General features: G+C 67.4%; 236 protein-coding genes, 5 tRNA genes, 2 pseudogenes and 1 riboswitch (1 of these 244 only partly in view). Of the genes and pseudogenes, 118 read left to right on the top strand and 125 right to left on the bottom strand.

The annotated features are described in order from the left end of the window. From ASD37_RS31890 to ASD37_RS28810, 5 genes and pseudogenes are all read left to right on the top strand, one after another. Positions 1–399, top strand: a pseudogene (locus ASD37_RS31890) (hypothetical protein); the annotation flags it as partial. A 162-nt stretch (positions 400–561) separates the two neighbouring features. Further along, entirely contained in the window at positions 562–1014 is a 453-nt protein-coding gene (locus ASD37_RS28795) for a VOC family protein (protein ID WP_056560046.1), read from the top strand. Between the two features lie 70 nt (positions 1015–1084). Further along, positions 1085–1744, top strand: a complete 660-nt coding sequence (gene pnuC / locus ASD37_RS28800; protein ID WP_056560047.1) for a nicotinamide riboside transporter PnuC — start codon at positions 1085–1087, stop codon at positions 1742–1744. After that, positions 1741–2838 (top strand): AAA family ATPase, encoded by a 1098-nt coding sequence (locus ASD37_RS28805; protein WP_056560048.1) that lies wholly within the window; start codon positions 1741–1743, stop codon positions 2836–2838. Before pnuC ends, ASD37_RS28805 begins: the two co-directional genes overlap by 4 nt. Continuing rightward, positions 2835–3605 carry an NUDIX domain-containing protein gene (locus tag ASD37_RS28810; protein WP_056560049.1) on the top strand — a complete coding sequence of 257 codons (771 nt, stop codon included), beginning with the start codon at positions 2835–2837 and terminating at the stop codon, positions 3603–3605. The genes ASD37_RS28805 and ASD37_RS28810 overlap by 4 nt, the downstream gene beginning before the upstream one ends. Here ASD37_RS28810 and ASD37_RS28815 read toward each other — a convergent pair. The 3 genes from ASD37_RS28815 to ASD37_RS28825 form a co-directional block, all read right to left on the bottom strand. Beyond that, entirely contained in the window at positions 3575–6175 is a 2601-nt protein-coding gene (locus ASD37_RS28815; protein ID WP_056560056.1) for a family 1 glycosylhydrolase, read from the bottom strand. The two genes, ASD37_RS28810 and ASD37_RS28815, sit on opposite strands and share 31 nt — an antisense overlap. Positions 6176–6236: 61 nt before the next feature. After that, entirely contained in the window at positions 6237–7898 is a 1662-nt protein-coding gene (locus tag ASD37_RS28820) for an FAD-dependent oxidoreductase (RefSeq protein ID WP_056560057.1), read from the bottom strand. A 6-nt stretch (positions 7899–7904) separates the two neighbouring features. Then, entirely contained in the window at positions 7905–8933 is a 1029-nt protein-coding gene (locus ASD37_RS28825; protein WP_056560058.1) for a diiron oxygenase, read from the bottom strand. Between the two features lie 196 nt (positions 8934–9129). Here ASD37_RS28825 and serC point away from each other — a divergent pair, with 196 nt between their 5' ends. Both serC and sepH read left to right on the top strand, forming a co-directional pair. Beyond that, a complete protein-coding gene (serC, locus tag ASD37_RS28830) occupies positions 9130–10236 on the top strand; it encodes a phosphoserine transaminase (protein ID WP_056560066.1) in 1107 nt (368 codons plus the stop codon). Positions 10237–10312: 76 nt separating this feature from the next. Further along, positions 10313–11107: a septation protein SepH gene (gene sepH / locus ASD37_RS28835; protein WP_056560067.1), complete on the top strand. Its 795-nt coding sequence runs from the start codon at positions 10313–10315 to the stop codon at positions 11105–11107. Between the two features lies 1 nt (position 11108). Here sepH and ASD37_RS28840 read toward each other — a convergent pair whose 3' ends face one another. From ASD37_RS28840 to ASD37_RS28850, 3 genes are read right to left on the bottom strand one after another with little or no spacing between them, the layout of a single operon-like run. Further along, entirely contained in the window at positions 11109–11393 is a 285-nt protein-coding gene (locus ASD37_RS28840) for a DUF2537 domain-containing protein (RefSeq protein WP_056560068.1), read from the bottom strand. Further along, positions 11390–12214 (bottom strand): RNA methyltransferase, encoded by an 825-nt coding sequence (locus ASD37_RS28845; RefSeq protein WP_056560069.1) that lies wholly within the window; start codon positions 12212–12214, stop codon positions 11390–11392. The genes ASD37_RS28840 and ASD37_RS28845 overlap by 4 nt, the downstream gene beginning before the upstream one ends. Then, entirely contained in the window at positions 12211–12645 is a 435-nt protein-coding gene (locus tag ASD37_RS28850; RefSeq protein WP_056560070.1) for a MarR family winged helix-turn-helix transcriptional regulator, read from the bottom strand. The genes ASD37_RS28845 and ASD37_RS28850 overlap by 4 nt, the downstream gene beginning before the upstream one ends. A 50-nt stretch (positions 12646–12695) precedes the next feature. Between ASD37_RS28850 and ASD37_RS28855 the strand changes: the two genes are divergently transcribed. Together ASD37_RS28855 and ASD37_RS28860 are read left to right on the top strand one after the other, a co-directional pair. Beyond that, complete coding sequence (locus ASD37_RS28855) at positions 12696–12956, top strand: DUF2530 domain-containing protein (RefSeq protein WP_056560071.1); 261 nt, start codon at positions 12696–12698, stop codon at positions 12954–12956. A gap of 19 nt (positions 12957–12975) precedes the next feature. Continuing rightward, positions 12976–13428: an SRPBCC family protein gene (locus tag ASD37_RS28860; protein ID WP_056560076.1), complete on the top strand. Its 453-nt coding sequence runs from the start codon at positions 12976–12978 to the stop codon at positions 13426–13428. Here ASD37_RS28860 and ASD37_RS28865 read toward each other — a convergent pair. Next, a complete protein-coding gene (locus ASD37_RS28865) occupies positions 13425–14240 on the bottom strand; it encodes a DUF3027 domain-containing protein (RefSeq protein WP_370073101.1) in 816 nt (271 codons plus the stop codon). The two genes, ASD37_RS28860 and ASD37_RS28865, sit on opposite strands and share 4 nt — an antisense overlap. Positions 14241–14410: 170 nt before the next feature. Here ASD37_RS28865 and ASD37_RS28870 point away from each other — a divergent pair, with 170 nt between their 5' ends. Both ASD37_RS28870 and ASD37_RS28875 read left to right on the top strand, forming a co-directional pair. Then, positions 14411–15958 carry an MFS transporter gene (locus ASD37_RS28870; RefSeq protein ID WP_056560080.1) on the top strand — a complete coding sequence of 516 codons (1548 nt, stop codon included), beginning with the start codon at positions 14411–14413 and terminating at the stop codon, positions 15956–15958. Further along, the gene (locus ASD37_RS28875; protein ID WP_056560089.1) at positions 15955–16443 is read left to right on the top strand and encodes a DUF2771 domain-containing protein; all 489 of its coding nucleotides are present in this window, start codon (positions 15955–15957) and stop codon (positions 16441–16443) included. Before ASD37_RS28870 ends, ASD37_RS28875 begins: the two co-directional genes overlap by 4 nt. Here the strand turns inward: ASD37_RS28875 and ASD37_RS28880 are convergent. Further along, positions 16440–17435: a glutathione S-transferase family protein gene (locus ASD37_RS28880; protein WP_056560767.1), complete on the bottom strand. Its 996-nt coding sequence runs from the start codon at positions 17433–17435 to the stop codon at positions 16440–16442. The two genes, ASD37_RS28875 and ASD37_RS28880, sit on opposite strands and share 4 nt — an antisense overlap. 123 nt (positions 17436–17558) lie before the next feature. Here ASD37_RS28880 and ASD37_RS28885 point away from each other — a divergent pair, with 123 nt between their 5' ends. After that, on the top strand, positions 17559–18443 hold the full coding sequence (locus tag ASD37_RS28885; RefSeq protein WP_056560770.1) for an endonuclease domain-containing protein: 885 nt from the start codon (positions 17559–17561) through the stop codon (positions 18441–18443). A 35-nt stretch (positions 18444–18478) separates the two neighbouring features. Here ASD37_RS28885 and ASD37_RS28890 read toward each other — a convergent pair whose 3' ends face one another. Continuing rightward, positions 18479–18889, bottom strand: coding sequence for a cold-shock protein (locus tag ASD37_RS28890; RefSeq protein WP_056560091.1), 411 nt, complete (start codon positions 18887–18889; stop codon positions 18479–18481). 138 nt (positions 18890–19027) lie between these two features. On the opposite strand from ASD37_RS28890, the gene ASD37_RS28895 reads away from it, so the two are divergent. The 4 genes from ASD37_RS28895 (at position 19028) to ASD37_RS28910 (ending at position 22498) form a co-directional block, all read left to right on the top strand. Then, on the top strand, positions 19028–19417 hold the full coding sequence (locus tag ASD37_RS28895; protein WP_056560093.1) for a YccF domain-containing protein: 390 nt from the start codon (positions 19028–19030) through the stop codon (positions 19415–19417). Continuing rightward, a complete protein-coding gene (gene moaA, locus ASD37_RS28900) occupies positions 19414–20469 on the top strand; it encodes a GTP 3',8-cyclase MoaA (RefSeq protein ID WP_056560095.1) in 1056 nt (351 codons plus the stop codon). Before ASD37_RS28895 ends, moaA begins: the two co-directional genes overlap by 4 nt. A gap of 2 nt (positions 20470–20471) precedes the next feature. Then, a complete protein-coding gene (locus tag ASD37_RS28905; protein ID WP_056560096.1) occupies positions 20472–20720 on the top strand; it encodes a MoaD/ThiS family protein in 249 nt (82 codons plus the stop codon). A 215-nt stretch (positions 20721–20935) separates the two neighbouring features. Next, positions 20936–21151: riboswitch (cyclic di-AMP (ydaO/yuaA leader) on the top strand. Positions 21152–21160: 9 nt separating this feature from the next. Continuing rightward, the gene (locus ASD37_RS28910; protein ID WP_056560097.1) at positions 21161–22498 is read left to right on the top strand and encodes a transglycosylase family protein; all 1338 of its coding nucleotides are present in this window, start codon (positions 21161–21163) and stop codon (positions 22496–22498) included. 9 nt (positions 22499–22507) lie between these two features. Here ASD37_RS28910 and ASD37_RS28915 read toward each other — a convergent pair whose 3' ends face one another. The 4 genes from ASD37_RS28915 to ASD37_RS28930 are packed head-to-tail and all read right to left on the bottom strand — an operon-like array spanning position 22508 to position 24091. Next, the gene (locus ASD37_RS28915; RefSeq protein WP_056560098.1) at positions 22508–22936 is read right to left on the bottom strand and encodes a molybdenum cofactor biosynthesis protein MoaE; all 429 of its coding nucleotides are present in this window, start codon (positions 22934–22936) and stop codon (positions 22508–22510) included. Then, positions 22933–23412, bottom strand: a complete 480-nt coding sequence (locus ASD37_RS28920) for a molybdenum cofactor biosynthesis protein B (RefSeq protein ID WP_056560103.1) — start codon at positions 23410–23412, stop codon at positions 22933–22935. Before ASD37_RS28920 ends, ASD37_RS28915 begins: the two co-directional genes overlap by 4 nt. Continuing rightward, a complete protein-coding gene (gene moaC / locus ASD37_RS28925) occupies positions 23409–23897 on the bottom strand; it encodes a cyclic pyranopterin monophosphate synthase MoaC (protein WP_255354953.1) in 489 nt (162 codons plus the stop codon). Before moaC ends, ASD37_RS28920 begins: the two co-directional genes overlap by 4 nt. 2 nt (positions 23898–23899) lie before the next feature. After that, positions 23900–24091 carry a hypothetical protein gene (locus ASD37_RS28930; RefSeq protein ID WP_200960029.1) on the bottom strand — a complete coding sequence of 64 codons (192 nt, stop codon included), beginning with the start codon at positions 24089–24091 and terminating at the stop codon, positions 23900–23902. Positions 24092–24165: 74 nt separating this feature from the next. Here ASD37_RS28930 and ASD37_RS28935 point away from each other — a divergent pair, with 74 nt between their 5' ends. From ASD37_RS28935 to ASD37_RS28945, 3 genes are read left to right on the top strand one after another with little or no spacing between them, the layout of a single operon-like run. Next, on the top strand, positions 24166–26421 hold the full coding sequence (locus ASD37_RS28935) for a helicase-associated domain-containing protein (protein ID WP_056560109.1): 2256 nt from the start codon (positions 24166–24168) through the stop codon (positions 26419–26421). Between the two features lie 43 nt (positions 26422–26464). Continuing rightward, positions 26465–28114, top strand: a complete 1650-nt coding sequence (locus tag ASD37_RS28940) for a DNA repair helicase XPB (protein WP_056560115.1) — start codon at positions 26465–26467, stop codon at positions 28112–28114. Next, positions 28111–28455 carry a VOC family protein gene (locus ASD37_RS28945; RefSeq protein WP_056560117.1) on the top strand — a complete coding sequence of 115 codons (345 nt, stop codon included), beginning with the start codon at positions 28111–28113 and terminating at the stop codon, positions 28453–28455. The genes ASD37_RS28940 and ASD37_RS28945 overlap by 4 nt, the downstream gene beginning before the upstream one ends. Here ASD37_RS28945 and ASD37_RS28950 read toward each other — a convergent pair. After that, the gene (locus ASD37_RS28950) at positions 28452–29441 is read right to left on the bottom strand and encodes an LLM class F420-dependent oxidoreductase (protein WP_056560119.1); all 990 of its coding nucleotides are present in this window, start codon (positions 29439–29441) and stop codon (positions 28452–28454) included. The two genes, ASD37_RS28945 and ASD37_RS28950, sit on opposite strands and share 4 nt — an antisense overlap. A gap of 78 nt (positions 29442–29519) precedes the next feature. Here ASD37_RS28950 and ASD37_RS28955 point away from each other — a divergent pair, with 78 nt between their 5' ends. From ASD37_RS28955 to ASD37_RS28965, 3 genes are all read left to right on the top strand, one after another. After that, a complete protein-coding gene (locus tag ASD37_RS28955) occupies positions 29520–30302 on the top strand; it encodes a GAF and ANTAR domain-containing protein (protein WP_056560120.1) in 783 nt (260 codons plus the stop codon). 66 nt (positions 30303–30368) lie between these two features. Then, entirely contained in the window at positions 30369–31094 is a 726-nt protein-coding gene (locus ASD37_RS28960) for a GAF and ANTAR domain-containing protein (RefSeq protein WP_056560121.1), read from the top strand. 47 nt (positions 31095–31141) lie between these two features. After that, the gene (locus ASD37_RS28965; RefSeq protein WP_056560123.1) at positions 31142–31567 is read left to right on the top strand and encodes a pyridoxamine 5'-phosphate oxidase family protein; all 426 of its coding nucleotides are present in this window, start codon (positions 31142–31144) and stop codon (positions 31565–31567) included. Here the strand turns inward: ASD37_RS28965 and ASD37_RS28970 are convergent. Continuing rightward, a complete protein-coding gene (locus ASD37_RS28970) occupies positions 31564–32106 on the bottom strand; it encodes a TetR/AcrR family transcriptional regulator (RefSeq protein ID WP_056560125.1) in 543 nt (180 codons plus the stop codon). The two genes, ASD37_RS28965 and ASD37_RS28970, sit on opposite strands and share 4 nt — an antisense overlap. 75 nt (positions 32107–32181) lie before the next feature. Between ASD37_RS28970 and ASD37_RS28975 the strand changes: the two genes are divergently transcribed. After that, the gene (locus tag ASD37_RS28975) at positions 32182–33378 is read left to right on the top strand and encodes an FAD-dependent monooxygenase (RefSeq protein ID WP_056560128.1); all 1197 of its coding nucleotides are present in this window, start codon (positions 32182–32184) and stop codon (positions 33376–33378) included. Between the two features lie 24 nt (positions 33379–33402). Here the strand turns inward: ASD37_RS28975 and ASD37_RS28980 are convergent, their stop codons facing one another. The 5 genes from ASD37_RS28980 to ASD37_RS29000 all read right to left on the bottom strand — a co-directional run bounded on the left by ASD37_RS28980 (position 33403) and on the right by ASD37_RS29000 (position 39663). After that, on the bottom strand, positions 33403–35550 hold the full coding sequence (locus ASD37_RS28980; protein ID WP_056560131.1) for a 3-hydroxyacyl-CoA dehydrogenase NAD-binding domain-containing protein: 2148 nt from the start codon (positions 35548–35550) through the stop codon (positions 33403–33405). A 4-nt stretch (positions 35551–35554) separates the two neighbouring features. Then, positions 35555–36766, bottom strand: coding sequence for an acetyl-CoA C-acetyltransferase (locus ASD37_RS28985; protein ID WP_056560133.1), 1212 nt, complete (start codon positions 36764–36766; stop codon positions 35555–35557). Positions 36767–36950: 184 nt separating this feature from the next. Next, positions 36951–38054, bottom strand: coding sequence for an alkene reductase (locus ASD37_RS28990; RefSeq protein WP_056560135.1), 1104 nt, complete (start codon positions 38052–38054; stop codon positions 36951–36953). Next, a complete protein-coding gene (locus ASD37_RS28995) occupies positions 38051–38881 on the bottom strand; it encodes a helix-turn-helix transcriptional regulator (protein WP_162253326.1) in 831 nt (276 codons plus the stop codon). Before ASD37_RS28995 ends, ASD37_RS28990 begins: the two co-directional genes overlap by 4 nt. Positions 38882–38919: 38 nt before the next feature. Beyond that, entirely contained in the window at positions 38920–39663 is a 744-nt protein-coding gene (locus tag ASD37_RS29000; RefSeq protein WP_056560139.1) for an SDR family NAD(P)-dependent oxidoreductase, read from the bottom strand. Positions 39664–39740: 77 nt separating this feature from the next. On the opposite strand from ASD37_RS29000, the gene ASD37_RS29005 reads away from it, so the two are divergent. Beyond that, a complete protein-coding gene (locus ASD37_RS29005; protein ID WP_056560141.1) occupies positions 39741–40940 on the top strand; it encodes a pyridoxal phosphate-dependent aminotransferase in 1200 nt (399 codons plus the stop codon). Here ASD37_RS29005 and ASD37_RS29010 read toward each other — a convergent pair whose 3' ends face one another. From ASD37_RS29010 to ASD37_RS29030, 5 genes are read right to left on the bottom strand one after another with little or no spacing between them, the layout of a single operon-like run. Further along, positions 40941–42947: a YhgE/Pip domain-containing protein gene (locus ASD37_RS29010; RefSeq protein ID WP_056560773.1), complete on the bottom strand. Its 2007-nt coding sequence runs from the start codon at positions 42945–42947 to the stop codon at positions 40941–40943. It lies immediately after the preceding gene. A 2-nt stretch (positions 42948–42949) separates the two neighbouring features. Continuing rightward, on the bottom strand, positions 42950–43636 hold the full coding sequence (locus ASD37_RS29015; protein ID WP_056560147.1) for an ATP-binding cassette domain-containing protein: 687 nt from the start codon (positions 43634–43636) through the stop codon (positions 42950–42952). A 23-nt stretch (positions 43637–43659) separates the two neighbouring features. Continuing rightward, positions 43660–44574 (bottom strand): LLM class F420-dependent oxidoreductase, encoded by a 915-nt coding sequence (locus tag ASD37_RS29020; protein ID WP_056560775.1) that lies wholly within the window; start codon positions 44572–44574, stop codon positions 43660–43662. 47 nt (positions 44575–44621) lie between these two features. Then, positions 44622–45701: a CaiB/BaiF CoA-transferase family protein gene (locus ASD37_RS29025; RefSeq protein WP_056560149.1), complete on the bottom strand. Its 1080-nt coding sequence runs from the start codon at positions 45699–45701 to the stop codon at positions 44622–44624. Continuing rightward, positions 45698–46138, bottom strand: a complete 441-nt coding sequence (locus ASD37_RS29030; protein WP_056560151.1) for an SRPBCC family protein — start codon at positions 46136–46138, stop codon at positions 45698–45700. Before ASD37_RS29030 ends, ASD37_RS29025 begins: the two co-directional genes overlap by 4 nt. An 85-nt stretch (positions 46139–46223) precedes the next feature. Between ASD37_RS29030 and zwf the strand changes: the two genes are divergently transcribed. Genes zwf through ASD37_RS32075 form a run of 4 tightly spaced genes read left to right on the top strand, consistent with a single transcriptional unit; the run spans position 46224 to position 49162 of the window. Continuing rightward, positions 46224–47705 carry a glucose-6-phosphate dehydrogenase gene (gene zwf, locus ASD37_RS29035; protein WP_156721179.1) on the top strand — a complete coding sequence of 494 codons (1482 nt, stop codon included), beginning with the start codon at positions 46224–46226 and terminating at the stop codon, positions 47703–47705. 9 nt (positions 47706–47714) lie between these two features. Continuing rightward, the gene (locus tag ASD37_RS29040) at positions 47715–48068 is read left to right on the top strand and encodes a UBP-type zinc finger domain-containing protein (protein ID WP_056560161.1); all 354 of its coding nucleotides are present in this window, start codon (positions 47715–47717) and stop codon (positions 48066–48068) included. 6 nt (positions 48069–48074) lie between these two features. Continuing rightward, positions 48075–49019 carry a cation diffusion facilitator family transporter gene (locus ASD37_RS29045; RefSeq protein WP_056560162.1) on the top strand — a complete coding sequence of 315 codons (945 nt, stop codon included), beginning with the start codon at positions 48075–48077 and terminating at the stop codon, positions 49017–49019. Then, positions 49016–49162: a hypothetical protein gene (locus ASD37_RS32075; RefSeq protein WP_185934876.1), complete on the top strand. Its 147-nt coding sequence runs from the start codon at positions 49016–49018 to the stop codon at positions 49160–49162. Before ASD37_RS29045 ends, ASD37_RS32075 begins: the two co-directional genes overlap by 4 nt. Here the strand turns inward: ASD37_RS32075 and ASD37_RS29050 are convergent. Together ASD37_RS29050 and ASD37_RS29055 are read right to left on the bottom strand one after the other, a co-directional pair. Continuing rightward, positions 49159–50721: an NAD(P)/FAD-dependent oxidoreductase gene (locus tag ASD37_RS29050; RefSeq protein WP_056560163.1), complete on the bottom strand. Its 1563-nt coding sequence runs from the start codon at positions 50719–50721 to the stop codon at positions 49159–49161. The two genes, ASD37_RS32075 and ASD37_RS29050, sit on opposite strands and share 4 nt — an antisense overlap. A gap of 57 nt (positions 50722–50778) precedes the next feature. Continuing rightward, positions 50779–51378 carry a TetR/AcrR family transcriptional regulator gene (locus tag ASD37_RS29055; protein ID WP_056560164.1) on the bottom strand — a complete coding sequence of 200 codons (600 nt, stop codon included), beginning with the start codon at positions 51376–51378 and terminating at the stop codon, positions 50779–50781. Between the two features lie 102 nt (positions 51379–51480). Between ASD37_RS29055 and ASD37_RS29060 the strand changes: the two genes are divergently transcribed. Next, on the top strand, positions 51481–52119 hold the full coding sequence (locus ASD37_RS29060; protein WP_156721172.1) for a GAF domain-containing protein: 639 nt from the start codon (positions 51481–51483) through the stop codon (positions 52117–52119). Between the two features lie 160 nt (positions 52120–52279). Then, positions 52280–53647, top strand: coding sequence for a sugar transferase (locus ASD37_RS29065; RefSeq protein ID WP_235568591.1), 1368 nt, complete (start codon positions 52280–52282; stop codon positions 53645–53647). A 23-nt stretch (positions 53648–53670) separates the two neighbouring features. Here ASD37_RS29065 and ASD37_RS29070 read toward each other — a convergent pair whose 3' ends face one another. The 6 genes from ASD37_RS29070 to ASD37_RS29095 form a co-directional block, all read right to left on the bottom strand. Further along, entirely contained in the window at positions 53671–54609 is a 939-nt protein-coding gene (locus ASD37_RS29070) for a glyoxalase (protein WP_200960025.1), read from the bottom strand. Beyond that, on the bottom strand, positions 54606–55460 hold the full coding sequence (locus tag ASD37_RS29075; protein WP_056560170.1) for an NmrA/HSCARG family protein: 855 nt from the start codon (positions 55458–55460) through the stop codon (positions 54606–54608). The genes ASD37_RS29070 and ASD37_RS29075 overlap by 4 nt, the downstream gene beginning before the upstream one ends. 11 nt (positions 55461–55471) lie before the next feature. Then, positions 55472–56545 carry a sensor domain-containing diguanylate cyclase gene (locus ASD37_RS29080; protein WP_056560172.1) on the bottom strand — a complete coding sequence of 358 codons (1074 nt, stop codon included), beginning with the start codon at positions 56543–56545 and terminating at the stop codon, positions 55472–55474. Between the two features lie 113 nt (positions 56546–56658). Then, positions 56659–56732: transfer RNA gene (locus ASD37_RS29085), tRNA-Phe, on the bottom strand. 44 nt (positions 56733–56776) lie between these two features. Beyond that, positions 56777–56853: transfer RNA gene (locus ASD37_RS29090), tRNA-Asp, on the bottom strand. A gap of 39 nt (positions 56854–56892) precedes the next feature. Beyond that, positions 56893–56965: transfer RNA gene (locus ASD37_RS29095), tRNA-Glu, on the bottom strand. 146 nt (positions 56966–57111) lie between these two features. Here ASD37_RS29095 and ASD37_RS29100 point away from each other — a divergent pair. After that, positions 57112–57187 (top strand) — tRNA-Lys (locus tag ASD37_RS29100). A gap of 572 nt (positions 57188–57759) precedes the next feature. Here ASD37_RS29100 and ASD37_RS29105 read toward each other — a convergent pair. Further along, positions 57760–58896 (bottom strand): MFS transporter, encoded by a 1137-nt coding sequence (locus tag ASD37_RS29105; RefSeq protein WP_162253327.1) that lies wholly within the window; start codon positions 58894–58896, stop codon positions 57760–57762. A 135-nt stretch (positions 58897–59031) separates the two neighbouring features. Here ASD37_RS29105 and ASD37_RS29110 point away from each other — a divergent pair, with 135 nt between their 5' ends. Both ASD37_RS29110 and ASD37_RS29115 read left to right on the top strand, forming a co-directional pair. After that, positions 59032–59436, top strand: a complete 405-nt coding sequence (locus ASD37_RS29110) for a helix-turn-helix domain-containing protein (RefSeq protein ID WP_056560181.1) — start codon at positions 59032–59034, stop codon at positions 59434–59436. Between the two features lie 69 nt (positions 59437–59505). After that, a complete protein-coding gene (locus tag ASD37_RS29115) occupies positions 59506–60012 on the top strand; it encodes a hypothetical protein (protein ID WP_056560184.1) in 507 nt (168 codons plus the stop codon). Between the two features lie 16 nt (positions 60013–60028). Here the strand turns inward: ASD37_RS29115 and ASD37_RS29120 are convergent, their stop codons facing one another. Further along, on the bottom strand, positions 60029–61027 hold the full coding sequence (locus tag ASD37_RS29120) for an oxygenase MpaB family protein (protein ID WP_056560186.1): 999 nt from the start codon (positions 61025–61027) through the stop codon (positions 60029–60031). Positions 61028–61094: 67 nt separating this feature from the next. On the opposite strand from ASD37_RS29120, the gene ASD37_RS29125 reads away from it, so the two are divergent. Further along, a complete protein-coding gene (locus ASD37_RS29125) occupies positions 61095–61679 on the top strand; it encodes a TetR/AcrR family transcriptional regulator (RefSeq protein ID WP_056560194.1) in 585 nt (194 codons plus the stop codon). On the opposite strand, the gene ASD37_RS29130 is transcribed toward ASD37_RS29125, so the two are convergent. Beyond that, entirely contained in the window at positions 61680–62141 is a 462-nt protein-coding gene (locus ASD37_RS29130) for a hypothetical protein (RefSeq protein ID WP_056560197.1), read from the bottom strand. It abuts the gene before it with no gap. Between the two features lie 124 nt (positions 62142–62265). Continuing rightward, positions 62266–62715 (bottom strand): hypothetical protein, encoded by a 450-nt coding sequence (locus ASD37_RS29135; RefSeq protein WP_056560200.1) that lies wholly within the window; start codon positions 62713–62715, stop codon positions 62266–62268. 213 nt (positions 62716–62928) lie between these two features. Here ASD37_RS29135 and ASD37_RS29140 point away from each other — a divergent pair, with 213 nt between their 5' ends. The 4 genes from ASD37_RS29140 (at position 62929) to phoU (ending at position 68102) form a co-directional block, all read left to right on the top strand. Beyond that, entirely contained in the window at positions 62929–63936 is a 1008-nt protein-coding gene (locus ASD37_RS29140; protein WP_056560204.1) for an acyl-ACP desaturase, read from the top strand. After that, entirely contained in the window at positions 63921–65099 is a 1179-nt protein-coding gene (gene dusB / locus ASD37_RS29145; RefSeq protein WP_255354958.1) for a tRNA dihydrouridine synthase DusB, read from the top strand. Before ASD37_RS29140 ends, dusB begins: the two co-directional genes overlap by 16 nt. A 218-nt stretch (positions 65100–65317) precedes the next feature. After that, positions 65318–67342 (top strand): LCP family protein, encoded by a 2025-nt coding sequence (locus ASD37_RS29150; protein WP_056560216.1) that lies wholly within the window; start codon positions 65318–65320, stop codon positions 67340–67342. Between the two features lie 91 nt (positions 67343–67433). Further along, positions 67434–68102 (top strand): phosphate signaling complex protein PhoU, encoded by a 669-nt coding sequence (gene phoU, locus ASD37_RS29155; RefSeq protein ID WP_056560221.1) that lies wholly within the window; start codon positions 67434–67436, stop codon positions 68100–68102. Here the strand turns inward: phoU and ASD37_RS29160 are convergent. Beyond that, positions 68096–68614, bottom strand: coding sequence for a MarR family winged helix-turn-helix transcriptional regulator (locus tag ASD37_RS29160; protein WP_056560224.1), 519 nt, complete (start codon positions 68612–68614; stop codon positions 68096–68098). The two genes, phoU and ASD37_RS29160, sit on opposite strands and share 7 nt — an antisense overlap. Positions 68615–68695: 81 nt before the next feature. Between ASD37_RS29160 and ASD37_RS29165 the strand changes: the two genes are divergently transcribed. Next, positions 68696–69670 carry a zinc-binding alcohol dehydrogenase family protein gene (locus ASD37_RS29165; protein WP_056560227.1) on the top strand — a complete coding sequence of 325 codons (975 nt, stop codon included), beginning with the start codon at positions 68696–68698 and terminating at the stop codon, positions 69668–69670. A 51-nt stretch (positions 69671–69721) separates the two neighbouring features. Here ASD37_RS29165 and pstB read toward each other — a convergent pair whose 3' ends face one another. The 6 genes from pstB to ASD37_RS29195 form a co-directional block, all read right to left on the bottom strand. After that, positions 69722–70498 (bottom strand): phosphate ABC transporter ATP-binding protein PstB, encoded by a 777-nt coding sequence (gene pstB, locus ASD37_RS29170; RefSeq protein ID WP_056560234.1) that lies wholly within the window; start codon positions 70496–70498, stop codon positions 69722–69724. A 10-nt stretch (positions 70499–70508) separates the two neighbouring features. Next, entirely contained in the window at positions 70509–71423 is a 915-nt protein-coding gene (gene pstA / locus ASD37_RS29175) for a phosphate ABC transporter permease PstA (protein ID WP_056560236.1), read from the bottom strand. Beyond that, the gene (gene pstC / locus ASD37_RS29180) at positions 71420–72469 is read right to left on the bottom strand and encodes a phosphate ABC transporter permease subunit PstC (RefSeq protein WP_056560238.1); all 1050 of its coding nucleotides are present in this window, start codon (positions 72467–72469) and stop codon (positions 71420–71422) included. The genes pstA and pstC overlap by 4 nt, the downstream gene beginning before the upstream one ends. A gap of 48 nt (positions 72470–72517) precedes the next feature. Next, positions 72518–73645 (bottom strand): phosphate ABC transporter substrate-binding protein PstS, encoded by a 1128-nt coding sequence (pstS, locus tag ASD37_RS29185; protein ID WP_056560240.1) that lies wholly within the window; start codon positions 73643–73645, stop codon positions 72518–72520. A 124-nt stretch (positions 73646–73769) separates the two neighbouring features. Then, positions 73770–74654 carry a mycothiol synthase gene (gene mshD, locus ASD37_RS29190; protein ID WP_056560242.1) on the bottom strand — a complete coding sequence of 295 codons (885 nt, stop codon included), beginning with the start codon at positions 74652–74654 and terminating at the stop codon, positions 73770–73772. Further along, positions 74651–75436 (bottom strand): response regulator transcription factor, encoded by a 786-nt coding sequence (locus tag ASD37_RS29195; RefSeq protein ID WP_056560245.1) that lies wholly within the window; start codon positions 75434–75436, stop codon positions 74651–74653. The genes mshD and ASD37_RS29195 overlap by 4 nt, the downstream gene beginning before the upstream one ends. A gap of 188 nt (positions 75437–75624) precedes the next feature. Between ASD37_RS29195 and lmeA the strand changes: the two genes are divergently transcribed. The 6 genes from lmeA (at position 75625) to ASD37_RS29225 (ending at position 79580) form a co-directional block, all read left to right on the top strand. Continuing rightward, positions 75625–76422 (top strand): mannan chain length control protein LmeA, encoded by a 798-nt coding sequence (gene lmeA / locus ASD37_RS29200; RefSeq protein WP_056560247.1) that lies wholly within the window; start codon positions 75625–75627, stop codon positions 76420–76422. Then, entirely contained in the window at positions 76419–76838 is a 420-nt protein-coding gene (locus tag ASD37_RS29205) for a thioredoxin family protein (protein ID WP_056560250.1), read from the top strand. The genes lmeA and ASD37_RS29205 overlap by 4 nt, the downstream gene beginning before the upstream one ends. 207 nt (positions 76839–77045) lie before the next feature. Beyond that, positions 77046–77510, top strand: coding sequence for a DUF4395 domain-containing protein (locus ASD37_RS29210; protein WP_056560252.1), 465 nt, complete (start codon positions 77046–77048; stop codon positions 77508–77510). A gap of 37 nt (positions 77511–77547) precedes the next feature. Then, a complete protein-coding gene (locus ASD37_RS29215; protein ID WP_056560254.1) occupies positions 77548–78381 on the top strand; it encodes a sulfurtransferase in 834 nt (277 codons plus the stop codon). A 1-nt stretch (position 78382) separates the two neighbouring features. Continuing rightward, positions 78383–78685 (top strand): DUF1416 domain-containing protein, encoded by a 303-nt coding sequence (locus ASD37_RS29220; RefSeq protein ID WP_056560256.1) that lies wholly within the window; start codon positions 78383–78385, stop codon positions 78683–78685. Between the two features lie 262 nt (positions 78686–78947). Beyond that, positions 78948–79580 (top strand): FABP family protein, encoded by a 633-nt coding sequence (locus ASD37_RS29225; RefSeq protein ID WP_056560787.1) that lies wholly within the window; start codon positions 78948–78950, stop codon positions 79578–79580. 502 nt (positions 79581–80082) lie between these two features. Here the strand turns inward: ASD37_RS29225 and ASD37_RS29230 are convergent. Next, positions 80083–80952, bottom strand: coding sequence for an aminodeoxychorismate lyase (locus ASD37_RS29230; protein ID WP_056560258.1), 870 nt, complete (start codon positions 80950–80952; stop codon positions 80083–80085). A 43-nt stretch (positions 80953–80995) separates the two neighbouring features. Between ASD37_RS29230 and ASD37_RS29235 the strand changes: the two genes are divergently transcribed. After that, complete coding sequence (locus tag ASD37_RS29235) at positions 80996–82075, top strand: folate-binding protein YgfZ (protein WP_056560261.1); 1080 nt, start codon at positions 80996–80998, stop codon at positions 82073–82075. 147 nt (positions 82076–82222) lie between these two features. Next, the gene (locus ASD37_RS29240) at positions 82223–82411 is read left to right on the top strand and encodes a DUF3073 domain-containing protein (protein ID WP_056560264.1); all 189 of its coding nucleotides are present in this window, start codon (positions 82223–82225) and stop codon (positions 82409–82411) included. A 37-nt stretch (positions 82412–82448) separates the two neighbouring features. On the opposite strand, the gene purM is transcribed toward ASD37_RS29240, so the two are convergent. Further along, positions 82449–83528 (bottom strand): phosphoribosylformylglycinamidine cyclo-ligase, encoded by a 1080-nt coding sequence (gene purM, locus ASD37_RS29245; RefSeq protein WP_056560266.1) that lies wholly within the window; start codon positions 83526–83528, stop codon positions 82449–82451. A gap of 68 nt (positions 83529–83596) precedes the next feature. Here purM and ASD37_RS29250 point away from each other — a divergent pair, with 68 nt between their 5' ends. Together ASD37_RS29250 and ASD37_RS29255 are read left to right on the top strand one after the other, a co-directional pair. Then, positions 83597–84037, top strand: coding sequence for a cupin domain-containing protein (locus tag ASD37_RS29250; RefSeq protein WP_056560269.1), 441 nt, complete (start codon positions 83597–83599; stop codon positions 84035–84037). 73 nt (positions 84038–84110) lie between these two features. Then, a complete protein-coding gene (locus ASD37_RS29255) occupies positions 84111–85088 on the top strand; it encodes an NAD(P)H-binding protein (RefSeq protein WP_056560271.1) in 978 nt (325 codons plus the stop codon). 34 nt (positions 85089–85122) lie between these two features. Here ASD37_RS29255 and purF read toward each other — a convergent pair whose 3' ends face one another. Beyond that, positions 85123–86667 carry an amidophosphoribosyltransferase gene (gene purF / locus ASD37_RS29260; RefSeq protein WP_056560274.1) on the bottom strand — a complete coding sequence of 515 codons (1545 nt, stop codon included), beginning with the start codon at positions 86665–86667 and terminating at the stop codon, positions 85123–85125. A 142-nt stretch (positions 86668–86809) separates the two neighbouring features. Between purF and ASD37_RS29265 the strand changes: the two genes are divergently transcribed. After that, the gene (locus tag ASD37_RS29265) at positions 86810–88108 is read left to right on the top strand and encodes a DoxX family protein (protein ID WP_235568592.1); all 1299 of its coding nucleotides are present in this window, start codon (positions 86810–86812) and stop codon (positions 88106–88108) included. On the opposite strand, the gene ASD37_RS29270 is transcribed toward ASD37_RS29265, so the two are convergent. Continuing rightward, positions 88105–88497: a sterol carrier family protein gene (locus tag ASD37_RS29270; RefSeq protein ID WP_056560280.1), complete on the bottom strand. Its 393-nt coding sequence runs from the start codon at positions 88495–88497 to the stop codon at positions 88105–88107. The two genes, ASD37_RS29265 and ASD37_RS29270, sit on opposite strands and share 4 nt — an antisense overlap. Before the next feature lie 16 nt (positions 88498–88513). Between ASD37_RS29270 and ASD37_RS29275 the strand changes: the two genes are divergently transcribed. Both ASD37_RS29275 and ASD37_RS29280 read left to right on the top strand, forming a co-directional pair. Further along, complete coding sequence (locus tag ASD37_RS29275) at positions 88514–89719, top strand: MCE family protein (RefSeq protein WP_056560283.1); 1206 nt, start codon at positions 88514–88516, stop codon at positions 89717–89719. Positions 89720–89759: 40 nt separating this feature from the next. Beyond that, positions 89760–90182, top strand: a complete 423-nt coding sequence (locus ASD37_RS29280; protein ID WP_056560286.1) for a PPOX class F420-dependent oxidoreductase — start codon at positions 89760–89762, stop codon at positions 90180–90182. Here ASD37_RS29280 and ASD37_RS29285 read toward each other — a convergent pair. Genes ASD37_RS29285 through ASD37_RS29310 form a run of 6 tightly spaced genes read right to left on the bottom strand, consistent with a single transcriptional unit; the run spans position 90149 to position 97705 of the window. After that, a complete protein-coding gene (locus tag ASD37_RS29285) occupies positions 90149–90787 on the bottom strand; it encodes a CPBP family intramembrane glutamic endopeptidase (RefSeq protein ID WP_235568593.1) in 639 nt (212 codons plus the stop codon). The two genes, ASD37_RS29280 and ASD37_RS29285, sit on opposite strands and share 34 nt — an antisense overlap. Beyond that, the gene (locus ASD37_RS29290) at positions 90784–92502 is read right to left on the bottom strand and encodes an alpha/beta-hydrolase family protein (protein WP_056560793.1); all 1719 of its coding nucleotides are present in this window, start codon (positions 92500–92502) and stop codon (positions 90784–90786) included. Before ASD37_RS29290 ends, ASD37_RS29285 begins: the two co-directional genes overlap by 4 nt. Positions 92503–92543: 41 nt before the next feature. After that, complete coding sequence (purL, locus tag ASD37_RS29295) at positions 92544–94817, bottom strand: phosphoribosylformylglycinamidine synthase subunit PurL (protein ID WP_200960032.1); 2274 nt, start codon at positions 94815–94817, stop codon at positions 92544–92546. Positions 94818–94850: 33 nt separating this feature from the next. Beyond that, positions 94851–96053, bottom strand: a complete 1203-nt coding sequence (locus tag ASD37_RS29300) for a cation:proton antiporter (protein ID WP_056560292.1) — start codon at positions 96051–96053, stop codon at positions 94851–94853. Positions 96054–96075: 22 nt separating this feature from the next. Beyond that, entirely contained in the window at positions 96076–96423 is a 348-nt protein-coding gene (locus ASD37_RS29305) for a VOC family protein (protein ID WP_056560295.1), read from the bottom strand. Between the two features lie 16 nt (positions 96424–96439). Then, on the bottom strand, positions 96440–97705 hold the full coding sequence (locus tag ASD37_RS29310; protein WP_056560298.1) for a M18 family aminopeptidase: 1266 nt from the start codon (positions 97703–97705) through the stop codon (positions 96440–96442). 9 nt (positions 97706–97714) lie between these two features. Between ASD37_RS29310 and ASD37_RS29315 the strand changes: the two genes are divergently transcribed. From ASD37_RS29315 to ASD37_RS29330, 4 genes are all read left to right on the top strand, one after another. Further along, on the top strand, positions 97715–98776 hold the full coding sequence (locus ASD37_RS29315) for a Dyp-type peroxidase (protein WP_200960026.1): 1062 nt from the start codon (positions 97715–97717) through the stop codon (positions 98774–98776). Further along, entirely contained in the window at positions 98773–99570 is a 798-nt protein-coding gene (locus ASD37_RS29320) for a family 1 encapsulin nanocompartment shell protein (protein ID WP_056560306.1), read from the top strand. Before ASD37_RS29315 ends, ASD37_RS29320 begins: the two co-directional genes overlap by 4 nt. Before the next feature lie 9 nt (positions 99571–99579). Then, positions 99580–100326 carry an N-acyl homoserine lactonase family protein gene (locus ASD37_RS29325; RefSeq protein ID WP_056560309.1) on the top strand — a complete coding sequence of 249 codons (747 nt, stop codon included), beginning with the start codon at positions 99580–99582 and terminating at the stop codon, positions 100324–100326. Positions 100327–100650: 324 nt separating this feature from the next. Next, a complete protein-coding gene (locus tag ASD37_RS29330; protein WP_162253329.1) occupies positions 100651–101244 on the top strand; it encodes a sigma-70 family RNA polymerase sigma factor in 594 nt (197 codons plus the stop codon). A 21-nt stretch (positions 101245–101265) separates the two neighbouring features. On the opposite strand, the gene purQ is transcribed toward ASD37_RS29330, so the two are convergent. Beyond that, a complete protein-coding gene (gene purQ, locus ASD37_RS29335; RefSeq protein WP_056560318.1) occupies positions 101266–101940 on the bottom strand; it encodes a phosphoribosylformylglycinamidine synthase subunit PurQ in 675 nt (224 codons plus the stop codon). After that, complete coding sequence (purS, locus tag ASD37_RS29340; RefSeq protein WP_056560322.1) at positions 101937–102176, bottom strand: phosphoribosylformylglycinamidine synthase subunit PurS; 240 nt, start codon at positions 102174–102176, stop codon at positions 101937–101939. Before purS ends, purQ begins: the two co-directional genes overlap by 4 nt. A 73-nt stretch (positions 102177–102249) precedes the next feature. On the opposite strand from purS, the gene ASD37_RS29345 reads away from it, so the two are divergent. Both ASD37_RS29345 and ASD37_RS29350 read left to right on the top strand, forming a co-directional pair. Next, positions 102250–102900, top strand: coding sequence for an MBL fold metallo-hydrolase (locus ASD37_RS29345; protein WP_056560325.1), 651 nt, complete (start codon positions 102250–102252; stop codon positions 102898–102900). Further along, the gene (locus tag ASD37_RS29350; RefSeq protein ID WP_235568594.1) at positions 102900–103532 is read left to right on the top strand and encodes a hypothetical protein; all 633 of its coding nucleotides are present in this window, start codon (positions 102900–102902) and stop codon (positions 103530–103532) included. Before ASD37_RS29345 ends, ASD37_RS29350 begins: the two co-directional genes overlap by 1 nt. On the opposite strand, the gene ASD37_RS29355 is transcribed toward ASD37_RS29350, so the two are convergent. The 5 genes from ASD37_RS29355 to ASD37_RS29375 all read right to left on the bottom strand — a co-directional run bounded on the left by ASD37_RS29355 (position 103529) and on the right by ASD37_RS29375 (position 109484). Then, positions 103529–105175, bottom strand: coding sequence for an FAD-binding dehydrogenase (locus ASD37_RS29355; RefSeq protein ID WP_056560328.1), 1647 nt, complete (start codon positions 105173–105175; stop codon positions 103529–103531). The genes ASD37_RS29350 and ASD37_RS29355 overlap by 4 nt on opposite strands. A gap of 23 nt (positions 105176–105198) precedes the next feature. Then, positions 105199–105912, bottom strand: a complete 714-nt coding sequence (locus tag ASD37_RS29360) for a DUF2334 domain-containing protein (protein ID WP_056560331.1) — start codon at positions 105910–105912, stop codon at positions 105199–105201. A 70-nt stretch (positions 105913–105982) separates the two neighbouring features. After that, a complete protein-coding gene (locus ASD37_RS29365) occupies positions 105983–106471 on the bottom strand; it encodes a glutathione peroxidase (protein WP_056560334.1) in 489 nt (162 codons plus the stop codon). Further along, entirely contained in the window at positions 106468–108597 is a 2130-nt protein-coding gene (locus tag ASD37_RS29370; RefSeq protein ID WP_056560337.1) for a S9 family peptidase, read from the bottom strand. Before ASD37_RS29370 ends, ASD37_RS29365 begins: the two co-directional genes overlap by 4 nt. After that, complete coding sequence (locus ASD37_RS29375) at positions 108594–109484, bottom strand: phosphoribosylaminoimidazolesuccinocarboxamide synthase (RefSeq protein ID WP_056560340.1); 891 nt, start codon at positions 109482–109484, stop codon at positions 108594–108596. Before ASD37_RS29375 ends, ASD37_RS29370 begins: the two co-directional genes overlap by 4 nt. A gap of 40 nt (positions 109485–109524) precedes the next feature. On the opposite strand from ASD37_RS29375, the gene ASD37_RS29380 reads away from it, so the two are divergent. Further along, the gene (locus ASD37_RS29380; RefSeq protein WP_056560343.1) at positions 109525–110139 is read left to right on the top strand and encodes a hypothetical protein; all 615 of its coding nucleotides are present in this window, start codon (positions 109525–109527) and stop codon (positions 110137–110139) included. Positions 110140–110220: 81 nt separating this feature from the next. Next, positions 110221–111078, top strand: coding sequence for a type IV toxin-antitoxin system AbiEi family antitoxin domain-containing protein (locus tag ASD37_RS29385; protein ID WP_056560346.1), 858 nt, complete (start codon positions 110221–110223; stop codon positions 111076–111078). Positions 111079–111097: 19 nt separating this feature from the next. Here the strand turns inward: ASD37_RS29385 and ASD37_RS29390 are convergent, their stop codons facing one another. Both ASD37_RS29390 and purB read right to left on the bottom strand, forming a co-directional pair. Next, positions 111098–112291, bottom strand: a complete 1194-nt coding sequence (locus ASD37_RS29390) for a cytochrome P450 (RefSeq protein WP_056560349.1) — start codon at positions 112289–112291, stop codon at positions 111098–111100. Beyond that, positions 112288–113706, bottom strand: coding sequence for an adenylosuccinate lyase (gene purB, locus ASD37_RS29395; RefSeq protein WP_056560354.1), 1419 nt, complete (start codon positions 113704–113706; stop codon positions 112288–112290). Before purB ends, ASD37_RS29390 begins: the two co-directional genes overlap by 4 nt. Before the next feature lie 40 nt (positions 113707–113746). Between purB and relZ the strand changes: the two genes are divergently transcribed. Further along, positions 113747–115462: a bifunctional ribonuclease/(p)ppGpp synthase gene (relZ, locus tag ASD37_RS29400; protein ID WP_056560360.1), complete on the top strand. Its 1716-nt coding sequence runs from the start codon at positions 113747–113749 to the stop codon at positions 115460–115462. 1 nt (position 115463) lies between these two features. Here the strand turns inward: relZ and ASD37_RS29405 are convergent, their stop codons facing one another. Continuing rightward, the gene (locus tag ASD37_RS29405; RefSeq protein WP_156721175.1) at positions 115464–116321 is read right to left on the bottom strand and encodes a methyltransferase; all 858 of its coding nucleotides are present in this window, start codon (positions 116319–116321) and stop codon (positions 115464–115466) included. Positions 116322–116423: 102 nt separating this feature from the next. On the opposite strand from ASD37_RS29405, the gene ASD37_RS29410 reads away from it, so the two are divergent. Then, positions 116424–117242, top strand: a complete 819-nt coding sequence (locus ASD37_RS29410; RefSeq protein ID WP_156721176.1) for a class I SAM-dependent methyltransferase — start codon at positions 116424–116426, stop codon at positions 117240–117242. Continuing rightward, entirely contained in the window at positions 117239–118216 is a 978-nt protein-coding gene (locus ASD37_RS29415) for a phytanoyl-CoA dioxygenase family protein (protein ID WP_056560368.1), read from the top strand. Before ASD37_RS29410 ends, ASD37_RS29415 begins: the two co-directional genes overlap by 4 nt. Here the strand turns inward: ASD37_RS29415 and ASD37_RS29420 are convergent, their stop codons facing one another. The 3 genes from ASD37_RS29420 to ASD37_RS29430 are packed head-to-tail and all read right to left on the bottom strand — an operon-like array spanning position 118217 to position 121335. Next, the gene (locus ASD37_RS29420) at positions 118217–119671 is read right to left on the bottom strand and encodes an APC family permease (RefSeq protein WP_056560371.1); all 1455 of its coding nucleotides are present in this window, start codon (positions 119669–119671) and stop codon (positions 118217–118219) included. A 54-nt stretch (positions 119672–119725) separates the two neighbouring features. Further along, positions 119726–120709: an SDR family NAD(P)-dependent oxidoreductase gene (locus tag ASD37_RS29425; protein WP_056560375.1), complete on the bottom strand. Its 984-nt coding sequence runs from the start codon at positions 120707–120709 to the stop codon at positions 119726–119728. A 14-nt stretch (positions 120710–120723) separates the two neighbouring features. After that, positions 120724–121335 (bottom strand): TetR/AcrR family transcriptional regulator, encoded by a 612-nt coding sequence (locus ASD37_RS29430; RefSeq protein WP_056560378.1) that lies wholly within the window; start codon positions 121333–121335, stop codon positions 120724–120726. A gap of 129 nt (positions 121336–121464) precedes the next feature. Between ASD37_RS29430 and ASD37_RS29435 the strand changes: the two genes are divergently transcribed. After that, complete coding sequence (locus tag ASD37_RS29435) at positions 121465–121839, top strand: hypothetical protein (protein ID WP_370073102.1); 375 nt, start codon at positions 121465–121467, stop codon at positions 121837–121839. Beyond that, positions 121836–122747, top strand: coding sequence for an alpha/beta hydrolase family protein (locus ASD37_RS29440; protein ID WP_162253330.1), 912 nt, complete (start codon positions 121836–121838; stop codon positions 122745–122747). Before ASD37_RS29435 ends, ASD37_RS29440 begins: the two co-directional genes overlap by 4 nt. Here ASD37_RS29440 and purD read toward each other — a convergent pair. Further along, a complete protein-coding gene (gene purD / locus ASD37_RS29445; RefSeq protein ID WP_056560802.1) occupies positions 122744–124012 on the bottom strand; it encodes a phosphoribosylamine--glycine ligase in 1269 nt (422 codons plus the stop codon). The two genes, ASD37_RS29440 and purD, sit on opposite strands and share 4 nt — an antisense overlap. Before the next feature lie 63 nt (positions 124013–124075). Between purD and ASD37_RS29450 the strand changes: the two genes are divergently transcribed. Both ASD37_RS29450 and ASD37_RS29455 read left to right on the top strand, forming a co-directional pair. Beyond that, on the top strand, positions 124076–125311 hold the full coding sequence (locus ASD37_RS29450; protein ID WP_056560805.1) for a cytochrome P450: 1236 nt from the start codon (positions 124076–124078) through the stop codon (positions 125309–125311). Between the two features lie 26 nt (positions 125312–125337). Further along, complete coding sequence (locus ASD37_RS29455) at positions 125338–125949, top strand: TetR/AcrR family transcriptional regulator (RefSeq protein WP_056560385.1); 612 nt, start codon at positions 125338–125340, stop codon at positions 125947–125949. Here the strand turns inward: ASD37_RS29455 and ASD37_RS29460 are convergent. Then, a complete protein-coding gene (locus tag ASD37_RS29460) occupies positions 125921–126379 on the bottom strand; it encodes a helix-turn-helix domain-containing protein (protein WP_056560809.1) in 459 nt (152 codons plus the stop codon). The genes ASD37_RS29455 and ASD37_RS29460 overlap by 29 nt on opposite strands. A 106-nt stretch (positions 126380–126485) precedes the next feature. Here ASD37_RS29460 and ASD37_RS29465 point away from each other — a divergent pair, with 106 nt between their 5' ends. Next, complete coding sequence (locus tag ASD37_RS29465) at positions 126486–127736, top strand: MFS transporter (protein ID WP_056560388.1); 1251 nt, start codon at positions 126486–126488, stop codon at positions 127734–127736. Here ASD37_RS29465 and ASD37_RS29470 read toward each other — a convergent pair. From ASD37_RS29470 to ASD37_RS29490, 5 genes and pseudogenes are all read right to left on the bottom strand, one after another. Next, complete coding sequence (locus ASD37_RS29470) at positions 127675–128901, bottom strand: hypothetical protein (RefSeq protein ID WP_056560391.1); 1227 nt, start codon at positions 128899–128901, stop codon at positions 127675–127677. The two genes, ASD37_RS29465 and ASD37_RS29470, sit on opposite strands and share 62 nt — an antisense overlap. Next, on the bottom strand, positions 128891–129334 hold the full coding sequence (locus ASD37_RS29475) for a carboxymuconolactone decarboxylase family protein (protein ID WP_056560393.1): 444 nt from the start codon (positions 129332–129334) through the stop codon (positions 128891–128893). Before ASD37_RS29475 ends, ASD37_RS29470 begins: the two co-directional genes overlap by 11 nt. Positions 129335–129337: 3 nt before the next feature. Then, positions 129338–130188: pseudogene (locus ASD37_RS29480) on the bottom strand (NAD(P)-dependent oxidoreductase). Further along, positions 130185–130946 (bottom strand): SDR family oxidoreductase, encoded by a 762-nt coding sequence (locus ASD37_RS29485; protein ID WP_056560395.1) that lies wholly within the window; start codon positions 130944–130946, stop codon positions 130185–130187. The pseudogene ASD37_RS29480 and the gene ASD37_RS29485 overlap by 4 nt, the downstream one beginning before the upstream one ends. Before the next feature lie 86 nt (positions 130947–131032). Next, the gene (locus tag ASD37_RS29490) at positions 131033–132502 is read right to left on the bottom strand and encodes an aldehyde dehydrogenase (RefSeq protein ID WP_056560398.1); all 1470 of its coding nucleotides are present in this window, start codon (positions 132500–132502) and stop codon (positions 131033–131035) included. A gap of 208 nt (positions 132503–132710) precedes the next feature. Here ASD37_RS29490 and ASD37_RS29495 point away from each other — a divergent pair, with 208 nt between their 5' ends. From ASD37_RS29495 to ASD37_RS29545, 11 genes are all read left to right on the top strand, one after another. After that, positions 132711–133295: a TetR family transcriptional regulator gene (locus tag ASD37_RS29495; protein WP_370073105.1), complete on the top strand. Its 585-nt coding sequence runs from the start codon at positions 132711–132713 to the stop codon at positions 133293–133295. Then, positions 133292–134494: a cytochrome P450 gene (locus ASD37_RS29500; RefSeq protein WP_056560405.1), complete on the top strand. Its 1203-nt coding sequence runs from the start codon at positions 133292–133294 to the stop codon at positions 134492–134494. Before ASD37_RS29495 ends, ASD37_RS29500 begins: the two co-directional genes overlap by 4 nt. Before the next feature lie 13 nt (positions 134495–134507). Then, positions 134508–135332, top strand: a complete 825-nt coding sequence (locus ASD37_RS29505) for an SDR family oxidoreductase (RefSeq protein ID WP_056560409.1) — start codon at positions 134508–134510, stop codon at positions 135330–135332. Next, on the top strand, positions 135329–136720 hold the full coding sequence (locus tag ASD37_RS29510; protein ID WP_056560412.1) for a cytochrome P450: 1392 nt from the start codon (positions 135329–135331) through the stop codon (positions 136718–136720). The genes ASD37_RS29505 and ASD37_RS29510 overlap by 4 nt, the downstream gene beginning before the upstream one ends. Positions 136721–136728: 8 nt before the next feature. Next, entirely contained in the window at positions 136729–136935 is a 207-nt protein-coding gene (locus ASD37_RS29515; RefSeq protein WP_056560415.1) for a ferredoxin, read from the top strand. 2 nt (positions 136936–136937) lie between these two features. Then, the gene (locus ASD37_RS29520; protein ID WP_056560418.1) at positions 136938–137477 is read left to right on the top strand and encodes a nuclear transport factor 2 family protein; all 540 of its coding nucleotides are present in this window, start codon (positions 136938–136940) and stop codon (positions 137475–137477) included. A 96-nt stretch (positions 137478–137573) separates the two neighbouring features. Beyond that, positions 137574–138701, top strand: a complete 1128-nt coding sequence (locus ASD37_RS29525; protein WP_056560421.1) for an NDMA-dependent alcohol dehydrogenase — start codon at positions 137574–137576, stop codon at positions 138699–138701. 8 nt (positions 138702–138709) lie between these two features. After that, entirely contained in the window at positions 138710–139141 is a 432-nt protein-coding gene (locus ASD37_RS29530) for a nuclear transport factor 2 family protein (protein ID WP_056560424.1), read from the top strand. Then, positions 139138–139992, top strand: coding sequence for an SDR family NAD(P)-dependent oxidoreductase (locus ASD37_RS29535; RefSeq protein WP_200960033.1), 855 nt, complete (start codon positions 139138–139140; stop codon positions 139990–139992). The genes ASD37_RS29530 and ASD37_RS29535 overlap by 4 nt, the downstream gene beginning before the upstream one ends. Positions 139993–140031: 39 nt before the next feature. Beyond that, the gene (locus ASD37_RS29540; RefSeq protein ID WP_162253331.1) at positions 140032–140379 is read left to right on the top strand and encodes a DUF732 domain-containing protein; all 348 of its coding nucleotides are present in this window, start codon (positions 140032–140034) and stop codon (positions 140377–140379) included. A gap of 74 nt (positions 140380–140453) precedes the next feature. After that, positions 140454–140858 carry an HIT family protein gene (locus tag ASD37_RS29545; RefSeq protein WP_056560430.1) on the top strand — a complete coding sequence of 135 codons (405 nt, stop codon included), beginning with the start codon at positions 140454–140456 and terminating at the stop codon, positions 140856–140858. Here ASD37_RS29545 and ASD37_RS29550 read toward each other — a convergent pair. Together ASD37_RS29550 and ASD37_RS29555 are read right to left on the bottom strand one after the other, a co-directional pair. Beyond that, positions 140855–142327 carry a cell wall metabolism sensor histidine kinase WalK gene (locus tag ASD37_RS29550; protein WP_082570490.1) on the bottom strand — a complete coding sequence of 491 codons (1473 nt, stop codon included), beginning with the start codon at positions 142325–142327 and terminating at the stop codon, positions 140855–140857. The genes ASD37_RS29545 and ASD37_RS29550 overlap by 4 nt on opposite strands. 56 nt (positions 142328–142383) lie before the next feature. Beyond that, positions 142384–143103 (bottom strand): response regulator transcription factor, encoded by a 720-nt coding sequence (locus ASD37_RS29555; RefSeq protein WP_056560436.1) that lies wholly within the window; start codon positions 143101–143103, stop codon positions 142384–142386. A 109-nt stretch (positions 143104–143212) separates the two neighbouring features. On the opposite strand from ASD37_RS29555, the gene ASD37_RS29560 reads away from it, so the two are divergent. The 6 genes from ASD37_RS29560 (at position 143213) to ASD37_RS29585 (ending at position 147804) form a co-directional block, all read left to right on the top strand. Beyond that, a complete protein-coding gene (locus ASD37_RS29560; RefSeq protein WP_056560439.1) occupies positions 143213–144028 on the top strand; it encodes a hypothetical protein in 816 nt (271 codons plus the stop codon). 21 nt (positions 144029–144049) lie between these two features. Further along, positions 144050–144124, top strand: a tRNA-Thr gene (locus ASD37_RS29565). A gap of 45 nt (positions 144125–144169) precedes the next feature. Beyond that, positions 144170–144574 carry an HNH endonuclease gene (locus tag ASD37_RS29570; RefSeq protein WP_056560441.1) on the top strand — a complete coding sequence of 135 codons (405 nt, stop codon included), beginning with the start codon at positions 144170–144172 and terminating at the stop codon, positions 144572–144574. A gap of 66 nt (positions 144575–144640) precedes the next feature. Then, positions 144641–145000 (top strand): hypothetical protein, encoded by a 360-nt coding sequence (locus ASD37_RS29575; RefSeq protein ID WP_056560444.1) that lies wholly within the window; start codon positions 144641–144643, stop codon positions 144998–145000. Between the two features lie 111 nt (positions 145001–145111). Continuing rightward, a complete protein-coding gene (locus ASD37_RS29580; protein ID WP_056560447.1) occupies positions 145112–147316 on the top strand; it encodes a DUF4185 domain-containing protein in 2205 nt (734 codons plus the stop codon). Positions 147317–147324: 8 nt separating this feature from the next. Continuing rightward, positions 147325–147804, top strand: coding sequence for a hypothetical protein (locus ASD37_RS29585; protein ID WP_056560449.1), 480 nt, complete (start codon positions 147325–147327; stop codon positions 147802–147804). Here the strand turns inward: ASD37_RS29585 and ASD37_RS29590 are convergent. Together ASD37_RS29590 and ASD37_RS29595 are read right to left on the bottom strand one after the other, a co-directional pair. Continuing rightward, entirely contained in the window at positions 147801–148118 is a 318-nt protein-coding gene (locus ASD37_RS29590) for a hypothetical protein (RefSeq protein WP_056560452.1), read from the bottom strand. The two genes, ASD37_RS29585 and ASD37_RS29590, sit on opposite strands and share 4 nt — an antisense overlap. A 79-nt stretch (positions 148119–148197) precedes the next feature. After that, positions 148198–149097 (bottom strand): DKNYY domain-containing protein, encoded by a 900-nt coding sequence (locus ASD37_RS29595; protein WP_056560455.1) that lies wholly within the window; start codon positions 149095–149097, stop codon positions 148198–148200. A 140-nt stretch (positions 149098–149237) separates the two neighbouring features. On the opposite strand from ASD37_RS29595, the gene ASD37_RS29600 reads away from it, so the two are divergent. Next, complete coding sequence (locus ASD37_RS29600) at positions 149238–149606, top strand: DUF732 domain-containing protein (protein WP_082570491.1); 369 nt, start codon at positions 149238–149240, stop codon at positions 149604–149606. Between the two features lie 8 nt (positions 149607–149614). Here the strand turns inward: ASD37_RS29600 and ASD37_RS29605 are convergent, their stop codons facing one another. Next, positions 149615–150454 (bottom strand): SDR family oxidoreductase, encoded by an 840-nt coding sequence (locus ASD37_RS29605; protein WP_056560461.1) that lies wholly within the window; start codon positions 150452–150454, stop codon positions 149615–149617. A gap of 133 nt (positions 150455–150587) precedes the next feature. Between ASD37_RS29605 and ASD37_RS29610 the strand changes: the two genes are divergently transcribed. The 5 genes from ASD37_RS29610 to ASD37_RS29625 all read left to right on the top strand — a co-directional run bounded on the left by ASD37_RS29610 (position 150588) and on the right by ASD37_RS29625 (position 153617). After that, entirely contained in the window at positions 150588–150944 is a 357-nt protein-coding gene (locus tag ASD37_RS29610; RefSeq protein WP_056560464.1) for a hypothetical protein, read from the top strand. A 77-nt stretch (positions 150945–151021) separates the two neighbouring features. Next, on the top strand, positions 151022–151396 hold the full coding sequence (locus ASD37_RS29615) for a hypothetical protein (RefSeq protein ID WP_056560467.1): 375 nt from the start codon (positions 151022–151024) through the stop codon (positions 151394–151396). 128 nt (positions 151397–151524) lie between these two features. Continuing rightward, the gene (locus ASD37_RS29620) at positions 151525–151884 is read left to right on the top strand and encodes a hypothetical protein (RefSeq protein ID WP_056560470.1); all 360 of its coding nucleotides are present in this window, start codon (positions 151525–151527) and stop codon (positions 151882–151884) included. A 47-nt stretch (positions 151885–151931) separates the two neighbouring features. Beyond that, complete coding sequence (locus ASD37_RS31895; protein ID WP_162253332.1) at positions 151932–152096, top strand: hypothetical protein; 165 nt, start codon at positions 151932–151934, stop codon at positions 152094–152096. Further along, positions 152097–153617, top strand: a complete 1521-nt coding sequence (locus ASD37_RS29625; RefSeq protein ID WP_056560472.1) for a trehalose-6-phosphate synthase — start codon at positions 152097–152099, stop codon at positions 153615–153617. Here ASD37_RS29625 and ASD37_RS29630 read toward each other — a convergent pair. From ASD37_RS29630 to ASD37_RS29685, 12 genes are all read right to left on the bottom strand, one after another. Then, positions 153604–154098, bottom strand: coding sequence for a hypothetical protein (locus tag ASD37_RS29630; RefSeq protein ID WP_056560475.1), 495 nt, complete (start codon positions 154096–154098; stop codon positions 153604–153606). The two genes, ASD37_RS29625 and ASD37_RS29630, sit on opposite strands and share 14 nt — an antisense overlap. Then, positions 154098–154808: a mammalian cell entry protein gene (locus ASD37_RS29635; protein ID WP_370073103.1), complete on the bottom strand. Its 711-nt coding sequence runs from the start codon at positions 154806–154808 to the stop codon at positions 154098–154100. The genes ASD37_RS29630 and ASD37_RS29635 overlap by 1 nt, the downstream gene beginning before the upstream one ends. A gap of 49 nt (positions 154809–154857) precedes the next feature. Beyond that, entirely contained in the window at positions 154858–156573 is a 1716-nt protein-coding gene (locus tag ASD37_RS29640; protein ID WP_056560477.1) for an MCE family protein, read from the bottom strand. After that, positions 156573–157721, bottom strand: a complete 1149-nt coding sequence (locus tag ASD37_RS29645) for an MCE family protein (RefSeq protein WP_200960034.1) — start codon at positions 157719–157721, stop codon at positions 156573–156575. The genes ASD37_RS29640 and ASD37_RS29645 overlap by 1 nt, the downstream gene beginning before the upstream one ends. Before the next feature lie 44 nt (positions 157722–157765). Next, positions 157766–159181, bottom strand: coding sequence for an MCE family protein (locus ASD37_RS29650; RefSeq protein ID WP_056560483.1), 1416 nt, complete (start codon positions 159179–159181; stop codon positions 157766–157768). Then, a complete protein-coding gene (locus ASD37_RS29655) occupies positions 159178–160236 on the bottom strand; it encodes a virulence factor Mce family protein (RefSeq protein WP_056560486.1) in 1059 nt (352 codons plus the stop codon). Before ASD37_RS29655 ends, ASD37_RS29650 begins: the two co-directional genes overlap by 4 nt. Then, entirely contained in the window at positions 160229–161263 is a 1035-nt protein-coding gene (locus ASD37_RS29660; RefSeq protein ID WP_082570492.1) for an MCE family protein, read from the bottom strand. The genes ASD37_RS29655 and ASD37_RS29660 overlap by 8 nt, the downstream gene beginning before the upstream one ends. Further along, positions 161263–162459, bottom strand: a complete 1197-nt coding sequence (locus ASD37_RS29665) for an MCE family protein (protein WP_056560489.1) — start codon at positions 162457–162459, stop codon at positions 161263–161265. The genes ASD37_RS29660 and ASD37_RS29665 overlap by 1 nt, the downstream gene beginning before the upstream one ends. A 12-nt stretch (positions 162460–162471) precedes the next feature. Beyond that, positions 162472–163314 carry an ABC transporter permease gene (locus tag ASD37_RS29670; protein WP_056560494.1) on the bottom strand — a complete coding sequence of 281 codons (843 nt, stop codon included), beginning with the start codon at positions 163312–163314 and terminating at the stop codon, positions 162472–162474. 31 nt (positions 163315–163345) lie between these two features. Beyond that, positions 163346–164095, bottom strand: a complete 750-nt coding sequence (locus ASD37_RS29675) for an MlaE family ABC transporter permease (protein ID WP_370073104.1) — start codon at positions 164093–164095, stop codon at positions 163346–163348. 274 nt (positions 164096–164369) lie between these two features. Continuing rightward, a complete protein-coding gene (locus tag ASD37_RS29680; RefSeq protein ID WP_056560500.1) occupies positions 164370–165290 on the bottom strand; it encodes a 3-oxoacyl-ACP reductase in 921 nt (306 codons plus the stop codon). Between the two features lie 13 nt (positions 165291–165303). Beyond that, the gene (locus ASD37_RS29685) at positions 165304–165495 is read right to left on the bottom strand and encodes a ferredoxin (protein WP_056560503.1); all 192 of its coding nucleotides are present in this window, start codon (positions 165493–165495) and stop codon (positions 165304–165306) included. A gap of 144 nt (positions 165496–165639) precedes the next feature. Between ASD37_RS29685 and ASD37_RS29690 the strand changes: the two genes are divergently transcribed. Genes ASD37_RS29690 through ASD37_RS29705 form a run of 4 tightly spaced genes read left to right on the top strand, consistent with a single transcriptional unit; the run spans position 165640 to position 170168 of the window. Beyond that, positions 165640–166821 (top strand): acyl-CoA dehydrogenase family protein, encoded by a 1182-nt coding sequence (locus tag ASD37_RS29690; RefSeq protein WP_056560506.1) that lies wholly within the window; start codon positions 165640–165642, stop codon positions 166819–166821. Positions 166822–166831: 10 nt separating this feature from the next. Then, positions 166832–167929 (top strand): acyl-CoA dehydrogenase family protein, encoded by a 1098-nt coding sequence (locus ASD37_RS29695; RefSeq protein WP_056560508.1) that lies wholly within the window; start codon positions 166832–166834, stop codon positions 167927–167929. A gap of 34 nt (positions 167930–167963) precedes the next feature. Beyond that, a complete protein-coding gene (gene fadD17 / locus ASD37_RS29700) occupies positions 167964–169481 on the top strand; it encodes a long-chain-fatty-acid--CoA ligase FadD17 (RefSeq protein ID WP_056560511.1) in 1518 nt (505 codons plus the stop codon). A 9-nt stretch (positions 169482–169490) separates the two neighbouring features. After that, positions 169491–170168, top strand: coding sequence for a helix-turn-helix domain-containing protein (locus tag ASD37_RS29705; protein ID WP_056560514.1), 678 nt, complete (start codon positions 169491–169493; stop codon positions 170166–170168). Between the two features lie 9 nt (positions 170169–170177). Here the strand turns inward: ASD37_RS29705 and ASD37_RS29710 are convergent, their stop codons facing one another. After that, positions 170178–170570: a VOC family protein gene (locus ASD37_RS29710; protein WP_056560517.1), complete on the bottom strand. Its 393-nt coding sequence runs from the start codon at positions 170568–170570 to the stop codon at positions 170178–170180. Between the two features lie 263 nt (positions 170571–170833). On the opposite strand from ASD37_RS29710, the gene ASD37_RS29715 reads away from it, so the two are divergent. Beyond that, on the top strand, positions 170834–171544 hold the full coding sequence (locus tag ASD37_RS29715; RefSeq protein ID WP_056560520.1) for an LpqN/LpqT family lipoprotein: 711 nt from the start codon (positions 170834–170836) through the stop codon (positions 171542–171544). 70 nt (positions 171545–171614) lie between these two features. Here the strand turns inward: ASD37_RS29715 and ASD37_RS29720 are convergent, their stop codons facing one another. Both ASD37_RS29720 and ASD37_RS29725 read right to left on the bottom strand, forming a co-directional pair. Further along, positions 171615–172733, bottom strand: coding sequence for a nitronate monooxygenase family protein (locus ASD37_RS29720; protein ID WP_056560523.1), 1119 nt, complete (start codon positions 172731–172733; stop codon positions 171615–171617). After that, a complete protein-coding gene (locus tag ASD37_RS29725) occupies positions 172730–174382 on the bottom strand; it encodes an acyl-CoA synthetase (protein WP_056560527.1) in 1653 nt (550 codons plus the stop codon). Before ASD37_RS29725 ends, ASD37_RS29720 begins: the two co-directional genes overlap by 4 nt. Positions 174383–174451: 69 nt before the next feature. Here ASD37_RS29725 and ASD37_RS29730 point away from each other — a divergent pair, with 69 nt between their 5' ends. Further along, positions 174452–175252: a crotonase/enoyl-CoA hydratase family protein gene (locus ASD37_RS29730; protein WP_056560530.1), complete on the top strand. Its 801-nt coding sequence runs from the start codon at positions 174452–174454 to the stop codon at positions 175250–175252. 114 nt (positions 175253–175366) lie between these two features. Continuing rightward, positions 175367–176221: a hypothetical protein gene (locus ASD37_RS29735; protein ID WP_056560532.1), complete on the top strand. Its 855-nt coding sequence runs from the start codon at positions 175367–175369 to the stop codon at positions 176219–176221. On the opposite strand, the gene ASD37_RS29740 is transcribed toward ASD37_RS29735, so the two are convergent. From ASD37_RS29740 to ASD37_RS29750, 3 genes are read right to left on the bottom strand one after another with little or no spacing between them, the layout of a single operon-like run. After that, positions 176193–177389, bottom strand: coding sequence for a cytochrome P450 (locus ASD37_RS29740; protein WP_370073106.1), 1197 nt, complete (start codon positions 177387–177389; stop codon positions 176193–176195). The genes ASD37_RS29735 and ASD37_RS29740 overlap by 29 nt on opposite strands. Before the next feature lie 8 nt (positions 177390–177397). Continuing rightward, positions 177398–178114 (bottom strand): acetoacetate decarboxylase family protein, encoded by a 717-nt coding sequence (locus tag ASD37_RS29745; protein WP_056560538.1) that lies wholly within the window; start codon positions 178112–178114, stop codon positions 177398–177400. Between the two features lie 43 nt (positions 178115–178157). Then, positions 178158–179189 (bottom strand): LLM class F420-dependent oxidoreductase, encoded by a 1032-nt coding sequence (locus tag ASD37_RS29750; protein ID WP_056560542.1) that lies wholly within the window; start codon positions 179187–179189, stop codon positions 178158–178160. Between the two features lie 70 nt (positions 179190–179259). Here ASD37_RS29750 and ASD37_RS29755 point away from each other — a divergent pair, with 70 nt between their 5' ends. From ASD37_RS29755 to ASD37_RS29785, 7 genes are all read left to right on the top strand, one after another. Beyond that, a complete protein-coding gene (locus ASD37_RS29755; protein ID WP_082570493.1) occupies positions 179260–180261 on the top strand; it encodes a Zn-ribbon domain-containing OB-fold protein in 1002 nt (333 codons plus the stop codon). A 15-nt stretch (positions 180262–180276) separates the two neighbouring features. Beyond that, a complete protein-coding gene (locus ASD37_RS29760) occupies positions 180277–181332 on the top strand; it encodes a thiolase domain-containing protein (protein ID WP_056560548.1) in 1056 nt (351 codons plus the stop codon). A gap of 1 nt (position 181333) precedes the next feature. After that, the gene (locus tag ASD37_RS29765; protein ID WP_056560551.1) at positions 181334–182503 is read left to right on the top strand and encodes a thiolase domain-containing protein; all 1170 of its coding nucleotides are present in this window, start codon (positions 181334–181336) and stop codon (positions 182501–182503) included. A 67-nt stretch (positions 182504–182570) separates the two neighbouring features. Then, a complete protein-coding gene (locus tag ASD37_RS29770) occupies positions 182571–183221 on the top strand; it encodes a hypothetical protein (RefSeq protein WP_056560554.1) in 651 nt (216 codons plus the stop codon). 82 nt (positions 183222–183303) lie between these two features. Beyond that, entirely contained in the window at positions 183304–184458 is a 1155-nt protein-coding gene (locus ASD37_RS29775; protein ID WP_056560556.1) for a Rieske 2Fe-2S domain-containing protein, read from the top strand. An 89-nt stretch (positions 184459–184547) separates the two neighbouring features. Continuing rightward, positions 184548–184958: a hypothetical protein gene (locus ASD37_RS29780; protein WP_200960035.1), complete on the top strand. Its 411-nt coding sequence runs from the start codon at positions 184548–184550 to the stop codon at positions 184956–184958. Between the two features lie 4 nt (positions 184959–184962). After that, positions 184963–185616 (top strand): sensor domain-containing protein, encoded by a 654-nt coding sequence (locus tag ASD37_RS29785; RefSeq protein WP_056560559.1) that lies wholly within the window; start codon positions 184963–184965, stop codon positions 185614–185616. Positions 185617–185620: 4 nt separating this feature from the next. Here ASD37_RS29785 and ASD37_RS29790 read toward each other — a convergent pair whose 3' ends face one another. From ASD37_RS29790 to ASD37_RS29800, 3 genes are read right to left on the bottom strand one after another with little or no spacing between them, the layout of a single operon-like run. Next, complete coding sequence (locus ASD37_RS29790) at positions 185621–186760, bottom strand: sulfotransferase (protein ID WP_056560562.1); 1140 nt, start codon at positions 186758–186760, stop codon at positions 185621–185623. After that, positions 186757–187539, bottom strand: coding sequence for an SDR family oxidoreductase (locus tag ASD37_RS29795; RefSeq protein WP_056560565.1), 783 nt, complete (start codon positions 187537–187539; stop codon positions 186757–186759). The genes ASD37_RS29790 and ASD37_RS29795 overlap by 4 nt, the downstream gene beginning before the upstream one ends. Before the next feature lie 3 nt (positions 187540–187542). After that, positions 187543–188670 carry a hypothetical protein gene (locus ASD37_RS29800; RefSeq protein ID WP_056560568.1) on the bottom strand — a complete coding sequence of 376 codons (1128 nt, stop codon included), beginning with the start codon at positions 188668–188670 and terminating at the stop codon, positions 187543–187545. Positions 188671–188801: 131 nt separating this feature from the next. On the opposite strand from ASD37_RS29800, the gene ASD37_RS29805 reads away from it, so the two are divergent. Beyond that, positions 188802–189710 (top strand): IclR family transcriptional regulator, encoded by a 909-nt coding sequence (locus tag ASD37_RS29805; RefSeq protein WP_056560571.1) that lies wholly within the window; start codon positions 188802–188804, stop codon positions 189708–189710. 126 nt (positions 189711–189836) lie between these two features. Further along, positions 189837–191504 carry an HNH endonuclease signature motif containing protein gene (locus ASD37_RS29810; RefSeq protein WP_056560573.1) on the top strand — a complete coding sequence of 556 codons (1668 nt, stop codon included), beginning with the start codon at positions 189837–189839 and terminating at the stop codon, positions 191502–191504. Here ASD37_RS29810 and ASD37_RS29815 read toward each other — a convergent pair. Genes ASD37_RS29815 through ASD37_RS29845 form a run of 7 tightly spaced genes read right to left on the bottom strand, consistent with a single transcriptional unit; the run spans position 191501 to position 199283 of the window. Next, positions 191501–193588, bottom strand: a complete 2088-nt coding sequence (locus ASD37_RS29815) for an ATP-dependent DNA helicase RecQ (protein ID WP_056560821.1) — start codon at positions 193586–193588, stop codon at positions 191501–191503. The genes ASD37_RS29810 and ASD37_RS29815 overlap by 4 nt on opposite strands. A 31-nt stretch (positions 193589–193619) precedes the next feature. Next, complete coding sequence (locus tag ASD37_RS29820) at positions 193620–194804, bottom strand: serine hydrolase domain-containing protein (RefSeq protein ID WP_056560577.1); 1185 nt, start codon at positions 194802–194804, stop codon at positions 193620–193622. Further along, positions 194794–195501 (bottom strand): TIGR03943 family protein, encoded by a 708-nt coding sequence (locus ASD37_RS29825; protein WP_056560580.1) that lies wholly within the window; start codon positions 195499–195501, stop codon positions 194794–194796. The genes ASD37_RS29820 and ASD37_RS29825 overlap by 11 nt, the downstream gene beginning before the upstream one ends. Next, complete coding sequence (locus ASD37_RS29830; protein ID WP_056560582.1) at positions 195498–196490, bottom strand: permease; 993 nt, start codon at positions 196488–196490, stop codon at positions 195498–195500. Before ASD37_RS29830 ends, ASD37_RS29825 begins: the two co-directional genes overlap by 4 nt. Before the next feature lie 25 nt (positions 196491–196515). Then, a complete protein-coding gene (gene dmpG / locus ASD37_RS29835; protein WP_056560586.1) occupies positions 196516–197571 on the bottom strand; it encodes a 4-hydroxy-2-oxovalerate aldolase in 1056 nt (351 codons plus the stop codon). Then, complete coding sequence (locus ASD37_RS29840; protein ID WP_056560589.1) at positions 197568–198485, bottom strand: acetaldehyde dehydrogenase (acetylating); 918 nt, start codon at positions 198483–198485, stop codon at positions 197568–197570. The genes dmpG and ASD37_RS29840 overlap by 4 nt, the downstream gene beginning before the upstream one ends. A 12-nt stretch (positions 198486–198497) precedes the next feature. Beyond that, positions 198498–199283, bottom strand: coding sequence for a 2-keto-4-pentenoate hydratase (locus ASD37_RS29845; RefSeq protein WP_056560592.1), 786 nt, complete (start codon positions 199281–199283; stop codon positions 198498–198500). Between the two features lie 71 nt (positions 199284–199354). On the opposite strand from ASD37_RS29845, the gene kstD reads away from it, so the two are divergent. The 3 genes from kstD to ASD37_RS29860 all read left to right on the top strand — a co-directional run bounded on the left by kstD (position 199355) and on the right by ASD37_RS29860 (position 202928). After that, the gene (gene kstD, locus ASD37_RS29850) at positions 199355–201049 is read left to right on the top strand and encodes a 3-oxosteroid 1-dehydrogenase (RefSeq protein ID WP_056560824.1); all 1695 of its coding nucleotides are present in this window, start codon (positions 199355–199357) and stop codon (positions 201047–201049) included. Between the two features lies 1 nt (position 201050). Then, complete coding sequence (locus tag ASD37_RS29855) at positions 201051–201911, top strand: MaoC/PaaZ C-terminal domain-containing protein (protein WP_056560595.1); 861 nt, start codon at positions 201051–201053, stop codon at positions 201909–201911. Positions 201912–202022: 111 nt separating this feature from the next. Then, entirely contained in the window at positions 202023–202928 is a 906-nt protein-coding gene (locus ASD37_RS29860; RefSeq protein WP_082570494.1) for an MPT63 family protein, read from the top strand. Between the two features lie 7 nt (positions 202929–202935). On the opposite strand, the gene ASD37_RS31260 is transcribed toward ASD37_RS29860, so the two are convergent. The 9 genes from ASD37_RS31260 to ASD37_RS29905 all read right to left on the bottom strand — a co-directional run bounded on the left by ASD37_RS31260 (position 202936) and on the right by ASD37_RS29905 (position 212447). Further along, on the bottom strand, positions 202936–204519 hold the full coding sequence (locus tag ASD37_RS31260; RefSeq protein ID WP_082570495.1) for a serine/threonine-protein kinase: 1584 nt from the start codon (positions 204517–204519) through the stop codon (positions 202936–202938). Between the two features lie 72 nt (positions 204520–204591). After that, entirely contained in the window at positions 204592–205281 is a 690-nt protein-coding gene (locus ASD37_RS29870; protein WP_056560601.1) for a hypothetical protein, read from the bottom strand. After that, entirely contained in the window at positions 205271–206353 is a 1083-nt protein-coding gene (locus tag ASD37_RS29875; RefSeq protein ID WP_056560605.1) for a hypothetical protein, read from the bottom strand. Before ASD37_RS29875 ends, ASD37_RS29870 begins: the two co-directional genes overlap by 11 nt. Positions 206354–206427: 74 nt before the next feature. Beyond that, the gene (locus ASD37_RS29880) at positions 206428–207591 is read right to left on the bottom strand and encodes a lipid-transfer protein (RefSeq protein WP_056560608.1); all 1164 of its coding nucleotides are present in this window, start codon (positions 207589–207591) and stop codon (positions 206428–206430) included. Continuing rightward, positions 207588–208001, bottom strand: coding sequence for a MaoC family dehydratase (locus ASD37_RS29885; protein ID WP_056560611.1), 414 nt, complete (start codon positions 207999–208001; stop codon positions 207588–207590). Before ASD37_RS29885 ends, ASD37_RS29880 begins: the two co-directional genes overlap by 4 nt. Beyond that, positions 207983–208948 carry a bifunctional MaoC family dehydratase N-terminal/OB-fold nucleic acid binding domain-containing protein gene (locus ASD37_RS29890; protein ID WP_056560614.1) on the bottom strand — a complete coding sequence of 322 codons (966 nt, stop codon included), beginning with the start codon at positions 208946–208948 and terminating at the stop codon, positions 207983–207985. Before ASD37_RS29890 ends, ASD37_RS29885 begins: the two co-directional genes overlap by 19 nt. 31 nt (positions 208949–208979) lie before the next feature. Continuing rightward, entirely contained in the window at positions 208980–210143 is a 1164-nt protein-coding gene (gene fadE29, locus ASD37_RS29895) for an acyl-CoA dehydrogenase FadE29 (RefSeq protein WP_056560618.1), read from the bottom strand. Further along, positions 210128–211150, bottom strand: coding sequence for an acyl-CoA dehydrogenase family protein (locus ASD37_RS29900; RefSeq protein WP_056560620.1), 1023 nt, complete (start codon positions 211148–211150; stop codon positions 210128–210130). Before ASD37_RS29900 ends, fadE29 begins: the two co-directional genes overlap by 16 nt. A gap of 55 nt (positions 211151–211205) precedes the next feature. Then, the gene (locus tag ASD37_RS29905; RefSeq protein ID WP_056560623.1) at positions 211206–212447 is read right to left on the bottom strand and encodes a cytochrome P450; all 1242 of its coding nucleotides are present in this window, start codon (positions 212445–212447) and stop codon (positions 211206–211208) included. A gap of 120 nt (positions 212448–212567) precedes the next feature. Here ASD37_RS29905 and ASD37_RS29910 point away from each other — a divergent pair, with 120 nt between their 5' ends. Genes ASD37_RS29910 through ASD37_RS29925 form a run of 4 tightly spaced genes read left to right on the top strand, consistent with a single transcriptional unit; the run spans position 212568 to position 215102 of the window. Further along, the gene (locus tag ASD37_RS29910; RefSeq protein WP_056560627.1) at positions 212568–213731 is read left to right on the top strand and encodes a steroid 3-ketoacyl-CoA thiolase; all 1164 of its coding nucleotides are present in this window, start codon (positions 212568–212570) and stop codon (positions 213729–213731) included. Between the two features lie 20 nt (positions 213732–213751). Continuing rightward, positions 213752–214099: a hypothetical protein gene (locus ASD37_RS29915; RefSeq protein ID WP_056560828.1), complete on the top strand. Its 348-nt coding sequence runs from the start codon at positions 213752–213754 to the stop codon at positions 214097–214099. A 10-nt stretch (positions 214100–214109) separates the two neighbouring features. Further along, entirely contained in the window at positions 214110–214598 is a 489-nt protein-coding gene (locus ASD37_RS29920) for a nitroreductase family deazaflavin-dependent oxidoreductase (protein ID WP_056560831.1), read from the top strand. A gap of 39 nt (positions 214599–214637) precedes the next feature. Next, the gene (locus tag ASD37_RS29925) at positions 214638–215102 is read left to right on the top strand and encodes a nitroreductase family deazaflavin-dependent oxidoreductase (protein ID WP_056560630.1); all 465 of its coding nucleotides are present in this window, start codon (positions 214638–214640) and stop codon (positions 215100–215102) included. Here ASD37_RS29925 and ASD37_RS29930 read toward each other — a convergent pair. Both ASD37_RS29930 and ASD37_RS29935 read right to left on the bottom strand, forming a co-directional pair. After that, positions 215090–216007, bottom strand: coding sequence for an SDR family oxidoreductase (locus tag ASD37_RS29930; RefSeq protein WP_056560633.1), 918 nt, complete (start codon positions 216005–216007; stop codon positions 215090–215092). The genes ASD37_RS29925 and ASD37_RS29930 overlap by 13 nt on opposite strands. 17 nt (positions 216008–216024) lie before the next feature. Next, entirely contained in the window at positions 216025–216795 is a 771-nt protein-coding gene (locus ASD37_RS29935; RefSeq protein ID WP_056560636.1) for an SDR family oxidoreductase, read from the bottom strand. Between the two features lie 53 nt (positions 216796–216848). Between ASD37_RS29935 and echA20 the strand changes: the two genes are divergently transcribed. Genes echA20 through ipdC form a run of 4 tightly spaced genes read left to right on the top strand, consistent with a single transcriptional unit; the run spans position 216849 to position 220313 of the window. Then, positions 216849–217610 (top strand): (7aS)-7a-methyl-1,5-dioxo-2,3,5,6,7,7a-hexahydro-1H-indene-carboxyl-CoA hydrolase, encoded by a 762-nt coding sequence (echA20, locus tag ASD37_RS29940; RefSeq protein WP_056560639.1) that lies wholly within the window; start codon positions 216849–216851, stop codon positions 217608–217610. Further along, complete coding sequence (gene ipdA / locus ASD37_RS29945) at positions 217607–218494, top strand: cholesterol ring-cleaving hydrolase subunit IpdA (protein ID WP_056560641.1); 888 nt, start codon at positions 217607–217609, stop codon at positions 218492–218494. The genes echA20 and ipdA overlap by 4 nt, the downstream gene beginning before the upstream one ends. Next, the gene (gene ipdB, locus ASD37_RS29950) at positions 218491–219252 is read left to right on the top strand and encodes a cholesterol ring-cleaving hydrolase subunit IpdB (RefSeq protein WP_056560644.1); all 762 of its coding nucleotides are present in this window, start codon (positions 218491–218493) and stop codon (positions 219250–219252) included. Before ipdA ends, ipdB begins: the two co-directional genes overlap by 4 nt. Next, on the top strand, positions 219249–220313 hold the full coding sequence (gene ipdC, locus ASD37_RS29955; protein ID WP_056560646.1) for a (3aS,4S,5R,7aS)-5-hydroxy-7a-methyl-1-oxo-octahydro-1H-indene-4-carboxyl-CoA dehydrogenase: 1065 nt from the start codon (positions 219249–219251) through the stop codon (positions 220311–220313). The genes ipdB and ipdC overlap by 4 nt, the downstream gene beginning before the upstream one ends. 22 nt (positions 220314–220335) lie before the next feature. Here the strand turns inward: ipdC and ASD37_RS29960 are convergent, their stop codons facing one another. The 7 genes from ASD37_RS29960 to ipdF all read right to left on the bottom strand — a co-directional run. Beyond that, the gene (locus ASD37_RS29960) at positions 220336–221250 is read right to left on the bottom strand and encodes a hypothetical protein (protein ID WP_056560648.1); all 915 of its coding nucleotides are present in this window, start codon (positions 221248–221250) and stop codon (positions 220336–220338) included. A 58-nt stretch (positions 221251–221308) separates the two neighbouring features. Continuing rightward, positions 221309–222457, bottom strand: coding sequence for a steroid 3-ketoacyl-CoA thiolase FadA6 (gene fadA6, locus ASD37_RS29965; RefSeq protein ID WP_056560651.1), 1149 nt, complete (start codon positions 222455–222457; stop codon positions 221309–221311). Between the two features lie 4 nt (positions 222458–222461). Further along, positions 222462–223055, bottom strand: a complete 594-nt coding sequence (gene kstR2, locus ASD37_RS29970; RefSeq protein ID WP_056560654.1) for a TetR family transcriptional regulator KstR2 — start codon at positions 223053–223055, stop codon at positions 222462–222464. Between the two features lie 32 nt (positions 223056–223087). Then, positions 223088–224602 (bottom strand): DUF4153 domain-containing protein, encoded by a 1515-nt coding sequence (locus ASD37_RS29975; RefSeq protein WP_056560657.1) that lies wholly within the window; start codon positions 224600–224602, stop codon positions 223088–223090. A gap of 2 nt (positions 224603–224604) precedes the next feature. Next, entirely contained in the window at positions 224605–225618 is a 1014-nt protein-coding gene (locus ASD37_RS29980) for a HAMP domain-containing sensor histidine kinase (protein ID WP_056560660.1), read from the bottom strand. Further along, on the bottom strand, positions 225615–226280 hold the full coding sequence (locus ASD37_RS29985) for a response regulator transcription factor (RefSeq protein WP_056560662.1): 666 nt from the start codon (positions 226278–226280) through the stop codon (positions 225615–225617). Before ASD37_RS29985 ends, ASD37_RS29980 begins: the two co-directional genes overlap by 4 nt. Before the next feature lie 72 nt (positions 226281–226352). Continuing rightward, positions 226353–226848, bottom strand: the 3' portion of a protein-coding gene (gene ipdF / locus ASD37_RS29990) for a (5R,7aS)-5-hydroxy-7a-methyl-1-oxo-2,3,5,6,7,7a-hexahydro-1H-indene-carboxyl-CoA reductase (protein WP_056560664.1). The gene runs 293 nt beyond the window's last position; 496 of the gene's 789 nt are visible here — the last part of the coding sequence; its start codon lies off the right edge, out of view; it ends in the stop codon at positions 226353–226355.

A 226848-nucleotide genomic window follows, 5' to 3' on the forward strand; every position in this document is an offset into this window, starting at 1 on the left:
GGGCCGACCCAGGCGTCGAACCTGAAGTGCCTGTGCCGTTTTCATCATCTGGTCAAGACGTTCTGGAGGTGGTCCGACGAACAACTCGTCGACGGCACCCTCATCTGGACCTCACCCGCCGGGGACCGATACGTCACCCACCCCGGCAGCGCCATCGTCTCCCCGCAGCTGTGCGCACCGACCGCCCCGATGGTCCTCGACACCCGAGATCGGGTGCGCAACGGCTCCGGCCGCTCGGGTTCCGACCGGACCGCGAAGATGCCGCGCCGCCGGCGCACCCGCGCCCACCAACGCGCCCACGACATCGCCGCCGAACGAGCCACCAACCACCGCCTACGCACCACCACACCCGCGGCCCCGGCCCTCGTCGACGACGACCCCAGCCCACCACCCTTCTAAACGGTTCACACGCCGCGCGACCATGGCAAGCGATCCTGCGGGAGCGCCATTGGGAACTGGCCGACACTGCCACAATTTGGGGGCGTCGGCGTTCGCGACGACTTTTGCCCGCCGGGACAGTCGATTCCATTGAAGTAGCCGCCCAACCGAGAGGAACCCCCCATGGCAATCGAAGTAGAACCGGCCGTGTCCCCCTACCTGATCGTCGACGACGCCGCGGCGGCCATCGACTTCTACGTCGCCGCGTTCGGCGCCGAGGAGCTCGGCCGGGTGCCAGGTCCGGATGGCAGGCTCGTCAACGCGGCCCTGCGGATCAACGGCTCCGTGGTGATGCTCAACGACGACTTTCCCGAGATGACCGACGGCAAGTCCATGACTCCCAAGGCACTTGGCGGCACACCGGTGACGATCCACCTCACGGTGACCGACGTCGAGGAGAAGTTTCAAAGGGCAGTCGACGCCGGCGCCACCGTCGTCGCCCCGCTCGAGGATCAGTTCTGGGGAGATCGCTACGGCGTACTCACCGATCCGTTCGGGCACATGTGGTCGCTCGGCCAGCCGATTCGCGAGGTCAGCCCCGAAGAGATCACCGCGGCGATGGCCGCCATGGAGTAGCCCACGAAACAAGATGCCCGCGCCTGCCCCCTAGGTTATAGTCAGATCGACTTTAACCTCAGGAGGTCCGATGCTCGACTGGCTCGCGGAGTTGATCCGCCCCCTGTCCCCGGTGGCGTTCACCATGGCGAACGAGCCGGTGAGCTGGGTCGAACTACTCGGATTCCTCACCGGCGGACTCTGCGTCGCGCTGACCGTCCGCAGGAACGTATGGAACTTCCCCGTCGGCATCGCCAACTGCGCCTTCTTCCTGCTGCTCTTCACCTCGGCACGCCTCTGGGCCGACGCCGGTCTGCAAGTCCTGTTCATCGCGCTCGGCGTCGCCGGGTGGTGGCAGTGGGTGCGGCATCGCGGCGGCCGCGCACCCCTCGTCGTGACCCGCGCCCCGCGACGCGAAATGGCCTGGTGCGTCGGGTTCGTGGTGGTTGGCACCGCGGCGCTGTTCGCCGTCCTGCGCGCCGCGCACGATTCCGCGCCCCTGCTGGACGCCTTCACCACGTGCCTGTCCGTTACCGCGCAATGGTTGTTGAACGGCAAGCGAATTCAGACGTGGTACTTCTGGATTGCCGCTGATTGCGTCTACGTCCCCCTGTACGTGTCCAAGGACCTCAACCTCACCGCGATCGTGTACGTCCTGTTCCTCGGGCTGTGCGTCGCGGGCCTGCGGTCGTGGCGCGGCGCCGCGAAGGACGACCCGTCGTTGCGGCGCGAGAGAGTCACCGTCTCGTGACCGCGTACCGGCACGGCCTGTTCATCGGCAAGTTCTACCCGCCGCACGCCGGGCATCACGCCGCCATTCGCCTCGCCGCCGCGCAATGCGACGAGGTCACCGTGGTGGTGATGTCCTCGGCGTGGGAGACCGTCGCGCTCGCCGATCGGATGTCGTGGCTGCGGGACGAGCACCGCGCGGAGGCCAACGTGCGAATCGCCGGAATAGCTTGCGACGCACCGCTCGACGTCACCGACGACGCGGTGTGGACGGCCCAGGTCGCAGCGATGCGAGCGGCGCTGCGCGCGTCCGGCGCCGACCGTCCCGTGGACGCCGTGTACTGCGGGGACGCCTACGGCGACGAACTCGCGCGACGGTTCGGCGCCTCGGCGGTTCCACTTCGTCGCACCGCGTCGAACAGCACGGCGGTACGACGCGACCTCGCCGGTTGCTGGCACGAGCTGGCACCGGCGACGCGCGCCGGCCTCGCCGTCCGCATCGTGGTGCTGGGCGCCGAGTCGACCGGGACCACCACGATCGCCGAACTCCTGCGGTCGCACTACGCCGCCCGCGGCGGCACGTGGTCCGACACCCGGTGCGTGCCGGAGTACGGGCGGGACTACACCGCCGCGAAGTGGGCGGCCGGTCCCGCCCAGCCGCTGCACGAAATGATCTGGGGTACAAACGACTTCGATCGGGTGGCTGCCGAGCAGACCGCGTCCGAGGAACGGGCAGCCCGGACGGGCTCCCCGCTGCTGATCTGCGACACCGACGCGTTCGCCACCGCCGTGTGGGAGCACCGCTACCTCGGTCCTGCGGCCCGCACCGGACAGCCGTGGACCGCGGTACCGAAGCGCGCCGTGTACCTGCTGACCGACCATCGCGGCGTCCCATGGCTCGACGACGGCATGCGGGAGGGCGACCTGGAGATACGAGCCGCGATGACCGACTGGTTCGCCGACGCTCTGACCGCGGCGGGACGGTCCTGGGTGCTGCTGACCGGATCGGCGTCGGAACGGTTCGACCTCGCCGTCGCGACGGTCGACCCCCTGCTGCGGCTCGGCACGAGCTTCGGCGAACCGCTTCGCGGACCAGGCTTCGAGGCCACCCCGTGAGCCGGCCACCCGACGACGAAGCGGCGTTCCTCCGCGGTTACGACCCCACCGCGTTTCCGCCGTTCGCGCTGACCGTCGACCTTGCGGTGTTCACCGTGCGCGACGACCACCTGTGCATCCTGCTGGTCCGTCGCGGCGAGCACCCACACCGCGGACGGTGGGCGTTACCCGGCGGGCACGTGAGGCACGGGCACGAGTCCGCCGAGGACGCGGCTCATCGCGAGCTGCTCGAGGAGACGGGCGTCGACGCCCGCCGCGCACGGCCGCACCTCGAACAGCTGGCCACCTACAGCGACCCGGCCCGCGATCCCCGGATGGCAGCCGGCCTGCACGTGGTGTCGGTCGCGTTCGTCGCATTGGCGCCCGACCTGCCCGAGGCCGTCGCGGGTAGTGACGCGTCACAGGCGAGGTGGACTCCCGTGGCCGACGTGCCCCGGCTGGCCTTCGACCACCGCGTAATCGTCGCCGATGCCCTTGAGCGGGTCCGCGCGAAGCTCGAATACACCACGCTGGCAATGCACTTCGTCGAGGAGCCGTTCACTCTCGCCGAGCTGCGCCGCGTGTACGAGGCGGTTTGGGGCGTGCCGGTGGACGCCGCGAACTTTCGCCGCAAGATGCTCGGCACACCGGATCTGGTGCAGCCCGCCGACGGTGCACCCGCACCATCCGGCCGTCGAGGAGGGCGACCGGCCGAACGCTACCGGCGCGGCACCGCGAGCCTGATCGTGCCGGCGTTCTACCGCCCGCCGCCCCCACCGAACAGGTAGGACGCCAAGAGCGTGGTGGGCAGGGCGTTGGCCTTGGTGATCTGGCTGATGGCCGAGATGCTGGCCGGCTTCGGCGTGCGCTCCAGTTCGGGGGTGCTTGGGTCAGAGCCGTACAGCCCGAACTGGAGGTCGTAACCCTCGGCCCACTCGAGGTTGTCGACGAACGACCAGTACGTGTAGCCAAGGATGTTCGTATCATGGGCGACCATGTCCTGCACCACTGCGACGTGGTTGACGATGTACGGCGGGCGCTTGGAGTCGCCGGCGTCGGCGATCCCGTTCTCGGTGACCCACAACGGCTTTCCGTACGCCGCGGCAAGCTCGAGTACCTCGCGAAAGCCGCCGGGATCGGTGGGCTGCTTGAAGTCGCTACACGTCGCGGACGGCGTGCACCGCACCGGCAGCCCGCGCAGGAACGGGAAGCCGGGGATGGGCGCGACGCCGAAGCCCTGCATGGGTTGCGAACCGTAGTACTGCACGCCGAGCCAGTCGGCCTTGCCCGTGAATTCGGGGTGCACCTCGTCGGCGGTCTTGACGCCGTCGAAGTTCGCGTCCACCCAGCCGTCGATCACCGCGTTCGGGAACCAGCCGTTGTAGAAGGCGTTCCACGCGTCGGCGGCCTGCACGTCGAGCGGGTTCACCGGATTTGCGGGGCGAGCCGGGATCATGTTGTTGGTGAAGCCGACGAACGCGGCGGGCTTACCGGCGGTTGCAGAGGTCTTGTCCCACAGGTGAATCGCGTCGTATGCCGCGACGTGTCCCCTGGCTTCGTTGACCAGGAACGTCGACGCGAGATCGGGCCGGACTACGCCGGGCGGCCAGGCGGGGACGAGCCCCGGGATGGCGAGGAACTGGGTGAGGACGGGCGAGAACGGTTCGTTGAGGGTCGCCCAGTCGTCCACCTGGTCGCCGTACTTCCAGGCGACGTACGCCGCGAACTTCTCGAACTCGGCGGGGGTGGACGGCGTCAGCCAACCTGCCGCCGGTGCGGGCAGCCCGAGCTGGATCAGCGGCCGGACGGTGATCGGGTCGTTGACCCACGCCGGCAGCGTGAAGTGGTTGACCGTGACGAGCGGTTCGAGCCCGTGCGCGCGCAGCGATGCGAAGACGGCGCGGTAGTGCGCCACCTCGTCCTGGTTGGCCAACCGGTCGAGGGCCTGTAGGTCAGCGAGGCTCACGGTGCCGTTCTCGTCGGAGACGTTCACCGCCGCAGTGGAATTGGGAAAGATCCGACTCCACTCGATGCCCATCCGGAAGGTGTTCATGCCGAGTTGGTCACGGGCCAGGGCGGCGTCGGTGTCGTAGGAGACGTAGGTGCCGGGGCCGTTCTCAGGCACCCCGTGGGTGAGGCCGAGGAATTGGTTGACCGGGTCGTGCACCCACTTGTACCAATCGGAGTTGGGGTCGACCGGCGAACCGGGCCCCCCTTCGGCCTGGAAACCGGCGTGCGCGACGCCCCATCGGAAGCCGACGGGCAGGGACAGGTCGACGCCACTGACCGGGGTGACCGTGACGGTGATCGTCTTGGCGACGCGATGCCCGGCGCTCGGATCGATGAAGCTTCCGAGGATCGGGACGAACTGCAGAAGTCCCAGCGGTCCGTGGAGGTGGAATCCGGCGGCCTCGTCGCTGACGACGACGGTGAATCGATCGGTTCCGCCGACGGCCGCCATCGCGTTCATCGGCCGGTAGGTGAAGTCGCCGTTCGCCTCGACGGTGACGGTCCCGCCGTTGCGGGGCCGACCGACGACGGTGTACGTCATCGCGTCACCGTCGGCGTCCGCTGCGCCCACGTTGCCTTTGACCACGACGTCGCCGTCAAGGTTCAGGCTCTGTGTCTGCGGCCGGGCGGTGACCCTCGGCGACTCGTTGAACAGCTCTCGGCGCACCCAGGCCAGCATCGCCCACGGCGTCGGATCCGACGGCAGTGCGGGGGCGCCGGCGGCGAACGGGCTCCACACCGCGTTGACGACGCTCGACACCAGACCGGTCACGTAGGTGACCACCGTGACCGGATCGAACGCGGTAGGCCACGGACGCAGGGATGGCACGGTGGGTTCGGGCGACCGTTGCACCGCCGCCGGTGCGGACCGCTGGACCGGAGTCGCCGAATCCGATTGCACGTCAGCGGCTTCCGCGCTCACCCGGACCTCGTTGGCGGCGACCTTACTGACGGGCGCCGTGGCCGACTTGGCAGTCGCGGCGGTCGCCTTCTTGGCCTTGGGCTTGGCCACGGTTTCGTCGGTGGGTTCGTCGACGGGTTCCACCTCTGCCGCGTCCTCGGGGTCCTCGGCATCCTCGTCCGCGGTGACGGTCACCGTGGATGCGCTCACCGTGGACGTCGGACCCGGGTTGGTCGACGATCCCGTCGTCGGGCCCTTGGTGCCCGTGTCGGGCGTGTCCGCACCAGCAGCTGCGGGTGCGGACACGGACGCGGGTCCGGGTGCGGCGTCCGACGACTCCGAGCCGTCGTCGGCCCATGCCGTCCCCGTCCCGGTGACCAACGCGGCTCCGACGCCGAGCGCCACCGCCAACTGACCGACGCGACCGACGAACGCCGAAGCTCTCATCCATTTTGCATACGCGCGCACCGAGACGCGCGCGCCCTTTTCGGAAAATGGTCGGGTAGGGCTACAGGCGCAATCCCGAAAGCAGCCGCTGGCCCAGCGACGGAGCCGGCGCCGTTGCCGCCGCCGCGATCATGTCGGGAATGGCGGTGAACTTGTCGCGCGGTCGGTCCGGCCCACCGCGGGCGATCTCCGCGGCGTCGATGGCCTTCCAGCCCGCTGCGTCGACGACGGCCGGCTGCCTGGCGCGGACCAACCTGTCCAGCGACGACGGGCGTTCCCTGGGATCGGGCAGAAGACCCGCGTTGTAGTCGGCGACGAGGTTGTGGACGGTCTCCGCCGCACAGGACTTGTTGGTGCCGATGAACCCCGTCGGACCGCGCTTGATCCATCCGGCGACGTAGACACCCGGCGTCCCGGCGACACGTCCACCGTCGTTGGGCACGATCGCGGCGGCCTCGTCGAACGGCAGGTCGCGAATTGGCTTGCCGCGGTAGCCGATCGAGGTCAGCACCATGCCTGCGGCCAGCGTTCGCACCTCGTCGGTTCCGGTGACGGTGAACTCGACGCCCTCGACGTGGTCGTCACCGAGCACCCGCAGCGGCGTCATCCGATAGGCCAACCGTATGCGGGGCCGACCGATCGGCGCCGACGCGTCGCCAAGCTTGGCCAGCACCTCGAGCTTGTTGCGGGTCAAGGGATCCGACTCGGTGCTCAGATCCTGCTGCACCAGGGCGTGGTCGTCGGCGGACAGCACCACCTCGTGGGTGTTGGTCAGCCCGATGAGCTCCGGCAGCGTGAACGCCGACGCCGAGGGTCCGCGACGCGCGGCGACGACGACCTCCTGTACCCGCGACGTGCGCAGCGCGGCGAGGGCGTGATCGGAGACGTCGGTGCGAGCCAGCGCGTCGGGATCGGTGGTGAGAATGCGTGCCACGTCGAGTGCCACGTTGCCGTTGCCGACCACCACGACGCGCTCAGTACTGAGATCGACTGGCAGATCGGTGAATTCGGGATGGCCGTTGAACCAGGCCACCATTTCGGTGGCGGTGCCGGTCCCCGTCAGGCCCATGCCGTCCACGTCGAGTCGACGGTCGGTCGGCGCGCCAACGGCGTACAGCACTGCGTGGTGATGCTCGGCGAGTTCGGCAAGCGTCACGTGCCGTCCGACCTCGACGTTGAGGTAGAACGTGAAGCCTCGTAGCCCGGCGATGCGGTCGAACAACGCGGTGACCCGCTTGGTGGTCTGGTGGTCGGGCGCCACGCCCGCGCGCACCAAACCGTATGGCGTCGGCAACTTCTCGAACACGTTGACGTGCACGCCCTGCTGGGTCAGCAGTTCGTCCGCGGCGTACATGGCGGCCGGCCCGGAACCGACGACGGCGACGGTGAGCGGTCCACCTGCCCGCCGGTGCACGGCGGGGGCGTCTGCCACCGGCGCCAACTTCGACGTCGGCGGCAGCTTGCCCTCACGCTTCGGATAGAACGCGGCGTTCAGTTCGACGAACACCTGCTGGCTCTCGTCGAGCTTGCTGTCGGGCAAGATCGCGCCGACGGGGCACGCCGATACGCACGCACCGCAGTCCACGCACGCCACCGGGTCGATGTAGAGCATCTCCGCCGTCGCGAACCCCGGCTCGTCGGGCGACGGGTGGATGCAGTTGACCGGGCAGGCGTACACACAGGACCCGTCGCTGCAGCACGACTGGGTGATCACATGAGGCATGTCGGTCTACGCGGCCGGCACCAGGTGCTGGCGCTGCGGCTCGCTGCGGTAGCGGCTGGCACCGCCGTTGATCCGGCAGATCCGCCACATCAGCTTGGCAAACGGGTTCATCAAGCCGGTCTCCTCGCACAGCATCCGCACGTCGCCGAACATGTCGCGCAACATCTTTCGCGACTCGGGAGACTTGAAGAAGATGTCCTTGCGGACCGAGCGCGGGATGTCGAACTCGTCCCAGAACGCGCGCGGCGGCACGATGATCGCCGAGCACAGGACCCGCATGGTCACCGGCACGTAGAGCGAGAGGAAGAAGCGCTTGGTCCGCGACAGGTGGGGCACCCGCTTGCGCAGGTACTCGTGCGCGAACGAGATGTGCCGCGCCTCCTCGGCCACGTGGATGGCCATCACGCGCTCCATGATCGGGTGCAGGGCCTTGCCCTCGCGCAGCACGTTCTTCTGAGTGTGGTCGATCGGCTCCTCGCCGGCGAGGATGCCGAACCAGAACGGGATGGGCAGCGGTCCGGCCACCAGCGGGATGAGGGGCTGCACCCACTTGAGCATCTTCGGCATGCCGGGAACGTCGGCGCCGATGCGGTTCACCATCTCCTGGAACATCAGGGTGTGGTTGCACTCCTCGACGGCCTCGTGCAGGCAGTACCGGTATTCGGGGGAGTTGTTGGGCGTCCAGAACGAGTACTCCATCAGTCCGCGGATGAGGATCGACTCGAAGTGCAGGCCCACCTTGGCCACGTTGCCTTGGCGCCACATGCCGATTTCGATCTGGCGCTCCGTCGGCTGCGCCCGGTACCAGGCGTGCTTGCCGATGGGGTCGGTCGCCGGCAGGATCCACCGCTCGTCACCCGGGGTGACGGCGAACTCCGGCGAATCCCAGTCGATGTCGGTGTATGGGTTGAAGTTGCGACGGACGGACCCCTCGGACAGCGTGGTCAGCGTGTCGACGTACGCGGTGTCGTCGAGGACGTCCATGTTCTTGCGCCAGCGGCGGATGATGCGTGTGCGAGCGGTCTTGGTAGCCATGTGGAGCCTCCCGTGAAGGTTTACATTCGTCACCTTGTTGTCCACGACGGTACCGGAGGTCCCATGAATTGAACAGGACGTTTACCTGTGTGTGCGCTGATCGGGTAATCCACGTCACATGTGACACAGATCTCAGGTCGGGCTGCGCGCATCCTGACGGACTGCGAGCGCCACGGCCTCACTAAGCTGGTGCGCCATGGCCGAACTCGTGATTCCCGCCGACCTCAAGCCTAAGGACGGACGCTTCGGCTCCGGCCCGTCCAAGGTGCGTCCCGAGCAGGTGCAGGCGCTCGTCGACGCCAGCCACCTCTTCGGCACCTCGCACCGGCAAGCACCGGTGAAGAACCTGGTCGGCCGGGTACGCGACGGCGTCCGTCAGCTGTTCTCGGTACCGGACGGATACGAGGTCATCCTCGGCAACGGCGGGTCGACGGCGTTCTGGGACGCCGCCGCCTTCGGACTGGTCGACAAGCGCTCACTGCACCTGACGTTCGGCGAGTTCAGTGCCAAGTTCGCCTCGGCCGTCAAGGCCAACCCCTTCGTCGGCGAGCCCATCATCGTCAAGGCCGATCCCGGCAGCGCACCCGAACCGCAGTCGGATCCGTCCGTCGACGTGGTGGCGTGGGCTCACAACGAGACGTCGACCGGCGTCGCGGTGCCGATTCGGCGACCCGAGGGTGACGCACTGGTCGTCATCGACGCGACGTCGGCTGCAGGCGGCCTTCCCGTCGACGTCAGCGACACCGACGCCTACTACTTCGCCCCCCAGAAGAACTTCGCCTCCGACGGCGGCCTGTGGCTGGCGATCATGAGCCCCGCCGCCCTGGCCCGCGTCGAACAGATCGCGGCGTCGGGCCGCTGGGTGCCCGACTTCCTTTCGCTGCCGATCGCCGTGGACAACAGCCTCAAGAACCAGACGTACAACACCCCCGCGATCGGCACGCTGGTTCTGATGGCCGACCAGCTCGACTGGCTGAACGGAAACGGCGGCCTCGACTGGGCCGTCGCCCGCACCGCCGACTCCTCGGGCCGGCTGTACTCCTGGGCCGAGTCGACCTCCTACACGACGCCGTTCGTCACGGACCCGGCCCTGCGGTCGCAGGTCGTCGGCACCGTCGACTTCACCGACGAGGTCGACGCCGCCGCCGTCGCCAAGGCGCTTCGCGCCAACGGCATCGTCGACACCGAGCCCTACCGCAAACTGGGCCGCAACCAGCTCAGGGTCGCGATGTTCCCGGCCGTCGACCCCGACGACGTGAGCGCGCTGACGGCGTGCGTCGACTGGGTCGTCGAGCGCCTCTGACCGGTCGAGCGTGTCAGCACGGTTACGGGGCGATAACGAAGTAGGGTGACCGCTGAGCTGCCCTAGGAGGTCGCACATGCGAGAACTGAAGGTCGTCGGACTCGACTTCACCAACGGTCGGTCTGGCACACGCATCATCTGCGAGACGGCCGAGGGCACCGAGAAGTTCGTCCTTCGTCCGGACGACCGCCTCCGCGCCGCGCTGAGCGGTGACGCCATGCCAACTCAAGCCGATGCCGAGGTGCCGAACGTGTTGACCCCCAAGGAGATTCAGTCCAGGATCCGCGCGGGCGCATCGGTTGAGCAGGTGGCGGGCGCGGCAGGCGAAGACGCCGCCAGGGTCGAACGATTCGCCCACCCCGTCCTGCTGGAACGTTCCCGCGCCGCCGAACTCGCGACCGCGAGCCACCCCGTGCTGGCCGACGGCCCCGCGGTGCTCACGCTGCTCGAGACCGTCACCACGGCGCTGGTGGCCCGCGGACTCGACCCCGACGCCACGTCGTGGGACGCCTGGCGCAACGAGGACGGCCGCTGGACCGTTCAGCTGACGTGGAAGGCGGGCCGTTCGGAGAACACCGCCCACTTCCGCTTCACTCCCGGCGCGCACGGCGGCACCGCAACGGCGTTCGACGACGCCGCGGCCGAGCTCATCGATCCCCACTTCGACCGCCCGGCACTGCGCTCGGTGGCACCCGTTCCCACGCTCGACCTGTCGCTTCCCGAGCCGACGCCGGCAACGCCCGAGCCGGTCACCGCCCCCACGCCGGAGCCCGCGAAGGCACCGGCCAAGGCCCGCACGCGCAAGCGTCGCGCAGAGGTTCCCGGCTGGGAAGACGTGCTGCTGGGCGTGCGGTCGGCGAACCAGCCCTGAACTAGGCCACCGCCGCCTGGATCGCCATGCCGAGAAGGGCCAGCCATCCGACGGCGACCCCAACTGCACTGCCGAGCACGAACCATCGCCACACCGGCCGGGCTCGCCAACCCCACACCGTCGGGGCAAGGCCGCCGACGGCCACCAGGTTGAGTCCCACCGCGAGCAGCGGATTCACCCGGGTCAGCCCGAGGCTGAGGACGACGATCGCGCCCGCCGTCACGGCTGCGACGAACGCCGCCACGGTAAGGCCCGTCCCCCACGGGGTCGCCGTGTCCTCACTCATGGGGCGAGCCTAGCCCGCTCGTAGAAGGCCATCGCCGCAGCGGTCGCCACGTTCAAGGAGTCGGTCCCCCGCGCCATCGGGATCCGCACCCTGACGTCGCTGGCCCGCATCGTCCGCTCGTTCAGACCCGGCCCCTCGGCGCCGACGAGGATCGCCACCTTCTCGCCGTCCAGCGTCTCCATGGCCGCGGCCAACGTCGGAGCCGCCGGATTGGGCGTCATCGCCATCACTCGGAAACCGTTGTCCCGCAACACGTGGAGCTCCTTGGGCCACTCGGCGGTCCACGCGTAGGGCACCAGCAGCGCATGCCCCATCGACACCCGCACCGCCCGGCGGTACAGCGGGTCGGCACACCCAAGACCGAACACGATCGCGTCGACGCCAAGCCCGGCCGCGTTGCGGAACATCGAGCCGAGGTTCTCGTGGTCGTTGACGCCCTCGAGCACCGCGATCGTCCTGGCCCCTTCCAAGATCTGCGGTATCGACAGCTCAACGGGCCGGGGCGCGGCCGCCAACACCCCGCGGTTGAGGTGGAACCCGACGACCGCCGCCATCACCTCGGCATTCGCCAGGTAGAACGGTGCGTCGGTGGTCCGGAGATCCTCGGCCAGCTCGCCAAGCCTGCGCTCGGTGCCCAGAAACGCCCTCGGCACGAAGCGCGACGCCAACATCCGCTGCACCACCAGCACGCCCTCGGCGATGACCAGACCCTTGCCGCTGGGCAGGTCGGGCCTGCGGTCGATGCTGTTGAGATCGCGGAAGTCGTCGAGCCGGGGATCGGCGGGGTCGTCGACGACGACGACGTTGTCGTGGTGGTTCAAGCGCCGCCGTCGTCCACGATCGCGGACATCAGGTCGGCCGCCGCCAGCAGGGTCTTCCGTTCGTCGGGGTGAAGCTGCGCCAACCGCTGCTGCAGCCATTCCTGGCTGGCGCGGCGCTCGACGTCGAGCAGGTCGCGTCCCGCCGCCGACACCGACACCAGCACCTGACGGCCGTCGTCGGGATGCGCGCAGCGGTCGACGAAGCCCAGCTCCGCCAGCGACGCGATGACCCGCGTCATGGACGGCGGACGCACCCGCTCGCGGATGGCCAGCGCACCGGGCGTGATCGGGCCCTCCTTGTCCAGCGTGGCCAGCGCCGACAGCTGCGACAACGACACCGGGGAATCCGGGCGGCGGAAGCGCAGCTGGCGCGCCAACCGCACCACGGCCAACGAAAGGTCGCTGGCCAGCCGCGCGTCGGGGTCGTTCACGACGCAAACAGTACCGACACCGCAGACGGGAATCGATTAGGTTGTCCGCAATGGACGCAACGCCGCCCGAGCCGCAGCCGGTTCCCCCGGCACTGCCCGAGATCCTCCTGCGGCCGTGGCCGGTGATCTACGTGATCGCCGCCGGCTGGCTCGTCGCCGCGCTGCTCGCCTTCACCGTGCCCGGTCTGCACGACTGGCGTCCGGTGACCGTGGCCGGTCTCGGGGTGGGGGTGGTCGGTACGTCGATCTTCCTGTGGCAACGTAGCGCCGTCCGCCGCGGCTCCCGTGGCGCACAGCAAGGCCTCGACTGAAACTCACTGGAGGAACCCCATGGCGCAACCCCTACTGCAGGCACGGATCGACATCGACGCATCGCCCGAGGCGGTCTGGGCGCTGGTGTCGGACCTGAGCCTGATGCCCAAGTGGAGCCCTCAGTGCAAGCTGATGAAGGTCTTCGGGCCGCTGCGCCCCGGCGCCAGGACCGTCAACGTCAACCGCCGCAACTACCTGTTCTGGCCGACGACCAGCCGCATCACCGAGGTCGTGCCGGAGCGCAAGCTGGCGTTCCGCGTCAACGAGAACAACACCGTCTGGAGCTACGAACTGGAGCCGACCGCCACCGGCACCCGGCTGACCGAGAGCAGGCACGCCGAGAACGGCGTGAAGCCGGTATCGAACCTGTTGGTCAACACCGTGATGGGTGGAGTACCGAACTTCGAAGTGGAGTTGGTCGACGGGATGAACGCATCCCTCAGCCGCATCAAGGCGGCCGCCGAGAATTAGCCCTCGACGGGCTCAGGCTCGGGCTCGGCGGGCTGGGTGAGATCGATGACGCCGTCGTCGAAGGGCTCGAACATGGGCGAGCCGATCGTGGCCGGCTGCGGCGTGTCGGAATGCGCGCCGCACCCGTACTCACTGGCGACGACGTGGCCGTCGGCCGACATCTCGTTGGCGCAGACACCGAACAGCGTGCCGAGCGAACCCGTCAGCGACAGGTAGTAGGCACAGTCGCGGCACACCTTGCGGGTGGCGCGGGCCATCGCCGACCCGGGTCCGTAGTCACCGTCGTTCCAGCGTTCTGCCGCTTCGATGCGACCCCACTGGCTGAGCACCTGGCGCTTGCCGAGGCCCACCTCAGCCGCCAGCTCGTCGAGTTCTTCGTCGCCAGACGACATGTAGCCCGGCACCAGGCGGGGGTCGTCGGTCGGGGTGGCCAGCAGATCGCCAGGGCTCAGATCGCCCGGCTGGATGCGTTCCTGCCACGGCACCCACTGCGGCGCCAGCAGCGCCGTCGGGCCCGGGACCAGGACGACTTCGCTGATCGTGGCGTGATCGGCACCCGGATACGCGGCGACGACCACCGCCCACTGCCAGCCCTGGTATCCGGGCATCGCGGCGAGGAATCGGTGCGTCGCGGCGTACGGATCCTCGAAGGCGGCACCGAGGTACTCGCCGACCAAACCCTCTGCCGCGTCGCCGCCCTCGAATTCGACGATCGCCGAGCGCGCATCGTCGACCGCACCCATGAGCACGACGGCGACTTCTGCCGACGGCTCCGGATGTTCGGTCTCGAGGTTCTGGGTGGGTTCGATCATGCTGTCCATCACCCCTAATACTGCCTGACGACCCTGGAGCAAAGCCACACCGGCTGCCCTGCGGGCAGTGGTACCTCCCATGGGGAACAATCAGGGACGTGGATGACTCGCGAGACCCCCGCTACCATCCGCCGCGTCCACCCGGCGGTCATCGCGGTGAGCATCCCGGCATGGCGAACTACCCGAGCAGCCCGTCGAGCCCCCGCCAACCGAGCGCCAACCGGTGGCTGCCACCCATCGAGGACCGTCAACGCCCTCGGGACGACGACGCATCCGAACCTGGGATCGGAGCGGACGCAGGCCGACCGCGGGGTGCCGCAGGGCGCGGCCGCGAAATGGGCTCGAAGATGTACGGGCTGTTCCAGAAGGCGGCCACCGCCGACGGCGCGGACAAGTCCGGTCTGACGGCGCTGACCTATCCGGTGATGGCCAACTTCGCCGCCGACTCCGCCATGGCCGTCGCCTTGGCCAACACGTTGTTCTTCGCGGCCGCATCCGGGGAGAGCAAGAGCAAGGTGGCGCTGTACCTCGTCATCACCATCGCCCCGTTCGCGGTCATCGCCCCGTTGATCGGCCCCGCGATCGACCGGCTGCAGCACGGCCGCCGCGTCGCGCTCGCCACCTCGTTCGCCATCCGCACCGCGCTGGCCGTGGTGCTCATCGCCAACTACGACCCCGCCACCGGCAGCTTCCCGCCGTGGGTGCTCTACCCCTGCGCGCTGGGGATGATGGTCCTCTCCAAGTCCTTCAGCGTGCTGCGCAGCGCCGTCACGCCCCGCGTCCTGCCGCCCAGCATCGACCTCGTCCGGGTGAACTCCCGCCTGACCATGTTCGGCTTGCTCGGCGGCACCATCCTCGGCGGCGCGGCGGCGGTGGGCGTCGAGTATCTGTTCGGGCTGTTCCGGCTGCCGGGCGCGCTGTACGTCATCGTCGCCATCACGGTGGTGGGCGCGGCACTGTCGATGCGCATCCCGAAGTGGGTCGAGGTCACCACCGGCGAGGTCCCGACTACGCTGAGCTACCACGGGCCCACCGAACAGTTCGGCCGGCTGCCCGAGTCCGCCGTCACATCCAAGACCCGACAACCGTTGGGCCGCAACATCATCACCTCACTGTGGGGCAACTGCACCATCAAGGTGATGGTCGGCTTCCTGTTCCTCTACCCGGCCTTCGTCGCCAAGTCGCACGACGCCAGCGGCTGGGAACAGCTGCGCATCCTCGGCCTCATCGGCGCCGCCGCGGGCATCGGCAACTTCGTCGGCAACTTCACCGCGGCCCGTCTCCAACTCGGCAATCCGTCGCGGCTGGTGGTCCGGGCGGCCACCGCGGTCACCCTCATGGCGCTGGCGACCGCCGTGTTCGGGAACCTGTACGTCGCCGCCCTGGCCACCCTGATCACCTCGGGGGCCAGCGCCGTCGCGAAGGCGTCCCTGGACGCCTCACTGCAGGACGACCTGCCAGAACAGTCGCGCGCGTCAGCCTTCGGGCGTTCGGAATCACTGCTACAACTCGCGTGGGTCGCGGGAGGAGCCATGGGCGTGCTGATCTACACCGACCTCTGGGTCGGGTTCACCGCGATCACCGCGCTGCTCATCCTCGGGCTCGCGCAGACCCTGGTGAGCAACAGCGGCGACTCGCTGATCCCCGGGCTCGGCGGCAACCGGCCCGTGTTCGCCGAGCAGGAGAGCCGCGGCACGGCCTCGGCGGTGCGCGAATGAAGCGCGTCGCAATCGTCCTCGCGTGCGTAACGCTGGTGGCGTCGCTGCTCACCGGCGCCCTGGTGTGGCAGCTCAGCCGCGCCCCTCACCCGAAGCATCCCGAGATCAGCGCCTACACCCGCGAACAACTGGTGCGGGTGGGCCCCTACCGGTACTGCGACGTCTTCGTCATCACCAACTGCGACATCCCGAAGACGGTCGGCACGCTGGTGGTGAACTGGCGAGACCCCGTCCAACTGTCGGTCCCGCCCGCCATCGCCAGGGCACCGTGGGTACTGATCCGCGCCTACGAGGGCGACGCCGAGCCTGCCGTCTCGGAATTCCGGCCCAACGCCACTCTGGCGGTCACCATCCCGACGGTCGACCCTCGGCGCGGCCGGTTGACCGGTATCGCGGTTCAGCTGCCAACGCTGGTGCGCGACGCGCAGAACAACGAGTTCCCGTGGCCGCACGCCGAGTGGTCGATCGCCACGGTCTGGCCCTAGAAGACCTGGTCGACCTGCTCGCCGTCGCGAGGCGGCCCTGGCGGCGTACCGTCACCGAACGGCTTGCCACCCAACGCTTCCCGGCCGTGCGGAGTCAGCCAGTTGGCCAGGTCCGGACCCTTCGGCACCACCCTGGTCGGGTTGATGTCGGCGTGCACGACGTAGTAGTGCGTCTTGATCTGCGCGAAGTCGACGGTGTCGCCGAACCCAGGGGTCTGAAAGAGGTCGCGGGCGTAGGCCCACAACACGGGCAGCTCGGCGAGCTTTTGGCGGTTGCACTTGAAGTGCCCGTGGTAGACGGGATCGAACCTGGCGAGGGTGGTGAACAGCCGGACGTCGGCCTCTGTGATGGTGTCGCCCACCAGGAAGCGTTGCCCGGCAAGCCTTTCCGACAGCCAGTCCAACGCGGTGAACAGTCGGTCGTAGGCGCTGTCGTAGGCGTCCTGCGATCCGGCGAACCCACACCGGTACACGCCGTTGTTCACCTCGGTGTAGATGCGCTGTGCCACCTCGTCGATCTCCGCCCGCAGCGGCTCCGGGTACAGCTGAGGTGCGCCGGGGCGGTGGTACTCGGTCCACTCCGTGGACAGGTCGAGGGTCAGCTGCGGGAAGTCGTTGGTGACGACGGCACCCGTCGGCACGTCCACGATGGCCGGCACCGTGATGCCCTTCGAATAGTCCGGGAATCTGGCGAAGTAGGCGTCTTGCAGCCGCGGGATCTGCAGGACCGGATCCACACCGCCGGGGTCCAGATCGAAGGTCCAGCTGCGCTCGTCGTGCGTCGGCCCGCAAAACCCAATGGACAGAACGTCTTCCAGGCCCAGCAGGCGCCGAACGATGATCGCTCGGTTGGCCCACGGGCAGGCCCTGGCCACCACCAGTCGGTAGCGGCCGGGTTCCACCGGGTACCCGTCGCGGCCGTCGGCCGTGATGCGGGTCTCGATGTACTTGGTGTCGCGGTTGAAGTCGCCCTCGGGGTTGACGTAGCTCACGGGCACCAGTGTTCCCCACCGAGAGTGAAGACATGCGCGACATCCGGGCCAGAACTCGAGAACGAGTTCACTCTCGCCGCTGCCGATGGAACCGACGGGCACACCCAGTGCGTCGAAACGGTGATGCGACCATTTCTGGGGACCGAAGCGCTGGCGGCTGGCACGGTGAACCGATATCAGTTGGCGACGCGGTACACGTCCATGCATCGCAACGTGTACATGCCGGCCGGCGGGGAACCGACGGCGAGCGATCGCGCCGTCGCGGCCTGGCTGTGGTCGGGGCGCCAGGCGACGGCCGCGGGCCTGTCAGCCGCCGCCCTCCATGGCTCGAAGTGGATCGACTCCCGACTGCCCGCCGAACTCATCCACACCAGTCGTCATCACACGCAGGGGATCGTGCTTCACGGAGACCGCCTGGCTGACGACGAATCCTGCAGCGCCGGGGGCATCACGGTGACTACACCCGCGCGAACGGCCTTCGACCTGGCCAGGAAGCCCGGGCTGACCGAGGCGGTAGTACGGCTAGACGCACTGATGCAGGCGACGGGCCTCGAGATGCCCGACGTAGCGCAGCTTGCCGACCGGCATGCTGGCGCCCGCGGAATTCGGCAACTGCGACAGGCGATCACCCTTGCGGACGACGGCGCCGAGTCCCCACAAGAAACCCGCACCCGCCTCGTCCTCACTTCGGCCGGCCTCCGCCCGACACACACCCAGATCGAGGTCTACGACCCATCCGGTTACTTCGTCGGACGAATCGACATGGGTTGGCGCGAGCACCTGGTCGGCGTCGAATACGACGGCGTCCACCACTGGACCGACCCCGTACAGAGGAGACGCGACATCGATCGCATCGCCGAACTCGAGGCGTTGGGATGGCGCATCGTCCGCGTGAGTTCCGACATGCTGCACCGTCGCCCGCACGTCGTCGTCGACCGCACCCTCAACGCACTTCGGGCAGCGGGTTACCAGACGCCGAACGTGAAGTCGTTTGCGTACTTTCGATGAATCGTCGAGCGCGAGTTCACACTCGGCGAGGAACGTCAGGCGTCGAGCTCCTGCGCGACGGCCTTGACCACCTCGGAGATGCGACGCGCGGTCTTGCGGTCGGGGTACTTGCCCTTGCGCAGCTCCGGCTGAACGGATCCCTCGAGAAGGGTGATCATGTCCTCGACCATGCCGTGCAGCTCGTCGGGGGTGTGCTTGTGCTCGGGGGTCGACGCCTCCCGACGTGCGCGAGCAACGCTTGGGGGCGGTTCGATCACCTTGAGACTCAACGCCTGCGGGCCGCGGCGTCCGGCGGCGATGCCGAACTCGACCTTCTGGCCCGCCTTGAGCTCCTGGACTCCGGCCGGAAGCGCGGAGGACCCCACGTAGACGTCCTCACCCTCCTCCTGGGACACGAAGCCGAAGCCCTTCTCGGCGCTGTACCACTTCACCTTGCCGGTCGGCACTGGTCTCACCCGCTCGTTTCGCAATGAACGCGTCCCACTCGTGCGGGACGCGAATGCCATGATCCTACAAGGACGCCACCTGCAGCCGTTACTGCTCGACCACCTGTCGGTAGGCTGGGAGCCACCGCTGGAGGAGACATGCGCTTAATACTGAACGTCATCTGGTTGATCTTCGGCGGCCTCTGGCTGGCACTCGGATACTTCCTGGCCGGAATTCTCTGCTTCATCCTGATCGTCACCATCCCGTTTGGTTTCGCGGCGTTCCGCATCGGGGTCTACGCCCTGTGGCCGTTCGGCCAGACCGTCGTCGACAAGCCGGGAGCGGGCGCCGGCGCCATGATCGGCAACGTGATCTGGGTGGTGCTGTGCGGCATTTGGCTGGCGATCGGGCACGTCGTCACGGCGGTCGCCATGGCGATCACGATCATCGGCATCCCCCTCGCGATAGCCAATCTGAAGCTCATCCCGGTGTCGCTGTTTCCCCTCGGCAAGGAGATCGTGCCGACGACGAAGGGCGTCTTCGCGTGACGGGTACGGCCCTCGGCATGCCGTCGGTGCGGCAGGCGGTACCCGTCGGCGCACCGTCGGACGGACCGCTGCTCGACACGTTCGGCAGGGCCGCGACCGATCTGCGGGTCTCGCTGACCGACCGGTGCAATCTGCGCTGCACCTATTGCATGCCCGCCGAAGGCCTCGACTGGCTGCCCGGCGACGATCTCCTGAACGCCGACGAGCTCTCCCGGCTCCTGACCATCGCCGTCACCCGGCTCGGCATCACCAACGTCCGGTTCACCGGCGGGGAACCCCTGCTGTCACGAAACCTCGAGGGCGCCATCGCCGCGGCGACGTCACTGCTGCCCCGCCCGCAGACCGCTGTCACCACCAACGGCATCGGCTTGGTGCGTCGCGCGGCTGCACTCAAGGCCGCCGGCCTCGACCGGGTGAACGTCTCGCTGGACACCGTGAACCCCGAGCACTTCGCCCGCATCACCAGGCGCGACCGGCTCCGTGACGTCCTGGCCGGCCTGGCCGCGGCGGCCGAGGTCGGGCTGTCGCCGGTGAAGGTCAACGCCGTGCTCGATCCGGTGACCGGACTCGACGACGCCGTCGCACTCCTGCGCTTCTGCCTGGACCACGGCTATCAACTGCGCATCATCGAGCAGATGCCGCTGGACGCGGGCCATCAGTGGCAGCGCGACAAGACGATCGACGCGGACCTGATCCTGAGCACGCTGCGCCGCGAGTTCGACCTGGTGCCCGACCCCGCCCCGCGCGGTTCTGCGCCTGCCCAGCTGTGGCGGGTCGACGGTGGCCTTGGCACGGTCGGCGTGATCGCGTCGGTCTCGGACGCGTTCTGCAGTGCGTGTGACCGGACTCGGCTCACCGCCGACGGTCAGGTGCGCAGCTGCCTCTTCTCCCGCGAGGAAACCGACCTGCGGCTGCTGATGCGCCGAGGTGCCGACGACGACGCCGTCGAGGCCGCCTGGCGGGCCGCGATGTGGGCCAAGCCGGCAGGCCATGGGATCAACGATCCCGGCTTCCAACAGCCGGACCGCCCGATGAGCGCCATCGGCGGTTGAGGATGGACGTGAAGGTGCGTTACTTCGCCGCCGCGCGCGCCGCCGCAGGGGTGGACGCCGAGACCTTGTCGTTGGGCCAGGGGGCGACGGTGTCCGACCTCCTCACCACCCTGCGGACGCGCGGTGCCACTCTGTCCGCCGTGCTCGACCGGTGTTCGTTCCTGTGCGACGAAATCGCAGTGCGCGACGTCCACAAGCCGCTCCGAACAAACCAGACGGTCGATGTATTACCGCCCTTCGCGGGCGGATAAGAGTGATATGCGTCACATAACGGAATGATCACAAATTGTCACACGCGCTGTTCACCGCGCGGATTCCCTGCGTAAACGTCACGCCGTGCTGCCGTTTTAACGTTCTCACAAGATTTGCTGAGCACCGAAACTCCGCCACCCACCAAAGGTGCTGAAAGTCGAAGTACCCATTACCGTCCTATTCCAAGCCATTCGACCCCAATCGTGGCCCGCCATGCCTAGTTACGCCGAGCTCCATCCGTTGGGCATGGTCAAGACCTACCTCAGGGATGGAGGCGGGGGACCCACCGGTCCACCGATATACAGGACTCGGAGTCACGTGCGAAGCGCGAGATTCCTTGGGGTGAAGCCGAAAGCCGCGAGGCCAAGGCCGGGCAACCTCTCAAGCCCGAACCCGACAGCTGACCTCGTAGGCGTGGACGAGAGGACTTTCTACACCCATGAGTGGACGGCATCGCAAAACCCCCAGTTCGGCAGTAAACGTCGCCAAGATCGCCTTCACCGGCGCCGTGCTCGGCACGGGCGGCCTAGCCCTCGCCGGACACGCAAGTGCCGCGACCGACGGCGAGTGGGACCGAGTCGCCGGTTGTGAATCCGGCGGAAACTGGGCCATCAACACCGGCAACGGCTACCAGGGCGGGCTGCAGTTCTCCCCCGGTACCTGGTCCGGCCACGGAGGCGGCGAATACGCCCCCGCTGCCCACTTGGCCAGCAAGGACGAGCAGATCGCCGTCGCGGAGCGCGTCCTGGCCACTCAGGGCCGCGGAGCGTGGCCCGTATGCGGGCGCGGGCTCTCCAGCTCCACCCCGCGCAACGTCGTCGCCGACGCCGCCCCTCTGGACAACCCCGATCTCGGCGGAGACGTTCCCCCGCCCCCGGCAGATGCCGCCCCGCTCGACGCGCCACTCCCCCCGCCGCCGCCAGTCGACGAACTGCCTCCGCCGCCCCCGGTCGACGCCGCAGCTCCCCTCGACGCACCGCTGCCTCCCCCGCCCCCCGCCGAGGAACTGCCGCCGCCACCCGCGCCGGACCAGGCCGTGACCGTCGGCTTCGACGCACCGGCACCGCCGGCGCCGGTCGACGAACTGCCTCCGCCGCCGCCGGTAGACGCCGTGGCCCCCCTCGACGCACCAATGCCCGCGCCGGCCGACGCACCGATGCCTCCGCCGCTGCCGCCAGGCCTCGGCCCGCTGAAGCTCGATCAGGCCATCCCCGCGGTCAGCGTCTCCGACTGGGACGCCGCCCCCGAGGGCGCCGCACCCGCCGGTGATCCGCAGGCCTGGGCACTGCACGGGGCACCGCTGCCGCAGGATCCGGTCTTCCCGGAGCCCGCACCGCTGCCCGCACCGGATGCCGCTGCCCCGCCCGCCGTCGACGCGCCTGCCCCGATCGTCGACCCGGCCGCCCCCGCACCGCTTGCCGCCGATCCGTCGGTGCTCCCGCCCAACGGCATTCCTCACCTCGCCAGCCCGGACGCACCGCCGCCAGGGGCGACGATGGATCCCAACGCCGCAGGCCCCGCCGACAGCCCCAACACGAGCTACCTCAAGGACCTGTGGCAAGCGGTCCAGAACCACGACATCAGTGGCAAGGAAGCTCTCATCGTCGGGCTGTCGCAGCGCGGCATGAACACGCCGATCCCGGCGCAGGCGCCCGGCCCCAACGTGCCGACCGGCCCCGTGCCAGCTCCAGTCGATCCGGCCCTGCCGGCACCTGCTCCCGCTCCCGGTGACCCGGCTCTCCTGGTCCCCGCTCCGGCCCCGGCTCCGGTCAACTAAGGCCCAGGGCTAGGCCGAACCGACCCACTCGTCGGATCCGTCGACGAACAGTTGGTGCTTCCACACGGGCAGGCGCGCCTTGACCGTGTCCACCAACAGCGCGCACGTCTCGAACGCCGCTCTGCGGTGATCGGCGGCGACGGCTGCCACCAGCGCCGCGTCACCGATGTCGAGCGTGCCGACGCGGTGGCTCACGGCGATCGCTCGCACGCCCTGGCAGTCCCTGGCGACCTCGGCGGCCACTTCGGCAAGTATCTGGTTGGCCGTCGGATGCGCGGAGTACTCGAGTCTGGTCACCGACCGGCCGCCGTCGTGGTCGCGGACCGCGCCGACGAAGCCGACGACGGCCCCTGCCGCCCGGTGCACGACGAGTGCTTCGTGCTCGGCGAGGTCGATCGCCTGGTCGCTCAGTTCGGCCCGCAGCACGATCGCGCTCATGGGGTGTGGTCTCCTCCGCCGAGTTGATCGAGGGCGTGCTCGAGCACGTCGGCCAGCACCCCGAGTCCGTCCTTCACGCCGCCGGGTGATCCCGGCAGGTTGACGATCAGTGTGCCGTCGCGCACACCGCAGACCCCGCGGGACAGTACCGAGGTGGGTACGTGCGGCAGGCCCGACCGCCGGATTGCGTCGGCCAGGCCGGGGATTTCGAAGTCGACGATCGCGGCCGTCGCGTCGGCTGTCCCGTCGGTCGGCGAGATGCCGGTGCCGCCGGAGGTCAGAATCAGGTCGACCTTCTCGCCGAGTGCGGTCCACAGTGCGCGGGTCACCGCCAGTCCGTCGGCGACCACGTGCGGTGGGGTGACGTCGTATCCGCGAGCTGTCAGCCACGCCACGATGACCGGGCCGGTGCGGTCGTCGTAGACGCCGTTGGCCGCGCGCGTGGACGCGATGATCACGCGTGCCGACCGCGTCACTGCTGGTCCCGCTCCCAGTGACCCGTCTTGCCGCCGTCCTTGCGCACCACCGCGATGGCGTCGATCGTCGCGGCAGGGTCGACGGCCTTGAGCATGTCGTAGAGCGTGAGGGCTGCGACGCTGACCGCGGTCAGCGCCTCCATCTCGACGCCGGTGCGGTCGGTGGTGCGAACGGTCGCCGTGATCGTGACTTCCGTTGCGCCGATGGCGAATTCGACGTCGACGCCGGTGAGCGCCAACTGGTGGCACAGGGGAATGAGGTCGCTGGTGCGCTTGGCGGCGAGGATCCCGGCGATCCGGGCCGTCGCCAGCGCATCGCCCTTGGGAAGCCCACCGGTCGCGATCAACTCGACGACGTCGGCGCGGGTTCGCAGGACGCCCGTCGCGACGGCCGTGCGCTTGGTGGCGTCCTTGGCGGTCACGTCGACCATGTGCGCCGCCCCCGATTCGTCCAGGTGCGACAGTCGACCGGGGCGGGCCGTCACGTCTACTTGTTGATGACGGTGACCGGGTGCGTGTACGGCAGGTCCTCGACCGGCAACGGGAACGTCAGTTCGCCGAAGGGCGACAGCGCGCCGGTACGGTCGGCGGCGAGCTCGCTGACCGCGTGGTCACCGTCGGCGCTCACGGGCCAGCCGTTGTCGACGTAGTGGTTCTTCTGCGATTTCTTGTCGGCCACGTTCACATTGTGGCAGGCGGTGAGCGCGCTGGCGAGACCGGCGTCTGAGGCCACCTGGCCTACGCTGGTAACCAATGTCCGAATCAGCTCGTGTCGTGCCGTTGGGCGCCTGGCTGGACGAGCTGACCGACGGTGAGCTCGTCCGCCTGTTCGAGCTGCGTCCGGATCTCGCCCAACCCCCGCCCGGCTCCATCTCCGCGCTGGCCGCCAGGGCGCAGGCCAGGCAATCGGTGAAGGCCGCGACCGACGGCCTCGACTTCTTGGCACTGGCGACGCTCGACGCACTGCTGGTCCTGAAGGCCGACAGTGGTGGCGTCCCCATGGCCGCGCTGACGGAGCTGATCGGCGACCGGGCGGATCCAGACGACGTGGCCACCGCCCTCGACAACCTGCGGGCGCGCGCGCTGGCGTGGGGCGACGCGGCGATCCGGGTGACACCGGAGTGCGCCGCTGGCCTTCCTTGGCATCCGGGCCAAGTCACCCTCGAGGCCGACGGACCCGACGCGGCGCGCATCGCCGAACTGGTGGACGAGGTCGACGGTCCGCAGCGCGAACTGCTGGAGCGGCTCGTCGACGGGTCACCGATCGGGCGCACCCGCGACGCGGCCCAGGGCACCCCCGCCGACCGGCCGGTTCAACGGCTGCTGGCGATGGGGCTGTTGCGCCACGTCGACGAGGACACCGTGATCCTGCCGCGCCTCGTCGGGCAGGTGATGCGCGGCGAAGCGCCGGGCCCCCTCGGGCTGACGCCACCGAATCCGGCCACGTCGTCGACGTCGGTGGCCGACGTGGACGCGGCCGCGGCCGGGTCCGCCATTGATCTGCTCCGCGAAGTGGACGTCGTACTCGACGCGCTGTCCACTGCGCCGATCCCCGAACTCCGCAGCGGCGGCCTCGGCGTCCGCGAACTGAAGCGCCTCAGCAAGACCACCGGGATAGCCGACGACCGGCTCGGCCTCATCCTCGAGGTGGCCTCGGCGGCGGGCTTGATCGCGGCGGGCATTCCCGAGCCGGATCCGCTCGACGGCACCGGGCCATATTGGGCGCCGACGCTGGCCGCCGACCGCTTCGTCGAATCCTCCAACGCCGTGCGATGGAACCTGATCGCCTCGGCCTGGCTGGACCTTCCGGCTCGGCCCGGTCTCGTCGGCGAACGCGGACCCGACGGCAAACCCTATGCGGTGCTGTCGGATTCGCTGTACTCGACGGCGGCGCCGCTGGATCGCCGACTGCTGTTGGCCACGCTCGCCGACCTGCCTCCTGGCACGGGCGTCGACGCGGCGGGGGCCTCGGCCGCCATGACGTGGCGGCGGCCGCGCTGGGCCGCCCGCCTTCAGCTCAAGCCGGTCGCCGACCTGGTCGCCGAAGCCCATGCCGTCGGCGCGATCGGCAGGGGTGCGATCGCCACCCCGAGCCGCCATCTGCTGACATCAGAGCCGGAGGACGTCGTCGTCGCGGCGATGACCAAGGTGCTGCCCGCGCCGATCGACCACTTCCTGTTGCAAGCCGACCTGACCGTCGTGGTCCCCGGTCCGCTGGATCGTGGCTTGGCCGAACAACTTTCGGTCGTGGCGAACGTCGAGTCGGCTGGCGCCGCGATGGTGTACCGGATTAGCGAGCAGACAGTCCGTCGCGCCCTCGACACCGGTCTCAGCGCCAGCGAGCTGCACGGGCTGTTCGCCCGTCACTCGAAAACACCTGTACCGCAAGGCTTGACGTACCTGATCGACGACGTGGCGCGCCGCCACGGCCAGCTCAGGGTCGGCATGGCGGCGTCGTTCGTCCGCTGCGAGGACCCCGCGCTGCTGACTCAAGCCATCTCCGCTCCGGCGCTCGAGAAGCTGGACATCCGGGCCTTGGCCCCGACCGTCGCCGTGTCGATGTCGCCGATCAACGACCTGCTCGCCGCCCTACGGACCGCGGGCTTCGCCCCCGCCGCGGAGGATTCGTCGGGCACCATCGTGGACGTCAAGTCGCGCGGGGCGCGGGTGCCGACTCCCGGCCGCAGGCGCGGCTACCGCCCACCGCAGGGGCCGACGGCCCAGACACTGGGTGCGATCGTCGCCGTGCTGCGCAAGATGACCGGCTCCCCGGCCGACGGGTCCCGCCTCGACCCGGCGGAGGCGATGGCGCAGCTGCACGGCGCCGCGCACCGGCAGGAGTCGGTGGTCATCGGCTACGTCGACCCCGCGGGGGTCGCCACCCAACGCGTCGTCGCCCCGATCAACGTCCGGGGCGGCCAGCTCACCGCCTACGATTCGGCCGCAGGCCGGGTGCGCGACTTCGCGATCCACCGCGTGACGTCGGTCATGTCGGCGGAGCCGGGATAATGGGTGGGATGACCGAGCAGCGACAAGCGAAGCGAGATCCTGCATGACCGAAGGCCCACTGATCGTCCAGTCCGACAAGACGGTGCTGCTCGAGGTCGACCACGAGCTTGCGGGCGCGGCGCGGGCGGCCATCGCACCGTTCGCCGAGCTGGAGCGCGCACCAGAACACATCCACACCTACCGCATCACGCCGCTGGCCCTGTGGAACGCGCGCGCGGCCGGTCACGACGCCGAGCAGGTCGTCGACGCATTGGTGTCCTTCTCGCGGTACTCGGTGCCGCAGCCGCTGCTGGTCGACATCGTCGACACGATGGCGCGCTACGGCCGCCTGCAGCTGGTGAAGAGCCCGGTGCACGGGCTGGTGCTGGTCAGCCTCGACCGCGCGGTTCTCGAAGAGGTGCTGCGCAACAAGAAGATCGCCCCCATGCTTGGTGCGCGCATCGATGACGACACCGTCATCGTGCACGCCAGCGACCGCGGAAACATCAAGCAGATTCTTCTCAAGATCGGCTGGCCCGCGGAGGATCTGGCCGGCTACGTCGACGGCGAGGCCCACCCCATCGAGCTGGCGCAGGACGGCTGGGTGCTGCGCGACTACCAGCAGATGGCCACCGACTCGTTCTGGGCGGGCGGCTCGGGTGTCGTCGTGCTGCCGTGCGGCGCGGGCAAGACGATCGTCGGCGCCGCGGCGATGGCCAAGGCAGGCGCGACGACGCTGATCCTGGTCACCAACACCGTCGCAGGCAGGCAGTGGAAGCGCGAGCTGATTGCCCGCACCTCGCTGACCGAAGAGGAGATCGGGGAGTACTCCGGCGAACGCAAGGAGGTGCGCCCCGTCACGATCGCGACGTATCAGGTGATCACGCGTCGCACCAAGGGTGAGTACAAGCACCTCGAGCTGTTCGACAGCCGCGACTGGGGCCTGATCATCTACGACGAGGTGCACCTGTTGCCCGCCCCGGTCTTCCGGATGACGGCCGATCTGCAGTCGCGCCGCCGACTCGGGCTGACGGCCACCCTGATCCGCGAGGACGGCCGCGAGGGAGACGTCTTCAGCCTCATCGGCCCCAAGCGTTACGACGCGCCGTGGAAGGACATCGAGGCCCAAGGCTGGATCGCCCCGGCCGAGTGCATCGAGGTCCGCGTCACGATGACCGAGAACGAGCGGATGATCTACGCGACGGCCGAGCCCGAGGAGCGCTACAAGCTCTGCTCGACGGCGCACACCAAGGTGGCGGTGGTGAAGTCGATCCTGGCCCGCCATCCCGGCGAGCCGACGCTGGTGATCGGTGCGTACCTCGACCAGTTGGAGGAGCTGGGCCGCGAGCTCAACGCGCCGGTGATCCAGGGGTCGACGAAGAACGCCGAACGCGAAGTGTTGTTCGACGCCTTCCGCACGGGTGAGATTCAGACGTTGGTGGTGTCGAAGGTCGCCAACTTCTCGATCGACCTGCCGGAAGCCAGTGTCGCCGTGCAGGTTTCGGGCACGTTCGGGTCACGTCAGGAGGAGGCGCAGCGCTTGGGCCGGCTGCTGCGACCCAAGGCCGACGGCGGCGGTGCGGTCTTCTACTCCGTGGTGTCACGCGACAGCCTCGACGCCGAGTACGCCGCGCACCGCCAGCGGTTCCTCGCCGAACAGGGCTACGGGTACGTCATCAAGGACGCGGACGATCTGCTCGGCCCGGCGATATGACGGTGCGGCGGGTGGTGCCGAATTTGACCGTCGCCGACCTGAACGTCGCCCGCGCCGCATACGTCGAGACATTGGGCCTGACCGAGGTGATGAACCACGGCTGGATCCTCACGCTGGCAGATGACGACGGTCGCCAGATCAGCCTCGTGACGAAAGATCTCACCGCGCCCGTCAACCCCGACGTGTCGGTGGAGGTCGGCGACGTAGACGCCGCCCACGCCGCGGCGGTGTCGGCGGGTTTGGCCATCGTGCACCCGTTGACCGACGAGGAGTGGGGCGTGCGGCGGTTCTTCTTCGAGGATCCGTCGGGCAACGTCGTCAACGTCCTGAGCCACCGTTAGCTCAGCGCCGGGATGACCTCTCGCTCGAAGAGCTCGATGCCCGAACGGTCGTAGGCCGCCTCGGGGAAGTAGAGGATCGCGTACTCGCAGCCGAGGTCACGCAGTCGAGTCAGCCGCTCGATCACCTGCTCCGGGGTGCCGGTGGCCGCGTCGGGCGAGGTGGCGTTGGCGAGCATGGCGTCGACCGCCTCCGGGTCCGCCTTGGTGACCTGGCGTGCCCTGATCCGTTCGACGCGATCGGCCACGTCGGCCTCCGACGTGCCGATGACGGCGTTGAAGTTCGCCGACCGGACGATCGAGCCGTAGTCGGTCCCGACGTTCGCGCAGTGCTCTTCGAGCACCTTCGACTTGTGCTTGAATCCGTCGGGCTCCGAGGTGAAGTTGGTGTACTGCGCATACTTGGCGGCGATCTTCAACGTCACCTTCTCACCGCCGCCGGCAATCCACAGTGGGATGCCGTCCTGCTGCAACGGCTTTGGTGCGACGATCGCGTCGTCGACCTGATAGTGCTTGCCGTCCAGGGTTACTCGGCCGTCACGCCAGGCGTCGCGCATGATCTGCACGCCCTCGTCGAGGCGAGCCAATCGCACACCGGCAGAGGGGAATCCGTAACCGTAGGCGCGCCACTCGTGTTCGTACCAGCCGCCGCCGATGCCCATCTGCACCCGACCGCCCGAGATCACGTCCACCGTGGCGGCCACCTTGGCGAGGTACACCGGATTGCGGTAGCTCATCGCGGTGCACATCTGCCCGAGCTTGACGCGCGTCGTGGTCGCCGCGTACGCCGACATCAACGACCACGCCTCGTGGGTCGCCTCGTCGGTCGGCACCGGGACGGTGTGGAAGTGGTCGTACACCCAGAGTGAATCCCACGCCCCGCCATCGGCGTGGACGGCGAGGTCACGCATGACCTCCCAGTGCCGTTCCGTGGGAATGTCCACCAGATCGAGTCGCCAACCCTGCGGGATGAAGAGTCCGAAGCGCATGAATCCGACTCTAGGCGGTGTCACCGGTCGACGGTGCGCCGTAGTGTCGACCGTGGTGTATGCGTCCGCCGTTCGGCGGTGTCGACGCCGGACGCGGCGAGGGTGGTGGACGACGACGTGGACTCCACCGATCCGTCGGACGCACGGTCCCGTTTCGTCGCCGCGTTGAACAGCCCGCAAGCCGGTCGGAGCGCCCCCTACCAGCTCGCGCACGCCTGCGTGGCGGCACTCCCCGTCGATCGTGCGGCAATAGCCATCCACGTGGACGGCGCGGGCCTCGAAGTGCTGTGCGCCACCGACCCCGTCGCCGAGCACGTCGAGTGGGTGCAGATCACGTTGGGTGAGGGGCCGGGGGTCGACGCGGTGGCCGCGGGCGGCCCCATGACGGTGACCGACATGGCCGATCCGGACGGCTTGTGGCCGACCTTCGCCGCCGAGGCCGTCGAGTTCGGGGTTCGAGCCCTGTATGCCCTGCCGTTGCAGCTGGGGGCCATCCGCGTCGGCGTGCTCGACCTGTACCGCGACGAGGCGGCCGAGTTGGGTTCGAAGGACTTCGCCGACGCGTTGGCCGTCTCCGAGGTCGTGACGGCGGTCCTGCTGGCCGCGGGGGGTGACGGTCGGCTCGGCGAGTCGCTCGGCCCGTGGTGGGACCAGCCGCTGAGCACCAAGGAGATCCATCAGGCCACCGGGATGCTCGTCTCCCAGCTCGACGTCTCCGCCCGCGATGCCTACGTGAGGATGCAGGCGTACGCGTACGCACACCACCGGCTGCTCGACGACGTCGCGCACGCCGTCGTCGACAGGCGACTGCGTTTCGGCCAGGACCCCGACGCCAACCCCGAGGTCGCGCTTCGAAACTGACAGCGCCGGAAGACATGGGCCGCACGGCATGCCGTGGGAAAATTGGTTGGAACGAAGGGAATTGCGATGGATCGCTACGAGCGGCTGGCGAATGCGTTCGTCGGCTTGGCGGACACCCTGGTCGCAGATTACGACGTCATCGAGCTGGCACAGCAGCTCATCGACAGCATCATGACGCTGCTGCCGATCAGCGCGGCGGGCATTCTGCTCGGTGACGCCGCAGGCGTGCTGCACGTGTTCGCGTCGAGCAGCGAGCAGAGCCGGTTGTTGGAGCTACTTCAGGTCGAGGCCGACGTCGGCCCGTGCCTTGACGCCTACCGGACCGGCGAGGCCGTCCACGTTCCGGACCTCGCGGCCAGCTCGTCGACGTGGCCCGTGTTCGCCGAACGCGCGGCGGAGTACCACTACAAGGCGGTCGTTGCGCTGCCCTTGCGGTTGCGCGACGACCGGGTCGGTGCGCTGAACCTGTTCCTCGGTGAGACGGGTCCGATGCAGCAGGCCGACGTCGCCGTTGGGCAGGCCTTGGCCGACGTCGCCACGGTCGGCATCCTCCATCAACGGGTCCTGAGCCGATCCGAACTCGTCAACCAGCAACTGCAGACGGCACTGAACACCCGCCTGATCATCGAGCAGGCGAAGGGCGTGCTCGCCGAACGCGGCTCCGTCGACATGGATCGGGCCTTCAATCTGCTTCGCGCACATGCCCGCCGGACCAACCGCCGGCTCGCCGACCTGTGCCGTGACGTCGTCGACGGCACGTCGACGCGTGACATCCTCGGCCCCTCCGCCTAGCCACGATCGGGAGGTTTGCGACGGGCGTCCTGCGGCTAGCCTCACTCATGGCGCTTACCAAGGACGAACGCGAACAGTTCTTCGCCGAGCCACACGTCGCTGCATTGTCCGTCTACGCGGGTGACGCGCGTGGGCCGCTGACGGTGCCGATCTGGTACCAGTACGCCCCGGGCGGCGAGCCGTGGATCTTGACCGGCCCCGGCTCGCACAAGGCCCGCCTCATCGAGGCGAACGGGTTCTTCTCGCTCATGGTGGAGCGCACGGAGCCGACGACGCGGTACGTCGCAGTCGACGGAGCCGTCAGTCGCATCGAACCGGCCACTGACGCGCAACTGGTGGAGATGACGCGGCGCTATCTCAGCCCCGAGGCGGCGGAGGCGTATCTCGAGTTCGCCCGCAAGGAGCTTGGTGAGAACGTGGCGATCTGGATGAAACCGGAGCACTGGCTGTCGGCCGACCTTGGCGCCTTCTAGACCACTCCCAGCGCCGCGAGGGCACCATCCAGGACGACGCTGCGAAGCTCGTCGACCGGCACGTCGGGGAAGTGCATCGAGCAGTCTTGCAGGCCACCGAAGGCGATGACGCCGCGGGTGGCTTGCGCCAGGGTCGGATTCGGCCCAAAGATCAGCCGTACCAGCCGTTCCCGCCAGGCGAGCATGGTGTCGACCAGTCCAAGGTCGGCGAGGATCGGGAGTTCGGTCAGCACGAGCATCAGGTCGGCGCGGTGCCGATGATGGAAGTCGAAGAATCCGCCCAACAGCTCGGTGGATGTGACGTCGGCGGCGCGGGCCTCCTGCTCGGCGACGAACCGTTCCCCGTCGTCGACCAATGGTTGGACGATGCTGCGGATCAGCTCTTCGCGTGAGCTGAAGTGGTAATAGAGCGCCGGCTTGGTGATACCGAGGCGGGCGGCGATGTCTTGCAGGCTGGTGCGTTGGACGCCCTTCTCGCCGAACAACTCGCGGGCGACGTCTTGGATGCGTTGCCGGGTGTCCGAGACGGGCTTGTTCACGTAGCCACCCTAGCTGACCGACCGGTAGGTAAGCTGCCTCCGTAACTTACCGACCGTTAAGTAAGGGGAATCGTCATGCGGGTACTCATCTCGGGAGCGAGCATCGCCGGACCGGTGCTGGCCTATTGGCTGACGCGCCGCGGATTCGACGTCACCGTGGTCGAACGGGCCCCGGCACTACGCAAGACCGGCGGACACGCGATCGACCTGTTCCGGCCCGCGATGGAGATCGCCGAGCAGATGGGCGTCCTGCCACGGATCGAGCAGAGGACCACCGGCACCACCCGAATCGCCCTCACCAGGGCGGGCTCGACGCGCACCGTCGACCTGGACTACCTCAAGTTGCAGCGGACCATCTCCGACCGGCACGTCGAGATCATGCGTGACGACCTCAGCCAGATCTTCTACGACGCCACCCGCGACGACGTCGAGTACGTCTTCGGTGACGAGATCACCGCCGTCGGCGACGACGGCGACGTGACGTTCGCCAACGGCGCACCCCGCTCCTTCGACGTCGTGGTCGGCGCCGACGGGCTGCATTCCGGTGTGCGCCAACTGGTGTTCGGCCCCGACGCCGGCCACACCCGTTTCCTCGGCGGGTACCTCGCGGTGCTCTCGGTGCCGAAAACCCTTGCGAGGGCGGGGGAGTTGACGGGCGTCGTCGACGTTGGCAAGCAGGCGATGCTCTACACCGCCGACCACCTCGACGACGCCCGCGCGGTGTTCATCTTTCGGCGACCGACACCGCTGGACTACCACCATCGCGACCACGCCACGCAGCGGCGACTCCTTCGCGAAGAGTTCACCGGGATGTCCCCGATCGTCGACCGCTGGCTCGCCGAACTCGACGGGTCAGGTTCGTTCTACTTCGACTCCATCACGCAGCTCGAGCTGACGACGTGGTCGCGGGGCCGCGTGACGCTGGTTGGCGACGCGGGGTACTGCCCGGGACCCGCGGTGGGCGGCAGCACCAGCCTGGCGGTGCTCGGCGCGTACGTCCTCGCCGGTGAACTCGAGAGGGCAGGCGGAGACCACGCTGCCGCCTTCGCCGCCTACGAACGCGCGATGGCCGATCCCGTGGCGCACAGCCGGGCGTTGGCTGCCACCGTGGCCAAGACGCTCATCCCGTCGTCGTCGCTCGGGGTGTGGGCACTGATCGCGGTCGGACGCATGATTTCGCTGCTCCCCCAACGTGTCACGAGCACCGTGGCCAACCTCAACGACAAGGGCATCCGGCTGTACGACTCGATGCGGGCGCCGAGCTATCCGTAGCGCGGCGCCCGCATCGAGAAACGACTAGCTGGTCAGCGACGCCGGCGGCTCGAACCGCTCGCCGTAACGCTCCGCCAGCTCCTTGGCGCGGGCCACGAAGGCGGCCTTGCCGACGCCGTGCGGGCCCTCGTAGCCGACGATGAACTGCGCCGAACCACCGGTCCACGGGGGGAAGCCGATGCCCATGATGGACCCGATGTTGGCGTCCGCGGTGGTCATCAGGACGTTCTCGTCGATGCACTTCTGCGTCTCGAGCGCCTCGGCGAAGAGCATCCGGTCGATCATGTCCTGCAGCGGAAGCTCGGTGGTGCCGGAATTGAAGGCGTCCTTCAAGCCCGACCACAGGCCGACGCGCTTGCCGTCGGCGTACTCGTAGAAGCCGGCACCCTTGAGCCGCGACGGACGACCGATCTCGATCATCTTCTCCACGACGGCCTCGGCCGGGTGCGCCTCGTACGTGCCGCCGGCTTCCTCGACGCCCTTGCGCGACGCAACGGCGATCTTGTGCATCAGCTCGAGGTTGAGTTCGTCGGACAGCTGCAGCGGCGGTGCCGGGTAGCCGGCCTGCGAACCGGCCTGCTCGATGCTGGCCGGAACCACGCCCTCGCCGAGCATCGCAAGCGCCTCGTTGACGAAGGTGCCGATGACGCGGCTGGTGAAGAAGCCACGGCTGTCGTTGACCACGATCGGGGTCTTGCCGATGGCCAGCGTGTAGTCGAACACCCGGGCCAGCGCCTCGTCAGAGGTCTTCTCGCCCTTGATGATCTCCACCAGCGGCATCTTGTCGACCGGGGAGAAGAAGTGGATACCGATGAAGTCCTCTTGGCGCTTCACCCCGGCCGCGAGACCGGTGATGGGCAGCGTCGAGGTGTTGGACCCCAGCAGCGCGTTGGGCTCGACGACGTCCTCGATCTCCTGGAAGACCTTGTGCTTCAACTCAACCGACTCGAAGACGGCTTCGATGACGAAGTCGACGCCCGCGAAGTCGGCGGCGTCGGCCGTCGGGGTGATCCTGGCCAGCAGCGCGTCGCTGCGCTCCTGAGTGGTCTTGCCGCGCTCGAGCGCCTTGGCCTCGATCTTCTCCGAGTAGCCCTTACCGCGCTGTGCCGCTTCGAGTTCCACGTCCTTGAGCACGACCTCGAAGCCGGCCTTGGCCGAGACGTAGGCGATGCCCGCACCCATCATGCCGGCGCCGAGAACGCCGATCTTGCGGATCTCCTGCTTGGCGATCCCGTCGGGGCGCGATCCGCCGCCGTTGATCGACTGCAGATCCAGGAAGAACGCCTGGATCATGTTCTTGGAGACCTGGCCGGTGACCAGGTGCGTGAAGTAACGGCTCTCGATGCGGGTGGCGCTGTCGAAGTCGACCTGCGCACCTTCCACGGCCGCGTCCAGGATGGCACGCGGGGCCGGCATCGGGGCACCCTTGAGCTGCTTCTTGAGCAGCGCCGGGAACGACGGAAGAACGGCCGCCAGCGCGGGATGCGACGGCGTGCCGCCGGGCATCTTGTAGCCCTTGACGTCCCACGGCTGGGTGTGCGCCTCTGGATTGGCCTTGATCCACGCCTTGGCGGCAGGCACCAATTCCTCGGTGCTGGAGACCAATTCGTCGACCAGTCCGATTTCCTTGGCCTTGCCGGGCTTGAATCGCGTGCCCTGGCTCAGGACCTCCATGAAGGCCTTCTGGATGCCGAACATGCGGACGGTGCGGGCAACGCCGCCGCCGCCGGGCAGCAAGCCGAGGGTGACCTCGGGCAGACCGATCACCACGCCCTTGACGTCGGCGGCGATGCGGTGGTGGGTGGCCAGCGCGATCTCGAGGCCACCGCCAAGCGCGGCACCGTTGATGGCCGCGACCACCGGCTTGCCGAGGGTTTCCAGCTTGCGCAGGTCGGCCTTGATGAACTCGACCTCTTCGAACGCCTGGGCGGCGTCGTCCGGACCGATGTTCATCATGCCCTTGAGGTCACCGCCGGCGAAGAAGGTCTTCTTCGCGCTGGCGATCACCACACCGGTGATCGAATCCTTCTCTGCGACAAGCCGGTCCACGGCGTTGTGCATGGATTCCTTGTAGTGCTCGTTCATCACGTTGGCCGAACCGGTGGGGTCGTCCAACGTCAGCGTGACGATGCCGTCGGCATCCTTGTCCCACTGAATCGTGTTCTCAGCCATTGCCTTACACCCTCTCGATGATGGTCGCGACACCCATGCCGCCGCCGATGCACAGCGTGATGAGCGCGCGCTTGAGGCCGCGGCGCTCGAGCTCGTCGACCATGGTTCCGGTGATCATGGCGCCGGTGGCGCCCAGCGGGTGGCCCATCGCGATGGCGCCACCGTTGACGTTGAGCTTCTCGTCGGGGATGTTGAGGTCCTTCTGGAACTTCAGCACCACCGAGGCGAACGCCTCGTTCAGCTCGAAGAGGTCGATGTCCTCGGTCGACAGGCCGGCGCGGTCGAGCACCTTGCGGGTGGCAGGCGTCGGACCGGTCAGCATGATGACGGGATCGGCGCCGCTGGTGGCGGTGGCCACGATGCGGGCGCGCGGGGTGAGGCCCTGCGACTGTCCGGCCTTCTCTGATCCGACCAGCACGAGGGCGGCGCCGTCGACGATGCCGGAGCTGTTGCCACCGGTGTGGACGTGGTTGATCTTCTCGACGTAGTGGTACTTCTGCAGCGCGACGTCGTCGAAGCCACCCATGGCGCCGAGGCCCTCGAAGGCGGACTTCAGCTTGCCGAGGCTCTCCAGCGTGGTGCTCGGTCGCATGTGCTCGTCGTGGTCGAGGATGACCAGACCATTCTGGTCCTTGACCGGGACGACGGACTTGGCGAAGTAGCCGCCCGACCATGCCGCGGCGGCCTTCTCCTGCGAACGCACCGCGTAGGCGTCGACGTCCTCGCGGGAGAAGCCCTCGATGGTGGCGATCAGGTCGGCGCCGATGCCCTGCGGCACGAAGCCGATGCGGTAGTTGGTCTCCGGGTCACTGGCCCAGGCTCCGCCGTCGGAGCCCATGGGGACGCGGCTCATGGACTCGACGCCGCCGGCGAGCACCAGGTCGTCCCAGCCGGAGCGCACCTTCTGTGCGGCGGTGTTGACGGCCTCGAGGCCTGAGGCGCAGAAACGGTTGAGCTGGAATCCGCCGGTGGTCTCGGGCAGCTTGGCCACCAGCGCCGCGGTGCGGGCGATGTCGCCGCCCTGGTCGCCGACGGGCGAGACGACACCCAGGATCAGGTCGCTGATCAGGCTTTCGTCGAGATCGGGGTGGCGGGTGCGCAGCTCGTCGATCAGACCGACGACGAGGTTGACCGGCTTGACTTCGTTGAGAGCGCCGTTGCGTTGTTTGCCACGCGGCGTGCGGATCGCCTCGTAGATGAAGGCTTCTTCGGACATGGTCAATTCCTCTTCTTTGGCTCGGGGAGGCCCAAGTGGTCCAAGAATGCCGAGGATAACAGTCTCTCCCAACCGGCTGGTTGGGAGGTTCCCGGCGGAGCGACCCTCCGCCCGACGCCGAACGTGACGCCACGGCGAGATATCCGAGGATTCTTCGCAGTGGCGTCACGTTGGACGCAGGAGGTCAGGCGTTCTTCAGTTCCGCCTCGGCCAGGGTCGGATAGTCCACGTACCCAGCCGGTCCCGGCGCATAGAACGTCGCGACGTCGGGTTCGTTCAGCTCGGCGCCAAGCACCAGCCGGTCGATCAGATCGGGGTTGGCGAGGAAGGCCCGCCCGACTGCGGCGGCACTGATGACACCCCATTCGGCGAGCTCCTCGAGCTGGCAGAACCGGGTGTCGACCTCGCGGCCGGTGTTGAGCACCAACGGACCGGCCCACAGCCCGCGCAGCGCTCCGAAGGCGGGCACGTCCGGATCGATGAGGACGTGGAGGTACGCGATGTCCAGTGGCGCGAGCCGCGTGATCAGCGCCTCGTACGCGGCCACCTCGTCGACCTCGCGCATGTCACCGGCACCGTTCCCCGGCGAGATGCGCAGCCCGACCCGGTCGGCGCCGATCTCGGCGGCGACGGCCTCGACGATCTCGGCAGCCAGCCGGGCGCGGTTCTCGGCCGAGCCGCCGTAACGGTCGGTGCGCCGGTTGGTCACGTCGGAGAGGAACTCGTGCAGGAGGTAGCCGTTGGCCCCGTGGATCTCGACGCCGTCCATCCCGGCGTCGACGGCCCGGCGGGCAGCCACCCTGAAGTCGTCGACGATGGGTGCGATCTCCTCGGTCCGCAGGGCGCGCGGCACCGGAAGGGGCTGCTTGCCCGTCGGGGTGTGAGTGGTCAGGTCGGCGGCGATGGCCGACGGCGCGACGGGGTGCACGCCGCTGATGTCCGGGTGCCCCATCCGCCCGACGTGCCACAGCTGGACGAACATCTGGCCGCCGGCTTCGTGGACCTCGTCCGCGATCTCCGCCCACTTCGACTCGTGCCGCTCGGTGTAGATGCCAGGCGTGTTCAGGTAGGCACCGTTGGCGGCGGCCGACACCGCGGTGGCCTCGGAGATGATGAGCCCTGCCGCCGCGCGCTGGGAGTAGTACTTCGCGGCCAGCTCCGACGGGGTTCCGTCGGCCTGCGCCCGGGACCGGGTGAGCGGCGCCATGAACAGCCGGTTGCGCAGGTCGGTGTAGCCGATCCGGACGGGTTGCAGCAATGCGGCGTCGGCCGGGAGCGCGTAGGTCATGTGGCGGTCAGCGTCGCGGCAGTGCCATTCATTCCCGACGAGTGACGGTCAGCCGAGACGACCGAGAACATCACGATGTTCTGATCTCGGTGCGGGTCAAGGAGCACGTCGCAAGCCAAAGTCAGAAAGCCGAGTTCGGGATGATTGAGCCGCTTGATCATGTGCGTCCCCGTGACAACCGTCGCGTCATCCCAGAGTGCGGCGAACTCGGGGCTCCCGGCCAACAGGTCGACGATCAGCTCTCGCGTCTGCCGATCGCGGGGGTAGCGCACCGCGGTGGCACGAAGCTGGCCCGCCACCGTCCGTGAGAACTCCTCGGCATCGCTCATTCCGTAGTGCGGGGTCACCTCGGAGCCACCGAGGAAGTGCCGTCGCGCCATGTTGCGCTCCCGCGGAGGCAATGCGCCGAAGTCCTCCATCAGGGTCACGGCCTCGGCGTTCCACGCCAGGATGTCGTAGCGGGCACTCAGCACGATGGCGGCCGTGCTGCCGAGCCCCTGCACCAGCTTCCCGACGCTGGGGGTGACCTCGACGCTGGGCTCGGTCCCCCAGGGAACCGAGCGGCCGACCAGCTGGAAGAGGTGTCGACGCTCGTCGGCGTCCAGTCGCAGCGCCTCGGCGATCGCGGTGACCACCTTCTCGGACGCGCCGCCCCCGCGGGCACGCTCCAGGTTGGTGTAGTGCTCGACCGAGATATGCGCCAGCTCGGCCACCTCGGAACGACGGAGCCCCGTGGTGCGGCGACCATGCACGCTGAGCCCGAACTCGGCAGGATCACGACTCTCTCGGACCGCCCGTAGGAACCTGCCTGCCGCCTGCCCGTCCATCCCTCGATGGTGACATGGCCCGCTCGAAGGCGCCGCCATCACCAGGGAACCACCTCGCCCGCGTCGCTGAAGAACTGTCCGGTGGGCGCGTCGACGGCAAGTGCGAGCGCGACGATACCGGCCGCGCCGTCGGCGGGGTCGCCAGCGCCCGGTGACGGTCGGCCTTGATTCAGGCCAGTCGCCCGGTAGCCCGGGCTCACCGAGAGGACGGAGATTCGCTCTGGCGCAAGCTCTTTCGCGTACAGCACGGTCAACATGTCAAGCGCACTCTTGGATGCTTGATAGGCGGCCACGGCAACTGACGAATGGACCCAGTCCGGGTCGCTGACCAGGCGCGTCGACCCTAGTTCGCTCGACACGTTCAATATTCGCGGCTGCGCGGAGGCCCGCAACAACGGCAGCACCGCATTGGTGAGCGCTGTGACACCGGCGACGTTGGTGTCGAACGTCGCGACCATCACCTGCCGACTCACCTCGGAGGCTGGCAGCGCGTCACCGACGATGGCGGCGTTGTTGATCAGCACGTCCAACCGCCCGTAGGTGTCGGCAAGATGGTCGGCCACCGCGGCGATCGTGGTGTCGTCGGTGACGTCGAGGGTGACCGGTTCCACCTCGAGCCCCTGCGCGGCGAGTTCAGCGGCGGCGGCCGACCCACGTGCAGGGTTACGGGAGCCGAGCAATACGTGGGCACCGGCGAGGGCGAGTTGCCGTGTCACGTGGAAACCGATACCGGCGTTGCCGCCGGTAACGAGAACGATGGGGGTGTTGTCGTCTGTGGTCATGCCTACATTGCAGTGCGGCCGGGCCTGCACAGGGAGACAGAAGCTGTACCACCCAGGAGGGAATAGGATCGACGCCCATGACCGTGCCACATGCCGCCGGCCGCCCGGCTCCGGTCGCCAGACTCCAGCCCTACGCCGTGACCATCTTCGCCGAGATGTCCGCGCTCGCATCCCGCCTCGGCGCGGTGAACCTGGGGCAGGGGTTTCCCGACGAGGACGGCCCGGCCGCGATGCTCAAGACGGCCGAGAACGCGATCGCCGAGGGCGTCAACCAATATCCGCCCGGGCCAGGGATCCCGGCGCTGCGGCAGGCGATCGCGGCTCAGCGGCACCGTCACTACGGCATCACCTACGACCCCGACACCGAGGTGCTCGTCACCACCGGCGCCACCGAGGCCATCGCGGCGTCGGTCATCGGCCTGGTGGAGCCCGGCTCCGAGGTGCTGCTGATCGAGCCCTTCTACGACTCGTACTCCCCCGTCATCGCCATGGCCGGCTGCCACCGGGTGGCCGTCCCGCTGGTCACCGACGGCCGGGGTTTCGCGATCGACGTGGACGCGCTGCGTGCCGCCGTCACGCCGCGCACGCGGGCGCTGATCGTGAACTCGCCGCACAACCCGACCGGCATGGTCGCGACCGACGCGGAACTCTCGGCGATCGCCAAGCTCGCGGTGGAGCACGATCTGTTGGTCATCACCGACGAGGTCTACGAGCAGCTGGTCTTCGACGGTCACCGGCATCTGCCGCTGGCCGGCTATCCGGGCATGGCCGAACGCACGATCACCATCTCGAGTGCGGCGAAGATGTTCAACGTCACCGGCTGGAAGATCGGCTGGGCATGTGGGCCCGCGGACCTCATCGCCGGAGTCCGCGCCGCCAAGCAGTACCTCACCTACGTCGGCGGCGCGCCCTTCCAGCCCGCCGTGGCCCAGGCCCTGGACCTCGAGGACGACTGGAGCAATTCGTTGCGAGAGTCCTTCCAGGCCAAGCGGACTCGGCTCTCGGGTGCGCTGTCCGACATCGGCTTCGACGTCCTGGACAGCTTCGGCACCTATTTCCTCTGCGCCGACCCGCGCCCACTCGGCTACACCGACAGCACCACGTTCTGCGCCGAACTGCCCGAACGGGCCGGTGTCGCGGCCATCCCGATGTCGGCGTTCTGCGACCCCCACTCCGACCACATCGGCCAGTGGAACCACTTGGTGCGTTTCGCCTTCTGCAAGCGCGACGACACCATGGAGGAAGCCATCCGGCGGCTTCAGGTCCTCAAGTCCTGATCACACCTCGATGGGCGGATGCAGCCGCTCCATGGTGTATTGCCGGTTGCGCCTGGCCGCCAGCGCGCTCGCGGTCAACGACGCGGCGAGGACGCCGACGAGCACGACGATGGAGATCCACAGCCGGGATTCGACGCCGCCGACCGTCAGCTCCCGTAACCCGTTGACCGCGTATGTCATCGGATCGAACGGGTGGATGATCTGGAACGGCTTGGCGGTGGTCTCCACCGGGTAGATGCCGCCCGATGACACCAGCTGGAACATCAGGAACGCCAGCGTGACGACCCTGCCGACCGCCACCCCGAACACCGCGTTGAACGCCTGGATCATCGCCAGGAAGGTCGCGGCGACGAGGAACAGGAACGCGACGGTGGCGGGCGCGTACTTGGCGTGCAGGCCCACCCCGACGTGAACGACGGCATACATGATCGCGACCTGGCACGCCACGACCGCGAGCGCCGGCCAGTAGGACGCCAGCACCACGCGCAGGGAGCCGAGCCCGGCGACGATCGGTCGAGCCTGCAACGGCGTCAACAACATCCAGACGATGAGCGCACCGATGAACAGCGCCAGGGGCAGGAAGAACGGCGCGAATCCGGTGCCGAAGGTGGGCGCCTCGTTGGCGACGTGCTGCTGCACTCCCACGGGGCTCGCCACCGTGCGGGCGACGGCATCGCGTTGCCGAGGACTCCACGTCGGCACCTGTGCGGCACCCTTGTCGAGCCCGTCGGCGAGCTGCCGGGAACCGTCGCTCAGCTTGCTGATACCCGCCGCCAATTGATTGGCACCGCTGGCCAATTGGCCTCCGCCGGCGGCCAATTTCACCAACCCGGCGTCGAGCTTCGCCGCGCCGCTGTCGAGTTGGGCCGCTCCGTCGCGCAGCCGGATCACGTCGGACTTCAGCTGGCCGTTCAGCGTCTGGGTGAGCAGCTGCCGGGCCTGGCTGTGCGGATCACCGAACTCGTCCTGCAGTCGTTGGGCTCCGTCGCGCAGCTTGAGCAGGCCGTCGTCCGTCGTCGGGTCGAGCCCCTGGGAGTTCAGCAGTTTCTGCGCTCCGCCCAGCACCTCGCCGAGGCCGCGCGCCGACGGGTCCGGGTTGGATTGCAATCCGCCGATCACTTGGTCGACGATCCCGGCCGCCAACTGGTGGTCCACGTTCATCGCGGCGATGCGATCACTGGCCGTGGCGACGCCCCCGCTGATCTGTGCGGCCAAGGCGGAGACGTCGTCGGGATTCAGCCCGAGCCGCTGCACCCTGTCCAGGGTGTCGATCAGAGGTGTGGTGGCCTGCCCGATGCCCGTCGAAAGCTGGTGTGCTCCCGCCGCGAGCGCGGCCGAACCGGTGCGCGCGGTCGTCAGCCCGTTGGCGAGTGTGTTTGCCCCCGTAGCCAATTGGTGCGCCCCGTCGTCGGCGCTGGTCAGCCCGGCGGACAGCTGGTCGGCGCCGTTGGCCGCCTTCTTGATGCCGTCCCCGGCGTCGGTCAGACCGATCAGCACCTTGCCGACCACCTGCTCACCGATCCGGGCGCTCACCTGGTTGAGGATCTCGCGCGACGCGTTCTGCCCGATCACCGAGGCGAGGTAGTTGTTCGCGTCGTTGAAGTCGAACTGCAACTCGGCCTGGCGCGGGTTGGGGGTCGCTGCCGACGCGATCGCCTCGCTGAAGTCCTCGGGCAGGGTGATCGAGAAGTAGGACGTGCCGTCCGCGACGGCCTTGGCTGCGCCCTCCGCCGACATCAGATGCAGATCGAGCTGACCGGACTTCAGCAACGCGTCGGTTACCTGGTCGCCTGCGTGCAGTTCCTGGCCCTGAACAACGGACCCGCGGTCGGTGTTCACCAACGCGACGGGAACCTTGTCGACCGCGTTGAACGGATTCCAGAACGCCCACAGGTACATCGCGCCGTACAGCAGCGGCAGCAGGATGATCGTCACCAACGCCACCCGCGGCATCACACCGCGGGAGTAACGCTTGAGGTCGGTGCCCAGAGACAGTCCGGCAAGCATCGTCACACTCCATCCTTCTGAGCCAGCGGTAGTTGGAGGCGAACGCCCAACCCGTCGGGCACGGGATTGGCGGAGGCCGTGACGACGGTCTGCCGTTCGCCGACGTCGACGAGGCGGCGCACCAACTCCATTCGACTCTCGTCCTCGGCCACCTGGTCGAGGGCACCCACCACCACCAGCGGCGGCGCGGTCGTGTTGGCCAACGCGACGCGCAGCAGCAGCGCCTGCAATTCCGTGAGTTCGTCGACGTAGGAACGCAACTCGGGCAGTGGCAGCGCACCGAACACGGGAGCGCACACGCGGGCCAGGTCCGCGTCGTCGGCCCGTCGCACCCGCCGGTACCACGGCGCGTCCCAACGCAACTTCTCGGTGAGGAGGTCGCGGACGGTGACCGACTCGTACACCGCGTCGAGCTCCTCGACCCCGGCCAGCACGCTGTCGCGGAAGATGTTGTGCACGTTGGCTTCCCCCAACACCTCCAGCGACCCGCCCATCGGCTTCATTCGACCGGCAAGGGTCATCAGCAGGGCGGTTCGCCCTGCCCCAGGGGGTGCCAGCAGCACGGTGACCCCACCCCGCGGGATCTCGAGCGTGACCGGGCCGTAGACCGGGCCCCACGGACCGGCCACCGAGATGGCCTTCGCCACGATCGCTGGCGGCTGTTCGTCGACGGTGTCGGGCTCAACCACCGTGTCATCCAAACACGCCCAGCTCAGATCGACGCAGCGAGTTCCCAGAGGCGTTCGGAATCAGCGGAGTCCGAACGCAGCGGGCTGAGCACCAGATCGGTGGCGCCCGCGTCGAGGTAGCGGTGCAGTTGTGTGCGCACCGCCGTCGGGGCCCCGACGGCCGCGACGTCTGCCGCACGGGACACTCCTTCCCGCTCGATCACCCTGGCATACGACGGGATCGACTCGTAGAACGCGAGTTCGGTAACCGCCAGCTCGTAGGCAGCGTCGGCGTCGTCGGTCACCACCACCGGAACGGCGGCGATGATCTTCGGCGCGGGACGGCCCGCCGCCGTCGCCGCCTCGGAGATGGTGGGCACGATGAACTCGGACAGGGTTCGCGGCCCCGCCAGGTAGGGCAGCGTGCCGTCGGCCAACTCGCCGGTGACCCGAAGTGCTTTGGGGCCCATGGCCGCAACGTACAGCGGCACCGGCGCACCGCCGGGAGTTGCGACCGGCCACTCGGGTGCGGCGGTCAACTCCTCGCCGTGAAAGTCCACGGTGCCGGTGGTGAAGATCGACTGCAACACCTGCAGGTGCTCGCGGAGCCGGCCCGCCGGGTTGGACCACGCCGTGCCGAACGCCTGCTGCTCGACTGCCTTGGCGCCGAGCCCGAGACCGAGGCTGAAGTTGCCGTGCGACGCCGCCTGCGCGGTCTGCGCCAGCATCGCGACGATCAGCGGGTGACGCGGGTTGACGGGGACCACGAAGGTGCCGACCCCGAGTCCGGGCACCGCGGCGCCGACGTGGCCGGCGAGGGAGATCGCGTCGTAGTCGAAGCGCTGCGACAGCCAGATCTGGCGGACGCCGATCTGGAAGGCGCGACGGGCTTGGCCGACGACGTCGTCGACGACATTGGTGGCGGTGGCGCTGGGATTGATGACTACTCCGGTGGGCATGTTCGGGACAACCCCCTGCCGGACCGCGCGCATTCCCTTCGCTCAGCTCACCAACCGAGGTCGTCGAGCGCCGTGGTGGTCTGCGGGGGCGTCCCCACCGGGCCGGAGGGTGTGCGGGAGAACCGCGGCGCGGGGGCGGCCTGCTCGACGCCGTCGGCCGTGACGATCGTCGACCGCGCCACCAGATGCCGGTCGACGGACGCTTCGGCCCAGGTCAGCACCGGTGTCACGCAGGCGTCGGTGCCGGCGAAGACGGCGATCCACTCGTCTCGGGTCCGGGAGGCGAACCGCTCGGTGAACATCGCGCGCATCCGGTCGTAGCCGGCGCGGTCGGATTGGGCAGGCACCTCGTCGGCCTCGAACCCCAGGCCCGCCAGCAGCTGCGCGAAGAACTGCGGCTCGATCGAGCCGACGGCCACGTGCTTGCCGTCGGAGGTCTCGTAGACCCGGTAGAACGGTGCCCCGCCGTCGAGAAGGAACGACTCCCGCTCGTCCTTCAGCGAGCCGGCCGCCTTCATCGTCCACATCATCTGAGCGAGCACGCTGACCCCGTCGACCATGGCGGCGTCGACCACCTGGCCCTTGCCGGACCGCTCCCGCTCGTAGAGTGTGCTGACGATGCCGACGAGTGCGAACATCGACCCGCCGCCGAAGTCTGCGACCAGGTTCAGCGGCGCCACCGGGGGTCGGTCGCGGTACCCGATGGCGCTGAGCGCTCCGGTCTGCGACAGGTAGTTGATGTCGTGTCCCGCGGTCGTCGCCAGCGGTCCGTCCTGACCCCAGCCGGTGATGCGTACGAAGATCAGTCGGGGGTTGACCGCCGCACAGTCGTCGGGACCGATGCCGAGTCGTTCGCAGGTGCCGGGCCGAAAGCAGTCCACCACGACGTCGGCCTTGGCGACCAGGTCGAGAAGACGGCTGCGCTCGTTCTTCACGTCGAGGTCGACGATGCGCTTGCCGCGGTGCAGCAGGTCGGCACCCTCCGTCGGCATCGCCAGTCCACCGCTCGGACGCCGCACCCTGACGACGTCGGCGCCCATGTCGGCCAACATCATTCCCGTGTGCGGGCCGGGACCGATGCCGCCGAGCTCGATCACCCGCACCCCGGCCAGCGGTCCGGCGGTCACCCCTTCTTGACCTTGAGGACCTGTTTGCGCAAGCCGTCCGTCGCGGTCTCCATCCCGCCCTTCAGAGTGCGCTTGAGCAGGAAGCCCGGCATCGGGATGGACAGGTCGATCGCCATGTCGAACGTCACCCGGGTCTTCTCACCCTCGGGCGTCAGCGTGTAGCCGGCGTCCTGCGCCTTGAGCTGGCTCGACGACACCAGGGTCCACGTCACGCTGCTGTCGGTCCAGGTGTACTCGATGACCTGCTTGTCGGTCAGGCCAGCGGCCTTCACCGTCATCTCGACCTGCTTGGGCCGCCCGTCCGGGTAGCTCTCGAGGATCACGGCCATCTGGTACTGCGGCGACCACGTGGGCGTCGACTCGACGTCGGCGATGACGTCCAAGATCTCCCCGGGGGTTGCTTCGATGACCACTTCGCGCGAATCACTGGTTGTCATGCCCGCGACCTTAACCAGCAGTGTCCTGCGCCGTTCACGTATGGGTGGAAACATCGTCGCCGTGGCCACCAAGACACCAGACACCATGCAGACCATCGCCTACCCGGCCGCGGGCGCGCGCCCGAACCGTCGCGACGAGGATGCGCTCCTGCCGCACGTCATCGTCTTGTTCGGCGCCACCGGAGACCTGGCCAAGCGCAAACTGCTGCCCGGCATGGCGTATCTGGTGCAGTCCTCGTTGGCCCCGAAGATCCGGGTGGTAGGGACGTCACTGGAGGATCTGACCGACGACCAGTTCCGCGCGCTGACCAAGGAAGCCGTCGACGCGTTCGGCACCCACCCGCTCACCCAGGAACAGTGGGAGCACTTCGCCAGCCGCATCACCTACGTTCCGCAGGGCGCCGGCCCCGAAGCGCTGGCCGCGGCCGTCGCCGCCGCCGAAGCGGAGCTTGGGCCGGAAACCCGCCGCCTGCACTATCTTTCGGTCCCGCCGAAGGCCGCGCGTGCCGTCATCACGATGCTCAAGGAAGCCGACCTGGTCGACCGGTCACGGGTGGTGATGGAGAAGCCGTTCGGTACCGACCTGGCCAGCGCCATCGAACTGAACGACTTCGTGCACGAGACGTTCCGCGAACGGCAGATCTTCCGCATCGACCACTTCCTCGGCAAGGAAGCAGCCCAGAACATTCTGGCGTTCCGCTTCGCCAACGGCCTGTTCGAGCCGATCTGGAACCGCAACTTCATCGACCACATTCAGATCGACATTCCCGAAACCCTTGGCCTCGATCAGCGGGCCAACTTCTACGAGAGCACGGGCGCCTACAAGGACATGGTGGTGACGCACCTGCTGCAGGTGATGGCCTTCGTGGTGATGGAGCCGCCGACCGCTCTGGAACCCCGCGCCATCAGCGAGGAGAAGAACAAGGTCTTCCGGTCGATGCTGCCGATCCAAACCAACGAGGTGGTTCGCGGGCAGTACACCGGCTACCGCGCCGAGTCGGGCGTGGCAAGGGATTCCGACACCGAGACGTTCATCGCGCTCAAGGTCGGCATCGACAACTGGCGGTGGGCAGGGGTTCCGATCTATCTGCGCACGGGAAAGAAGATGGCCGAGGGCATGCGGATCATCTCGATCGCCTTCAAGGAGGCGCCGCGGACCATGTTCCCTGCCGGGTCCGGTGTGGGCTCTCAGGGGCCCGACCACCTGACGTTCGACCTCGCCGACGCGTCGAAGGTGTCGCTGTCGTTCTACGGCAAGCGGCCGGGTCCCGGCATGAAGCTCGACAAGATGTCGATGCAGTTCTCCACCCAGGAGACCGAGCAACTCGGTGACGTCCTCGAGGCATACGAGCGCCTGATCTTGGACGCGATGCGCGGTGACCACACGTTGTTCACCACGGCCGAGGGCATCGAATCCCTATGGGAGCGTTCAGAACAACTGCTTCAGGATCCCCCGCCGGTCAAGTCGTATCCGCCGGGCACCTGGGGGCCGAACGCCATTCACCAGCTCATCGCACCCAACGCGTGGCGGCTACCTTTCGAACGTGCGTGGCGCGAAAAGAAGTAGGCTCTGGTCATGACGGATGCGGTGAATCCCACGATCCCTCCCAGCGGCACGGGGTGCGTCGAATGCACGGCGGACGACGGCTGGTGGGTACATCTGCGCCGTTGCACCGCATGCGGACACATCGGGTGCTGTGACGACTCGCTGGCCCGGCATGCGTCGGCGCACTGGCGCGAGGCAGGGCATCCGATCATCCGGTCCTTCGAGCCGGGCGAGGACTGGTTCTGGAACTACGACACCAACGAGTACTACGACGGGCCGGAACTCGCTCCGCCGGAATGCCATCCGCTCGACCAGACCGTGCCCGGCCCTGGGGAGCGCGTCCCCAAGGACTGGATGGCGCAGCTGCAACGCCGAGGTGACTGACCTCCGGTGGTGAAGGCCGGAGGCGACAGCACCCTCACCGTCCTCGTCGCATTCGGCGCGAACCTCGTGGTCGCCCTGGCGAAGTCCTTCGCCGCGGTGGTGTCCGGTTCGGCGTCGATGACGGCGGAAGCCGCACACTCGTGGGCCGACACCGGCAACGAGATATTCCTCCTCGTCGCCAACCGACGCAGTGTCCACGAACGCGACGACCGACGACCGCTCGGGTACGGGCGCGAGGCCTACGTGTGGTCCCTGCTCGCCGCAGTCGGCCTGTTCGTCGTCGGAGCAGCGGTGTCGATCTGGCGGGGAGTCACCGAGCTCCTGCACGGCGACGACGCCCCCGAGGACTATCGGCTGGCCTATCTGGTGCTGGCGGTCGCGTTCGTGTTGGAGGGCACGTCGTTGTTGCAGTCGCTGCGGCAACTGCGAAGGGACGCAAGGACATACGAGAGCGACGTGCTTGAGTACGCCTTCGAGACGTCGGATCCCACGGTGCGGGCCGTCTTCGCCGAGGACAGCGCCGCCCTGGTCGGCATCGTCATCGCATTCCTGGGCATCCTCCTGCACCAAGTCACCGGCGACGTCGTGTGGGACGCGATCGGCTCGATCCTGGTCGGCGGCGTGCTTGGCGTGGTGGCGGTGATCCTGATCAACCGCAATCGGGTGTTCCTGACCGGCGAGCCCGGGCCACCGCGACTGCAGCAGGCGCTGCGCGACAAGCTGGCCAGCTTCCCCGAGGTGGCCTCGGTACGGTTCCTGCGTCCCGAATTCATCGGCCCCAAGCAGATTTTCGTCATCGCGAGCGTCGACCTGGTTGGCGACGAGGTCGAGTCGTCGATCGCACGCACGTTGCGCGAGCTCGAGCATCGGTTCGAAGACGACGTGCCTTACGTGGTGGAAGCAGTGCTGACCGTTTCCGAGCCCGACGACGCGGGTATCCGGCCGGAGTGAACACAGAGCCCAAGACCAGCGATTCGGACAACGGCCCGAAAGGCGCCGAAGACGTCCAGAGCGATCCCGCGAAGGGTGCAGAGGATCGGTCGGACTGGTCCGACGAGGGTGGTGCCACCCCCACCGGTCCCGCTGACGACTAGCGCGCGTCGGCCAGAGCCTGTACGGCGGCGTTGTAACCGGGGATGAACGTGATGCCCGGCCCGCCGTGGCACCCGGCGCTTCCGAGGTACAGCCCCTCGATCGGGAGGGGATCGTCGGCGAAACCGCGTGGCCCGGGACGGTTCGGCCCCATCTGCTCGGGATGAATCAAGCCGTGGCAGTAGTCCCCTCCCGGCGCCCCGAACATGGTGCCCATGTGGCGTGGCGTGAACGTGGTGTGCCGGATGATCTTCGACTCGAAGTCGGGTGCGACGCGGTTGATCTTCTCGACGACTCGACGGCCCATCTCCGCCTTGAGGTCGCCGTAGGACGCGTGTTCATAGGTGAGCGGAAACCACATCGAGAACGCCGACATCGCGTGCTTGCCTTCGGGAGCCAGGCCGTCGTCGTGAACCGACGGGAATTGCATGGCAACGGCCGGGTCTTCGGGAACGATGCCGCGGCGGCTGTCTTCCCATTGCCGCTGCAGCTCCTCGGGAGTGCTGAAAAGTCCGATCGCCGACTGCATCTCGGGGTCGTTGAGAGCTTCGTACGGCGCGGCGAAGGTGGGCATGCCGTCGAGCGCGAAGTGCATCTGCAGATAGCTTCCGCGGTGGTCGACGCGGCTGAAGCGATCTCTGACGTCGGACGGCACCAGGCTCGCGTCGATCATCTTGGTGACCGTGCGGTCGGGTGCGACGCCGGACACGACGATGGACGCGTCGATCGTCGAGCCGTCCTCGAGGCGGACGCCGACCACGTGGGCGTCGACGACCAGGATTTCCTCGACCTTGCTGCGCAGCCGGAGCTCGCCGCCGTGGCGTTGCAGGGTCTCGACGAGATGTGCTGTCAGAGTGCCGATTCCGCCGCGAAACTTCTTCATGAGCGTGGCGTTCTCGTCGGGCATGGCCAACCCGAACGCCAGGGCCGCTGCACTGCCGGGAACGGCGGGCCCGCGGTAGGTGGTGTTGACGGCGAGGAAGGACAGCATTCCACGGAGGGCGCCGTGCTTCTCCGCGTCGGGAAGATAGCGATCCAGCACGTCGACGACCGAACCGAACAGCATGTCCGAGATTGCGGAGCGCTCGAATTCGTTTCTGCCACAGGCGAACATCTCGTCGATTGTCTTCGGCGGAACGCCTGCCTCGAACCGTCCGAGCGCACGCGTCGGGGCCTGGCTCCACGCCATCAGGCCCGCCATGCCGTTGACCGCCTCGGCGCCGTGCACGTCGTTGAGGTGGGTCAGCAGCTTCATCGGATCGGTGTAAGAGACGACGGGCTCGTCACCGATGCCCCGTAGCGACACCGACATGACGTCGAGGTCGACGGAAGGCAACTCGGCGAGGCCGAGTTCCTCGCTGACCTTCGCCGACGTGGGGAACTGCAGCGAGCCGGCGATCTCGAATCGGTAGCCGTCGAAAAGCTCTACGGTGGAAGCCATTCCGCCGGCGTACAGCTTTGAATCCAGACACAGCGTTCGCACGCCGGACTTCTGCAGGACGGCAGCCGCGGCCAGTCCGTTGTGACCCGCACCGATGACCACCGCGTCGAACTGCGCCATCGTCCGAGGTTGGCACGACCCCAAAGTTTTGTCAATTATGACAAAACTTCGTCATCGTTAGTCGCCGATGCCCGCTACCACCGTCTCGAGCGCCGTGCGGCACAGCCGCGCCAGCTCCGGCAACGACCGGTCGTCGCTCAGCATCCAGACCTCCATCGCCCCGAACACCGCTGCGGCGATGCACCGAGCCGTCACGGTCACGCGCAACCGGTCGTCGGTACCTGGCGCAGGCGGGTCGTCGCGCGCCAGGTACTCCTCGACCGCCTCGGCGAAGTCGGCCTCGACCTGACGGATGTGCCGCACGATGCGCACCGGGTCGAGCTCGCGGGTCCGCAACTCGGCGATCTTCGGTACCGCCGCGGTGTCGTACGGCGCCGCCATCACCGCGGAATGCACGGCGTCGACCAGTGATTCGCCCGCTCCGCGACTCGCCAATGCCGTCCGAAACCACGCGAGCCCGGCGTCGTAGTCGGCGAAGAGCAGGTCGTGTTTGGAGGCGAAGTGTCGATAGAAGGTGCGCAGCGAGACTCCGGCGTCCGCGGCGATCTGCTCGGCGGAGGTGTCCTCCACACCCTGCGCCAGGAACCTGACCAGCGCGGCTTGGCGGAGTGCGTCGCGGGTGCGTTCACTGCGGGCGGTCTGCGCAGGTCGAACCATTTGGGTAAGTTACCTCGGCCGCCAACCGACGACCGCCATTCGTCAGTGTCAATTTTTGCTGCGGCGACCACGAACGGCGCCGGACACGCCTATCCTCAGCTGGTGAGTGACCCGATACCGGAGGCGGATACCGGCGACGGTCGCAACGTCGACCGCGAGACCGCCCGGCGATTGATCGAGGGAACCGTCTCGGTCAATCCCACGGTCCGCGAACTGATGAGCCAAATCGCCAGAGACCATGGCGGGGTGGCTCGGCTACTCAAAATCATCCTCAGCGACGCCGATCGACTGACCGCGCTGCATGACACCGGATTGTTGGACGGTGTTCCACGGCTTGCCCTCGACCAGTTCGCGGAGCTCACCGCCGAGGCCTTGGGCATCCAGTACGCCGCGCTGTGGATCATCGCCGAAGACCGTCAGGTCTGCCTGGGAAGCAACCACGTCAACGCCACCGCCGGAAGAACCCATCCACTGGACGAGTCGATCGGCAAGTACGCGGTGGCCAGCAGTCGACCGCTGATCATCGACGACATCACCAAACACGCGATGTTGGCCGACCACCCCTATGCGCTCAGCGGAGTCATTCGTGCTTACGCGGCCTTCCCGTTGTACGACGTTGGCGGCAACGCGGTGGGGACGTTGAGTGTGTGGGACAGCCGCCCGCGGGTGTGGACGAGTGGGCAGGTTCAGATCCTCGAGGATCTTTCGGCAGCCGCACACGCGAAGATCCTCGGCGCATGAAGCCTTGTCGCCAGTCGCGGACGTGAAACCCCAGGGGGGACCAATCATCACACTGCACGGCCGCAATGCGTCGCGGACAACCGCGACGCGCCAAGGCCGAGGACGTCGACGGACGCTCGACGAATGGGCGCGGGTCAATCCGCTAAGCACGATCATCACGGTGTCCATCGACCTGCTTTCTGGCTCGGTGGGAGTGGTACTGGGTGCGTGGTGGGGGCTAGAGACCGAACCCACCAGCCCCCCGTTGTGGTGGTGCGCCCTCTACGCGCCGCTGGCGATCGGCACCCTGGCCTTCCGAAAAACCTACTCTCGGAAGCTGAATCGCCGATTTCTCGACGAAATCGGACCCGTGCTGGCCGCCACGGCACTCGCGGCGATCTCGTTGCTCACCCTGATGGAGTTCGCCAGCGCGCCCGGGCACATCGGCGGCATGGTCACCAAGATCTGGGTGTGCGCGTTGACGCTGATGCTGCTGTGCAGACTGATCCGGGCGACGCTCCAACGGAGCCTGCGGCGACGCAAGCTCCTTCTGTCTCCGGTCATCGTCGTCGGCAACGGCCGCGTCGCGTATCAGATCGTCGAACGACTGCGCTCCAGCCCGCAGCATGGGCTTTCGGTCATCGGGCTGCTGGACGCCGAACCCCCATGGGCCGGAATGACTCCCGGCGGCGACACGGCACCGATTCCGTACCTCGGCACACCCGACGACGCCGACCGGGTGATACGTGAGAGCGGCGCCGAGGGCATCGTCCTCGCCTTCTCCCTCACCCAAGACGAAATGCTCACCCCCGTGGTCCGCATCGCGCACCGGCACGGACTCCGAGTGTGGGTGGTGCCAAGGATGTTCGACTCGATTGGAGAGAACGTCAGGGTCGACCACGTCGGCGGCCTTCCGCTGCTCGCCGTGCCCCACACCAATCCCCAGGGCTGGCAATTCTCGCTGGTAAAACACGTCGGCGATCGAGTATTCACCAGCCTTGGGCTGCTGTTGATCTCACCGATGTTCCTGGCGTTGATGCTGCTGGTGCGGGTCAGTTCGCCTGGACCGATCTTCTTCCGGCAAGCTCGGGTGGGACGCGACGGTCAGGTGTTCGATTGCCTGAAGTTCCGGTCGATGCGTGCACCGCTGGCCTCGGACGCCGACTTCGAAGTCGCATCCGGCTGTGCGCCAGGCGGCGTCGAAGGCGTGGACCGCCGCACCACGATCGGCAAGATCATGCGCCGGACGTCGTTGGACGAACTACCCCAATTGCTCAACGTCATCAAGGGCGACATGAGCTTGGTGGGCCCGCGGCCCGAGCGGCCCGAGTTCGTCGCACTGTTCGACGCGCAGATTCGCCGCTACGGCGAGAGGCATCGGGTCAAGGCCGGGGTGACCGGCTGGGCACAGGTCCACGGGCTGCGCGGCCAGACCTCGATCGCCGACCGTGCCGAGTGGGACAACTACTACATCGAGAACTGGTCGTGGTCGCTCGACATGAAGATCCTGTTGCTCACCGTGCTGGCCGTGATGCACCGGGCAGAGTGAGCAGGACGGCGACGCACCACCGCTCAGCCGGCCTGGTGCACCTCGGCGACGTAGCCACCCGGAAACTGCAGCACGGCACTCGTCGCGCCCCCGATGTCGCGGGGCACCACCAACACCTCAGCACCCGCGGCGGTCGCCTTCGTGACGGTCGCTGCGACGTCGTCGACGGCGTAGCCGGCCACTTCCCGACCGTAGGGGTAGGGCAAATGCCCGTCCGTCACCGACACCAGGGTGTTGCCAAACCCGGAGCTGAGGCGAATCTGACGAAAGGTGCTGCCCGGCTTGCCAATCAAGGCCCCGTCGGCCGACGGGTCGTCGGCGATGAGAGTGCCGGCCGAAAAGGTCAGGTAGGACTTCAGGAACGCGTCGACCGCGTCGGGCGACAGGTAGACGCGGTTGTCCGGGACCGTCTGCAGTGCAGGATAATTGGGCACCGAGGTGTGCCAGTACAGCTGCGTGTTCACCCCACCCGGGAAGGTGACGACGGCGTCGCGCCCGATCGGGTCGTCGAAGGGAGCGACCTGAAGCACGGCACCACTGACGCGCGCCTGCTGAATGCCCGCGTCGAAGTCCCGAAGGAGCCACCCCGTGCGTTCGGACCCGAACGGGAACGGCGCAGGCGTGAGGAATCCGAAGACCGACAGCGTCCCAACGGGCGAGAGCACGAGCTGGGATCGGGTTTGGCTCTTCGTCGGGGTGACGTCGACGATTCCTGCCGGCTTGGCGGTCCCGCCGAACGTTGCCACCCAACTGCGGACGAAGTCGTCGAATCGGCTCGGGTCGACGTACACGTGCACCGAACCATATTGCGGTCCAACGGCTTCCGACGTCGGCTTGGCGTCAACCCCGGCCGGCTCGGAGGACGGCGTGCTGGTCGTCGAGCCGCCACATCCCGCAGCGAGCAGCGCCACGACGGACACCGACGAGGCGAGCGCTCGCCGCACCCGGTGCGACGTCGTCACAACCCGGGGAGCAGATCGGTGGCCACCCACTCCTGGAACGATTGCCACCCGACGTCCGGGTACCGGGCGTGCAACTCGGCGATGTCGACCGTGTAGCCACCGCGAGCCAGGAAGCCGAACATCGCCCGCATGTCCGCCGAACCGATCTCGTCGGGGTCGCGGGTCACCAGCTTCACCGGCGACCCGACCGCGGCGGTCAGCACCGCAGCCATGTCCCGCGGGGTCGGGTTGTCCGAGGCAATGTCGACGCGAGCACCGCGGAACGGCGCGGGGTCGGCCAGCACGGTGACGACGAAGCGCCCGAGATCGCGCCGGGACAACTGCTGCAACGCGGCGTCGGCCGGGAGTGGAAGCTCGAAGACCCCGGCCCTGATGTCGTCGATGCCGCCGAGCATGTTGTCGTAGAAGTAGGTCGGCCCCACGATGGTGTACGACAGCCCGGACTCGGCGAGTGACTGCTCGACCGCGAACTTGCTGTCGAAGTGCGGGATGCCCGTGTGTTGGTCGGCGTCGGCGACCGACGAGAACACCAGATGCGGGACCCCAGCGGCGAGCGCCGCAGCGATAATCGTCGCGCCCTGGGCCACCTCCGCTGCCGGGCCCTCCTCGAACGGCGTGGTCAACGCGTAGGCACCGTCCACCCCGGCGAAGGCTGCCGCCACCGACGCCTCGTCGGAGAGATCGGCGGCCACCACCTCGGCCCCGGCGTCGAGGAGGCGTCGGGCCGACGGCGAGTCCGTCCGCCGAGTGATGCCCCGCACGTGCGCACCACGTTCCAACAATGCGGTCACCACGGCGCCGCCCTGCGCGCCCGTGGCCCCGAGTACGGCGAACCGTCCCTGCATCGTCATCGCTCCTGTCCTCAGACCGCGTTCCGCGGGTGCGGCTTGGCCTTCTTGTCGGCGTACATCAAGTCGTCGGCCTCGGTGACCAACTGTTGGAGCGTCTTGGTGTCGTCCGCGGCGACGTGCACGAGTCCGGCGCTGACCGACAGGTCATACCCGCGATCCGATGCCTCGTTGAGCGCGAGGAAGGACTCCAACAACCGCGCCTTGAGCAGGTTCGAACCCTCGTGCGTCCCGGTGACGAGGACGCAGAACTCGTCACCACCGGTGCGTGCCAGCACGTCGTCGGGGCCGAGAACCGATCGAAGCGTTCGGGCAACGTCGGCGATCAGCGCATCGCCGGCGTCGTGCCCTTCGTCGTCGTTCACCCGCTTGAGCCCGTCCACGTCGAGGAACGCCAACACGCACTCCCGGCCGAGGTCGCGGGCGGCGCTCAGAGCGGCCTGCCCGAGAACGTTGAAACCCCGCAGGTTGTGCAACCCGGTCAACTCGTCGGTCAACGACAGCCGACGGATCTCGTCGTTGGCCTGACTGAGCTCAGCCGTGCGGTCACGTACCCGCTGCTCCAATTCGGAGATCGTCTGGACATGCGCCATAGCGACCGAGGTCGAATCCGCCAGGCCTTGGAGTAGCGACACCTCGTCGGCCGACGGCGTCCGCTCGTGCGCCCAGTAGGCGCCGATCGCTCCGACCGGTTCCATGCGACGGATCGGGACCATCACCAGACTCTTGACGAACGTCGTGCGGTAGGCGTCGTGGGGGATCCGGTCGTCTTGGTAGACGTCGGGGATCACCACCGCCTGCCGATGCAGCATGGCCCACCCACCGATACAGGATTCCATCGGGAACCTGCTGCCCTTCCACAGCCGAGCGACGGCGTCTTCGTCGGCGTAGAAACACGTGTCCTGGTCGCGCAACACGAAGGTGGCGCCGTCACACCCGAGGATTTCACGCGCCGCGGTGCGCACGATGCGTTGCACGTCGGCCAACTCCTGCGCGAGCGAGAGCTCTTGGACTGCCGTCAGCAGCCGTTCCATGCCCTGGACGTAGTCGACGCTCGAGGGGTCCGACGACGTGAGCGGGCCGGCCATGCCTACCTCCGTCTGGCCAGATCGCCGCGGTGGGACGAATCAAAATCAGCGGAAGCGTACTTGAAGAGTCTGCGCCCGAGGCGGACGGCACAGCGAAGTGGGTGGTAATGAAGTGGCCAGGGCCGGGATCGAACCGGCGACCTTCCGCTTTTCAGGCGGACGCTCGTACCAACTGAGCTACCTGGCCGGGCGGCACCGGCAGAACAGAACCGAAATCGTGCCTCGCCGAAATGGCGACCCTGACGGGACTCGAACCCGCGACCTCCGCCGTGACAGGGCGGCGCGCTAACCAACTGCGCCACAGGGCCTTGCTTTACTGCTGCTCCGACGTTGCCGCCGTTGCGTCGTACCCCCAACGGGATTCGAACCCGTGCTACCGCCGTGAAAGGGCGGCGTCCTAGGCCGCTAAACGATGGGGGCCAAAGCCGAATCTCTTCGGGGACTTCCAACACCGGAGCGTTGGGAGCTTCGATAGCTTAGGGCACCGACCGCCAATTCCTCAAACGCGGGTCCCCGTCACGCCCGTGGCGAGGAGTTCGAACCCGCCAAGTATCCTGTTTCTTCACGCCCCTATAGCTCAGTTGGTAGAGCTACGGACTTTTAATCCGCAGGTCCTAGGTTCGAGTCCTAGTGGGGGCACCAGCTTTCAATCGGTGCCGACGACGACGCGAAACGTGCGCCTCTCGCCGAACTTCTCGAACCCCCGCCATGACAAACCGCGAGATTGACGTCACGCAGAAGAAGTTCGAGTAGACACCTGCGTCACGTCAATCTCGACGCGAGCGGTTAGCGACCCCGCGGTTGAACCAGGTGACCTTCGCCCTGGGTGTCCTGGAACACCGCGGGAAACAAGTGGACCAGCCTGGCCCGCGACGCGGACTGCATCATCGTCACGTCGAGCTCCAGGGTGGCGCCCCGTGCCGCGGCAGTGCGTGGGCGTGACGCGACCGGTCCGCGATACGCCGCCTCCCCCCGGAGTGCCCGGACGACTGCTGCACCTCAACGCCGCGCGACCAGCCCAACGAGGGTGAAGCCGCCCGTCCCCCGGTGGGCACTCCTCCGCAGCGGGCAACTGCGTCGACCACACCTTCAAGCGCACCGGCGGTGGACGGCACCGTCGTGAACGTGGCCTCGGAACCGAGGAGATGGAGCTCGTCGCCGTCGACCGCCGCCGTGGCGGATCCCGGTGGCCGCCACGGCGACTCCTCTGCAAACTAGCCCGGCCGCGCCACCGAGCCTGGCAGCCGCAGCGCGACACCGGCAGCGGCCGCGCACAGGAACGCCCCCACCACGATGGGCGCCGACGCACCGAACCCGTCGATCGCCACCGCCCCGACGAGCGATCCTCCCGCGATCGCCACGTTGAACACCATCACGTAAAGCGCTGTCCCGGAGTCTCTTTGGTCGGGAACCGCCGCGAAGATCAGGGTCTGCAACATCACCGGCAGCGCGGAGTACGCGGCACCCCACAGGGCGACCGCCGCCACGATGATGGCCGGCAACCCCGGCGCCACGCAGAGCACCACCAGCGAAGCCGTCAGAATCATCAGACACGCCGACGACATGGTGCGCAGCGAACGGCTTCGGCCGACGAGGACGCCGATGGCGACGTTCCCCATGACGCCGGCGACGCCGTAAACCAGCAGGTAGACGCCAAGGGATTCACCGTGAATACCGGTGTGCTCGAACAGAAATGGTGCGATGAAGGTGTAGCCCGCATAGTTGCCGACGACGACGAGCGCCGTCACGACCAGTATCGTGCGGACGCGTCCTGCGGCCGCACGTGGCGACGGCCGTGAACCCCCGGCATCGTGCGCCGGGAGGCGAGGGACGAGGACGGCGACGGCAACCATGGACGCCGCGCTCATCGCCGCCAGGACGGCGAAGACGGCATGCCAGCCCCATCGTGCGCTCACCGCGGTGCCCGCGGGAACGCCCAGCACCAGGGCCAGCGAGATTCCGGAGAACACCGCGGCGGTTGCCCTGCCCGCGGACGCGGGCGGCACCAACCGGACCGCGACACCGGCGACGATCGACCACATCAGACCGTGGAACAGGCCCATCCCCAGCCGGACCGCGAGCAGCGCGGGGAAGTTCGAGACGACCGCGGTGGCGACGTTGCCCACCACGAACGCGCCAAGAATGCCCGACACCAGCGTGCGGCGGTCGACTCGTCGCGTCCATGCCGTCATCAGCGGTGCGGACAGCCCGGCCATGACGCCGTACACCGTCACGGTCAGGCCGACGGCGCCGACTGAGACGCCCAGATCGGCACCGACCTCGGAAAGCACTGCGACCGGCATCATCTCGGTCGCCGTGGCGACGAAGACGGCCAGGGCGAGGGCGGTCACGGCACTCCACGCCCGGAGCGTGGGCGTAGGCAGTGCGTGGATCGGTGGCGTCGTCGCGGTCACCGGCACAGCCTCGCCGAGTAGGGCACTATTGGGAAGTAGGTACCTTTGAGTGCCCTACTCGAGGAGTGCGCGATGACGACACACGACGACACGGCGGTCGCCGCGGCGCCCACGGCGGTGGAACACGACGCGTTCTTGGTGACCTGCAGCAGCAGGGTGTTGCTGTCGCGGCTGGCCGACAAGTGGGTCACCCTGGTGTTGTGCGCGCTTGTCGACGGCAAGACGCGCCACTCCGCGCTGGCCCGGCGCGTCACCGGGGTCAGCCAGAAGATGCTCACCCAGACGCTGCGCAACCTCGAGCGCGACGGGTTGGTGGGCCGCACCGTGACCCCGACGGTGCCGCTGAAGGTCGAATACGACCTGACCCCGCTGGGCCGCTCCCTCGTCGACGTCTTCCTTCAGCTCAAGGCCTGGGCCGACCTCAACATGGACGAGGTTGCCAGCGCCCGAGACAGCTACGACTCGCGGACGCACTAGCGACGGACGCCTCTGACGAACCCGTCCTTAGACCCACGCGAACGTGCCAATCCGGTTACCCTTTCCGCCATGAAGTCGGTGGCGACGTTCGTGGCGGCGGTGATCGTTCTGATCTCGTGCGCTGCGTGTGGCCCCGCCCACGGCGCCTCCGGGTCGTCGGTCGTCCGGCCCGTCGCGACGGACTCCAGCGGCCAGGCAACCGACGTCCCCGAGACGCTGGCCGCCGCGACCGCCGCAGCTCAGGCCAACTTCGACCGGTTCACGGCCGGGGATTTCGCCGGAGTCTGGGAGCACATGGAATCCGACGTCCGTGCCGGCATCACCCAGCGGGACTTCGTGACGTTCTACCGGACCTGCAAGAAGCCCGGCGGGCCGATCAGCGTCCGCGGCGCGCGCCTGGAGGCCGGCGAGGCCATCGTGGTCATGAAGATTCAAGGCATTGAGAAATCGCGGACCATGGTCTACGAGAACGGCAGCTGGAACATGCAGGCCACCGACGACTTCGCCTCCCGGCTCGGCGAGCCACTCCCCCAGCTCATCGCCGAGGAGACCGCCGCCGGGCTCTGCACGCGGTGAACGGCAGTCCCCGGGGTCAGACCACCGGGCAGTAGTGCATCGGGTTGTCCCGCTCGTCGAGCGGGGGCAGGTTGCGCGCCGGGGTCTCCGGCAACGGCGCGTCGGCGGCGCTGCGACCGGTGACGCGATCCCAACCCGCACGCGCACGGGGATGCATGCGAGTTCGCTTGGGCAGCAACGAGAAGACGACGTTGACGATCTTCCCGAGGCGGCGGTGTAGCCACTCGTCTCGGTCCGACCAGGTGTAGCCCATCAAGTCCCTGACCGGCGGGTCGTACAGACCGACGGTGAACCAGACGAAGAACGGCGCGACCAGCTTTCGCTGTTGCCGCCACATCCAGTCGGGCATCTTCTCGGCCCACGGCGGCTTGGGCAACTCGGTCAGGTCGAGCACGGCCCGCGCGGCGTAGTTGTTCTCCAACACGTTGTGACACATGTGATCCCAGTACGCCTGGAAGTCCTCCCACGTCTTGGGAACCGGTCGCATGCTCATCCCGTACATCCGGTACCACTCGACGTGCTCGTCGAACAGTTGGCGCTTCTCGGCCTCGGTGATGCCGCCGCACAGGCGCTCCGCGACGATCAGCGTCCCGACGAAGAAGGTCGAGTGCGCCCAGTAGAAGACCTCGGGATTCAACGCGTGGTACCGACGGCCTTGAGCGTCAACGCCTTTGATGTCGGTGTGATAGTCGCGGACCTCGGCCCCGGTGCGGGGTGCCCGGTCGGTGTCGAAGACGACGCCGCCGATCGGATACAGCGACCTGAGCAACCGGGGCCAGCGTTCACGGAAGAACGTCGAGTGCTCCTCGACGGCGGCGCCGAGCTGGGGATGCATGTTCTGCATCGACCCCGCCCAGGGACCCTGCAGCAGTCCTCGCCAGTCACCGAAGTACTTCCACGTCAACGAGTCGGGACCGAGCGGAACCGGCGGGGCGTCGTAGCCCCCTGGCGCTACCGGACAGCCCGTTGCCTGTCCGCTGGTCACTGGACACGTCTCGGACGTATCTTGAGTCACGGGTGACCTTTCCTGGCGCCGACGAATTTCTGACTACGCGCGTTGTCATTACGAGTTTAGGAGCGATGTGCCTTCCGGTCAACGACGGGGCCGCTGGTCCGGTGTCCCCTTGCAGGATCGGCAGACGCTCCGCCGCGACGAACTGATCGCGGCCGGCGTGGACGTCCTTGGCGGCGCGGGTGGTGGGGCCCTCACGGTGCGCGGCGTGTGTCGGGCCGCGGGACTGACCGAACGCTACTTCTACGAGAGCTTCGTCGACCGTGACGACTTCGTCCGAGCGGTCTACGACCACGTCTGCAGCACCGCGATGACGGCGCTGACGTCGTCGACCACGCCACGGGACGCCGTCGAGAGATTCGTCGCGCTGATGGTCGACGATCCGGTTCGGGGTCGGGTGCTGCTGATCGCACCCGAGCGTGAGCCGGTGTTGACCAAGTCCGGCGCGGAATGGATGCCGAGCTTCATCGAGCTGATTCAGCACAAGCTGACGCGGATCACCGACTCAGCGGTGCAGGCCATGGTCGCCACCGGATTGGTCGGCGCACTCACGGCCCTGTTTACGGCCTACCTGAACGGCAGGCTGGAGGCCACCCGCGAGCAGTTCATCGACTACTGCGTCGAAATGCTGCTGAGCCGGGCGGCCAGCCACTAGCTACTCGCCGGGAGTACCGGGGCTCTGGCCGTCGCCGATGAGCTCGGCGGTCGCGTCCTGCGCCGCCTGAGCCTGCGCCTGAGCCTTGGCTTCTTCTTCGTCGGCCGCCGACTTGGCCGCGCGGCCCTCTTCGCTTCCCTGCGACAGGCCAGGCGTGGTCGCCGTCGCGTAGCCGCCGTTGCAGTTCAGGTAGAACTGCACGGTGTCGGACACGTGGGCACCGTCGTTCGCGCTGGCGAACGGTGCGGTCTGCGACCGGTCGACGATGCAATCGCCTTCGGACAGCTTGTCGCCGGTACGGGCGGCCACGACCACCGTCTGACCGGAATCACTGGCGGCCGAGGATGCATCCGAGTACGTCTGGCCCGCATAGGAGTCTGCCGAGGCCACCCCACCGCCGAGCAGCGCCGATACAGCCAACGCACCAATGGCGCCTGAACCAACAACGAGGAGCTTCTTCACTTCTAGCCCTATCTGTCCGCGGAATCACAGCCTGCTCGCCGGGATATTACAGCCGCACGTGCTGCAGCGCAGCGTCTCCCGCCACCAAAGCTGGAAGTGCGAAATCTCGAGCTAGAAGGGGTGTTTACTCGCCGCCCACGACGGCCAGTTGCTCGTCCTCGGACTGCTGCGCTGCCGCCGCCGCCTGAGCCTCACGTTGCTTCTTTGCTGCCAAGTCGGCCTGGTAGATCTTCTGACCCTCCGGGCTCAGCAGCGAGAAGCCCGGCCATTGACCTGTCGAGTACTTGGCGTAGCAGTTCAGGTTGACGTTCATCTTGCGGTTGGCCTGGTTGCCGAACCCGTCGATTCCCGAGGCAGGGGTCGCGCTGGTGACGATGCAGTTGTCCCAATCCTTGCGATCCCCAACGGTCGACGCCACGACGGGCGACATCCCCTGCTGACTGAGCGCCGCCTTCGCGTCCGCGTACGTTTGCCCGACGACGCCGTCGTCGGCCGAGGCGATGCCTCCGCCGAGCGCCAAGGCCACGGCAACGGAGCCCAACGCACCGACACCGGCAACCAGAATCTTGTTCACGTGGGGGTGACCTTTCGTCGTCAAGCGGGAGCGTAGCCACCAATCGGCGTTTGCCAGGGAGGGGTCGTTCACCGACGGATATTACCCTTGCCATGCGATTGCGGGAGAGCCGTTGACAACGACTTGGTGACACCTCGGACGGAGAACTTGATGTCACCGCGGGACACAGATATATTGAGTGCAACCAACGGATACAGATAACTGGGAGGGTTCATGTCGACGGAGTTGACCGACCTGCAGCTGCTGCACGAACTCGAGCCAGTGGTGGAGCAGAACATCAACCGCCACATGCGGATGCGCAAGGACTGGAACCCCCACGACTACATTCCGTGGTCCGACGGCAAGAACTACTACGCCCTCGGCGGCCAGGACTGGGATCCCGATCAGTCGAAGCTTTCCGAGGTCGCCCAGGTCTCGATGCTGCAGAACCTGCTGACCGAGGACAACCTGCCCTCCTATCACCGCGAGATCGCGATGAACTTCAGCATGGACGGTCCGTGGGGCTTCTGGGTCAACCGCTGGACGGCGGAGGAGAACCGGCACGGCATCGCGCTGCGCGACTACCTCGTCGTCACCCGCGCCATCGACCCCATCGAGCTCGAAGAGCTGCGCGTCGAGCAGGTCACCCGTGGCTTCAGCCCCGGCCAGGGCCCCCAGGGCGAGATGTTCGCCGAAAGCCTCTTCGACTCCGTCATCTACGTGACGTTCCAGGAGCTGGCCACCCGGGTGTCGCACCGCAACACCGGCAAGGCCTGCAACGAGACCGTTGCCGACCAGCTGTTGCAGCGCGTCTCTGCCGACGAGAACCTGCACATGATCTTCTACCGCGACGTCAGCGCCGCCGGTCTGGACTTCGCGCCCAACCAGGCCATGAAGTCGCTGCACCGGGTGCTGCGCAACTTCAAGATGCCCGGGTACACGGTGCCCGAGTTCCGCCGCAAGGCCGTCGTCATCGCCGTCGGCGGTGTCTACGACCCGCGAATCCACCTCGACGACGTCGTCATGCCCGTCCTGAAGAAGTGGCGCATCTTCGAGCGCGAGGACTTCACCGGCGAAGCCGCCGAGATGCGTGACGACCTCGGCAAGCTCGTCGAGGAACTCGAGGAGACCTGCCAGAAGTTCGAGGTCGCCAAGGAGCGTCGTCTCGAGCGCGAACGCAAGATGGCGGAGAAGAAGGAAATGAAGAACTTGTTGGTGACGTCATCATCAGCGGCCTCCTAGCTCCAGCCCAGCCGTCGGCCCGACCTGCGTTGCAGATCGGGCCGATCGCGTTGCGCAGCCCCGTCGTCCTGGCTCCCATGGCGGGCGTCACCAACGTGGCGTTCCGCACGCTCTGCCGCGAGCTCGAGCTCGCCAGGGCCGGCACGGTCAGCGGCCTCTACGTCTGCGAGATGGTGACGGCGCGCGCGCTGGTCGAACGCAACGAGAGCACGCTGCACATGACGACGTTCGGTCCCGACGAGTCCCCCCGCTCGCTGCAGCTATACACCGTCGACCCCGCGACCACCTATGCCGCGGCCAAGATGATCGTCGACGACGACATGGCCGACCACATCGACATGAACTTCGGCTGCCCGGTGCCCAAGGTCACCCGGCGCGGCGGCGGCGCCGCCCTTCCCTACAAGCGCAAGCTGTTCGGCCAGATCGTCGCCGCCGCGGTACGAGCCACGGCGGGAACCGGGATTCCCGTCACAGTGAAGTTCCGGATCGGCATCGACGACGACCACCACACTCACCTCGACGCGGGACGCATCGCGGCCGAGGAAGGCGCGGCCGCCGTCGCGCTGCACGCCCGCACCGCGGCGCAGCGGTATTCGGGCACCGCGGACTGGAACCAGATCGCCGAGCTCAAGCAGCACGTCACGGGGATCCCGGTGCTGGGCAACGGCGACATCTTCGTCGCCGACGACGCTCTGAAGATGATGGCCGAGACGGGCTGCGACGGAGTCGTCATCGGCCGCGGCTGCCTCGGCAGGCCGTGGTTGTTCGCCGAACTGTCGGCGGCCTTCAACGGCGTCGACGCCCCCGTCCCGCCCACCCTCGGTGAGGTCGCCGCAATCGCGCGTCGCCACGGTGAACTTCTCGCCGCCCACTTCGGCGAGGACAAGGGCATGCGTGACATCCGCAAGCACGTCGCCTGGTACCTGCACGGGTTCCCCGCCGGCGCCGACCTTCGTCGCGGGCTGGCGATGGTCAAGACGCTTGCCGAGCTCGACGAACTGTTGTCCCAACTCGACCCCGACGTGCCGTTTCCGCCCGCAGCCGAGGGCCCGCGCGGGCGTCAGGGCTCCCCCGGCTCGGTCACGCTTCCAGAGGGCTGGCTCCGCGATCCGGACGACTGCACGGTGCCCTCGGGTGCCGACGTCATGCACTCCGGGGGCTGACGCCACCCTCGAAAGAGATGCCATCGAGACGCCACCGACGCCGTCTCGGAGTGGCTCCGCATCGGGTTGTCTCAGTACGATGGGGGACCACTGCGACAGGGACGGACCGGCTTCGGTTGGCCAAGCCCCTGACGTGCTGCTAAAAGACTAGAAGCAGACGAGCTCGATCGGTGCACCCACGACGCACCGCTTCCCCATTGGTCGGAGGCCGACAGGACATGAGTGACGGCGACAACGCCGCTCCCGGTCGTCGGCAACGGAGCGAACCCGACGACGCCACGTCAGGTGCCGAGAAGTCCGAAAAACCCGTCAACGACTGGATTACCCGATCGTCGCGGCCGGCGCCAGGCGCCGCGCCGTGGGAGCGCACGAAGACGACATCGCCCACCTCGGCGGGCAACCACACCGACGGAGTGACGGTCGCCGACCTGATCGCGAAGATCACCGGCACAGCACCCGAACCGAAGCCCGACGAGCCGCAGCCCGACCCCGAGATCGGCAACCGCGACAAGTCCGCCCGCGAGGCCGACACCACCGTCATCCCCGTCGTCCCGGCGCACGCATCCGAATTGCCCGACCTGACCGACCTCGGCAGGGAACCCGCGGCCCCGGAGCACGTCTTCTGCACCGACCTCGAGTTGTTCGGCAGCACCGTCGACGCGTCCACCACTCCCCCGTCGCACCGCGGCCGCCACACCGCGATGGTGATGGGCCGCGTCGCGGCGGCACTCGTCGCGGTCTTCGCACTGGCCATGACCGGCGCGGCGTGGCAATGGCAGTCGTCGAAGAACCACAACCTCAACAAGGTGGCGGCGCTCGATCCGAACTCTCGCGACATCGTCGACCCCGGCGCCCAGTACGGCGACGAGAACTTCCTCATCGTCGGCACCGACAGCCGGATCGGCACCAACAGCGACATGGGCGCGGGCACCACCGACGACGCGGCCGGCGCCCGGTCCGACACCATCATGCTGGTCAACATCCCGGCCAACCGGAAACGCGTTGTGGCGGTGTCGTTTCCGCGCGACCTCTCGATCACTCCCATGCAGTGCGAGCACTGGGACCCCACGACGAGCACGTACGGACCCGCCACCGATCCCGACTCCCCCGTCTACGGGATGGACAAGGTCTACACCGAGACCAAGCTGAACTCGGCCTACGCCGTCGGCGGACCCAAGTGCCTGGTGAAGGTGATCCAGAAACTGTCCGGACTGTCGGTGAACCGGTTCATGGCCGTCGACTTCGCCGGTTTCGCCAAGATGGTCGACGCGCTCGGCGGCGTCGAAGTCTGCTCCACCACTCCGCTGGAGGACTACGAACTGGGCACGGTGTTGGCCAACGCCGGCCGCCAGGTCGTCGACGGCCACACCGCGCTGCAGTACGTCCGCGCCAGGCAGGTCACCACCGAGACCAACGGCGACTACGGCCGGATCAAGCGTCAGCAGCTGTTCCTGTCGTCGCTACTGCGCTCGCTGATCTCCAAGGACACGTTCTTCTCGCTCAGCAAGCTCAACAACGTGGTCAACCTCTTCATCAACGACAGCTACGTCGACAACATCCAAACCAAGGACCTCGTCGACCTCGGGCAGTCCGTCCAGGGCGTCAACGTCGGACGCATCACGTTCGTGACGGTGCCGACGGTCGGCTACGCCGACGAGTACGGCAACGAGGTCCCCCGCACCGACGACATGCGCAGCTTGTTCGACGCGATCATCAACGACGACCCGCTGCCCGAGGAGAAGAACGTCGACGCCCCTCCTGCGCCAGGGACGCTGCCCCAGGCCGCCGTACCCGCGCCCGACGACACCAACGGCGAGCTCGTCGACGCCGTCACCACCAGCCCCGGCGACATCACCGTGCGCGTGTCCAACTCGACCGGCGAGGACGGTTTGGCGTCCACGGCGGCCAGCGATCTGCAGCAGCACGGGTTCAACGTCGACACCCCCGACGACTATCCGGGCCCGCTGGACTCCACGACGGTGTTCTTCTCCTCAGGCAACGAGCAGGCCGCCGCCACCGTCGCGTCGTCGTTCGCCGTCCCGGCGATCCCCGCTATCGAGCGGGTGTCCGGCATGGGCAACGTCGTCAGGGTGGTGCTCGGCTCGGACTTCAGCTCGGTCAACCCCCCGTCGCCAAGCGGGTCTTCGGTGCAGGTTCACGTGGTGCACGATCGCAGCAGCGAGACGTCACATCTGCCGGAGGACTTGACCGTCACCAACGCCGCCGATACCACCTGCGAGTGACCTGCCGAGCCCCATCCTGGCAGGTGGCATTCACCTTTCGTTCATCCACGAGGTCATGACGACCGCGAGGCCCAGCCCGTAGGCTTGATACATGCGTACCGCCTACCACGAGCAACTGGCCTCTTTGACGGACCAGCTCGGTGAGATGTGCGGCCTTGCCGGGGTAGCCATGGAGCGTGCGACCCAGGCCCTCCTCCAGGCCGACCTGGTTCTTGCCGAGCAAGTCATCACCGACCACGAACAGATCGCCGCGATGAGCGCGCGCGCCGAGGAGTCCGCATTCGTCCTCCTCGCGCTGCAGGCTCCCGTCGCGGGTGACCTCCGCGCGATCGTCAGCTCCATCCAGATCGTCGCCGACGTGGACCGGATGGGTGCGCTGGCGCTGCACGTCGCCAAGATCGCCCGCCGCCGTCACCCGCAGCACGTCCTCCCCGAGGAGGTCAACGGGTACTTCGCCGAAATGGGCAGGGTGGCCGTGGACCTCGGCAACAGCGCCCAGGAGGTGCTGGTCAGCCGGGACCCCGAGAAGGCGGCGCGCATCCGCGAAGAGGACGACGCGATGGACGACCTCCACCGCCACCTGTTCTCGGTGCTGATGGACCGTGAATGGCGCCACGGCGTGATCGCGGCAGTCGACGTCACGCTGTTGAGCCGGTTCTACGAGCGGTTCGCCGACCACGCGGTCGAGGTGGCGCGGCGCGTCATCTTCCAGGTCACGGGCCGCTTCCCCGACGAGGAAGCCGTCTCCGCAGCTCAGTGACGCGTGATCCGTACGCCGTCCTTCGAGGCGGCCAGGAGATCACGAAGCACCGTAGCCACGACCTGTAGTTCGGCGTTGCCGTAGGCCTTCAGGAAGTCGTGAACTCCCTGGTCCATCTCGTCGTGCAAGCGTCGGTGTGCCTCGACGACGAGTTCGCCGTCGCCGGTGGGCGCCAGCTGCACCTCCTTGCGGTTGCCGGGTACCGCCGTGCGCGTCACCAAGCCTGCCTCGACGAGCCGCTGCACGTACTTGGAGACGGTTCCCTTCAGCTGACCTGAGCGGGCGGCAAGCCCGACGACGCCGACGGGCCCTTCGGCGATCACGGCGAGAAGGTGCATCGCCGACGACGGCAGGTCGCGCACGGTTGTCTCGAGGCGGGCCGGGCAGTGGGCCACCACGAAGTCGCGTTCTGCGTCGCCATCCTCGGCGCCGGTCATCTCCACGTCGAACTTGTCCCCCACTGCGGTGAGCAGATGGCTGACGTCCGCGATGAGCACCGACTTGGTTTTCATGGAAACCATCTTGCCATCACCGCCACGCCGACGTACATTGTTTCCATAGAAACTATTTCTGTGGAAACGAAGGAGTCACCGATGAAGGCAGCCGTTGTCGAAGAATGGGGTCGGGCACCGATCTACACCGACCATCCCGAGCCCGTCGCGCGTGACGGCGGCGTCGTCGCCACCGTCGAGGCGTCGGCACTGACCAACCTCACCAAGGGGTTGGTGTCCGGAAAGCACTACGCCAGCAAGGAACTCACGCTTCCCGTCATTCCAGGCGCCGACGGGGTCGCCCGCCTCGCCGACGGCACCCGCGTCTACACCGGAGCCCTCAAGCCCTACGGCATGATGGCCGAACGCACCCTGGTCGACCCGCACGGCGCGGTGGTCATACCGGACGACGTCGACTCCGTCACCGCCGCCGCCATCCCCAACCCAGGCGTGTCGGCGTGGATGTCGCTGGAGCACGCGGCCGCCATCCGCCCCGGTGACAACGTGCTGGTGCTCGGCGCCACCGGCGTCACCGGCTCGACCGCCGTTCAGCTCGCCAAGTCCGCCTTCGGCGCTGGCCGGGTGGTCGTGGCGGGCCGCGACACCACCCGACTGAACTGGCTGCGCACGGTCGGGGCCGACGACGCGATCGCCATCGGCAACGAGGATCTGCGCGCCCGGGTGGCGAGCCTGCACGCCGAGCGTCCCTTCGACGCGGTACTCGACTACCTGTGGGGTGAGCCCGCCGAGCAGGTGCTCGACGCCCTCGGCACCAGTGAGCTGGCGGCCCGCTACCACCACACCCGTTATGTGCAGATCGGGTCGATGGCCGGACTGACGATGACCCTGCCGGCAGGCATCCTTCGCAGCGCGGCCATCACCATCAGCGGAGTCGGCCTCGGCAGCATCCCACCAGAGGTGATCGGGCGCATCAGGGCCGAGGCACTGCCCAAGATGTTCGCAATGGTTGCGGCAGGCGAACTTCAGCTGGGCGTCGAGGCCCGGTCGCTGGCCGACGTCGAACGAGCGTGGACCGCGAAGGAGCCGTCGGGCACCCGAATCGTGCTGACCCCATAGTGATTTCGGCGCGCTCGACCGCGGTGAGCGCGGATGAGCGCGCCGAAATCGCTAGCCGAAGCGTCCCGAGATGTAGTCCTCGGTCGCCTTCTGCGTCGGGTTGGAGAAGATCTTCTCGGTGTCGTCGAGCTCGATCAGCTTGCCGGGCTTGCCCGTTGCCTCGAGATTGAAGAACGCGGTCTGATCACTCACCCGGGCGGCCTGCTGCATGTTGTGCGTCACGATCACGATGGTGAAGTCCTGCTTCAGCTCCGAGATCAGATCCTCGATGGCCAGCGTCGAGATGGGGTCGAGGGCCGAGCACGGCTCGTCCATCAGCAGCACGTCGGGCTGCACGGCGATGGCGCGGGCGATGCAGAGCCGCTGCTGCTGGCCGCCCGACAGTCCGCCGCCGGGCTTCTCCAGCCGGTCCTTGACCTCGTTCCACAGGTTGGCACCCTTGAGGGACTGCTCGGCGACCTCGTCGAGCGCCTTCTTGCTGTGCCGGCCCTGCAACTTCAGGCCGGCGACCACGTTGTCGCGAATCGACATCGTGGGGAACGGGTTTGGCCGCTGGAACACCATGCCGATGGTCTTGCGGACGCCGACCGGGTCGACGCCGGCACCGTAGATGTCCTCACCGTCGAGCAGCACCGAACCCTCAACGCGGGCACCGGGAATCACTTCGTGCATGCGGTTGAGGGTGCGCAGCACCGTCGACTTGCCACAGCCCGACGGGCCGATGAACGCCGTCACGCTGCGCGGCTGCACCGACAGTGCCACGTCGGCCACGGCGTGGAACGCGCCGTAGTAGATGTTGACGTCCTTGAGATCGAGGCGTTTCGCCACGGTAGTGCTCCTAAACCTTCTTGGGAGAAAAGATCTTTGCGACCAGACGCGCCGCGACGTTGAGAATGGCGATCAGCAGCACCAACGTCAGGGCGGCGCCCCACAGTCGGTCGGTGGGGATCGGGCTGGCGCCGGCACCGGCGGAGATCTGGTCGTACATCATGCCGGGCAGCGAACCCATGAATCCGCCGAACATGTCGAAGTTGATCGACGCGGCGTAGCCAACGAGGATCAGCAGCGGCGCGGTCTCGCCCATCACGCGGGCCAGCGACAGCATGACCCCTGTGACGATGCCCGACAACGCCGTCGGGATGACTATGCGCACGATGGTCTTCCACTTCGGTACGCCCAGTGCGTAACTCGCCTCACGAAGATCCATCGGCACGATCCGCAGCATTTCCTCGGTGGCGCGCACGATGACCGGAATCATCAGGAGCACCAGGGCTAAGGAGACCGCGAAGCCGGAGCGTTCGAAGCCCAGCGTGGCCACCCACAGCGCGTAGATGAACAGCGCCGCCACGATCGACGGGACACCGGTGAGGATGTCGACCATGAAGGTGGTGATCTTGCCCAGTCGCGTTCCGCCGCCGTATTCGACGAGGTAGACCGCGACCATCACGCCGACGGGAATCGAGATCAGCGAGCAGACCAAACCTTGCAGCAGCGTGCCCATGACGGCGTGGTAGACGCCGCCGCCCGGCGAGAACGCGGTGGTGCCCGCCTGAGAGTTGGTGAACCACACGGGCGAGGTGACCGCCGCGAGTCCCTTGCTGACCACCGAGTACAGCACCCAGATCAGCGGGACCAGTGCGACCAGCACCGACGCCGAGACGAGCACGGTCGCAACGTTGTTGGTCAGCTTGCGCTTGGCGCTGACACCCTGAAACGTCGACGCCTTGACTGGTGTGTCGAGTGTGGCCGTCATGCCTTTGCACCTCTTCCGGCTACTGCCGCACGAGCCAGCGAGTTCACCACGAACGTGAGGATGAACAGCACCAGACCCGCCGCGATGTAGGCGCCTGCCTTGTATTGGTCGTTGAATTCGCTTGCCGCCGAGGCGATCTTGCTTGCAAAGGTGTAGCCACCGTCGAACAGCGACCAGCCGAAGGCCGTCTGGGTGCCGCGCAGGATGATCAGCAAGGCGATGGTCTCGCCCAGCGCGCGGCCGAGGCCGAGCATCGCACCGCTGATGTAGCCCGACAGTCCGAACGGCAGGACCGTCGTCTTGACGACCTCCCATCGGGTGGCGCCAAGAGCGAGGGCGGCCTCGATCTGTCCCCGTGGCGTCTGCAAGAACACCTCGCGGGAGACGGCCGTGATGATCGGCAGGATCATCACGGCCAGCACGATGCCCGCGGTGAAGATGGTGCCGCCACCGGCCACCGACGCGGTGCCCGTCTTGAACAGGAACAACCAGTCCAGGTTGGCGTTGAGCCACACGGCGAACGGCTTGAGCACGGGGGCCAGCACGTACAGGCCCCACACGCCGTAGACGATCGACGGCACCGCCGCCAGCAGGTCGACCACGTAGGCCAGCGGCCCAGCCAGTCGCCGCGGCGAATACTGCGTCAAGAAGATCGCGATGCCGAGCGCGACCGGCATCGCGAGCACCAGCGCGAACAGCGACACGAAGATCGTCACCTGAATCAGATCCAGGATGCCGAAGGTCATCTTCGACGTGTCGGTGGTGATCCAGTTGCCGCCGTAGGTGAAGAAGTTCGCCTCGTTACGGCTGAGTGCGGGGATCGCGCGCCACAGCAGGAACACCGCGATCGCCGCGATCAGGACGACGACGGCGATGCCCGCACCCTGCGCCAGACCGCCGAAGATGCGATCCCCCAGGCGCACCTTGGCGCCCTTCGAGGGATTGGTGGAGATGGGTTCCGGGGAGGGAACGGGCGAAGCGATCACTTCGCCCGATCCCGCACCGGTTGGGTTCGGTGTCGTCACTGTCATCCCGTTGTCGGTCATTGCTTCCAGAACCCATCCTCACCGCGTTGGTGGCGGTATGCCAACCGTCTAGGCAATTGCGTCGACGGACTTGAGCAACCGCTCCTTGAAACTGTCGGGCAGAGGAACGAAGCCGGCAGCCGACAGGTTCGCCTGACCCTGGTCGGCCGAGACCTTCAGGAACGACTTCACCGCGGCGGCGGTGTCGGCGTCGTAACCCTTGGAGCAGACGATCTCGTAGGTGGCCAGCATCAAGGGGTAGGAGCCGGCTTCCTTCGAGGCGTAAAGCGCGTTGAGGTCCAGGGTGAGGTCCATGCCGTCGGCCTTGAACTTGGCGTCGCCAACGGCCTTCGCCGTGGTCTCGTCGGTCAACTCGACCGCACCCGCACCGCTGTCGATCTGGGCGAACGGCAGGTTAGCCGCCTTCGCCGGGCTCTTCTCGACGTAGCCGATGGCACCCGGGGTGGCCTGGACGGCCTGCACGACGCCGGAGGACTTCTGGGCGCCTTCGCCTGCGCCGCCCTGGAACTCCTTGCCCGCACCCTTGGTCCACGTCTGCGGCGCCGCGGCGGTCAGGTACTTCTGGAAGTTGTCGGTGGTGCCCGACGAATCGGAGCGGTAGATCGGGGTGATCTTGGTGTCGGGCAGCGTGGTGCCGCCGTTGAGTGCGGCGATGGCCGGGTCGTTCCACGTGGTGATGGCACCGGTGAAGATCTTGGCCAGCACGTCGGGGGTGACCACCAGCTTGTCGACGCCCTCGACGTTGTAGGCCATCGCGACCGGGCCGAACACCAGCGGTAGGTTCCACGCCGGGTTTCCGCCACAGCGCTCGGTCGCCGCGGCGACCTGGTCCTCGGCGAGCGCGGAATCCGAGCCCGCGAAGTCGACCTGCTTGGCGAGGAACTGCGTGACGCCCGCACCGGAGCCGGTGGGGTTGTAGGACAGGGCCTTGCCGGAGCACGCCTCGCCCCACGCCTTGTTGAACTCGGCGATGGCGTTCTGCTGGGCGGTGGAACCCTCGGCGGTCAGGGCGGCCTTGCCGCCGCAATCTGCCGCGGCGCCCGCGGCGGCAGAGGATCCCGACCCCGAGGTCGACGACGTTCCCGAGTTGTTGTCACTGCCACAGGCAGTCATCGTGACGAGGGCCACGGCCGACAGGCCCGTGCCGAGCACCTTGCCAAAGCGATTGAGCTTCACTGATCCCACTTTCGATTTTTTGTCTGCCTCAGGACTCCACGGCAACGTATTCGTCGCCGGTGGACGGGTCGCTGACGAAAGGTGAACGAGCAGTGAACAGCCTCAGCGAATTCACAGCTGAGGACTAACGCAGGGTGTACGCCACGTCTGCGGTGAAGACCGTGAAGTCCAGCCGTTCGTACGTCTTCACGGCGGCCAAGTTATCAGCCTCCACGTAGAGGGTGACGTCGGCGGACTCTCCGAGTCGGTCCGCCAGATGGCGCAAGCCGACCAGCGTCAGCGTCGCGCCGAGACCGCGTCCCTGCGCGCTTGGGTCGACGCCCACGACGTAGACCTCGCCGAGCTCGGGCCCGTGAACCTTCGTCCAGTGGAAGCCGACGAGGGCATTGGTGGTCGAGTCGAAGGCCAGGAACAACCCCTCCGGGTCGAACCACGACTCGCCACGACGCTCGGCGACGTCGGCCTCGGTCCAACCACCCTGCTCGGGGTGCCAGGAGAAGGCGGCGTTGTTGACGCGCAGCAGCTCGGCGTCGTCGGCCGGCCCGGCATAGGTCCGAAGCATGACGCCGTCGGACGCCTTCACGGGCGGCAGGTCGCGCAGCGGGCGGCGCATCTGGAGCAGTTCCCGAGCGGCGACGAGGTCGAGCGCGGCGGCGGTGGCGCGGGCTGGTTCGAGGTTGCCGTGCGCCCACACCCTGGTGCTGGAGCCGCCTTCGGCGAAGGCCGTGCGAATTAGTTCCGCACCGATCCCCCGCCTGCGGGCACCGGGGTGGACGACGACCTCGGCCATGGGTGGCGCGTCGGTCGTGGCCGGAGCCAGGTTCAGGTAGCCGACGACGTCGCCGTCGAGTTCGGCGACGAGGTGCCCGGTGCGATCGTGCGGCAGCGCGCGCAACACTTGGTCACCGACGGGAGCCGTCCCGTCCGCAGCGCGGGCGGCGTCGACGACGGCCTTGACGTGTTGCTGATCGGCATCGGAAAGGGCTGTCCGCCAACCGATTACGCTCACTTGGCGCGCAGCGGGTCGTTCAAGCCGTCGACGAAGCCCGCTGGGTCCTGGTCGTAGGCGTCCGCGTCGTCGTAGTCGTCACCGGGGTCGGACTCGGGTACCGGTGAGCGGCCTCGCGCAGGCCGGACGGCCTTGTAGCCGACGTTGCGGACGGTGCCGATCAACGATTCGTACTCGGGGCCAAGCTTGGCGCGGAGCCGCCGCACGTGCACGTCGACGGTGCGGGTGCCGCCGAAGAAGTCGTAGCCCCACACCTCCTGGAGGAGCTGCGCCCTGGTGAACACGCGGCCTGCGTGCAGCGCCAGGTACTTGAGCAGCTCGAATTCCTTGTACGTGAGGTCGAGCGGGCGCCCGCGAAGCCGCGCGGTGTAGGTGCCCTCGTCGATGACGAGTTCGCCGAGATTGACCTTGCCAGCGCTTTCCTGGTCGGCAGCCCCGCCGCGGCGCCCCACGAGCAGTCGCAGCCTGGCGTCGATCTCGGCCGGGCCGGTGCTGGGAAGCAAGATGTCGTCGAGACCCCATTCGACGTTCACCGCGACCAGTCCGCCTTCGTTCACCACGGCGACGACGGGGACCGCCGTGCCGGTGGTGCCCAGCAGCCGGCACAGTCCGCGCGCGGCGGCGAGGTCGGTTCGGGCGTCGACGATGGCCACGTCAGCGGTGCCCGCTTCGAGCAGCGACGACACTTCGGTCGGAGCGGCCCGGACGCTGTGCGCCAGGAGCGCCAACGACGGCAGCACCGACTCGGGGTGCGGGTCGAGGGTCAGTAGCAACAGATCCAACGGGTCCTCCAGCGCATTTCGGGAGAGTCTGGCCCGACGTCATCTACATCGACAAGTCCGGGCAATCTCCCAGATTCATGGCTGACACGCCGCCGTTACCGGCCGACGATCGCATAACGATAGCGTGCAACCTGGGAATTAGCCGCGCCGAACGGTTGCGGCTCACTCGGGTAGGCCAGAATGTCCGGGTGCGCAAGGTGCTGATCGGACTCGTCGCCACGGTCACGACCCTGACCGTCGGAGCCGTCGGCGTCGATTTCGGGACCGCCATCTACGCGGAGTTCCACTGGGCGCGCAGCGTGCGATCGGCCAATCATCTGCCGTTCGACCCGTGGGTGGGCATCCTCGGGTTCCCGTTCGTCACCCAGGCCACGGGCCATCACTACCGCGAGGTGGAGATCCGGGCGGGTGGAGTCGACCACCCCGTCGTCGGCAAGGCGTCCATCGAGGCGACGATGCATTCGGTGGACCTGACCGAGACGTCGTGGCTGATCGGCCCGAAGTCCACGTTGCCCGTCGGCAAGCTGGAAAGCCGGCTCATCGTCGACTCGACGCACGTCGGCCGGTTCATGGGCATCAAGGATCTGCTGGTGGAGGCCCCCCCGAAGGAGACCAACGACGCCACCGGAGGGACGACGGAGTCGGGCATCTCCGGCAGCCGCGGACTGGTGTTCACCGGGACGCCGACCGCCGCGGGATTCGACGAGCGGGTCAGCGTGGCGGTCGACCTGTCGACGCCCGAGGACGACGTCACCACCCTCGTCTTCAACGCCACCGACGTGCTGACCGGCCCGGGTACGGCCGACGAGCAGGTGCCCGACGACAAGAAGGCGGCCGTCCTCGCCGCGTTCGGCACGAGAATGCCGGGCATGAAGCTGCCGTTCGGGATTGCCCCGACCACCGAGGGAGCGCGTGGCAGCGACATCATCATCGAGGGCATCTCGACGGGAGTAACGGTGGCGCTCGACGGGTTTAGACAGCCATGAGCGTCACACTTCTCCTCGTCGTCGCGGTGCTGGTGGTGGCACTGACGGTGGCTGTCGTGATCGGCCGCGTGCTCACCAGGCGCGACGGCGTCGTGCGCAGCACCTGGGACGCCTCCGCAGCCGTTCCCGACCTGGGTCTGCCATCGGGGAAGCCCGCGATCGTGCACTTCAGCGCACAGTGGTGCGGACCCTGCGCGGGTGTTCGGCGGGTCGTCGACGACGTCTGCGCCGAGCTCCCCGAGGTTGCTCACGTCGAGATCGACATGGACGCCAATCCGGGGGCCGCGCGCGAACTTTCGGTGCTGTCGTTGCCGACGACGTTCATCTTCGACGCCGACGGTCGGCAGCGGTACCGCAGCTCGGGCGTACCCAAGGCCGCTGACCTGCGGTCCGCTCTTGAACCGCTATTGGCCTGACGGCCCTGTCATTGGGTAAGCTCTCGCCCGTGTCCCCCCGCGTTGAGCACGAGCTCATCAAGCGCCGCGCAGTAGATCTGTGCCGCGTCGCGGGTTTCTGTTGTCGTTGTTGTAGCTGCTGAGTCGCTGCGCGCACCGCGCGTCGCCTCGGAGCAGCCGCTCAGGCATGCCCACGCCCAGCCTCGTCACAACAGCAGGAGTACACCGTTGCCGAACCAGAGCACCACACCAGACCAGGTCGACGTCCGGGGACCGCGCTTCACGGCGTGGGTGACCACGGCGGTGCTGGTGATCGCACTGCTGATCTCGGCGTATAGCTCGGTAGCGGCCGCGATTCTGCTCGGGGTCCAGGCGGCGGTGTTCGCCGTCGGCGCGCTCGGCGGCCCGCGCAAGCACCCCTTCGGCCTGGTGTTCGCCACGTTCGTCGCGCCCCGGCTTGGTCCGGTGACCGAGCGCGAGCCCGTGCCGCCACTCAAGTTCGCCCAGCTGGTCGGCTTCGTGTTCGCGGTCGCCGGAACCGTCGGTTTCGCCACCGGACTGGTGGCACTTGGCCTCGCCGCCACCGCGCTCGCACTGGTCGCGGCCTTCCTCAACGCCGCCTTCGGCATCTGTCTCGGCTGTCGGCTCTACCCGCTGGTCACCCATCTCCGTTCCACTGCGTCCCCCGCCTAACCTGTCGAATACTGAAGCAACCGAAGGGATTTCATCCATGGCACGCTCCGACGTCCTGGTCAGCACCGAGTGGGCCGAGAACAATCTCGACGCCCCCAACACCGTCTTCGTCGAGGTCGACGAGGACACCAGCGCCTACGAGGACGGCCACATCGCCGGCGCCGTCCGGCTGGACTGGAAGACCGAACTACAGGACCCGGTCAAGCGCGACTTCGTCGACCAGCAGCAGTTCTCCAAGCTGCTGTCGGACAAGGGCATCGCCAACGACGACACGGTCGTCCTCTACGGCGGCAACAACAACTGGTTCGCCGCCTACGCCTACTGGTACTTCAAGCTCTACGGCCACGAGAACGTGAAACTGATCGACGGTGGCCGCAAGCGCTGGGAACTCGACGGCCGCCCCCTAGTCACCGAGGTGCCCGACCGGGCCGCCACGTCGTACACCGCGTCGGCGCCGAACACCGCGATCCGCGCCTTCCGCGACGAAGTGATCGCCGCGATCGGCACCAAGAACCTCGTCGACGTCCGCTCCCCCGACGAGTTCTCCGGCAAGATTCTGGCCCCCGCGCACCTGCCCCAGGAGCAGAGCCAGCGCGCCGGCCACATCCCCACCGCCGTCAACGTGCCGTGGAGCAAGGCTGCCAACGAAGACGGCACCTTCAAGTCCGACGAGGACCTCGCCAAGCTCTACGAAGCCGCAGGCCTGGACGGCTCCAAGGAGACCATCGCGTACTGCCGCATCGGGGAACGCTCCTCGCACAGCTGGTTCGTCCTGCAGGAACTGCTGGGACATCGGAATGTCAAGAACTACGACGGTAGTTGGTGTGAATACGGTTCCCTCGTGGGCGCCCCGATCGAGTTGGGAAGTTGATATGTGCTCTGCACCCAAGCAAGGACTGACGCTGCCGGCCAGCGTTGACCTCGAAAAGGAAACGGTCATCACCGGTCGCGTCGTCGACGGTGCCGGTCAGACCGTCGGCGGGGCGTTCGTGCGCCTTCTCGACGCCTCCGACGAGTTCACCGCCGAGGTCGTCGCGTCGGCGACCGGTGACTTCCGCTTCTTCGCCGCCCCCGGCACCTGGACGCTGCGCGCCCTGTCGCCCGCGGGCAACGGCGATGCCAGCGTTGCGCCGTCGGGCGCCGGGATCCACGAAGTCGACGTCAAGGTCGCTTAACCCCCAGAGGAGCGGTGCCCACGTGAGTAGTGGGCACCGCTGCGGCGCTGGAACCCCCGGTCGCCGCACGGCTGGGTGGCGCAACTAGAATCGACGACGTGGTTCTCTTCTTCGAGATTCTGCTCATCGTGGCAGTCGTCGTCATCACCTGGTTCGCCGTGTATGCGGTGTACCGGCTGGTCACCGACGAGTTGTGACGGCAGACGACACCCCCGAAGTCCCTGGCGAGGCGAGTGAGCCCGAGGGTTCGGGGAGTTCGGTAATCCCCGGTTCGGGTGACCGTGCCCTGGCGACCGCCGCAGAGCGCGCCAAGATCACCGCCGCGCGGAACATTCCCGCGTTCGACGATCTACCCGTTCCCACCGACACGGCCAACCTCCGCGACGGCGTCAGCCTCAACGATGCGCTGTTGGCCCTGCTGCCACTCGTAGGCGTCTGGCGCGGCGAGGGCACCGGTCGTGGCGCGGATGGCGACTATCCGTTCGGCCAGCAGATTTCGGTGTCCCATGACGGCGGCGAATATCTGACGTGGGAAGCGCGGTCCTGGCTGCTGTCGGAGACCGGCGAGTACGTGGGTCCGTCGCTCCGGGAGTCCGGCTTTTGGCGCTTCGTGAACGACCCGGACGATCCCGCGGAAACCCAGGCAATCGAGCTTCTGCTGGCTCATTCGTCGGGCTACGTGGAATTGTTCTACGGCCACCCCTTGAACCAGTCCTCGTGGGAACTGGCGACCGATGCCTTGGCCCGAAGCAAGTCGGGCGTGCTCGTCGGCGGCGCCAAGCGGCTCTACGGCATCGTCGAGGGCGGTGACCTTGCGTACGTCGAGGAACGCGTCGACGCCGACGGCGGCCTCGTTCCACACCTTTCGGCGCGGCTGACGCGGCACGTCGGCTAGTGCGGTTGCGCAGCCTTGCCGGAGCGGTCGGCGCTACGTGCCTGCTGGCGTCGTGCGCCGCGGAATCGGCCGAGCCAAAGTCACCCGAACCCACTGCGCCGCCCGCTACGTCGAGCGCGCACGGATCGCTTGCCGACTGTCTAGCGAAGCACGGCGTTCCCGCGGCCGTCGGCCCGGCCGTGGCGGCCCCGCCCGGAGTCGACGAGAACACCTGGCGTGACGCGATGCGGGATTGCTCGCCGCTCGGTCCCGGGCCTGCGAACTAGCCCCGGACATGGAGCGGCCCCCGAGCCGTTGGTTCCTGGTTGGACGGACCGAGGGGCTCGGGGGCCGGGTGACTGCTGGGAATTCGCCAGCGCACGCTGGTAAACACCCGGTGCTGCTAGCGGGCAGCCACCTCACTTGTCCATGAGCTAATCAAATTCTCGGACCACCTCCTTTCACGTGTGAAATCGAAGGTACCCCCGTAACCCGGTGTCGGCAACCGATTTTCGGCACCAAATCAGTCCGCCCCACCGACTGCCTCGTCGACGATCACGGCCATGTCGAACGACCCGTCGGCGGCGGGCAGGACTGCACCGTCCAACGTGTGCACCCGCGCCGCCAAAGTGATGCTGGAAAGCAACCAAACCCCTTTGGCGGCAAGGAGATCCGACGTCCGGAGCGGACGTTCCTCGCACGTTTTGCCACGTCGGCTGGCGGACTCGAACACCGCCGCGACCGTAGTGCCGGCGAGAATTGGCAGCGTGCTCGGCGGTGTCGCCAACACGCCGTCTTCTGCGACGATGACGACGTTCGACCGTGGACCTTCGAGCACGAATCCGTCGCTGCTCGTCAACACCACGTCACCGACTCCGAGACGCTGGGCGTGGCGCAGCGCAGCGGCATTGGCGGCGTAGGACAGCGACTTCACTCCGACGATCGACCACGGAGCCGGGGCAGAATCACGTGGGCAGTCGGCCACGGAGAACCCACGGTCCAGCGTCATCGCCGAGACCCCGTCCCGCCGCGCGATCAGCGCCCGGTCGGGCAGCGGCGAGACGGTGACGAAGCCGATCGGTCCGCCACCCCGCCCACGGCCGAACACCAACCGCATGACCGCGTCGCCGGCGCCGGGCCACGCCTGGGCCGCCGACTCGACGGCGGTCCGCCACTGAGCCTCCTCCGGTGGCGGCAAGCCAACGGTCGAGGCGGAACGCGCCAGCCGGTCGAGGTGCGCGCCGATCAGGCATCCGCGCCCGTTTCGGAGCAGCAGGGTCTCGAAGACGCCGTCGCCGCGAGCGAACAGCGGATCGTCGACGCGGCCAACCGGATGGTCCGCGGGGACGACCTCGCCGGCGAGGGTGACGACGATCTCGCCGGTGGACGCCATGGGGCCCGAGGATAGTGCGGGTCGACCTCCGTACGCTGGAAGGATGTCTGCCGTCCCCGCTCCAGAGTCCGGTCCCGACGCGGGCGCCACGTGGCACTACGGCGATCCCTTCGGGGAGCAGCGTGCCGCGCAGAACGGCGTCGTCCTGGTGGATCGGTCACATCGCGCCACCATCGCGCTCACCGGTGACGAGCGGCGCAAGTGGCTGCACACGATCTCCAGTCAGCACGTCGTCGACCTTCCCGACGGCGCGGTCGTCGAGAATCTGAGCCTCGACGTGCAGGGACGTGTCGAAGATCACTGGTTGCAGACCCAGCTCGACGGGGTCACCGTCATCGACACCGAACCGTGGCGCGGCGAACCCCTGCTGGCCTACCTGCGCAAGATGATCTTTTGGGCCGCCGTCGTCGCCGAGCCCGCGGATCTCGCCGTCCTGTCGCTCGTCGGCCCGCGGGTGAACGATCCCGCCGTCTTGGCGGCCATCGGCGTCTCCGAGCTTCCCGCCCTGGCATCGGCATCGCCGCTGGCAGACGGTGGTTTCGTCCGCACGCTGCGCGCGGACGAGGTCGACCTGGTGGTGCCGCGCGACGCGGTGCCGGCGTGGCGGAACAGGCTTCTCGCGGCAGGCGTCACACCGGCGGGCATCTGGGCCTACGAAGCACACCGCGCGGCGGCCGTCCGACCACGGCTTGGCGTCGACACCGACGAGCGGACCATCCCGCACGAGGTTGGCTGGATCGGTGGCCCCGGCGAGGGTGCCGTTCACCTCGAAAAGGGTTGTTACCGAGGTCAGGAGACCGTCGCGCGCGTCCACAACCTCGGGAAGCCGCCCCGGATGCTGGTCCTGCTGCAGCTGGACGGGTCCGCGGACCGGCCGGTGACCGGTGATCCCGTGCTCGCCGGCGGGCGCTCCATCGGGCGTCTCGGCACCGTCGTCGACCACGTCGACCTCGGTCCGATCGCGGTGGCGCTGCTCAAGCGCGGCGTTCCCGCGGACACGCAGTTGACCACCGGCGGCGAGACCGAGGTGAGTGCTCTCATCGATCCGGACTCGATGCCGGAGGCTGCTGCGGTGGGCGCTGGACGGCTCGCCGTGGAACGTCTGCGGAGCGCCAAGCGTTGACCTGGAAGTCGCCGCGCTCGCCGTGGAGACCACCCTGCCAGCATGAGACCGCCGGGCACGGTAAAGTGTCGTCAGGACGATAAAACACATTCAGATCGGAGCCGCCTGCTAATCGGGCCGCTCCGTTATTGCGCGAGGGGGTCCCCTATGGGCCGCGGCCGGGCGAAGGCGAAGCAGACAAAGGTCGCTCGCGACCTTAAGTACAGCTCGCCACAAACCGATTTTCAACGGTTACAGCAGGAGCTGGGTGGTTCCGGTTCCCCCGAGCCGGACATCCTGAGCAGCGACGGGCCAGTGGACGATCGCTGGGTCGACGACGACGACTGGCGCCGCTAGAGCGGTCTCCCCGGAACTCGGGTCGACGTCGCGGAGCTCAGAACCTCGGGTGTTGCCCGACCAATTGAGCCCGTGACATTCCCTTGCCGCCCTTGGTGACAGTGCCAAGGGTCCAGCAATCCAGGTGTCGCGCAGTCAAAATCGCCAACGCACGGTCGGTGTCCTCCGGCGCGACGATGGCGACCATGCCGATCCCCATGTTGAACGTCTTGTCCATCTCTGCGCGTTCGATGCGCCCTCGTTGGGCAATCATCGCGAACACGGGAGCGGGCGTCCACGTTCCGCGATCCAACTCGGCGCTCAACCCGTTCGGGATGACCCGCTCGAGGTTGCCCGCGAGTCCGCCGCCGGTCACGTGGCAGAACGTCCGCACCTGGGTTTCGGCGGCCAACGCGAGGCAGTCCTTGGCGTAGATGCGCGTCGGTTCGAGCAGTTCCTCGCCGAGAGTGCGGCCGAATTCCTCGACGTGCCCGGCGAGGTTGCCACGGTCGATCTCCAGCAGCACCTTGCGGGCCAGGGAGTATCCGTTGGAATGCAGCCCGGTCGAGGCCATCGCGATGATGACGTCGCCCGGCTTGACGCGATCGGGCCCGAGAACGTCGTCGGCCTCGACGACGCCGACCCCGGTCGCGGAGATGTCGTAATGGTCCGGGGACATGAGTCCCGGGTGTTCGGCGGTCTCGCCGCCGAGCAGTGCGCAGCCGGCGATGACGCAACCGTTCGCGATGCCCGAGACGATCTCGGCCACGCGTTCGGGCACCGTGCGGCCGACGGCGATGTAGTCCTGCAGGAACAGGGGCTCGGCCCCGCATACGACGAGGTCGTCGACGACCATCGCCACCAGGTCCAGGCCGACCGTGTCGTGCTTGTCCATCGCCTGCGCGATGGCCAGCTTGGTGCCGACCCCGTCGGTGGACGACGCGAGAAGTGGCTCGCGGTATCCCCCACGCAAGGCGAACAGGCCGGCGAATCCGCCGAGCCCTCCCCGCACCTCTGGTCGAGTCGCCTTGGCCGCCCACGGTTTGAACAGTTCGACTGCGCGGTCACCCGCCTCGATGTCCACCCCCGCAGACGCGTAGGAGGCGATGCTGTCGTCGGGCCGCTGATCCTCGCTCATCGGGTATGAGGGTACCGGTCGCACCGATCGCGGTGCACATTCCATCGCTGGTGTGACACGCTGCGCACATGAACACCCTGCGCGGACTGGTCACTGTCGGCGTCTCCGTGACGGCCGTCGCGTCGTCTCTCGGTGTGGCGGCGACGGCGTCGGCCTCCCCCAGCGCCGGGGTGGAGGCCAGGGTGCTGTCGCAGGCCACCGTGGACGGCCATGACTACATCACCAAGGAAATCACCATCGCGCCGGGCGGCACGACGGGGTGGCATTGGCATCCGGGCCGCATATTCGGTGTCGTCCGGTCGGGAACGCTGACCCACAACTTCGCCGACTGTTCGATCGACGGCGTCTACACGGCGGGGTCGCCCATCACCGAGGGCAGCGGCCCCGACCACGTACACGTCGGCCGCAACCTCGGTTTCGAGCCCGTCGTGATGTGGGTTCTCTACATCGACGACGCGGGCGCTCCGCTGGCGGTCGACGCACCTAACCCGGGCTGCCCGTTTGAATAGGTCCCCGGGCGGACATCTGTATCCCTGTCTGCTCCGAATACCTCGGTAGTGGAAACCGACGGACGGAGGCTAGATGTCGGACGTTGAGTCACGCCGCTCACTGGTGACGGGTGCAACCGGATACATCGGCGGGCACCTCGCCGCCCTACTCGTGGAGCGCGGCGAGAACGTGCGTGCGATGGCGCGCACACCGGACAAACTGCGCGACGTGCCGTGGCGCGACGAGGTCGAGGTGGTGCGCGGCGACCTGAGCGATCCCGAGTCGCTGACGGCCGCGTTCGACGGGGTCGACGTCGTCTACTACCTCGTCCACTCGATGGGCACCTCGAAGGACTTCGTCCGCGAAGAGGAGAAGTCGGCGCACAACGTCGTCGCCGCCGCCGAAAAGGCCGGCGTGCGTCGCATCGTCTATCTCTCCGGCCTGCACCCCAAGGGCGAACTGTCACGCCACCTGGAGTCGCGCAACAAGGTCGGCGAAGTCCTGATGGCGTCGTCGGTGGAGGCGGTGGTCCTGCAGGCGGGCATCGTCATCGGGTCCGGGTCGGCGTCCTTCGAAATGGTTCGCCACCTCACCGACCGGCTGCCGGTCATGACGACGCCGAAGTGGGTGCGCAACAAGATCCAGCCGATTTCCGTCGACGACGTGCTGTACTACCTCGCCGAGGCCGCCGACGCGCCGATGTCGAAGTCGCGCACCTTCGACGTCGGGTGCCCGGACGTCTTGGAGTACGCCGACGCGATGCAGATTTACGCAGAGGAGGCAGGGCTACGCAGGCGGGTCATCGTCGCGCTGCCCCTGCTGACGCCGAGCATCGCGAGTTGGTGGGTGGGCTTGGTGACGCCCATTCCGTCCGGGCTGGCCCGGCCGCTGGTGGAGTCACTCGCCCACGACGCGGTCATGTCGGAGCACGACATCGACGACGTCATCCCGCCGCCACCCGGTGGCCTGACGAGTTACCGGGATTCGGTGCGCCGCGCGCTCGAACAGGACGGGACCAACGGCAAGGGTCGACGTCACCTGATCCGCTTCAGTTCGGTTGCGCCGCAGTAGCTTTGGGGCCGGCCGCCGTCAGGGACGGCGGTCGTCAGGGGCGACGAAGCGCCGAGACGTTGTCGTTGTCGGACTGGACGCCGGTACGGGCCGCGTTGGCCAACATGTGCTCGATGACGTTCTTGCCGAGCGCCGACTCGCTGGGCAGCTCGATCGGGTACTCCCCGTCGAAGCACGCCGAGCAGAGGCGGGATGCGGGCTGCTCGGTCGCCGCGATCATGCCCTGGTGCGAGATGTAGTTCAGGCTGTCGGCGCCGATTGCGCGCCGCACCGCGTCGAGCATCTCCGCTTCGTTGGCTCCCGCGTTGGACGCGTTGGCGATCAGCTCGGCGGGCGTGGCGAAGTCGATGCCGTAGAAGCACGGCCACTTGACCGGCGGCGAGGCGATGCGGACGTGTACCTCGAGTGCGCCGGCCTCGCGGAGCATCCGGATCAGCGCGCGCTGGGTGTTGCCGCGCACGATCGAGTCGTCGACGACGATCAGTCGCTTGCCGCGGATGACTTCCTTTAGCGGGTTGAGCTTGAGCCGGATGCCGAGCTGACGGATGGTCTGCGACGGCTGGATGAAGGTGCGGCCGACGTAGGCGTTCTTCATCAGGCCCTGGCCGTAGGGGATGCCGGACTCCTGCGCATAGCCGACGGCCGCCGGAATGCCGGATTCGGGCACGCCGATCACCAGGTCGCCTTCGACCGGGCTCTCGCGGGCGAGGCGCTTGCCGATGTCGACGCGGGTGGTGTGCACCGAACGGCCGGCAAGGACGCTGTCGGGCCGGGCCAAGTAGACGTATTCGAAGACACAACCCTTGGGAGTCGGGTTGGCGAAGCGGGTGGAGCGGACGCCGTCGGCGTCGATGGCCAGTAGCTCGCCGGGTTCGATGTCGCGCACGAAGGCGGCGCCGACGATGTCGAGGGCGGCCGTCTCGGAGGCCACCACCCAGCCGCGGTCGAGCCTGCCGAGGGACAGCGGGCGCACGCCGTGCGGGTCGCGGGCGGCGTACAGCGTGTTCTCGTCCATGAAGGTCAGACAGAAGGCACCGCGAACCGTCGGCAACAACTCCAGTGCGGCCTGCTCGAGGGTGGCGTCCGCTGCACCGTGGGCCAGCAGCGCGCCGAGGATGTCGGAGTCCGTCGTGGCCGAGGTGGCCCCGCGCATGTCGGTCAGTCCCGCTTCTCTGGCGCGGGCGGCGAGTTCGGTCGTGTTGACGAGGTTGCCGTTGTGCCCGAGTGCCACGCCGGTTCCGGCCGCGGTGTTCCTGAACACCGGCTGGGCGTTCTCCCAGGTCGTGGATCCGGTCGTGGAGTACCGGCAGTGGCCGATCGCGACGTGGCCTTCCATCGCCGCGAGAGTCTGCTCGTCGAATACCTGGCTGACCAGACCGAGGTCCTTGAACACCAGCACCTGGGAGCCGTCGGCGACGGCGATGCCTGCCGCCTCCTGCCCTCTGTGCTGCAGGGCATATAGGCCGTAGTACGTGAGCTTCGCCACATCTTCGCCAGGTGCCCAGACGCCGAAGACGCCACATTCTTCTTTGGGCTCGTCGTCCGTCTTGTCGATCAGGTCGATCTGCTCGGCGGTCACGATCAGTGTGCTCCCTAGGGGCTGTGGGTGACGGGCTTCAGTCTACGGTCAACATCGGTCGAAGGTGGAATCGATGCGCGTGTCCGTGACCACTTCAACAGCGAGCAGGCCGCGCGCATTTCTCGACGGAGGTGTGACGCGCGTGGAACCCGATGGAGTGCAGGCCGACGACGAATCACGGGCCTGGCGCCTGGGCACCCGGATCGTCTTCCGGTTCTGCGTCGTCTACTTCGGGTTGTTCTGTCTCACGTTCGCGCAGATCACGTTCGTCTACGCCGGGGTGTTGGCCGGCGTGCTGCCGAGCGGCGCCGTCATCTGGCAGCAGGTGGCACTCCAACCGCTCACCGGGTGGTTCGGTCGCACGGTCCTCGGCGTCGACGCGGTTCTGACACCCGGGTCCGGCAGCGGCGACCAGGCCGCGATCTGGGTGTACGTCGCGTTTCTTCTGACGGTGGCGGTGCTGGCGACCGTCGCGTGGTCGGTGCTGGACCGACGGCGTTGGCAGTACCCGAGGCTGGCGGCGTGGTTCACGGTGTTCCTGCGCCTGTGCCTCGGCGGTCAGATGCTGTTCTACGGTTTCGCGAAGCTCATTCCGACGCAGATGCCGTCACCGCCTCTCGCCGCGTTGATCGAACCGTTCGGAAACCTGAGTCCGATGGCGGTGCTGTGGCTGCAGGTCGGTACCTCCCACCCGTACGAAATGGCGCTGGGAGCCGTCGAGGTGCTCGCCGGGGCGCTGTTGTTCGTTCCGAGGACGGCGACGCTCGGGGCGTTGGTGAGCCTGGCCGGGACGGGACAGATCTTCCTGTTGAACATGACCTACGACGTGCCGGTCAAGATCCTGTCGTTCCACTTGGTGTTGATCAGCGCACTCCTGTTGGCGCCCAACGCAAGACGGCTCGTCGACGTCGTGGTGCTCGGCCGTGGCGTGGGCCCAGAGCGGCGATCCGCCCTGTTCGACTCGCCGCGACGCAACCGGCTGGCCGGGGTCGGCCAAACGCTCCTCGGCGTGTGGGTGTTGGTCGGGTGCGTGGTGCTCGGCCTGCAGACGTGGCGCGAATTCGGTGACGGGCGGGCCAAGCCGGACCTCTACGGCATCTGGCAGGTCGCCGAGTTCTCGGTCGACGGAACCCCGCGCCCACCCCTGCTGACCGACGACATCCGCTGGCAGAGAGTCGTATTCGACCAGCCCGGTGTCCTCACCTACCAACTGATGAACGGCGATCTGGTCGACGTCGCGGCCGACACCACGGGCGGCACACTGTCGGTGCCGGACGGCGGCGGCTCGTTCGCGATCGACAGGGCGGGCGACGACCTGCGCCTGACCGGTCGTTGGAAGGACGAGCCCACGACGGTCGTTCTGGAACGTCGACCACTGGAGGACTTCACGCTGCGCAACCGCGGGTTTCATTGGGTGCAGGAAGCGCCGTTCTTCGGCTAGGAGACGAGCGGGACGACGGGCAGCCAGTCGGCGATCTCCCCGGCGCGCGACCCAGACGACTGCAACGTCCCGTTGGCCAACGCGTCGGGCATCGCCAGAAGACCGGTGGCCAACAGCAGCCAGGTTCGGGGGTCGGTCTCGACTACGTTCGGCGGGTTTCCGCGGGTGTGCGCCAAACCCGAGATGCACTGCACGGCAACGAAGGGCGGCACCCGCACCTCGACACTGGCACCGGGCGCCTGAGCGGCAAGGGTCCTGGCCGTCAGGCGCACCGCGTCGGCGATGGCGCTGCGGTCGGGCATGGCGACGGTGTCGTCACGCAGCCAAGCCGCGACGGCCGAGACGGCTTCGCGGGTCTTCGTCGGATCCGCTATGCGGCGGGCGGCCATACCCTAGTCTCCCAGAATGGCTTTCGACCGCCACCGGCCGCCATACAGGCTGGCAGGAGCGGTGCTAATGGCGATCGTCGTGCTCTTCGGCGTGCTGATGGCCAAACAGTACCGCGGCGACTTCGTCGGGCAGACCGAACTCGTGGTGATGTCCGACCGGGCCGGCCTGGTCGTCGACCCCGGCTCGAAGGTCACCCTCAACGGCGTCGAGATCGGGCGGGTTGCCGGCATCGACACCGCCGAGGTCGACGGTCGCGAGCGAGCGCTGATCGTCCTCGACGTCAAGGACGAATACCTGGTGTCGATACCCTCCAACGTCCTGGCCGACGTCAGGGCCAGCACCGTGTTCGGCAACAAGTACGTGTCCTTCCGGTCACCGGAAACCCCGTCCGCAGAGCGGGTTTCACCCGGGTCGGTGATCCCCGTGCAGTCGGTCACCACGGAGTTCAACACACTCTTCGAAACGGTCACGTCGATCGCGGACAAGGTGGACCCGGTCAAGCTGAACCAGACGCTGACCGCCACGGCACAGGCCCTTGGCGGCCTGGGAACCAGATTCGGGGTGTCGCTCGAGGACGCCAACGCGATCCTCGCCGACCTGAACCCGCGGTTGCCCCGGTTCGGCGATGACGTCGCGCGCTCCGGCGAACTGCTCGACGTCTACGCCGACGCTGCGCCGAATCTGTTCGACGGGCTCGACTCCGCCGTGACCACCGCGCGCTCGCTCAACGCGCGCCGTGGCGACGTCGACTCCGCGCTGATGGCGGCCATCGGATTCGGCGACAGCGCAGCAGATCCGCTGCAGCGCGCCGGGCCGTATTTCATTCGTGTCGCGGCGGACCTGGTGCCGACGACAGCACTGCTCGACGACTACCGCGGCATGATTCTGTGCACCCTGCGCAACTATCACGACGTCGGGCCGAGGATCGCCTCGTCCCTCGGCGGCGACAACGGATACTCTCTGGCGGCGTTCGGAACGCTGACCGGCGCGGGCAATCCGTACATCTATCCCGACAATCTGCCGCGAATCAACGCCCGTGGCGGCCCGGAGGGTCGGCCCGGTTGCTGGCAGAAGGTGACCTACGACCTGTGGCCGCACCCCTATTTGGTGATGGACACCGGGTACAGCATTGCGCCCTACAACCACGTCGAGTTGGGCCAGCCCCTCGCCGTCGACCACGTCTGGGGCCGTCAGATCGGCGAGCTGACCATCAACCCCTGAGCCTTGACGTCAACAGTCGTTGAGGTTCTACGTTGGTTGCATGACGTTCAGACCACACGAAGTCGAGTTCATGGGCCACACCGACATTGGGCGCTTGGCCACCGTCCGGCCCGACGGCACGCTCCAGAACAGTCCGGTCGGATTCACCTACAACGAGAAGCTGGGAACCATCGACATCGCGGGCTACCACATGTCGAAGAGCCAGAAGTTCCGCAACGTCGCCACTCACTCAACGGTCGCCTTCGTCGTCGACGACATCGTGTCGCGCGATCCGTGGCGGGTGCGGTGCCTGGAAGTCCGCGGAATCGCGGTGCAAGCGGACGCGGGCCCCGCCACCGGACCCGCAGGTGACCATCTCGATGCCGCGATCATTCGGATCACGCCACGCAGGATCATCGCCTTCGGCATCGACGACACCGACACCGAACCTCATCTGCTCGAGGCGGACAGCCGCGACGTCTGAGCCGTCAACGCCGCGACCGCTCCCGCCTCGTTGACCGCCAGGTGCGCGAGCATCGGCGCGGCGAGGCTTCCCGAGCGGTCGTACAGCCATCCGAAGACCCAGCCCGCCGCGCCGGTGACGGCCACGGTCCCGACGACCGTCTCCCCCGCTCCGCGCGCGTCGGCGACGTGCGAGAGCCCGAACGCCGCCGCCTGGAGGGCGCGGCCCCACCGCGGTCCGAAGGACTGCGCCGCAACGGTTCCCAGCGCTGCCCGGAATGCGGCCTCCTCCGACCAGACCGTGCCGATCGGGATGCGAATCAACACCCATTCCGCGGCCGACCCCGGAATCGCCCGTCGCCTCGCACCAGACCTAACGGCGGGCACGGCCATGGCGGAGGCCACCGTCGCCGACACCGCGGCAGCCACCCGAAGACCAAGCCGCACACCGTCCGTCGATGCGGGCGGTCGCAGTCCGAGCGGTGCGTCGGCCCACCAGACCAGCGCCCCACCGAGGATGGCGTTGAGCAGTACGTGCCACCGCGACGGCAGCTTCGGCGAGACAAGACTCCAGCCGACCAGCGCGGCCGCCAGCACCAATGGTCTTGTCGCGCTTGGCTTGGTCAATATTCGCTGCCGGCGTCGTGCACGGCGGCGCGGACTCGTTCGGTGTCTGCGCTCGTCCACCCGTCCGGCGGGATGACGGCGACCCAGCCGTCGAGCACGGAGTCGCCGTAGTTGTGACCGTGCCCGGCGGGCACGCTGGAGGCGTTGGTCATGTCGGCGCTGACCTGCCAGAAGGTGACGATGGGGTACCAGCGCATCGACGTCGTGCGGTCCAGTCCCGCCGGCTCGACCAGCCAGTCCGGTCGCTCGAACACCAGCTCCGGCGACCACCAGACGATCGGGTCAGAGGCGTGCTGCAGGAACAGCACCCTGGTTCCGCCCCATTCCGGCCTGGCGATCTCCGCGATGTCGGCGCTGGTGTTGGCCTGCGAGAAGCGCACCGTGCTGCCGTTGTCGTAGCGCGGCTCGACCTCGGGAGTCCAGGGATCACGGCGCTGCACCAAAGCGCTCCACAACGAACTCTGGTTGGGTGGGCCGACCCACAGCACCGCGGAGAAGCCCATCCGCGCGATGTCGGGAAGCCAGTCGAAGGCACCCTGCCCTCCGAGCGACCCCAGGCTCTCTCCGTACAACACCAGCTTCGGCCTGCGCTCGGCAGGCAGTCGAGACCAGCGATCGTGCACGGCGGTGACGAGCACGCGAGCCGACTGCACGGACTTGTCCCGGTCCCCAAGGAACGAAATCCAGCTCGGCAGATACGAGTACTGCACGCCGACGAGCGCGGTGTCGCCGGCGTAGATGCTCTCGATCGACCTGGCGGCCACCGGGTTGATCCATCCGGTGCCGGTGGTCGGAACGATGACGAGCAGTTTGCGGTCGAATGCGCCGGTGCGCATCAACTCGCTGACGATGACGTTGGCTCTGGCCTGGTCGGTGTCGGCGGTCTCGAGGCCTGCGTACACGCGGATGGGTTCCTTGGCTGGCCGACCGGCGAGCCCAGTCAGTTCGGCCGCGTGCGGCCCCGTCGCCACGAAGTTCCGCCCCTGAAAGCCCAGCGTCTCCCACGCTGCGAATGACGTCGGGCTGCCCGATCTTTCGGGTTGGCTCGGCTGGGCGACGCCGTCGCGGGTGGTGAAGTTCTGTGGCTGGAACACCCGACTGGCCCCGGCGAGGAAGCCGCGGTACAGAACGCCGTTGACCAGGGTGACCACGACCACCACGACGATGGCCGTCCCGATGAGCAATGCGGTCTCCTGGTGAAGGTGCCACCGCCGGATGAACATCCTGGCAAGCGATTTGACCGCGTCGTAGAGCACCCGGGCCGCGCACACGCACGCACCGCCGACCACCACGGCTGCCCCCAGGGTGCGGAGGTACCCCAGGTCGGTAGGCCCGTCGATGCCCATTTCGGCGGCCACCTGACGCTGCCACGCCGCCGCCGGGATCAGCATCGACACGCACACGACGATCGAGGTGGCGACGACGCCGACCTTCAGTGCGTTCAGCGTCTTCCTGGACGGCGGCCACCATTGCCGATGGTGCAGTGCGAAACGGTGGAACACCTTGGCGAGCACGACGCCGATGGCGTAGCCGATCGACGCGTTGATACCGCCGATCAACCCCTGGAACAGCCAGTCCCGCGGAAGCAGCGACGGCGTCAGCGACAAGCAGAAGAAGACGGTGGCCACGGCGACCCCGCCGAAGTCGAGGCGCACCAGGCTCCACGCCCAGACGACGACGGGGTGACGTTCGACGCCTCGCCGGCGCCGTGGGATGTCGGCGATGAGTTCGCCGGTGACGGTTGAGGTTTCGCCACTCACCCGAACAGTCCGGGAAGCACGCCCTCCGACGTGCTGCGCAATTCGTCGAGACTCACGCTGAACTGACCCTGGACCTCGATGGACGTGCTGCCTTCGTCGACGACGCCGATGCGTTCGGCGGGCAGTCCGCGCGCCTCGCACATGGCACGGAATCGGCTCTCCTCGGTGCGCGGGACGGCGACGACCACCCGCCCCGCGGACTCGGAGAACAAGGTCACGAAGGGGTCTGCGCCCTCCGGAAGGATGAGCCGACAACCGGTTTCGCCGGCGAGCGCAGATTCCAGGACGGCTTGGATGAGGCCGCCCTCGGACAGGTCGTGCGCCGCGGAGATCAAACCGTCCCGCGACGCCGACACCAGCACCTCGGCGAGCAACTGCTCGCGAGCCAGGTCCACCTTGGGCGGTACGCCGCCGAGGTGGTCTGCGGTGACCTGAGCCCAGACGGACCCGTCGAACTCGTCGTAGGTGTCGCCCAACAGGATCAACGTCTCACCGGGCTCGGCGCCGAACGCCGTAGGGACGCGTCGCTTGACGTCCTCCAAGACGCCGAGGACGCCGACCACCGGAGTCGGAAGGATCGGCGTGGTGCCGGTCTGGTTGTAGAAGCTCACGTTGCCACCGGTGACCGGGATGCCAAGGGCCGCACAGCCATCCGCCAAGCCGCGGACGGCCTGCGAGAACTGCCACATCACGCCCGGGTCCTCGGGAGAGCCGAAGTTGAGGCAGTTGGTGACGGCGACCGGGGTGGCACCGGTGACCGCGACGTTGCGATAGGCCTCCGCCAGCGCCAGCTGGGCACCGGTGTACGGGTCGAGGAACGTGTAACGGCCGGACGCGTCGGTGGAGATCGCGACGCCGCGACCGGTGGCCTCGTCGATGCGGAGCACGCCACCGTCGGCGTGTTCGGCGAGCACGGTGTTGCCGCGGACGTAGCGGTCATACTGCTCGGTGATGAAGGCCCGGCTGCACAGGTGCGGGCTGCCAAGGAGTTTCAGCAGCGTCTCGCGCAACTCGTCACCGGTGGACGGGCGCGGGATCGACGCCGACGTGTCGGCGTTGAGGGCATCCTGCGTGTCGGGCCGCTGGACGGGCCGCTCGTAGACCGGACCCTCGTGCGCGACGGTCCTCGGGGGCACGTCGACGACGGTCTCGCCGTTCCAGGTGATCTGCAGCCGGTCGCCGTCGGTCACCTCGCCGATGACGGTGGCCAGCACCTCCCACTTGCGGCACACGGCCATGAACGCGTCGACGTTCTCGGGAGCCACGACCGCGCACATGCGTTCCTGCGACTCGCTGGACAGCACCTCCGCGGGGGTCATGAACTTGGCCCGCAGCGGCACCTTGTCGAGTTCGATCGACATGCCGCCGTCGCCGGCCGATGCGAGTTCAGAAGTGGCGCAAGACAATCCGGCGCCACCAAGGTCTTGGATGCCGATCACCAAGCCCGCCGCGTACAGCTCGAGGCAGCACTCGATGAGCACCTTCTCCATGAAGGGGTCGCCGACCTGGACCGACGGCAGCTTCTTGCGGCCGGGGCCCTCGCCCTCGTCGCCGCCGAAGGTCTCCGACGCGAGCACCGAGACACCACCGATGCCGTCGAGGCCGGTGCGGGCGCCGAACAGGATGATCTTGTTGCCGGTACCGGATGCGAAGGCGAGGTGCAGGTCCTCCTTGCGGAGCACGCCGATGCACAGCGCGTTCACCAGCGGGTTGCCCGCGTAGGACGGATCGAAGATCGTCTCGCCGCCGATGTTGGGCAGGCCGAGGGAGTTGCCGTAGCCGCCGACGCCGCGCACGACGCCGTCGAGGACCCGCCGGGTGTCGGGTGCGTCGGCGGGGCCGAAGCGCAGCTGATCCATCACCGCGACCGGGCGCGCGCCCATGGCCATGATGTCGCGGACGATGCCGCCCACGCCGGTGGCCGCGCCCTGATACGGCTCGACGTAGGACGGGTGGTTGTGCGATTCGACCTTGAACGTCACCGCCCAGCCGTCGCCGATGTCGACGACGCCGGCGTTCTCGCCGATGCCGGCCAGCATGCCGGCCTTCATCTCGTCGGTCGTCGTCTCGCCGAAGTAGCGCAGGTGCACCTTCGAAGACTTGTAGGAGCAGTGTTCGCTCCACATCACCGAGTACATGGCCAGCTCGGCGTCGGTGGGCCGACGTCCGAGAATGCCACGAATCCGCTGGTACTCGTCGTCCTTCAGGCCGAGCTCACGGAATGGCTGCGGCTGATCGGGGGTAGTAGAAGCTTGCTCGACACTGTCCACTTCGTGGGAGTACGCGGATGTCACCTCAGTAGTTTATTCGCTCTGCCGACCGGCGAGTGCCCGCGCCGCGATGGGGCCCCCAAAACCGTGCAAAACGACGCTGCCGAGCACCACGACGACCACGACCAACAAGATGGTGTTCTCGTCGGGCGGGTCGAGCACGTTGTAGGCCAACAGCCCGAAGACGATCACCGCGGCGCCGCGTGGACCAAGGCCGCCAAGCATCACCCGTTCCCGCCAACTGAACTTCGAACCGAACATGGCGAGTAGGACGGGCAGCATCCGCACCAGTGTCAGCGCCAAGAGGCAGAACACCACGATGCCGACGGTGAGGTCGGCACGCCAGTAGGCGATCAGAATCACACCGCCGAAGACGAACCACATCAGGGACGTCAGCAGGAAGCCGAGGTCCTCGAGCAGCTCCAGCTCACGCTCGGCGTCACTCGATTGCCGGTAGTAGTGGTACGCCACCCCACACAGGTACGCGGCGACGAAGCCGTTGCCGTGCCACCAGATGGCGAGTGTGTAGGCCGCGGCCGGCGCGGCCACCACCAACATCCGCCGGGACTGATCGGTCATCAGGTTCTTGCGCTCGGCAAGATTTGCGCCGAGAGCAAGCCCGGCGCCCACCAGGACCCCGACCAGGATCGCCTTCGCCGAGTGGGGCAACGCTTCGCCAAGCTCGTCCCACACCGAGCCTGCCTCGACGTGCTGATCGGCCACGGCGAGGGCGAAGAGGAAGATCGGCGACAGGATGCCGTCGTTGTGCCCGGCCTCGACGTTGAGCAGATCGCTCACCCGATGAGGCACCTCGCGGTGTCGCACGATCCACTGCGCGGGGGCGAAGTCGATCGGCACCACGATGCAAGCGATGACGACGACCGTCGCCAACGACAGGCCGGGCAGCAGCCACAGGCCGAGCAGGACGGCGATGCCCACGCTGAGCGGCAACGCCACGAACAGCACTCGGGCGGCCGAGCGTGGGTGCTCACCGAACAGCCCGGCGCGCATTGCATTGGCGTCGACGAACAACAGGACCGCCAGGACGATCTTGGCGGCCTGCTCGGCGGTCTCGGAGTTGAGCGTGTCGGCGAGCGAGCCGTGAGTCGTGTACTCGACGACGGCACCGGCCAGGAGGAGGAAGAGCGGGGGCGTGATGCGCCACTTCTCCATGCCCCGGGCCAAGAGGGCCCAGACGGCAAGCAGGAGCGAGATGGCGATCAGCGACAGCAACACGTGGGTGATCCTGCCCGGTGAGCTATCCGCCCGCTATGCAGAACGCATTGCCATCCGGGTCCGCGAGCACCACCCACCGGAAGTCGTCGCCGAAGCTGTTGCGTTCGACCTCCCTGGCGCCGAGTTCGACGGCCCTGGCCACCTCAGCCTCCATGTCGGCGGCATGCAGGTCGAGGTGTGCCCTGTTCTTGCCGGGCGTCGGGTCGGGCACCCGCTGAAAGCCAAGGGTCGTGCCGCCCTCGCGGGGCACCAGGACGAACTCGCCAGGCACGACCGCGTTGACCTCACTTCCCAACAGCCCCGCCCACCACGCGGCGAGCGCGTCGGGATCCGCGCAATCGAACGTCACGGTCGCAATCTCGAGACTCATGCCTGAAGAAGGTAATTCACACCGGAGACAAGAAGGCCTGCAATGCGACGGAATAGGCGTGCACGTCGCGCGCACCCATCAATTCGCGGGCCGAGTGCATGGCCAATTGGGCGGCACCCACGTCGACGGTCGGGATTCCGGTGCGGGCCGCCGTCATCGGCCCGATCGTCGACCCGCAGGGCAGATCGGCACGATGCTCGTATCGCTGCAGCGGCACTCCGGCCTGCGCGCAGGCCAGGGCGAAGGCGGCAGCCGTCCTGCCGTCGGTGGCGTAGCGAAGGTTTGGGTGGACCTTCAGCACCGGTCCGCCGTTCACCTCGATGAGGTGGCCGGGTTCGTGCCGCTCCGGGTAGTTGGGGTGGGTGGCGTGGGCCATGTCCCCCGAGGCCACCATCGAGCCGGAGAGGCGACGCAGAAAGCCCTCGCGCCCGTCGCCGCCGGTCAGGGCGATTCGCTCCAGCACCGTGGGCAACAGTTCAGACTGCGCGCCGTGATCCGACGTCGACCCGACCTCCTCGTGGTCGAACAGCGCCAGCACGGGCACGTAGCCCCGCGCGTCGGCAGCCAGGAACGCCTCCAAGCCGGCGTAACAGGTGCCCTGGTTGTCCAGGCGTGGCGCGCTGACGAGGTCGCGGTCGGCGCCAACCAGCGTCGACGGCGTCAGGTCGTGGGTCATCAGGTCGGCCGCCAGCACCCCGCCGGGGTCGACGCCCGCGCGCTCGGCGACCCAGTCGACGAACGGGCGCACCCGGTCGCCGACACCCCACACGGCGTTGACGTGGCGCTGCGGATTCAGCTCGACACCCTTGCGGTCATCCGACAGGTGGATGGCCAACTGCGGCACCCGAAGGACCGGATCGTCGACGCGCACCAGCACGTCCTCGACCGCATTTCCCTTCCGGACCGACAGTCTGCCGCTGATCCCGAGGTCGCGGTCCAGCCACGAGTTCAGCCATGCTCCGCCATACGGTTCAAGCGCGACCACCTGCCAGCCGGCCACGACCCGGTCCGGGTGCTGTTTGACGCGCAAATTGGGGCTGTCGGTGTGGCCGCCGACGATGCGGAACGGTGCGCCGTCGGCGGCGGCCTTCCAGGCGACGAGCGAACCGGCGCGGACGGTGAAGTAGCCCTCGTGGCCCTCACTGCCCGACGGCCAGGGCTCCCCCTCCGACAGTTCGAGGTACCCGGCCGCGCGTAGACGATCGGCCACGGTCGCGCACACGTGGAACGGCGACGGCGAGGCGTCGATGAAGTCGCACAATCCCTGGGGGCTAGCTGCCATCTTTTCATCTTGACCGGTGCCGTTGGTGATCTTGACGCTAGGGTCCCTGATGTGTCCGATCCGCAGCCGCAGAAGGTGCTGGCGCCCCTGACTCCCGCCGCCATCTTCCTCGTCGCCACCGTCGACGAGGGCGGCGAGGACGTCGTCCACGACGCGCTCGGCGACATCTCGGGTTTGGTGCGGGCGATCGGCTTTCGCGATCCGAGCAAGCAGCTGTCGACGGTGACGTCCATCGGTTCCGACGCGTTCGGTCGACTCTTCTCCGGTCCGCGCCCCGCGGAACTGCACCCCTTCGTCGCACTCGACGGCCCCCGCCACCACGCGCCGTCGACTCCGGGCGACCTGTTGTTCCACATCCGCGCGAACTCCCTCGACGTCTGCTTCGAGCTGGCCGGGCGGATCGTCGACGCGATGGCAGGAGCCATCACCGTCGTCGACGAAGTGCACGGCTTCAAGTTCTTCGACAACCGCGACCTGATGGGGTTCGTCGACGGGACCGAGAACCCCGACGGCCCAATCGCCGTGAACGCCACCCAGATCGGCGACGAAGACCCCGACTTTGCCGGCGGAAGCTACGTCCACGTGCAGAAGTACCTCCACGACATGAGCTCGTGGAACGCGCTGACCACCGAAGCTCAGGAGCGGGTGATCGGCCGCACCAAGCTCGACGACATCGAGCTCGCCGACGACGTGAAACCCCCGAACTCGCACCTGGCCCTCAACGTGATCACCGACGACGAGGGCAACGAGCTCAAGATCCTGCGGCACAACATGCCCTTCGGCGAAGTCGGCAAGGCCGAGTTCGGCACGTACTACATCGGCTACTCACGGACTCCCACGGTCACCGAACGGATGCTGCGCAACATGTTCATCGGCGACCCGCCGGGCAACACCGACCGCATCCTCGACTTCTCCACCGCCGTCACGGGCACCATGTTCTTCGTTCCGACGGCGGACTTCCTCGACGACCCGCCGCCGTTGCCCGAAATGGACTCGGCCGCAACCACTTCCGCAGCCCCCACTTCCACCGGCTCCCTGTCGATCGGCAGTTTGAAAGGACAACCCCAATGAACAACCACTACCGCGAACTGGCACCGATCACTGACGAAGCCTGGGGCGAGATCGAACAGGAGGCCACCCGAACCTTCAAGCGCCACATCGCCGGACGACGCGTCGTCGACGTCAGCGCACCCGGCGGTCCGACGAAGGCCTCGGTGAGCACCGGCCACCTCGTCGACGTCGCACCTCCCGGCGACGGCGTCGTGGCACACCTCCGCGAAAGTCGGCCGCTGGTACGGCTTCGCGCGCCGTTCACCATCGCCCGCACCGACATCGACGACGTGGAGCGCGGCTCGCAGGACTCCGACTGGGACCCGGTGAAGGCAGCCGCGAAGCAGTTGGCGTTCGCCGAGGACCGGGCGATCTTCGAGGGGTACAAGGACGCGTCCATCGACGGCATCCGCAAGTGCAGCTCCAACACCGCTCTTGCGCTGCCGTCGGACCCCAAGGAGATCCCCGACGTCATCTCCCAGGCGCTGTCCGAACTTCGGCTGGCCGGCGTCGACGGTCCGTACTGCGTGTTGCTGTCCGCCGACGTCTACACCCAGGTCAGCGAGACCACCGCCCACGGCTATCCGATCCGCGAGCACCTCAACCGGCTCGTCGACGGCGAAATCATCTGGGCACCAGCGATTGACGGTGCGTTCGTGCTGTCCACCCGCGGCGGCGACTTCGACCTCCAGCTGGGCACCGACGTGTCGATCGGCTACCTGTCGCACGACGCACAAAGCGTGCAGCTGTACCTCGAGGAGACGCTGACGTTCCTCTGCTACACGGCGGAGGCGTCGGTCGCGCTGACCCCGTAACTTGGACACGTGGTCGTCGACGCGCTCGTCCCCCTCACCTGTGGGTTGTTGACCCTGCCCACCGCGTTCTTCCTCGCCGGTGAGCCCGATGAGCTCACCGTGCCGGTACCGGCGTACCTGATCAACCATCCGGACGGACGCGTGCTGTTCGACGCCGGGCTGGGGGCACGCTTCCGCAGGCCCACCGGGACGCCCGTCGACGGCCGGGTGGACCTCGAGGACGACGCCTGCGTGGACGCCCGCCTTCGGGCGTTGGCGGTCGACCCCGGTGAAATCCGCTACCTGGTCAACTCGCATCTGCACTCCGACCACGCGGGCGGCAACGCCTTCGTGCCGGATGCGACGGTCGTCGTGCAGCGTGAGGAATGGGAATTCGCCCACGTGTCAGATGATTTCGCCTATCACCGTCCCGAATTCGACACGGGGCAGAACGTGATGTTGGTCGACGGTCATCTCGATCTGTTCGGCGACGGATCCGTACAGCTGATCCCCACCCCGGGGCACACCCCCGGCCATCAGTCCGCGCTGGTGCGCACCCCGACGGGAGACGTCGTGCTGACGGGTGACGCCTGCAATCTGAGGCGGTCGATGGACGAGATGCGGCTGCCCGACCACGCCAACGACGAAGAGCTCTACCGCCAGTCGCTGGGGGCCCTGCGAACCTTGCGCGACCAGGGCGCCAGCGTGTTCTACGGTCACGACCCGGACTTCTGGGCGACGCTTGAGCAAGGCGTTGCGTGGAGGTCGGCGGGCTGACGAGCCGCATCGACGGCGCCAGACGGTAGCGAGTCGGGCCACGGCCCCGTCGATCTCCATCCGATCTCCACGGAATCTTCACGCGAGAACCAGCAGCTGCGACGAACATTCAATTCGTCAAGGCAGGTGCCGATCGACTCCAACGCCGAAGTCGACTCAGCGCGCCCGCTTCATCCGAGCTGCGCGTCCGGTTAGTTGTCTGGTTGTCCCCCAACATCAGTGGGTCCACCACGTCGGCACCGAGACGCTTGCACTCGCCGCCACCCTTCACAGGGGGGCGGACACCTCGAAGGGGACCGGCCGATGCTGCGTTCAGATCCGTCCGTGAGCGCCGAAACAGACGCGTTGCCCGGCGACCAGGTGCTGGCCGCCAGATTCAACAATGAGGTCATCCCCCACTCGGGCCATCTGTTCGGTCACGCCATCGGATTGACCCACCACCGGTCAGATGCCGAGGACCTGGTGCAGGAGACCATGATCAAGGCCTACGTGTCGTTCGCGACGTTCCGAGAGGGATCGAACGTCAAGGCGTGGCTGTATCGCATCATGGCGAACACGTGGGTGGACCGGCACCGGTTGTCGCTGCGCCGCCCGGCCGAGCACCTCCACGGCGATCTGACCGACCCACAGACGGCCAGCCAGGCCGCCGTCATGGGCAGTCTGCCGTCCGCAGAGTCAGAGGTGGTGAAGCTGGTTCCTGGCGACGCGGAGGTTGCGCTGAGTAACCTTCCGCCCAACTTGCGCGAGATCGTCTACTACGCCGACGTACAGGGTTATCGCAACACCGAGGTTGCCGAGATGCTCCAGATTCCGGTCGGCACAGTGGGTTCGCGCCTCTTCCGAGGTCGACGCGAACTGCGCGCCAGACTGACTGAGCGCTGCTGCGCCGATGACCACGAGGCGCGGAGGACTGCCTGAGCCAAGCAGACGGATCGGCAACTACGCCGCGAGCACCGCATCCAGCGCGGAGTAGAACAGCCCCAACCCGTCGTCGGACGGACCGGTCAGTGCCTCGGTGGCGTGCTCGGGGTGCGGCATGAGGCCGACGACCCGGCCGTTGGGCGAGCTGATGCCGGCGATGTTGCGCAGCGACCCGTTGAGGTTCTCTCGGTAGCGGAAGACGACGCGGTCCTCGCCCTCCAACTCGTCGAGCACGTCTTCGGATGCCACGAAGCGGCCCTCGCCGGACTTCAGCGGCACCAGCAGGTCGGCGCCCTTCTCGTAGCGGGTGGTCCACGCCGACGACGTCGACGCCACCTCCAGCCACACGTCGCGACAGACGAAGTGCAGACCGGCGTTGCGGGTCAGCGCACCTGGCAGCAGGCCGGCTTCGCAGAGAACCTGGAAGCCGTTGCAGATGCCGAGGACCGGCATGCCGCGTCCCGCCGCCGCGACGACCTCACCCATCACGGGCGCAAACTTGGCGATCGCTCCGCAACGCAGGTAGTCACCGTAGGAGAACCCACCGGGAACCACGACCGCGTCGACGCCCTTGAGGTCGGCGTCGGCGTGCCAAAGATTGACCGACTCCGCCCCGGCCAGACGGACGGCACGGGCGGCGTCGACGTCGTCGAGCGTCCCGGGGAACGTGACGACGCCAACCTTGGCGGTCACCCTTCCTCCCGGGTCACGGTCCAGTCTTCGATCACGGTGTTGGCGAGCAGCGACTCGGCGATTTCGGACAGCGTCTCGTCACTCACGCTGTCGTCGACCTCCAACTCGAATCGCTTGCCCTGCCTGACATCTGAGACGCCTGACACGCCGAGGCGGCCCAAGGCTCCGACGATCGCCTGACCCTGGGGGTCGAGGATCACCGTTTTGGGCATCACGTGCACTACGACGCGGGCCACGCGCGGCTCCTGTTCTGAGAAGTTGATTGCTCGGGGCTCACTCTACCGGCACGTATCGGGTCACAATGGAGCCATGCAACTGACGCACTTCGGCCACTCCTGCCTGCTAGCGAGCTTTCGCGAGGGCGACTCAGAAACCACAGTGCTGTTCGACCCGGGCACCTTCTCCCACGGCTTCGAGGGAGTCACGGGGCTGTCGGCGATCCTGGTCACCCACCAACACCCCGACCACGTCGACGTAGAGCGCCTACCTGCACTGTTGGACGCCAATCCGCAGGCTGTGCTGTACGCCGACCCCATGACGGCCGCCCAACTCGGCGGCGCGTGGCAGGCCGTCAACGCCGGCGACGCGTTCACCGTCGGCCACCTCGCGGTCCGCGGCGTCGGCGGTACTCACGCGGTCATCCACCCCGAGATCCCGGTCATCGACAACGTGTCGTACCTCATCGGCGACCAAGGGCATCCGGCCCGGCTGATGCACCCCGGCGACGCGCTGTACGCGCCCGGTGAGCCCGTCGAGGTGTTGGCGACCCCGGCCGCGGCGCCCTGGATGAGGATCTCCGAGGCGGTGGACTACCTGCGGGCGGTCGCCCCGACGCGGGCCGTGCCGATCCACCAGGCGGTGGTGGCCAAGGAAGCCCGCGGCATCTACTACGGGCGCCTGTCGGAGATGACCGACACCGACTTCAGAGTCCTGGAGGAGGAGAACGGTACGGAGATTTAGTGGGGTGGCGGGGTAATGACACGGGGCGACGACTGACGTTCACCGGGTACATCGCCGGCATCGGGACGGGCGCGGGCGTCCGAATGGTGATCGGATCGTGGCTGGAGTCTCCGTTCGGTCGCTTCGCCGACGTGATGGTGGAGTCGGCCGACGGGCATCGCACCTTGCTGGCACCGTCCGAAGAGATCGCCGAATTCGTCTCGGCCACATACACCTTCGACTCCACCGAGATCGGCCCGGTCAGCGTGGACCACGTGGCCGGCGCCTTCTCGGTGGCGGCGCCGGGACTCGTCCTGGCGGGCAGATTGGGAGGGCCTGCACCGTTCGACCGACTGCTGAGGCTGGTGCCGGGCCGGCTCGCCACGGCGCCGGCGTGGCTGCGGGTCGTCGACCCCGTCGCGTCCCGCTTGATTCCGGGGGTGCGTACGTACGGCTCTGCGGGCAACGGCCGCCGAGAATATTACGGCGTACAGCGGAGCAGACGAATCATATTGGTGGACGGCACCTTTCGCGGCGTCGACCTTGACGGGCTCGCACCGCTGGACCCGCCCGTCCGGTTCGGCTTCTCCTCGGCGCCGAAGACACCTCAGATGGTGTCGGTGACGACGACGATCGACCTGCCCGCCCGCTAACCGTTGTCCCGCACCGCCGCCCGGCCAGCGGCCCGACCCGAGAACACGCAGCCGCCGAGGAAGGTGCCCTCCAGCGACCGGTAGCCGTGCACTCCGCCGCCTCCGAAGCCGGCGGCCTCGCCCGCGGCGTACAGGCCGTCGAACGCCGCGCCGTCGGCCTTGAGCACCCGCGAGTCGAGGTCGGTCTCCAACCCGCCCAACGACTTTCGCGTCAAGATGTGCAACTTGACGGCGATGAGCGGACCCGCCTTCGGATCGGTGATCCGGTGGGGCGCCACGACTCGGCTCACCCGGTCGGGTAGGTAGTTGCGGGCGCCGCGGATGGCGGTGACCTGGCTGTCCTTGGTGTACCGGTTGGCCACTTCGCGGTCGCGAGCGGTGACCTCTGCCGCCACGACGTCGTAGTCGAGGCGTTCGACGTCGGGGACGTCGTTCATCTTGGCGACGAGGTCGCGCAGCGTCGTCGCCGAGACGAAGTCGACGCCGCGGTCGACGAACCTCTGCACCGGCGCCGGGGCGCCGGGCCTGACGCGGGACAGCACCTGCCGAATACTGCGCCCGGTCAGGTCGGGGTTTTGCTCTTGCCCCGAAAGGCCGAACTCCTTTTCGATGATGCGCGCGTTGAGGACGAACCAGGTGTAGTCGTGGCCGGTCTTCGCGATGTACTCGAGCGTGCCGAGGGTGTCGAAGCCCGGATAGAGCGGCGGGGGCAGGCGCCGGCCGGTTGCGTCGAGCCACATCGAGGACGGTCCCGGCAGAATCCGGATGCCGTGGCTGGCCCAGATCGAGTCGTAGTTGGTGATGCCCTCGGTGTAGTGCCACATCCGGTCACGGTTGATCAGGTTGCCCCCGGCCGCTTCGGTGATGCCGAGCATCCTGCCGTCGACGTGCGCGGGGACGCCGCTGAGGAGTTGGCTGGGCACCCTGCCCATCCTGGCCGGCCAATTCTCGCGGACCAGGTCGTGGTTGCCGCCGATTCCGCCGCTGGCCACGATGACTGCGGGCGCCCGAAATTCGAACTCGCCGACAATGTTTCGTGACGAGGCGACACCACGGGCCGCGCTCGACGGTTCCAGCACCGCCCCTCTCACCCCGGTGACCGCGCCGGCGTCGACGATCAGTTCGTCGACGCGATGCCGGTGGGCGAATCGCACCCGGGCACCCGCGGCGAGCAGTCGGCGGGCAAAGACGTCGACGATCGCCGGACCTGTGCCCCACGCGATGTGAAAGCGGGGCACCGAATTTCCATGCCCACGGGCGTCGTAGCCACCACGCTCGGCCCAGCCGACCATGGGGAAGGTCTTCAGGCCGCGTTCCCGCAACCAGCTGTGCTTCTCCCCCGCCGCAAAGTCGACGTAGGCGTGCGCCCATTGCCGCGGCCAGTGGTCCTCGGGTCGGTCGAATCCTGCCGTGCCGAGCCAATCCTGCAGCGCGAGCTCGTGGCTGTCGCGGATGCCCAGCCGCCGCTGTTCGGGACTGTCGACGTAGAAGAGCCCGCCAAACGACCAGAAGGCTTGGCCGCCGAGGTTGTCGGCGTTCTCCTGGTCGACGATCAGGACCGAGCGCCCCTTGTCCAGCACCTCGCAGGCGGCGACCAGACCGGCGAGACCGGCTCCGACCACGATGACGTCAACATCGGCCATGAGGCCACGTTAGCCGCCTCGGCTCAGGCGGCGTCCGTCACGTCCGTCAGCACCGGCTTTGGTGCCCAGCGGTACACCGCGGGCACGCATCGGTGCAGGAGGGCGAGGTCCACCGCGTCAAGCATCGCCTGGCGCGGACCGGGTCGGCGCAGCTGCCCGGCCGACACGGCGACGCGGACGGTCCCGTCGCGGCGGGCGGTGCGCTCGGCGGACAGCACCAGCGTCCGACACCACCAGGTTTCGGTGAGAAAACCCTCCCCGATGCCGACGACCCTGGACCTCGACGTCGTCCCACGGACCAGATCGGTGATGCCGCCAAGCTCGGCGACAAGGCGAAAACCGTTGCGGGGCAGCGCGACGAGAGTTCCTTGCGAGCACGTCCAGCCAGGTGCGGCGAACAGCCTCGTCCGAAGTCCGAGGTGCTCGAGGACGCGGTCGGCGCCCATCAGCCGTAGGTTGGCTTCGTGCGCCTGCAGGCTGGCGAACTCACCTCGACGCTTTTTGGTGGCGGCCTCGTCGTAGCCGTGCAGGACGACGGCATCGCCCTCTGCGCGACGCCGCGTCAGCCACTCCACGGTGCCCGCGTCCCGGTCGAGCCGGTAGCCGCCCTTGCGACGGGGTGCCACGAGCAACGAGGCAGGCACGTTCCGCGCGGCGAGTTCGTCGCGAAACGCCTGTGCATCGGCCAGCGTGCGGTCGGTAATCCCGGAGATCGAGACGATCAGTTCTCCAGCCACGCATCGCAGTATCGCAACGTCAGGTGTGCAGAAGGTGTCGTCCGCGTGGGTGGGAGTTGACGTCTTGGGGTTACCGCGGCAGCACGGCCTCGATGGCGCTGATCACCTCGGGGGCGTCGGGCTCGGTTCGCGGCCGGAAGCGGCCGACGATCTCGCCACCTGGTGCCAGGAGGAACTTCTCGAAGTTCCACTGCACGTCACCCGCTTCACCTTCGGCGTCGGCCGCCTTGGTCAACTCGGCGTACAGCGGGTGCCGGTCGGCCCCGTTCACGTCGACCTTCGCCAGCAGCGGGAACGTCACGCCGTATGTGGTGGAGCAGAAGTTCTGGATCTCTTCTGCGGTGCCCGGTTCCTGCCCCATGAACTGGTTGCAGGGCACCCCGAGCACGGTCAGCCCGCGGTCGCCGTAGTCCTTGGCCAGCTGTTCCAACGCGGTGTACTGCGGCGTCAGACCGCACTTGGAGGCGACGTTCACGACGAGCACCGGGCCGTCGGAGAATTCGGCCAGTGACGTCGGGTTGCCGTCGAGGGTGGTCAGCGAGATGTCGGTGAGGCTCATGGGCGTGACGCTACCGGCTGGGCGCCGTGGTGGTCCCGGTCGGCCGTCGCCAGCACCCAGGCATACATGAACGCCGCTTCCTTCCAGCGTTCGTAGCGTCCGCTGATCCCGCCGTGGCCGGCGCTCATCTCGGTCTTCAACAGCACCGGGTGGGCATCGGTCTTGCTGTGCCTCAGCGCCGCAACCCATTTCGCGGGCTCGACGTAGTACACCCTGGTGTCGTTGAGCGACGTCATCGCCAGAATCGCCGGATAGTCCTTGGCCTCCACGTTCTCGTACGGCGAGTAGGACTTCATGTAGCGGTAGACCTCCTCACTCGCCAGCGGGTTGCCCCACTCGTCCCACTCGGTAACCGTCAGCGGCAGTGAGGGATCGAGGATCGTAGTGAGCGCGTCGACGAACGGCACCTGCGCGAGGATGCCCGCGAACAGCTCCGGGGCCATGTTCGCCACGGCACCCATCAGCAGGCCGCCGGCACTGCCACCCATTGCCACCATGTTCTCGGGCCGGGTGACGTCGGTGCCCACCAGATGTGCTCCAGCGGCTACGAAGTCGACGAAGGTGTTCTTCTTCTCGAGCATCTTGCCGTGCTCGTACCACGGCCGGCCCATCTCGCCGCCACCCCGGACGTGGGCGATGGCGAACACCACCCCCCGGTCGAGCAAGGACAGGCGTGCGATCGAGAACCGCGGGTCCTCGCAGGACTCGTAGGCCCCGTAGCCGTAGAGCAACGTCGGGGCCGGAAACGTCAGGCCCACACGGTGAATGACCGACAGCGGAATCCGCGTCCCGTCGGGGGCGAGTGCCCAGTCGCGCCGTTCGACGTACTCCTCGGGCCGATAGTCGCCGAGGACCGTCTGCTCGCGCAGCAGGGTCCGTTCACCGGTCGCCAGGTCGACGTCGTAGACACGCACCGGAACGATGAACGAGGTGGTCCCCACCCGAAGCACCGGCGCCGACCAGTTCGGATTGCCCGACAGGCCTGAGGACGTCAACTCCGTCTCGAAGGTGATCTCCTCTGGCGCAGAGTAGGTGCCGTCTTCGGCGATGCGCCACAACTGTATTCGCGGCAGCGCGTCACTTCGGTAGCTGACGACGAGGTGGCGATCGAACGCGTCGACGGCGTCGAGGCGGACGTCGGCGCGGTGTTCGATCAGCGTGTGGAACGCCGACGGATCGCTGACCGGCGCCTCCACCAGCATGAAGTTCTCGGCGCCGTCGTTGTGCAGGATCAGGAAGCGGTCCTCGCCACCGACGACGGCGTGCTCGACCGAGTACTCGACGCCGTCGCGCCGCGGCAGGATCGAGACGAACTCGGTCTCTCCGTCGGCGGCGTCGCCGTAGAACACCTCGGAGGTCACCGAACTTCCGGCGGCGATGAACACGTACTTGTCGCTGCGACTGCGGCCCACGGCCACCCAGAACCGCTCGTCGGGCTCGTGGAAGACCTTGGTGGCCGGCACACCCGCTCCGAGGCGGTGGCGCCATATGGTGTCCGGGCGCCACGCGTCGTCGAGCGTCGAGTAGTAGACGGTGTGGTTGTCCGCCGCCCACGTCGCCCCCGCGCCGATGCCCTCGATCACGTCGTCGTACAACTCGCCGGTGCGCAAATCCTTGAAGCGCAACGTGTATCGCTCATCGCCGACGACGTCGACCGAGAAGGCGAGCGTGTGACCGTCGATGCTGATCGACGCCGCCCCGAGCGAGAAGAAGTCGTGGCCCTCGGCTTCGACGTTCTCGTCGAGGAGCACCTGCTCCCCTGGCACGGGCTCGTTCTCGTCGAGCTGCGGTGGCGTCCAGTCCCGGAGATCGGCGACTGGGCAACGGCAGTGGATGCCGTACTGCTTGCCCTCGACGCTGCGCCCGTAGTACCACCATTCGCCGCGGCGGGTGGGCACCGACAGGTCGGTCTCCTTGGTGCGGGCCTTGATCTCGTCGAAGATCTTCTGCCGCAACGGCTCCAAGTGGTCGGTCTGCTCGTCGGCGTAGGTGTTCTCGGCCTCCAGGTAGGCGATCACCTCGGGGTCGGACTTGTCCCGCAGCCACTCGTAGTTGTCGACGAAGACGTCGCCGTGGTGCTCGCGGCGGTGCTCGACGCGCTTGGCAATTGGCGGGGTGCCGGTCATTTGGCTCCGATCCAGTCTGCGAACTTCAATCCGGAAATGCGTTCGTATGCATCGATGTAACGCGCCCTGGTGGCGTCGACGATGTCGGGCGGTAGTGCTGGCGGGGGTGTGTCACCGGCGCGATCCCAGCCGGAGTCGGGCCCGGTCAGCCAGTTGCGGACGAACTGCTTGTCGAAGCTGGCCTGCACGACGCCCTCCTCATACGAGTCAGCCCGCCAGTAGCGCGAGGAGTCTGGGGTGAACACCTCGTCCGCCAGCACCATCTGACCGTCCTCGTCGACTCCGAACTCGAACTTGGTGTCGGCGATGATGATGCCCTTGCTCAGGGCGTGCTCGGCGGCCTCGCGGTAGATGTCCAGCGTGAGGTCGCGCAACTGGGCGGCACGCTCGTGGCCGACCACCTCGACGATCGCCTCGAAGCTGACGTTCTCGTCGTGGCTGCCCAACTCGGCCTTGGTGGCGGGGGTGAACAGCGGCTCGGCGAACTTGCTGGCCTCGGTGAGCCCGGCGGGGAGCTCGATGCCGCAGACCGCACCGGTGGCGCGGTAGTCGACGATGCCGGATCCGGTGAGGTAACCGCGGGCCACGCACTCGACGGGCATCATCTCCAGCTGCTTCACCACGAGCGCGCGGCCAAGCACCTCGGCCGGAATCCGCTCGTCGTCGGGTGGACCCGCAAGGTGATTCGGAGTGTCCAGGAAGTCGAAGTAGAAGACGCTCATCGCGGTGAGGATGCGGCCCTTGTCGGGGATCTCGCTGTCGAGGATGAAGTCGTAGGCGGAGATGCGATCGCTGGCGACGAACAGCAGATGGTCGGCGTCGACGCGATACAACTCACGAACCTTGCCGCTGGCCAGGTGTTGGTAGTCGGTCAGAGCTGGGCGCATCGGCCAAGACTATCGGTCCATCTGTGCTGGGATCACACACATGAGCTCTCGCTACGTGCCGTACGCCACCACCCCCGGCCGGCTGCTCGCCCAGTTGACCAGCGACGCCGTCGTCGTCGTGTGGACCTTCGTGTGGGTGCTGGTCGGGCTGGCCGTCCACTCCGCGGTGAGTTCGATCGCCGCGGTGGGCCGCCAACTCAACGACGGCGCCACCGGCGTCTCGGACAACCTGAACTCCGCGGGCGACAGCACCGACGACGTCCCCCTGATCGGTGAGGCGCTGAGCAAGCCGTTGCGGGCCGCCAGTCGGGCGGCCTTGGACATCGCCGGCGCAGGCCACAGCCTCGACTCCACGGCGACCTGGCTGGCCGTGGTGCTGGGCTTGGCGGTCGCGGCGCCGCCAATCCTGTTCGTGGCGCTGCCGTGGCTGGTGTTGCGCATCCGGTTCTTCCGCCGCAAGTGGACGGCGCTCGCCCTGGCCGCCACCCCCGCCGGTGAGCAGTTGTTGGCGCTGCGCGCGTTGGCCAACCGCCCGCTGGCGAAGCTCGCGGCGGTCAGCATCGACCCCGTCGGTGCCTGGCGCCGCGACGACGCGATCGCCATCCGGGGCCTGGCGAACCTCGAGTTGCGGTCCTCGGGCATCCGCCGCAAGTAGTTCACACCCCCGCGATTTCGGCGTGTTCGGTAGCGCGGGACGCGACCGAACACTCGGGCCGGCTGTCGCGTCCGATCAGACGTGCTGAATGAATTACTGCGGACACACGACGGGGTCGTCACCTTGGCACAAGCCCAGGAGGTCGGGCTGAGCAAGCATGCCGTCAACCGCCGAGTGCGATCAGGTGCGTGGCTCCAGTGTGCGCCGGGCGTCTACTTCGTCGACGACAGGCCGTTTACCGACCACGCTCGCATTCGTGCGGCCGTGTGGAGCTACGGGGAGTCCGCGACCGCAAGCGGGCTTGCTGCAGCGTGGTGGCAGCGACTCGCGCGATTCGCCCCCGCGAGCGTCGAAGTGACCGTGCCACGCGACAGCAATGGACGGTGCCGTGAAGGCTCGCGGGTGCGACGCCGTGATCTGCTCGCGGCGGACGTCGTCGTCGATCGAGGTCTGCGGGTGACCGCCCTACCCCTGACCGTCGTCGAAGCCGCCGCCAGGCGAGTCGGAGGCGCCCGAATACTGGACTCGGCCCTGCAACACAACGTCGAGCTGAGCTCCTTGTGGCGGGCGCATCTGCGCAACCAGGGACGCCACGGCGCGCCCCGCGCACGCCGGATGCTCACCGCGGCAGACGAAGGCGCGCACTCGGCGGCCGAACGTTTGTTGGTACAGCTGCTCAAGAGCGCAGGCATTACCGGCTGGGTCGCAAACCTTCCGGTCGGCGGTTACTGCGTTGACGTAGGTTTCCGCGCCGAGAAGGTGGCACTCGAGGCCGACGGCTTCGCATTCCATAGTGATGCAGAGGCTTTTCAGAAGGACCGGGTGCGGCAGAACCACCTCATGCTGCTGGGCTGGCAAGTCCTACGATTCACCTGGTTGGACCTCACCGAGTATCCGGAACGGGTAATTGCCGAGATCCGGCGGGCGATCTCGGCGTGATCGGTCGCGGCGACCGCGACTAACCACGCCCAAATCGCGCGGGGAGAGCGCGGATACCGGTGTGCCGATTGCTCCGCGTCCACTCGACGGGCCCCGCCAACGACACCGACGCGAACCGCGCCAGCAGCTCCTCGAACAGCACCCGCAGCTCCAGACGCGCGAGATGGGCGCCGAGGCAGTAGTGCACACCCTGCCCAAAACCCAAGTGTGGGTTGGGCGATCGCGTCACGTCGAAGACGTCGGGGTCGACGAACACCGAGGAGTCGCGGTTCGCCGAGCCCTCCCAGATCTGCACCTTTTGCCCGGCCTTCACCTCGCATCCGCCGAGCTGCACGTCACGGGTGGCGGTCCGTCGCTTGGACGGCGATGGCGAGGTCCACCGCACCATCTCCTCGACCGCCGTGGGCAGCAGCGACGGCGACGAACGCAACAGCTGCATCTGTTCGGGATGGTCGATCAACGCCAGCAGCCCGCCCGCGACCGCATTGCGCGTGGTCTCCGCGCCAGCGGAGAACAGCAGGCTGAAGAACAGATACAGCTCGAGCTCGCTGAGCCCACAGGCCTCGTCGTTGGCCACGATCGAGAGCATGTCGTCGGTCGGGTTGGCCCGCTTGGAGGCGACCAGCTCGGCGCCGTAGGCGTACATCCGCGCCCCGTCGTCCGCACTCGCCGTGCGAGCAAGGTCGAACTGCGGTTCGATGGCGTGGAACAGCCAATGCCGTTCGGACTCCGGCACTCCCAGCAGGATGCAGATCATCTGCATCGGCAGTTCCGCGGCCACGTCGACCAGGAAGTCGAAGGGCCGACCCGGCTCGACGTCGTCGAGCAGCCGGCGGGCACGGGACCGGAGGTCGTCCTCGACGCGCCCGATCATCCGTGGCGTCAGGCCAGAGCTCACCAGGCGCCGGATCTGCGCGTGCCGCGGGTCGTCCATCATGTTGAGCACCTGACCGGCGATCGGCAGGTCCTGCAGCAGGGTGCCGCCGTAGGGCCGGGAGCCACCGGTCTCCGACGAGAAGGTCGACGGATCACGAAGCACAGCAAGGCTTTCCGCGTGCGTCGCCACCGACCAGAAGCCCTCGCCGTCGGGGGTGTGCTCGGTGGGTTGGTGCCAGTAGACGGGGGCGTCGCGACGGTGCACCGCGAACAGCTCGTGCGGGAATCCCGCCGCGAAGTTGTCCAGGTCGGTGAAGTCCACCGCCGCCAAGCTCACAGGATGGCGTCCGAGGTGTACGCCGCCGCCTCCGGGTACCTGCTCACCAGCTGCTCGACCGCCGCCACGACCGCGTCGGCCTGCGCGCCCGCCGCACCGGTGAACGCGGCCTTGTCTGCCAACGCCGCATCCAGCGCGGCCCGGTCCAGCGGCATCCGCGGGTCGGCGGCCAACCGGTCGAGAAGGTCTGGCTCCGTACCGTGTTCGCGCATTGCCAGCGCGACGGCGACCGCGTGTTCCTTGATGACCTCGTGGGCGGTTTCCCGCCCGACGCCTGCCCGCACGGCGGCGATCAGGATGCGGGTGGTCGCCAGGAACGGCAGGTAGCGGTCGAGTTCGCGCTGGATGACGGCCGGGTAGGCGCCGAATTCGTCGAGCACGGTCAGGAACGTCTCGATCTGGCCGTCGAGGGCGAAGAACGCGTCGGGCAGGGCGACGCGTCGCACCACCGAGCAGAACACGTCGCCCTCGTTCCATTGCGCGCCCGCGAGTTCGGCGGCCATCGACGCGTAACCCCGAAGCACCACCTGCAGACCGTTGACCCGCTCGCAGGACCGGCTGTTCATCTTGTGCGGCATCGCCGACGAGCCGACCTGCCCTGGCGCGAACCCCTCTGTGACGAGCTCGTTGCCCGCCATCAGCCGGATGGTGTGCGCCAGTGACGACGGTCCCGCTCCGACCTGGACCAGCGCCGAGAGCACGTCGTGATCCAGCGAGCGCGGATAGATCTGCCCGACGCTGGTGAAGACGTCGGTGAAGCCCAAGAAGTCGGCGACGAGGCGCTCCAATTCGGCCAGTCGCGCGGTGTCGCCGTCGAACAGGTCGAGCATGTCCTGCGCGGTGCCCATCGGCCCCTTGATGCCCCGCAAAGGGTAGCGGTCGATCAGCTCGGTGAGCCGGGTCAGCGCGATCAGCATCTCCTCGGCGGCCGAGGCAAACCGCTTGCCGAGCGTCGTCGCCTGCGCCGCCACGTTGTGCGAACGCCCCGCCATCACCAGATCGCGGTACAGCTCCGCGCGCTCGGCCAGCCGTGCGACGACCGCCACCCCATGAGCGTGGACGAGTTGCAGCGAGCGCCGAATCTGCAGCTGCTCGACGTTCTCGGTGAGGTCGCGGCTCGTCATGCCCTTGTGCACGTGCTCGTGGCCGGCGAGGGCGTTGAACTCCTCGATGCGCGCCTTCACGTCGTGGCGCGTCACGCGTTCGCGTTCGTTGATGGAGGCCAGGTCGACCTGTTCGAGTACCCGCTCGTAGTCGGCGATGACGCCGTCGGGCACCGACACGCCGAGCTCGGCCTGCGCGCGAAGGACGGCGATCCAGAGTCGCCGTTCCTCGACGATCTTGGCTTCTGGCGACCAGATCGCCACCATCTCCGCGCTGGCGTACCGCGTGGCCAGGACATTCGGAATCGTCACGGATACACAGCTTACGACCCGGCTGAGGCAAGCTAGACCGATGTACTTCGTCGGCCTGGACCTCGCGTGGGGTGAGCGCAAGCCAACGGGCGTCGCCGTCGTCGACGACGACGGCCGGTTGGTCTACGTCGGCGTTGCGCAGGACGACGCCAGCATCAGGGCCGCGATCGGGCCGTACGTCGAGGACGCCTGCCTGGTGGCCTTCGACGCGCCGCTCGTGGTGACCAATCCGACTGGTCAACGGCCCAGCGAGGCAGCGCTCAACCGCGACTTCGCGAAGTTCGAGGCCGGCGCGCATCCCACCAACACCGGCAAGCCCGAGTTCGCCGGGACCCCGCGGGCGGCCCGCATCGCCAGCGCGCTCGACCTGGACATCGACCCGAATTCGTCGTCGTCGCGGCGGGCCATCGAGGTGTATCCGCATCCGGCGACGGTGGCGCTGTTCCGGCTTGGCCGGACGTTGAAGTACAAGTCGAAGCCCGGTCGCAGCGTCGCGCAGTTGCGGTCCGAATTGCTGCGGCTGCTGGATCTGATCGAGACGCTCGCCCAGGCGACGCCGCCGTTGCGGGTCACCGACGACGAAGGCTGGATCGCACTTCGGCACTCGGTGGAGACCGCCGAGCGCAAGAGCGACCTGCGCAGGGCCGAAGATCCCGTCGACGCCGTCGTGTGCGCCTACGTCGCTCTGTTCGCCACCCGCAGACCCGCGGACGTGACGGTCTACGGTGACGCCGAGACGGGGGCGACCATCACCCCGACGCTGCCGCCCGACCTGGTCCCGGCGCCGCACGAGCCGACGCCGGGCGCGGTGCGCGACGCCATCACGGAGTACGCCGCCAGGCGACCGGCGCTCGTCGGTGCCACCGACCGCTACCTCCATTTGGTGACGACGCTGCTCGACGACGCAGGCATCAACTATCTGAACGTGACGGCGCGGACCAAGAGTGTGGCGTCCTTCGCGGAGAAGGCCGACCGCAGCGTCGACGGCCGACGCCTCTACACCGATCCGCTTTCCGAGCTCACCGACCAGATCGGGCTGCGGGTGATCACCTTCCTGCGCGACGACGTCACCACCGTCGCCAACCTGCTGGCCGAGGAGATGCAGCTCCTCGACGATCGCGACATGGGCCAGGAGACCGCGCGCGAGGGCCGCTGGGGTTACGCCAGCAGACACCTCGTGGTCGCCGTCGAGGGCGAGCAGCAGCCCGCCTCCATTCAGGTGCGAACGGTGTTGCAGCACGCGTGGGCCGAATTCGAGCACGACATCCGCTACAAGGGCTCCATTCCCGAGGAGGACGCCCCCGATCTGGACCGGCGCTTCACCCTCGCGGCGGGGTTGTTGGAGTTGGCCGACCGGGAGTTCTCCGCCATCCGCGAGCGTCTGAAGAGCTCACCTCCTGCGGCGCAGTCCGAGCAGTCCGACGATCCGCGCATCGGCACCCCGGTGCTGGCCACCTACCTGGGCAACCGCTTTCCCGACGCGGGCTGGTCGCGTACCGAGCACTACGCGTGGATCTCGGGACTGCTGCTGGAGCTCGGGATCGACTCGCTCGACGAGCTCGACGAGTTGCTCGCAGGCCTCGACACCGACGCGGTCAACGAGAAGATGGACTACCGCTACCCGGCTGGCGCGGTGCGCAGGCTCGACGACGCTCTGCTGGCTCGCTACGGCGACCGCTACGTGGGACTCACCGGCAACGCGCACCGGGTCGCGCAGCTTCAGGCTCGTCTCGAGAAGCTTACGGCTGCAGCCTGATTCAGGGCTTGCGGGCGATGATGACGTCCACTGGATGCGGCAGTAGGCCGGGATGACCGGGCAGCGAGATGTCGCGGAGGTACCCGAGTAGGCGCTCGCGCGCCTCGGGCTCCAGCGCGCGCGAGCGGGCCCCGATCAGGAAGTCGAGAACGGCCTCGCCCCGTCCGAGCGGGTCGAGCAGGGCGTCGCGGACGTCGAGGCGCCCCACGATCGTCTCGGTGCGGACGGACACGCCACGTCGATCGAACTCGGCATGGACGTCTTCGGCGAACCACGGCGTGCGTCCGGACCACGGACAGAGCAGCTCGGTGAGGACGCACAGCGGCTCCAGCGGAGCGATGGCGGCCATCAGCAACCCGCCCGACCTGAGCAGGCTGAATCCGTGATCCAGTGCCGCGGTGAGCTTTTCGACATAGTAGAGCGAATGCACGAAGTGCACCAGGTCGGCGGGATGCCCGGCATCGTGGTCGGCGAACTCACCGATGACGACGGTGGGGACGAGGGATTGCAGGCCAAGGGAATTCAGTCGTTCGGCGAACCCCGCCGCCGACGGAGCATGGGGTTCGACGCCGGCGTACCGCACTCGGCGTCCGCCTGCCGCCAGCGCGGCGGCCAACGGAGCGTCGACGCTTCCGTCGCCGACCCCGACGCCGACGACCCGAACCGGATCACAATCGGCAAGCAGCGGAGGCAGCTCCGTGGCGAGCCACTTCTGCAGGGCGGGGCGTTGATCGCTGGCCGCCTCGTACGCGGCATGGGTGTGGGCGTACCGCTCATTCGTCAGCGCCGGAAGAGCCGGCTGTTCCAGGACGCTGTCCCGCAGGCCTACCAGGGGCACGGGTAGCCCGATCAGTGTCATGTGGTCCGAGTGTCCCAGCAAAAGTGGCCCGAACGGCACGATCGTCCAAGACGACACCGTTGCGTAAGAATCGGTCGTCGAGATCCATGGTTGGCTTGGTGCGTGACCCGACCCGACACCGCCCAGCGCAGCCTCGACCATTGGAGTGAGGCCGGACGAGCGGAAATGCAGGCGTTCTACGCTCTCGCCACGGAGGATTACCGACAACTTGCGGGCGCTCGCGACTGGAACGCCGACCTCGCGTCGCACGCCGTCGACGGGCGCGTGAAACTTCTGGACGTGGCGTGCGGCAGCGGCAAGTTTCCCACCGCGCTACTCGCCTCGGGGCTCGCCGCGGAGCCGGTGCTCGAGGTGGATCTGCTGGACCCGTCGGCCTTCAGCATCGCCGAGGCACGCACTGCACTCGCCCCGCCGTTCGTCGCAGCCGCGGAGCACGAGGTGCTGCTCCAAGACTTCTCCGACACGGGGTACGACGTCGCGTGGGCCACCCATGCGCTTTACGCACTGCCGCCGGATGAGCTGGCGGCGGGGGTGGCGAAAATGGTTGGCGCCCTTCGCCCCGGCGGTTTCGGCGTGGTCGCGCAGGCATCGTCACGCTCGCACTACCTGACCTTTTACGACGCTTACCGGGCCTCGTTCGCACCCGAGGCCACGCCGTACACCGATGCCGAAGGTGTGGCCGCCGCCCTCCGCGACGCCGGAGCACAGGTCGAGGTTCAGGTGCTGAACTACCGCACCGGGACGCCGGACCGGGCCGTCGCAGAGGGTTTTCTGCAGCGCTGCGCGTTCGACGACACCGTGACACTGGATCAGATGGAAGGCAGTGACGCGCTCGGCGCCTATCTCGCCGGCTGCCGAGGGCCGGACGGCGCCTACGAGTTCACCCACGAGGCGCACCTGATCACTTGGCAGCAGTCATGATTCGCAACCCGCACCTGTCCGAGACCACTGCTGCGGGCACCGCGTCCGACGTCGCCGTCGAGTGGGACCGGGGCAACGACCAGTGGTGGGATTGGTACATGTCGCTGGCAGACGGCCCCGCCCCCGACGGTCCGCTCGTCGACCCGCCGGCGCACGACCCGGGACCGTTGCCGTCGGACGACGAGATCGTGGCCGAACTCGCCGTGGCCTATCCGCTCACCGCCGAGCAGATCGACACCTTCCGCACCGACGCGTTCGTCAAGCTGCCCGGGGTGCTCAGTCCGGGCGCGGTGCAGCGCCTTCGGATGAGGTTGCGCACCCTGCTAGACGAGGCCGTCGACCCGGAGGTCGGCTTCCAGAGTCGTGAAATGATGTGGCTGGACGACGATTTGGTACGCGCCGCGGTGTTGTCGCCGCGCATCGGCGGCATCAGCGCCGCACTGCTCGGGACCGAGCGGGTACGGCTCTATCACGACAACGCGCTGTCGAAGGAACCCGGCGCGGGGCGTACACCGTGGCATTTCGACGCCCATCACTTTCCCCTTGACTCCCCCGACGTGTTGACGGCGTGGATCCCGTTGCAGCCCACTCCGCGTGAGATGGGCCCCTTGGCATTCGCCTGCGGCGCCGGCGTCGGGAACCTGGTCGCGGATCTCGAGTTCGACAAGCACGGCACGTCCTATGACCGTGGGGTGTCGGAAGTCTTTCGGGCTCAAGCCGTTCAGGTCGAGGACGGACCGTTCGCGGCGGGCGAGGTCAGCTTCCACGGCGCCAACTGCTTCCACACCGCGGGGGCCAACCGCACCACTGAGGCCCGTGTCGTGCTGGCCAACACCTACTTCGCCGACGGCACCCGCGTCGTGCCGAGCCCGACCATGGTGAGTGGCGACTGGCGCAAGTTCATCCCGGGGGCCGAACCGGGTCAGGTGGTGGCGAGCGCCCACAATCCGTTGCTCGAGCGTCCCGACGGCTAGCTACTTGGGTCCGGAGTCCAGTTCTTCGACGTCGACCATTCGGGTCGACTTGATGCCGACGGCGCGGTTGATGGCCACCGTGAGCCCGAACAGCAGGACGCCCAGGATGACCAGTGCGATCGCCAGCACGTACTGCTGCAGTGGCCGTCCGGAGAGCGGCAACACGAGATAGGTCGAGGCGACGAAACCCACCCAGGGCAGCCATGTTGGTGTCTTGAAGTGGTTGCGACCGCCTCCCCCGTCGCTTCGCTCGCCCTGTCCTGACTGAACGTCCTTGCGCAGCACCAAGACCGCAATGTTCACGACCGCGAACACCGCCAGCAACAGCAGCGACGTGGTCCCGCCGAGGGTTGAGATGGCCTTGTCGTTGGCGAAGGCCGTGACGTAGAGGATCAGCCCGAACGCGATCGAGGTGGTGAACACGATGGCCACCCATGGGGTCCGGCGCGAGGGGTGCACGGTCCCCAGCACCGGCGGCAGCACGTGCTGCTTGGCCATGCCGTAGATCAACCGGCTCGCCATCAGCATGTTGATCAAGGCAGTGTTCGCGACGGCGAACATCGAGATGAAGGGGAGGATCTTCTCGATCGGCAGACCAGGCGCCCCTGCCTTGACCACCTCGACGAGCGGCGTCTCGCTGGCTTCGAGGGTGCCGACCGGGACCAGTGCCACCGCCACGACGGCGACCACGATGTAGACGACGCCCGCGATGCCGAGTCCGGTCAAGAGAATCTTCGGGAAGATCTTGACCGGATCCTTGGTCTCCTCGGCCATGTTGACCGAGTCCTCGAAGCCGACCATTGCGAAGAACGCGAGCGACGTGGCCGTGGTGACGGCGAGGAACGCGTTCTTGTCCTCGGCGGTGTCGAAGGCGATCACCCGGGAGAAGTCGACGGCGTCACCACCCTGGGTGAACGCCCAGAATCCGACGAAGATCACCAGCATGAGGCCGGTGATCTCGACGATGGTCAGGACCACGTTCAGCTTCACGCTCTCGCCGACGCCTCGCAGGTTGACGGCGGCGACCATCACCATGAACAGCAGGGCGACGGCGACGATTCCGGCTGTGCCCCAATCGAATCCGAAGCCCTTGAAGAAGTTGGACGCAAAGAATCGCGACGCCGTGGCCGCCGAGGTGATGCCCGAGCACATCACGATGAACGCGACGAGGAACGTGACGAAGTGGATGCCGAAGGCCTTGTGCGCATATAGCGCCGCACCCGCCGCCTGCGGATACTTCGTGACCAATTCCAGGTAACTGAAGGCGGTGACCATCGCGATCATGAACGCGACCAGGAAGGGCAGCCACGCAGCTCCACCCACCTCGGCCGCCACGTCGCCGGTCAGCGCGTAGACGCCGGTGCCGAGGATGTCACCGATGATGAAGAGAAGCAGCAGACCGGGACCCATCACGCGTTTGAGTTCGGGTTGCTCCTCGACAGTGGCTTGCGCCATGACGCCTCCCTGATAGTCCGCTGTGGGTCAGGGTCCAACCATTACAGGAAATCTTCAACCCTGCAGTGGTATCCAACTCCGAGGCGTGTCCGTCATCTCCGAGACCGCGTCGAGGAACCGGGTGACCGCGTCGACGTCCTGCGGCCGTTGCCACCCGAACGTCGTCGGCCGCTGGGCCCTGTCGTGCCAGAAGTGCGGTGACACCGACGAAGGGCGGGTCGCCACCAGCCAGACCGCCGTGTCCCCGCCGTCGGCCGCGTCCCGAAGGATCGGCCCGGTGAGCTTCTGGAACGTCGGAAGGGCTTCTGAGACACCGGGGGTCTTCGCCCATCCGGGATGCATGCTCTCGACCCGCACGCACTCATCGCCGGCCAGTCGCCGGGCCCAGGCGTCGGCGAGCACCACCTGCATCCGCTTGGTCTTGGCGTAGACCCGGACGCCGTCGTATTCGCCGCGGGTCGACTCCATGTCGCCGGTGGACAGCGGCGCGCTGTACATACCGCCCGATGAGACGAAGACGATCGACGCGCCACCGGCGTTGCGCAGCAGCGGAAGCAGTCGTTCGGTCATCACCTGCGGACCGAGCACGTGGCATGCAAGTTGCAGCTCGTGACCCTGCGGCGTCTCGTCGCGCCGCTTGGGCATGACGCCTGCGTTGTGCGCGAGGCCGTGCAGCGCGTCGACGCGCCCGGACAGGTCGTCGGTCCACGCCCGCACGGCGTCAAGGTCACCGACGTCGCACACCTCGTCGACCACGACCGAGCCTGGTACGGCGCCGCGGATCACGCCCGCCGAACGCTTGACCTTGTCAGGGTTGCGACCGAGAAGGTGCACCGTGGCGCCCAATTGGGCGAACGACGTCGCCATCGCCTCGCCGAGACCGGAGGTGGCCCCCGTGACGACGACGCGCTTGCCAGCCATCGACGACGGGGCCGGGTCCGCCGGCCACCACAGCCGGCGCACGCCCGACCCGATCTTCGAGTAGCCGAGCAGGACGGATCGGTCGAGAGCGGCGTCGAGCACACCGGTGACGGACATGTCACCGACCGTACTCAGCCGAAGGGCGCCAGCACGTCGATGACGTCGACGAGCGTTGCACGAGCGGCGGCCCTCGGCCCGTCCCCAACCCCGACGAGGGACGCGACGACCGCACCGTCGACCGCGCACACCAACGCCGTCATCAGTTCGGCCCGCACCGATCGCCCCGACCGCTCCACCACTTCGACGACGGCCTCCGTCCGCTGCTTCATGATGCGACGCTGGACGTCGCGCAGCCCTGGTTGGCGCGCACAGGCGATATATCGCTCGTAGCGGGAGATCAACTGTTCCGAGACCCGGGTGCCGGGTCCGTCGCCGACCAACAGGTCGACGAGGACGTCGGCCGTCGATTCGGCGCCGCGCTTGCGCCGCGACAGCGCTGCGACGCGCGTGTCCAGGATTTCGGCTTCCCGGGTTCCGACGTACTCGACGGCGCGCTCGACGAGGTCGTCGAGGGACGAGAAGTAGTACGTCGTCGAGGCCAACGGCAGCCCGGCCCGGCGGGCGACGGCCCGGTGCCGGACCGCGTCGAAGCCACCTTCGCACAACAGCTCGGCGGCCGCGCTGACCAGCGCGTACCGTCGCCTCTCACCCTTGGGGGTGACCGCTGCCGTCACGTGTTGCATGCTGCCAGCAACGGCCCGACGGCATCGGGCTTTCGGCAGACTGAAAGGCTGCGCACAGAAAGCGAGGCCATGCGCACACCCGTCTCAGACCCACCCGCCACATCTGTCCCGCGAGTGCTCGCTCGGATCGTGTTGGGAGCTGCCCTGGTGTTCGCCGGCGTCAGCCATCTGACCTTCGCCCGCGACTCCTTCTACGCCCAGGTACCACCATGGCTGCCGCTCGACGCCACCTTCGTCATCGTCGCCTCGGGGGTCGTCGAGATCGTCCTCGGCGCCGCCGTCCTCTTCGTGCGACGACGGCGCGCGCAGGTCGGCTGGGCCGTCGCCGCGTTGTTCGTCGTAGTCTTCCCCGGAAACGTGTCGCAGTTCGTCACCCACAGCGCCGCGTTCGGATTGGACTCCGACCTGTCCCGCGGCATCCGACTGCTCTTCCAGCCACTGTTGGTGGTCTGGGCCCTGTGGTGCACCGGCGCTTGGGCGGCGTTGCGGGCCGCGATGGCATGATGGCCCGCATGCCAGACCTGAGCCGTCGCGCCATTCTGCGACTCGGCGTCGGTGCCGCGGCGGGAGCCGCGGGCGCGTACGCACTCGACACGATGCTGAGCCAGGCGCCCGTCACCCGGCCGCCCGTCGCCATGACCGGCATCGGCGCACCGCTGGCGCCGCCTCAACCGCCGCTGCCCGTTGCGCCGCAGACGCCAGCCCCGACCTACGTCACCGGATCGTTCGTCTCGGCGGCCCGTGGCGGGGTGTCGACCAACTGGGCAATCGCCCGGCCACCCGGCCAGACCGGACCCCTGAGGCCGGTGATCGCACTGCACGGGAAGGGCCAAGATGCGGCGGGCGTGATGGCGGGCGGCGTCGAACAGGGCCTCGCACAAGCTGTCGCGGCTGGCATCCCGCCGTTCGCCGTCGTCGCCGTCGACGGAGGCGGGAGTTACTGGCATTCACGGACTTCCGGCGAGGATTCCGGTGCGATGGTGCTCAACGAACTGATTCCCATGCTCGGTGAGCAGGGCTTGGACATATCGCGGGTCGGTTTCCTCGGCTGGTCCATGGGCGGTTACGGCGCCCTGCTACTGGGGTCCCGGCTCGGTCCGGCCCGGACGGCGGCGATCTGCGCGGTCAGCCCGGCCCTGTGGACGTCATCGGGGTCAACTGCCCCCGGCGCATTCGACGGTGAGGCCGACTACGCCGCGAACAGCGTGTGGGGGCTGCCCAACCTGGCGTCGATTCCGATCAGAATCGACTGCGGCGACAGCGATCCGTTCTACGCCGCCACCAAGCAGTTCATCGGGCAGCTGCCCAACCCGCCCGCGGGTGGGTTCTCCCCCGGCGGCCATGACGGTGCGTTCTGGAGCTCCCAGCTTCCAGCCGAAATCGCTTGGATGGCACCGCTTCTCGTCGCTTAGACGACGACTCGACCCTCGGCGGCCGCCAGCCCGATGTCGGTGCGGAAGTGCCCGCCGGGCAGCTTAACGCCCGCCATGACGGCGTAAGCCGCCTCGCGCGCCGCGGCGAGGTCGGCACCCGTGCCGACGACCGAGAGGACGCGGCCGCCCGACGAGACCACCGCGCCGTCGTCACGCCTGGCGGTACCCGCGTGAAGTACGCCAGGCGCTTCCGAGCCCGTGATGACGTCGCCGACGCGAGGGCGCCCCGGATAGTTCTCGGCGGCCAGCACGACAGTCACGGCCGCACCGTCGCTCCACTGCAGCGGCGGCAGCGCGGCGAGTTCACCGACGGCGGCGGCGCGCAGCAACCGTCCGAACGGGCTCTCCAGGAGCGCGAGCACCGCCTGGGTCTCGGGATCGCCGAAGCGGCAGTTGAATTCGACGACGGCCGGGCCGCGGGAGGTGATCGCCAAGCCCGCGTACAGCAGGCCGGAGAACGGACAACCCCGCGCGACCATCTCGGCGGCAACGGGTTTCACGACGTCGTCGACGATGGTCGCGAGGACCTCGGCGGGCAGCCACGGCAGCGGCGTGTAAGCCCCCATGCCTCCGGTGTTGGGTCCAGCGTCGCCGTCGCCGACTCGTTTGAAGTCCTGCGCGGGCAACAGCGGCACGACGGTCTCGCCGTCGACGACGCAGAACAGCGAGACCTCGGGGCCGTCGAGGAACGACTCGAGCAGCACGGGGTGCCCCGAATCCAGGAGGCTCGCCGCGTGCGCGCGGGCGGCGAGGCGGTCGGTCGTCACCACCACGCCCTTTCCGGCCGCCAGTCCGTCGTCCTTGACCACCCAGGCGTGATCGCCGGCGGGTGGGCCGAAGCGGTCGAGGGCGGCGTCGAGACGGGCGGGGTTGTCCACGATCTCGCTCCGCGCGGTGCGCACGCCGGCGGCGTCCATCACGTCCTTCGCGAAGGACTTGGCGCCTTCGATTCGGGCGGCGTCCTTCGACGGCCCGAAGCAGGCGATGCCGGCTGCTCGGACGGCATCGGCGACGCCGAGGACCAACGGAACCTCTGGCCCGACGACGACGAGGTCGGCCTCGAAGCGCTTGGCGAGCTTCACGACGTCGTCCCCGGAGGTGACGTCGACCTCGTATTGGTCGGCGATGGCCGCGGTGCCGGCGTTCCCGGGGGCCACGGCGAGCGCGTCCACCTCGGGATCGCGACGCAGCGCCAACAGCAGCGCATGTTCACGGGCACCGGATCCGATCACGAGGACTCGCACGGTCGTCACCCTAAACCTTCGAATTTGGCCATACACTTATCGAGCCGGTGTATGGTCTGCGACATGGCGACCGCACAGAGCGCCTGCCCCTTTGGGGCGGGGTACGACTTCACCGATCCCGACGTCCTGCTCCGGGGCATCCCGGTCACGGAATTCGCGGAACTCCGCAAGACCGCCCCCGTGTGGTGGAACGAGCAGCAGGAGTCGATATTCGACGACGGCGGCTACTGGGTGATCAGCCGCCACGAGGACATCAAGTCCATCTCCCGCAACGGCGATCTGTGGTCGACCAATCGCAAGGGCGCGGTGATGCGACTGCCCGACGGCGTGACCGCAGAGCAGCTGGACCTGACCAAGGCGCTGCTGATCAACCACGACGCCCCCGAACACACCCGACTGCGCAAGATCGTGTCGCGCCTGTTCACACCCAGGTCGGTGGCCGCGCTGGAGGAGAAGCTCGCCGTCGCCGCCCGCGAGATCGTGGCCGAGGCGGCCGCGAAGGACGGCGGCAACTTCGTCGACGACATCGCCACCAAGTTGCCGCTACTGGCCATCGCCGACCTGATCGGCGTGCCGGAGGCCGACCGCGAGAAGCTGTTCCACTGGACCAACTGCATCATGAACACCGACGATCCGGACTTCGACTCCGATCCGACGATGGCCAACGCGGAACTGATGGGTTACGCCTACAACATGGCCGAGGAGCGCAGGCGCTGCCCGGCAGACGACATCGTCACCCGGCTCGTGCAAGCCGACATCGACGGTAACGCCATGGACGACATCGAATTCGCCTTCTTCGTCATCCTGCTGGCCGTGGCGGGCAACGAAACCACCCGCAACGCCATGACGCACGGCATGAACGCATTCTTCGACAACCCGGACCAGTGGGAGCTCTTCAAGAAGAACCGGCCCGCGACGGCAGTCGACGAGATCGTCCGATGGGCCACCCCGGTGCACTGCTTCCAGCGCACGGCCCTGACCGACGTGGAGTTCGGCGACGTGACGATCAAGGAAGGCCAACGCGCCGGCCTCTTCTACAGCTCGGCAAACTTCGACGAGTCGGTCTTCGAGCGGCCCTTCGAGTTCGACGTGACGCGTAACCCCAATCCGCACTTGGCCTTCGGCGGCAACGGCGCGCACTTCTGCATCGGCGCCAACCTGGCTCGGATGGAAATCAAGTTGATCTTCAACGAGCTTGCCGACCAAATTCCGGACATCTCCAAAGTGGCTGAGCCACAACGGCTTCGGTCGGGCTGGATCAACGGCGTCAAGGAACTGTCGGTCTCCTACCAGGGCTGAGCCGAGGTCCGGATACGATTTCCGCCGTGCGTACCCACGGCTGGTCGGGATCGGCCCCCGCGACGGATGACGAGGCCGTGGCGAGAATCCTGGACGCCGCGAGCAAGGCGGTCGACGAACGCGGCGCCGACGTCAGCATTGCCGACGTCGCACGCACCCTCGGCGTCACGCGCCAGACCGTGTACCGGTACTTCGCCAGCACCGAAGCGCTTCTGGTGGCGGCCGCCGTCCACGCCGCCGACGACTTCCTCGACCGGCTGGCCGAACATCTCCGCGGTCTCACCGACCCGGTCGACGCCGTCACCGAGGCCATCGCCACCGCCTTGGAGTGGTTGCCCAAGGACAAGCACATCGGTCTGCTGATCGCGCCGGGTCGCGCCGACGAACACACCGCATCCGTCACCTCCGACGTCGCACTGCAATTCGCGAACGCGATGCTGCGCCGGTTCGACGTCGACTGGGGCGCGCTGGGGTTCACCGACGACGGACTCGACGAACTCGCCGAGCATCTGCTGCGCATCATCCAGTCGTTCATCCTGGACCCCGGCCGGCCGCCGCGGACGGGTGAGGCGCTTCGCGAGTACCTGCGGCGCTGGGTGGGATCGGCGGTTACGGCGAGGTCCAGCCGTCCGGTCTGACCGGACGGGTGTGCTCGGGTCGGATTTCGCCGCCGTCGGACGTCTCGTATCGCAGCCTCGGCAGCTGTCCGCCGGTCCGCGCGTCGACGTAGGTGCTGCGCGGCGTCTCGTCGTCGGCGAAGCCGTTGTCCGCGCCCCATTCCCGTAGCGCGACCACCAGATGGAACAGCGACTCGCCCTTCGGGGTGAGCACGTACTCGTTGTAGGCCGACCCGCCCGCGTCGGGACGCACCGACAACACGCCCGCCTCGACCAACTGGTGCAGCCGTCCCGACAGGATGTTCTTGGCGACGCCGAGACTGCGCTGAAATTGGGTGAATCGGGTCAACCCCTCGAACGCATCTCGCAGGATCATGAGCGTCCACTTGTCGCCGACGACGTCGACGGTGCGCGCAACGGGACACGTGGATCGGCCAAGCGGAGTGCTCACGACGACGACACCTCCCTTTCTGGTTGCATTTTGCAACCACCACATCTAGGGTCTGGTTTCAATTTAGTACCACCTCCACGCATCGCCACCGAAACGAGCCGATCAGATGACACGCACGGCCGAGACCGCCAGCCGGGCGCCAGAAACCATCGGATCGCGAATGGCGCTACTCCTGGCGTTCGTCAGCGGCGCCGCGGTGGCCAACGTCTACTACGCCCAGCCGCTGCTCGACGATCTCGGCTCGCAACTGGACATGTCGCCCGCCGCCCTTGGCTGGGTGACCACCGCTACGCAGGGCGGCTACCTCGTCGGCCTCGTCATGGTGGTGCCGCTGGGCGACCGCTTCGACCGGCGTCGCATCATCCTCCTACAGCTGGTCGTCACCGCCGTAGGACTGTTCGGTGCCGCCCTCGCGCCGTCGGCATGGACGTTCCTGGCCTTCTCCGCCGTCTTCGGGGCGGCGTCGACGGTGGTTCAGGTCATCACCGCGTTCGCCGCGGCGGCCAGCCCGCCCGGCAGGCGCGGACGCACCGTCGGCGTGGTGACCACCGGCGTCGTCCTCGGGATCCTGCTGGCGCGCACCATCTCCGGATTCATCGCCGATCTCTGGAGCTGGCGTGCCGTGTTCGCCGTCGCCGCGGTGGTCATGCTCGGCGTCGCAGCATGGTTGGCCATCGCCCTACCCCGCGACACTCTCCCCAAGGAGGTCGTGCCATACCGTGAGGCCATCACGTCGGTCGTCACCCTGACCATGCGCGACAGGACGTTTCGCGTGCGGAGCCTCATCGGTGGACTGATGTTCGCGAGCTTCGGCGCGGCTTGGGGTTCGATGGCGCTTCCGCTGGCCGCCGCACCGTGGCACTTGTCGGCGGCGCAGATCGGACTGTTCGGCATCGTCGGAGCAGCAGGGGCCCTCGGCGCCTCGGGTGCCGGAAGGTGGGCCGACCGGGGCCGTGCCGAGGTCGCCACCGGCGTGATGCTGGTCGCCTTCCTCGCGTCGTGGGTGGCGATCGCCCAAACCCCAAGTTCCCTGCTACTTCTCGCGGTCGGCCTCGTCGTCCTCGACTTCGCCGGCGAGGCAATCCACGTCGTCAGCCAGCACCTCATCGTGGAGTCCGACCCCGGGGCGACCACCCGCCTCATCGGCGGCTACATGGTCTACTACGCGATCGGCACGGGCGCAGGGGCACTCGCGGCCACCGTCGCCTACGCACACGGCGGCTGGACCGAGGCGAGCATCGTCGGGGCGGCGTTCGCAGTCGCCGCCCTCGTCGTCTGGGCCGTCGATCGGTTGACTATACGACGGTCAGCGGCAACGACTTTCGCTCCTGGAACACCCAGTTCGCGCCCCCACTGAACCTGGTCACGGCCACCTCACCGAGTTCCTTGGCCGGCGTGTCGGTTTCGATCACGCGCACGGTCCAGTCCGTCTCGGTACCGGAGACCTCCGCCCGCAGGTGCGGGTCGACGGCCTGCACGATGGCCTGCAGCGGCAAGTCGGCAACAGGTGACACCAGCGAAATCCAGGAGCCGTCCTCGTATGCGGGAGAGCGGCGGACGTGGACGAACTCCGGGTCGACGTCGGACGACACGTAGGCCGCCGGATTCAGCAGCGGATGCAGTTCGAGAACGCGCAGCGCACCCTTGACGTCACGCGACAGGCCCAGCGCGCGGTGAATGCGTTCGGCGGCCACTCCGGCAATCCCGATCAGCTGCTTGGTGCGAACCGAGCGGGCCAGTGCCGCATCATCCTTGGCGCGCTTCTCCACGGCGATGGTGAAGGACTTCACCAGCAGGTGCATCTGGATGCACACCTCGTCGGCGATCCGAACCAGCGCCGAGTGGGAGAACGCACCGAAGTCGACGTCGGCAAGCAGCTCCCCCGAATAGTCGCCCATCCCTTCGTCGTTCGGATCGATTGGGTCGAGTTCGATCGAGTGGGCATGGGTGGCACCCACGATGTCCATCGCCGGGATGAACGGCACTTCCGGGTAGGACTCGTCGATGATGACGGTCCAGCGGCAGTGCGGATGTTGATCCGATGAGGCCCTGGGCGGACGGTGGACCGGCCGAACCTGCGCCTTGCGGTTGGTGGCCAACGCGGTGGCATCGAAGGTGGGGTCCTCGATGTCGTGGCACATGCCCTTGACGTAGTCCTCGCCCATCGGCTCCACGTCGAGCAGCGCGCCACAGTGGTCGAGGTGGAACTCTCCGTGCCAGCGGTCGTGCACGGTGTAGCGGAAGTCCATGAACTGCGGCGGCGCACCGATGTCCAGCTGCAGACCCTTGAACAACGTGAAGATGTCGGTGCCCTCGTACTTGAGCGCCTTCTGCATGCGCCTCGTGTAGAGCGGACTGGATGCCGCCCACTCCTCGATGGCGATCTGCAACATCTCGTCGCGTCCCCACGCGCTGATGCAATGCGCCATTCCCGAACGGTCGATGAGCTGACCGATCAGCAACAGCTCGGGCACCAGGGTGGCGAGCTCCTCGCGCGACAGCGCGGCGTATCTACTCATCATCGAGCGTCTTTCCCGTGCTCATCTTGACCGCCGCGTTCACGTTCTCGCGTTTGTCTTCGGCAGAACCCTTCTCGGCCGCCCTCTTCCGCTTGCCGGCCACCTTGCCGACCACCCCGTTCAGACCGGCGCCCCTCGGGAACCCGACGTACTGGGTGAGGAAGATGGCCATCTCCTTGAGCTCCTCTTCGGTCAGCTCGCCGTTGGCCAGCGCGGCGTTGACCTGGATCTCCGCCAGACCCTGCTCGCCGAGCGCGGTCACGACGGCGAGCGTCATCAGCCGCTTGTCCCGCATCGACAAACCGGGTCGGGTCCAGATGCTGCCGAACAGATGGTCGACGGTGAGGTCGAAGAAGGCGTCGCCCTCGATGTTCGGCATCTCCCACGAATACACCTCGTTCATCTTCTCGAGGCCCTTGCGGCGCAATTCGTCCATCGTCTAGCTCCTCTCGTGCGGCACGCCGAGACCGTCGGCCAGGTCTCGCAACGCGATCTCGGCAAGCGGCAGGTCTACCCCGGAAGCCTCACCAAGTCCGAGGGCCAACCGCAAATCCTTCTCGGCCAGCCCGCGGGTGTGCATGAACATGTCGTACAGGAAGTGGTCGGCGGGCAATGGCAAGGTGTCGTCGCGAACCATGATGGCGCCCGGACCGCCACTCTGGGCGTCGCTGTGGCGCACCACCCGACCGAGCTTCTGCAGTTTTCGATGCCCGACGCCGCGGCCAACTTCTGCGCCTCGCAGGCGGCGGCGAAGCCGATGAACGTCAACATGTTGCGCGCCAACTTCATCCGCGTTCCCGCGCCGGGCTCCCCCGCGCGGACGACCATCGACGCCCACTGCTTGAACACGGGCTTGACGCGTTCATAGGCCTCGTCGTCGGCGCCGACCATGACGGCCAGCTCGCCCTTTCCGGCCGCACCCGCGCCACCGCTGACGGGGGCGTCCACGACGTGAATTCCCTTGGGTCGCAGCGCCTCGGCGAGTTCGGCCGCGGTGTCCGGCTCGATGGTTGAGTGGATCGCGATGACGGTGCCGGGCTTCGCGTGCTCGGCCAGTTCGGCGACGACGTCACGAACCTGCGCGTCGGTGAGCACGGTGACGCTGATGACGTCGGCCGCGGCAACGTCCGCGACACTGTCCGCCAGTGATGCGCCGAGTTCGGCGAGCGGGGTCATCGACTCGGTGCGGACGTCGAACACCGTCAGACCGCCCGGCCATCCGACGAGGCGCTTGGCCATCGGGGCACCCTGATTGCCGAGGCCGATGTAGCCGAGCTTCAACTCCCTCATCGGATGATCTGGCCGCCGTCGACGTTGAAGATCTGCCCGGTGACCCACTTGGCCTGATCCGACAGCAGGAACAGACACATACCGGTCAGGTCGTCCACCTCACCCATGCGCGACAGCGGAATGCCCCTAACGATGTCGGCCACCATCTCCTGCGGCGTCGTGGTCCGGTTGGCCTCGGTGTCGATGGGCCCCGGCGCGATGGCGTTGACTCGGATGTTCTGGCCACCCAGCTCGGTGGCCAGCTGCTGGGTCAGGCTGTTCACACCGGCCTTGGCCAGCCCGTAGAAGTTCGAGTACAGCCAGGCCGCAGTCGACGACTGGTTCACGATCGCGCCGCCACCGCGCTTGGCCATCTTGCGGTACACCGCGCGGGTGCACACCAGCGCACCGTCGAGGTTGACGCTCATGAACTTCTTGTAGTAGTCCCAGTCGACGGTGATCAGGAAGTCGAGCTTCATGCCACCGAAGATCGCTGCGTTGTTGACCAGGTAGTCGATCCCACCGAACTCCGAAAGCGTCTGCGCCGCCATCTCTTTGGCCGAGTCGATGTCGGATACGTCGACCCGCACCGCAAGCGCGTTGCCGCCCTCGCCCTTGATGCCATCGGCGACCTTCTGGGCACCCTCGAGATTGAGGTCCGCGACGACGACGGCCGCGCCCTCGCGGGCCAGTGCCTCCGCATACGCCTGCCCGATCCCGCCGCCGGCACCGGTGACGATGGCAACCTTCTCGCTGAACTGATCTCCGTACAGACCCATTTCAATCCTTCCTAGACGCCGACTGTGGTGTTGTTGCACGCTGTTCGGCGATTGGCGTGACTTAAGTGCACACTCGGCACGGTGATCTATTTGGCTGCGGTGGCAATGGCCTTGGTCTCGAGGTACTCCTCGAAGCCGGCGATTCCCATTTCCCGGCCGATGCCGGATTGCTTGTAGCCGCCGAAGGGCACGTCGGCCGAATACCAGACGCCGCCGTTGACGTTGACTGTGCCGACCCTCATGCGGGCGGCCACCGCCGCGGCGCGCTCGTCGTCGGCGGAGAACACCGTGCCCGACAGGCCGAACGGTGAGTCGTTGGCAATCCGCACCGCGTCGTCGTCGCCGTCGTGCGCGATGACGGTCAGCACGGGCCCGAAGATCTCCTCGCGTGCCACCCGCGCGTCGTTGTCGAGACCCGCAATCACGGTCGGGTCGATGAAGAAGCCCTTGTCGCGGTCGGCGGGGCTGCCACCACCACAGGCGAACGTCCCACCCTCGGCGATCGCCGAGTCCAGGTATTCCTGGATGCGGTCGCGCTGACGAGCGGATATCACTGGGCCACAGACGGTTCCGGAGTTGGTCGGATCGCCCGCCTTCAGTCCGGCCATGGTGCCCGCGGCCGCTTGGACGGCTTCGTCGTAGCGTTCCCGCGGCACGACGAGGCGGGTGGTGATCGCACATCCCTGGCCGGCGTGCATCGACGCGGTGAAGGCGGCCATCGAGCACGCGCCCGCGAGATCGGCGTCGTCGAGCACCAGGAAGGCGGACTTGCCGCCCAGTTCGAGGAACACCTTCTTCAGCGTCGCGGCGCCGTCGGCCATCACCGCCCGGCCCGTGTTCGTCGAGCCGGTGAAGGACACCATGTCGACCCGCGGATCCGTCGACAGCAGCGCGCCGACACCGTGGTCACTGGAGGTGACGATGTTGACGACGCCGGGCGGAAAGTCGGTGTGTTCGACGATCAGTTCACCCAATACCGCTGCGCACCATGGCGTGTCGGGCGCGGGCTTGAGGACGACGGTGTTGCCGGCCGCCAGGGCTGGCCCGAGCTTGGCGAGGTTGATCTGATGCGGGAAGTTCCACGGCGTGATCGCACCCACGACGCCGACGGCCTCCCGGACGACCGTGCGGTGCGTCTTGATGCCCATCGGCTTTGCGACGCCGAGATCGGTTGTCCACTGGTAGGACTCGGCGGTGTCGGCACAGAAGCTGAGATCCTCGATCGGACCCTCGAGTTGAGCCATCGACGTCAGCATCACCGGCGCGCCCACCTCGGCGATCGTCAGCTCGCGCAGTTCCTCGACGTGGTCGCGCATCGCCTGCTGCAGCTGCCGGATGCACCGCACGCGAAGCTCGACGTTGGTCGACCAGTCGGTCTCGTCGAACGCGCGCCGAGCCGCTCCGATCGCCGAGCTCATGTCGTCGGTCGTCGCGTCCGCGGCGAGGCCAAGCACTTCCTCGGTCGCCGGGTTGACCGTCGGGAAGGTCCCTCCGCTACCGGAGACCAGCTTGCCGTCGATCAGCAGCCGGCTCTCGCGATCACCGAGCAGCGTCATTCCATCTCCCGTTCCTGTCCTGGACACCTGTCCGGCCATGTTGAGTCGAACCATAACTGCACGTGCGCGACCGTGGCAAGGCCGACCCGGCTCGCAGGCGCCAAAGTCGGCTTCCAACTGCGACTTCCCCTCGACTTACCGACAGCGCTTGCCGATTGCCGACCTCGTCGGATAACTTGGACATGTGTCCAGTGATGCCGCGGCTGCAATCGCCGAGCCGACCGGGTCGTCCTCCGACGAGACGCCACGCAACAAACGGCAGGAAGAGACCTTCCGCAAGGTCCTCACCGCGGGCATGGAGATGCTGCGGGAGTCCTCGTACGCCGACCTGACGGTGCGCGCCGTCGCGGCGCGCGCCAAGGTGGCACCGGCCACGGCCTATACGTACTTCTCGTCGAAGAATCATCTGATCGCCGAGATCTACCTCGACCTGATGAGCAAGGTGCCGTACTACACCGACGTCAACGAGCCGATGCCGATCCGCGTCGAGAAGGCGCTGCGCAACCTCGCACTGGTGGTCGCCGACGAACCCGAGGTCGCGGCCGCGTGCACGACGGCCCTGCTGACGGGCAACGATCCAACGGTGCGACGGGTCCGCGACCGCATTGGCCTCGAAATCCACCGCAGGATCAAGTCCGCGGCCGGCCCCGACACCGATCCACGGGTGGTGTCGGCCCTGGAGATGACGTACTTCGGCGCGCTCGTCAACGCGGGCAGCGGCGCATTCACCTACCACCAGATCGCCGACCGGCTCAGCTACGTCGTCGGCCTCATCTTGGGAGAACACACATGACCGCAAGCACGTCGGACGTCCTGTTGGACCCCTACGACTACGACTTCCACGAGGACCCGTACCCCTACTACCGACGCCTGCGCGACGAGGCGCCGTTGTACCGCAACTCCGACCAGAAGTTCTGGGCCCTGTCTCGGCACGTCGACGTCGTCCAGGGCTTTCGCAACAGCACCTCCCTGTCGAACAAGCACGGCGTCTCACTGGACCCGATCTCGCGCAACGAACACGCCCACCGGGTGATGTCGTTCCTGGCGCTCGACGACCCCGGCCATCTGCGGTTGCGCACGTTGGTGTCGAAGGGGTTCACCCCCAGGCGAATTCGCGAGCTGGAGGCCCGGGTCACCGAGATCGCAGTCCAGCATCTGGACGCCGCGGTGCAGTCCGACGACTTCGACTTCGTCGACGACTTCGCAGGCAAGCTGCCGATGGACGTGATCTCCGAACTCATGGGCGTCCCCGAGTCGGACCGCGTCCGCATCCGCGCCCTCGCCGACGGCGTGATGCACCGCGACGACGGCGTGAAGGACGTCCCGGCCGAAGCGATCCAGGCCTCGGCCGACCTGATGGTCTACTACGCCGACATGGTGTCTTCGCGGCGCGCGAAGCTCTCCGACGACCTGACCTCGGCACTCGTCGAGGCCGAGATCGACGGCGACAAGCTCACCGACGAGGAGATCATCGCGTTCCTGTTCCTGATGGTCGTCGCAGGCAACGAGACCACCACGAAACTCCTTGCCAACGCCGCATATTGGGGCTTCAAGAACCCCGACCAGCTGGCCCCGGTGTTCGACGACCACTCCCTGGTCAAGCCATGGGTCGAGGAGACGTTGCGGTACGACACGTCCAGCCAGATCCTGGCCCGCGCCGTCTCCGCCGACATCACCCTCTACGACACCACGATCCCCGAGGGCGACGTGCTCCTGCTGCTGCCGGGGTCGGCGAACCGCGACGACCGGGTGTTCGACGATCCCGACGACTACCGAATCGACCGCGAAATCGGTTCCAAGCTGGTCAGTTTCGGAAGCGGCGCGCACTTCTGCCTTGGCGCGCACCTGGCCAGGATGGAAGCCCAGGTCGCCCTCACCGAGTTCTTCAAGCGCGTCCGCGGCTACGAGGTGGACGAAGCCAATTCCGTTCGAGTGCACTCGAGCAGCGTCCGCGGCTTCGCCCATCTGCCCATCACCATCCAAGCCCGCTGAAGGGACCTTCGCAATGCCCCGCTTTTCACCCCTTCCCGACCGCAGGCCCGCCATCGTCGCGGGTGCGTCTGCAGGCATCGGGGAGGCCACCGCCATCGCGCTTGCGGCACGTGGCTTTCCCGTCGCGCTCGGCGCCCGTCGGGTGGAGAAGCTCGACGACCTGGTCGGCAAGATTCGCGCCGACGGTGGTGAGGCCGTCGCATTTCACCTCGACGTCACCGACCCGAACTCGGTGAAGTCGTTCGTGGCCAATGCCGTCGACTCTCTTGGGGACATCGAGATCCTGGTCGCCGGCGCCGGCGACACCTACTTCGGCAAGCTCGCCGACATCAGCACCGACGACTTCAACTCGCAGCTGCAGATCCATCTGGTGGGGGCCAACCGCCTCGCCACCGCGGTGTTGCCGGGGATGCTCGAACGGCAGCGGGGCGACCTGATCTTCGTGGGCTCCGAGGTCGCACTGCGGCAACGGCCGCACATGGGCGCCTACGGTGCAGCGAAGGCCGCACTGGTGGCCATGGTCAACAACTTTCAAATGGAGTTCGAGGGCACCGGGGTCCGTGCGTCGATCGTGCACCCCGGCCCCACCAAGACGTCGATGGGCTGGAGCCTTCCGGCCGAGCAGATCGGCCCCGCCCTCGACGACTGGGCCAAGTGGGGCCAGGCTCGCCACGACTACTTCCTGCGCGCATCGGATTTGGCGCGCGCGATCACCTTCGTCGCGGAGACCCCGCGTGGCGGGTACATCGCGAACATGGAGCTTCAGCCCGAAGCTCCCCTGACCAGCGATCCCGCCGAGCGCCAGAAGCTCATCCTCAACGAGGAGAACCTGAAATGACCATCACCAAGGACGTCCCCCGGGTATCCGGCGGCGAGGAGGAGTACGGCCATCTCGAGGAGTTCCGCACCGACCCAATCGGTTTGATGAATCGGATTCGCGAGGAATGCGGGGACGTCGGCTGGTTCCAGCTCGTCGACAAGCAGGTCGTCATGCTGTCAGGGTCGGAGGCCAACGAATTCTTCTTCCGGTCCAGCGACGCCGAGCTCAACCAGGCCGAGGCCTACCCCTTCATGACACCGATCTTCGGTGAGGGCGTGGTGTTCGACGCCGACCCCGAGCGTCGCGCGGAGATGTTGCACAACACCGCTTTACGCGGTGAGCAGATGAAGGGTCACGCCGCGACCATCGAGAACGAGGTCAAGAAGATCATCGCCGACTGGGGCGACGAGGGCGAGATCGAACTGCTCGACTTCTTCTCGGAGTTGACCATCTACACCTCGACCGCCTGCCTCATCGGCCTCAAGTTCCGTGAGCAGCTGGACAGCCGCTTCGCGCACTACTACCACCAGCTGGAGCGCGGCACCGACCCGCTCTGCTACGTGGACCCCTACATGGACATCGAGAGCTTCCGCATCCGCGACGAGTCACGCGTCAAACTCGTCGAGCTGGTGCAGGAGATCATGGATGGTCGAATTGCCAACCCGCCCAAGGGCAAACAGGACCGCGACCTGCTCGACGTGCTGGTGTCGATCAAGGACGACGACGGCAACCACCGCTTTACGGCCAACGAAGTCACCGGCATGTTCATCTCGTTGATGTTCGCGGGTCACCACACCAGCTCGGGCACCTCGTCGTGGACTCTGATCGAATTGCTGCGCCATCCCGACGTCTACGCCGACGTCCAGCAGGAGCTCGACGAGCTCTACGCCGACGGCCAGGAGGTGAGTTTCCATGCGCTGCGCCAGATCCCGAGGCTCGACAACTCCTTGAAGGAGACGCTGCGCATGCACCCGCCCCTGATCATCCTGATGCGCGTCGCGCAGGACGAATTCGAGGTCGCGGGATACCCGATTCACAAGGGCCAGATGGTGGCCGCCTCGCCGGCGATCTCGAACCGGATCGCCGAGGACTTCCCCAACCCCGACGACTTCAACCCCGACCGCTACGACAAGCCGCGTCAGGAAGATCTCGCCAACCGGTGGACGTGGATCCCCTTCGGCGCGGGCAAGCATCGCTGCGTCGGAGCGGCGTTCGCCCAGATGCAGATCAAGGCGATCTTCTCGGTCCTGTTGCGCGAGTATGAGTTCGAAATGTCCCAGCCTGCCGATAGCTACCAGAACGACCACTCCAAGATGGTCGTCCAGCTGGCCCAGCCAGCCAAGGTTCGCTACCGCAAGCGGTCTTCCGGCGGGCAGGAGCGCAGCAACCAGGGAAGTGTGGAGTAGGTATCCCCATGGGCTGCTACCGCGTGGAACTCGACGAGGACCTGTGCCAGGGCCACGCCATGTGCGAACTGGAGGCCCCCGACGTCTTCGCGGTGCCCAAGCGCGGAGTCGTCGAGATCCTCGACGCCGAGCCACCCGACGACCTCCGCGAGGACGTCGAGCGGGCGATTGACATGTGTCCCACCCAAGCAATTTCACTCAAGGAAAAGGATTGATCATGGCGAGTCGCGAACAGCTTGACGAGTGGGTCGAACGGTGGTTGCAGGCCAACAAGGACGCCGAAGCGGCAGGCGACTGGAAGCCCATGGCGGACTTCTACACCGAGGACGCCACCTACGGGTGGAACATCGGCCCGAAGGAAGACGTCATGTGCGTCGGACGCGACGAAATCCGCGACGTCGCACTCGGTTTGGAGATGGAAGGCCTGGAGAACTGGGTCTACGAGTACCAGAAGGTGTTGGTCGACGAAAAGCTGGGCGAGATCGTCGGCTTCTGGAAGCAGGTCGCCACCAAGGGCGACGGCACCAAGGACGAGATTTACGGCATCGGCGGCAGCTGGTTCCGGCTCAACGACGATTTGATGATCGAGTGGCAGCGCGACTTCTTCGACTTCGGCCACGTGCAGAAGGCCTTCATCAAGCTCATCGAATCCGGTGACCTGACGCCGACCATGCAGAAGCGCATCGAACGCAGCATGGCCGGTGAGCAGTTGCCCGGCTACTACCCGCTGGGCCAAAGCCCGGTCGGCCTCTTTTAACTCCACCAAGCAGTTGCTTGGGGTGGGTGTGATCCAGTTAACTAGAGGCTCTAGTCTGTGGCCACTGACCCACATCTCAAGTCGAGAAAGGTACTCGTGAAGACAAAAGGCGCGCTCATCTGGGAGTTCAACCAGCCCTGGTCGGTCGAGGAAATCGAGATCGGCGACCCCGTCAAGGACGAGGTCAAAATCCAGATGGAAGCGTCTGGCATGTGCCACTCCGACCATCACCTGGTGACGGGCGGCATCCCGATGATGGGTTTCCCCGTGCTCGGTGGGCACGAGGGCGCAGGCATCGTCACCGAAGTCGGCCCCGGCGTCGAGGACCTCGCACCCGGTGACCACGTCGTGCTGTCCTTCATCCCGTCGTGCGGTCGGTGCCCGTCCTGTCAGGCCGGTCTCCGCAACCTCTGCGACCTCGGCGCAGGCCTGCTGGGTGGCGTCGCCGTTTCCGACGGCACGCACCGCATCACGGCGAAGGGCCAGCCCGTCTTCCCGATGACGCTGCTCGGCACGTTCAGCCCGTACATGGTGGTGCACAAGAGCTCGGTGGTGAAGATCGACCCGTCGATCCCCTTCGAAGTGGCCTGCCTGGTGGGTTGCGGCGTGACGACCGGTTACGGCTCCGCAGTCAAGGCCGGCGACATCCGCCCCGGCGACGACGTCGCGATCATCGGCGTCGGCGGCGTCGGCATGTCGGCGCTCCAAGGCGCGGTCAACGCGGGCGCACGCAACCTCTTCGTCATCGAGCCCGTCGAGTGGAAGCGCGATGCAGCGCTGAAATTCGGTGCGACGCACGCCTATCCGGACATCGAGACGGCCTTCGGCGGTGTCGCCGAGGTAACCCACGGGCTGATGGCCAAGCAGGTCATCGTGACCGTCGGCGAGCTCGAGGGCAAGGACGTGGACAACTACGTCAACCTGACCTCCAAGGGCGGCACCACGGTGCTCACCGCCATCGGCTCGATGATGGACACCAACGTGACGCTGAACCTGGCGATGCTGACCCTGATGCAGAAGAGGCTGCAGGGCACCATCTTCGGTGGCGGCAACCCACACTTCGACATTCCACAGCTGCTGTCGATGTACAAGGCGGGCCGGTTGAATCTCGACGACATGGTCACCCGGCAGTACCAGCTGGAGCAGATCAACGAGGGCTACACGGACATGTTGGAGGGCCGCAACATCCGCGGCGTCATCCGCTTCACCGACGCCGACAGGTAGGCGCCTCGATGTCCGAGATCACCACCGAGCAGTCCCCGGTCGTCACCGCCTCGGAAGCATCGTGGCGGTGCGTCCAGGCGGGAGATCGCGACGGCTGGTTGGCGCTGATGGCCGACGACGTCGTCGTGGAGGACCCGATCGGGGAGGCCGTCACCAACCCCGACGGCACCGGGGTCCGCGGCAAGGAGGCGCTGGCCGCCTTCTACGACGCGAACATCGGCCCCAACCGGCTGACCGTCACCCGCGAGGAGACGTTCACGTCGAGCTCGCCAACGGAGATCGCGTACATCTTGGTGCTGCACACCGAGTTTCCGAACGGTTTCACGGCGACGGTGCGGGGTGTCTTCACCTACCGGGTGAACGACTCCGGGCTGATTACCAACCTGCGGGGCTACTGGAACATGGACGCCATGCAGTTCGGCCAGAAGGACCCAAGCTGACCGGAGCGGTGGTCGTCGGCGGCTCACGAGGGATCGGGCTCGCCGTCGCCGAACTGCTCAGCGCCCAGGGGTTTGGAGTGGTCGTCAACGGACGTCACGCCGGTGCCGTCGCCGACGCAGTCGACGGCATCGGCGGTGACACCGTCGGCCACGCCGGTTCCCCGGCCGATCCGGCGGTGGCGGACGCCCTCGTCGACAGGTGCGTCCACGAATTCGGCAGCATCGATGCACTGGTCAACTGCGCAGGAACCCCGGAACCGCGCGGGTCGTCGATCCTCAACGTGACGTCGGGGCAGTTTCGCGAGCTCCTCGACGCGCACCTGCTCACCGCCTTTGAGACGTGCCGGGCGGCCGCACCGAAGATGGTCGCGCAGGGCAGCGGCTCGATCGTCAACACCAGCTCGTTCGCGTTCCTGGGCGACTACGGCGGCACCGGCTACCCGGCGGGCAAGGGCGGCGTCAACGGCCTGACCCTGGCAATTGCTGCCGAGCTGAAGGGCACGGGCGTGCGGGCAAACGTCGTCTGTCCCGGTGCCAGGACGCGACTGTCGACGGGGCCCGACTACCAGGCCCAGATCGCCGACCTGCACCGGCGTGGCCTGCTCGACGAGATCAGCATGCAGGGCGCGCTGGACGCGGCACCGCCCGAGTATGCGGCAGCCGTATACGCGTATTTGGCGGGTGACCTGGCCGAAGACGTCAGCGGACAGATTCTGGTCGCAGCGGGCGGCTTCGTCGGCCGCTTCGACCGGCGAACGCCGAGCCTGCTCGCCTACCGGGACCACCACGGGTCGCCGCCGTGGTCCGTCGCCGAGCTGGAGGGCATCGTCCGCGGCAACCGACAGACCTGACAATTGGACAAGTCAGCAAATGTGCGTCATGGTCTTCTGGTGACCAACCGCTCCGCCCGAACCCTGAAGCCTCGTTTGCTGGCAGCAGCTGCCGGGCTCGCCGTCGCGGTGGCGCCCATCGCCGCCGCGCCCGCCAACGCCAATCCGGCCGACGACGCCTTCATGGCCGCCCTTGGCGCCGCAGGCATCGGTTTCGAAAACCAGATAGTGGCCAAGACCGTCGCCCACAACGTCTGCCCCTCGTTGAAGAAGGGCGCCAAGTCGTTCGCGTGGACCGTCTCCGGTGTGGTTGCCAGCGGCATCCCTCGCAAGGTCGCCACCACCTTCACCGGGCTGGCCGTGAAGACGTACTGCCCCGAGATGATCAAGTCCACGATCGGCTTCTAGGTCGGCAATACGCCCGTTCGCCTCGAGGTGGGCGTCGGGCACGGTGATGTCGGGCGCTCTGGCATGCTCGATCCATGGCCTCCGTGTTCACCATGATCATCAACCGTGAGATCCCCGGTCGGTTCGTCTACGAGGACGACGACGTCGTCGCGTTCCTCACCATCGAGCCGATGACGCAAGGGCATACGCTCGTCGTCCCGCGCGCCGAGATCGACAACTGGCAGGACGTCGACGCGAGCGTCTTCGCCAACGTGATGGCCGTGGCTCAGCGCATCGGCAAGGCCCAGTCCAAGGCGTTCGACGTGGAACGGACTGGCCTGATCATCGCCGGCCTCGAAGTGCCGCACCTGCACGTACACGTCTTCCCGGCGCGCGACCTGTCCGACTTCGGCTTCGCAGGAGTCGACCGCAATCCCTCGCCCGAGTCACTGGACGAGGCACAGGCCAAGATCACGGCCGCCCTGGCCGAACTGGCCTAGACCGTCGCGGGCTCGTCGGCTCCGGGGTCGTTGACCACCGGCACCTCGGCGATCCGCGGCAACTGCACCGTGAACCGGCAGCCCTGGCCCGGCGCCGTCGTCACGCTGACCGTGCCGCCGTGCGCGTACACCAGCGAGTCGACGATGGAGAGGCCGAGACCCGTTCCTCCGCTGGCCCGCGCCCGCGACGAATCGGTGCGATAGAACCGCTCGAAGACCCGGTGCGCGTCATCGCGACTCATGCCGGGTCCTTCGTCGGCCACTTCCAGAATGGCGCTGTCCTGTTTGGTGCCGACCCGAATCGCGATGCTCGCCGACTCCGGAGTGTGCTGCAGTGCGTTGGCCACCAGGTTGCCCATCACCTGCCGCAGTCGCGCCTCGTCACCGAGCACCTCGGGCGTCCCCGGGCCGTCGAACACCTCCATGGTGATCGTGCGCTTCGGGGCGACCGACCGCGCATCGTGGACGGAGTCGCTGGCCAGCGACAGCAGGTCGACCCGACGCTGTTCCATGGGGCGCTGGGCATCCAACCGCGCCAACAGCAGAAGATCCTCGACGAGCAGGCCCATCCGCTGGGACTCGCTCTCGATGCGGTTCATCAGCAGCTCGACGTCACGCGCGGCGCCCTGGCGGTACAACTCGGCGAACCCGCGAATGGTCGTCAGCGGAGTTCGAAGCTCGTGGCTGGCGTCGGTGATGAACCGTCGCATCCGGTCCTCGGAGGTGCGGGCCTTCTCGGCCGAGGCCTCCGACGAGGCCACCGCCCGTTGAATCTGGGCCAGCATTCCGTTGAGCGCCAACGAAAGTCGGCCCACCTCGGTGCGCGTGTCCCGTTCCGGGATGCGGCGGTCGAGCTCGCCAGCGGCGATGGCCGCGGCGGTCTGCTCGACTTCCACCAGCGGTCTGAGGCTGCGGTGCACGACGGCGAAGCCCGCGATGCCGAGCACGAGGAGCACCGCGACACCGATGCCCACCTGGGACCACGTCAGCGCACGCACGGTCGACGAGACGTCCGACAGGTCGATGGCGACGGTGGTGAGCTCACCGTGCAATCCCCGCACCGTCATCGCCCGCCACTGCACGTCGGAGTGGTCGATCGACCCCACGGTGACGGGAACGGGCCCGACGTCGTTGCTGTCGGGCAAGGCGGGTTCGGCATCGCGATCGTTGACCGCCATCCAGATGCGCCCGTCGGAGTCGATGCCGCGAACGTAGAAGTCCGACGGCGGCCTGGCCGGGTTTGGATCCTCCATGGGGGTGGCCGGCATCCGGCGGGGCGCCTGCGCCCAGCCGCGGGAGGCGTCGAGCAGGGTTTCGTCGACCCGGTTGATCAGGCTGTGCCGCATGATCGAGGTGACGGCGACGCCGGAGGCGAGCAAGCCACACGTCACCAGCACCAGGGTCGCGGCCACCAGCCCCACCCGCAGTGGGATACCGCGCCCCCGAAGACCAGACATTCCCCCCGTCATTCCCACATTGTGCAAAACGCGTGACCGTCGGCTGGCGAACTCGCGCATATAACGCGTTAGCGCGGCTCGCGAAGCACGTATCCGACGCCGCGCAGCGTGTGCAGCAGACGCTTCTCGCCGGTGTCGATCTTGCGGCGAAGGTACGACACGTACGACTCGACGACGTTGACGTCACCGCCGAAGTCGTAACGCCAGACGTGGTCGAGGATCTTCGGCTTCGACAGCACCGTGCCGGCGTTGATGATGAAGTAGCGCAGCAGGGTGAACTCGGTCGGCGACAGCGAGACGGGCTCGCCGGCCTTCCACACCTCGTGGGTGTCCTCGTCGAGTTCGATGTCGGCGAACGTCAGCCGGGCGCTGCGCGGCTCTTCGACGCCGCGCCCGGAGCGACGGAGAATGACGCGCAACCGCGCCACGACCTCTTCGAGGCTGAAGGGCTTGGTGACGTAGTCGTCGCCGCCGAGGGTCAGGCCGGCGATCTTGTCCTGGAGCGAGTCGCGGGCGGTCAGGAACAGTGCGGGCGCGTCGATGCCGTCGGCGCGGAGCCTGCGCAGCACGCCAAAGCCGTCCATCCCGGGCATCATCACGTCGAGGATGACCGCGTCGGGGCGGATCTCCCGCGCCTTGTCCAAGGCCGCGGGCCCGCTGGACGCGGTGTGCACCTCGAAGCCCTGGAACTTCAGACTCACCGAGAGCAACTCGACGATGTTGGTTTCGTCGTCGACGACGAGGATTCTCGCTTCGGGGATGAACTCCGGAATTGCAGCCATGGCCATGTGAACAATGTCCTCCCATTCACATGGTCTGACGCTGCAGGAGCGCTGTGAGATTCCTGTGAGTTGCTTCCCAGGGTTCTGCGTGTGACCGTCGCCATAGACTGAGTCCATGAATCTCGGCAAAGCCCTCGTCGACGTGGCGACCGCACCGGCCCGCATCGGCCTCGCCGTCGCCGACATCGGTCTCGGCATCGCCACCGAGACGCTGGCCGTCGTCCAACGGGGACTCGACGACGGCAGGGTGCCCGCAGGCCGATCGTCGCTCGCAGGGATGCTGGGTCTCGAAGACGCCGTCGAACGCGCCAACCGCCTGGCGCACCTGATGGACGACGACGCCCCACTCGGGCGGGCGTTGGCCCCCGACGGACCACTCAACAGGCTGCTTCGACCGGGTGGGCTCGTCGACCAGCTGACCGCCGAGGGCGGCCTGCTCGACCGGATGACCGCCGAGAACGGTCCCGTCGCCCGCGCGGTGGCGCCCGGCGGGCTGATCGACCAGGTGACGTCCGAGGGCGGTCTCGTCGACCGTCTAACCACGGACGACGGGGCGGTGTCCCGGGTGATCGCACCGGGCGGACTCGCCGACCAGCTGCTCGCCAACGACGGTCTGATCGAGCGCATCCTGCGCGAGGACGGCGTCGCCGACAAGTTGCTCGCCGAGGGCGGTCTACTCGACACCCTCACCGCGGAGCAAGGCGCGCTGATGAAACTCGCCGACGTGGCCGACACCCTCAACCGGCTCGCCCCCGGGCTCGAGGCCCTGACCCCGACGATCGACGCGCTGCACGAAGCCGTCATCACGCTCAGCCAGGTCGTCAATCCGCTAAGCAACATCGCGGGCCGAATCCCGCTGCCACGCTCGCGTGGGCGGCGACCGAATCCCCGGCCGGTGACTGCCCCACAGGTCATCGACGCGGAAGAGTGAGCCGTTAAGCTAGGCGCGCACGCCTCCTTAGCTCAGTGGTAGAGCAACATACTTGTAATATGTAGGCCATCGGTTCGATCCCGATAGGGGGCTCCACATGGCAGCGAATGCTTGTCGGTAGGCCGTCGTAATCTCTGCCCCATGAGGCAGTGTCGACATTGCGGTTCGTTCCTCTCGCGGCGCAGCCAGAAGGTGTTCTGCGGCAACGCATGTCAGGCCATGGCCCGGCGCGACGCTGGCACCAAGCTCTGGCTCGAGACCGGTGAGGCGTCGGTCGACAGCCGCCGCACTCACTACATCCGGCAATACCTCTCCGACGCGCAGGGTGGTTGCTGCGTCATTTGCGGTGGAGCGAACACGTGGCTGGGCGCGCACCTCGCCTTGGTGTTGGACCACGTCGACGGGAACCCGACGAACAACCGGCGGGAAAACCTCCGGCTGGTCTGCCCAAACTGCGACTCGCAGCTGGCGACGTACAAGAGTCGAAACCGTGGCAACGGCCGGCACTCCCGACGCCAGCGATACGCCGACGGGCAGTCGTACTAGCCCCGATCCGGGCCCAACGGCCGGTAGTGTCCGCAACGAACGTAGCAATCTGCCGAGGAGGAGCCAGTGTCCGAAGCCGGTGTGTGGGTGGCCTGGGGAATTCCGGCCCGCGGACGCGAGAGCCAGGCGCTGGCGCTTCTCAAGTCGTCGCTGACCACGTACCTCGAGCAGCTTTCCGCGGACGGCCGGATCGAGCGTTTCGACGCCGCGATCCTCAAGCCGCAGACCACCGAACTCGGCGGCTTCATCCTCATCCAGGGCACCCATGACCAGATCGAGGCGCTCCGCACGGACCAGGGTTTCCAAACGTGGGCCACCCAGATTCAGTTGGTGGCCGACAAGGTCGGGATCGTCGACGCCTGGGTCGGCGACGGGCTGCCCGAGGCCTTCGAGCTGTACGAAGACGCCTTGAAGAAGCTCGACTAACCGCTCTACCGGTAACGCAAGCGGCTCCTGGGACGAAGGCAACAGGAGTGAACGTTGTGAAAGTCAGCCTTCACCGGGGAAGAGCAGTTCAGCGCATCGGGAGGGCCAGGCATGGGAGCGTCTAGATACATCGGTCGAGTGGGCGGTCTAGCCGTCGCATTGGGAGTCGGCACCGCGGTCGCGACGGGATACGGCGTCGCCAACGCCGACGAGACGTCCACCAGCTCGTCGTCGAGTAGCCAGTCGTCGAGCGCGAGCGCCTCCGTTAGCGGCACCTCGACGACCACCGGCACCTCGACGAACACCGGCGACAGCGCCGCCCCGGCCGCAGCGCAGGCCTCGACCGCGCCAACGGCCGCACCCACCGGGTCCGACGACAAGCCAACGGGCTCGACGAGGACCTCCGGATCGGCCACCAGCGGGGTCGTCAGCGCCCAGACCAACACCGGCAGCTCCGGCACTTCCGGCAGCACGGCCTCCCCCACTCCGAAGCCGACGCCCGAACCAGAAGCCGACCTCGAGCCCGAAGCCGAGCTCGAGCCCGAAGCGACAGCACCTGAAGAGCCGGAGACCACGCCAGCGCCGACCGCGACGCCGACTCCCAGCCCCACGCCCACCAAGAAGCCCAAGCCGAACACCCCCGCAGCCGCGTCCACCCCGGCACCCACTTCGACGGACACCCTGAAAACGGACACCGGCAAGACGTCTGAGCCGAAGACCGCCACGCCAACCGCAGCCAAGCAGAACGTCGAGGACCCGGCGTCAAAGACCGCCAGCCTCGCCGTCGTCTCGGCCGCTGCAAAGTCGGCGTCCCCCGCGCAGGTCACCGTCGTCACGGTCACGCCCGACGCCCCCGCGCGCCAGGCACCGCCGAATCCGCTGGCCGTGGTGAGCGGCGTCGTGTCGAGCGTCGTCAACTGGATGCTGACCCCGTTCATGGGCGCGGGCTCACCGACCCCCGCCGAGCCACCGCTGGCGTGGTCGTTGCTTGCGTTCGCGCGCCGCGAATTCGACCACTTCGTCAACGCCGTCACCGGCCGCGCCACCCAGACCCCGGCCACGGCCGTCGACGCCACCAGCGTCTCGTTGGCCGCAGCCACCGCGGCCCTCGCGCAGGCGGCCGCGGTCAACGTGCCCGGATTCCCGCTTCCCGGTGCGCAATTGAGCCCGTCCACCCAGTTCGTCCAGTGGGTCACGGGCAACTATCAGACCGGTAACCCGTTGATAGCCGACACCCTGAAGCGTTTCGGCATCAACGGCACCGACGTCGGCGTCATGTGGGACAACGGCATGGTCGACGACCCCACCACGCCGTACAACGAGCATCAGGTGCTGATGGCGTTCGGCGACACGTTCAGTGGCGCCAACATGACCGGCAACTGGCGTTTCAACGTGCTGCTCCGCAGCGCCGACACCGACCTCTCCGACGGCATGACCATCCCCAACGGAGAGTGGTTCAACGGCAACATGTTCGGCGGCACGCCGCTGAGCAGTCCGACCACCGCGCGGCAGATCATCCATCCCTCCGGACTGCCCGCCGGTGTCACCCTCATCCCCACGGCGGGCATCTCCATCCCGACGCCAGGCACCCAGTTCGGCGTCACCCAGTACGTGAACTTCATGTCGGTGAGCAACTGGGGCGCTGCGGGCACGTGGTCAACCAACTATTCCGCGATCGCCTACTCCACCGACAACGGCGAGAACTGGACCGTCGCACCGACTTCGGTCCGCTACAACTCGCCCGTCGGCGGCAACGACAAGTTCCAGCAGGGCGCCTTCGTCCGGCCGGGCGACGGTTACGTCTACAACTACGGGACGCCCAACGGCCGCCAGGGCGCCGCGTACGTGTCGCGCGTCGCGGAGAAGGACATCCTCGACACCAGCAAGTACGAGTACTACAGCAAGGGCAAGGCTGGCGGCTGGTTCGGCATCGGCGCCACCCCGGCGGGTTGGTACAAGAACCAGCCTTCCAAGGCCACGGCCGCGTTCGGCCAGGACACCGGCGCCTGTGGCGTCGGGAAGCCGGGCAATCAGGTCAGCGAAATGTCGGTGCAGTACAACAAGCAACTCAAGAAGTACGTCGTCCTCCACGGCGATCAGTTCAACAACATCGTGATGCGTACCTCGGACACCCCTCAGGGCACCTGGTCGAGCGCGAAGATTCTGATGGCACAGCAGCAGGGCGGCATCTACGCACCGATGATGCATCCGTGGTCGTCGTCGACGATGGGCACCGGCACCGACCTGTACTGGAACCTGTCGCTGTGGTCGGAGTACAACGTGATGTTGATGAAGACCGATCTCACCAAGGTCTAGGACGAATCGTGTTGCGCTGCATCGCGATCGGGGTGGCGGCGGGGATTTTCGGTTCGTCGCCGCTGGCGGTCGCCAACGCCGACCCCGTCGCGCCCCAGCCGAATGCGTCGTGCACCGCGGAGGTCAAGGATGCGTTGACGCTGCCGGCTGGTGACACCGCACCGATCGCTTGCGACGGAACCAGCTGGCAAGCCGTCGCCGATCCGTACCCGATGAGCGACGAGTGGCTGAGCACCGGACCCGTGATGACGCTGCACGGCCAGGGACGTCGCAACCCGATGCTCGAATCGGGGCGCTGGGCGGCCACCCCGTTGACACCTGAGAGCACCTGCGGGGCAACCCAATTCGCGGTGGTCTCCGGCACCCCGACCCTGACTCCGCCAAAGTCCGATCACGGCGAACCCGGTCAGCCACTGTCGCTGGAGGTGGTTCCCCGGCTGTTCACCATCGAGCTGACCGGCGACTGCCTGTGGCAGCGACTGCCCTAGTGGCCGCCGCCCACGTCGACCCCGCCACCACCGAGGTCGACTCCACCGGTGGCCACGTCGACTCCGCCACCACCGACGTCGACGCTGTCACCACCCATCGGCGCCTCGGCAGCCGGGGCGAAGAAGTCACTGGCCGGCGGCGCGAAGTCGTCCTGCGGCGCCGGAGCGGGGACGTTGCAGTTGCCGTCGAGGACAACCTGGCCTGGCTCGCAGACGATGGTGTCGTCGGCAGCGGCAATCGGTGCGTAGACCGCTGCCGCCACGGCGAGGGCGGCGCCAGCCGTCACGAGGACTCGGGATCGCGGGATGTACATGGCACGCCTCTCGTCTGTTGCTGAGCTCGCCAAACTAGCACCTCGAACTGGCTTTTGACAGAGGTAACAATTTTGCCCGCTACGGCGCGAAGAAGACGGACCCCTCCGAGCAGCCCGTCACCTCGTGGCCCGACGGAAACGAGCGGGGATCGGCGTCGACGATGACGTCGTCGCGGTAGAACGCGTGCCTTGCGTCCGCGGCACATTCGAAGTCCGCGTTCAACACGTGGAACGTGGCGCCGTCGGCATCGGGAATTGGCATGCCCATCCAATAGCCGTGGCGGTCGTCGCGGGCGAAGGGGCCTTCGAGCGCGTCGAACGACGGGACGTCGGCGTCGACGATGCGATTGGGGCCGTAGAAGATGCCGGCGTCGTCACGCGAGTAGCCGCCTTCGAGCACCCGGAAGGTGGCCGGATCGGCACCGACGACGGGGTTTCCGTTCACGTGCACGGTCCGGTCGTCCTTCGTGAACAGGTAGTAGTCCGAGTCCGAGACGATCGAGAAGTGTCTGGGATCGTCGGACAGCACCCTGCCGTCGGACCAGTACACCGCGCGGCCGTCCTTGGCCAGGTTGCCGTCGAGCAACTCGAAGTTCGTCGGGTCGTCGCTGAGCACCGTGTCGCGTTGGTAGACGTGGACGTCGTCCTTGGCGAAATCGGGCCGGTCGAGCAGGACGAAGCTGTCGGGATTGGCCTCGGGAAGCGGCCTTCCGTCGACGTACACCGTCGAGCGATCCTTCGCGAACGTCCGGTCCAGCGGGGCGAATGACGGTGCGTCGGCGCCGTCGACCTGAGACGCCTTACCGGGAAAACCCTGAAGGTAGAACACCGCGTCTCCGCGGACGTGATAGCCGGCCGACTCGAAGAGGGAGTTGGGCGCCGCGTCCCGGCCACAGGCCGTCATCGTGGCCACGACGGCGACGCACGCGACGGTGACGAGCCGGCGCCGTCGCCGTGGTGGACGCGGCGATCCTGTCATGGGACAACGGTACTCGGCCGCACCTACAACCGACACGTGCTTGCAGGCTGCTGAACTCCAGCATCCACCACGACGGCTCGTAACACCGGTCGGCAACCAACCGATATCCGTATGAGAATTTGCCGACGTAGGCTCGGACCATGGTTCTCGAGACAGGGGATGGCATGAGCGCGAAGAACATCGGTGCGGCACTTCTCGCCGCTGCCGCGTCCGTTGTCGTGGCGACGGCGGTCCCGGCCCACGCGGACCCCACCGACGACGCGAGATCACAACAGATCGACCAGGCGTTCCTCAAGGCCGTCAAGGACCAGGGCCTGAAGTTGAAGTCGGACGGGTTCGCCATCGACCTGGCCCACTCGACGTGCGACGTGTTGACCCGCACCGGGTCGGTCGAGAACGCGTTGCGCCACATCCAGAACGCCACCGACTGGGCGGACAGCAAGAAGATTGGCTCCTTCGGCAGCCTTGCGGTCCAGGGCTACTGCCCGTCGTCGATGCCGAAGCAGTAGCCCGGTCTCTAGCCCACCACTCCGCGCAGGCCGTCGGCGCCGAAGACGGGTTCGAGCATCGCCGAGTAGTCGGGGCCGCGCCGGACCAGCTGGCCACCGTCGACGTTGATCACCTGCCCGGTGATCCAGCTCGCGGCGTCGCTGAGCAGGAAGACCGACGCGTTGGCGATGTCGTCGACCTCACCGACGCGCGGCAGCGGCGTGCTGATCCGGTAGTCCTCGCTGAGTTCCGGCGAATCAAGTACCAGCGCAACGAGTTCGGTGCGGATCAGTCCTGGCCGTATCGAGTTGACCCGCACCCACGACGCGCCGAGCTCGTCGGCCCCAAGCTGCATCATGTGGTCGATCGCCGACTTGCTGACGCCATACGCCCCAAACCACCGGTGGGTGTTGCTGGCCGCGATCGACGAGATGCCGACGAACGAGCCTCCGCCTCCGCGAACCATCTCCCGTGCGGTGTGCTTGAGCACGTACATGGTGCCGTTGACGTTGAGGTCGACGGTGCGTCGCCATGCGTCGGAGTCGACCTGGGTGATCGGGCCGATCGTCTCGGACCCACCGGCACAGTGCACGACGCCGTTGAGGCGACCGCGCCAGGCGGTGGCCGCGGCCACCATTGCGGCGACTTCGTCTTCGTTGGTGACGTCGGCGGGCTCGTACCTGACCTCGCCCGAGCCGTCACCCGCGGCGGCGGAGATCTCCTCCTTCGCGGCGGCGAGACGGTCGGCGTTGCGCCCGACGAGAACCACGTCGCCACCCGAGGCCACGACGGCAGCGGCAACGCCCTTGCCGATGCCGCTTCCGCCACCCGTGACGATGATCGTCCGATCCGCCAATGAAAGCTGCACATCGCCCCCGTCGAGAGAAACTAGAACACGTTCTCGTCATGTAACCACACCTGATTTCAAGGTCGTCGGCGTATCGTCGACGCCGCAGTTGGTTCCCGCACACGACGGGGCCCACCGGAGAGAAAGCGTGGCGATGACGACTCCACAGACCTCAGCACGACGACTGCTCCTCGCCGGCGGCTTCGCCGTCGCGATCGCCGCCGCCCCCGCGGTGGCCGCATTCGCCGGCCCGGCGGTCGCACCGTCGTTCGGAGCGGCCTGCCCCGCCGGTGAGACCGAGGACGCCTTCACCGACGCGTGCACCCCGGACCTCGTCCCGAACTCACCCGAGATCACGCAGGCACCGGGCGGCCTGCCCTCGGTCGACGGCATTCCCTGCACCGGCGGAAACTCGGGACAGTGCATCGGTCTGTCCGAGGACGCTCCTCAGTACGTGCCGCCGTCGTCGTCGGTCGGGTCCAGCCCGACCGTCACGGGCTCCACCAACTAGCCGAACGAAATGACACGCATCGGCAGATAACTCGCAGTATGTGAGCAGATTGCTGGCAGCTTCCATACAATCCACGCATGCCGCACTTCGAGTTCTCTGCACGACGCCTCATCCTTGCCGGCGGATTCGCGCTCGCCGTCGCCGCCGCACCGGCCGTGACCGCGATTGCAGTCCCCTCGGCCCCCGGCGCACAGCTGGCCGACGACTGCGCCGCGGGAGAGGACACCGATCAGTTCACCGGCTCGTGCGTCCCCTTCATGGTGCCCAATTCACCGGCGGCGCCGGTGTTCACCACGCCCGCTGGCAACCCGGACATCCCCGAGATCGACGGCGTTCCGTGCACCGGACGTGACTCGGGTGCGTGCATCGGCCTCGCCGAGGACGCCCCTCAGTACGTGCCGCCCACCTCGTCGGTGGGATCGGATCCGACTATCACCGGCTCGACCAACTAACGGCGGCCGCTCCTAGGGAAGACGCGGAACTCGTGCAGATTCCCGACGGCTTCCCTACAATTCCTGCGACGAACCGTCAATATTCTCGGGCACCACGAAAAGTCCTTGAAACCACAGAAAGCGTGACAATGCCGCACCTTGAATTCTCTGCTCGACGAGTCATCCTTGCCGGCGGATTCGCGCTTGCCTTCGCCGCCGCTCCCGCGGTGGCCGCCTTCGCCGTTCCCGTCGCCGCGAATGCCGCACCTGCGGCGTCGTGCCCGGCAGGCGAGGAAGAGGACATGTACACGGGCTCCTGCCTGCCCCACACGGTGCCGAACTCGCCGACGAACAACGGCCTGCCGCCGTCGCCAATCGGGCAGTCCCCCAGCGGCCTGCCGTCCGTGGACGGCATCCCCTGCACCGGAGAGAACACCGGTCAGTGCATCGGTCTGCAGGACAATGCGGACAAGTTCGTGCAGCCTCCGACGAGCATCAACGGCCAGTAACACCGATCAGGCTCTAGGCGGCTCGTCGAGTCGCCTAGAGTTGGTCCATGGCTGCAAAACCTGATCCTGCCGAAATCGGTGACGTCGAGCCCTTGGCCGACAGCACTGCCCGTATGGCGAGGCGCGTCGTCGCCGCGTACGCCACCGACGCCGACGAATGTCGGGTGTTCTTGTCCATGCTGGGCATCGGACCGGCTAAGCAAGAGGCGTAGATGAGCTCAGGAGTAGGCGAAACAGCCGACTCCGGGCACTCTGAGGTCTTCGAGCTCGACCCGGTTGCCGAGGGCGAGTCCGACTTCGTTGTCGTCGCCAACCGGTTGCCGATCGACATGGAGCGGCGCCCCGACGGTTCGACCACGTACAAGCGGAGCCCCGGCGGCCTCGTCACGGCGCTGGAACCGCTGCTGCGGAAACGACGGGGTGCGTGGGTCGGGTGGCCCGGTGTCACCGACGGCCAGGCCGGACGGGATGAGGAGCCCATCTTCGAGGACGACCTCGAGATGCGACCGGTCGTGCTGTCGGCGGAGGATTTCGCCGAGTATTACGAAGGTTTCTCCAACGCCACCCTGTGGCCGCTGTACCACGACGTGATCGTCAAGCCGATCTACCACCGAAAGTGGTGGGACCGGTACGTCGAGGTGAACCGTCGTTTCGCCGAAGCGACGGCCAAGGCCGCGGCGAACGGTGCGACGGTGTGGGTTCAGGACTACCAGCTACAGCTGGTGCCGAAGATGCTGCGCATGCTGCGGCCCGACCTGACCATCGGCTTCTTCCTGCACATCCCGTTTCCGCCCGTCGAGCTCTTCATGCAGATGCCGTGGCGCACAGAGATCATCGAGGGCTTGCTCGGCGCCGACCTGGTCGGTTTCCACCTGCCCGGCGGTGCGCAGAACTTCATGATTCTGGCGCGACGCCTCCTCGGAGCCAACACCTCACGGGCCAACGTCGGCGTTCGGTCCCGGTTCGGCGAGATTCAGGTCGGCTTCCGCACCGTGAAGGTGGGTGCGTTCCCGATTTCGATCGACTCCGAGGAACTCGACACCAAGGCACGCAACCGCGACGCCCGCCAGCGCGCGAAGGAGCTGCGCGCCGATCTGGGCAATCCGCGCAAGATCCTTCTGGGCGTCGACCGACTCGACTACACCAAGGGCATCGACGTTCGACTTCGGGCGTTCTCGGAGTTGCTCGACGAAGGCAGGATCGACCCCGACCACACGGTGTTGATCCAATTGGCGACGCCGAGCCGCGAGCGCGTGCAGAGCTACAAGATGATGCGCGAGGACATCGAGCGCCAGGTCGGGCACATCAACGGTGAGTACGGCAAGGTCGGGCACCCGATCGTGCATTATTTGCATCAGGCCCTGCCGCGCGACGAACTGATCGCGTTCTTCGTCGCGGCCGACGTCATGTTGGTGACGCCGCTGCGCGACGGGATGAATCTGGTCGCCAAGGAATACGTCGCCTGTCGCAGCGATCTTGGCGGGGCGTTGGTGCTCAGCGAATTCACCGGCGCTGCAGCCGAACTCAGGCAGGCCTACCTCACCAATCCGCACCACCTCGACGGCGTCAAGGACGCTATCGAGGCGGCGTTGGCGCAGACCCCCGAGGAGGGACGCCGCCGGATGCGAGCGCTGCGTAGGCAGGTGCTGGCCCACGACGTCGACCGCTGGGCGCGCTCGTTCCTCGAGGCCTTGGCCGCCACCCAGGACGTGGACGCTCCTAGATCGGAGTGATGTTCCTGATCCGCCAGTCTTGGCCCACCTTCTGGTAGTCGACCTTCAACCGGCTGCCGTCGTAGAGCGGCTGCTTGGTCTTGTCGGTGAGCACGCGGTTCATGTAGACCATCACCGAGCCCGAATCACGGTGCGCGTCAAGCATTCCCACGCCGACGACGTTGACCTGGCTGATGAGCTGACGCTCACGCGCGGCGGGGATCACGTTCTTGGTGGTGTCGTCCTCGTATTCGCGACGGAAGTCGGAGGTCAACAGCCGGTAGGCGTCGGTCCGACTGCGTTCGATCGTCTGGTAGTCGAAGCCGAGGATGATCGGGATTTGCTGTGCTGCCAACTGCGGCAACTCGGTCCTGGCTTCCTGCTCGCCGACCCGCTCGACACGATTCCAGTACAGCGTGCCGCCGAAACCGGCCAGCGCGACGAAGCCGGCCGCGAACAAGACGGCGACGAGCACCGATAGCCGGGAACTCAAGCGCCCCATCAGTTTCCCCCGTCGGGATATTTCAGGTCGTAACCCGTCATGCGTCCGTTGTCGTCCTCGTGCACGATGACCCGCAGCCGGTACGGCTTCGAGGGTGCGTTGACGCCGTCGAGATTGGTCACCGTCACCCGCACCGACACCAGAACCGAGGCGTTGTCCGCCGTGTCGTCGACCTTCTCCAGCGCCGAACCGTTGATCACGGCCTCGGAACTGGCGTTCGTGTCGCGGAAGATCGCCTTGAGGTTCTCGACGTTGTTGCCCTGGCTCATCATGTCCCGCAGTGGACCGCTGATGCCGTTGACGAACCGGTTCACGCTGTCGTCGATGTCGTTCTGGGTGTAACTGAACATGTTCACCACAGTCTGCGACGCGGTGTCGACGAACTTCTGATCCCGCGCTTCCTCGGCCTGAGCGTGACGCTGCTGGTTGAACAGCAGCGCGACTACGCCGGCCATCGCGGCAACCAGGACGGCTGTGACGCCAAGGGCGAGTCCTGCGACCAGCATGCGGTGGGGTTGCCGCCGGGGCGGAGGCCCGACGGGCTTGACGGGCCGCGCCTTGACTGCCGTCGGGGTGTCGACCACGTGCGCGGTTGGTTCCGGAACCGCTCCAGCCGGACCGGCCGCCCTCGACGCGCGGCGGCGCGCAGCGGCCTTCTTCACCGACTCCGGGGTCTCGGTCGACGATTCGCCGGATGTCGTGTCAGTCAATCCATTTCCCTTGGGTCGCGTCGCTCTCGTCGTTCGGAGCGGTTGTCACTTACGCCTGTCTTGGATCCAACATCAGATCCACCCACGTCTCCGCGGAGTTCACCTTGTCCATGCCGTCGGCGTAGACGCCCGTACCCCCTGCGGGGTCGACGAAGACGCCGTTCTTCGAATCGTACGTCGCCGTGGCCGGACCACTCGCCTGCGGTGGCACCGCCTCCGACGGGAGGAGCGGCCCCTGTCCCGGCGGAAGCTCGGCAGGCGGGGGCGGCGCAACCGCCGGCGGCGGAACCGCACCTGGCGGTGTCCTGCCGTACGGCGGGACGATCTGGTCCGGCGGTGCGTAGAACGGCAACGGCGGTGGTGGCGGCCCAAGGTCACTTGGCGGTACCGGCAGCGGGAACGGAGCATTCGGCGCGGGACCGGGTCCCGGCGGCACACCCGGCGGCAATTGCACGACCGGTGGTCCCGGGTCGTAGTCCGCCCCCGGCGGGATGTTCGGGAACTTGTTGGGGGGCGTGATGTTCCGGCCGTTTTCCACCGGCGTGCCGTAGGGCACCGGCGGACCGCGCCACGGGTTGTTGCCGATTGGCACGTAGCCGCGCGGATCACGGCACAGCTGGACCGTCGGCGCGCGCTTGCCGGGGAACTCCTGGCACGGGTAGTTGCGGGCGCCGCGCACCACCGACGGGTCGTTCTGAGCGGTCTTGCAGTACAGGTCGGTGGGCAGCTCGCGCAGCGTCGTGTCCGCGGGCGACCGGATCAACGCCGGCGGGATGAAGCCCGTCGAGCAGGGCGGCGCGTCATTCAGGTCGACCTTGAAGTCGAGCTTGCCGCCCTCGTCGGCGGGCAGTCCGCCACCGACGGTGAGCAAGGCGGCGAACAGCGCCGGGACGATCACCAGCGCCTGCTCGATCGACTTGCGGTAGATGACGCCGATGCGGCCGGCGTTGGCGAGGTTGGCGGCGAGCATCGGGAAGTTCGGGCGGATGCCGTCGAAGGTGGTGTTCGCGGCCTGCGCGGCGCCGGGTGCGGTCTGCAGCACCGACCGGACCTGCGGGTCGGCCTTCGCGAGCTGAGTGGTGAAACGGGCCAGGCCGTCGGCGAGCGACTTCACGTCGTCGCCGCTGCGGATCTGCGCGTCGAGGAACGGCCCGGCCTGGTCGATCAGCTGCGACGTCTGGCCGTAGTTGTTGTTGGCCTCGTCGACGAGGAGCCGTGACGACTGAATCATCCGGGCCAGTTCGGGGCCGGATCCGTTGAACGCCTTGAACGTTTCGCGCAACAGGTCTTGGATACGCGCGTCGCCGATGCTGCTGACCAACGTGTCGGCCTGCTCGAGGAGGACGGCGATGTCCTGCCCGACGGCGGTGCGGTCGAGGCCGATCTTGGCGCCGTCGCGAAGCAGTTTCGTCGAGGCGTCCTTCGGCGGCACCAGGTCGACGTACTGCTCGCCGATGGCGGACACGCTCTTGACGGTCGCGGTCACGTTGTCGGGTACGTCGGTATCGGTGTTGAGCCTCATCGAGGCGACCACACCGGTGTCGTCGAGGCTGACGTTTTCGACGCGACCAATCGTCACTCCGCGGTAGGTGACGTTGGCGTTCTGATACAGCCCGCCACCGGCTTTGAACTCCGCGGTGATGTGGTACGCGCCGATGCCGACCGCGGCGGGCAGGTGGAGATAGAACGCCGAGATGGCGCCGACGCAGACGACGGTGACGATCGCGAAGATCGTCAACTGCAGACGTGTCAGACGGTCCAGCATTAGGGAGTCCCCCCGTCGTGCTGGGTCGCCGTTCCCGGCGGAATCTTGAACGGGTCGGCGGCTTGCCCGGAGAGGTTTGCCATCGCCCCGACGAGGAAGTCCGGCGGGTTGATGATCTCGGACATGTGCTTCATGTTCGGGTCGAGACCCTTCGAGGTGGTGAACACCGATTCACCCGTCCGCCGCAGCGTCAGGTCGAACGTCACGAACACGTTCAGGTAGTCACCACGGACCGCGTTGCGCAGGTACTTGTAGTGGAACGGGAACGTCGGCAGGATTTCGAGGCTCTTGATGAGATCGTCGGCGTTGTCGTTGAACGCCTTGATGACCGGATACAAGTCCTTGAAGTCGGCGACGAGGTCGACCTTGGTCTCCGACAACACGTGCGACGCCACCCCGGCGAACGTCTGCAGAGCGGCGAACGCGTCGACGATGTTGCTTCGGTTCTCGTTGAGCACCTTGAGTGCCGCGGGCAGCGAGTCGAGCGCTCGTCCGAGGCTGTCCCTGCCGTTGGCGAGGATGCCCGCGAAGCGGTTCAGCCCGTCCATGGCGGCGACGATGTCGTTGGTCTGCTGGTCGAGGGACGAGGTGAGCTCCGCCAGCCGCGGGAGCAGGTCGGCGAACTGACCGGTCCGGCCGGCAACGGCGTTGTAGAACTCGTCGGTGATGTCTTGCAGCGCACCGAGATTGCCCTTGTTGACCACCACGCCCAACGATGAAAACACTTCCTCGGTGGTGGGATAGCGGCCGGCGCGGGACAGCGGGATGTTGGAGCCCTCGCGGAGTTTGCCCTGTCCCGCCTGGTCGACCGGCGTGGCGAGGTCGATGTGCTGGGAGCCGAGTAGCGAGGTTTGAGCCACCTTGGCGGTCGCGTTCTCCGGGAGGTCGACGCCACCATCCAGCGACACCTTGACCGCTGCGTAGTAAGTGCCGTCGGGCCGCTGCACCGCCTCGATGCCCGACACGCTGCCGACCGTCACGTCGTCGATCATGACCGGCGAGTTCTGCGGCAGCGTCGCCACGTCGGGGAGCTCCACCGTGATGGTGTACGAACCACTGCCGTGGCCCGCGGTACCGGGCATGTCGAGGGAGTTCAGCCCGCCGAAGGCGCAGCCCGCCGACAGAACTGCGGCCGAGCCGATCGCCACGGTGCTGCGCCCGACGCGGAGCGCTCTACGAGTTGTCTTCACTGCTAACCACCCCCCGCTTCGGCTGGTAACGGCGGACCGGGTGCCGGTCCAGGCAGCGGACCGCTGCCGTCGGGCGGGGTTCCGTAACCCTCGGCCGGGGCACCGACCTGCGACACCTGTCCGGGAATCGGTGGCGGCGGGAGGAGCAGGTCGGTGAGCCTGCCGTCGGGTCCGAGCGTCGGCGGCGTCACGCCGGGGGCGGGTTGCCACTGCAGGTAGGGCACCGGCGTCTGGGCCTTGGCCTCGGTTTCCGGTGTGTCGTAGATGATCTGGCCCTTGTAGGCCGTGATGCTGTTGATCGGGTGGAACAGGATCGGCGGGTAGTTCACCGCGAGACGCTTCAAGACCGGGGCCATCCGCTGCCTGCAGATCTCGGCGCGCTTGAAGTTGTCTGGCGATGCACCGACGTCGAACGTGCCACCGCAGATGAACTGCACCGGGTTGGCGAAGTTGGGCAGCGACAGCAGACCGCCGACGGTGCCCTGGGCCGGGTTGTAGATGTTGTAGAAGTTCGCAAGGCCGTTCGGCGTGATGTGCAGAACCTGTTCGATGTCGTCGCTGTGCTCGGTCAGCAGGTTGGTGAAGTCGGTCAGCTTGCCGATCTGGCCGATCAGCGCCTCGTTGTTCTCGTTGAGGAATCCCTTGACGTCGCCCAGCGCTTGGTTCAGCGCGCCGAGGGTCTGGTCGAGGTCCTTGGAACTGTCGGCCAGCACCTGAGACACCGAGGCCACGTGATTGGAGAACTGGACGATCTGTTCGTTGCTGTTCGCCAACGCGTTCACCAGCACCTGCAGGTTGCGCACGGTGCCGAACAGGTCGCTGCGGGAGTCACCGAGGCGCCCGGCCGTCTGCGACAGTTCCCGCAGCGCGTTGCGGAATGAGTCGCCGTTGCCGTCGAAGGTGTCGGCCGCCTGATTCACGAATGAGGCCAGCGGTCCCTGCATGTCGCCCTGTTTGGGTCCGAGCGACGCGCTGAGTTGGGTGAGCTGGGTCTTGACGTCGTCCCACTCGACGGGAACGCCGGTGCGGTCGAGGCCGATCTGGGCGCCGTCGGCCATCACCGCCCCACCGGTGTAGGCGGGGGCGAACTGAATGAACCTGGCCGACACCAGGTTCGGCGCAATGATGAGGGCCCGCGCGTCGGCGGGCAGCTTGACGTCGCCGTCGACGACCATCGTGACCTTGACGTCGTCGGCGCGGGGCTGGATCGACTTGATCTTGCCGACCGGGACACCGACCACCCGGATGTCGTCACCCGGGTAGAGACCCACCGTCGACGGGAAGTACGCGACGACTTCGTGGCCCTTGGCCGACGGCCACACCACGTACACGCCGCCGATCAAGGCGGCAACCAACATCGCGACGACGGCGAACCGCAGCCACTTGTTGCGCGAACCAGTCGAATTCTCTTGGGTCATGGCGACTTCGGCCTAATCACCATGCGCTCGGAAATGAATCCGCGCAGGTAGTCGGCCAGGCTGTCCGGCAACTTGCCCGGCTGGAAGTAGGTGTCCAGCAAGACCTCGGAGAGCGTGGCGGGAGGCAAGCCGTAGAGGTTGATGTTGAAGCCCGGGCCGTTGCCGACGACCTCGCCGAGCGCGGTGGCGTACGGGGGCAGCCTGCGAAGGGCCTCGCCGATGTGCTCCTTGCGCTCGAGCAGGTTGTCCAGCACGGCGTTCAACTTCTGCAGGGCAGGCCCGAACTCCCGCTTGTTGTCGGCGACGAAGCCCGAGAGTTGTTCGGAGACGGCCTGAATCCCGCCGATCAGATTGCTCAACGCCTGACGCTTCTCGTCGAGTGCGGCGAACAGCAGGTTGCCGTCGGTGATCAACTGGTTGACCTGACCGGAGCGCTGCGCGAGGGTGTCGGACACCTTCTTGGCATGGGCGAGCAGTTGTTCGAGCGCCTCGTCGCGCTTGTTGATGCTGCGGGACAGATCGGTGACGCCGTCCAGCGCCCCGCGCAACTGCGGGGTCGCGTCGCGCAGCGTGTCGGTCAGCACCTGAAGGGCCTGCTCGAACTTGGGCTTGTCGAGCTCGCCGGCGTTCTGGCCGAGGTCCTGCAGCGCGGTGTTGAGCGTGTAGGGAGTGGTGGTGCGGCCCAACGGAATCATCGTCGTGCTACCCGAGCCCTTCGGGGTTACCGAGAGGGATTTCTGGCCAAGCACCGTGTCGGTCTTGATCGCCACCAGGGACTGGTCGCCGACGCGCACCTTTCGGTCCGCGGTGAACTTCACCAGGGCCGAGTCGCCTGCGAGCTCGACCGAGTTGACCTTGCCGACCTTGATTCCCGACACGTTGACGTCGTTGCCGGGGGTGATGCCGCCTGCGTCGGTGAAGTACGCCTCGTAGTTCTTGCCCTGGGGCCAGAACGGAAGGCCGGTGTAGCCAAAGGAGACCAGTACCAGGCACACCACCAGGGTGATGCCGAAGACACCGGTGCGTACGGGGTTGCCCTCGCCGGGTCTAGCCATTCTCCGAGCACCTCCCCTTGGTCGGATCGGACGGACCGCCGAACGGAATCAGGATGTCGCTGCCCGCGGGTCCGTTGATCTTCATCCGGATCGAGCAGTAGTAGATGTTGAAGAACGATCCGTACGCGCCAAGTGCGTTGAGCCGCAGGTAATTCTCCGCCAGCGGTTCGATGACCTTGTTGACGTCACCCTTGCGCTCGTCGAGCCGCTGCGCCAAGGGCCGGAGGTTCTCGATGACACCCTGGATGGGGCGCCGCCCCGTTTGCAGGAGGTCGGTCAGATCGTTGGTGGCCGACGCCAACGGAGGAATGGCGCCCGCCACCGGATCGCGGTTTTCCGCAAGCCCGGTGATGAGCTGTTGCAACTGGTCGACGGCCGCGTTGAACTGCGCGCCCTTGTCGTCGATCGTGCCGAGCACGGCGTTGAGGTTGTTGATGGTGTCGCCGATCAACTGGTCGCGAGCGGCGAGGTTCTGGGTGAACGACGACGTGCTGGCGAGCAGGGTCGACAACGAACCGCCCTGTCCCTGAAGCAGTTCGATGACGGCGTTGCTGACCTCGTTGACCTTGCTGCCGTCGAGGCCCTTGAGCACGGGTTTGAGTCCGCCAAGTAGGGCGTCGAGGTCCAGCGCGGGTTCGGTGTTCGCCGTGCCGAGGGTCGCGCCCGCCGGGAGCTTGCGCAGATCGCCGGGGCCCGAGGTGATTTCGAGATAGCGGTCACCGACGAGGTTCTGGTAGCGGACGAGTGCCCTCGTCGAGGTGTAGAGCTGATAGCGGCCGTCGACGTCGAATGCGACGTCGACGGTGTTGTCGGGATTGAGCTCGACGGACTTCACCGAACCCACCGGGACACCGGCGATCCGGACGTCCTGGCCCGCCTTGAGACGCGAGGCCTCGGTGAACGTGGCGTGGAAACTGTTGCCCGACCCGAAGCGGAACTGCCCGAAGACGACCACCAAGCCCGCCGCCACCAACAACATGGCGACGGTGAAGATGCTGACGTAGACCACCGTCTTGTCCGTCTTCACTAGAAATCGTCCCTTTCCGCGTACGCACCGTGGAACAGGAACTGCAACGTCGACGGTGCGTCGAACTGCAATTCGGTGTTGGGCTGGTAGGGAATGTAGGCGTTGTCGGTGACGAGGAAGGGCGGCCGATACCACGAACCGCCGTATTGCTTGCTCGGAATGTTCGGCAGCCCACGGCAATTGGGACCACCCGAGGCGTTCACCATTGGCAAGCTCTCGGGGTAGGTGTAAGCGGGCGCACCCGGAAGGAAGTTCGACGCGACGAACAGACCGGGGCGAATGCCACCGATCACCGGCGCAAACGTGTCGACCGCCTGGGCGACGCCCTTGAGCAGACAACCCAGTTCCGGCGAGTAGTCACCGAGGACCTTCAGCGGCGCGCGCAGCCGCTGCACCGCGGCGATCAAGTCCTCGGCCCCCGGTTGCAGGGTGGCCGTGCCGTTGTTCGCCAACCCGGTGGCAGCCAGCAGGGTCGCGTTGAGATTGTCCTGCTGGTCGACGACGGTCTTGCTGATGGTCGGCGTGTTCTCGAACACCGTGACCAGGTCGGGGGCGGCGTCGGCGTAGACGTTGCCGACGACGCCGGTCTTTTGGAAGACCTCTTGCAGCTGGGGCAGCTTCGGATTCAATTGCTGCAGATAGGAGTTCAGCCCCGCGAGCGTGGCGCCCAGATTGTCGCCGTTGCCTCGCACACCTTCTCCGAGCGCGCTCAGCGTGGCGTTGAGGTTGATCGGGTCGACCTTCTGCAGGGTGTTGGTCAGTGACTGGAAGAGCGTGTTGACCTCGAGCTGCACGTCGGGTGCGTTCACCTGGGCGCCGGGACGAAGCGAGCCGCCCTTCGGATCCTCGGGTGTCAGGAATTCCACTGCCTTGGCCCCGAAGACGGTGGTGCCCGCGATGCGCACCTTCGCGTTCGACGGGATGAACTTCAGCTGGCTGCTGTCCATGGCCAGGGTGAGCTTGGCTTGCTCGCCCGCGTACTCGATGGACTCGACCTTGCCGATCTGGATGCCGCGGTACTTCACCTTGGCGTCGGTCTCCATCACCAGGCCGGCGCGGGGGGCGGTCACGGTCACCGTGTCGGTGCGGGTGAACGCCGCCGTGTACGAGAGGTACGTGAAGACGACGGCCGCCAACATGACAGCCGCGAGGATCGCAGCGGCGATCCTCACATGACTGCGCTTGGCGTCACCCATCTCGCGACCCGCCTATCCGGACAAGTTGAAGTTGCCCGACGCGCCGTACGCGGCCAGGGAGATGAACAAGGTAATGGTGACCACGACGATGAGCGAGGTCCGGACGGCCTGACCGACGGCGATCCCGACGCCGACGGGTCCGCCGGATGCGTTGTAGCCGTAGTACGTGTGCACCAGCATCACCGCTATCGACATGACGATGGCCTGAAGGAAGGACCACAGCAGGTCGGTCGGCACCAGGAAGGTGTTGAAGTAGTGGTCGTACAGGCCCGCCGACTGCCCGTTGATGAAGACCGTCGTGAAGCGCGCGGCGAAGAACGCCGCCAACACCGACAGTGAGTACAGCGGGACGATCGCGATGAGTCCGGCGATGATCCGCGTCGACACCAGGTAGGACACCGAGTGCACCGCCATCGCCTCGACGGCGTCGATCTCCTCGGCGACTCGCATGGCGCCCAACTGGGCGGTGGTACCTGCGCCGATCGTTGCAGCGAGGGCGATGCCCGCGATCACCGGAGCCACGATGCGCACGTTGAGGAACGCCGAGAGGAAGCCGGTCAGCGCTTCGATGCCGATGTTGCCGAGCGACGAATAGCCCTGCACCGCAATGACACCACCGGAGGCCAGCGTCAGGAATGCTGCGACGCCGACGGTGCCGCCGATCATCACGAGGGCGCCCGCGCCCATCGTCATCTCGGCGATGAGACGAATGGTCTCCTTGCGATAGCGGGTCAGCGCGTTGGGGATGTAGCGCACGGACTCGCCGTAGAAGAGCGCCTGCTCCCCGATGGTGTCGATGGCCCTTGGCACGCCTCGGAAGAATCGGCGGATGCGGAGGGTCGCGTCGTAACTCATCAGCGGTGTCCTCGACTCTTCGCGCGAGCGCTCATCGTGCCAGCACCCGAACGCCCACTGCCGTCAGGATCACGTTGATCACGAACAGACAAATGAAGGCATAGACGACGGTCTCGTTGACGGCGACGCCGACACCCTTGGGTCCGCCCTTGACCGTCAACCCGCGGTAGCACCCGACCAGGCCGGCCATCAAACCGAACAGGAGTGCCTTGAACATGGCGAGCACCAACTCGCCGAGCCCGGTGAGGATGGTCAGCCCATTGATGAAGGCGCCGGGGTTGACGCCCTGAAGGAAGACGGAGAACACGTAGCCGCCCGCGATGCCGATGGCGCAGACGAGACCGTTGAGTAGAAGCGCCACCAGAGTCGACGCCAGCACGCGCGGGACGACGAGGCGCTGGATCGGGTCGATGCCGAGCACGCGCATCGCGTCGATCTCTTCGCGGATGGTGCGGGCGCCGAGGTCCGCGCAGATCGCCGTGGCGCCTGCGCCGGCCACGACGAGCACCGTCACCACCGGGCCGAGCTGCGTGATGGTGCCGAATGCGGTCCCCGCGCCGGAGAGATCCGCCGCCCCGAGCTCCCGAAGCAGGATGTTGAGCGTGAACGCCACCAGGACCGTGAACGGGATGGCCACCAGCAGCGTCGGGACCAGCGAGACGCGCGCGATCATCCACGTTTGATCGAGGAACTCTCGGAACTGAAAGGGCCTGCGGAAGATCTTGACGAAGGTGTCCAGCGACATTTCGAAGAATCCGCCAACGGCCCGCGCCGGAGCCATCAGCTGTTCCTTCAACCTGGACTCCGTTCTCGGGTCGGGTGGTCGAAAAGCGACGACGGCGAATAGTCAGTGACTACGAGCCGCGACAACCTTCCAACTACTCGGTTTAACGCCGCTCTTAGTGAGCCGGCTCATATTAACTAGAACACGTTCGCAGTGTCAAAGAACCGCGATATCCGTCGATATTGACATATCATCGCAGGTCAGAGCCACTGTGACATAGGTCATTCTGTAACGTGTTCTAGTGGCCCCACCAGGGTGACAACCGAGACTGTCAGTCTCGCGAGGACATCAGGGCATTGGCCGAGAATCCCAGCTCGGGATCGCGACCAGCAAAGTACTCGTTCATCGTCGAACCAAGGTCGTCGGCGGCCCACGCGTCCGACCCCGCGGTGAAGTGCTTCTCGGCAGTTGGCGCCGCCACCAGCGTCACGGTTGGACCATAGACGATGAAGAGCTGTCCGTTCACGGCTTCCGAGGCCGGCGAGGACAGGTACTGGACGAGGGTCACGACGTGCTCCGGTGAGAGACCGTCGACCTTCCCGTCGTCGAGCGTCGGGGCGTCGCCGAACACGTCGGCCGTCATCGCCGTTCTGGCACGCGGCGCGATCGCGTTGGCGCGTACGCCGTAGCGCCCGAGCCCGCGCGCAGCCGTCAACGTCAACGCGGTGATGCCCGCCTTGGCCGCGCCGTAGTTTGCCTGACCCACCGGGCCCGCAAGGCCCGCTTCGGACGACGTGTTGACCAGCCGACCGTAGACCGTTCCGCCGTTCTCCTTGGCCTTCGCCCGCCAGTAGGTCGCGGCATTGCGCGTCAGCAGGAAGTGACCGCGCAGGTGGACGGCGATCACGGCATCCCAGTCTTCGTCGGTCATGTTGAACAACATCCGGTCGCGGGTGATACCCGCGTTGTTGACCACGATCGACAGACCGCCGAGGCCGTCGGCGGTCGAGACCAACTCGTCGGCCGTACTGCGGGCACTGATGTCACCGGCGACGGCGACGCCCTTGGATCCGGCGGCGGCAATCTCGTCGAGCACGTCGGACTTGTCGAGCGCGCCTGCGATGTCGTTGACGACCACCGTCGCACCGACACGAGCCAAGCCGATCGCCTCGGCGCGGCCAAGGCCCGCGGCGGCGCCGGTCACCACCGCGACCAGTCCGGACAGATCCGTGGAGTTACGTTCCGTGCTCAATTTATGAATACCTCTAGTCCTTGCGAATGAGGGCTGCTCTTGGGCATTCGGCTACCGATTGCTCGGCCACGTCCTCTTGGCCGTCCGGCACGGGGTCGGCCTTGATCACCGCATAGTCCTCGTCGTCCAGATCGAACAGGTCCGGGGCAATACCCACGCATACCGCGTTGCCTTCACAGCGATCACGATCGACTTCGACTCGCATCAACAACCTCCTCGAAACCCGTGCGCATCTCCGCCCGGCGTCGGATCAGACTAACCGTGCCTGGATTCCAAGACTAGAACGTGTTACAACCGGGGAGGACCATGGGTCCCCAAGACCCCAGCGGAAACAGTGAGGACAGCAGCGATGCGGATCGGCTACAGCCCCGAGCAAGAGGAGTTGCGCCGCGAGTTGCGCTCGTACTTCACCAAGTTGATGACGCCCGAGCGCGCTGAGGCGCTCAGCGCGGGCGACGGCGGCGAGATGGGGCGCGGCAGCGTGTACCGCGACACCGTCGCGCAGATGGGCAAGGACGGCTGGCTGACACTGTCGTGGCCCAAGGAATTCGGCGGCCAGGCACGGCCGCCGATGGACGGGCTGATCTTCAACGACGAGGCGTCGATCGCCAACGTGCCCGTGCCGTTCCTGACGATCAACAGTGTCGCGCCGACGATCATGCACTTCGGCTCCGACGAGCAGAAGAGCTTCTTCCTGCCGAAGATCGCCGCCGGTGAACTGCACTTCTCCATCGGCTACTCCGAGCCCGGCGCGGGGACCGACCTTGCGGCACTGCGCACCACCGCGGTGCGCGACGGCGACGACTACGTCATCAACGGTCAGAAGATGTGGACCAGCCTGATCGCCTACGCGGACTACGTGTGGCTTGCCGTCAGGACGAACCCCGAGGCCAAGAAGCACCGCGGCATCTCGATGCTGATCATGCCCACGACCGCCGAGGGCTTTTCGTGGACTCCGGTGCACACCATGTCCGGCGTGGACACCAGCGCCACCTACTACCAGGACGTCCGCGTCCCGACATCCGCCTTGGTCGGCGAGGAGAACGCCGGCTGGAAGCTGGTCACCAATCAGCTCAATCACGAACGCGTGGCCCTGGTTTCGGCGCAGCCGATCTACTCGGCGCTCGACGGTGTCCGCGAATGGGCGCAGAACACCAAGAACGTGCACGGCAACCGGTTGATCGACTCGGAGTGGGTGCAGCTGAACCTGGCCCGCGTGCACGCCAAGGCCGAGGTGCTCAAGCTGATCAACTGGGAGCTCGCGTCGAGCGACGCCGCTCCGTCTCCTGCGGACGCGTCGGCAGCCAAGGTCTACGGCACCGAACTGGCCACCGAGGCCTACCGACTGCTCATGGAAGTGCTTGGCACCGCCGCGACGCTGCGCACCGACAGCCCCGGCGCGCTGCTGCGCGGCCGGATCGAGCGCATGCACCGCTCCTGCCTGATCCTGACCTTCGGCGGCGGCACCAACGAGATTCAGCGCGACATCATCGGCATGGTCGCCCTCGGCCTGCCCCGAGTGAATCGTTAAGGGACCCACCATGGATTTTTCAACACCTGAGGCCGCCACCGATCTCGGCGGACTGGCCCGGTCGATCGTCGACTCGATCTGCACCCCCGATCGTCAGCGCGAACTGGACAAGCAGGACGAGCGCTTCGACCGTGAGCTCTGGTCGAAGCTGGTCGACGCCGACATCCTGTCGACCACTGCCCCTGAGTCGTTGGGCGGCGGCGGTTTTGGAGTTCTCGAGGAAACAGCGGTGCTGGCCGCCCTCGGACGCCAGATCGCGGCTGTCCCCTACTTGGAGTCGGTCGTGCTCGCGGCGGGCGCCCTGGCGAAGTTCGGCTCGGAGACTTTGCAACGCGACTGGGCCACGCCTGCGGTGGCCGGCGAGAAGATCCTGACTGTCGCGCTGGACGGCGACATGGGCGAGGGCCCGGTCCAGGCCCAGTCCGTCGACTCGGGTTACCGCCTCACCGGCTCCCGGGCGCTGGTCAGCTACGGGCCCGTCGCCGACGCGTTCCTGGTGCCCGCCGAAACCGACGCGGGCACCCGCGTCTTCCTCGTCTCGGCGTCCGACGACGGGGCGTCGACGACGTCGCTCGACACCACCGGCCACGGCAGCGTCGGCCACCTGGACCTGCAGGGAGTTGATCTCGACGGCGGTCGGCTGGTCGGTGGCGACGAAGTACTGTCATGGCTGACCACCCGAGCCGCCTTGGCACGCAGCGCCTTTCAGCTCGGAGTGCTGGAGCGCGCCCTGGAACTCACTGCGCAGTACGCCCGCGAGCGCGAGCAATTCGACCGGCCCATCGGCAGCTTCCAGGCGGTCGGCCAACGGCTCGCCGACGGCTACATCGACATCAAGGGCCTGCGGTTGACGGTGACTCAGGCGGCGTGGCGGCTGTCCGAGGATCTGCCTGCCGATCTCGAAGTCGGCACCGCGGCGTTCTGGGCGGCGGAGGCCGGCCATCGCGTCGCGCACACCGCGGTCCACGTCCACGGTGGCGTCGGCATCGACGTCGACCACCCCGTACATCGCTACTTCCTCGCCGCCAAGCAGACCGAGTTCGCGGTCGGCGGGGCGACCGGTCAGCTGCTGCGCATCGGCCGCGAGTTGGCCGAGACGCCCGCCTGAAGTCCGGGCGAGCGAAGCGACGGGGAAGCAACAGGTGTCCGACGACCGACCAACCGTCACCGAACTCCTAGCGCCGCTGGTCGACGTCACCGATCGCGGTGTGTACGAATGTGATTCGTTCATCAGCTGGAGTGATCACCTTCTGGCCGGGGCTCGGGTCGCCGCGGCCCTGACCGCGCGCCTCGACCCGGGCAAGCCCCCGCACGTCGGCGTGATGCTGGGCAACACCACGTTCTTCTCGTCGGTCCTGGTGGCGGCCGGCCTCTCCGGGCTGGTGACGGTGGGGCTCAACCCGACCCGGCGCGGCGATGCCTTCGCCCGCGACGTCGCCCGCGCGGACTGCCAACTGGTGCTGACCGACGACCTCGCCGCCCTTGGCGACGGAGTACCCGACGGCGTGGTGGTGGTCGACGTCGAATCAGCCGACTGGGCCGCCGAATTGGCGTCGTACAACGGAACGCCGGTGACGTTCGCCGACACTCGTCCCGACGACCTGTACATGCTGATCTTCACCTCCGGCACCAGCGGCGAGCCGAAGGCCGTCCGGGTCACGCACGACAAGGTGGCGTTTCCCGGCACGATGCTGGCCGAGCGGTTCGGGCTGGGCCGTGACGACACCTTCTACCTTGCAATGCCGCTCTTCCACTCCAATGCCATCATGGCGGGCTGGGCGGTGGCGGTCGCCGCCGGAGGGTCGATTGCGTTGCGGCGCAGGTTCTCCGCATCTCAGTTCATCCCCGACGTGCGCCGCTTCAACGCGACGTACGCCAACTACGTCGGCAAGCCCCTCAGCTACGTCCTCGCGACCCCGCCTCGCGACGACGACGCCGACAATCCGTTGCGGTTCATGTACGGCAACGAAGGTGCGCCACGCGACCTGCCGCGCTTCGCGCAGCGCTTCGGCGCCTACGTCGTCGACGGCTTCGGGTCCACCGAGGGCGGTATTGCCATCGCCCGAACGCCAGACACCCCCGACGGATCACTGGGGCCGTTGACCGAGGAGATCGCCGTCGTCGACGTCGAGACCGGCGAGCCGTGTTCACCCGGAAGGGTCGGAGAGCTGGTGAACCCGCGGGGCCGAGGCTGGTTTCGCGGTTACTACGGTGACGAGGCCGCCGAAGCCGAACGGATGCGCGGCGGCGTCTACCACAGCGGTGACCTGGCCTACTGCGACGACGCGGGCTACGTCTACTTCGCGGGACGACTCGGGGACTGGATGCGGGTCGACGGCGAAAATCTGGGGACCGCGCCGATTGAACGAATTCTGTTGCGGCACTGCGACGTCGTCGAGGCGGCCGTCTACCCGATCCCCGATCCGGCCGTCGGCGACCGGGTGATGGCCGCGCTGGTTCTCACCGACGGTGCGGACTTCGACGCCGAGGCGTTCGCCGCCTTCCTGGCCGGTCAACCGGATTTGGGTCCCAAGCAATGGCCGTCGTTCGTGCGGATCGGCACCGCGCTGCCGCGTACCGAGACGTTCAAGGTGCTCAAGCGCGTGCTGTCGGCGGAAGCACTGGACTGCACCGATCCGGTGCACGCCATCGGTCGGTAGCGTGGAGCCATGGGTTACCGCGAGACGGTGCCATCGACTGGCTTGGAGGATCTCGTCGAGGCGGCATGGACGGCCGACGGCGGAGCGGATGCTGTCCGCATATTGCCCGACGGGTGCATGGACCTCATCGCCGTCGACGGTCGCGTGGTGATCGCCGGCCCCGACACCTCGGCCCTGATCGCCTCCCGCGGGCCGCAGACGCTGACGGGCTTGCGGTTTCGGCCGGGCGTCCTACCTCGGCTGCTGGGCGTTCCGGCGGCCCGGCTGGTCGGTCAACGGGTGCCGCTCGACGACGTTCGTCCGGTGCGCAACCAGACCAGCCTGGTGGCGGTCGCGGCAGAACTGGCGAGCCGTCGGGAGCAAACCGAGACCGCACCGTGGTCTTTGGAGGTGCTGAGGTACGTCACGACCACGCTGGCGACGGGTGCGCCGGTCGAGCAGGTCGCCAGCGACACCGGCTGGTCCAGCCGCACGCTGCAGCGCCAGTGTCAGGCCGTGTACGGGTACGGCCCCGCGACGTTGCGCCGCATCTTGCGTTTTCGCCGTGCCACGGTGATGTTGCAGGCTGGCCGGTCCCCCGCCGACGTGGCCGCCGCCGCCGGTTACGCCGACCAGCCTCACCTGCACCGGGAAGTTCGGTCATTCGCAGGCACCACCGTGACGACGCTGGCCACCGGCGAGCGCTAGGCGTAATGGCTAGGCCAAGGGCGCGAACAGGTCCACCGACGTTCCGTCGGGATCCCGAATCGTCGCATAGCGCTGGCCCCAAGGTGCGTCGTAGGGCTTCAGAGTGCCGGGATGCCCTGCCGCGATGAATCTTTCGAACACGGCGTCCACGGCTGCGGGCACGTCCAACTCGAAGGCGATCGCCACCCGACCGGGACCGGTCGGCGGTGTCCACCCCGGATGCATGCTCGCGATTACCTCCTCGGTGTCGAATGCCAACCGGTTGCCGCCCAGCAGGGCGACCTCGACGTGGGGGCCGTCGGGATCGGGTATCTCCAGACCCAGCAGACGGTAGAACTCGACCGTCCGGGCCACGTCACGAGCGACGATCTCGACGACGACGGATTGCACTGAAACGTTCATCCACCAAACGCTAGGCGGCGGCGACGGGCACGTCGTGAACGAATCGGACACCTTTGATCCAAGATCAACCAGCGCGAGCAAATGATCGTCAGGCCATGTCACGTCGGCCTCGAACCTCGCCGGCGGCCCAACGAAAAATATTGAGTAGTTATACCCACCCTGCACAGGGCATGTTTTGAGCTACGCTTCGGACCGGAATGGACAGCCTCATCGCTTGCCAGCAGTCTCCACGAACCAAGTTTCCGAATACGAGGAGTTAACGAATGAGAACTTCGGCGCTTACTGGTGTGGCTGCGGCCGTCACCGCCCTTGCCGTCGTCCTGTCCGGCTGTGGTTCGGACACCAAGACCGCGACGTCCAGCAGTTCCGAGACGAGCAAGTCGTCATCCAGCAAGGATTCGACCACCTCGAAGAAGCCGACGGTGACCGAAACCCCCGAAGCCGCGGCGGGCCCGAATCCGACGATCGCGGATTACATCGCCGAGAACAAGATTCAGGAGACCGGGGTCAAGATGGGCGATCCCAACGCGCCCGCAGTCAACCTGCCGGTGCCGGACGGTTGGCAGGTCCTCCCGCCGGAGCAGGCACCCGAGTACGCGTACGGCGCGATCGTCTACACCGGACCGGAATTCGAGGCAGACCCGCCGAACATCGTCGCCTTGATGTCCAAGCTGGACGGTGACGTCGACCCGCAGAAGATCATCGACCTCGCACCGGGCGAGCTCAACAACCTGCCGGACTACAAGCCGGGCAACGAGGGCGAGACCAGCACCTTGGGTGACTACCCGGCCTACGTCCTCGGCGGCACCTACACCAGGGACGGCGCGACGCGCTTCATCGCGCAGAAGACCGTCGTGATCCCGGCCGCCGACGGCCTGTACGTGTTGCAGCTCAACGTCGACGGACCCGACGCCGCAGGCGACGTCTTGGCGTCGGCGACCGAGAAGATCGACAGCGACACCACGATCGGCTGACACCACCCGCGAAAACCGAACGCCGCCACAGTGATCGAGCACTGTGGCGGCGTTCGGCGTTTCGGCCCCGTCAGCCGCGGATGTCGTCCAGGCGCCGCGAGGCCGCCTCGAAACCGGTGACCAGTTCACTCATGATCTCGGCAACGGGACGAATTTCGTTCATCCGCCCCACGATCTGACCGACCGGCATGGCAACCGCCGTCGGGTCCGTCGCCTCGTTCATGCGCTGGTGCGCTTCGCTGACGAGGATGTTCTGCAGCGGCATCGGCAAGGGTTCCGGTGCGCCGTCGGCGTCCCAGGCCTCCGTCCACCGCGACTTCAGCAGTCGCGCGGGCTTTCCGGTGTAGATCTTGCGACGCACGGTGTCGCTCGAGGTCGCGGCGAGCATGGCCTCCTGAATCACCGACACACCCGAGGACCCCCGCACCCCGAGGTCGTACTCCGCGGCGGTGAGGAACGCCGAACCCATCCAAACCCCCTGGGCGCCAAGCGCCAGCGCCGCCGCCACCTGTCGGCCGGTGCCGATGCCGCCCGCGGCCAACACCGCCGCCTTGCCGTCCAGGGCGTCGACCACCTCGGGCACCAAGACCATCGAGGCGATCTCGCCGGTGTGGCCACCCGCCTCGTGCCCCTGGGCGATGACGATGTCGACCCCGATGTCGAGGTGCCGCAGCGCGTGCTTGGCACTTCCGGCCAAGGCCGCCACCGGAACCCCCGCGGCGTGCACCTGGTCGATGACGTCCTTCGGCGGCGTGCCGAGCGCGTTGGCGATCAGCTTGATCGGATGCTTGAGGGCCACCTCAACGTGTGAGCGGGCGACCGAATGCAGCCAGCCGAGAACGCCTTCGGACTTCGCCTCGTCGTCCGCCAGGGGCGGCACACCGAGGTCGGCAAGCGTCTTTTCCACGAATTCGCGGTGGGTCTGCGGGATCAGCTTGTTGATGTCCACGCTGGTGCCTTCGGTGGGCACCTTGGCGGGCATGACGATGTCCACGCCGTACGGCAAGCCGAGAGTGTTCTCGTCCATCCACTGCAGGACCCGCTCGAGTTCGTCGGCCTGGTTGAACCGGACGCAGCCCAGCATGCCGAGCCCGCCGGCGCGGGTGACCGCCGCGGCGACCTTCTCCGACGGGGTGAAGACGAAGATCGGGTACTCGATGCCGAAGCGTTCGCAGAGTTCGGTTTTCATGCTTGCACTCCTACGTGTTTGGCGTGAACGTCGTCGGCCGGACGCTCCTCGGTGGTGTCCTTGGCCCAGCGGTAGTCGGGCTTGCCCGCCGGGGAACGCTTGACCTCGTCGACGATCCACAGGCTGCGCGGCACCTTGTATCCGGCGATCTCGGTGCGCACGAATTCGTCGAGCTCCGCGAGCGTCGGCCGGGTGCCCTCACGGGGATGGACGACGGCCGCGACGTGCTGCCCGAAACGCGGGTCGGGCACCCCGACCACCAACGCGTCGAAGACGTCGGGGTGCCCCTTGAGCGCGGCCTCGACTTCTTCGGGGTAGATCTTCTCGCCGCCGCTGTTGATCGACACGGAGCCCCGGCCCAGCATCGTCACGCTGCCGTCGGCGTCGACCTCGGCGTAGTCGCCCGGAATCGCGTACCGCACACCGTTGTACGTGCGGAAGGTCTCGGCCGTCTTCTTCTCGTCCTTGAAGTAGCCGACCGGGATGTGGCCGCACTTGGCGATGATGCCGCGCACGCCCGAACCGGGCGCGACCTCGTTTCCGTCCTCGTCGAGCACCTTGGTGTTCTTGTCGATGGTGACCCGGGGACCGCCGGTGTGCGACTGGCCTTTGGCCACGATGCTGGTGCCGCCGAACCCGGTCTCCGACGAGCCGATCGAATCGGTGATGATCCGGTTGGGCAGCAGCTCGAGGAACTTCTCCTTCAAGCTGGTCGAGAACAGTGCCGCGGTGCTGGCCAACAGGAACAGCGAGGACAGGTCGTAGGTGTTGCCCTCGTCCTGGTGCGCGATCAACGCGTCCAACAGCGGGCGTGCCATGGCGTCACCCGTGAAGAACAGCAGATTCACCTTGTGCTGGTGGATCATTCGCCAGACCTCGTCGGCGTTGAACTCCGGTGCGAGCACCACGGTTTGCCCGGAGAACAGCGACATCCACGTGGCCGACTGGGTCGCGCCATGGATCATCGGCGGGATGGGCAGCCGGATCATCGGCGGATTCGCCGCCGCGGCCTTGGACAGGTCGTACTCGTCGGCGATGGGCTCACCGGTGGCAAAGTCGGTGCCGCCGAACAGGACCCGATAGATGTCTTCGTGGCGCCACATCACGCCCTTGGGGAAGCCGGTGGTGCCGCCGGTGTAAAGCAAGTAGATGTCGTCCTCGCTGCGCAGCCCGAAGTCACGCTCGGGTGACCCCTGCTCCAGCGCGGAGTAGAACTCGACGCCGCCGTAGCGCTGGAAGTCGTCATCGCTGCCGTCCTCGACCACGAGGATTGACTTCACCTTCGGCACCTCTGGCAGCACGTTGGCGACGCGGTCGGCGTAGCGCCGCTCGTGCACCAGCGCGACCATGTCCGAGTTGTCGAAGAGGTACTTCAACTCCCCCTCGACGTAGCGGAAGTTGACGTTCACCAGGATGGCGCCAGCCTTGACGATCCCCAGCATCGCGATGACGATCTCGATGCGGTTGCGGCAGTAGAGGCCGACCTTGTCGTCCTTCTGCACGCCCTGGTCGAGGAGGTAGTGAGCGAGGCGGTTGGCCTTCTCCTCCAACTCGGCATAGGTCAGTTGTTGGTCGCCGGAGATCAGGGCGACGCGGTCTGGCACGGCATCGATGGCGTGCTCGGCTAGATCGGCGATATTCAGGGCCACGAGACCTAAACTAGAACCTGTTACATTTTGTGACAAGTCTCCTGCATTGACGCTGAAAGGCGGACCCTCGTGACCGAGCCCAAGAATGAGCCCGACGCCCTCATTGAGCAGCGCGGACACACGCTGATCCTGACTCTGAACCGGCCGGAGGCGCGCAACGCACTTTCGACTGAGATGCTCTCGATAATGGTCGAGGCGTGGGACCGCGTCGACTCCGATCCCGAGATCCGGTCGTGCGTCCTGACGGGTGCCGGCGGCTACTTCTGCGCGGGCATGGACCTCAAGGCCGCGACGAAGGCCCCGCCAGGCGATTCGTTCAAGAGCGGCGGCTACGACCCCACCCGCATCGACGGGCTGTTGAAGGGGCGCCGGCTCACCAAGCCGTTGATCGCCGCCGTCGAAGGCCCCGCGATCGCGGGTGGCACCGAAATCCTGCAGGGCACCGACATTCGCGTGGCCGGCGAGAGCGCCAAGTTCGGCATCTCCGAGGCCAAGTGGAGCCTGTACCCCATGGGCGGTTCCGCGGTGCGGCTGGTGCGCCAGATCCCGTACACGATCGCGTGCGATCTGCTGCTGACCGGCCGCCACATCACCGCCGCCGAGGCGCTGTCCTACGGGCTGATCGGCTACGTGGTCCCCGACGGGTCGGCGCTGGACAAGGCGCTCGAGATCGCCGAGGTGATCAACAAGAACGGGCCGCTGGCCGTGCAGGCGATCCTCAAGTCGATCCACGACACCGAGGGCATGCACGAGCTCGACGCGTTCAAGGTCGACACGAAGATCGGCATCGGCGTGTTCATGTCCGACGACGCCAAGGAAGGCCCGTTGGCGTTCAAGGAGAAGCGGGCGCCGAACTTTCAGATGAAGTAGCAACCACCTCCTCGCGGCCATCCGCGTTTGTGAAGCCTGGGTAATTTTCGCCCCCACATTCCGCCCAGATTTCACGAACGCGGGCTTGTCGGTCGCCGTCGGCAGACTCCGTTCGTGGAGACCCCGTTCATTGGCCGCGAGGCACTGGACGCCGGCGACCTCACCCGTCACCACCTGCGCAGTCGGTTCGCCGCCGTCTACCCCGGCGTATACGTCGCCCGAGAGACGCAGCTGACCGCCCGACTCCGCGCCGAGGCAGCCTGGCTGTGGTCGACACGTAGGGCGGTGCTCGCCGGACGGTCAGCGGCAGCGCTTCACGGCGCCAAGTGGGTCGACGCCAAGGCGCCCGCCGAACTGCTGCATGACAACAGGCACGCACCGCCCGGCATTCGCACGTGGGCTGACGTGATCGCCGACGAAGAGATCGCGGTCATCAAGGGCATGCGGGTGACGACGGCAGCGCGGACCGCACTCGACCTCGCCAGCCGCAACCCCACCGACCAGGCCGTCACCGCCGTCGACGCGCTGTTGCGGGCGACCAGGTGCACGCGCGCCGAAGTCGAGTGGATCGTCGCACGTAACAACGGCCGCAAGGGAATTCGACGGGCGCGGGCGGTTCTCGAGCTCGTCGACGCCGGCGCGCAGTCGCCACGCGAGACCTGGTTGCGCCTCTTGGTGGTTCGTGCCGGCTTCCCACGGCCGCAGACTCAGGTGCCCGTGCGCAACGAGTACGGCATCGTCATCGCGCACCTCGACATGGGGTGGGAGGACGAGAAGATCGGGCTCGAATACGAAGGCGCCCATCATCGACTCAGCAGTGAGCAGTTCGCCTACGACATTCGCAAGCACGAACAGGTGCGTGAAGCCGGGTGGAGAGTCCTGCGCGTCACGTCGATGGACACCCCCGCGACGATCCTGAACCGTCTGGCCGAGCTTCGCGCTAGTCGAGCACGCGCGCCGTCGGGGTGAACACCACCGGCATCGCCTCGGGTCCGCTGACGAAGTTGGCGGGCCGCAACGGCACGGCGGCGTCGTCGGCCAGCCGCAGATCGGGCAGCCGCTCCAGCACCCGCTTGGTCATCATCGACAGCTCGAGTCGGGCCAGCTGGTTGCCGAGGCAGAAGTGCGAGCCGAAGCCAAAGGCCAAGTGACTGTTGGGGCTTCGGTCTATGCGGAAGTTCTCCGGGTCGCCGAACACCGCCTCGTCGAAGTTGGCGGCTTCGAACATCAGCATGATCTTCTCGTCCTTGCGCAACTCCGTGCCGTGGAACGTGGTGTCCGCGGTGAGCGTGCGGCACATGTTCTTCACCGGCGAGGTCCAGCGCAGCATCTCCTCGATCGCGCCGGGCAGCAGGTCGGTGTTCGTGACCAGGGCGTCCCACTGATCACGGTGTCGCAGAAGCTGTTCGGTGCCGCCGGACAGCGTGTGACGAGTGGTCTCGTCGCCGCCGATCAGGATCAGCAGGGTCTCCATGACGATCTCGTCGTCTGCCATCCGCTGGCCCTCGACCTCGGCGTTGACCAGGATTGAGAACAGGTCCTCGGTTGGTTCCGCGCGCCGCTTTCCGATGCTCTCCATCGTGAACGCGGTGTACCCGGCGAACGCCTCCATCATGGCTTGGGCCGAGGTCTCGTCGATGTGCGAACTCAGACCGGTGACCAGGTCGTCGGACCACTTCAGCAGCATGCCCCGCTCCTCGGGCAGCACACCGAGCATGTCGCCGATGACCGCCATCGGCAGCGGCGCGGCGATGTCGCGGACGAAGTCGCACTCCCCGCGCTCGCACACCGAGTCGATGAGGGTGTCACAGAGGATGGCGATCGACGGCACCTTGTCCATCACGCGCTTGCGGGTGAAGCCGGAGTTGACGAGCTTGCGGCGCAACACGTGTGCGGGGTCGTCCATGTCGATCATGTACGGCATGCCCGGCGTCTCGGGTCGGATGCCGCCGGTGTTGGAGAACAGTTCCGGGTTGCGTTCGGCGTCGAGCACCGACTGGTAGCTGGCCGCGGCGGCCAACCCGTTGCGGTCGCGAAACACCGGCTGGTTGGCCCGCATCCACCGGTAGGCCTCGCGGGCGCCGCCGTCGGCGTAGAAGGTGCCGTCGGTGAAGTCGACGTCGGGCCGGGTGCTCAAAAGGGAAGTCATCGAATCTCCTTGGCGTCGGCGAACGTCATCTCGACGTTCTCGGCGGAACTCGAGATCATCGCGCGTTTGGGAAACCCTAGCGACGCGAGTTCCTCGGCGTAGGGGTGTTTGCCAAGTCGGACTCGCACCCCGCCTGGTCGGTAGCGGACGCCGGAGAGCTTCATCTCGCCGGAGGTTTCGCGGGTGACGCCGTCCATGTGGGAGTACGTCGGGTGCACCTGAGGCTTGGACGTTAGGGCCGACGGCACGGGCAGCCCGGGGCTGAAGTCCATGCCGACGGCGAACTGCCCGTCGACGGTCACGTCGAACCCGAACCGGTGGCCGTCTCTAATCGTGAAGTCCGCCAACACCTTCGGATAACCCCAGATCGTCCGTCCCGCCTCGCACGTGAAGGCGCCGTCGACCGGCAGATGATGGATGAAGGCGCCCGCGGACTGCAGCGCCTTCAACCCGGTGGCGTGCGATCCCGGTGGGTTCACCATCACGTTGGTGCCGTACTCGAGGTACTCCCCCAGGTCGCCGTCGACGTAGTGCATGAGCATGAGGACGACGACGGCCCGCTGGGGCCGGAAGCGGCAGACCTGCATTCCGCTGTAGTCGATCATCCGCTGCGCGGCGTCGGCGTTTACCGAGAACATCGCCATGTGCTGAGTCGCGGAGCGGATCTGCACGGGCATGGTCACGACTGATCCTGCGATGGTGTGCTCGGTCACACCACGAATCTAGAACGTGTTCTAGACAACTTGCAAGAAGTGTCTACACCAGCGCGGCGAGATCCCTGATCTGCTCGGGCGAGCGGGCGCCGACGACCATCATCGTGACGCCCGACGCCTCCCACGCCGTGATCTGCTCACGCACGTAGTCCAGGTTGCCGACGATGGCCGAGTCGTCGACCAGCTCGTCGGGGATGACCTTCGCGGCCTCGTCCTTGCGGTCGGCGCGGAACAGCTTGGTGACGTCGTCGACCACCTCGGAGTAGCCCATCCGGCGGTAGACGTCGGCGTGAAAGTTGGTGTCCTCGGCGCCCATTCCGCCCATGTAGAGCGCCAGATGCGGCTTCATCAGCTCCATCACCTCGGCGCGGTCGTCGGTCACCACGACCTGCGCCGTCGCACAGATTTCGAAGGTCTCGCGCGTTCGCCGGGCCCCCGGCCTGGCGAAGCCCTCGTCGAGCCACTCGTTGTACATGCCCGCGATTCGAGGCGAGTAGAAGATCGGCAGCCAGCCGTCGCAGATCTCGGCGGCCAGCGCCACGTTCTTCGGACCTTCGGCGCCCAGCATGACCGGGATGTCCGCCCGCAGCGGGTGGGTGATGGGCTTGAGGTTCTTGCCGAGACCCGTCGTGCCCTCACCGGTCAGCGGCAACGGATAGTGCGGGCCGTCGCTGTGCACGGGCGCCTCGCGGGCCCAGACCTGGCGCAGGATGTCCACGTATTCGCGGGTGCGGGCCAACGGCTTCGGGAACTTGGCGCCGTACCAACCCTCCACCACCTGCGGGCCGGAGACACCGAGGCCGACGATGTGCCGTCCCCCGGAGAGGTGGTCGAGGGTCAGTGCGGCCATCGCGAGTGCGGTGGGCGTCCGCGCCGACAACTGGAGCACCGACGTGCCGAGCCGCATGCGGGTGGTCTCGCGGCCCCACCAAGCCAGCGGCGTGTAGGCGTCCGAACCCCACGCCTCGGCGGTGAAGACGGTGTCGAAGTTCGCCTCCTCGGCGGCCGCGACGAGTTCCGCGTGGTTGGTCGGCGGCTGCGCCCCCCAGTAACCAAGCTGCAGTCCCAGTTTCATTGACGCCAACCTTCCCGGGCCTCGCTGCCCGTTCTTGCCTCGATTGTTAGAACCTGTTCTACTCGACTCCGTGACCACCAGCCAAAGCAGCCCGGTGCAGCCCTCACCTCATACGGAAGACCGCGAGCCGCCGCTCTCAGCTCCGCTGAAGCTGTCATTCGACTACACCCGTTCAGTCGGATCGGTGCTCGGCCGGTTCTTCACCGAACTCCGCGACCGACACGTCGTCGGCATCCGCGGATCGGACGGTCGGGTGCTCGTTCCGCCCGCCGAGTTCGACCCCGTCACCTATGCGCCGTTGACGGAGATCGTACCGGTGGCCAGCGTCGGAACCGTGACGTCGTGGACGTGGCAACCCGAGCCTCTGGAGGGCCAACCCCTCGACCGCCCGTTCGCGTGGGCGTTGATCAGACTCGACGGCGCGGACACCGCGCTCATCCACGCGGTCGACGCCGGATCTCCGGACGCGATCGCCACCGGTGCGCGGGTACACGTGCACTGGGCCGACGAGCCCGTCGGCGCGATCACCGACATCGCGTACTTCGAGTTGGGAGACACCCCCGAGAATGCGCCAGAGGCGACCCTCGACCGCGACCCCGTGACGATGATCGTCACGCCGACGTCGATGGAGATCCAGCACACCGCATCGCATCCCGAGAGCACGTTCCTACGCGCCCTCGAGGAGGGCAGGCTGGTCGGCGCCAGCACCGTCGGCGGCAAGGTGTACTTCCCTGCGAGAGAAGCGGATCCGTCCACCGGACAGCAGCTCACCGAGTTCGTCGAGCTACCCGACAAGGGAACGGTGACGACGTTCGCGATCATCAACATCCCGTTCGCCGGGCAGAAGATCAAGCCGCCCTACGTCGCGGCCTACATCCTGCTCGACGGCGCGGACATCCCGTTCCTGCACCTGGTCACCGAGATCGAGGCGGCCGACGTCCGGATGGGCATGCGGGTGGAGGCGGTGTGGAAGCCCCGCGAGGAGTGGGGACTCGGCATCGACAACATCGACCACTTCCGGCCGTCGGGTGAGCCCGACGCCGAATACGACACCTACAAGCACCACCAGTAAGGCGGGCGCACACGCATGACTGAAGTAGCAGTGGTCGGATTCGCACATGCCCCGCATGTGCGCCGCACCGAGGGCACCACCAACGGCGTCGAAATGCTCATGCCCTGCTTCGCCGAGCTGTACGCCGACCTGGGCATCAAGCAGACCGACATCGGTTTCTGGTGCTCGGGATCATCGGATTACCTTGCCGGGCGGGCATTTTCGTTCATCTCCGCGATCGACTCGATCGGCGCCGTTCCGCCCATCAACGAGTCACACGTCGAGATGGACGCCGCGTGGGCGCTGTACGAGGCGTACATCAAGATTCTGACCGGATCGGTCGACACCGCCCTCGTCTACGGGTTCGGCAAGTCGTCGGCGGGCATCCTGCGCCGAACCATGGCGATGCAGTCCGATCCGTACACCGTCGCACCGCTGTGGCCGGACGCCGTCTCGACCGCCGGCTTGCAGGCCCGGCTCGGACTGGAATCCGGCAAGTGGACCGCCGAGCAGATGGCCCAGGTCGCCCTGGACGCCATGAACGCCGCGCCCCGCACCGATTCCGTCGAGCCGGCCCAGAGTGTCGAGGAGCTGCTGGAGCGGCCGTACTTCGCGGACCCGTTGCGCCGCCATGACATCGCCCCGATCACCGACGGTGCGTCGGCGATCGTGTTGGCCTCGGGCGACAAGGCCAGGGAGCTGCGCGAAAACCCTGCGTGGATAACCGGTTTCGAGCACCGCATCGAGACGCCCATTCTGGGTGCCCGCGATCTCACCTCCTCGCCGTCGACTGCGTCATCTGCGGCCGCGGCGACCGGCGGTGACGTGGGCTCGATCGACGTCGCCGAGCTTTACGCCCCCTTCAGCCACCAGCAGTTGATCCTCGCCGAGGCAATCGGGCTGAACGGCTCGACCAAGGTCAACCCGTCGGGTGGAGCGCTCGCCGCCAACCCGATGTTCTCGACCGGCTTGGAGCGCATCGGCTTCGCCGCAAGGCACGTCTTCGACGGCTCGGCCCAGCGGGTGCTCGCCCATGCGACGAGTGGGGCTGCGCTGCAACAGAATCTGGTCGCGGTCATGGAGGGAAAGTAAAATGGCAGGCAATCTCGCCGCCGTTCTCGGCACCGGGCAGACGAAGTACGTCGCCAAGCGCAAGGACGTCTCGATGAACGGCCTGGTTCGCGAGGCCATCGACAAGGCACTTGAGGACTCCGGTTCCACGTTCGACGACATCGACGCCGTGGTGGTCGGCAAGGCGCCCGACTTCTTCGAGGGCGTCATGATGCCCGAGTTGTTCATGGCCGACGCCGTCGGAGCGACGGGCAAGCCGCTGATCCGGGTGCACACCGCCGGTTCGGTCGGCGGGTCGACCGCGGTCGTCGCGGCCAGCCTGGTGCAATCGGGCAAGTACAAGCGCGTGCTGACGATGGCGTGGGAGAAGCAGTCGGAATCGAATGCCATGTGGGCGTTGAGCATTCCGGTGCCGTTCACCAAGCCGGTTGGCGCGGGCGCCGGCGGTTACTTCGCGCCGCACATCCGGTCATACATCCGCCGGTCAGGGGCACCGACGCACATCGGCGCGATGGTGGCGGTGAAGGACCGGCTCAACGGGGCGAAGAACCCGCTGGCCCACCTGCATCAGCCCGACATCACGCTGGAGAAGGTGATGGCGTCCCAAATGCTCTGGGATCCCATCCGTTTCGACGAGACCTGCCCGTCGTCGGACGGCGCGTGCGCGCTGGTCATCGGCAACGAGGAGATCGCCGATCAACGCGTGCAGGACGGCCATCCCGTTGCGTGGATCCACGCCACCGCGTTGCGCACCGAGCCGCTGGCCTACTCCGGCCGGGACCAGGTCAACCCCCAGGCCGGCAGGGACGCGTCCGCGGCGTTGTGGCGCGATGCGGGCATCACCTCACCCATCGACGAGATCGACGTCGCCGAGGTCTACGTCCCGTTCTCCTGGTTCGAGCCGATGTGGCTGGAGAACCTCGGGTTCGCGGCGGAGGGCGAGGGCTGGAAGCTCACCGAAGCTGGCGAGACGGCGATCGGTGGCCGCATCCCCTTCAACCCGTCCGGAGGCGTGCTGTCCAGCAACCCCATTGGGGCCTCAGGCATGATCCGTTTCGCCGAGTCGGCGATCCAGGTGATGGGCAAGGCGGGTGACCACCAGGTCGAGGGCGCCCGCAAGGCGCTGGGGCACGCCTACGGCGGCGGTTCGCAGTACTACTCGATGTGGGTGGTGTCGGCGGACAAGCGGTAAGCCGTCGCCCGGCAACCGGTCGCGTACGTTGGAGGGGAATTTCAACCCCAACCCTTCTCAACAATTGATGACACTTAAATTTCTCGCGCCCAAAGCCCTCGTTGCCGCCCTGTCGACCCTGCTCGTCGTCGGAATCAGTGGCTGCACGCCGCCCGACGGCGGTGGCGGCACCACGGCCCAAAGCAGCAGCAGCGTGCCGACGTTGCCGACCGTGCCCTACGCGCCGTCCACCACGAAGACCTCGGAGGCGGCGGCTCCGGCCGACTACCGCGACCTGTTGCTCTCCGCCTCGGACCTCACCGACGCCGACGACACATTCGTCGAGCGCTCCAGGGAAGCCAACCCCAACGGAGGCACTGGGGCCAGCGCGTTCTTCGTCAACGGCGAGGACAGCCGGGCGATCATCGACACGTTCCTGATCTATCCGGACGCCGCCACGGCGACGGCCACGCTGAAGCAGGCGGCCGGCACCCTTCCGACGCTGGTCGCGGGCGGAACACCGCAGCCCTTGGCCGTCGGAACGGACGGGGTGGTGGTGTCGGGAACGGCCCCCGACGAGGACAAGGCGGTCACGCTGGTCTTCTTCTCCGAGGGCAAGGCGTTGGTCCGCCTGGAGTTTCAAAGCGCGGTCGGCGACCCCACGACGGGCGATTTCGTAGCCGACGTGGCGAAGATGCAGCAGATTGCGCTGCGGGTCGGGCTCGAGGCCGATCAGTAGGTCTCCGTAGCTCGCATTGCGCACGGGGTGGGAAAAACTGTAACGTGTTCTAGTTAGTGAGCAACGGAACGGGAGGCCCACCGTGAGTAGCGAGACAACCGCGGTATCCGCGAACATTCGTGAGATCGACACCGGAGCACTGCCGGACCGCTACGCGCGGGGCTGGCACTGCATCGGCCCGGTGGTGAACTTCGACGACGGCAAGCCGCATTCCGTGGAGATCTTCGGCACCAAGCTGGTGGTCTTCGCCGACTCCAATGGTGACCTCAAGATCCTCGACGGCTACTGCAGGCACATGGGTGGCGACCTGTCGCAGGGCACCGTCAAGGGTGACGAGGTCGCCTGCCCGTTCCACGACTGGCGCTGGGGCGGCGACGGCAAGTGCAAGCTGGTGCCCTACGCCAAGCGCACGCCTCGGCTGGCCCGCACCCGCGCCTGGGAAACCGACGTCCGCAACGGCCTGCTGTACGTGTGGCACGACCACGAGGGCAACCCGCCGTCGCCCGAGCTCCGCATTCCGGAGCTGCCCGAGTACGGCACCGACGACTGGACCGAGTGGCGCTGGAACTCGATGCTCATCGAGGGTTCCAACTGCCGCGAGATCATCGACAACGTCACCGACATGGCGCACTTCTTCTACATCCACTTCGGCTTGCCGACGTACTTCAAGAACGTCTTCGAGGGCCACGTCGCGTCGCAGTACCTGCACAACGTGGGCAGGCCCGACGTCAACGACCTCGGCACCGCGTATGGCGAGGCCCACCTCGACTCCGAGGCGTCCTACTTCGGCCCGTCGTTCATGATCAACTGGCTGCACAACAACTACGGCGGGTTCAAGGCCGAGTCGATCCTGATCAACTGCCACTACCCGGTGAACCAGGATTCGTTCGTACTGCAGTGGGGCGTCATCGTCGAAAAGCCCAAGGGCATGGACGAGAAGATGACCGAGAAGCTGTCCAAGGCGTTCACCGAAGGCGTCAGCAAGGGCTTCCTCCAGGACGTCGAGATCTGGAAGCACAAGACGCGGATCGACAACCCGCTGCTGGTCGAAGAGGACGGCGCGGTGTACCAGATGCGCCGTTGGTACCAGCAGTTCTACGTCGACGTCGCCGACGTGACCCCGGACATGACCGACCGGTTCGAGATCGAGGTCGACACCACGGCGGCCAACGAGAAGTGGCATGTCGAGGTGGAGGAGAACCTCCGCAAGCGTGCCGAGGAACAGCCCGCGACATGAGTGACGCGCCAGACGTTGGTTCGATTGTCGGCTCCGCCGACGGTGACCCGAATGTCGGCCCCGCCGACGTCGACCGGCTGGCGCGCTCCATGCTGGCCCTTCTCGGTCACGACGACGACGAACACCCCACCGCGACCCGCGAAGCCACCGGAACATGGTCCAAGGCGCCTGACTTCGCCTCCGACCCCGACCGGGCGGCGGCGGTCAAGGAAGCGTCCGCGCGGGACCGCGAGCGCTATTTGACCGCGGGGCTGACCCCGGTCGACTGTCGGTTCTGCCACGTCACCGTCGCCGTCAAGAAGCTCGGCGCGGGACACACTGCGGTGCAATGGAGTTCGGAAGCCACCCAGCGCTGCGCGACGTTCGCCGAAGTACGGGCCAACGGCGGTGACAGCAGCAGGAGCAAGTCGTGCCCTCGGCTCTCCGACAGCATCAGGCACGCCGTGGCCGAGGGCTGCCTCGAGGAGCAGTCGAGCGCACCGTCACCCGGCGACGGCTAGCGCGTTGCGCAGCCTGGGAGCAATCCTGTTCGCCGGGTTGCTGCTCTGCGGGTGTACGCGGACCATCGACGACGCCCGCCCGCAGATGGCGCGTCCGGTCGGTCCCATCGCCGCCGGCCAGGTTGAGGACCTGCTGAGCACCAACGCCGATTCCACTGAGCTTCCCAGCCCGTACGTCTCGGCCGAGCCTGCCGAATGTGCGGCTCTCGCTCAGGAACGCCAGGCGCCCTTGATCTTCGGCCCCAAGCCCGTTGCCCACAGCGGCGGGTACTGGCTCGACGAAGCCGTCCCCACCTCCCACTCCAACGTCATCGAATTGGTTGGCGTCTATCACAGCGACTACGACCCCAGGGCGGCGGTGGACGACGTCCGGCGCACCATCGATGCCTGCCGGGACCGGCCACTGAAGGCGGCCGGTGAGGACGGCACGATCAACGAGTTTCGTCTCCAACCGTCGAAGGAGTCCGGCTCACCCCAGATCGCTCTTTGGTCGATGACCGACCCCGGCGACACCTGGACCTGTGAAAACGCATTCATCTCCGCCCACAACGCGGCCGTCGAGATCACGACTTGCTCGGAGAGCGCCGGCTACGACGTCCTGGCGCTCGCGACAGGTGCACTGAAGCGCATCGAGGCACTTGCCAACATGACGAACTGAGTCCTCACAGCCCCTTGAAGCGCTCCTTGACTTGCTCGTCGGTCAGTCCGTAGTCGGCGAGTGCATAGGTGTGCTTGGGCGCCCGCGGCCCCTTCTGGCTCTCGGCGTGCATCGTCGTCATGGACTCCCTGGCGGCATCGGTGTAGTCGATGCCGAACTGCTGGTAGATCTTCTCGACGACCGAGATCGGGTCCTTGATGAACTCGAAGTAGTCAAGGTCGTAGAACTGCGCCGGGTCGTGCTTCGCCCGTTCGGCGTTGAACAACTCCAGACCGCGTGACCATGTCTCCAGCGAGTCCTGCCCGATGACGTCACCGGTGAAGACGTTCGACCACCCCTCGGTAGTGTGCTGTGCCAACGAGCACATCGACGCCATGATGGTCTCCGCGGGACGGTGACACTGCACCACCAGCGCGTCGGGGTACGTGGCGAACAACGCGTCGAGGGCAAACAAGTGGCTGGGATTCTTGAGCACCCAACGCTTCTCGGGCTCGTGGAGTCCGATCAGCTGGAGGTTCTTGCGGTGACGCTGATAGGGCTTGGTCCAGTCCTGCTGGGAGAGCCACTGCGAGTACGTCGGTACGTGCGCGAGCGTCTCGTAGGACACCGAGTGCAGTGACTGGCGCAGCAGTTGCCAGCACTCCTCCACCTCGTCGGCGGTCATGTAGTGCAGCCCGGTGTAGTCGGGGTTGTCCTCGTGCGCCTTGCTGAACTGTGCGTCGATCTGCTGGAAGACCGGGTTCTGCGACCAGGTTTCGCGCGGCGGCCGCGGTTGCGGGAACTCTGCGAGCCACAGCTCGAGACCCTGGTGCGCGGGGTCGGCGGTGAGCAGCCGATGGATGGCGGTGGTTCCGGTGCGTGGCAGGCCGGTCACGAAGATCGGGCGCTCGATCGGCACGTCCACGTGCTGCGGGTACTGCTTGAAGGCCGCTTCGGACACCAGTCGGGCCACTAGGGCGTTGCGGACGAAGAACCTCTGCATCTTGCTGCCGAACTCGGTGAGTTCGGCGTCCCGGCTGAACGAGTCGAGCAGCACCCCGAGAGCTTCGAGGTAGTTGTCGTCGTCGACGCCGAAGTCGTCGAGCCCACACGCCTTCGTCGCCGAGGCATGCAGGTCCTCGACGGATCCGACGTTCGTCCTCATGCCTTGTACTCCCCGCAGTTGACGTCCAAGGCTTGCCCGGTGATGCCGCTGGACAGATCGCTCGCCATGAACAGGATCGCCGACGCGACCTCGTCCTCGGTGGGCAGCCGCTTCAGGTCGCTGTTGACCGCGGCGGCCTTGTAGATGTCGTCGACGGAGGTGCCGTACTTGCCCGCCTGGTGCTCGAAGTAGCTCTTCAGCGTCCCACCCCAGATGTAGCCGGGCAGAATGGAATTGACGCGAATGCCCTCCTCGCCCAGCTCGGTCGCGAGGGACTGCGACATCGCAAGCAGCGCCGACTTCGCCATCTTGTACGCCCCGTACTTGGCCTGCGAGTGGCGGACCACCATGGAGTTCACGTTGACGATCGACCCGTTCGCCTCGGCCAGCGCCGGCGTGAAGCCCTGGATCATGCGCAGCGCCCCGAACACCGTCAGCTCGATCGCGTCCCGCATGTGTTCGAAGGTGGTGTTGGCCAGCGGCCTCATCGAAGGCACCCGAAATGCGTTGTTGACCAACACGTCCACCTTGCCGAAGGCCTTGAGCGACTCCTCGACGAGGTTGTTCACCTGGGCCTCGTCGGTGATGTCGGTGCCCACCGAGAGGGCTCTGCGACCCAGGTCGGTGACCTCCTTGGCGACGCCCTCCAAGCGCTCCACCGTGCGAGCCGCGAGAACCAGGTCGGCACCCTGCTCGGCGCACCGCCTGGCGAGCGTCGTTCCCAGCGCCGGGCCGACGCCGCTGATCACGACGACCTTGCCATCCAGAAGTCCGGCCATCTGCTATCCCACCATTCTTTCGCCAATTTGCTTCTGTCGTAACGCTATCCGCGCTCGCCAGTCGTCGTCGGAGATCTTGTTGGACTCGTAGTACGGCAGCGAGCCGGCCACGTCGTCGACGTTCACCAGCTCGACGGTCGGGCCGTCGGCCTCGCCCATTTCACGGGACACTCGCTGCCAGCGGAACTGTAGATAGCCCTTGCGATGACCGAGCGTCTCCACCCAATTGGTCACGCCGGGGTTGCGGTCCGACACCACGATCCGGATCATGCCGTCCGGATCCGCTTGTGCCTGAGTGCCGTTCAGTGAGGTCTGGTGGTTGATGTAGTCCAGCGAGATGTACCAGAGGCTGCCCAGCTGGAAGCCGAGGTAGGGCGCATCGGTGACCGGCAGGGTGATGACGAGCGCCTGATCCTCGTTGAGGTTGAACTGTCCCGCCGACGAGTACTGCGTGGCCAGCCCGCCGGGGGTCAGGCGCGGCGGGACCATCGTGTTGGCGGGGGCGTCGGTGTAGAACCACTGCGGAAACTGCAGCCAGGTCTTAACGCGCTGTACCAATTGCTTGCCTGCGACGGCATAACGCTTCTCGATGAGTTCCTTGGTCAGCGCCGGCGGTGCGGTGCCCTCGGTGTCGGTGCGGGCGATCGCGAAGGTTCCTCGCTGAGCCGACCAGTCGTTGTAGACCTCGCGGATCACCAGCTGCGCGGGCGCGGCCGGCGTGAAGCGCCATTCGAACGTGCCGTCGTCGGCGATGTCGAGTTTGCGGTCGTCGAAGGCGGTCTCGCTGTCGGGAACTTCCGAGTCGGTGTACTCGCCACCCAGCAGTTGGAAGCTGACGTCGGTGGTGGTGCCGCGCGTGCCGGTGACGACGTATTCGTGGCCGGGCTGGACCCGCGTGCCGAAGTACATGGTGTCGGGGTTGTCGAGGCCCATCTTGGTGAACGGCCCGGTGCCGCTGTGCAGGAACGGGTGGTCGCGGTCGTAGTCGAACGCCACGTGGGTGCACCCGGAGATACAGCCTGCGAGGTATTGCAAACCCTCGAGGAGGTCGGCCTCGGATTCGATGAATGGTGCGGCGGCGACGAGGCTTTCGGCTTCGGCGATGGCGTCGGCCAACGGCTGTGAATACATGCGGACTACGGCCTCCCGGTGATAAAACAGTGCCCAGCATGGTCCAATATTGGACCGCGCTGGTACATTTACCGACCTGACACTAGAACGTGTTCTAATTCGAGTCAACGTGCCGAGGAGGGCGGGGTGACATGACCGACAGGGCCTCACCGCCGACCGAGCGCGTCGTCGCCATCCTGGACTTCCTGGCCCGGCATCCGCACGACCGCTTCGGCCTCTCCGACCTGGCGCGTCGCGTCGAGCTGAGCAAGCCGACCTGCCTCGGTATCCTCACCACGCTCGCAGAGTCGGGCTACCTCATTCGGGATGCCCGCGACAAGACGTATCGCCTTGGGCCACGGCTCATTTCGCTCGGCCACATCGCGCAGGAGTCAATGCGCGTCAGCCCCACTGCGCGAGAGGAACTGGGACGCCTCGCCGCGGCGTACGGCACGACCGCGGCGCTGTCCGCGGTGATCGACGACCGCATCACCCTATTGGAACTGGTGGGCCCGCAGAGCGCAGACGTGGGAGTACTCGTCGGCCAGAGTTATCCGTTCGCTCCGCCTGTGGGCCTGATGTTCGTACTGTGGGACGACGAGGCGCTGCGGAACTGGCTGGCCAAGGAACCGACGATTCCCCTACGAACCGACTCCGAGCGACTCGACCGGGTGGTCGCGGAATGCCGTCGCGAGGGGTACCTCGTCGAGCGACTCACTCCGAGTGGCCGACGGCTCTACGCACTGATGGCCGGCATGTCGAGCACGCTGCCACAGGAACTGCGCGCGCTACTCGGCGAGATGATCTCCGACGTCGGCGAACGGGTCTACCTGAGTAGCGAGGCGTCCGCCGCGGGACCGGGACGATCGAAGAAGCGGCACGACATCAGCGTCATCTCCGCGCCCGTCTTCGATCACCACCGCAGGCAGGCGATGGTGATGTCGTTGCAGATCGGCGGCGCCCTCACCGACGCCGAGATCGCCAAGCGAGCGCGGGGCCTGATGGTCAGCGCTCGCGTGCTCACCGCTCAGCTCGGTGGTCGGGTGTCCGCGTCCGATTAGCATGCGCCACTGACATTTTCGTGTTCCGGCGCCGGAGTTGTGCACAGTCCGTGATTCATCCCCAGATCGGGGTCTACGGCGAGAATCCCGGCGCAGCCTGGGGCCGGCGGGAGTAAATTCGAACGCATGTTCGACTCACTGGTTGCCGCTACGGCTGACACCTCGGGTGCCGGCGCGGTGGAGTCGTGGTCGCGGGTGGAGTCGGCCGCCTGCGCCCGCAGGGTCGCGGCGATGGCATCCATGTTCCAGGCCGCCTGCGCCGCCGACGGATCCGCCGAACGCGACCAATGGTGCTTGGACACCTGGGACGCCGTCGCCGCCCACATCGGCGCCGCCCAACGCATCACCCACGGCGCCGCCTCCAACCAACTCCTCATCGCCGTCGCGCTGCACGAACGCTTCCCGCTGGTCGCCGCCGTGTTCGCCGAAGGGCTCATCACCTACCAACTGGTCCGGACGGTCGTGCAGCGCGGCGCCCTGGTCGTCGACCCCGACGCCCTGCACGAATTGGACAAGTTGTTGGCCGAGGCGCTGAGCACCCGCGAACCCATGTCGACGGCAACACTCGAGAAGACCGTCGACGCGTTCGTCGCCCAGGTCGACCCGCAGGCCGTGCACCGCACCGAGACCCGGGCGCGTGGCCGGTCCGTGGACGTCGGCGACGACGACGGCAGCGGAATGGCCACGGTGTTCGCCACCCTGTTCGCCACCGACGCCAAAGCCTTCGACGCGCGGTTGAGTGCGATCGCCAAGACCGTGTGCCCCGCCGACCCCCGCACCAAGGACCAACGCCGCGCCGACGCCATCGGAGCCATATCCCACGGCAACGACCGCCTGGCATGCCTCTGCAACACCGACAACTGCCCCGCAGGTGAGAACCCACCCTCCACCGGGGTGGTGGTCTACGTGATCGCGAGCGCGGACACCCTCCGCGAACCCGAGGTACCGGCCCCACCCCCACCGCCGACCCCCACCGTTCCCGACCCCGACGACGTCTCGCCAAGCGGAAATTCAGAGCCGCCGGAGAGCCGCGCGGACTCTGCACAGGAGGGCGCTGACCGCTCGAGCCACGCTGCACCACATTGCGAGTCCCGCGCGCACCTCCCCAGTGACCCCGCCAACGAGCGCACCGCCCTCGACGGCGAACCCCCAGCCCTGTTCACCAAGCCACTGCGCGAACTGACCCTCACCGAAGCCCTCACCCCCAACCCGGGCCGGCTCACCCAGCTGCGGCCCGCCGCGCTGATGGGTGGACAGTTCGTGCCCGGGGCGATCGCGTGCCGCGCCACCGTCGGGGCCACCATCACCCCAATCGTGCACCCCGGACAAGCCCCACCCGAACCCCGATACCGCCCCTCCAAGAAGCTGGCCGACTTCGTCCGCTGCCGCGACATGACCTGCCGCTTCCCCGGCTGCAAAGTACCCGCCACCCATACCGACGTCGACCACACGATCCCGTGGCCATACGGGCCCACGGCCGCATCCAACCTGAAATGTCTATGCCGAAGACACCACTTGCTGAAAACATTCTGGGGTGGCCAAAGTGGTTGGCGCGACGAGCAACTCGACGACGGCACCATAGTGTGGACCGCACCCGACGACCGACAACACATCACCACACCGGGCAGCCGCCTGCTCTTCCCCGAACTGTCCGAACCCACCAAGACCGTTCAGGCGAGCCGGGTGCCCACAGCACACACGGCCGGGCTGACAATGCCACGCCGCAAGACCACCCGCGCCCAAGACCGCGCCAACCGCATCCAACGCGAACGCGAACTCAACGAAGCGGGCTAGCTGGTGCTGGCCAGTGCGAAGGGCAACACCTCCGACGCGCCCGCAGCCCTGACCACGCGTGCGGCCATCGTCAGCGTCCACCCGGTGTCAGTCATGTCGTCGACCAGCAGCACCGGTCCGGCCGCGCTGGCGATCACGGCAGGATCGGGCGCCAGCCAGGCACCGTGCAGCGCCGCCACCCGGTAGGCAGAGTTGGCCGCCGTCACCGGGCGGCGTTCCGGCGCGTACTGCAGCGTGCCGAGGTCGGTCAGCCGACCGAGCCGTGACAGCTCGCGGGCCAGCGAGCCGATCAACAGCGGATGCCGATCGGAGTCCATCGCCAGCACCGCGGTCGGCCTCGTCGACCACTCCCACGACGCCAGCACCTTTACCGCCGCCTGCACCACCTCCGCAGGCACCTCGGCGTCCGGCTCGTCGAGCAGTCGCCGCAGCCGTGCCCCCCAGCCGAGATCGGTCAGCCTGCCGATCACCCGACCCGGCGCCGGGCCGTCACCGATCTTGCCGCTCAGGCTGACCCCAAGCTTGGCCAGGCCGGACGGCCACTGCTTGCGCGGCGCGATCTCCACGCCGGGCCGCATCAGCCGCTGGCGGGTGTCCTCGGCCGAGGACGGGTCGACCGAGGCGTCGTACTGCTTGCCGGTGCAGTTGTCGCAGCGACCGCAACGTTCACCCTCTGCGAGCTCCGGATCGTCCAACTGCCCACGCAGGAACGCCATCCGGCACCCCTCGGTCACCTGGTAGTCGAGCATCGCCTGCTGCTCGCGCTTGCGCGCCTCGTCGAGCTTTCGGTACCGCGCCTCGTCGTACTCCCACGGCACCCCTGTGCCGATCCAGCCGCCCTTCACCCGCCGCACCGCCCCGTCGACGTCGAGCACCTTCAGCACCATCTCCAGCCGCGTCCGGCCCAGATCCACCAACGGTTCGAGCGCGGGCGTCGACTGCGGCCGCTCGGACTCCAACGCGTCGATCACGTTGCGCACCATGGCCTCTGACGGAAACGCCACCGACGAGAAGTAACGCCACACGTCTTGGTCCTCGTGACCGGGCAGCAGCACCACCTCGGCACTTGCCGTCGACCGGCCCGCGCGGCCGACCTGCTGGTAGTACGCAATCGGCGAGGACGGCGCGCCCAGGTGGACGACGAACCCCAGGTCGGGCTTGTCGAAGCCCATGCCGAGCGCCGAGGTGGCGATCAGCGCCTTGACGCGGTTGGCCAGCAGATCCCCCTCCAACTGCTCGCGCTCCGAGGTCTCGGTGGCTCCGGTGTAGGCGGCCACCGGGTGTCCCTGGTCACGCAACAGCGTCGCGACGTCGTTCGCCTGAGCCACGGTCAACGTGTACACGATGCCCGACCCGGGAAGTGAATCAATGTGCGCGGCAAGCCAAGCCGCTCGTTGGGCCGGGTTGCCTGCCTTGACCACCGACAGCCGCAGCGACTCGCGGTCCAGCCCGCCGCGAAGCACCAGGGTGTCCTTGCCGCCGACCCCGAGCTGACTTGCCACGTCGTCGACGACGCGGTCGTTGGCCGTCGCCGTGGTGGCGAGCACGGGGACGTCGGTGCCCAGTTCGGCGATCAACGTGCGGATACGCCGATAGTCCGGCCGGAAGTCGTGGCCCCAGTCCGACACGCAGTGCGCCTCGTCGACCACGACGAGGCCGGCGTCGTGCGCCAGAGCGGGCAGCACCTGGTCACGAAAGTCGGGATTGTTCAACCGCTCCGGACTGACCAGCAGGACGTCGAGGTCGCCGCCCCGCACGCGCTCGTGGATCTCGGCCCAGTCGGTGACGTTGCTCGAGTTGATGGTGGCGGCGCGGACGCCGGCCCGGTCGGCCGCCTGAACCTGGTTGCGCATAAGCGCCAGCAGCGGCGACACGATGACCGTCGGACCGTGTCCGCTCGCGCGCAGCAGCTTGGCGGCAATGAAGTACACCGCCGACTTGCCCCACCCGGTGCGCTGCACGACCAGCGCGCGGCGCCGCTGGACGACGAGCGCCTCGATGGCGATCCACTGGTCGTCGCGCAGGACGGCCTGTGGTCCAGCCAGCTGCTCGAGGATGGTCTGAGCGTGCTCGCGGGTCGCCATGACGTACATGGTGCCCGTACGGTCCGACGTCCTAGAGGCCGAGGCAGCGTCGCAGGGCGGCACTGAGGTCGTTCGCGCGGTGATCCCGCGGCGAGATGAGGTTGTTGACGTACCCGAAGCCGGTCTTGCTGTCGGCGTCCGCGAACCCGAGGCTGCCGCTGGCGCCGTCGTGCCCGAACGACGAATCGGACAGCAGCGGACGGAACGGGATGCCGTTGACCAGGAAGCCCGTCGAGAATCGGATCCCCGGCGGGCTGAGTGCGGCGGACCAGCCGTCCCCCACCGAGCGCACGGTGACGGCGTCGGCGGCGGAGGCCGCGGACAACAGGGGCGAGCCGGTCAGGGGTGCCACCGCCGAGGCGTAGATCGTCGCCAGGGCCCGGGCGTCGAGGATCGCGTTGGCCGCCGGGATCTGGGCGGCGTGCACGGCCGGTGTGTTGAAGTCGCGGGCGCAGCCGTCGATCAGCGAGAAGGGGAACGCCGAACCCAGGGTGACGGTACGTACCGCGGGGGCCTTTCCGATGCGGCGCAGGATGGCGGGCATCGCGCGGTAGCCGGTCCGCAGCAACCGCGACCGCGGCGCGTGCATCCTGGCCACCCGATGCTCGAGGTCCCACGGCAACCCGATCCAGGCGTCGACGCCGAGCGGGTCGGTCAACCACGCGGCGAGCAATGCGCCCGGCATCATTCCGGTGGCGCGGCGCAGGATCTCGCCGGTGAGCCAGCCGAACGTCAGCGCGTGATAGGCGAACGCGGTCCCTGGCTCCCACAGCGGACGCTGCGCCTCGATGGCCCGGATCACCGGCTCCCACGCCAGCACGTCCTCGAGCGTGAGATCGGCGTCCAACGCCATCAAACCCGCCCGATGTGCGAACACGTCACGAATCACGATGTCCTGCTTGCCCTGTGCGGCGAACTCCGGCCACACCGATGCGACGGGCGCGTCGAAGTCGAGCAGCCCGCGTTGATGCGCGAGGTACCCGCACAGCGCCATCAGACCCTTGGAGACGGAGAAGCCGATGGTGAGAGTGTCTGCCGCCCAAGGCCTTCCGGTGGTGACGTCCGCGACGCCGCCGTGCAGGTCGACCACCAGTTTGCCGTCGTGATGGACGGCGCACGCCGCGCCCATCTCGGTGCCGCGACGGAAGTTCTCGGCGAAGGCGTCGGCGACCGGCCCGAAGCCCTCGTCGGCGAAACCGGAAATGTCAGTAGGCATATGTGTTGGCAGGCTTGTCGACTGGTGTGGCGCTGGTGACCGTCATGGTTGGGATGAAACCGTCCTCTGCGTGTGACGAGCCGGGCACGATCTGACCTTCGATCTGGAGCCAGGTGTCCTCGGGGTGGTCGGCGACGGTGGGGGCCGCCGGCCCGGTCAGGTGGATGCGGGCGAGCTGGGCGTCGGCTGCGCAGCAGACGATGACGACCCGCGCCAGGTCGACTTGGTCCGAACCGTGCAACGTGAACCCGGTGAGCGTGATCGACCGTCCGGCAAGCGAATTCGTGGAGTCGGCAGCGGCCCGCATCACCACCTCTGGGAGCGAGACCGTCGGTGCGTCACCTGCGGGCAGTGGTGGAAAGGCGCGTCGCTGCGGTGCGTTGACGGGGGCCGACGTGGCGCCACTGGCGTCAAGGGGCGGAGGGACGACGAAGGCGACCATCGCGATGGGAATCAGCAGCAGCCAGCCGAGCCACGGCTGGTGCCGATGGCCGTGCTCGTCCCGGTGCTCGTTTCGAGCCGATCGCAGGTCGCGCACGATCGCCACCAGGCCGAGCGTCACCAGCACGGCCGCCGCGACCGCTAGCCACGGCAGCAGTGCGGGCTTCACGTAGTTCAGGTAGGTGCCCTTCGCCAGCATCACCGCGGTGCTCAGCCCGACCAGCAGCAGCACCAGATTCTGGGTCACCCGGCTCACGAGCCACCGCCGAGGATCGCCAACCCGACGAGGGTCGCGATGACGCTGGCCACCACCAACGTGGCGGGACCAAAGCGCAGCGCGAAGGCACGGCCGAACATGCCCGCCTGCATCGCGGCCAACTTCACGTCGAACGCCGGTCCGACGACGAGGAACACCAGCCGCGGCACCAGCGGAACCATCGTCAGGCTTGCAACGACGAAGGCGTCGGCCTCCGAGCACAGGGCAAGAACCGCCGCGAGAAGTGCCATCGTGACGACCCCGACCACGAGGTTGCCCGCGAGGTGCTCGAACACCCACGCCGGAACCAGCACGTGCAGCGCTGCCGCGGCGGCCGCCCCCAGCACCAAATAGGAAGCGGCCTGCAGGAAGTCGTGCCGCGCCGCCTCGGTGAACACCGCCCAGCGCGACGATCCGTCCGGCGCTGCCGCGGGCAGGTCGCGGGTGACCCACTCGTTCTTGCCGAACCGCGACCACAGCAGACCCATGACGACGGCGGTCGCCAGCGAGGCCACGCACCGCGCGAGCACCATGGCCGGCTGGCCCGGGAACGCCACGGCCGTCGCGACCAGCACCACCGGGTTTATCGCCGGCGCGGACAGCATGAACGTCAGGGCGGCCGCGCCGTTGGTGCCGGGCCCGAAGAGCCTGCGAGCCACCGGAACGGAGCCGCACTCGCACCCCGGCAGCGCGGCGCCGCCGACGCCGGCGACCGCAACGGCCAGAGCGGGCCGGCGCGGCAGCCACCGTTGCAACCGCTCGGCGCTGACGAACGCGGCGATCAAACCGCTGACCACCACACCGAGCACCAGGAACGGGAGGGCCTGGACGAACACGCCACAGAACACCGTCGCGGCCGTCCGCAGCCCCGAATTGCCTGCGACGAACCCGCTGACGACTCCGGCGGACAACGCCAGCGCGATCAAGCCGACCAGCAAAACCTCGAGTGAACCGACGCGTCGTCGACTCTGGGGCGGGGCCGAAGTCACGGCCCCATCCTGCCTCGCGTTTCTGTCAGGACGGTTGGGCCGCGGCGTCCTGTTCGCGTTTGATCTCCAGCGCAATGTCGATGAGCTGGTCTTCCTGGCCGCCGATGAGCTTGCGCTGCCCAGCGCGGTGCAGCAGCTGATGCGCAGGCACGCCATAGCGGTCGGCCTGACGGATGGCGTGCTTGAGGAAGCTCGAGTACACCCCGGAATAGCCCATCACCAACGCGTTGCGATCCAACAGACACTCCGCGGGCATCGCCGGACGCACCACGTCCTCCGCGGCGTCGGCGATCTCGAAGAAGTCGATCCCGGTCTTCACACCGATCTTGTCGAACACCCCGATCATCGCCTCCACCGGCGCATTGCCCGCACCCGCACCGAAGCGCCGGGTGCTGCCGTCGATCTGCTTGGCGCCCGCCCTGACCGCCGCCACCGAGTTGGCCACCCCGAGCCCAAGGTTTTCGTGCCCGTGAAAACCGACCTGCGCGTCGTCGCCAAGCTCGGCGACCAACGCCTCCACCCGATCCGAGACACCTTCGAGAACCAACGCACCCGCGGAATCCACCACGTAGACGCACTGACAACCCGCGTCGGCCATGATCCTGGCCTGCGCGGCGAGCTTCTCCGGCGCAGTGGTGTGGGCCATCATCAAGAACCCGACGGTCTCCAACCCCAGCTCACGGGCCAACCCGAAATGCTGGATCGAGACGTCGGCCTCGGTGCAGTGGGTGGCGATCCGGCAGATCGAGCCACCGTTCTGCTGGGCCTCCTTGATGTCCTCCTTGGTGCCCAGTCCGGGCAGCATCAGGAAGGCGATCTTGGAGTTCGTGGCCGTCTCGGCGGCCAGCTTGATCAGCTCCTGCTCCGGGGTCTTGGAGAACCCGTAGTTGAAGCTCGACCCGCCAAGCCCGTCACCGTGGGTGACCTCGATGACCGGCACACCGGCTGCGTCCAAGGCGAAGACGATCGACTGCACTTCGTCCTTGGTGAACTGATGCCGCTTGTGATGAGACCCGTCGCGCAGCGACGTATCGGTCATCCGGACGTCCCAGCTCGCATCGAAGAAGACCTCGGTGCTCATGCGTGACCTCCAGTAGTCGCAGCCAGAACTTCCTTCGCGATCTCCTCGCCGACCTTCGTCGCCGCCGCGGTCATGATGTCCAAGTTCCCCGCATACGGCGGCAAATAGTCCCCGGCCCCCTCCACCTCGACGAACACCGTCACCAACGCGTACCCACCGGAATGGGTCGACGGCGGGTCGAACTGCGGCTCGTTGAGCAACCGGTATCCCGGCACATAGGTCTGCACCTGCGCCGCCACCTCCTTGATCGACGCGGTGATCGCATCCTGATCGGCGTCTTCGGGAATCGCACAGAAGATGGTGTCGCGCATGATCATCGGCGGCTCAGCCGGATTCAGAATGATGATCGCCTTGCCACGCGCGGCCCCACCGATCACCTCCACCCCCCGGCTGGTGGTCTTGGTGAACTCGTCGATGTTGGCCCGCGTGCCCGGCCCGGCCGACGCCGAGGACACCGACGCCACGATTTCCGCGTAGGGCACGTCGACCACCCGGGACACCGCGTGCACCATCGGGATCGTGGCCTGCCCACCACAGGTCACCATGTTCACGTTCGGCGCGTCGAGATGCTCACGCAAGTTCGCCGGCGGGATCACCCCTGGCCCAACGGCGGCCGGGGTCAGGTCGATCGCGCGGATACCCGCCTCGGCGTAGCGCGGCGCGGCGTCGCGATGGACATACGCACTGGTCGCCTCGAACACCAGATCGGGCTTCTCATCGCGTGCGAGCAGCCAATCCACCCCCTCGTGGCTGGTCTCCAACCCGAGTTTGCGGGCCCGCGCCAACCCCTCGCTCTCGGGGTCGATGCCGATCATCCAGCGCGGCTCCAACCACTCCGAGCGCAGCAGCTTGTAGAGCAGGTCGGTACTGATGTTGCCGGACCCGACGATCGCGACGGTGGCCTTATTTCCCATGAAAGAAGCTCCTCATTCGAACGACAGACGGACTGAACCCAGCCCCAGAAAATCGGCGACGAAGTCGTCACCCGGACGCGCGTCGATCGCCCGCGTGCACGACCCGGGCAACACGATGTCCCCCGCCCGCAACCGCACCCCAAACTGGTCGACCTTGCGCGCCAACCACGCCACCGCCGTCACCGGGTTGCCGAGCACCGCATCGCTGCGCCCCTCGGCGACGACTTCACCGTTGCGGGTCAACACTGCGTCGATGTTCTTGATGTCAACGTCCTTCGGCGACACCCGGTCGGTGCCCAGCACCCACCCCGCCGACGACGCGTTGTCGGCAATCGTGTCACCCAACTTGATCTTCCAGTCGGTGATCCGGGTGTCGATCAACTCGATCGACGGCGCGAACGCCGCCGTCGCAGCGAGCACGTCGTCCTCGGTGCATCCGGCGCCCGGCAAATCGTCGGCCAGGATGAAGCCGACCTCGACCTCGACCCGCGGATAGAGGAACTTCCCGGCCGGAACCGGCCGGTCCTCGAAGACCTCCATGTCGTCGAGCAGGTGACCGTAGTCCGGCTCGTCGACGCCCATCATCTTCTGCATCGCCTCCGAGGACAGCCCCACCTTGTGCCCGACAACCCGGGCACCGGCAGCCACCCGCGCCCGGATGTTCAGCAGCTGGATCTCGTAGGCGTCCACCATGTCCAAATCGGCATACCGGTCGGTCAGCGGCTTCATCGGCACCTTGCCGCGCTCGGCCTCGGCCAGCTCGGCGGCCAAGTCGGCACGCACTTCAGACGACAACATCGGTGAAGTCCCCTCGTTTCGTCGACCGGCACAGTTGTGGGCCGGCCGGGCAATTCTATAACGTGTTCTACATGACCCAACAGGAGTACGACGTCGTCGTGGTCGGAAGCGGCGCCGCCGGCATGGTGGCCGCACTTACCGCCGCCCACCAGGGACTCTCGACATTAGTCGTCGAGAAGGCTCCTCACTATGGAGGTTCCACTGCGCGGTCAGGTGGCGGCGTGTGGATTCCGAACAACGAAGTCCTCAAGAAGGACGGGGTGAAGGACACCGCCGAGGCGGCCCGCACCTACCTGCACACGATCATCGGCGACGCCGTCGAGCCGGAGAAGATCGACACCTACCTGGACCGCGGCCCGGAGATGCTGTCGTTCGTGTTGAAGCACTCGCCGTTGAAGCTGTGCTGGGTCCCCGGGTACTCCGACTACTACCCCGAGGCCGCGGGCGGCAAGCCCACCGGCCGGTCGGTGGAGCCGAAGCCGTTCGACGCCAAGAAACTCGGCGCCGACGAGAAGGGGCTCGAGCCGCCGTACGGCAAGGTGCCGATGAACATGGTGGTGATGCAGCAGGACTACGTGCGGCTGAACCAATTGAAGCGTCACCCGCGCGGCGTCCTGCGCAGCCTCAAGGTCGGCATCCGCGCGACCTGGGCGAAGTCCAGAGGCAAGAATCTGGTTGGCATGGGACGCGCCCTCATCGCACCGATGCGGATCGGCCTCCAAAAGGCCGGTGTGCCAGTCGAACTCAACACCGCACTGACCGACCTGTACGTCGAGGACGGCGTCGTGCGTGGCGTGTACGTGCGCGACACCACCGAACCGGAGAGCGCCGAGCCACGGCTGATTCGCGCTCGCCGGGGTGTCATCCTCGGCAGCGGCGGCTTCGAGCACAACGAACAAATGCGCGTGAAGTACCAGCGCGCTCCGATCACCACCGAATGGACCGTCGGCGCGATTGCCAACACCGGCGACGGCATCCAGGCCGCCGAGAAGCTTGGGGCCGCACTGGAAATGATGGAGGACTCCTGGTGGGGTCCGACGGTGCCACTGGTCGGAGCGCCGTGGTTCGCGCTGTCCGAACGCAACTCCCCCGGTTCGATCATCGTCAACACCAGTGGCAAGCGCTTCATGAACGAGTCGATGCCGTACGTCGAGGCGTGCCACTGGATGTACGGCGGAAAGTTCGGCCAGGGCGAAGGACCCGGCGAGAACGTCCCCGCCTGGCTGGTCTTCGACCAGCAGTACCGCGACCGCTACATCTTTGCGGGTCTGCAACCGGGACAACGCATTCCAAAGAAGTGGCTGGAATCGGGCGTCGTCGTCAAGGCCGACACGCTCGAGGAATTGGCCGAGAAGACCGGCCTGCCGCTTGGTGAGTTAAAGGACACGATTGCGCGGTTCAACGGCTTTGCGCGCTCGGGCGTCGACGAGGACTTCCATCGCGGCGAGAGCGCGTATGACCGTTACTACGGCGACCCGACCATCAAGCCCAACCCGAACCTTGGCGAGATCGACCACGGCCCGTTCTACGCGGCCAAGATGGTGCCGGGCGACCTCGGCACCAAGGGCGGCGTCCGCACCGACGTCAACGGCCGGGCGCTGCGCGACGACGGATCGGTCATCGACGGGCTGTACGCGGCAGGCAACGTCAGCTCACCGGTGATGGGCCACACCTACCCGGGTCCCGGCGGGACCATCGGCCCCGCCATGACGTTTGGATACCTCGCCGCGCTGCACTTGGCCGCCAGCCCGGTCGGGACGGTCTGACGTGCCGATCAACCTCGACGAAGCCCTCGGCGCCGAGCTTCCACCGGTCGAGTTCTCCTGGAGCAGCAGCGACGTTCAGCTCTACCACCTCGGCCTCGGGGCGGGCGCGGATCCCCTCGACCCCCGCGAGCTCCGCTATCTCACCGACGGCACGCCTCAGGTGCTGCCGACGTTCGGCAGCGTGGCGCAGACGTTCCACGAGACCGCGGCGCCGACGGTGAGCTTTCCCGGCATCGACATCGAACTCTCCAAGGTGCTGCACGCCAGCGAGGCCGTCACCGTTCCCGGTCCCATCCCGCCGTCGGGGACGGGACGGGCGGTCACCCGCTTCACCGACATCTGGGACAAGGGCAAGGCGGCGGTGATCTGGTCGGAGACTACGGTGACCACCCCCGACGGCGAGCTGCTCTGGACCCAGAAGCGCTCCATCTTCGCCCGCGGCGAGGGCGGCTTCGGTGGCGAGCGCGGTGCCTCGACGTCCGCCGAACCACCGGACCGTGCCCCCGACGTGGAGCTGTCCATCCCGACGCTGCCGCAGCAGGCGCTGCTGTACCGCCTCTGTGGTGATCGCAATCCGCTGCACTCCGACCCCGAATTTGCCGCCGCGGCAGGTTTTCCGAAGCCGATCCTGCATGGGCTGTGCACCTACGGCATCGCCGCGAAGGCGCTCGTCGACCGGTTCCTCGACGGTGACGTGTCCCGCGTTGGGTCGTACGGGGCCCGTTTCGCCGGGGTGCTATTTCCCGGCGAAACCCTGGTGGCACGGGTGTGGGAGGACGACGGACGGTTGCTCGCCGTCTTCGTGGCACCGGAGCGCGACGACGCGGTGGTTCTCTCGGGCGTGGAGCTGACCCCCGCGTAGTCCGCGAAATTTGGTGACCTGACACCCACTCCGGACCTGATAGCTTCAGGCGTACGACTGTTCCCGTCGGGAAAGTCGTCGTTTTCAGCACTTATGGGGAGGGCACTTCACGTGAAGATCACCAACGGACTGGCTACCGTCGCCGCCGCTGCCGCGTTCGGCTGCATCGGGTTCATCGGAACGCCGACCGCCGCCGCCGATGATCTGACGACGACCACGATCGGCAACGAGGCAAGGCTGACCAACGGAGACGTCGTTCAGGGCTGGACGATCACCGACCTGAAGGCCAGTACCGACCAGATCCCCTACCCGGTTGCAGGCACACTGTGGGAAGCCACCGCAACGGATCAGGCCATCGAAGGCAGCGTCACGCCGATCGTCTCGAATCTCAACGCGCGCGCCAAGAGTGGCGAGACCTACCGCGTCCTGTTCGGGGTCGCGACCCCCCAGGGCGTGAACCCCTCGACGCTCGCCCAGGGCCAGCAGACCACGGGCAAGGTGTACTTCGACGTCGTCGGCGACACGCCAGACAGCGTCGTCTACAACGCAGGCGGCCACGACCTTGCGGTCTGGGTGCAGCCACCGCCCCAGCTCCCCACCCAGCGCGGCGGGGGCAGCTACTCGTCGTCGTCACCCGCATCGTCGGCGACCCCGGCCACGCCGGGAGCAGTCCCGGGAGCGCCGATTGGCGCCGAGGCCGTCCCCGCGCCGGGCGCCGTCCTGCCAGCTGGCAGCGCGGGCACGCCGATTCCAGCCGGTAGCCAGGGCACCCCGATCGCGGGCAGCCAGGGCACGCCGGTCCCCGGCACCACGCCGATGACTCCCGCGCCGCTTGGCACCGAGGGTGCGCCGCAGCCGGCCAGCGTTCAAGAGGGCACCGCGCCCACCGGGAGCCAGGGCACCCCGTTGCCCGCGGGCGCGCCCGCAGCGGTCGCGCCGGCTCCCGCCCCTGCGATGGCACCGGCGCCTGCAGCGGCGGCTCCCTCTACGACAGTGATCGTCCCGCCCCCAGCCTGATCCACGATCAGGAGTGGCTCGACCACCAGACGTACAGCTGGTCGAGGTTGGGACCCTTCTCGGCGCCGTCGACCGAGGCAAGCATCAGCTTGCCGTTGTCGGTCCAGGTCAGGGTGGGCACGCCGTCTCGATAACCGCAGACGAGCGTGCCGCTGACCAGCTGGGGGGTTGCGTTGCGTCGCCACGCCCCCGGTGACTGAATGTTGCCGGGGCAGTTGACCACCCGCATGTCGGCGACGACTGCGCCGAACGCCGTCTGCAGCGCAGCGACGTCCTCGAACGACGTGAACGTCGACGCCGGGGGGCCACCCGCATCGGTGTTCTGGCTACAGCCGACCTTGGCCACCGCGGCTTGCGGCACGTCGACCGGCGTGCAGGAGTTGGACGAGTAACCCGGAGGTATCGCGCCGCGGAGCCGTTGCAACGCTGCGGGATCGACGGTCGACGTCACGGCCGACGTCGTGTCGGCCGCCGACGAGTCAGACTCGCCGGACGACGGCCATAGCGCCCAAACCGCAAGGGCACCAATGACTACCGCCGCGACGCCCGCGGCGGCGACGGGTCCGACGGGGAACCGCTTGGGCTTGCCCGCGACCGCTCGGGGGTCGACCGTCAACGGCTCGGTGAAGAGGTTGGCGAAGGTGTCTCCCGCGGGCGGCGGACCGTAGTTCGGGGGCGCGACGGCTGCACGCGGACCCAGCGCCGCGATGGCCTCGCTGAGGGCACGCGCGAAGTCCGAGCAACGGGCGAAACGACTTTCGGGTCGCTTGGACAGTGCCACGGTCAGCACGGGGTCGAGCGCGGCGAGTTCCGGTCGCGTCGCCGCCAGCGTCGGCGGCTTCGAGTTGAGGTGGTCATAGATCACCTCGGCGGGGTCCGAGCTGGGGAACAGCGGCTCGCCAGTCAGAAGCTGGTACGCCGTCGCGGCGAGCGCGTACTGGTCGGCGCGGGGTCCGACCTCGTCACCGGACAGTTGCTCCGGTGCGCAGTAGGCAACGGTCCCGATGCCCGTCGTCGTCGCCGAGACGTCGTCGGCCTCGTTGACGTCGCGGGCAATGCCGAAGTCCGTCAACAGGATTCGCTGTTCGCCGTCATCGTCGAGATGGGTCAGCATGATGTTGGCCGGCTTGACGTCGCGGTGCAGCAGACCGCGCTTGTGAGCACCGTCCAGCGCGCTGGCGACGGCGGTGACGATGCGTGCCACGTCGTCGGCGGGCATCCCGGCGGGATGACGTTCGGCCACGAGTCGCGAGGCGTCGAGGCCGTCGACGTAGTCCATCGAAATCCACAGTTGGCCGTCCGCCTCACCGCGATCGTGCACCCCGACGACGTTGGGATGCCACAGCGTCGAGGCAAGGTCTGCCTCGCGGTTGAAGCGCGCGCGATACTCGGTGTCGGCCGACCATGTCGAAGGAAGCAGCTTCAGCGCGTCACGCCGAGGAAGCCGGGGATGTTGCGCGAGGTACACCCGACCCATTCCGCCGGAGCCCAGCAAGCCGACGATCTCGTATCCGGCGAAGGTCTGACCGATGGTCAACTCGTCGTCCGGCAAGGATGGGTGAGACGGCCACTCGTCTGGCGGCGAACTCATTCCCATACCTCCGAGTCGCTCGGTCTGACATTTACATGCGTACGCGTCAGTAACGAGCGTAGTGCTCGGCGATCACATGTTGCGTTCGAGGCCGTCTCCGCGTTGCGGTGCGGCGACCGGGGCCGGGCCCGCGCCGTGGGGTGCGGGACCGGCGGTGGCGTGGTCGAGCGGAGGCCGAGCGTCCCTGCCGGCGCGCTCCCGTTCCTCACGCTCGCGCTCCTCGCGCTCCCGCTGCTCGGACTCCCGCTGCTCGGACGACGGCTCTTGGCCCGCGCCCGCATCGTCTCTGGCCTGCTGCGGCGGAGCGGCGCCCGCCCCGCCCGCTCCCTGACCGCCGCCGGACTGTCCACCGGAGCTGCCCTGGGAACCGCCGCCACCCTGGGCCGACTGCATGGCCTGCTGAATCATCGAACCGAATTGGCCTGCCTGTTGGCCGAGTTGCTGCGCGGGCCCACCGGCCTGCTGGGCCATCTGCCCTACCTGACCCAGCATCTGCCCGAGCTGACCGACCGACTGGCCACCCTGGTCGTCGGCGTTGTCGTAGGCGCTCTGAGCCGACGTCAGTTTGCCGGCGAACATGGTCTCCTTGGTCTGCAAGGCAGTCACGCTCGTCGCCATCGACGCCGCCAAGGTCGGCAGCACTCCGGCGATCGTCATGCTCATCGCGTCCTCACCGGGAGGAAGCGATGGAATCGGGGGCAGCTCGACACTGGCGGGATCCCAATTCAGGTTGTCCGGTGTCTGCATCGGATTACCACTCATCGTCGACCTCTTCCTCCCCGTAGTCCAGCGGCGGCGGAGCGGACAGTGTCGAGCCGGTGCCTCCGCTTTCGCCGCGCTGCTGGCCCATCATGCCCATGCCGCCACCCATGCCGCCCGCGCCAGCGGCGACCGGCGCCAGGCCCGCGATCCCACCGCCGCTCGCGCCTGCGGGCCGTACCGCCGCGTCCCCGGAGCTGCCGACCAGACTGGCCAATGCCGGGGACTGCGGTGACAGCCCACCGGACCCCGGCAGACCCGCCGCCTTCACCATGCCGCCACCAGCACCAGCGCCCCCGCCGCCAGCCAAGGGATGGTTGGAGAACGCCGAGAACGGTGACGACCCAGCGCCGGTGCCGCCCTTGCCGCCCGCCGACATCAGCTGCTGCAACGGCTGCATGATCTGCTGCAGCGGCTGCATCAACTGCTGCGGAGCCTGGGTCAACATGCCGCCGATCTGCTGCGGCAGTTGCATCGCCATCTGGCCCATTTGCATCATCATCTGCATGGCCTGCTGCGAGCCCTTGTCCGCGGCCTGCGACACCTGAGCGGTCCCCGGAGGGGCACCCGGATTGGGAATGTTGGGCGGCACGCCGAGCCCGGATGCCAGTTCGGCCGAGTTGGCGTTGACCATGGCGATGTTCTGCGACAGACCCATCTTGATGCGGCTCTGCACCAGCTCCTGGGCGTTGCCGAACGGCATCGCCGACAGCGCCTCGCATTCGTGCTGAACCTCTTGGGCGGTGACGTTGACCAACATCTTCGTCTTGGCGACGGTGGCCTCCATGGTCCGCAGCTTCAAGGCGATCGCCGCGGCCTGGGCGGCATTTGCCTCGTGACCGGCGACGATCGTGGTCGCCTCCCCACCGGCGGCGACGCCACCGGCCCCCAAGAACTGGTCGGCCATCTTCATCACCTGACCCTGCTGCTGGGGCACCACCGAGCCGGATATCTTGGCAGCCAGCGCCTCATACTGCGCCGCGGCGGCAGCCAGAGACTCCTCGTCGACGTTCGGCCAACCGGGCCCCGTCACCGTTTGTGAACCAAACGGGGTGCTGTCGGGTGGAACACCCACGACACGACTCCCTCCCGCGAGATGTTGCTACGTAGGTCGAGATTACCGCCGATTCGGACCACCCGAGTGCACGATTAACCGAGGATGAGCCCCGAGGTCGGCACGCCCGTGCCCGCCGTAACCAGGACGTGCTCCACGTCGGGCACCGGGTTCACCGAGGTGCCCCGCAACTGCCGCACCCCTTCGGCGATGCCGTTCATGCCGTGAATGTAGGCCTCGCCCAGCTGGCCGCCGTGGGTGTTGATCGGCAGCCGTCCGCCGATCTCGATCGCACCGTCGGCGATGAAGTCCTTTGCCTCACCCCAGCCGCAGAACCCGAGCTCTTCGAGCTGGATCAGGGTGAACGGGGTGAAGTGGTCGTAGAGGATCGCCGTCTGGATGTCGGTCGGCTTCAAACCGGACTGCGCCCACATCTGCTTGCCGACGAGCCCCATCTCGGGGAGGCCGTCGAGTTCCGGGCGGTAATAACTGACCATCGAATATTGATCAGGGCTGGCGCCCTGGGCGGCGGCCTCGATGACCGCCGGCCTGTTCTTCAGATCCTTCGCCCGCTCGGCCGAGACGATCACCAGCGCCACGCCTCCGTCGGTCTCCTGACAGCAGTCGAGCAGGCGCAGCGGCTCGGCGATGAACCGAGAGGCCTGATGCTCCTCGATGGTGATCGGCTTCTCGTAGAAGTACGCCTTCGGGTTCTTGGCGGCGTGCTTGCGGTCGGCGACCGAGATAGCGCCGAAGTCCCTACTAGTCGCACCGGACAGATGCATGTACCGCTTGGCAATCATCGCGACTTGTGCTGCGGGAGTGGACAATCCGTGCGGGTAGGAGAACGAGTTGTCAACACCTGTCGAGTCGGCGTTCTCCACCAGGCGCATCTGCACCTGCCCGAACCGCATGCCGGAGCGTTCGTTGAACGCCCGGTAGGCGACCACGCAGTCCGCGACTCCGGTGGCGACGGCCATCGCGGCCTGCTGCACCGTCGCGCAGGCCGCCCCACCTCCGTGATGGATCTTGGAGAAGAACTTGAGGTCCCCGATACCGGTGGCACGCGCGACCGCGACCTCGGTGTTGGAGTCCATCGTGAACGTGGTCATGCCGTCGACGTCGGCGGGCGTGAGCCCCGCGTCGTCGAGCGCGTCGAGAACCGCCTCGGCCGCGAGCCGCAGCTCGCTGCGTCCGGAGTTCTTCGAGAAGTCGGTGGCGCCGATGCCGACGATCGCAGCCTTGCCGGAGAGGCTCACGCGTCTACTCCCATCGCGAGCGTTGCATTGGCTATGACGTGATCGCCAAGGCTGTTGGCCCCCAAGATCTTCAGCGTGACGACGCCGTCGACCACGGCGGTGACCTCACCGGTGAACGTCACCGTGTCGTAGGCGTACCAGGGCACGCCGAGCCGCAACCCGATCGACTTGATCCTCGCGTTGGGTCCCGCCCAGTCGGTGATGAAACGCTCCACCAGACCGGTGTCGGTGAGGATGTTGACGAAGATGTCCTTGGACCCCTTCGCCTGCGCCTTGTCGCGGTCGTGGTGGACGTCCTGATAGTCCCGGGTGGCAATGGCCGTCGAGACGATGAACGTCGGGTCGCCGTAGAGCTTGAGCTCGGGCAGCTTGGCTCCCACTTCGACGGCGCTCACGTGACGGGCTCCCATGCGTAGTTGGTCCAGGCCGGCCCGACGTCGTTGGCCGGGAAGTCGATGTACATGGCGCGCACGGGCATTCCGATCTCCACGCTGGCGGAGTCGACGTTGCGGAGCTCGCCGAGCATCCGGACGCCCTCCTCGAGTTCGACCAGAGCGATGACGAACGGCGGGGTCCGGCCGGGCACCTTGGGCGCGTGGTGCACGACGAAGCTGAACACCGTGCCCTTGCCGCTGGCCACCTGGTAATCCGTCTCTTGGTCCTTGTCTAGCCAGAGGGCGGGAACCGGCGGATGCTGCAATGTGCCGTCGGCACGCTTCTGCAGGCGCAGTTCGTGGGCGTTGACGCCATCCCAGAAGAACTTGGTGTCCTTCGACGACGCGGGCCGCATGGCGTTGTCCGCGTCCAGGTCGTCGGGCACCGAGCTCGGCGCCGGCGCAGCATCTTCATCCGCGGGGATGAACTTCATGATGCGCCACATCATTTCGGCGACGTCCTCCCCACCCACGGACCACGTGATGGTCTGCGTGATGAAGTACGCCTCGCCGAGCGCCGTCCGCTTGGGACCGACGACGTCGGTCAGCTCGGCGGTGACGCTGACCTCCTCGCCGGGACGCAGGTAGCGGTGATAGGTCTGCTCGCAGTTGGTCGCCACGACGCCGACATAGCCTGCGTCGTCGAACAATTCGAGGATCTTGCCGAGCGGATCGTCGTCCGGGCGGACGCCGCCCAGGCCCATCATCGTCCACACCTGGATCATGGCGGGCGGTGCGACGACGCCCGGGTGGCCGGCGGCCTTCGCCGCCTCCTCGTCGCGGTAGATCGGGTTGGCGTCGCCGAGGGCGTCGGTCCAATGGTCGATCATCGGTTGGTTGACCGGATGACGGCCGACCCGTGGCTTGCTCTTGCCCTCGGCCTTGACGCGTTCGGCCGCGGCCCGGATGTCGTCGATGCCCACTACCGTGCCGAACTTTCTTCGCGCAAGCGGCTCATCGCGGCACCCGGGGAACGTTCAAACCCGACGCCGCGATCATCTCGCGCATCACCTCGTTGACGCCGCCACCGAAGGTGATCACCAGGTTGCGCTTGGTCTGGCTGTCCAGCCATTCGAGCAGCTCGGCCGTCGCCGATTCGGCGGGGTTGCCGTACTTGCCGACGATCTCCTCGGCGAGCCGGCCGACTCTCTGAATGCGTTCGGTACCAAAGACCTTCGTGGCAGCGGCGTCGGCGATGTTGATCTCCTCACCGCCTGCGGCGACCTGCCAGTTGAGCAGCTCGTTGATCCGCCAGATCGCCTTGATCTCACCGATGAGGCGAAGGACGTCGTCGTGCTCGATCGGGGTGACGCCGTTGCCGCCGGGCTTGGACGCCCACGCGTGCACCTTGTCGTAGATGGCCGCGACCTTGCCTGCGGGTCCGAGCATGACCCGCTCGTGGTTGAGCTGGGTGGTGATGAGGCGCCAGCCGGCGTTCTCCTCACCGACCAGCATCTCAACGGGCACGCGGACGTCGTTGAAGTACGTCGCGTTGGTGTGGTGAGCCCCGTCGGACAGAATGATCGGCGTCCACGAGTAACCGGGGTCGGACGTGTCGACGATGAGAATCGAAATGCCCTTGTGCTTGACGGCTTCCGGATCGGTGCGGACGGCCAGCCAGAGGTAGTCGGCGTCGTGCCCACCGGTGGTCCAGATCTTTTGGCCGTTGACGATGTACTCGTCGCCATGGCGAACCGCGCTGGTGCGCAACGACGCAAGGTCGGTGCCCGCCTCCGGCTCGGAGTAGCCGATGGCGAAGTGCACGTCGCCGGAGAGAATGCCTGGCAGGAACTTCTTCTTCTGCAGGTCGGTGCCGTACTTCTGCAGGGTCGGGCCGACGGTCTGCAACGTCACCGCCGGCAGCGGAACGTCGGCCCGCGCCGCCTCGTTGACGAAGATCTGCTGCTCGATGGGGCCGAAACCGTGGCCGCCGAACTCCTTTGGCCACCCGACGCCCAGCTTGCCGTCGGAGCCCATCCGCTTGATGATCGCGCGGTAGGCCTTGCCGTGCCGATCGGTCTCCATCTCGGCGGCTTCGTCCGCCGAGATGAGATTGCTGAAGTACTGACGCATTTCAGCCTGCAGCTGACGCTGCTCGGGGGTCAGTTCGATGTACATGTCGCTCCCACCAGTTCGAGCCGATGTGCAGGACCACCCAACAGCCGGGTCAGATCCTTGATCGTGGAGTAGTAGCGGTTCATGGGATAGGTGATGTCCATTCCCATTCCGCCGTGCAGGTGATGACAGGTCTGCATCACCGGTGGCGCCTGTGAGGACAGCCAGTAGCCGAGGACGTCGAGGTCGTCGTCCGCGTCGCGCCCCTCCGACAGCCGCCAGATCGCCGAGGTCGCGGCCAACGAGATGGTGCGAGAAGCGATGTAGACCTCGGCCAGCTGCGCCGCCACCGTCTGGAACGTCGACAGTGGCCTGCCGAACTGTTCACGCTTGGCCACGTAGTCGGCCGTGAGCCGCAGGGCGCCGGCCACCAGCCCGGCCGCAAAGGCTCCGGTCGACGCCAACACCAACTGGTTGACGCGGTGCACCGCGTCTGGGCCGGGTAGCACGTCGGAGTCCGGCACGGTGACGTCGGCGAACGTCACGGCGTACTCGTCGGAGCCGTTCGCGGTCGGCGTCTTGGTCAGCGTCACGCCGTCGGCCGTCGCCGACACGACGACGACGCCGTCGTCGGTCGTGACGACGATCCAATCAGCTTGTCCCGCATGGGGAACGCCGATCTTGGTACCGGAGAGCTTGCCGCCGGAAAGGTTGGTCGACGGCCGTTCCGGCAGCGAGGATCCCGGCTCGTTGAGCGCCGCGGTCAACACGGAACCGGCGGCCACACCCGCCAGATAACGGTCCTGCTGCTCGTCGGATGCCAACGCCAGCAGCGGAATCAGGCCGTACCCGAGCGTTGCGAGGGCGGGGCTCACGGTGCCGTGCCGACCGATCTCGGTCAACGCGGTCGTGATCTCGGGAAGCCCCAGTCCGTCACCGCCGAGCCGGTCCGGCACGCCGAAGGCGATGACCCCACCGGCGACGAGGGCGTCCCAGGTGTTGTCCCTGTCGAGCGCAGACGTCACCACGTCGGCAACGGCTTGCTGTCCTTCGTCGAGACTGAAGTCCACCCGAATCCTCCTTGATTCCTTGGGGAATACCGCCGGTTGGAAAAGCCGATCGGAACTAGGCGCTCGCGCCCGTGTAGTCGACCTGCCAGTGCTTGATTCCGTTGAGCCATCCCGACCGTAGCCGCTCGGGCTCACCGACGGACTTGAGATCCGGCATGTGGTCGGCGACGGCGTTGAAGATCAGGTTGATCGTCATCCGCGCCAGATTGGCGCCGATGCAGAAGTGCGCACCCGTACCGCCGAAGCCGACGTGCGGGTTCGGGTCACGCAGCACGTTGAAGGTGTGCGGATCCTCGAAGACGTCTTCGTCGAAGTTGGCCGAGCGGTACGACATGACCAACCGCTGGCCCTTCTTGATCTGCACACCCGCGAGCTCGGTGTCCTCAAGCGCGGTCCGTTGAAACGCCGACACCGGGGTGGCCCATCGGATGATCTCGTCGGCGGCGGTGGACGGGCGCTCCTTCTTGTAGAGCTCCCACTGGTCCGGGTTGTTGGCAAGGGCGATCATGCCGTGGGTGATCGAGTTGCGGGTCGTCTCGTTGCCCGCCACCGCCAGCATGATCACGAAGAAGCCGAATTCGTCGTCGGAGAGCTTCTCGCCGTCGATGTCTGCCTGGACGAGCGTGGTGACGATGTCGTCGGTGGGGTTCTTGCCCCGCTCGTCGGCCATCGCCATGGCGTACATGATCAGCTCCATCGACGACTGTGCCGGGTCGACGTCGGCGTACTCCGGGTCTTCACCGGCGGTCATCTCGTTGGACCAGCGAAACAGCTTGTCGCGGTCTTCCTGCGGCACGCCGAGCAATCCGGCAATCGCCTGCAGCGGGAGCTCGCAGGACACCTGTTCGACGAAGTCGCCACCGCCCTCGGCCGCGGCGGCCTTGACGATGTTCTGAGCCCGCTGGGCGAGCTCCTCCTCCAACCGGCCGATCGCGCGAGGGGTGAAGCCGCGGGAGATGATCTTGCGCAGCCGGGTGTGCTGCGGCGCATCCATGTTGAGCAGCACCGCGCGCTGCATGTCGATCGCCTCGCGCGTCATGTCCTTCGGCCACACCGGAATGGCGCCGTCGGGCGAGCTGCCGAAGACGTCGCTGCGACGCGACACCTCCTTCACGTCGGCGTGCTTGGCCACTAGCCAGTAGCCCGAGTCGCCGAAGCCTCCGGTGCCGCCGGGTACGTCGACCCAGTGAACGGGGTCGGTCTTGCGTATCTCCGCGAGCTCCGCGACGGGAAGGCGCTCGAGATTCAGCGCCGAGTCCAGGAAGTCGAAGTCAGCGGGAAGATTGAGGGGTGCCATGTGTGTGCGCTCCTAATTGCAACGTGTTCTAGTGCCAGTAAAACATGGCTTCACCGCAGATCAAAGGCGCGGGGGCATCACAGCTTGTCAGAGTAATGAAACGTGTTCTAGCCTGACGGAATGGGTAACCCTGTCATCGTCGAAGCCACCCGCAGCCCCATCGGCAAGCGCAACGGCTGGCTGTCCGGACTGCACGCCACCGAGTTGCTTGGCCTCACGCAGAGAGCCCTCGTCGAGAAGGCGGGCATCGATCCCGGGCTGGTCGAACAGGTCATCGGCGGCTGTGTCACGCAGTTCGGCGAGCAGTCGAACAACATCACCCGCGTCGGCTGGCTGACGGCGGGTCTGCCCGAACACGTCGGCGCCACCACGATCGACTGCCAGTGCGGCAGCGCCCAGCAGGCCAACCATCTGATCGCGGGCCTGATCTCCGTCGGCGCGATCGACGTCGGCATCGCGTGTGGCATCGAGGCGATGAGCCGAGTCGGCCTCGGCGCCAACGCCGGACCGGACCGTTCGATCATCCGGGCGTCGTCATGGGACATCGACATGCCCGACCAGTTCACCGCTGCAGAGCGGATCGCCAAGCGTCGCGGCATCACCCGCGAGGACGTCGACGCCTTCGGCTTCGCCTCGCAGCAGAAGGCCAAGGTCGCGTGGGCCGAAGGCCGCTTCGACCGCGAGATCAGCCCGATCGTCGCGCCGGTGCTCGACGAGAACAAGCGCCCCACCGACGAACGGGCGCCGGTCACGCGCGACCAAGGCCTGCGCGACACCACCCTCGAGGGACTGGCTCAGCTCAAGCCGGTCATGGAGGGCGGCATTCACACCGCCGGCACGTCGTCGCAGATCTCCGACGGTGCGGCCGCCGTGCTGTGGATGGATGAAGACAAAGCGAAGGCCTTGGGCCTCAAGCCCCGCGCCCGCATCGTCAGCCAGGCGAACGTCGGCGCCGAGACGTACTACCACCTCGACGGCCCCGTTCAGTCCACCGCAAAGGTGCTGGAGAAGGCCGGCATGAAGATGGGCGACGTCGACGTCGTCGAAATCAACGAGGCCTTCGCGTCGGTCGTGTTGTCGTGGGCGCGCGTGCACAACCCCGACATGGACAAGGTCAACGTCAACGGTGGCGCCATCGCCCTGGGGCATCCGGTCGGCAGCACGGGCGCCCGGCTCATCACCACGGCGCTGCACGAGCTGGAGCGCACCGACAAGAGCACCGCGTTGATCACGATGTGCGCCGGCGGCGCGCTGTCCACCGGCACCATCATCGAGCGGATCTAGTGGAGCCTGACCCCGACCGCATGGCGGCCGCTCAGGCCTACATCAGCGCGCTCGCCCACCACCGGGCCGACGACGTCCCATTCGCACCGGACTGCACCCGGGTCGAGGTAGGTCTCAAGACGGGATTCTCGGGAGAACACCTGCGGCGCAGCCTCAACCGCGGCCCGCAGTACCGGATCATCGAAGAGACCACCACGCCGGAGTTCACCGTCGTCGGCGAGGCGCTGCGGGCGAAGTTCGACGTCATCACCAAACCGTCGCTTGCCGGCCGACGGGTGTGCGCCCACGTCGACGAGACCTTCCTCTTCACCACCGACGGCAAGATCCAACACATCAGGGCCAACATCCGACCCTTCATCAAGCGATAGCGTGCCACCCGTGACAAACCCGAAGTCAGACCCGTCCCGCCCCTTGAACGCCAAGCAGATCGAAGGCCTGAACTCGGCCAAGGTCGGCACCGCCATCAAGTGGATGTCCAAGGCGCAGACCTTCGTCTTCAAGAAGACCAAGGGCAAGATCGGCAACAAGTTCCTCAAGGGCACCGAGGTCGGGATCCTGACGACGATCGGCCGCAAGTCGGGCGAACCCCGCGACAGCCCCCTGCTCTTCCTGCAGGAGGGCGAGCGAATCGTGCTGGTCGCCTCGCAGGGCGGCCGGGCGACCAACCCGATGTGGTACCTGAACCTGGTGGCCAACCCGAAGGTCACGTTCCAGACCAAGAGCGGGGTCCACGCGCTCACCGCGCGGGACGCTACCGAGGAGGAACGCGAGGAGTACTGGCCGAAGCTCGACGCCATGTATCCGGACTTCGTCAACTACCGGTCCTATACCGACCGCAAGATCCCGATCGTCATCTGCGACCCGTAGGCAGGTTTGCGGCGGGTCGGTCCCGGCTAAGTACAGCCCGTGTTCGACGTCGCCGAGAAGATCCGCAATTCAGGCGCACTCGCGCTCGCGCTGAAGTACTTTTCGCGCACTCACGTCGCGGTGTACCAGCGCACCAACGGCAAGCTGGGCGCACAGTTGCTGTGGTTTCCTGCCGCGCTGCTCACCACCACCGGTCGCAAGTCGGGTGAATCGCGGACCACGGCCACGCTGTGCCTGCGCGACGGCGAGAGGGTCGTCCTCCCGGCGTCGTTCGGCGGCCGCGACGGCAATCCCGCGTGGTACCTCAACCTGAAGGCCAATCCCGCTGTGCAGGTACAAGTTCGCGATCAGCACCTGTCGATGACGGCGCGGGACGCTACCGACGAGGAGCGGCGGCGCTACTGGCCGGTGCTGGTCAAGATGTACCCGCCGTACAAGGGCTACCGCGACGCCACCGACCGGGTGATCCCGCTGGTGGTGTGCGAACCCGATCAGGCCCCGTAGACCGGCACCGACGGCCGCGCCTTCGCGAGCAGGTCGGTGACGACAGGGGCCAGCTCGGCGGGATCCCACCGGGCACCCTTGTCGACCTGCGGTCCGTGCGCCCAGCCCTCCGCGACGCGGATGTTGCCGCCCTCGACTTCGAAGACCTGGCCGGTGACGTCGCGGGATTCCTTGCTGCCCAACCACACCACCAGCGGTGAGACGTTCTCCGGCGCCATCGCGTCGAAGGCCGCGTCCTGGGTGGACATCATCTCGGCGAACACGGTCTCCGTCATCCGGGTGCGCGCCGACGGAGCGATGGCGTTGACGGTGACGCCGTAGCGCCCCATTTCGGCCGACGCCACCAACGTCAGCGCCGCGATGCCAGCCTTGGCCGCACTGTAATTGGCTTGTCCCACACTGCCTTGCAGGCCAGCACCCGAACTGGTGTTGATGATCCGGGCGTCCAGCGTGCCGGGGCCGGCCTCGCCGCTCTTCACCTTGGCGCGCCAGTACGCCGCGGCGTGCTTCATCGTCGCGAAGTGCCCCTTGAGGTGCACGGCGGTGACGGCGTCGAACTCCTCTTCGCTGGTGTTGGCGAACATCCGATCGCGGACGATCCCGGCGTTGTTGACCAACACGTCGAGCCCGCCGAAGGCGTCGACCGCGGTCTGGATGAGACCTTCGGCCTGCGACCAATCGGCGACGTTGGCTCCGCTGGTGACGGCTTCGCCTCCGGCAGCGGTGATTTCGTCGACCACGGCCTGGGCAGCGCTGCCACCGCCCGCGGGGGAACCGTCGAGCCCGACCCCGATGTCGTTGACCACGACGCGCGCGCCTTCGGCGGCGAACGCCAGCGCGTGCGCGCGTCCGATTCCGCCGCCAGATCCCGTGACGATGACCACCCGGCCGTCAAGCAAGCCCATGTACGTTGTCTCCTCGGTTATTTGATTGCAGTGGTGGTGGCGAGGTAGTGCGGTGGCTCTCCGCCGCCGTGCACCTCGAGTGATGCTCCGCTGATGTAGGACGCGACGTCGCTGGACAGGAACGCGGCTGCCCAGCCGACGTCGGCCGGCTTGGCGAGCCGGCCCAACGGGACGTTGGCAGAGATGGCGGCGACGGACTCCGCGTCACCGTAGAAGAGTTCGGACTGCTCGGTCTCCACCATGCCGACGACGAGCGAGTTCACCCGCACCTTGGGTGCCCATTCCACCGCCAGTGTGGCGGTGAGGCTTTCGACGCCGGCCTTGGCCGCGCCGTAGGCGGCCGTCCCCGGCGTGGGCCGACGGGCGCTCACGCTGGAGACGTTGACGATGCAGCCGCCGTTCTCCTGGTTCTGCATGTGCTCGTTGGCATGGTGCGAGACCGACAGCGGCCCTAGCAGATTCAGCTCGATGATCTTGGTACTGAACCTGGCCGACGCGTCGGCGGCGAGCACGTATGGCGAGCCGCCCGCGTTGTTGACCACAACGTCGAGTCGGCCGTGGCGCTCAACGATCCCGTCGACGAGGGCCTTGACCGAGTCGTCGTCGCGGACGTCGCATGCGACGAATTCGTACGGCAGACCGTCGACGGGACGGCGAGCGCACGTGACGACCGTCGCCCCTTGACCGGCGAATACGGCGCTGATGCCAGCACCGACGCCCCGCACGCCGCCGGTCACCAGAACCACGCGGCCGGCGAGTCGAAGATTGATTCCAGCCGTGTCGGTCACTGTGCTAGCGTACCAAGCAAGTGCTTGCTTAGGTAGCCGCCCCAGGAGTTGGTATGACGATCACCACCAAGACCGTGGAACCGGGCATCGTCTCGGTCACCGTCGACTATCCACCCGTGAACGCCATCCCCTCGCGAGGATGGTTCGAACTCGGCGACGCCATCACCGCCGCCGGGCGCGACATGGACACCCACGTGGTGATCCTCCGCGCCGAGGGCAGGGGCTTCAACGCGGGCGTCGACATCAAGGAAATGCAGAAGACCGACGGGTTCACCGCACTCATCGACGCCAACCGCGGATGCTTCCACGCCTTCCGCGCGGTGTACGAATGCGAAGTTCCCGTCGTCGCGGCCGTCAACGGATTCTGCGTGGGCGGCGGCATCGGACTGGTCGGAAACTCCGACGTAATCGTCGCATCCGACGACGCGAAGTTCGGCCTGCCGGAGGTGGAGCGCGGCGCGCTCGGCGCGGCCACCCATCTGTCGCGACTCGTCCCGCAGCACATGATGCGCCGGCTGTTCTTCACCGCCGCCACGGTCGACGCCGCGACCCTGCACCAGTTCGGCTCCGTGCACGAGGTGGTGCCCCGCGCCGACCTCGACGAGTCCGCACTGCGGGTCGCCCGCGACATCGCCTCCAAGGACACCCGCGTGATTCGCGCGGCCAAGGAGGCCCTCAACCTGATCGACGTCCAGCCGCCCAACGCCAGATACCGCATGGAACAGGGCTTTACGTTCGAGCTCAACCTGTCAGGCGTCTCCGATGAGCACCGCGACGCATTTGCCGGTACCTCGAAGGGATCCGAAAAGGCATGACCGACAAGATCACTACGCTCGACGACGCCGTCTCCTCGATCGAGAGCGGCATGACCATCGGCATCGGCGGCTGGGGGTCGCGGCGCAAGCCCATGGCCCTCGTCCGAGCCTTACTGCGCACCGACGTCACCGACCTGACCGTCGTCGCCTACGGCGGACCCGACCTCGGCCTGCTGTGCTCGGCGGGCAAGGTCAAGCGCGCCTACTACGGCTTCGTCTCGCTGGACTCACCACCGTTCTACGATCCGTGGTTCGCCAAGGCCAGGACCACCGGCGCGATCGAGGCACGCGAGATGGACGAGGGCATGCTGCGCTGCGGGTTACAGGCTGCCGCGCAACGACTTCCGTTCCTCCCCATCCGGGCGGGCCTCGGCAGCGACGTCCGTACGTTCTGGGGTGACGAGCTGAAGACGGTCAAGTCCCCGTATCCCACCGGAGACGCCTACGAAGAACTCGCCGCCATGCCCGCCCTGAATCTCGACGCCGCACTGGTGCACCTCAACCTCGGCGACGCGCACGGCAACGCGGCCTACACCGGCATCGACCCCTACTTCGACGACCTGTTCCTGATGTCGGCGACGAAGCGGTTGATGAGCGTCGAGCGCGTAGTCTCGACCGAGGAATTGGTCGCTTCCGTTCCGCCACAGGCACTTCTGGTCAACCGGATGATGGTCGACAGCGTGGTCGAAGCACCCAACGGGGCACACTTCACCACCGCCGAACCGGACTACCGCCGGGACGAGAAGTTTCAGCGTCACTATGCCGAGGCCGCCGCGTCCGAGGAAACCTGGGCGGAGTTCGTCGAGGTCTACCTCTCGGGCAGCGAGGCCGACTACCAGGCCGCCGTCCGCAAGTTCGCCGAACAGCAGGGAGATGCGCGATGACCGCCGAAACGACTGCCGCCACCCGCGCCGAGGTATGCGCCGTCGCATGCGCCGAATTGTTCCGTGACGCAGGTGAAATCATGGTCAGTCCGATGGCGAACATGGTGTCGGTCGGGGCGCGACTGGCTCGGCTGACGTTCTCCCCCGACATCCTGCTGACCGACGGCGAGGCCCGCATCCTGGCCGACACGCCCGCGCTGGGGGCCACCGGCGCCATCGAGGGCTGGATGCCGTTCGGTCGCGTCTTCGAAACCCTCACCTGGGGTCGGCGCCACGTCGTGATGGGCGCCAACCAGATCGACCGCTACGGCAATCAGAACCTGTCGGCGTTCGGTCCCATTCAGCAGCCCAAGCGCCAAATGTTCGGCGTGCGAGGCGCTCCCGGCAACACCGTCAACCACGCCACCAGCTACTGGGTTGGCGCGCACTCGGCGCGGGTCTTCGGCAACTCGGTCGACATCGTCTCCGGCATCGGCTGGGACAAGGTCGACGCCGACAACCCCGCCTTCCGGTTCGCCAACGTGTACCGCGTCGTCAGCAATCTGGGCGTCTTCGACTTCAACGGACCCGACCGTCAAATGCGCGCCCTGTCCCTGCACCCAGGGGTGGAGGCCGATCAGGTCGCCGAGAACACGTCGTTCGAGGTGCACGGGCTGGCCGAGGCCGAGGTGTCCCGCGTGCCGTCGGACGAGGAACTGCGGCTGATCCGCGAGGTGATCGACCCGAAATCACTGCGCGATCGCGAGATCCGGTCGTGAGCCATCTCAAGACCCCGCTCACCGACCTGATCGGGATCGAACATCCCGTCGTGCAGACCGGCATGGGCTGGGTCGCCGGTGCACGGCTGGTCGCGGCGACGTCGAACGCCGGCGGGCTCGGCATCCTGGCGTCGGCGACGATGACACTCGAGGAACTGGCGACCGCCGTGACGAAGGTCAAGGCCGCCACCGACAAACCATTCGGCATCAACATGCGTGCCGACGCGGGCGACGCCGGAGATCGCGTCGACCTCCTGATCCGCGAAGGAGTCAAAGTCGCCTCCTTCGCCTTAGCACCAAAGCCCGACCTGATCGCGAAGCTGAAAGAGGCTGGCGTGGTGGTGATCCCATCGGTCGGGGCGGCCAAGCACGCGAAGAAGGTCGCCGGCTGGGGTGCCGACGCGGTGATCGTGCAGGGCGGCGAGGGCGGTGGCCACACCGGTCCGGTCGCCACCACGCTGCTGCTGCCGTCGGTGCTCGACGCGGTGGACATCCCCGTCATCGCGGCGGGCGGGTTCTTCGACGGCCGAGGCCTGGCCGCCGCACTCTCCTACGGCGCCGCGGGCGTGGCAATGGGCACCCGCTTCCTGCTGACGTCGGACTCGACCGTGCCCGACGATGTCAAGCGCCGCTACCTCGACTCGGCCTTCGACGCGACCGTCGTGTCCAAGCGCGTCGACGGAATGCCACACCGGGTGCTGCGGACCGGGCTCGTCGAGAAGCTCGAAAGCGGTTCGCCGGTGCGTGGTTTCACCGCGGCGGTATTGAACGCCCAGAAGTTCAAGAACATGTCCGGCATGACGTGGCGCTCGATCGTCAAGGACGGCCTCGCCATGCGCCGCGGCAAGGAACTGACCTGGTCGCAGATCGTGATGGCGGCCAACACGCCGATGCTGCTGAAGGCCGGACTGGTCGAGGGAAACACCGACGCCGGTGTGCTGGCGTCGGGTCAGGTGGCGGGCATCCTCGACGACCTGCCGTCGTGCGCGGAGCTGGTGCCGGCGATCGTCGCCGACGCGGTCACGCATCTGCGGGCCGCTGCGGGACACGTCGTCGACTGACGCGGTTGCCCGTTCGTGAACCTCACGACGCAACACGCCGTTGACGCGTCGTGAAATTCACACTGAACGGGCGGACGACGCCGCGCTCGCGTAGCGCCGACTCCACCCGCGTGACGTACTCCCGTCGCCGGTACCGCATCATGTCCCGGCTGACCCGGACCATCAGCCAGTCCAACGCCGTCAGCTCGAATTGCTTGTCGATGTCGCGCTGACGTACCGCCGGGTCGGTCCAGTGCTGCGGACCGTCGTACTCGATGCCGACCTTGACGTCCTCATACGCCATGTCGAGCCGCGCGATGAACTCCCCGTACCTGCAGAACACCTCGAATTGCGTTGTCGGAGCCGGCAGTCCCGCGTCTATCAACGCCAGCCGGGCGACGGTTTCGCGAGGCGATTCGGCACCGCCGTCCACCAGTGGCAGCACGGTGCGTAGCCGCGGAAGGCCTCGGGCACCCGGATGGGCTGCCATCACCGCCTCGACGTCGGACGCGGTGACGTGCGTCGCGTTGGCCAAGGCGTCCAACAGCTGAACGGCGGCCACCCGCCCGGTAGTCCGGCGCCCAAGGTCGAACGCCGTTCTTGCAGCGTTGGTCACGCGGATTCCGTTGCAGTCCTGCGTCTCGTCAAGCGCGTGCGCGTCGGAGTGCACGACGAGGTTTCGCGGAGGCTTGCGATTGTCGTGAATCAGTTCGGCCGGTCGAGCGCCGTCGACCCACTTCGCACCCAGCATCGCCGCCGCCGACGGACCGGCCACCACGGCTCGTCGGTGCGACCACAGCCACGCGGCCTTTGCCCGTTCGGTGGCGGACGGTTCGATTCCCCAGGGGACGTAGACGCCTGGATACAGCGGTTCGTACAGCGTCCGCATCGCGCGTTCGGGAATCAGCCGCGCAGCCAGCGCTTCCGCCGCGACGAACGGCCACTGCAGGTCTGCCATGGCCGAATAGTGCCCCGCGCCACCGACAGCCCGCGCTGTGTGAATGAACGAAGAGCGGCTACAGCCGCTCGATGATCGTCACGTTGGCCGTGCCGCCACCCTCGCACATCGTCTGCAGACCGTAGCGACCGCCGGTGCGCTCCAACGTGTTCAGCATCGTCGCGAAGAGCTTGGCGCCCGTCGCCCCCAACGGGTGTCCGAGCGCAATCGCTCCGCCGCTCGGGTTGACCTTCGCGGGGTCCGCGCCGGTGTCCTTCAGCCACGCCATCACGACCGGCGCGAACGCCTCGTTGATCTCGACGGTGTCGATGTCCTCGATCGTCAGCCCGGTCTTCTCCAGCGCGTAGTGCGTCGCCGGGATCGGGCCCGTCAGCATGTACACCGGGTCGGCACCGCGGGCGCTGACGTGGTGGATCCGGGCGCGCGGCGTCAACCCGTGGTCCTTGACCGCCTGCTCGGATGCGATCAGCACCGCGCTGGCACCGTCGGAGATCTGGCTGGCCATCGCCGCGGTCAGCCGGCCGCCGTCGACGAGGGTCTTGAGCCCGGCCATCTTCTCCAGCGTGGTGTCGCGCGGGCCCTCGTCGGTGACGAAGCCGTCGACCGCGATGATCTCGTTCTCGAAGTAGCCCGCACGGATCGCCTCCTGCGCGCGTTGATGACTCGTCAACGCGAACTGCTCCATCTCCTCGCGCGAGATGTCCCACTTCTCGGCGATCATCTCCGAGCCGCGGAACTGCGAGATCTCCTGATCGCCGTAGCGGTGCAACCAGCTCTTCGACTCGTTGGTCGGCGAGGTGAAGCCGAACTGCTCGCCGACGATCATCGCCGAGCTGATCGGAATCTGGCTCATGTTCTGCATGCCGCCCGCGACGATCATGTCAGCGGTGCCGGACATGATCGCCTGTGCGCCAAAGGAAATGGCTTGCTGACTGGAGCCACACTGTCGGTCGACGGTGACGCCGGGCACTTCCTCGGGGAAGCCCGCCGCCAACCACGACAGGCGCGCGATGTTTCCGGCCTGACCGCCGATGGCGTCGACGCATCCGGCGATCACGTCGGTGACGGCACCCGGGTCGACGTCGTTGCGGTCGAAGAGGCCGCGCCACGCGGCAGCACCGAGGTCGACGGGGTGAACACCGGAGAGCCCTCCGTTGCGCTTGCCGACCGCGGTTCGTACGGCATCGACGATGTAGGCCTCACCCATGTGTTCAATCTCCTTCGTTGGTGATTCCGCCGAGCACGATGGCGAGGTACTGCCTTCCCACCTGCTCGGCGGTGAGTGGTCCACCTGGTTGGTACCAGCGGACGGACACCCAAGTCGTGTCGCGAATGAATCGGTACACCAGGTCGACGTCGAGGTCGGCACTGAAGCAGCCCTCGGCGACGCCCTGTTTGAGCACGTTCACCCACATGGTTCGTTGTTCGCGATTGCGTTCGTCGACGAAGTCGAACTGCGGTAGCGAGGACAGCCGCTTGGCTTCGTCCTGGTAGATGACGACCTGCGCGTGCCGGTCTTCGATGGCTTCGAACGACGCCATGAAGAGACCCTCGACGCGCTTCAGCGGGTCGGTCTCGCCCTCGACGATCTCCTGGTAGCGGCCGAAGAGCCAGTCGAGGAAGTCGCGAAGGACCTCCTCGACCATTTGTTCCTTGGACTTGAAGTGGTGATAGAGGCTGCCGGAGAGGATTCCCGCCGAATCCGCGATGTCGCGAACCGTGGTGGCCCGCAATCCGCGTTCGGCGAACATGGCCGCGGCGAGCTCGAGAAGTTCGTCGCGGCGACTCGGAAGCGCCTTGTCCACATGATCAGAGTATCAACCAAGCGCTTGCTCGGCTAGCTGGTGCTTCGCCACTGCGCGCACTCGTCCGCCGGCGGCGTGCCGTCGTGGTTCGCCACGGCGCGCGACAGGTTGAAGGCAAACCAGGGATCCGGGGCGTCGTCACGGTATCTCGCGCACTGTCTCATCGTCTCGGGCAACCGGGCCACTGCGGGCTCGACGTCCGTCGACAGAGACAGCAGATACTCCGCGTCCAACTGCCCCGTCTCCTCGTATCGGTCGACGTTGCGGTCGGCGATCAGCCGCTCGGGGTTGACCGCCGCCACCACGAGCAGCGTCATCGCACCCGTGACCAGCACGGCGTGGGGCAGCCACCGGCCGGTCATCCCGATGCCCGCCACGGCGACGAGGACGAACACCACGCCGAGCCACGACTCGATGGCGACGACCATGACGCGCTGCACGCTGAAGCCGTATGCCTGCTGGTAGAGCCACATCCGGTGGATGGCTGAGATCACCACCACCACCGACGTGACGCACGTCGTGCCGACCAGGATGCGGAGCAGTCGCCGGTCGGCACTCGAGGCGCGGCCGGCCACGCGAACGACCACGCTGATCACCAACAGCGTCAACGCCGAGACCCAGAGCAGCTGCCAGAACCCCTGCCTGGCGTACTCGGCGTAGGTCAGACCCTCGGTCTCCAAGACGTGGTCGTGACCCCCGAAGAGAACGGTCGCCTGGACGACGACGAAGGTCACGAACAGCGCGTCCAGCACGCCAAGCGGTATCGCCCACTCCCACCTCGGAACGGGCCGACGCTGCGCCGGAGCCATGGCGTCGATCCGCGGCGCGAACCGGACCAGGTAGCCACCGGCGAGGACGAAGGCGACGACCATCCCGAAGACCAACACGCGCGAGACCACGTCGTCGACGGCGAAGGACGGCACCACGTTGCCGACGACGTGAGCGAAGGCGGGGTCCGCCGCGGCGAACAGACCGCCGAACACCACCAGAAGTGCCAAGGTGATGGCAAGCACCGCGGCGACTCGGCCCGGCTTCGGCGCCGACGACCCACGTGGAACGAGTTCCGGGGTCGCCCGCCCCGCCCAGGCCGACACCCGGGAGGGCAGCAACCACGGTAGGAAGGGTGCGACGGCCACCGCAGTCCAGGTGCGCCCGCCGGCCAGCGTGCACCACCCGACCAACCATGCCGCGACGAGGCACAGCACCCCGAGCCACTGCGCCGCCAGCACGGCGGGTACAGCGAGCAACGCCAGGGTGAGCCCGATGCCCAGCCATTCCACTCGGGTGGGACGACGCTCGCTGGTGCCGAAGACGACGGCGAAGATCATCACTCCCGCAACCAAATAGCCGATGCTCAGCACCGTCGGACGCCACAGCGCCGAGCCGAGTACACCCACGACGAGCGCCGCCACGACGACGCGGCGGGGCGCCCGTGCCAGGGGGTCGAGCGGCCATACCCGGTGCGACCACATCGTCCAGCCGGGCTCGCCGTGCCGAGGCGGCAACGGGCCGAGCAGTGGCGGCAGGCCCGGTGGCTGCTGAGTCATCGTCACGCGACCTGCTCCTTCGACTGGGGGATCGTCACACCAATGCGGCAACCCGGGCCGCCGTTCATTACTTCGATTGTCCCGCCGTGCAATTCGACCGCCCAACGAGCGATCGCCAAACCGAGTCCGGTGCCACCGGCCGATGTGGCGCCGCGGGTGAATCGCTCGAAGACCCGTTCGCGTTCTGCGGCTGGAATGCCCGGCCCCTCGTCGGCGACCTCGATTCGCAGTTCGGAGTCGCCCGACGACGCGAGAACCGACACCCGACCACCAGTCGGGCTGTGTCGAATCGCGTTGTCCACCAAATTGACCACCACCTGACGCAGGCGGGCGGGATCGGCGACCGCGGCCAGGTTGACCGGCGCGACCGAGACCGCGACGTCGACGCCGTCGGTCGACGCCGATGCGTGGGTGACGGCGTCGTCGAGAAACTCGGCCACCCGAAAACTCTTTAGCTGCAGGGTGATGACGCCGCTCTCCACCCGGGACAGGTCCAACAGATTGGCGACCAGTTCACCGAGGCGTTCGGTCTGCGCCAATGCGATCCGCATCGTCTCGGTGTCGGGTTCGACGACGCCGTCGACGACGTTCTCCAGCACGGCCTGCAGCGCGGTGATCGGCGTGCGCAGCTCGTGGGAGACGTTGGCGATCAGCCCGCGGCGGTACTCGTCCTCGGCACCGAGGTCGGCGGCCATCTGGTTGAATGCCGTTGCCAGTTGGCCTATCTCGTCCCGGGAGGTGGCACGCACCCGGCGGCTGTAGTCGCCGCGCGCCATGGCCCTTGCCGCGGCGGTCATCTGCCGAAGCGGGGACGTCATGCCGTGTGCGAGGAACTGCGTGAGGATCAGGGACGTGGCAAGGGCGGCCAGCAGCGCGTAGCGGAACTGCCAGCTGGCGCCGATCCAGAAGGTGAAGGCCGCCAACGTGATGGCGCCACCGACCAGGAGTCCCATCTTCACCTTGAACGACCCGAACGGGTCGAGCGGCCGGGGTAAGCGGTCCCACCAACTACTCACCGCGGCGTCTCCAGCGAGTACCCGACGCCGTGGACCGTGCGGATCAGCTCGGTTCCGAGCTTGCGTCGCAACGCCTTCACGTGACTGTCCACGGTGCGCGTCTCGACACCGGACGCCCACCCCCAGACGTGCTCGAGCAGGGTCTCCCTCGGCACCGCGGCGCGCGGACGGGCGGCGAGGAAGGCAAGTAGATCGAATTCGATTCTGGTGAGGTGAACTTCCTCGTCACCGCGGTGAACGCGGCGGGCCTGCAGGTCGATTCGGCAGTCCCCCACCGCGAGTGGTTGCACGTCGGCCGCGCGTTCCACCCGGCGCAGCAGCACTCGGACGCGGGCGACGAGCTCCCGCATGCTGAACGGTTTGGTCAGGTAGTCGTCGGCGCCGATGCCCAGGCCGATCAACATGTCGGTCTCGTCGCTGCGGGCGGTCAACATGAGCACCGGCATCGACCGCACCGCCTGGATGCGCCTGCACACCTCCAACCCGTCGAAACCGGGCAGCATGACGTCGAGCACCACCAGGTCGGGGTCGGTGGCCGCGGCCTTCTCGACCGCCGACGGCCCGTCGACCGCCGTTTCGACCAGGAACGCCTCGGCGCGCAGTCGGGTCGCCACGGCGGCGAGGATGGTCGGCTCGTCGTCGACCACCAGGATTCGCTTCACACCCCAGACTGTATGTGCCGGTCGTGGTGCTTTCGGGCACCGAATGTGAAGAAACGGTGCAGATGTCCGCCGCTAGGCGCGTTGGCTCGACACCGAGATCACTTCACCGGTCAGGTAGCTCGAATAATCGCTGGCCAGAAAGGCCATGGTGGCGGCCACTTCCCACGGCTCGGCGGCGCGACCGAAGGCTTCGTCGGACGACAGCTGGTCGAGAAGTTCCGAGCTGCTGGTCTTCTCGAGGAACTTGTGCCTGGCGATGCTGGGCGACACGGCGTTGATTCGGACGCCGTACTCGGCGGCTTCGATTGCGCTGCAACGGGTCAGCGCCATCACGCCGGCCTTGGCGGCCGCGTAGTGCGACTGCGAATGCTGCGCCCGCCAGCCGAGAACGCTGGCGTTGTTGACGATCACACCGCCGTGCTCGACGTCGCGAAAGTACCGCAGCGCCGCACGGGTCGCCCGCATGACCGAGGTCAGCGTCACGTTCAGCACGCGGTCCCACTCGTCGTCGGTCATGTCGACCAGAGGCGTTTGACCGCCGAGCCCGGCGTTGTTGACCAGCACGTCG

It is taken from the genome of Mycobacterium sp. Root135 (assembly GCF_001426545.1).
Classification (GTDB): domain Bacteria; phylum Actinomycetota; class Actinomycetes; order Mycobacteriales; family Mycobacteriaceae; genus Mycobacterium.

Coding starts and splice junctions, on each gene's coding strand:
- ASD37_RS28795 (WP_056560046.1), top strand. CDS start 562: ATGGCAATCGAAGTAGAACCGGCCGTGTCCCCCTACCTGATCGTCGAC.
- pnuC (WP_056560047.1), top strand. CDS start 1,085: ATGCTCGACTGGCTCGCGGAGTTGATCCGCCCCCTGTCCCCGGTGGCG.
- ASD37_RS28815 (WP_056560056.1), bottom strand. CDS start 6,175: ATGAGAGCTTCGGCGTTCGTCGGTCGCGTCGGTCAGTTGGCGGTGGCG.
- ASD37_RS28820 (WP_056560057.1), bottom strand. CDS start 7,898: ATGCCTCATGTGATCACCCAGTCGTGCTGCAGCGACGGGTCCTGTGTG.
- ASD37_RS28825 (WP_056560058.1), bottom strand. CDS start 8,933: ATGGCTACCAAGACCGCTCGCACACGCATCATCCGCCGCTGGCGCAAG.
- serC (WP_056560066.1), top strand. CDS start 9,130: ATGGCCGAACTCGTGATTCCCGCCGACCTCAAGCCTAAGGACGGACGC.
- sepH (WP_056560067.1), top strand. CDS start 10,313: ATGCGAGAACTGAAGGTCGTCGGACTCGACTTCACCAACGGTCGGTCT.
- ASD37_RS28840 (WP_056560068.1), bottom strand. CDS start 11,393: ATGAGTGAGGACACGGCGACCCCGTGGGGGACGGGCCTTACCGTGGCG.
- ASD37_RS28855 (WP_056560071.1), top strand. CDS start 12,696: ATGGACGCAACGCCGCCCGAGCCGCAGCCGGTTCCCCCGGCACTGCCC.
- ASD37_RS28860 (WP_056560076.1), top strand. CDS start 12,976: ATGGCGCAACCCCTACTGCAGGCACGGATCGACATCGACGCATCGCCC.
- ASD37_RS28865 (WP_370073101.1), bottom strand. CDS start 14,240: ATGATCGAACCCACCCAGAACCTCGAGACCGAACATCCGGAGCCGTCG.
- ASD37_RS28870 (WP_056560080.1), top strand. CDS start 14,411: ATGGCGAACTACCCGAGCAGCCCGTCGAGCCCCCGCCAACCGAGCGCC.
- ASD37_RS28875 (WP_056560089.1), top strand. CDS start 15,955: ATGAAGCGCGTCGCAATCGTCCTCGCGTGCGTAACGCTGGTGGCGTCG.
- ASD37_RS28885 (WP_056560770.1), top strand. CDS start 17,559: ATGCGACCATTTCTGGGGACCGAAGCGCTGGCGGCTGGCACGGTGAAC.
- ASD37_RS28895 (WP_056560093.1), top strand. CDS start 19,028: ATGCGCTTAATACTGAACGTCATCTGGTTGATCTTCGGCGGCCTCTGG.
- ASD37_RS28905 (WP_056560096.1), top strand. CDS start 20,472: ATGGACGTGAAGGTGCGTTACTTCGCCGCCGCGCGCGCCGCCGCAGGG.
- ASD37_RS28910 (WP_056560097.1), top strand. CDS start 21,161: ATGAGTGGACGGCATCGCAAAACCCCCAGTTCGGCAGTAAACGTCGCC.
- ASD37_RS28915 (WP_056560098.1), bottom strand. CDS start 22,936: ATGAGCGCGATCGTGCTGCGGGCCGAACTGAGCGACCAGGCGATCGAC.
- ASD37_RS28935 (WP_056560109.1), top strand. CDS start 24,166: ATGTCCGAATCAGCTCGTGTCGTGCCGTTGGGCGCCTGGCTGGACGAG.
- ASD37_RS28940 (WP_056560115.1), top strand. CDS start 26,465: ATGACCGAAGGCCCACTGATCGTCCAGTCCGACAAGACGGTGCTGCTC.
- ASD37_RS28945 (WP_056560117.1), top strand. CDS start 28,111: ATGACGGTGCGGCGGGTGGTGCCGAATTTGACCGTCGCCGACCTGAAC.
- ASD37_RS28950 (WP_056560119.1), bottom strand. CDS start 29,441: ATGCGCTTCGGACTCTTCATCCCGCAGGGTTGGCGACTCGATCTGGTG.
- ASD37_RS28960 (WP_056560121.1), top strand. CDS start 30,369: ATGGATCGCTACGAGCGGCTGGCGAATGCGTTCGTCGGCTTGGCGGAC.
- ASD37_RS28965 (WP_056560123.1), top strand. CDS start 31,142: ATGGCGCTTACCAAGGACGAACGCGAACAGTTCTTCGCCGAGCCACAC.
- ASD37_RS28975 (WP_056560128.1), top strand. CDS start 32,182: ATGCGGGTACTCATCTCGGGAGCGAGCATCGCCGGACCGGTGCTGGCC.
- ASD37_RS28980 (WP_056560131.1), bottom strand. CDS start 35,550: ATGGCTGAGAACACGATTCAGTGGGACAAGGATGCCGACGGCATCGTC.
- ASD37_RS28985 (WP_056560133.1), bottom strand. CDS start 36,766: ATGTCCGAAGAAGCCTTCATCTACGAGGCGATCCGCACGCCGCGTGGC.
- ASD37_RS28990 (WP_056560135.1), bottom strand. CDS start 38,054: ATGACCTACGCGCTCCCGGCCGACGCCGCATTGCTGCAACCCGTCCGG.
- ASD37_RS28995 (WP_162253326.1), bottom strand. CDS start 38,881: ATGGACGGGCAGGCGGCAGGCAGGTTCCTACGGGCGGTCCGAGAGAGT.
- ASD37_RS29000 (WP_056560139.1), bottom strand. CDS start 39,663: ATGACCACAGACGACAACACCCCCATCGTTCTCGTTACCGGCGGCAAC.
- ASD37_RS29005 (WP_056560141.1), top strand. CDS start 39,741: ATGACCGTGCCACATGCCGCCGGCCGCCCGGCTCCGGTCGCCAGACTC.
- ASD37_RS29010 (WP_056560773.1), bottom strand. CDS start 42,947: ATGCTTGCCGGACTGTCTCTGGGCACCGACCTCAAGCGTTACTCCCGC.
- ASD37_RS29020 (WP_056560775.1), bottom strand. CDS start 44,574: ATGCCCACCGGAGTAGTCATCAATCCCAGCGCCACCGCCACCAATGTC.
- ASD37_RS29030 (WP_056560151.1), bottom strand. CDS start 46,138: ATGACAACCAGTGATTCGCGCGAAGTGGTCATCGAAGCAACCCCCGGG.
- zwf (WP_156721179.1), top strand. CDS start 46,224: ATGCAGACCATCGCCTACCCGGCCGCGGGCGCGCGCCCGAACCGTCGC.
- ASD37_RS29040 (WP_056560161.1), top strand. CDS start 47,715: ATGACGGATGCGGTGAATCCCACGATCCCTCCCAGCGGCACGGGGTGC.
- ASD37_RS29050 (WP_056560163.1), bottom strand. CDS start 50,721: ATGGCGCAGTTCGACGCGGTGGTCATCGGTGCGGGTCACAACGGACTG.
- ASD37_RS29055 (WP_056560164.1), bottom strand. CDS start 51,378: ATGGTTCGACCTGCGCAGACCGCCCGCAGTGAACGCACCCGCGACGCA.
- ASD37_RS29075 (WP_056560170.1), bottom strand. CDS start 55,460: ATGACGATGCAGGGACGGTTCGCCGTACTCGGGGCCACGGGCGCGCAG.
- ASD37_RS29080 (WP_056560172.1), bottom strand. CDS start 56,545: ATGGCCGGCCCGCTCACGTCGTCGGACCCCTCGAGCGTCGACTACGTC.
- ASD37_RS29110 (WP_056560181.1), top strand. CDS start 59,032: ATGACGACACACGACGACACGGCGGTCGCCGCGGCGCCCACGGCGGTG.
- ASD37_RS29115 (WP_056560184.1), top strand. CDS start 59,506: ATGAAGTCGGTGGCGACGTTCGTGGCGGCGGTGATCGTTCTGATCTCG.
- ASD37_RS29140 (WP_056560204.1), top strand. CDS start 62,929: ATGTCGACGGAGTTGACCGACCTGCAGCTGCTGCACGAACTCGAGCCA.
- ASD37_RS29150 (WP_056560216.1), top strand. CDS start 65,318: ATGAGTGACGGCGACAACGCCGCTCCCGGTCGTCGGCAACGGAGCGAA.
- phoU (WP_056560221.1), top strand. CDS start 67,434: ATGCGTACCGCCTACCACGAGCAACTGGCCTCTTTGACGGACCAGCTC.
- ASD37_RS29160 (WP_056560224.1), bottom strand. CDS start 68,614: ATGAAAACCAAGTCGGTGCTCATCGCGGACGTCAGCCATCTGCTCACC.
- ASD37_RS29165 (WP_056560227.1), top strand. CDS start 68,696: ATGAAGGCAGCCGTTGTCGAAGAATGGGGTCGGGCACCGATCTACACC.
- pstA (WP_056560236.1), bottom strand. CDS start 71,423: ATGACGGCCACACTCGACACACCAGTCAAGGCGTCGACGTTTCAGGGT.
- pstC (WP_056560238.1), bottom strand. CDS start 72,469: ATGACCGACAACGGGATGACAGTGACGACACCGAACCCAACCGGTGCG.
- ASD37_RS29205 (WP_056560250.1), top strand. CDS start 76,419: ATGAGCGTCACACTTCTCCTCGTCGTCGCGGTGCTGGTGGTGGCACTG.
- ASD37_RS29215 (WP_056560254.1), top strand. CDS start 77,548: ATGGCACGCTCCGACGTCCTGGTCAGCACCGAGTGGGCCGAGAACAAT.
- ASD37_RS29220 (WP_056560256.1), top strand. CDS start 78,383: ATGTGCTCTGCACCCAAGCAAGGACTGACGCTGCCGGCCAGCGTTGAC.
- ASD37_RS29230 (WP_056560258.1), bottom strand. CDS start 80,952: ATGGCGTCCACCGGCGAGATCGTCGTCACCCTCGCCGGCGAGGTCGTC.
- ASD37_RS29235 (WP_056560261.1), top strand. CDS start 80,996: ATGTCTGCCGTCCCCGCTCCAGAGTCCGGTCCCGACGCGGGCGCCACG.
- ASD37_RS29240 (WP_056560264.1), top strand. CDS start 82,223: ATGGGCCGCGGCCGGGCGAAGGCGAAGCAGACAAAGGTCGCTCGCGAC.
- purM (WP_056560266.1), bottom strand. CDS start 83,528: ATGAGCGAGGATCAGCGGCCCGACGACAGCATCGCCTCCTACGCGTCT.
- ASD37_RS29250 (WP_056560269.1), top strand. CDS start 83,597: ATGAACACCCTGCGCGGACTGGTCACTGTCGGCGTCTCCGTGACGGCC.
- ASD37_RS29255 (WP_056560271.1), top strand. CDS start 84,111: ATGTCGGACGTTGAGTCACGCCGCTCACTGGTGACGGGTGCAACCGGA.
- ASD37_RS29270 (WP_056560280.1), bottom strand. CDS start 88,497: ATGGCCGCCCGCCGCATAGCGGATCCGACGAAGACCCGCGAAGCCGTC.
- ASD37_RS29275 (WP_056560283.1), top strand. CDS start 88,514: ATGGCTTTCGACCGCCACCGGCCGCCATACAGGCTGGCAGGAGCGGTG.
- ASD37_RS29280 (WP_056560286.1), top strand. CDS start 89,760: ATGACGTTCAGACCACACGAAGTCGAGTTCATGGGCCACACCGACATT.
- ASD37_RS29305 (WP_056560295.1), bottom strand. CDS start 96,423: ATGAGTCTCGAGATTGCGACCGTGACGTTCGATTGCGCGGATCCCGAC.
- ASD37_RS29310 (WP_056560298.1), bottom strand. CDS start 97,705: ATGGCAGCTAGCCCCCAGGGATTGTGCGACTTCATCGACGCCTCGCCG.
- ASD37_RS29320 (WP_056560306.1), top strand. CDS start 98,773: ATGAACAACCACTACCGCGAACTGGCACCGATCACTGACGAAGCCTGG.
- ASD37_RS29345 (WP_056560325.1), top strand. CDS start 102,250: ATGCAACTGACGCACTTCGGCCACTCCTGCCTGCTAGCGAGCTTTCGC.
- ASD37_RS29355 (WP_056560328.1), bottom strand. CDS start 105,175: ATGGCCGATGTTGACGTCATCGTGGTCGGAGCCGGTCTCGCCGGTCTG.
- ASD37_RS29365 (WP_056560334.1), bottom strand. CDS start 106,471: ATGAGCCTCACCGACATCTCGCTGACCACCCTCGACGGCAACCCGACG.
- ASD37_RS29370 (WP_056560337.1), bottom strand. CDS start 108,597: ATGACCGGCACCCCGCCAATTGCCAAGCGCGTCGAGCACCGCCGCGAG.
- ASD37_RS29375 (WP_056560340.1), bottom strand. CDS start 109,484: ATGCGCCCAGCTCTGACCGACTACCAACACCTGGCCAGCGGCAAGGTT.
- ASD37_RS29380 (WP_056560343.1), top strand. CDS start 109,525: ATGAGCTCTCGCTACGTGCCGTACGCCACCACCCCCGGCCGGCTGCTC.
- relZ (WP_056560360.1), top strand. CDS start 113,747: ATGTACTTCGTCGGCCTGGACCTCGCGTGGGGTGAGCGCAAGCCAACG.
- ASD37_RS29405 (WP_156721175.1), bottom strand. CDS start 116,321: ATGACACTGATCGGGCTACCCGTGCCCCTGGTAGGCCTGCGGGACAGC.
- ASD37_RS29415 (WP_056560368.1), top strand. CDS start 117,239: ATGATTCGCAACCCGCACCTGTCCGAGACCACTGCTGCGGGCACCGCG.
- ASD37_RS29420 (WP_056560371.1), bottom strand. CDS start 119,671: ATGGCGCAAGCCACTGTCGAGGAGCAACCCGAACTCAAACGCGTGATG.
- ASD37_RS29425 (WP_056560375.1), bottom strand. CDS start 120,709: ATGTCCGTCACCGGTGTGCTCGACGCCGCTCTCGACCGATCCGTCCTG.
- ASD37_RS29430 (WP_056560378.1), bottom strand. CDS start 121,335: ATGCAACACGTGACGGCAGCGGTCACCCCCAAGGGTGAGAGGCGACGG.
- ASD37_RS29440 (WP_162253330.1), top strand. CDS start 121,836: ATGATGGCCCGCATGCCAGACCTGAGCCGTCGCGCCATTCTGCGACTC.
- ASD37_RS29450 (WP_056560805.1), top strand. CDS start 124,076: ATGGCGACCGCACAGAGCGCCTGCCCCTTTGGGGCGGGGTACGACTTC.
- ASD37_RS29465 (WP_056560388.1), top strand. CDS start 126,486: ATGACACGCACGGCCGAGACCGCCAGCCGGGCGCCAGAAACCATCGGA.
- ASD37_RS29470 (WP_056560391.1), bottom strand. CDS start 128,901: ATGATGAGTAGATACGCCGCGCTGTCGCGCGAGGAGCTCGCCACCCTG.
- ASD37_RS29475 (WP_056560393.1), bottom strand. CDS start 129,334: ATGGACGAATTGCGCCGCAAGGGCCTCGAGAAGATGAACGAGGTGTAT.
- ASD37_RS29485 (WP_056560395.1), bottom strand. CDS start 130,946: ATGGGTCTGTACGGAGATCAGTTCAGCGAGAAGGTTGCCATCGTCACC.
- ASD37_RS29490 (WP_056560398.1), bottom strand. CDS start 132,502: ATGACGCTGCTCGGTGATCGCGAGAGCCGGCTGCTGATCGACGGCAAG.
- ASD37_RS29500 (WP_056560405.1), top strand. CDS start 133,292: ATGACCGCAAGCACGTCGGACGTCCTGTTGGACCCCTACGACTACGAC.
- ASD37_RS29505 (WP_056560409.1), top strand. CDS start 134,508: ATGCCCCGCTTTTCACCCCTTCCCGACCGCAGGCCCGCCATCGTCGCG.
- ASD37_RS29510 (WP_056560412.1), top strand. CDS start 135,329: ATGACCATCACCAAGGACGTCCCCCGGGTATCCGGCGGCGAGGAGGAG.
- ASD37_RS29515 (WP_056560415.1), top strand. CDS start 136,729: ATGGGCTGCTACCGCGTGGAACTCGACGAGGACCTGTGCCAGGGCCAC.
- ASD37_RS29520 (WP_056560418.1), top strand. CDS start 136,938: ATGGCGAGTCGCGAACAGCTTGACGAGTGGGTCGAACGGTGGTTGCAG.
- ASD37_RS29530 (WP_056560424.1), top strand. CDS start 138,710: ATGTCCGAGATCACCACCGAGCAGTCCCCGGTCGTCACCGCCTCGGAA.
- ASD37_RS29545 (WP_056560430.1), top strand. CDS start 140,454: ATGGCCTCCGTGTTCACCATGATCATCAACCGTGAGATCCCCGGTCGG.
- ASD37_RS29550 (WP_082570490.1), bottom strand. CDS start 142,327: ATGACGGGGGGAATGTCTGGTCTTCGGGGGCGCGGTATCCCACTGCGG.
- ASD37_RS29555 (WP_056560436.1), bottom strand. CDS start 143,103: ATGGCCATGGCTGCAATTCCGGAGTTCATCCCCGAAGCGAGAATCCTC.
- ASD37_RS29560 (WP_056560439.1), top strand. CDS start 143,213: ATGAATCTCGGCAAAGCCCTCGTCGACGTGGCGACCGCACCGGCCCGC.
- ASD37_RS29570 (WP_056560441.1), top strand. CDS start 144,170: ATGAGGCAGTGTCGACATTGCGGTTCGTTCCTCTCGCGGCGCAGCCAG.
- ASD37_RS29580 (WP_056560447.1), top strand. CDS start 145,112: ATGGGAGCGTCTAGATACATCGGTCGAGTGGGCGGTCTAGCCGTCGCA.
- ASD37_RS29590 (WP_056560452.1), bottom strand. CDS start 148,118: ATGTACATCCCGCGATCCCGAGTCCTCGTGACGGCTGGCGCCGCCCTC.
- ASD37_RS29595 (WP_056560455.1), bottom strand. CDS start 149,097: ATGACAGGATCGCCGCGTCCACCACGGCGACGGCGCCGGCTCGTCACC.
- ASD37_RS29600 (WP_082570491.1), top strand. CDS start 149,238: ATGGTTCTCGAGACAGGGGATGGCATGAGCGCGAAGAACATCGGTGCG.
- ASD37_RS29610 (WP_056560464.1), top strand. CDS start 150,588: ATGACGACTCCACAGACCTCAGCACGACGACTGCTCCTCGCCGGCGGC.
- ASD37_RS29615 (WP_056560467.1), top strand. CDS start 151,022: ATGCCGCACTTCGAGTTCTCTGCACGACGCCTCATCCTTGCCGGCGGA.
- ASD37_RS29620 (WP_056560470.1), top strand. CDS start 151,525: ATGCCGCACCTTGAATTCTCTGCTCGACGAGTCATCCTTGCCGGCGGA.
- ASD37_RS31895 (WP_162253332.1), top strand. CDS start 151,932: ATGGCTGCAAAACCTGATCCTGCCGAAATCGGTGACGTCGAGCCCTTG.
- ASD37_RS29625 (WP_056560472.1), top strand. CDS start 152,097: ATGAGCTCAGGAGTAGGCGAAACAGCCGACTCCGGGCACTCTGAGGTC.
- ASD37_RS29630 (WP_056560475.1), bottom strand. CDS start 154,098: ATGGGGCGCTTGAGTTCCCGGCTATCGGTGCTCGTCGCCGTCTTGTTC.
- ASD37_RS29640 (WP_056560477.1), bottom strand. CDS start 156,573: ATGCTGGACCGTCTGACACGTCTGCAGTTGACGATCTTCGCGATCGTC.
- ASD37_RS29650 (WP_056560483.1), bottom strand. CDS start 159,181: ATGACCCAAGAGAATTCGACTGGTTCGCGCAACAAGTGGCTGCGGTTC.
- ASD37_RS29655 (WP_056560486.1), bottom strand. CDS start 160,236: ATGGCTAGACCCGGCGAGGGCAACCCCGTACGCACCGGTGTCTTCGGC.
- ASD37_RS29665 (WP_056560489.1), bottom strand. CDS start 162,459: ATGGGTGACGCCAAGCGCAGTCATGTGAGGATCGCCGCTGCGATCCTC.
- ASD37_RS29670 (WP_056560494.1), bottom strand. CDS start 163,314: ATGAGTTACGACGCGACCCTCCGCATCCGCCGATTCTTCCGAGGCGTG.
- ASD37_RS29675 (WP_370073104.1), bottom strand. CDS start 164,095: ATGGCTCCGGCGCGGGCCGTTGGCGGATTCTTCGAAATGTCGCTGGAC.
- ASD37_RS29685 (WP_056560503.1), bottom strand. CDS start 165,495: ATGCGAGTCGAAGTCGATCGTGATCGCTGTGAAGGCAACGCGGTATGC.
- ASD37_RS29690 (WP_056560506.1), top strand. CDS start 165,640: ATGCGGATCGGCTACAGCCCCGAGCAAGAGGAGTTGCGCCGCGAGTTG.
- ASD37_RS29695 (WP_056560508.1), top strand. CDS start 166,832: ATGGATTTTTCAACACCTGAGGCCGCCACCGATCTCGGCGGACTGGCC.
- ASD37_RS29705 (WP_056560514.1), top strand. CDS start 169,491: ATGGGTTACCGCGAGACGGTGCCATCGACTGGCTTGGAGGATCTCGTC.
- ASD37_RS29710 (WP_056560517.1), bottom strand. CDS start 170,570: ATGAACGTTTCAGTGCAATCCGTCGTCGTCGAGATCGTCGCTCGTGAC.
- ASD37_RS29715 (WP_056560520.1), top strand. CDS start 170,834: ATGAGAACTTCGGCGCTTACTGGTGTGGCTGCGGCCGTCACCGCCCTT.
- ASD37_RS29720 (WP_056560523.1), bottom strand. CDS start 172,733: ATGAAAACCGAACTCTGCGAACGCTTCGGCATCGAGTACCCGATCTTC.
- ASD37_RS29750 (WP_056560542.1), bottom strand. CDS start 179,189: ATGAAACTGGGACTGCAGCTTGGTTACTGGGGGGCGCAGCCGCCGACC.
- ASD37_RS29760 (WP_056560548.1), top strand. CDS start 180,277: ATGACTGAAGTAGCAGTGGTCGGATTCGCACATGCCCCGCATGTGCGC.
- ASD37_RS29765 (WP_056560551.1), top strand. CDS start 181,334: ATGGCAGGCAATCTCGCCGCCGTTCTCGGCACCGGGCAGACGAAGTAC.
- ASD37_RS29770 (WP_056560554.1), top strand. CDS start 182,571: ATGACACTTAAATTTCTCGCGCCCAAAGCCCTCGTTGCCGCCCTGTCG.
- ASD37_RS29780 (WP_200960035.1), top strand. CDS start 184,548: ATGCTGGCCCTTCTCGGTCACGACGACGACGAACACCCCACCGCGACC.
- ASD37_RS29790 (WP_056560562.1), bottom strand. CDS start 186,760: ATGAGGACGAACGTCGGATCCGTCGAGGACCTGCATGCCTCGGCGACG.
- ASD37_RS29795 (WP_056560565.1), bottom strand. CDS start 187,539: ATGGCCGGACTTCTGGATGGCAAGGTCGTCGTGATCAGCGGCGTCGGC.
- ASD37_RS29800 (WP_056560568.1), bottom strand. CDS start 188,670: ATGTATTCACAGCCGTTGGCCGACGCCATCGCCGAAGCCGAAAGCCTC.
- ASD37_RS29805 (WP_056560571.1), top strand. CDS start 188,802: ATGACCGACAGGGCCTCACCGCCGACCGAGCGCGTCGTCGCCATCCTG.
- ASD37_RS29810 (WP_056560573.1), top strand. CDS start 189,837: ATGTTCGACTCACTGGTTGCCGCTACGGCTGACACCTCGGGTGCCGGC.
- ASD37_RS29815 (WP_056560821.1), bottom strand. CDS start 193,588: ATGGCGACCCGCGAGCACGCTCAGACCATCCTCGAGCAGCTGGCTGGA.
- ASD37_RS29820 (WP_056560577.1), bottom strand. CDS start 194,804: ATGCCTACTGACATTTCCGGTTTCGCCGACGAGGGCTTCGGGCCGGTC.
- dmpG (WP_056560586.1), bottom strand. CDS start 197,571: ATGAGCACCGAGGTCTTCTTCGATGCGAGCTGGGACGTCCGGATGACC.
- ASD37_RS29840 (WP_056560589.1), bottom strand. CDS start 198,485: ATGGGAAATAAGGCCACCGTCGCGATCGTCGGGTCCGGCAACATCAGT.
- ASD37_RS29845 (WP_056560592.1), bottom strand. CDS start 199,283: ATGTTGTCGTCTGAAGTGCGTGCCGACTTGGCCGCCGAGCTGGCCGAG.
- kstD (WP_056560824.1), top strand. CDS start 199,355: ATGACCCAACAGGAGTACGACGTCGTCGTGGTCGGAAGCGGCGCCGCC.
- ASD37_RS31260 (WP_082570495.1), bottom strand. CDS start 204,519: ATGAGTTCGCCGCCAGACGAGTGGCCGTCTCACCCATCCTTGCCGGAC.
- ASD37_RS29870 (WP_056560601.1), bottom strand. CDS start 205,281: ATGAGTGGTAATCCGATGCAGACACCGGACAACCTGAATTGGGATCCC.
- ASD37_RS29885 (WP_056560611.1), bottom strand. CDS start 208,001: ATGGGAGCCCGTCACGTGAGCGCCGTCGAAGTGGGAGCCAAGCTGCCC.
- fadE29 (WP_056560618.1), bottom strand. CDS start 210,143: ATGTACATCGAACTGACCCCCGAGCAGCGTCAGCTGCAGGCTGAAATG.
- ASD37_RS29905 (WP_056560623.1), bottom strand. CDS start 212,447: ATGGCACCCCTCAATCTTCCCGCTGACTTCGACTTCCTGGACTCGGCG.
- ASD37_RS29910 (WP_056560627.1), top strand. CDS start 212,568: ATGGGTAACCCTGTCATCGTCGAAGCCACCCGCAGCCCCATCGGCAAG.
- ASD37_RS29915 (WP_056560828.1), top strand. CDS start 213,752: ATGGCGGCCGCTCAGGCCTACATCAGCGCGCTCGCCCACCACCGGGCC.
- ASD37_RS29930 (WP_056560633.1), bottom strand. CDS start 216,007: ATGGGCTTGCTTGACGGCCGGGTGGTCATCGTCACGGGATCTGGCGGC.
- echA20 (WP_056560639.1), top strand. CDS start 216,849: ATGACGATCACCACCAAGACCGTGGAACCGGGCATCGTCTCGGTCACC.
- ipdA (WP_056560641.1), top strand. CDS start 217,607: ATGACCGACAAGATCACTACGCTCGACGACGCCGTCTCCTCGATCGAG.
- ipdB (WP_056560644.1), top strand. CDS start 218,491: ATGACCGCCGAAACGACTGCCGCCACCCGCGCCGAGGTATGCGCCGTC.
- ASD37_RS29960 (WP_056560648.1), bottom strand. CDS start 221,250: ATGGCAGACCTGCAGTGGCCGTTCGTCGCGGCGGAAGCGCTGGCTGCG.
- fadA6 (WP_056560651.1), bottom strand. CDS start 222,457: ATGGGTGAGGCCTACATCGTCGATGCCGTACGAACCGCGGTCGGCAAG.
- ASD37_RS29975 (WP_056560657.1), bottom strand. CDS start 224,602: ATGACTCAGCAGCCACCGGGCCTGCCGCCACTGCTCGGCCCGTTGCCG.